Annotated in this window: 221 protein-coding genes, 4 tRNA genes, 1 other RNA gene and 1 riboswitch (2 of these 227 only partly in view); of the genes, 82 read left to right on the top strand and 144 right to left on the bottom strand. The window is 71.5% G+C overall.

All coding sequences use genetic code 11. The features are described 5' to 3' along the window. Positions 1-633 carry the 5' portion of a class I SAM-dependent methyltransferase gene (locus ASF37_RS13905; RefSeq protein ID WP_235493025.1) on the bottom strand. 99 nt of this gene lie to the left of the window's left edge, so only the first 633 of its 732 coding nucleotides appear in the window; its start codon is at positions 631-633; its stop codon lies beyond the left edge, outside the window. Between the two features lie 141 nt (positions 634-774). On the opposite strand from ASF37_RS13905, the gene ASF37_RS13900 reads away from it, so the two are divergent. After that, positions 775-1,860, top strand: a complete 1,086-nt coding sequence (locus ASF37_RS13900) for a glycosyltransferase family 4 protein (protein ID WP_055965886.1) — start codon at positions 775-777, stop codon at positions 1,858-1,860. Positions 1,861-1,944: 84 nt separating this feature from the next. Here the strand turns inward: ASF37_RS13900 and ASF37_RS17240 are convergent, their stop codons facing one another. Then, positions 1,945-2,091: a hypothetical protein gene (locus ASF37_RS17240; protein WP_156364839.1), complete on the bottom strand. Its 147-nt coding sequence runs from the start codon at positions 2,089-2,091 to the stop codon at positions 1,945-1,947. A gap of 87 nt (positions 2,092-2,178) precedes the next feature. Between ASF37_RS17240 and ASF37_RS13895 the strand changes: the two genes are divergently transcribed. From ASF37_RS13895 to ASF37_RS13885, 3 genes are read left to right on the top strand one after another with little or no spacing between them, the layout of a single operon-like run. Next, positions 2,179-3,057: a decaprenyl-phosphate phosphoribosyltransferase gene (locus ASF37_RS13895; protein WP_055965885.1), complete on the top strand. Its 879-nt coding sequence runs from the start codon at positions 2,179-2,181 to the stop codon at positions 3,055-3,057. Further along, complete coding sequence (locus tag ASF37_RS13890) at positions 3,054-4,403, top strand: FAD-binding oxidoreductase (RefSeq protein ID WP_235493023.1); 1,350 nt, start codon at positions 3,054-3,056, stop codon at positions 4,401-4,403. Before ASF37_RS13895 ends, ASF37_RS13890 begins: the two co-directional genes overlap by 4 nt. Before the next feature lie 7 nt (positions 4,404-4,410). Continuing rightward, positions 4,411-5,163 (top strand): decaprenylphospho-beta-D-erythro-pentofuranosid-2-ulose 2-reductase, encoded by a 753-nt coding sequence (locus ASF37_RS13885; protein WP_055965883.1) that lies wholly within the window; start codon positions 4,411-4,413, stop codon positions 5,161-5,163. On the opposite strand, the gene ASF37_RS13880 is transcribed toward ASF37_RS13885, so the two are convergent. Continuing rightward, complete coding sequence (locus tag ASF37_RS13880; RefSeq protein WP_056581243.1) at positions 5,113-6,840, bottom strand: hypothetical protein; 1,728 nt, start codon at positions 6,838-6,840, stop codon at positions 5,113-5,115. The two genes, ASF37_RS13885 and ASF37_RS13880, sit on opposite strands and share 51 nt — an antisense overlap. Positions 6,841-6,935: 95 nt before the next feature. Here ASF37_RS13880 and ASF37_RS13875 point away from each other — a divergent pair, with 95 nt between their 5' ends. After that, positions 6,936-8,138 (top strand): hypothetical protein, encoded by a 1,203-nt coding sequence (locus ASF37_RS13875; protein WP_055965879.1) that lies wholly within the window; start codon positions 6,936-6,938, stop codon positions 8,136-8,138. 33 nt (positions 8,139-8,171) lie between these two features. On the opposite strand, the gene polA is transcribed toward ASF37_RS13875, so the two are convergent. Both polA and ASF37_RS13865 read right to left on the bottom strand, forming a co-directional pair. Further along, positions 8,172-10,835 (bottom strand): DNA polymerase I, encoded by a 2,664-nt coding sequence (gene polA / locus ASF37_RS13870; protein ID WP_056555692.1) that lies wholly within the window; start codon positions 10,833-10,835, stop codon positions 8,172-8,174. A 1,067-nt stretch (positions 10,836-11,902) separates the two neighbouring features. After that, positions 11,903-12,514 (bottom strand): GNAT family N-acetyltransferase, encoded by a 612-nt coding sequence (locus ASF37_RS13865; RefSeq protein ID WP_082480721.1) that lies wholly within the window; start codon positions 12,512-12,514, stop codon positions 11,903-11,905. Between the two features lie 102 nt (positions 12,515-12,616). Here ASF37_RS13865 and ASF37_RS13860 point away from each other — a divergent pair, with 102 nt between their 5' ends. The 5 genes from ASF37_RS13860 (at position 12,617) to ASF37_RS13840 (ending at position 17,621) form a co-directional block, all read left to right on the top strand. Then, the gene (locus ASF37_RS13860; RefSeq protein WP_056576413.1) at positions 12,617-13,432 is read left to right on the top strand and encodes a DUF554 domain-containing protein; all 816 of its coding nucleotides are present in this window, start codon (positions 12,617-12,619) and stop codon (positions 13,430-13,432) included. Positions 13,433-13,553: 121 nt separating this feature from the next. Then, positions 13,554-14,897, top strand: coding sequence for a branched-chain amino acid ABC transporter permease (locus tag ASF37_RS13855; protein ID WP_055965872.1), 1,344 nt, complete (start codon positions 13,554-13,556; stop codon positions 14,895-14,897). A 10-nt stretch (positions 14,898-14,907) separates the two neighbouring features. After that, a complete protein-coding gene (locus ASF37_RS13850) occupies positions 14,908-15,903 on the top strand; it encodes a branched-chain amino acid ABC transporter permease (protein WP_055965870.1) in 996 nt (331 codons plus the stop codon). Next, on the top strand, positions 15,893-16,795 hold the full coding sequence (locus ASF37_RS13845; RefSeq protein ID WP_055965869.1) for an ABC transporter ATP-binding protein: 903 nt from the start codon (positions 15,893-15,895) through the stop codon (positions 16,793-16,795). The genes ASF37_RS13850 and ASF37_RS13845 overlap by 11 nt, the downstream gene beginning before the upstream one ends. 1 nt (position 16,796) lies before the next feature. Continuing rightward, entirely contained in the window at positions 16,797-17,621 is an 825-nt protein-coding gene (locus ASF37_RS13840; RefSeq protein WP_055965867.1) for an ABC transporter ATP-binding protein, read from the top strand. Positions 17,622-18,076: 455 nt separating this feature from the next. Here ASF37_RS13840 and ASF37_RS13835 read toward each other — a convergent pair whose 3' ends face one another. Beyond that, positions 18,077-19,342: an ABC transporter substrate-binding protein gene (locus tag ASF37_RS13835; RefSeq protein ID WP_055965865.1), complete on the bottom strand. Its 1,266-nt coding sequence runs from the start codon at positions 19,340-19,342 to the stop codon at positions 18,077-18,079. Between the two features lie 130 nt (positions 19,343-19,472). Then, entirely contained in the window at positions 19,473-20,141 is a 669-nt protein-coding gene (locus tag ASF37_RS13830) for an ANTAR domain-containing response regulator (protein ID WP_055965862.1), read from the bottom strand. A gap of 29 nt (positions 20,142-20,170) precedes the next feature. Here ASF37_RS13830 and ASF37_RS13825 point away from each other — a divergent pair. Next, a tRNA-Leu gene (locus ASF37_RS13825) sits at positions 20,171-20,253 on the top strand. Between the two features lie 49 nt (positions 20,254-20,302). Here ASF37_RS13825 and ASF37_RS13820 read toward each other — a convergent pair. The 21 genes from ASF37_RS13820 to hisF all read right to left on the bottom strand — a co-directional run bounded on the left by ASF37_RS13820 (position 20,303) and on the right by hisF (position 43,263). Beyond that, the gene (locus ASF37_RS13820; RefSeq protein WP_235497681.1) at positions 20,303-20,569 is read right to left on the bottom strand and encodes a DUF3072 domain-containing protein; all 267 of its coding nucleotides are present in this window, start codon (positions 20,567-20,569) and stop codon (positions 20,303-20,305) included. Positions 20,570-20,627: 58 nt separating this feature from the next. Beyond that, positions 20,628-22,085: a pyruvate kinase gene (gene pyk / locus ASF37_RS13815; RefSeq protein ID WP_055965857.1), complete on the bottom strand. Its 1,458-nt coding sequence runs from the start codon at positions 22,083-22,085 to the stop codon at positions 20,628-20,630. Between the two features lie 151 nt (positions 22,086-22,236). Then, entirely contained in the window at positions 22,237-23,718 is a 1,482-nt protein-coding gene (locus tag ASF37_RS13810; RefSeq protein WP_055965855.1) for a glutamate synthase subunit beta, read from the bottom strand. Continuing rightward, positions 23,711-28,216, bottom strand: a complete 4,506-nt coding sequence (gltB, locus tag ASF37_RS13805; protein WP_056581240.1) for a glutamate synthase large subunit — start codon at positions 28,214-28,216, stop codon at positions 23,711-23,713. The genes ASF37_RS13810 and gltB overlap by 8 nt, the downstream gene beginning before the upstream one ends. Positions 28,217-28,453: 237 nt before the next feature. After that, a complete protein-coding gene (locus tag ASF37_RS13800; RefSeq protein WP_056581237.1) occupies positions 28,454-29,176 on the bottom strand; it encodes a VIT1/CCC1 transporter family protein in 723 nt (240 codons plus the stop codon). Positions 29,177-29,217: 41 nt separating this feature from the next. Continuing rightward, a complete protein-coding gene (gene lgt, locus ASF37_RS13795; RefSeq protein WP_056576406.1) occupies positions 29,218-30,054 on the bottom strand; it encodes a prolipoprotein diacylglyceryl transferase in 837 nt (278 codons plus the stop codon). Beyond that, entirely contained in the window at positions 30,051-30,845 is a 795-nt protein-coding gene (trpA, locus tag ASF37_RS13790) for a tryptophan synthase subunit alpha (protein WP_056576403.1), read from the bottom strand. Before trpA ends, lgt begins: the two co-directional genes overlap by 4 nt. Continuing rightward, positions 30,842-32,068 carry a tryptophan synthase subunit beta gene (gene trpB / locus ASF37_RS13785; RefSeq protein ID WP_055965846.1) on the bottom strand — a complete coding sequence of 409 codons (1,227 nt, stop codon included), beginning with the start codon at positions 32,066-32,068 and terminating at the stop codon, positions 30,842-30,844. The genes trpA and trpB overlap by 4 nt, the downstream gene beginning before the upstream one ends. An 86-nt stretch (positions 32,069-32,154) precedes the next feature. Next, complete coding sequence (gene trpC, locus ASF37_RS13780) at positions 32,155-32,961, bottom strand: indole-3-glycerol phosphate synthase TrpC (RefSeq protein WP_055965843.1); 807 nt, start codon at positions 32,959-32,961, stop codon at positions 32,155-32,157. A 67-nt stretch (positions 32,962-33,028) separates the two neighbouring features. Next, positions 33,029-33,463: a DUF2752 domain-containing protein gene (locus ASF37_RS13775; protein ID WP_056581234.1), complete on the bottom strand. Its 435-nt coding sequence runs from the start codon at positions 33,461-33,463 to the stop codon at positions 33,029-33,031. A gap of 25 nt (positions 33,464-33,488) precedes the next feature. Next, complete coding sequence (locus ASF37_RS13770) at positions 33,489-33,971, bottom strand: hypothetical protein (protein ID WP_056581231.1); 483 nt, start codon at positions 33,969-33,971, stop codon at positions 33,489-33,491. A gap of 101 nt (positions 33,972-34,072) precedes the next feature. Continuing rightward, entirely contained in the window at positions 34,073-34,708 is a 636-nt protein-coding gene (locus ASF37_RS13765; RefSeq protein WP_056576396.1) for an RDD family protein, read from the bottom strand. 7 nt (positions 34,709-34,715) lie between these two features. After that, positions 34,716-34,961 (bottom strand): HGxxPAAW family protein, encoded by a 246-nt coding sequence (locus tag ASF37_RS13760; protein ID WP_055965834.1) that lies wholly within the window; start codon positions 34,959-34,961, stop codon positions 34,716-34,718. 86 nt (positions 34,962-35,047) lie between these two features. Then, complete coding sequence (locus ASF37_RS13755; RefSeq protein WP_055965832.1) at positions 35,048-35,776, bottom strand: sugar transferase; 729 nt, start codon at positions 35,774-35,776, stop codon at positions 35,048-35,050. Then, a complete protein-coding gene (locus ASF37_RS17385) occupies positions 35,776-36,552 on the bottom strand; it encodes a hypothetical protein (RefSeq protein ID WP_056576393.1) in 777 nt (258 codons plus the stop codon). Before ASF37_RS17385 ends, ASF37_RS13755 begins: the two co-directional genes overlap by 1 nt. After that, positions 36,549-37,739 (bottom strand): glycosyltransferase family 4 protein, encoded by a 1,191-nt coding sequence (locus tag ASF37_RS13745; protein ID WP_056576390.1) that lies wholly within the window; start codon positions 37,737-37,739, stop codon positions 36,549-36,551. Before ASF37_RS13745 ends, ASF37_RS17385 begins: the two co-directional genes overlap by 4 nt. A gap of 109 nt (positions 37,740-37,848) precedes the next feature. Then, complete coding sequence (locus ASF37_RS13740) at positions 37,849-38,415, bottom strand: Trp biosynthesis-associated membrane protein (RefSeq protein ID WP_056555663.1); 567 nt, start codon at positions 38,413-38,415, stop codon at positions 37,849-37,851. Then, the gene (gene hisI / locus ASF37_RS13735; protein WP_056555661.1) at positions 38,412-38,750 is read right to left on the bottom strand and encodes a phosphoribosyl-AMP cyclohydrolase; all 339 of its coding nucleotides are present in this window, start codon (positions 38,748-38,750) and stop codon (positions 38,412-38,414) included. The genes ASF37_RS13740 and hisI overlap by 4 nt, the downstream gene beginning before the upstream one ends. A gap of 19 nt (positions 38,751-38,769) precedes the next feature. Continuing rightward, entirely contained in the window at positions 38,770-40,593 is a 1,824-nt protein-coding gene (locus ASF37_RS13730) for an ABC transporter ATP-binding protein (RefSeq protein ID WP_055965821.1), read from the bottom strand. Continuing rightward, on the bottom strand, positions 40,590-42,497 hold the full coding sequence (locus ASF37_RS13725) for an ABC transporter ATP-binding protein (protein WP_369815237.1): 1,908 nt from the start codon (positions 42,495-42,497) through the stop codon (positions 40,590-40,592). Before ASF37_RS13725 ends, ASF37_RS13730 begins: the two co-directional genes overlap by 4 nt. Continuing rightward, positions 42,487-43,263 (bottom strand): imidazole glycerol phosphate synthase subunit HisF, encoded by a 777-nt coding sequence (gene hisF, locus ASF37_RS13720; protein ID WP_055965817.1) that lies wholly within the window; start codon positions 43,261-43,263, stop codon positions 42,487-42,489. Before hisF ends, ASF37_RS13725 begins: the two co-directional genes overlap by 11 nt. Before the next feature lie 38 nt (positions 43,264-43,301). On the opposite strand from hisF, the gene ASF37_RS13715 reads away from it, so the two are divergent. Further along, positions 43,302-43,643 carry a hypothetical protein gene (locus ASF37_RS13715; RefSeq protein ID WP_055965814.1) on the top strand — a complete coding sequence of 114 codons (342 nt, stop codon included), beginning with the start codon at positions 43,302-43,304 and terminating at the stop codon, positions 43,641-43,643. 17 nt (positions 43,644-43,660) lie between these two features. Here ASF37_RS13715 and ASF37_RS13710 read toward each other — a convergent pair whose 3' ends face one another. After that, entirely contained in the window at positions 43,661-44,164 is a 504-nt protein-coding gene (locus ASF37_RS13710; protein WP_056555656.1) for a DUF1707 domain-containing protein, read from the bottom strand. Between the two features lie 52 nt (positions 44,165-44,216). Then, positions 44,217-44,948, bottom strand: a complete 732-nt coding sequence (priA, locus tag ASF37_RS13705) for a bifunctional 1-(5-phosphoribosyl)-5-((5-phosphoribosylamino)methylideneamino)imidazole-4-carboxamide isomerase/phosphoribosylanthranilate isomerase PriA (RefSeq protein ID WP_055965809.1) — start codon at positions 44,946-44,948, stop codon at positions 44,217-44,219. Between the two features lie 59 nt (positions 44,949-45,007). Here priA and ASF37_RS13700 point away from each other — a divergent pair, with 59 nt between their 5' ends. Then, a complete protein-coding gene (locus ASF37_RS13700) occupies positions 45,008-45,745 on the top strand; it encodes a DUF6498-containing protein (protein ID WP_056576384.1) in 738 nt (245 codons plus the stop codon). 82 nt (positions 45,746-45,827) lie between these two features. On the opposite strand, the gene hisH is transcribed toward ASF37_RS13700, so the two are convergent. The 4 genes from hisH to hisD are packed head-to-tail and all read right to left on the bottom strand — an operon-like array spanning position 45,828 to position 49,514. Continuing rightward, positions 45,828-46,490, bottom strand: a complete 663-nt coding sequence (gene hisH, locus ASF37_RS13695; RefSeq protein ID WP_056581226.1) for an imidazole glycerol phosphate synthase subunit HisH — start codon at positions 46,488-46,490, stop codon at positions 45,828-45,830. Further along, positions 46,490-47,092, bottom strand: coding sequence for an imidazoleglycerol-phosphate dehydratase HisB (hisB, locus tag ASF37_RS13690; RefSeq protein ID WP_056576381.1), 603 nt, complete (start codon positions 47,090-47,092; stop codon positions 46,490-46,492). Before hisB ends, hisH begins: the two co-directional genes overlap by 1 nt. Further along, positions 47,089-48,180 (bottom strand): histidinol-phosphate transaminase, encoded by a 1,092-nt coding sequence (locus ASF37_RS13685; protein ID WP_056581223.1) that lies wholly within the window; start codon positions 48,178-48,180, stop codon positions 47,089-47,091. The genes hisB and ASF37_RS13685 overlap by 4 nt, the downstream gene beginning before the upstream one ends. Beyond that, positions 48,177-49,514, bottom strand: coding sequence for a histidinol dehydrogenase (gene hisD, locus ASF37_RS13680; RefSeq protein WP_055965799.1), 1,338 nt, complete (start codon positions 49,512-49,514; stop codon positions 48,177-48,179). The genes ASF37_RS13685 and hisD overlap by 4 nt, the downstream gene beginning before the upstream one ends. A gap of 43 nt (positions 49,515-49,557) precedes the next feature. Here hisD and ASF37_RS13675 point away from each other — a divergent pair, with 43 nt between their 5' ends. Together ASF37_RS13675 and ybaK are read left to right on the top strand one after the other, a co-directional pair. Then, on the top strand, positions 49,558-50,757 hold the full coding sequence (locus ASF37_RS13675; protein WP_082480717.1) for a benzoate/H(+) symporter BenE family transporter: 1,200 nt from the start codon (positions 49,558-49,560) through the stop codon (positions 50,755-50,757). After that, complete coding sequence (gene ybaK, locus ASF37_RS13670; RefSeq protein ID WP_055965795.1) at positions 50,735-51,223, top strand: Cys-tRNA(Pro) deacylase; 489 nt, start codon at positions 50,735-50,737, stop codon at positions 51,221-51,223. The genes ASF37_RS13675 and ybaK overlap by 23 nt, the downstream gene beginning before the upstream one ends. On the opposite strand, the gene ASF37_RS13665 is transcribed toward ybaK, so the two are convergent. The 13 genes from ASF37_RS13665 to ASF37_RS13605 form a co-directional block, all read right to left on the bottom strand. Continuing rightward, positions 51,189-51,719 (bottom strand): hypothetical protein, encoded by a 531-nt coding sequence (locus ASF37_RS13665; RefSeq protein ID WP_055965794.1) that lies wholly within the window; start codon positions 51,717-51,719, stop codon positions 51,189-51,191. The two genes, ybaK and ASF37_RS13665, sit on opposite strands and share 35 nt — an antisense overlap. Further along, positions 51,716-55,270, bottom strand: coding sequence for a DNA polymerase III subunit alpha (gene dnaE, locus ASF37_RS13660; protein ID WP_055965792.1), 3,555 nt, complete (start codon positions 55,268-55,270; stop codon positions 51,716-51,718). Before dnaE ends, ASF37_RS13665 begins: the two co-directional genes overlap by 4 nt. A gap of 139 nt (positions 55,271-55,409) precedes the next feature. Next, positions 55,410-58,184, bottom strand: a complete 2,775-nt coding sequence (locus tag ASF37_RS13655; RefSeq protein ID WP_056581220.1) for a YncE family protein — start codon at positions 58,182-58,184, stop codon at positions 55,410-55,412. Beyond that, positions 58,181-59,482 carry a hypothetical protein gene (locus ASF37_RS13650; RefSeq protein ID WP_056581217.1) on the bottom strand — a complete coding sequence of 434 codons (1,302 nt, stop codon included), beginning with the start codon at positions 59,480-59,482 and terminating at the stop codon, positions 58,181-58,183. The genes ASF37_RS13655 and ASF37_RS13650 overlap by 4 nt, the downstream gene beginning before the upstream one ends. A gap of 138 nt (positions 59,483-59,620) precedes the next feature. Next, positions 59,621-60,424 (bottom strand): ABC transporter permease, encoded by an 804-nt coding sequence (locus ASF37_RS13645; RefSeq protein ID WP_055965787.1) that lies wholly within the window; start codon positions 60,422-60,424, stop codon positions 59,621-59,623. Next, on the bottom strand, positions 60,421-61,407 hold the full coding sequence (locus ASF37_RS13640) for an ATP-binding cassette domain-containing protein (RefSeq protein WP_055966499.1): 987 nt from the start codon (positions 61,405-61,407) through the stop codon (positions 60,421-60,423). Before ASF37_RS13640 ends, ASF37_RS13645 begins: the two co-directional genes overlap by 4 nt. A gap of 122 nt (positions 61,408-61,529) precedes the next feature. Continuing rightward, positions 61,530-61,991, bottom strand: a complete 462-nt coding sequence (locus ASF37_RS17235) for a hypothetical protein (RefSeq protein WP_056581214.1) — start codon at positions 61,989-61,991, stop codon at positions 61,530-61,532. Next, entirely contained in the window at positions 61,991-63,013 is a 1,023-nt protein-coding gene (locus ASF37_RS13630; RefSeq protein WP_056581211.1) for an OmpA family protein, read from the bottom strand. The genes ASF37_RS17235 and ASF37_RS13630 overlap by 1 nt, the downstream gene beginning before the upstream one ends. Before the next feature lie 4 nt (positions 63,014-63,017). Continuing rightward, positions 63,018-64,244, bottom strand: coding sequence for a pyridoxal phosphate-dependent aminotransferase (locus ASF37_RS13625; RefSeq protein WP_055965783.1), 1,227 nt, complete (start codon positions 64,242-64,244; stop codon positions 63,018-63,020). A 46-nt stretch (positions 64,245-64,290) separates the two neighbouring features. Continuing rightward, positions 64,291-64,839: a YbaK/EbsC family protein gene (locus tag ASF37_RS13620; RefSeq protein ID WP_055965781.1), complete on the bottom strand. Its 549-nt coding sequence runs from the start codon at positions 64,837-64,839 to the stop codon at positions 64,291-64,293. 12 nt (positions 64,840-64,851) lie between these two features. After that, positions 64,852-65,760, bottom strand: a complete 909-nt coding sequence (locus tag ASF37_RS13615; protein WP_235500011.1) for an RluA family pseudouridine synthase — start codon at positions 65,758-65,760, stop codon at positions 64,852-64,854. Between the two features lie 65 nt (positions 65,761-65,825). After that, a complete protein-coding gene (gene lspA / locus ASF37_RS13610; RefSeq protein WP_235497676.1) occupies positions 65,826-66,401 on the bottom strand; it encodes a signal peptidase II in 576 nt (191 codons plus the stop codon). Between the two features lie 46 nt (positions 66,402-66,447). Further along, positions 66,448-66,849 carry a TraR/DksA C4-type zinc finger protein gene (locus ASF37_RS13605; RefSeq protein ID WP_055965777.1) on the bottom strand — a complete coding sequence of 134 codons (402 nt, stop codon included), beginning with the start codon at positions 66,847-66,849 and terminating at the stop codon, positions 66,448-66,450. 284 nt (positions 66,850-67,133) lie between these two features. Here ASF37_RS13605 and ileS point away from each other — a divergent pair, with 284 nt between their 5' ends. Further along, a complete protein-coding gene (ileS, locus tag ASF37_RS13600) occupies positions 67,134-70,364 on the top strand; it encodes an isoleucine--tRNA ligase (RefSeq protein WP_056555630.1) in 3,231 nt (1,076 codons plus the stop codon). 1,071 nt (positions 70,365-71,435) lie between these two features. On the opposite strand, the gene ASF37_RS13595 is transcribed toward ileS, so the two are convergent. The 21 genes from ASF37_RS13595 to ASF37_RS13500 form a co-directional block, all read right to left on the bottom strand. Beyond that, the gene (locus tag ASF37_RS13595) at positions 71,436-72,245 is read right to left on the bottom strand and encodes a DivIVA domain-containing protein (RefSeq protein ID WP_055965773.1); all 810 of its coding nucleotides are present in this window, start codon (positions 72,243-72,245) and stop codon (positions 71,436-71,438) included. Positions 72,246-72,358: 113 nt separating this feature from the next. After that, positions 72,359-72,658 (bottom strand): YggT family protein, encoded by a 300-nt coding sequence (locus ASF37_RS13590; protein WP_056581206.1) that lies wholly within the window; start codon positions 72,656-72,658, stop codon positions 72,359-72,361. A 6-nt stretch (positions 72,659-72,664) separates the two neighbouring features. After that, positions 72,665-73,159 carry a cell division protein SepF gene (locus ASF37_RS13585; protein WP_055965768.1) on the bottom strand — a complete coding sequence of 165 codons (495 nt, stop codon included), beginning with the start codon at positions 73,157-73,159 and terminating at the stop codon, positions 72,665-72,667. A gap of 62 nt (positions 73,160-73,221) precedes the next feature. Further along, the gene (locus tag ASF37_RS13580; protein ID WP_056576363.1) at positions 73,222-73,935 is read right to left on the bottom strand and encodes a YggS family pyridoxal phosphate-dependent enzyme; all 714 of its coding nucleotides are present in this window, start codon (positions 73,933-73,935) and stop codon (positions 73,222-73,224) included. 19 nt (positions 73,936-73,954) lie between these two features. Then, on the bottom strand, positions 73,955-74,656 hold the full coding sequence (locus ASF37_RS13575) for a polyphenol oxidase family protein (RefSeq protein ID WP_056581203.1): 702 nt from the start codon (positions 74,654-74,656) through the stop codon (positions 73,955-73,957). A gap of 32 nt (positions 74,657-74,688) precedes the next feature. Further along, positions 74,689-75,858 (bottom strand): cell division protein FtsZ, encoded by a 1,170-nt coding sequence (gene ftsZ / locus ASF37_RS13570; protein ID WP_055965763.1) that lies wholly within the window; start codon positions 75,856-75,858, stop codon positions 74,689-74,691. Between the two features lie 201 nt (positions 75,859-76,059). Continuing rightward, positions 76,060-76,785 (bottom strand): cell division protein FtsQ/DivIB, encoded by a 726-nt coding sequence (locus ASF37_RS13565; protein ID WP_056555621.1) that lies wholly within the window; start codon positions 76,783-76,785, stop codon positions 76,060-76,062. Beyond that, positions 76,782-78,221, bottom strand: coding sequence for a UDP-N-acetylmuramate--L-alanine ligase (gene murC, locus ASF37_RS13560; protein WP_056555618.1), 1,440 nt, complete (start codon positions 78,219-78,221; stop codon positions 76,782-76,784). The genes ASF37_RS13565 and murC overlap by 4 nt, the downstream gene beginning before the upstream one ends. Next, positions 78,218-79,303: an undecaprenyldiphospho-muramoylpentapeptide beta-N-acetylglucosaminyltransferase gene (gene murG, locus ASF37_RS13555; RefSeq protein ID WP_055965757.1), complete on the bottom strand. Its 1,086-nt coding sequence runs from the start codon at positions 79,301-79,303 to the stop codon at positions 78,218-78,220. Before murG ends, murC begins: the two co-directional genes overlap by 4 nt. A gap of 3 nt (positions 79,304-79,306) precedes the next feature. After that, complete coding sequence (gene ftsW / locus ASF37_RS13550; protein WP_056581200.1) at positions 79,307-80,542, bottom strand: putative lipid II flippase FtsW; 1,236 nt, start codon at positions 80,540-80,542, stop codon at positions 79,307-79,309. A 30-nt stretch (positions 80,543-80,572) separates the two neighbouring features. Further along, the gene (gene murD, locus ASF37_RS13545) at positions 80,573-82,036 is read right to left on the bottom strand and encodes a UDP-N-acetylmuramoyl-L-alanine--D-glutamate ligase (protein WP_056581197.1); all 1,464 of its coding nucleotides are present in this window, start codon (positions 82,034-82,036) and stop codon (positions 80,573-80,575) included. Between the two features lie 28 nt (positions 82,037-82,064). Further along, positions 82,065-83,129, bottom strand: coding sequence for a phospho-N-acetylmuramoyl-pentapeptide-transferase (gene mraY, locus ASF37_RS13540; RefSeq protein WP_055965751.1), 1,065 nt, complete (start codon positions 83,127-83,129; stop codon positions 82,065-82,067). A 75-nt stretch (positions 83,130-83,204) separates the two neighbouring features. Next, positions 83,205-84,560, bottom strand: a complete 1,356-nt coding sequence (gene murF / locus ASF37_RS13535; RefSeq protein ID WP_056581194.1) for a UDP-N-acetylmuramoyl-tripeptide--D-alanyl-D-alanine ligase — start codon at positions 84,558-84,560, stop codon at positions 83,205-83,207. After that, positions 84,557-86,077: a UDP-N-acetylmuramoyl-L-alanyl-D-glutamate--2,6-diaminopimelate ligase gene (locus ASF37_RS13530; RefSeq protein ID WP_235500007.1), complete on the bottom strand. Its 1,521-nt coding sequence runs from the start codon at positions 86,075-86,077 to the stop codon at positions 84,557-84,559. Before ASF37_RS13530 ends, murF begins: the two co-directional genes overlap by 4 nt. 226 nt (positions 86,078-86,303) lie before the next feature. Beyond that, positions 86,304-88,067: a penicillin-binding protein 2 gene (locus tag ASF37_RS13525; protein ID WP_056581185.1), complete on the bottom strand. Its 1,764-nt coding sequence runs from the start codon at positions 88,065-88,067 to the stop codon at positions 86,304-86,306. Beyond that, complete coding sequence (locus tag ASF37_RS13520; protein WP_056555604.1) at positions 88,064-88,489, bottom strand: hypothetical protein; 426 nt, start codon at positions 88,487-88,489, stop codon at positions 88,064-88,066. Before ASF37_RS13520 ends, ASF37_RS13525 begins: the two co-directional genes overlap by 4 nt. 34 nt (positions 88,490-88,523) lie before the next feature. Continuing rightward, the gene (gene rsmH, locus ASF37_RS13515; protein WP_056581183.1) at positions 88,524-89,516 is read right to left on the bottom strand and encodes a 16S rRNA (cytosine(1402)-N(4))-methyltransferase RsmH; all 993 of its coding nucleotides are present in this window, start codon (positions 89,514-89,516) and stop codon (positions 88,524-88,526) included. After that, on the bottom strand, positions 89,513-89,644 hold the full coding sequence (locus ASF37_RS17670) for a hypothetical protein (protein WP_255353829.1): 132 nt from the start codon (positions 89,642-89,644) through the stop codon (positions 89,513-89,515). The genes rsmH and ASF37_RS17670 overlap by 4 nt, the downstream gene beginning before the upstream one ends. Before the next feature lie 164 nt (positions 89,645-89,808). After that, the gene (mraZ, locus tag ASF37_RS13510; protein WP_250246796.1) at positions 89,809-90,258 is read right to left on the bottom strand and encodes a division/cell wall cluster transcriptional repressor MraZ; all 450 of its coding nucleotides are present in this window, start codon (positions 90,256-90,258) and stop codon (positions 89,809-89,811) included. Between the two features lie 386 nt (positions 90,259-90,644). Next, on the bottom strand, positions 90,645-91,028 hold the full coding sequence (locus ASF37_RS13505) for a DUF3040 domain-containing protein (RefSeq protein WP_055965740.1): 384 nt from the start codon (positions 91,026-91,028) through the stop codon (positions 90,645-90,647). A 23-nt stretch (positions 91,029-91,051) separates the two neighbouring features. Beyond that, on the bottom strand, positions 91,052-91,783 hold the full coding sequence (locus tag ASF37_RS13500; protein ID WP_056555599.1) for a methyltransferase domain-containing protein: 732 nt from the start codon (positions 91,781-91,783) through the stop codon (positions 91,052-91,054). A 66-nt stretch (positions 91,784-91,849) separates the two neighbouring features. Here ASF37_RS13500 and ASF37_RS13495 point away from each other — a divergent pair, with 66 nt between their 5' ends. Further along, a complete protein-coding gene (locus ASF37_RS13495) occupies positions 91,850-93,118 on the top strand; it encodes an NAD(P)/FAD-dependent oxidoreductase (RefSeq protein WP_056581180.1) in 1,269 nt (422 codons plus the stop codon). 7 nt (positions 93,119-93,125) lie between these two features. On the opposite strand, the gene metF is transcribed toward ASF37_RS13495, so the two are convergent. Continuing rightward, a complete protein-coding gene (gene metF / locus ASF37_RS13490) occupies positions 93,126-94,034 on the bottom strand; it encodes a methylenetetrahydrofolate reductase [NAD(P)H] (RefSeq protein ID WP_055965733.1) in 909 nt (302 codons plus the stop codon). A 23-nt stretch (positions 94,035-94,057) separates the two neighbouring features. Between metF and ASF37_RS13485 the strand changes: the two genes are divergently transcribed. The 3 genes from ASF37_RS13485 to ASF37_RS13475 all read left to right on the top strand — a co-directional run bounded on the left by ASF37_RS13485 (position 94,058) and on the right by ASF37_RS13475 (position 97,972). After that, on the top strand, positions 94,058-95,104 hold the full coding sequence (locus tag ASF37_RS13485; protein WP_235500006.1) for a polyprenyl synthetase family protein: 1,047 nt from the start codon (positions 94,058-94,060) through the stop codon (positions 95,102-95,104). Positions 95,105-95,231: 127 nt separating this feature from the next. Beyond that, positions 95,232-97,292 carry a Stk1 family PASTA domain-containing Ser/Thr kinase gene (gene pknB, locus ASF37_RS13480; protein WP_055965729.1) on the top strand — a complete coding sequence of 687 codons (2,061 nt, stop codon included), beginning with the start codon at positions 95,232-95,234 and terminating at the stop codon, positions 97,290-97,292. 104 nt (positions 97,293-97,396) lie between these two features. Beyond that, on the top strand, positions 97,397-97,972 hold the full coding sequence (locus ASF37_RS13475; RefSeq protein ID WP_235500005.1) for a carboxymuconolactone decarboxylase family protein: 576 nt from the start codon (positions 97,397-97,399) through the stop codon (positions 97,970-97,972). Between the two features lie 15 nt (positions 97,973-97,987). Here the strand turns inward: ASF37_RS13475 and ASF37_RS13470 are convergent, their stop codons facing one another. The 4 genes from ASF37_RS13470 to ASF37_RS13455 all read right to left on the bottom strand — a co-directional run bounded on the left by ASF37_RS13470 (position 97,988) and on the right by ASF37_RS13455 (position 101,845). Further along, a complete protein-coding gene (locus tag ASF37_RS13470) occupies positions 97,988-99,322 on the bottom strand; it encodes a class II 3-deoxy-7-phosphoheptulonate synthase (RefSeq protein ID WP_369796998.1) in 1,335 nt (444 codons plus the stop codon). Between the two features lie 202 nt (positions 99,323-99,524). After that, on the bottom strand, positions 99,525-100,004 hold the full coding sequence (locus ASF37_RS13465; RefSeq protein WP_055965725.1) for a DUF427 domain-containing protein: 480 nt from the start codon (positions 100,002-100,004) through the stop codon (positions 99,525-99,527). Continuing rightward, positions 100,001-101,038, bottom strand: a complete 1,038-nt coding sequence (locus tag ASF37_RS13460) for a 6-phosphofructokinase (RefSeq protein ID WP_055965723.1) — start codon at positions 101,036-101,038, stop codon at positions 100,001-100,003. The genes ASF37_RS13465 and ASF37_RS13460 overlap by 4 nt, the downstream gene beginning before the upstream one ends. 54 nt (positions 101,039-101,092) lie before the next feature. Then, entirely contained in the window at positions 101,093-101,845 is a 753-nt protein-coding gene (locus tag ASF37_RS13455; RefSeq protein ID WP_055965721.1) for a 1-acyl-sn-glycerol-3-phosphate acyltransferase, read from the bottom strand. A gap of 80 nt (positions 101,846-101,925) precedes the next feature. On the opposite strand from ASF37_RS13455, the gene ASF37_RS13450 reads away from it, so the two are divergent. Further along, positions 101,926-102,720: a carboxylesterase gene (locus tag ASF37_RS13450; RefSeq protein ID WP_056581178.1), complete on the top strand. Its 795-nt coding sequence runs from the start codon at positions 101,926-101,928 to the stop codon at positions 102,718-102,720. Next, positions 102,713-103,147: a hypothetical protein gene (locus ASF37_RS13445; RefSeq protein ID WP_156368211.1), complete on the top strand. Its 435-nt coding sequence runs from the start codon at positions 102,713-102,715 to the stop codon at positions 103,145-103,147. Before ASF37_RS13450 ends, ASF37_RS13445 begins: the two co-directional genes overlap by 8 nt. Here the strand turns inward: ASF37_RS13445 and ASF37_RS13440 are convergent. From ASF37_RS13440 to ASF37_RS13425, 4 genes are read right to left on the bottom strand one after another with little or no spacing between them, the layout of a single operon-like run. After that, positions 103,053-104,087 (bottom strand): ROK family glucokinase, encoded by a 1,035-nt coding sequence (locus ASF37_RS13440; RefSeq protein WP_055965714.1) that lies wholly within the window; start codon positions 104,085-104,087, stop codon positions 103,053-103,055. The genes ASF37_RS13445 and ASF37_RS13440 overlap by 95 nt on opposite strands. Position 104,088: 1 nt before the next feature. Then, on the bottom strand, positions 104,089-105,108 hold the full coding sequence (locus ASF37_RS13435; RefSeq protein ID WP_056581173.1) for an ROK family glucokinase: 1,020 nt from the start codon (positions 105,106-105,108) through the stop codon (positions 104,089-104,091). Beyond that, positions 105,105-105,443, bottom strand: coding sequence for a hypothetical protein (locus tag ASF37_RS13430; RefSeq protein WP_156368210.1), 339 nt, complete (start codon positions 105,441-105,443; stop codon positions 105,105-105,107). Before ASF37_RS13430 ends, ASF37_RS13435 begins: the two co-directional genes overlap by 4 nt. After that, positions 105,436-105,888 carry an SRPBCC family protein gene (locus ASF37_RS13425; protein ID WP_056555586.1) on the bottom strand — a complete coding sequence of 151 codons (453 nt, stop codon included), beginning with the start codon at positions 105,886-105,888 and terminating at the stop codon, positions 105,436-105,438. Before ASF37_RS13425 ends, ASF37_RS13430 begins: the two co-directional genes overlap by 8 nt. Positions 105,889-105,989: 101 nt before the next feature. Here ASF37_RS13425 and ASF37_RS13420 point away from each other — a divergent pair, with 101 nt between their 5' ends. Further along, entirely contained in the window at positions 105,990-107,777 is a 1,788-nt protein-coding gene (locus tag ASF37_RS13420; RefSeq protein ID WP_056581169.1) for a long-chain fatty acid--CoA ligase, read from the top strand. On the opposite strand, the gene ASF37_RS13415 is transcribed toward ASF37_RS13420, so the two are convergent. From ASF37_RS13415 to ASF37_RS13405, 3 genes are all read right to left on the bottom strand, one after another. Beyond that, positions 107,744-108,985 carry a hypothetical protein gene (locus tag ASF37_RS13415; protein WP_056555581.1) on the bottom strand — a complete coding sequence of 414 codons (1,242 nt, stop codon included), beginning with the start codon at positions 108,983-108,985 and terminating at the stop codon, positions 107,744-107,746. The two genes, ASF37_RS13420 and ASF37_RS13415, sit on opposite strands and share 34 nt — an antisense overlap. Before the next feature lie 50 nt (positions 108,986-109,035). Next, positions 109,036-109,902: a C40 family peptidase gene (locus ASF37_RS13410; RefSeq protein WP_200914514.1), complete on the bottom strand. Its 867-nt coding sequence runs from the start codon at positions 109,900-109,902 to the stop codon at positions 109,036-109,038. A gap of 127 nt (positions 109,903-110,029) precedes the next feature. Next, positions 110,030-110,190, bottom strand: a riboswitch (cyclic di-AMP (ydaO/yuaA leader). A gap of 124 nt (positions 110,191-110,314) precedes the next feature. After that, positions 110,315-110,536, bottom strand: coding sequence for a hypothetical protein (locus tag ASF37_RS13405; RefSeq protein WP_056581166.1), 222 nt, complete (start codon positions 110,534-110,536; stop codon positions 110,315-110,317). 558 nt (positions 110,537-111,094) lie between these two features. Here ASF37_RS13405 and ASF37_RS13400 point away from each other — a divergent pair. Together ASF37_RS13400 and ASF37_RS13395 are read left to right on the top strand one after the other, a co-directional pair. Next, positions 111,095-112,822 (top strand): DEDD exonuclease domain-containing protein, encoded by a 1,728-nt coding sequence (locus tag ASF37_RS13400; RefSeq protein ID WP_235500004.1) that lies wholly within the window; start codon positions 111,095-111,097, stop codon positions 112,820-112,822. After that, entirely contained in the window at positions 112,819-113,094 is a 276-nt protein-coding gene (locus ASF37_RS13395) for an Lrp/AsnC family transcriptional regulator (protein ID WP_055965697.1), read from the top strand. Before ASF37_RS13400 ends, ASF37_RS13395 begins: the two co-directional genes overlap by 4 nt. Positions 113,095-113,118: 24 nt before the next feature. Here ASF37_RS13395 and trpD read toward each other — a convergent pair whose 3' ends face one another. Together trpD and ASF37_RS17630 are read right to left on the bottom strand one after the other, a co-directional pair. Further along, a complete protein-coding gene (trpD, locus tag ASF37_RS13390; RefSeq protein ID WP_056555577.1) occupies positions 113,119-114,165 on the bottom strand; it encodes an anthranilate phosphoribosyltransferase in 1,047 nt (348 codons plus the stop codon). Beyond that, positions 114,162-114,584 carry a response regulator transcription factor gene (locus tag ASF37_RS17630; protein WP_056555574.1) on the bottom strand — a complete coding sequence of 141 codons (423 nt, stop codon included), beginning with the start codon at positions 114,582-114,584 and terminating at the stop codon, positions 114,162-114,164. The genes trpD and ASF37_RS17630 overlap by 4 nt, the downstream gene beginning before the upstream one ends. A gap of 69 nt (positions 114,585-114,653) precedes the next feature. Here ASF37_RS17630 and ASF37_RS13380 point away from each other — a divergent pair, with 69 nt between their 5' ends. From ASF37_RS13380 to ASF37_RS13365, 4 genes are all read left to right on the top strand, one after another. Continuing rightward, positions 114,654-115,232: a heme-copper oxidase subunit III gene (locus ASF37_RS13380; protein ID WP_055966478.1), complete on the top strand. Its 579-nt coding sequence runs from the start codon at positions 114,654-114,656 to the stop codon at positions 115,230-115,232. Between the two features lie 97 nt (positions 115,233-115,329). Beyond that, the gene (locus ASF37_RS13375; RefSeq protein WP_055966474.1) at positions 115,330-116,166 is read left to right on the top strand and encodes a c-type cytochrome; all 837 of its coding nucleotides are present in this window, start codon (positions 115,330-115,332) and stop codon (positions 116,164-116,166) included. Then, positions 116,163-117,227: a ubiquinol-cytochrome c reductase iron-sulfur subunit gene (locus ASF37_RS13370; RefSeq protein WP_055965691.1), complete on the top strand. Its 1,065-nt coding sequence runs from the start codon at positions 116,163-116,165 to the stop codon at positions 117,225-117,227. Before ASF37_RS13375 ends, ASF37_RS13370 begins: the two co-directional genes overlap by 4 nt. Beyond that, a complete protein-coding gene (locus ASF37_RS13365) occupies positions 117,224-118,927 on the top strand; it encodes a cytochrome bc complex cytochrome b subunit (protein ID WP_055965689.1) in 1,704 nt (567 codons plus the stop codon). The genes ASF37_RS13370 and ASF37_RS13365 overlap by 4 nt, the downstream gene beginning before the upstream one ends. 655 nt (positions 118,928-119,582) lie before the next feature. Here ASF37_RS13365 and ASF37_RS13360 read toward each other — a convergent pair. From ASF37_RS13360 to ASF37_RS13310, 11 genes are all read right to left on the bottom strand, one after another. Continuing rightward, entirely contained in the window at positions 119,583-120,767 is a 1,185-nt protein-coding gene (locus tag ASF37_RS13360; protein ID WP_235500003.1) for an Ig-like domain-containing protein, read from the bottom strand. A 39-nt stretch (positions 120,768-120,806) separates the two neighbouring features. Then, positions 120,807-121,211, bottom strand: coding sequence for a cytochrome c oxidase subunit 4 (locus ASF37_RS13355; RefSeq protein WP_311209294.1), 405 nt, complete (start codon positions 121,209-121,211; stop codon positions 120,807-120,809). Between the two features lie 3 nt (positions 121,212-121,214). Beyond that, positions 121,215-122,969: a cytochrome c oxidase subunit I gene (gene ctaD, locus ASF37_RS13350; protein WP_056555568.1), complete on the bottom strand. Its 1,755-nt coding sequence runs from the start codon at positions 122,967-122,969 to the stop codon at positions 121,215-121,217. Continuing rightward, a complete protein-coding gene (gene coxB / locus ASF37_RS13345) occupies positions 122,969-123,814 on the bottom strand; it encodes a cytochrome c oxidase subunit II (protein WP_055965683.1) in 846 nt (281 codons plus the stop codon). The genes ctaD and coxB overlap by 1 nt, the downstream gene beginning before the upstream one ends. Before the next feature lie 122 nt (positions 123,815-123,936). After that, entirely contained in the window at positions 123,937-124,920 is a 984-nt protein-coding gene (locus ASF37_RS13340) for a carbohydrate kinase family protein (RefSeq protein ID WP_055965681.1), read from the bottom strand. Between the two features lie 104 nt (positions 124,921-125,024). Further along, on the bottom strand, positions 125,025-125,417 hold the full coding sequence (locus ASF37_RS13335; RefSeq protein WP_055965679.1) for an iron-sulfur cluster assembly accessory protein: 393 nt from the start codon (positions 125,415-125,417) through the stop codon (positions 125,025-125,027). A 112-nt stretch (positions 125,418-125,529) separates the two neighbouring features. Further along, a complete protein-coding gene (locus ASF37_RS13330; protein WP_056555565.1) occupies positions 125,530-126,630 on the bottom strand; it encodes a glycerate kinase in 1,101 nt (366 codons plus the stop codon). Positions 126,631-126,635: 5 nt separating this feature from the next. Further along, complete coding sequence (locus ASF37_RS13325) at positions 126,636-127,904, bottom strand: aminotransferase class I/II-fold pyridoxal phosphate-dependent enzyme (RefSeq protein ID WP_055965675.1); 1,269 nt, start codon at positions 127,902-127,904, stop codon at positions 126,636-126,638. Positions 127,905-127,967: 63 nt separating this feature from the next. Further along, positions 127,968-128,540, bottom strand: coding sequence for a hypothetical protein (locus ASF37_RS13320; RefSeq protein WP_055965673.1), 573 nt, complete (start codon positions 128,538-128,540; stop codon positions 127,968-127,970). Between the two features lie 27 nt (positions 128,541-128,567). Continuing rightward, complete coding sequence (gene htpX / locus ASF37_RS13315; protein WP_235500010.1) at positions 128,568-129,419, bottom strand: zinc metalloprotease HtpX; 852 nt, start codon at positions 129,417-129,419, stop codon at positions 128,568-128,570. A 19-nt stretch (positions 129,420-129,438) separates the two neighbouring features. Further along, a complete protein-coding gene (locus ASF37_RS13310) occupies positions 129,439-130,152 on the bottom strand; it encodes a PspA/IM30 family protein (RefSeq protein WP_055965671.1) in 714 nt (237 codons plus the stop codon). Positions 130,153-130,270: 118 nt separating this feature from the next. Here ASF37_RS13310 and ASF37_RS13305 point away from each other — a divergent pair, with 118 nt between their 5' ends. From ASF37_RS13305 to ASF37_RS13295, 3 genes are read left to right on the top strand one after another with little or no spacing between them, the layout of a single operon-like run. Next, complete coding sequence (locus ASF37_RS13305) at positions 130,271-131,488, top strand: SGNH/GDSL hydrolase family protein (protein WP_162237355.1); 1,218 nt, start codon at positions 130,271-130,273, stop codon at positions 131,486-131,488. After that, positions 131,478-132,086: a hypothetical protein gene (locus ASF37_RS13300; protein ID WP_056555559.1), complete on the top strand. Its 609-nt coding sequence runs from the start codon at positions 131,478-131,480 to the stop codon at positions 132,084-132,086. Before ASF37_RS13305 ends, ASF37_RS13300 begins: the two co-directional genes overlap by 11 nt. Positions 132,087-132,119: 33 nt before the next feature. Continuing rightward, the gene (locus tag ASF37_RS13295) at positions 132,120-132,686 is read left to right on the top strand and encodes a DUF3043 domain-containing protein (RefSeq protein WP_056581158.1); all 567 of its coding nucleotides are present in this window, start codon (positions 132,120-132,122) and stop codon (positions 132,684-132,686) included. A 31-nt stretch (positions 132,687-132,717) separates the two neighbouring features. Here the strand turns inward: ASF37_RS13295 and ASF37_RS13290 are convergent, their stop codons facing one another. Next, on the bottom strand, positions 132,718-133,173 hold the full coding sequence (locus tag ASF37_RS13290; RefSeq protein WP_055965663.1) for a VOC family protein: 456 nt from the start codon (positions 133,171-133,173) through the stop codon (positions 132,718-132,720). A gap of 100 nt (positions 133,174-133,273) precedes the next feature. Between ASF37_RS13290 and ASF37_RS13285 the strand changes: the two genes are divergently transcribed. Further along, positions 133,274-134,260, top strand: coding sequence for a YafY family protein (locus ASF37_RS13285; protein ID WP_056581155.1), 987 nt, complete (start codon positions 133,274-133,276; stop codon positions 134,258-134,260). 49 nt (positions 134,261-134,309) lie between these two features. Here ASF37_RS13285 and ASF37_RS13280 read toward each other — a convergent pair whose 3' ends face one another. Both ASF37_RS13280 and gcvT read right to left on the bottom strand, forming a co-directional pair. Beyond that, on the bottom strand, positions 134,310-134,504 hold the full coding sequence (locus tag ASF37_RS13280) for a hypothetical protein (protein ID WP_055965659.1): 195 nt from the start codon (positions 134,502-134,504) through the stop codon (positions 134,310-134,312). Between the two features lie 82 nt (positions 134,505-134,586). Further along, a complete protein-coding gene (gene gcvT / locus ASF37_RS13275; RefSeq protein ID WP_056581149.1) occupies positions 134,587-135,702 on the bottom strand; it encodes a glycine cleavage system aminomethyltransferase GcvT in 1,116 nt (371 codons plus the stop codon). Positions 135,703-135,765: 63 nt separating this feature from the next. Here gcvT and ASF37_RS13270 point away from each other — a divergent pair, with 63 nt between their 5' ends. The 3 genes from ASF37_RS13270 to ASF37_RS13260 are packed head-to-tail and all read left to right on the top strand — an operon-like array spanning position 135,766 to position 139,095. Then, positions 135,766-137,235 carry a leucyl aminopeptidase gene (locus tag ASF37_RS13270; RefSeq protein ID WP_235497669.1) on the top strand — a complete coding sequence of 490 codons (1,470 nt, stop codon included), beginning with the start codon at positions 135,766-135,768 and terminating at the stop codon, positions 137,233-137,235. Further along, positions 137,228-138,649 carry a serine hydrolase gene (locus ASF37_RS13265; RefSeq protein WP_235500002.1) on the top strand — a complete coding sequence of 474 codons (1,422 nt, stop codon included), beginning with the start codon at positions 137,228-137,230 and terminating at the stop codon, positions 138,647-138,649. Before ASF37_RS13270 ends, ASF37_RS13265 begins: the two co-directional genes overlap by 8 nt. Continuing rightward, positions 138,646-139,095, top strand: coding sequence for an ASCH domain-containing protein (locus tag ASF37_RS13260; protein ID WP_200931233.1), 450 nt, complete (start codon positions 138,646-138,648; stop codon positions 139,093-139,095). The genes ASF37_RS13265 and ASF37_RS13260 overlap by 4 nt, the downstream gene beginning before the upstream one ends. Positions 139,096-139,105: 10 nt before the next feature. Here ASF37_RS13260 and ASF37_RS17500 read toward each other — a convergent pair whose 3' ends face one another. Continuing rightward, positions 139,106-139,708: a hypothetical protein gene (locus ASF37_RS17500; protein ID WP_200914511.1), complete on the bottom strand. Its 603-nt coding sequence runs from the start codon at positions 139,706-139,708 to the stop codon at positions 139,106-139,108. Between the two features lie 149 nt (positions 139,709-139,857). On the opposite strand from ASF37_RS17500, the gene lpdA reads away from it, so the two are divergent. From lpdA to ASF37_RS13235, 4 genes are read left to right on the top strand one after another with little or no spacing between them, the layout of a single operon-like run. Further along, a complete protein-coding gene (gene lpdA / locus ASF37_RS13250) occupies positions 139,858-141,285 on the top strand; it encodes a dihydrolipoyl dehydrogenase (RefSeq protein WP_156366909.1) in 1,428 nt (475 codons plus the stop codon). A gap of 19 nt (positions 141,286-141,304) precedes the next feature. After that, on the top strand, positions 141,305-143,227 hold the full coding sequence (gene sucB, locus ASF37_RS13245; RefSeq protein WP_056581146.1) for a 2-oxoglutarate dehydrogenase, E2 component, dihydrolipoamide succinyltransferase: 1,923 nt from the start codon (positions 141,305-141,307) through the stop codon (positions 143,225-143,227). Positions 143,228-143,236: 9 nt separating this feature from the next. Continuing rightward, positions 143,237-144,142, top strand: a complete 906-nt coding sequence (locus tag ASF37_RS13240; RefSeq protein WP_082481982.1) for a TIGR01777 family oxidoreductase — start codon at positions 143,237-143,239, stop codon at positions 144,140-144,142. After that, complete coding sequence (locus ASF37_RS13235) at positions 144,132-144,629, top strand: DinB family protein (RefSeq protein WP_056581370.1); 498 nt, start codon at positions 144,132-144,134, stop codon at positions 144,627-144,629. The genes ASF37_RS13240 and ASF37_RS13235 overlap by 11 nt, the downstream gene beginning before the upstream one ends. Here the strand turns inward: ASF37_RS13235 and ASF37_RS13230 are convergent. After that, positions 144,621-145,046, bottom strand: coding sequence for a hypothetical protein (locus ASF37_RS13230; protein WP_056555543.1), 426 nt, complete (start codon positions 145,044-145,046; stop codon positions 144,621-144,623). The genes ASF37_RS13235 and ASF37_RS13230 overlap by 9 nt on opposite strands. 68 nt (positions 145,047-145,114) lie before the next feature. Between ASF37_RS13230 and lipB the strand changes: the two genes are divergently transcribed. Beyond that, entirely contained in the window at positions 145,115-145,834 is a 720-nt protein-coding gene (lipB, locus tag ASF37_RS13225) for a lipoyl(octanoyl) transferase LipB (RefSeq protein ID WP_056555541.1), read from the top strand. A gap of 11 nt (positions 145,835-145,845) precedes the next feature. Here lipB and ASF37_RS13220 read toward each other — a convergent pair whose 3' ends face one another. The 4 genes from ASF37_RS13220 to ASF37_RS13205 all read right to left on the bottom strand — a co-directional run bounded on the left by ASF37_RS13220 (position 145,846) and on the right by ASF37_RS13205 (position 149,970). Next, the gene (locus tag ASF37_RS13220; RefSeq protein ID WP_056581143.1) at positions 145,846-147,039 is read right to left on the bottom strand and encodes an ABC transporter permease; all 1,194 of its coding nucleotides are present in this window, start codon (positions 147,037-147,039) and stop codon (positions 145,846-145,848) included. Further along, positions 147,036-147,914, bottom strand: a complete 879-nt coding sequence (locus ASF37_RS13215; RefSeq protein WP_055965646.1) for an ABC transporter ATP-binding protein — start codon at positions 147,912-147,914, stop codon at positions 147,036-147,038. The genes ASF37_RS13220 and ASF37_RS13215 overlap by 4 nt, the downstream gene beginning before the upstream one ends. 134 nt (positions 147,915-148,048) lie before the next feature. After that, entirely contained in the window at positions 148,049-148,702 is a 654-nt protein-coding gene (locus ASF37_RS13210) for a response regulator transcription factor (protein ID WP_056555538.1), read from the bottom strand. Beyond that, positions 148,699-149,970, bottom strand: a complete 1,272-nt coding sequence (locus tag ASF37_RS13205; protein ID WP_156368209.1) for a sensor histidine kinase — start codon at positions 149,968-149,970, stop codon at positions 148,699-148,701. The genes ASF37_RS13210 and ASF37_RS13205 overlap by 4 nt, the downstream gene beginning before the upstream one ends. A gap of 106 nt (positions 149,971-150,076) precedes the next feature. Between ASF37_RS13205 and lipA the strand changes: the two genes are divergently transcribed. Genes lipA through ASF37_RS13190 form a run of 3 tightly spaced genes read left to right on the top strand, consistent with a single transcriptional unit; the run spans position 150,077 to position 152,093 of the window. Next, positions 150,077-151,015: a lipoyl synthase gene (gene lipA / locus ASF37_RS13200; protein WP_200914523.1), complete on the top strand. Its 939-nt coding sequence runs from the start codon at positions 150,077-150,079 to the stop codon at positions 151,013-151,015. A 20-nt stretch (positions 151,016-151,035) separates the two neighbouring features. Continuing rightward, positions 151,036-151,740, top strand: coding sequence for a DUF4191 domain-containing protein (locus ASF37_RS13195; RefSeq protein ID WP_055965639.1), 705 nt, complete (start codon positions 151,036-151,038; stop codon positions 151,738-151,740). Continuing rightward, entirely contained in the window at positions 151,740-152,093 is a 354-nt protein-coding gene (locus ASF37_RS13190; RefSeq protein ID WP_056576286.1) for a hypothetical protein, read from the top strand. The genes ASF37_RS13195 and ASF37_RS13190 overlap by 1 nt, the downstream gene beginning before the upstream one ends. Positions 152,094-152,108: 15 nt before the next feature. Here the strand turns inward: ASF37_RS13190 and ASF37_RS13185 are convergent, their stop codons facing one another. Next, positions 152,109-152,492 (bottom strand): RDD family protein, encoded by a 384-nt coding sequence (locus ASF37_RS13185; RefSeq protein WP_055965635.1) that lies wholly within the window; start codon positions 152,490-152,492, stop codon positions 152,109-152,111. 199 nt (positions 152,493-152,691) lie between these two features. Here ASF37_RS13185 and glnA point away from each other — a divergent pair, with 199 nt between their 5' ends. Further along, positions 152,692-154,113, top strand: a complete 1,422-nt coding sequence (gene glnA, locus ASF37_RS13180) for a type I glutamate--ammonia ligase (protein ID WP_055965632.1) — start codon at positions 152,692-152,694, stop codon at positions 154,111-154,113. A 214-nt stretch (positions 154,114-154,327) separates the two neighbouring features. Here glnA and ASF37_RS13175 read toward each other — a convergent pair whose 3' ends face one another. Continuing rightward, positions 154,328-154,894, bottom strand: a complete 567-nt coding sequence (locus tag ASF37_RS13175) for a hypothetical protein (RefSeq protein WP_156368208.1) — start codon at positions 154,892-154,894, stop codon at positions 154,328-154,330. 267 nt (positions 154,895-155,161) lie between these two features. On the opposite strand from ASF37_RS13175, the gene ASF37_RS13170 reads away from it, so the two are divergent. Together ASF37_RS13170 and ASF37_RS13165 are read left to right on the top strand one after the other, a co-directional pair. Further along, positions 155,162-155,932, top strand: coding sequence for a thermonuclease family protein (locus ASF37_RS13170; protein ID WP_082506531.1), 771 nt, complete (start codon positions 155,162-155,164; stop codon positions 155,930-155,932). Between the two features lie 162 nt (positions 155,933-156,094). Further along, the gene (locus tag ASF37_RS13165; protein ID WP_056581130.1) at positions 156,095-156,349 is read left to right on the top strand and encodes a WhiB family transcriptional regulator; all 255 of its coding nucleotides are present in this window, start codon (positions 156,095-156,097) and stop codon (positions 156,347-156,349) included. Positions 156,350-156,409: 60 nt separating this feature from the next. Here the strand turns inward: ASF37_RS13165 and ASF37_RS16955 are convergent, their stop codons facing one another. Beyond that, complete coding sequence (locus ASF37_RS16955) at positions 156,410-157,711, bottom strand: DUF2786 domain-containing protein (protein WP_156368207.1); 1,302 nt, start codon at positions 157,709-157,711, stop codon at positions 156,410-156,412. 119 nt (positions 157,712-157,830) lie between these two features. Here ASF37_RS16955 and ASF37_RS13155 point away from each other — a divergent pair, with 119 nt between their 5' ends. From ASF37_RS13155 to ASF37_RS13145, 3 genes are all read left to right on the top strand, one after another. Then, positions 157,831-158,388 (top strand): dihydrofolate reductase family protein, encoded by a 558-nt coding sequence (locus ASF37_RS13155; protein WP_056581127.1) that lies wholly within the window; start codon positions 157,831-157,833, stop codon positions 158,386-158,388. A 174-nt stretch (positions 158,389-158,562) separates the two neighbouring features. Further along, positions 158,563-160,062 carry a S8 family serine peptidase gene (locus tag ASF37_RS13150; RefSeq protein ID WP_056581124.1) on the top strand — a complete coding sequence of 500 codons (1,500 nt, stop codon included), beginning with the start codon at positions 158,563-158,565 and terminating at the stop codon, positions 160,060-160,062. A 110-nt stretch (positions 160,063-160,172) separates the two neighbouring features. Further along, positions 160,173-160,676: a thermonuclease family protein gene (locus ASF37_RS13145; RefSeq protein ID WP_056581122.1), complete on the top strand. Its 504-nt coding sequence runs from the start codon at positions 160,173-160,175 to the stop codon at positions 160,674-160,676. 4 nt (positions 160,677-160,680) lie between these two features. On the opposite strand, the gene ASF37_RS13140 is transcribed toward ASF37_RS13145, so the two are convergent. Next, positions 160,681-161,118 (bottom strand): VOC family protein, encoded by a 438-nt coding sequence (locus ASF37_RS13140; RefSeq protein ID WP_056581118.1) that lies wholly within the window; start codon positions 161,116-161,118, stop codon positions 160,681-160,683. Between the two features lie 63 nt (positions 161,119-161,181). Between ASF37_RS13140 and ASF37_RS13135 the strand changes: the two genes are divergently transcribed. Continuing rightward, positions 161,182-161,781, top strand: a complete 600-nt coding sequence (locus tag ASF37_RS13135) for a maleylpyruvate isomerase N-terminal domain-containing protein (protein ID WP_056581116.1) — start codon at positions 161,182-161,184, stop codon at positions 161,779-161,781. A gap of 1 nt (position 161,782) precedes the next feature. On the opposite strand, the gene ASF37_RS13130 is transcribed toward ASF37_RS13135, so the two are convergent. Then, positions 161,783-162,151 (bottom strand): nuclear transport factor 2 family protein, encoded by a 369-nt coding sequence (locus ASF37_RS13130; RefSeq protein WP_055965617.1) that lies wholly within the window; start codon positions 162,149-162,151, stop codon positions 161,783-161,785. 78 nt (positions 162,152-162,229) lie between these two features. Between ASF37_RS13130 and ASF37_RS13125 the strand changes: the two genes are divergently transcribed. Beyond that, complete coding sequence (locus ASF37_RS13125; RefSeq protein ID WP_055965615.1) at positions 162,230-163,057, top strand: MerR family transcriptional regulator; 828 nt, start codon at positions 162,230-162,232, stop codon at positions 163,055-163,057. 18 nt (positions 163,058-163,075) lie between these two features. Here the strand turns inward: ASF37_RS13125 and ASF37_RS13120 are convergent, their stop codons facing one another. After that, positions 163,076-164,752, bottom strand: coding sequence for a protein kinase (locus ASF37_RS13120; RefSeq protein ID WP_055965612.1), 1,677 nt, complete (start codon positions 164,750-164,752; stop codon positions 163,076-163,078). A gap of 104 nt (positions 164,753-164,856) precedes the next feature. Between ASF37_RS13120 and ASF37_RS13115 the strand changes: the two genes are divergently transcribed. Together ASF37_RS13115 and ASF37_RS13110 are read left to right on the top strand one after the other, a co-directional pair. After that, entirely contained in the window at positions 164,857-166,083 is a 1,227-nt protein-coding gene (locus ASF37_RS13115) for an FAD-binding domain-containing protein (RefSeq protein ID WP_056581112.1), read from the top strand. After that, entirely contained in the window at positions 166,080-167,036 is a 957-nt protein-coding gene (locus ASF37_RS13110; protein ID WP_056581108.1) for an SDR family NAD(P)-dependent oxidoreductase, read from the top strand. The genes ASF37_RS13115 and ASF37_RS13110 overlap by 4 nt, the downstream gene beginning before the upstream one ends. A gap of 602 nt (positions 167,037-167,638) precedes the next feature. On the opposite strand, the gene ASF37_RS13105 is transcribed toward ASF37_RS13110, so the two are convergent. Continuing rightward, on the bottom strand, positions 167,639-168,796 hold the full coding sequence (locus ASF37_RS13105; protein ID WP_056581105.1) for a PQQ-dependent sugar dehydrogenase: 1,158 nt from the start codon (positions 168,794-168,796) through the stop codon (positions 167,639-167,641). Positions 168,797-168,887: 91 nt separating this feature from the next. On the opposite strand from ASF37_RS13105, the gene ASF37_RS13100 reads away from it, so the two are divergent. Beyond that, a complete protein-coding gene (locus tag ASF37_RS13100) occupies positions 168,888-169,331 on the top strand; it encodes a hypothetical protein (RefSeq protein ID WP_056581103.1) in 444 nt (147 codons plus the stop codon). Between the two features lie 26 nt (positions 169,332-169,357). Here the strand turns inward: ASF37_RS13100 and ASF37_RS13095 are convergent, their stop codons facing one another. Further along, a complete protein-coding gene (locus ASF37_RS13095) occupies positions 169,358-170,059 on the bottom strand; it encodes a spermidine synthase (protein ID WP_056576255.1) in 702 nt (233 codons plus the stop codon). Between the two features lie 195 nt (positions 170,060-170,254). Beyond that, positions 170,255-171,703 carry a SulP family inorganic anion transporter gene (locus tag ASF37_RS13090; RefSeq protein WP_369815238.1) on the bottom strand — a complete coding sequence of 483 codons (1,449 nt, stop codon included), beginning with the start codon at positions 171,701-171,703 and terminating at the stop codon, positions 170,255-170,257. Positions 171,704-172,031: 328 nt separating this feature from the next. On the opposite strand from ASF37_RS13090, the gene ASF37_RS13085 reads away from it, so the two are divergent. The 3 genes from ASF37_RS13085 to ASF37_RS13075 all read left to right on the top strand — a co-directional run bounded on the left by ASF37_RS13085 (position 172,032) and on the right by ASF37_RS13075 (position 175,820). Next, positions 172,032-173,636, top strand: coding sequence for a peptide chain release factor 3 (locus tag ASF37_RS13085; RefSeq protein WP_055965599.1), 1,605 nt, complete (start codon positions 172,032-172,034; stop codon positions 173,634-173,636). Positions 173,637-173,779: 143 nt separating this feature from the next. Next, the gene (locus ASF37_RS13080) at positions 173,780-175,393 is read left to right on the top strand and encodes a ribonuclease J (RefSeq protein ID WP_235493034.1); all 1,614 of its coding nucleotides are present in this window, start codon (positions 173,780-173,782) and stop codon (positions 175,391-175,393) included. A 37-nt stretch (positions 175,394-175,430) separates the two neighbouring features. Next, positions 175,431-175,820 carry a MerR family transcriptional regulator gene (locus tag ASF37_RS13075; RefSeq protein ID WP_235493033.1) on the top strand — a complete coding sequence of 130 codons (390 nt, stop codon included), beginning with the start codon at positions 175,431-175,433 and terminating at the stop codon, positions 175,818-175,820. A gap of 57 nt (positions 175,821-175,877) precedes the next feature. Here the strand turns inward: ASF37_RS13075 and ASF37_RS13070 are convergent, their stop codons facing one another. Both ASF37_RS13070 and ASF37_RS17495 read right to left on the bottom strand, forming a co-directional pair. Further along, on the bottom strand, positions 175,878-176,336 hold the full coding sequence (locus ASF37_RS13070) for an SRPBCC family protein (RefSeq protein WP_055965594.1): 459 nt from the start codon (positions 176,334-176,336) through the stop codon (positions 175,878-175,880). Positions 176,337-176,429: 93 nt separating this feature from the next. Next, the gene (locus ASF37_RS17495; RefSeq protein WP_164468781.1) at positions 176,430-176,576 is read right to left on the bottom strand and encodes a GPGG-motif small membrane protein; all 147 of its coding nucleotides are present in this window, start codon (positions 176,574-176,576) and stop codon (positions 176,430-176,432) included. Between the two features lie 121 nt (positions 176,577-176,697). Between ASF37_RS17495 and ASF37_RS13065 the strand changes: the two genes are divergently transcribed. Next, positions 176,698-177,729, top strand: a complete 1,032-nt coding sequence (locus ASF37_RS13065; protein WP_235500001.1) for a zinc-binding dehydrogenase — start codon at positions 176,698-176,700, stop codon at positions 177,727-177,729. 25 nt (positions 177,730-177,754) lie between these two features. Here ASF37_RS13065 and ASF37_RS17665 read toward each other — a convergent pair whose 3' ends face one another. From ASF37_RS17665 to ASF37_RS13050, 3 genes are all read right to left on the bottom strand, one after another. Further along, on the bottom strand, positions 177,755-177,886 hold the full coding sequence (locus ASF37_RS17665; protein WP_255353828.1) for a hypothetical protein: 132 nt from the start codon (positions 177,884-177,886) through the stop codon (positions 177,755-177,757). A 379-nt stretch (positions 177,887-178,265) separates the two neighbouring features. Then, positions 178,266-178,484 carry a hypothetical protein gene (locus ASF37_RS13055; protein WP_056555488.1) on the bottom strand — a complete coding sequence of 73 codons (219 nt, stop codon included), beginning with the start codon at positions 178,482-178,484 and terminating at the stop codon, positions 178,266-178,268. Between the two features lie 73 nt (positions 178,485-178,557). After that, entirely contained in the window at positions 178,558-179,796 is a 1,239-nt protein-coding gene (locus ASF37_RS13050) for an oxygenase MpaB family protein (RefSeq protein WP_055965585.1), read from the bottom strand. A 44-nt stretch (positions 179,797-179,840) separates the two neighbouring features. On the opposite strand from ASF37_RS13050, the gene ASF37_RS13045 reads away from it, so the two are divergent. Together ASF37_RS13045 and ASF37_RS13040 are read left to right on the top strand one after the other, a co-directional pair. Continuing rightward, complete coding sequence (locus ASF37_RS13045) at positions 179,841-180,527, top strand: TetR/AcrR family transcriptional regulator (protein WP_056581091.1); 687 nt, start codon at positions 179,841-179,843, stop codon at positions 180,525-180,527. A gap of 102 nt (positions 180,528-180,629) precedes the next feature. After that, on the top strand, positions 180,630-181,034 hold the full coding sequence (locus tag ASF37_RS13040) for an SRPBCC family protein (RefSeq protein ID WP_055965581.1): 405 nt from the start codon (positions 180,630-180,632) through the stop codon (positions 181,032-181,034). A 20-nt stretch (positions 181,035-181,054) separates the two neighbouring features. On the opposite strand, the gene ASF37_RS13035 is transcribed toward ASF37_RS13040, so the two are convergent. Both ASF37_RS13035 and ASF37_RS13030 read right to left on the bottom strand, forming a co-directional pair. Further along, positions 181,055-181,627: a hypothetical protein gene (locus tag ASF37_RS13035; protein ID WP_056581088.1), complete on the bottom strand. Its 573-nt coding sequence runs from the start codon at positions 181,625-181,627 to the stop codon at positions 181,055-181,057. Positions 181,628-181,712: 85 nt separating this feature from the next. After that, positions 181,713-182,363 carry a TetR family transcriptional regulator gene (locus ASF37_RS13030; protein WP_055965577.1) on the bottom strand — a complete coding sequence of 217 codons (651 nt, stop codon included), beginning with the start codon at positions 182,361-182,363 and terminating at the stop codon, positions 181,713-181,715. Between the two features lie 158 nt (positions 182,364-182,521). On the opposite strand from ASF37_RS13030, the gene ASF37_RS13025 reads away from it, so the two are divergent. The 7 genes from ASF37_RS13025 (at position 182,522) to ASF37_RS12995 (ending at position 188,989) form a co-directional block, all read left to right on the top strand. Beyond that, complete coding sequence (locus ASF37_RS13025; protein WP_055965575.1) at positions 182,522-183,613, top strand: ferredoxin reductase; 1,092 nt, start codon at positions 182,522-182,524, stop codon at positions 183,611-183,613. Between the two features lie 15 nt (positions 183,614-183,628). Beyond that, positions 183,629-184,903, top strand: coding sequence for an acyl-CoA desaturase (locus tag ASF37_RS13020; protein WP_082481978.1), 1,275 nt, complete (start codon positions 183,629-183,631; stop codon positions 184,901-184,903). A 119-nt stretch (positions 184,904-185,022) separates the two neighbouring features. Further along, complete coding sequence (locus ASF37_RS13015; RefSeq protein WP_156368206.1) at positions 185,023-185,256, top strand: hypothetical protein; 234 nt, start codon at positions 185,023-185,025, stop codon at positions 185,254-185,256. A gap of 15 nt (positions 185,257-185,271) precedes the next feature. Next, positions 185,272-186,573, top strand: a complete 1,302-nt coding sequence (locus ASF37_RS13010) for an NAD(P)/FAD-dependent oxidoreductase (RefSeq protein ID WP_056581082.1) — start codon at positions 185,272-185,274, stop codon at positions 186,571-186,573. After that, the gene (locus tag ASF37_RS13005) at positions 186,570-187,388 is read left to right on the top strand and encodes a DUF1365 domain-containing protein (RefSeq protein ID WP_235497663.1); all 819 of its coding nucleotides are present in this window, start codon (positions 186,570-186,572) and stop codon (positions 187,386-187,388) included. Before ASF37_RS13010 ends, ASF37_RS13005 begins: the two co-directional genes overlap by 4 nt. Next, a complete protein-coding gene (locus tag ASF37_RS13000; RefSeq protein WP_055965569.1) occupies positions 187,385-188,617 on the top strand; it encodes a cyclopropane-fatty-acyl-phospholipid synthase family protein in 1,233 nt (410 codons plus the stop codon). Before ASF37_RS13005 ends, ASF37_RS13000 begins: the two co-directional genes overlap by 4 nt. Positions 188,618-188,710: 93 nt before the next feature. Beyond that, entirely contained in the window at positions 188,711-188,989 is a 279-nt protein-coding gene (locus ASF37_RS12995) for a WhiB family transcriptional regulator (RefSeq protein WP_055965567.1), read from the top strand. 6 nt (positions 188,990-188,995) lie between these two features. Here ASF37_RS12995 and ASF37_RS12990 read toward each other — a convergent pair whose 3' ends face one another. The 4 genes from ASF37_RS12990 to ASF37_RS12975 form a co-directional block, all read right to left on the bottom strand. Continuing rightward, the gene (locus ASF37_RS12990) at positions 188,996-190,204 is read right to left on the bottom strand and encodes a DUF3152 domain-containing protein (protein WP_056581079.1); all 1,209 of its coding nucleotides are present in this window, start codon (positions 190,202-190,204) and stop codon (positions 188,996-188,998) included. Continuing rightward, a complete protein-coding gene (locus ASF37_RS12985; RefSeq protein WP_056581076.1) occupies positions 190,201-193,131 on the bottom strand; it encodes a bifunctional [glutamine synthetase] adenylyltransferase/[glutamine synthetase]-adenylyl-L-tyrosine phosphorylase in 2,931 nt (976 codons plus the stop codon). Before ASF37_RS12985 ends, ASF37_RS12990 begins: the two co-directional genes overlap by 4 nt. Positions 193,132-193,771: 640 nt before the next feature. Further along, positions 193,772-195,109, bottom strand: a complete 1,338-nt coding sequence (locus ASF37_RS12980) for a glutamine synthetase family protein (protein WP_055965561.1) — start codon at positions 195,107-195,109, stop codon at positions 193,772-193,774. A gap of 54 nt (positions 195,110-195,163) precedes the next feature. Further along, positions 195,164-195,574 carry a YchJ family protein gene (locus ASF37_RS12975; protein ID WP_056581074.1) on the bottom strand — a complete coding sequence of 137 codons (411 nt, stop codon included), beginning with the start codon at positions 195,572-195,574 and terminating at the stop codon, positions 195,164-195,166. Between the two features lie 37 nt (positions 195,575-195,611). Here ASF37_RS12975 and ASF37_RS12970 point away from each other — a divergent pair, with 37 nt between their 5' ends. After that, positions 195,612-197,390, top strand: a complete 1,779-nt coding sequence (locus tag ASF37_RS12970) for an NAD+ synthase (protein WP_056555465.1) — start codon at positions 195,612-195,614, stop codon at positions 197,388-197,390. Between the two features lie 97 nt (positions 197,391-197,487). After that, positions 197,488-198,423: a 3-methyl-2-oxobutanoate hydroxymethyltransferase gene (gene panB / locus ASF37_RS12965; protein ID WP_082481976.1), complete on the top strand. Its 936-nt coding sequence runs from the start codon at positions 197,488-197,490 to the stop codon at positions 198,421-198,423. 27 nt (positions 198,424-198,450) lie between these two features. Here panB and ASF37_RS12960 read toward each other — a convergent pair whose 3' ends face one another. Together ASF37_RS12960 and ASF37_RS12955 are read right to left on the bottom strand one after the other, a co-directional pair. Further along, positions 198,451-198,723, bottom strand: a complete 273-nt coding sequence (locus ASF37_RS12960; RefSeq protein ID WP_055965554.1) for a hypothetical protein — start codon at positions 198,721-198,723, stop codon at positions 198,451-198,453. Continuing rightward, entirely contained in the window at positions 198,720-198,923 is a 204-nt protein-coding gene (locus ASF37_RS12955; protein WP_055965552.1) for a hypothetical protein, read from the bottom strand. The genes ASF37_RS12960 and ASF37_RS12955 overlap by 4 nt, the downstream gene beginning before the upstream one ends. Before the next feature lie 77 nt (positions 198,924-199,000). On the opposite strand from ASF37_RS12955, the gene map reads away from it, so the two are divergent. Beyond that, positions 199,001-199,849, top strand: a complete 849-nt coding sequence (map, locus tag ASF37_RS12950) for a type I methionyl aminopeptidase (RefSeq protein WP_055965550.1) — start codon at positions 199,001-199,003, stop codon at positions 199,847-199,849. 197 nt (positions 199,850-200,046) lie between these two features. Here the strand turns inward: map and rnpB are convergent. Continuing rightward, positions 200,047-200,444, bottom strand: an RNA gene (rnpB, locus tag ASF37_RS14780) — RNase P RNA component class A. Positions 200,445-200,508: 64 nt separating this feature from the next. On the opposite strand from rnpB, the gene ASF37_RS12945 reads away from it, so the two are divergent. The 3 genes from ASF37_RS12945 (at position 200,509) to ASF37_RS12935 (ending at position 202,477) form a co-directional block, all read left to right on the top strand. Beyond that, the gene (locus ASF37_RS12945) at positions 200,509-200,913 is read left to right on the top strand and encodes an ACT domain-containing protein (RefSeq protein ID WP_235497661.1); all 405 of its coding nucleotides are present in this window, start codon (positions 200,509-200,511) and stop codon (positions 200,911-200,913) included. A 195-nt stretch (positions 200,914-201,108) separates the two neighbouring features. Then, entirely contained in the window at positions 201,109-201,684 is a 576-nt protein-coding gene (locus ASF37_RS12940; protein WP_055965548.1) for a TMEM165/GDT1 family protein, read from the top strand. 31 nt (positions 201,685-201,715) lie between these two features. Then, positions 201,716-202,477 carry a YaaA family protein gene (locus ASF37_RS12935; protein WP_056581071.1) on the top strand — a complete coding sequence of 254 codons (762 nt, stop codon included), beginning with the start codon at positions 201,716-201,718 and terminating at the stop codon, positions 202,475-202,477. A 40-nt stretch (positions 202,478-202,517) separates the two neighbouring features. Here ASF37_RS12935 and ASF37_RS12930 read toward each other — a convergent pair whose 3' ends face one another. The 9 genes from ASF37_RS12930 to ASF37_RS12890 form a co-directional block, all read right to left on the bottom strand. Beyond that, positions 202,518-203,699 carry a bifunctional RNase H/acid phosphatase gene (locus ASF37_RS12930; RefSeq protein ID WP_056581068.1) on the bottom strand — a complete coding sequence of 394 codons (1,182 nt, stop codon included), beginning with the start codon at positions 203,697-203,699 and terminating at the stop codon, positions 202,518-202,520. Continuing rightward, positions 203,696-204,406, bottom strand: coding sequence for a zinc ribbon domain-containing protein (locus ASF37_RS12925; protein WP_235493011.1), 711 nt, complete (start codon positions 204,404-204,406; stop codon positions 203,696-203,698). Before ASF37_RS12925 ends, ASF37_RS12930 begins: the two co-directional genes overlap by 4 nt. A 29-nt stretch (positions 204,407-204,435) precedes the next feature. Then, entirely contained in the window at positions 204,436-205,581 is a 1,146-nt protein-coding gene (locus ASF37_RS12920) for a Nif3-like dinuclear metal center hexameric protein (protein ID WP_056581065.1), read from the bottom strand. A 30-nt stretch (positions 205,582-205,611) separates the two neighbouring features. Continuing rightward, positions 205,612-207,753: an ATP-dependent DNA helicase RecQ gene (locus tag ASF37_RS12915; RefSeq protein ID WP_056581062.1), complete on the bottom strand. Its 2,142-nt coding sequence runs from the start codon at positions 207,751-207,753 to the stop codon at positions 205,612-205,614. Between the two features lie 53 nt (positions 207,754-207,806). Then, entirely contained in the window at positions 207,807-208,802 is a 996-nt protein-coding gene (locus ASF37_RS12910; protein WP_156368204.1) for a hypothetical protein, read from the bottom strand. Positions 208,803-209,024: 222 nt separating this feature from the next. Further along, positions 209,025-209,098: transfer RNA gene (locus ASF37_RS12905), tRNA-Val, on the bottom strand. Between the two features lie 202 nt (positions 209,099-209,300). After that, positions 209,301-209,600: a thiamine-binding protein gene (locus ASF37_RS12900; RefSeq protein WP_055965534.1), complete on the bottom strand. Its 300-nt coding sequence runs from the start codon at positions 209,598-209,600 to the stop codon at positions 209,301-209,303. A 1-nt stretch (position 209,601) separates the two neighbouring features. After that, positions 209,602-210,057, bottom strand: a complete 456-nt coding sequence (locus ASF37_RS12895) for a peroxiredoxin (RefSeq protein WP_055965532.1) — start codon at positions 210,055-210,057, stop codon at positions 209,602-209,604. Between the two features lie 95 nt (positions 210,058-210,152). After that, positions 210,153-210,539, bottom strand: coding sequence for a DUF3052 domain-containing protein (locus ASF37_RS12890; RefSeq protein WP_082506528.1), 387 nt, complete (start codon positions 210,537-210,539; stop codon positions 210,153-210,155). Positions 210,540-210,766: 227 nt separating this feature from the next. Here ASF37_RS12890 and aceE point away from each other — a divergent pair, with 227 nt between their 5' ends. Further along, on the top strand, positions 210,767-213,529 hold the full coding sequence (gene aceE / locus ASF37_RS12885) for a pyruvate dehydrogenase (acetyl-transferring), homodimeric type (RefSeq protein ID WP_056581053.1): 2,763 nt from the start codon (positions 210,767-210,769) through the stop codon (positions 213,527-213,529). A gap of 77 nt (positions 213,530-213,606) precedes the next feature. Further along, positions 213,607-214,680: a phosphatase PAP2 family protein gene (locus ASF37_RS12880; protein ID WP_055966427.1), complete on the top strand. Its 1,074-nt coding sequence runs from the start codon at positions 213,607-213,609 to the stop codon at positions 214,678-214,680. Here the strand turns inward: ASF37_RS12880 and ASF37_RS12875 are convergent. Continuing rightward, positions 214,620-215,573, bottom strand: a complete 954-nt coding sequence (locus ASF37_RS12875; RefSeq protein ID WP_056581050.1) for an alpha/beta fold hydrolase — start codon at positions 215,571-215,573, stop codon at positions 214,620-214,622. The two genes, ASF37_RS12880 and ASF37_RS12875, sit on opposite strands and share 61 nt — an antisense overlap. A 75-nt stretch (positions 215,574-215,648) precedes the next feature. On the opposite strand from ASF37_RS12875, the gene ASF37_RS12870 reads away from it, so the two are divergent. Then, positions 215,649-216,488: an acyl carrier protein gene (locus tag ASF37_RS12870; protein WP_056581046.1), complete on the top strand. Its 840-nt coding sequence runs from the start codon at positions 215,649-215,651 to the stop codon at positions 216,486-216,488. Positions 216,489-216,506: 18 nt separating this feature from the next. Here ASF37_RS12870 and ASF37_RS12865 read toward each other — a convergent pair whose 3' ends face one another. Beyond that, positions 216,507-217,001 (bottom strand): DUF3145 domain-containing protein, encoded by a 495-nt coding sequence (locus ASF37_RS12865; RefSeq protein ID WP_082481999.1) that lies wholly within the window; start codon positions 216,999-217,001, stop codon positions 216,507-216,509. Positions 217,002-217,179: 178 nt separating this feature from the next. On the opposite strand from ASF37_RS12865, the gene ASF37_RS12860 reads away from it, so the two are divergent. After that, positions 217,180-217,485, top strand: a complete 306-nt coding sequence (locus ASF37_RS12860) for a GNAT family N-acetyltransferase (protein ID WP_056581043.1) — start codon at positions 217,180-217,182, stop codon at positions 217,483-217,485. A 6-nt stretch (positions 217,486-217,491) separates the two neighbouring features. Here ASF37_RS12860 and ASF37_RS12855 read toward each other — a convergent pair whose 3' ends face one another. Further along, on the bottom strand, positions 217,492-217,920 hold the full coding sequence (locus tag ASF37_RS12855; protein ID WP_055965518.1) for a hypothetical protein: 429 nt from the start codon (positions 217,918-217,920) through the stop codon (positions 217,492-217,494). Between the two features lie 36 nt (positions 217,921-217,956). Here ASF37_RS12855 and ASF37_RS12850 point away from each other — a divergent pair. After that, a tRNA-Ile gene (locus tag ASF37_RS12850) sits at positions 217,957-218,033 on the top strand. Positions 218,034-218,064: 31 nt separating this feature from the next. Here ASF37_RS12850 and ASF37_RS12845 read toward each other — a convergent pair. Next, positions 218,065-218,766 (bottom strand): cation transporter, encoded by a 702-nt coding sequence (locus tag ASF37_RS12845; RefSeq protein WP_056581040.1) that lies wholly within the window; start codon positions 218,764-218,766, stop codon positions 218,065-218,067. Then, a complete protein-coding gene (locus ASF37_RS12840; protein WP_056581038.1) occupies positions 218,763-219,095 on the bottom strand; it encodes a helix-turn-helix transcriptional regulator in 333 nt (110 codons plus the stop codon). The genes ASF37_RS12845 and ASF37_RS12840 overlap by 4 nt, the downstream gene beginning before the upstream one ends. Before the next feature lie 133 nt (positions 219,096-219,228). On the opposite strand from ASF37_RS12840, the gene ASF37_RS12835 reads away from it, so the two are divergent. Continuing rightward, complete coding sequence (locus ASF37_RS12835) at positions 219,229-220,458, top strand: heparan-alpha-glucosaminide N-acetyltransferase domain-containing protein (protein WP_056581035.1); 1,230 nt, start codon at positions 219,229-219,231, stop codon at positions 220,456-220,458. A 101-nt stretch (positions 220,459-220,559) separates the two neighbouring features. On the opposite strand, the gene ASF37_RS12830 is transcribed toward ASF37_RS12835, so the two are convergent. Then, entirely contained in the window at positions 220,560-220,778 is a 219-nt protein-coding gene (locus ASF37_RS12830; protein ID WP_056581033.1) for a DUF4287 domain-containing protein, read from the bottom strand. 35 nt (positions 220,779-220,813) lie between these two features. On the opposite strand from ASF37_RS12830, the gene ASF37_RS12825 reads away from it, so the two are divergent. Together ASF37_RS12825 and ASF37_RS12820 are read left to right on the top strand one after the other, a co-directional pair. Further along, a complete protein-coding gene (locus ASF37_RS12825; protein WP_055965481.1) occupies positions 220,814-221,563 on the top strand; it encodes a PIG-L deacetylase family protein in 750 nt (249 codons plus the stop codon). Positions 221,564-221,600: 37 nt separating this feature from the next. Beyond that, positions 221,601-222,158, top strand: a complete 558-nt coding sequence (locus tag ASF37_RS12820) for a hypothetical protein (protein WP_082506527.1) — start codon at positions 221,601-221,603, stop codon at positions 222,156-222,158. A gap of 65 nt (positions 222,159-222,223) precedes the next feature. On the opposite strand, the gene ASF37_RS12815 is transcribed toward ASF37_RS12820, so the two are convergent. From ASF37_RS12815 to ASF37_RS12805, 4 genes are all read right to left on the bottom strand, one after another. Beyond that, a tRNA-Asn gene (locus ASF37_RS12815) sits at positions 222,224-222,296 on the bottom strand. Further along, the gene (locus ASF37_RS16950) at positions 222,287-222,892 is read right to left on the bottom strand and encodes a sigma-70 family RNA polymerase sigma factor (RefSeq protein ID WP_082480703.1); all 606 of its coding nucleotides are present in this window, start codon (positions 222,890-222,892) and stop codon (positions 222,287-222,289) included. The genes ASF37_RS12815 and ASF37_RS16950 overlap by 10 nt, the downstream gene beginning before the upstream one ends. 112 nt (positions 222,893-223,004) lie before the next feature. Continuing rightward, on the bottom strand, positions 223,005-224,885 hold the full coding sequence (gene dnaG, locus ASF37_RS12810; protein ID WP_056581031.1) for a DNA primase: 1,881 nt from the start codon (positions 224,883-224,885) through the stop codon (positions 223,005-223,007). 23 nt (positions 224,886-224,908) lie between these two features. Then, positions 224,909-225,548, bottom strand: the 3' portion of a protein-coding gene (locus ASF37_RS12805) for a deoxyguanosinetriphosphate triphosphohydrolase (RefSeq protein WP_055965474.1). The gene runs 590 nt beyond the window's last position; 640 of the gene's 1,230 nt are visible here — the last part of the coding sequence; the start codon falls outside the window, past its right edge; it ends in the stop codon at positions 224,909-224,911.

Genomic DNA, 225,548 nt, shown 5'->3' with positions numbered 1-225,548 from the left:
CTGGAGGGCCACGACTTCGACGTCGTCACGCCCCCGGGCCCAGCGCAGCCCGGCGGCGGCGGTCACGGCGAACAGGGAGGTGCCGAAGACGTTCTTCGGCGGCCGTCCGTGCCGCCTCGTGTAGCGCCGGGCGGCACGACGACCGCCGAGGTAGTGCCACGGCGCCGTCTCGTGACCGCCCCACGGCCCCCACCAGAGCGTGTAGGAGCAGAACACGAGGCCGCCCGGCCGGGTCACACGGACCATCTCGTCGGCCATGAGCCATGGCTGCGGCACGTGCTCGAGCACGTTGGAGGAGTAGGTGACGTCGAAGCTGCCGTCGGCGAACGGCAGCTGCATGCCGCTGCCCAGCACGGTCCCCGGCTCGGGCGCCCCGAGTCCGCTGAGCTCTCCGAGGTCTGCGTCGAGGGGGGTGTAGCGGGCGCCGGCCGCCCGGAACTCCCGGGCGAAGTAGCCCGGTCCTCCTCCCACGTCGAGCACCCACGCACCGTCGAGGTCGGTGTGGTGCGCCACGTGGGCGACGGAGTCGGCGGCGAGTGCCCCGTAGAACCGGTCGGGATCGGTCTGCTCGACGCGGAACGCCTGGAACAGCCTCCAGGATCGTCTCGTCGACGGTCGGAACGGCGCAGGCACCCGGGCACGATAGCCCAGCCCCTGGACCAGCGGCCGAGTACACTCGGGAGACCGCGTGAGGGACGCGGGGCGCCGTTCGGCGTCGTCGAAGCGCCGACCTCGGTCGGCGTCGAGGGAGGACCGGCCCCGGCCGGGCATGACGTGCACATCCTGATCTGCAACTGGCGAGACACCCGCAACCCCGAGGGCGGCGGGTCGGAGCTCTATGTCGAGCAGATGGCCCGTGGCCTCGTCGCGCGCGGGCACCACGTCACCATCGCCTGCGCCAAGCACCCCGCGGCGGCGGACGACGAGGTCGTCGACGGTGTGCGCTACGTCCGTCGGGGCACCAAGCTCGACATCTACCTCGTCACGGTGCTGCGCCTGCTCCTGCGTCGCTACGGTCGGGTCGACCTCGTGGTCGACGTGCAGAACGGCCTGCCGTTCTTCACCCGCCTGGCCACCCGCCGACCGGTCGTGGTGCTCGTGCACCACGTGCACCGCGAGCAGTGGCCCGTCGTGTACCCGGGGGTCGTCGGCCGCCTGGGCTGGTGGATCGAGAGCCGGCTCTCGCCGCGGCTCTACCGGCGCAGCCGGTACGTCACGGTGTCCGAGGCCAGCCGACGTGAGCTCGTCGAGCTGGGTGTCGACGACGACCGGATCACGGTCGTCCACAACGGCACCGCCGCGCCGCCACAGGTTCGTGCCGGCCGTAGCGAGCTCGCCCGGCTCTGCGTCCTCGGACGGCTGGTCCCGCACAAGCAGGTCGAGCACGCCGTCGACGCCCTCGAGGCCGTGCGGACGAGTCATCCCGGCGCCACGCTCGACGTCGTCGGCGACGGATGGTGGTCCGAGGAGCTGCACGACTACGTCGCACGACGTGGGCTCACCGACGCCGTCACGTTCCACGGCCACGTCGACGACGTCCGCAAGCACGAGCTCCTCGCCGAGGCCTGGGTGATGCTGCTCCCCTCGCTCAAGGAGGGCTGGGGCCTGGTCGTCGGAGAGGCCGGGGCCCACGGCACCCCCACCATCGCCTACAGGTCGGCCGGCGGGACGACCGAGTCGATCGACCACAAGGACTCCGGACTTCTCGTCGACGACCACGACGAGCTGGTCGCGGCGACGTGCGAGGTCGTGGGCGACGTCCAGTGGCGGACCTTCCTCGGCGAGGGTGCGCGGGCGAAGTCGGCGACCTTCACCTGGCCGGGGGCGCAACAGCGCTTCGCCGACGTGCTGGACGGCTGAGCACCCACCACGACGAAGAGGGCCCGATCCTCACGGACCGGACCCTGTCGGACGAGCGGCGAACGCCGTCCCGTCGGAAGTTCGTCAGTTGTTGCCGTAGTTGACGTTCGACGTCTCCACCGGCTCGGTGCCGGCACTCTGCTGAGACTGGACGACGCCGACAGCGGTGGCCGCTGCCAGACCGCACCCGACGAAGAAGGCGACGATGCCGCCGATGGCTGAAGTTCCCACAGTGATGTCCTCCCTCAAGACGTCACCATGTTACCAGCCGGTCGGGGTCAGGGCGCGAACCTCGCTGCGCCTACCCTGGGCGGTGCCATGACGACCTCCACGCGCCGGCGAGCGCCCCTCCTGCGCGCGACCCGTCCGCGCCAGTGGACCAAGAACCTCCTCGTGCTCGCGGCACCCCTCGCTGCCGGGGTGCTGACCGACGGAACCGTGCTCCGATCGGTCTCGACGGCCCTGGTGGCCTTCACGGCGTGCGCCGCGGCCGTGTACCTGCTCAACGACGTGGTGGACGTCGAGGACGACCGTCGTCACCCCCGCAAGCGTCACCGTCCTGTGGCGTCCGGGGAGCTGTCGAGGTCGACGGCCGTCGTCTTCGCGGCCGTGCTCGCCGTGGCAGGAGTGGGACTCGCCGTCGCCGTGCGACCCATGCTGGCCGCGGTCCTTCTCGTCTACCTCGTCGTCCAGGTGGCGTACGCCTACTGGCTCAAGGACCAGCCGGTCCTCGACCTCGCCGTCGTCTCCTCGGGGTTCCTGCTGCGGGCGATCGCAGGGGGCGTCGCCGCCGACGTGCCCCTGTCGCAGTGGTTCCTCCTCGTCGCCTCGTTCGGATCGCTCTTCATGGTCGCGGGCAAGCGGTACTCCGAGCTGCTCGGTGTCGGCGCCGAGGGGGGCACCCGGCCCTCGCTCGCGCTCTACTCGGAGTCCTACCTGCGCTTCGTGTGGAGCACGGCCGCGGCCGTCGCCGTCACGGCGTACTCGTTGTGGGCCTTCGAGATCCCCTCCGACGCCACGGTGAACTGGCAGGCCCTCTCCATCGCGCCCTTCGTGCTGGGCATGCTGCGCTACGCGGTGGACATCGACCGTGGCCTCGCCGGGGAGCCCGAGGACGCGGTGATGCGCGATCCCGTGCTGCTCGTCCTGGCCGCGGCCTGGATCGTGCTCTTCGCCGTCGGGGTCTACGTCTCGTGACGCCGCGCAGCCTGACCGGCTGGGGCCGGACCATGCCGACGGTCTCGACCGTCGAGACGTGCCGGTCGGTCGCCGACGTCCGGTCCGCCCTCGGGGCCGGCGGTCCACGCGGCGCGATCGCCCGTGGGCTCGGACGCAGCTACGGCGACCCGGCGCAGAACGCCGGCGGCACGGTCCTGGACCTCACCGGCATGGACCGCGTCCTGGACGTCGACGTCGCCGCGGCGACCGTGACGGTGGAGGCCGGGTGCAGTCTCGACCGCCTCATGAGACTGCTCCTGCCGCTCGGTCTGTGGCTCCCGGTCGTCCCCGGGACCCGACAGGTCACCGTGGGTGGCGCCATCGCCGCGGACGTCCACGGGAAGAACCACCACCGCGACGGCAGCTTCGGCAGGCACGTCACCGAGCTCGAGCTGGTGCTGCCCTCCGGCGACGTGCTGACCGTGCGTCCCGACGACGCCGATCCCCGGCTGTTCTGGGCGACGGTCGGCGGCATGGGTCTCACCGGCATCGTCACGCAGGCCACGATCGCCCTGCACCGCGCCGAGACGTCATGGTTCGTGGTCGACACCGAGCGCACCGACGACCTCCGGACCCTGCTGGCCTCACTGGCCGAGCGCGACGCCGCGTACCCGTACTCCGTCGCGTGGTTCGACGCCGCTGCCCGGGGGTCGGCGACGGGCCGTTCCGTCATCACCCGTGGCCGCGCCGCACGGCGAGAGGACCTCGACGCCGCCCGATCCGCGGGCCGTCTCGAGCTGGCCGCTCCCCAGCTGGGCCGTTTCCCGCTCGTGCCCCCCACGAGCCTGGTGAACCCGGTGACGGTCCGCGTCTTCAACGAGCTCTGGTTCCGCAAGGCGCCGCGGCACCGGGTCGACGAGCTGCAGGACGTGACCCAGTTCTTCCACCCGCTCGACGTGGTCGCCGACTGGAACCGGGTCTACGGGCCCCGAGGCTTCGCCCAGTACCAGTTCGTCGTGCCGTTCGGCGCCGAGTCGGCGCTGCGGGACATGGTCACGACGCTCGCGGCGTCCGGTCACGCCTCCTTCCTCAACGTCCTGAAGCGGTTCGGCGCTGCCGACCCGGCCCCGCTGTCGTTCCCGACCCCGGGATGGACGGTCGCGGTGGACCTGCCCGTCCGACGAGGTCTCCAGCCCCTCCTGGACCGGCTCGACGGGATCGTCGTCGACGCCGGAGGACGCCTGTACCTGGCGAAGGACTCGCGCACCTCGGCGGCCACGCTGTCTCGGATGTACCCCCGGCTCGACGAGTTCCGCGCCGTGCGTGACACCGTCGACCCCCGACGCGTCCTGCGCTCGGACCTGTCCCGCCGACTCGACCTGTGAGGCCCTCGTGATCAACGCCCTCGGCATCCCCACCTCCGTCCTGCTGCTCGGAGGCACGTCCGACATCGCGATGGCCACGGCCGAGGCGTGGGCGCGTACCTCGCCCGGTCTCGAGGTGACGCTCGCCGCCCGACCAGGTGAGCGGCGCGACGACGCGGTCGAGCGGCTCCGCGCCCGCGGGTGTGTGGTGACCCCGGTCGACTTCGAGGCGGCCGACACCTCGAGCCACGCTGCCGTGGTCGACGCGGTCCCCGGCGACGTCGACGTCGCCCTGGTGGCCTTCGGGGTGCTCGGTGACCAGGAGCGCGCCTGGACGGACGTCGGTCTCGCGCACGAGATCGCGACCGTGAACTACGTCGCCGCCGTGACGGTCGGGGTGGCGCTCGGGGCACGGATCCGGCGTCAGGGACACGGTGTGGTGGTGGCGCTGTCCAGCGTCGCCGGTGAACGGGCACGCCGCTCGAACTTCGTCTACGGCTCGAGCAAGGCCGGGATGGACACGTTCTACACGGGCCTCGGGGAGGCCGTGCGCGAGCACGGCGGGCGGGTCGTCGTGGTGCGTCCGGGATTCGTGCACTCGACGATGACGCACGGACTCGAGCCGGCTCCCCTGGCCACGACGCCGGAGGCCGTCGCTGCGGCGATCGTCGACGCGGTCCGGGACGGTCGGGAGCAGGTGTGGGTGCCCAAGCCGCTCCGAGGCGTCATGTCAGGGCTCCGGCACGTGCCGCGGCCGCTGTTCCGCCGGCTGCCCCTCTGAGCCGCGGCTCGACGTCAGGAGGCCCCCCAGGCGACGGGCCGCGCCGGTGGCGCTGCCCGCGAGGGCTGCGCCCACCACCACGGCCCACACCACCCAGACCGCGGTCATCACGGCCCGGTCCGTGTCGTCGACCCCGACCTCCTTCGCACCCTCGACCGCGTACACCCGCAGGTCGGTGCCACCCAGGAGCTCCAGGCCCCGCACCGACCGGGCGGCACGATCGGCGTCGGGAGCCGTGGTGTCGAGCACGACGAGCCCGATGCCGAGCCGCGCCAGCGCGCGGGGCACGTCGTCGGACGCCAGGGCGCGTCGCACGGCGGCGGCCCGCGGGTCCTCCCCCGCGACCGTGCGGCCGGACACGACGAGCCGGTCGTCGGTCACCGTCGGCCGGTCGAAGAAGCGACCCGCCGGGTCGAGCACCGGGCGGCCCGCGTTCCACGAGGGCGCACGGTAGGCGGTGAAGGGCAGCACCGCGAGGTCGCCCTGCACCGTCGACCGCTCGACGACCAGCCGTGCGGTCTCCCACGACCTGGGGTACTGCACGGGCTCCAGGCGGCCCCCGAACCCGTCGGCCAGCGCGGGGACGACGGCCAGCGGCAGCAGCAGGCCTGCGACGGCCGGTGCCGCCGCGAGCCCGCGCGACCGGGACAGGGCCACGAGCCGGTCGGCGCCGAGGCCGAAGCCGACCACCAGCGCGGGGGCCACGAGTGCGAGGTAGCGGGCCCCGTCGCGGAGCACCGCCGCCGGCCCGAACGCAGCCACCAGGTCCGCCAGGGCCGTCGGCGCGAGCCACCCGGTGAACGCGACGGCGAGACCGGCCACCGCCACCAGGAGCACGGCGACGAGGTCGGGACGAGCGGTCCGGGCCAGCACACCCAGCCCGAGCAGGGCCAGGGCCCACACCGTCACCGTCAGGACCACCACGAGGGTCGATCCCCGGCCCTCGGGCACGACGTCGGCGTTCCAGATGCCCCCGAGGGAGAACGCCGTGCCGACGTGGCCGAGCAGTCCTTCCGAGCGCAGCGCGAAGGCCTCGACGCCGTCGGGGTCCGCCCGCACCGATCCGCGCAGGAACGACGAGACCAGCCACGGTGCGTTGAGCAGCGCCGCCAGCACGGTGATCCGCACCAGACCGAACCGCGCACCGGCGAGGACGGCGACCGCGAGACCCATGAGCCCGCCTGCGGGCGTGAGCGCGGTCCCGGCCAGCGCCAGGACGACCGTGCGCAGCCGTGGGTCGTCGCGGCGCAGCTCGGCCACGAGCCACAGGATCGCCGCGTAGCCGAGCAGCATGGGCCACTGGCCGATGGCCAGCCGCTCCAGCACGTACGGGTTCCAGATCGCGATCGTCGCCGCGGCCGTGCGCCCGGCGAGGCCCGCCGTGGCGACCAGTCGGGCGCCGCCCACCCCGGCGAGGAACAGGGCACCGAGCAGGACCAGTCTCTGGACGAGCTGAGGGTCAACCACCGCCCCGAGCACGGCCACCACGGCGTCGGAGGGCACGGCGCGCGGCAGGGCCGAACCGAGCCCCCACAGGTCCGGACGCCCCAGGTCCAGACGCGGGACCCAGACCATGTCGTAGGACAGCACGAAGCCCGGCCGGAACCAGGGCAGCCCCACGAGCACCGCCAGCAGCAGGCTCCACTGCAGGACGATCGTGCGGCGCCACGCGGCCATGTGCCTCCCTTGTCGAGGACAGACTAGGTGAGCAACCTCCCCCCGCCGGACGATTCGGCGAGGCGCGGGAACCAGGCCGTCGCTAGGGTTGCCCGGTGACGAGCACCAGCCACCGCCTCTCGAGCGGATCGACGGTGGCGCTCGGCATGATGGGGATGAACGTCGCGATCTACGGGTTCACCGTCGCGGCCGCCCGCAACCTGGTGCCTGCCGAGCTCGGCGCCCTGGTGGCCCTCCTCGGCATCCTGCTCATGGGCAACGTGGTGTCGCTCGGCATCCAGGCCGTCACGGCGCGCCGCATCGCCGTGGCCCCCGACGATCGCGCCGACGTCGTCGGCGTCGTGGTGCGGGTGACGGCCGCCGCAGCGCTCGCGGTGGGCGCCGTCGTGGCGCTGCTTTCGGTGGTGCTGGTGCCGTTGCTGCGCCTCGACTCGCCGTGGCCGATCGTCCTCGCCGGGCTGACCCTCGTGCCCCTCACCGTGATGGGCGCGCAGGCCGGGGTCGCGCAGGGCTCGGAGCGGTGGGGGTCGCTCACGGCGATCTACCTCGCGAACGGGCTCGGCCGCCTCGTCCTCGGGACGGCGGCCCTCCTCGTGGAGCCCTCGGCGACGTCGGCGATGGTGGGCATCGCCCTCGGTGCGTGGGTGCCCGTCCTGGTGGGCGCCCCCCTCCTGCGCGGCCACGTGCTGCACCCGCGCGGGATCAGCCGCCGCCCGCTCGTGCGCGAGGCCGTCCTCGGCTCGCACGCGCTGCTCGCCTACTTCGTGCTGAGCAGCCTGGACGCCCTGGTGGCCCGCAACCGGTTCGAGGCCGGCGAGGCCGGGCTCTACGCGGCCGGGCTCATCCTCTCGAAGGCCGCCCTGTTCGCCCCGCAGTTCGTCAGCGTGGTCCTGTTCCCCGACCTCGCGCGCGACGAGACCCGCCGGGCCCGGACCCAGGCGGTGCTGGCCGTGGCGGGCCTCGGAGCCGTGGCCGTCGCCGCGACGGCACTGCTGCCACGACTCGCGCTCGTGCTCGTCGGCGGCGAGCAGTACGAGGAGATCGCCGGCCGCCTGTGGCTCTTCGCCCTCGCCGGGTCCTGCCTGGCCGTCGTGCACCTGCTGGTCTTCGACGCTCTCGCCCGCCACGCACACGGAGTGGTCGTGCTCGTGTGGGCCGGCGCCGCCGTGGTGGTGGGCGTCGCCTACGGGCTCGACGTGCACCTGACCGGGCTGGTGACCACCGTGGCCTCGGTCTCGGCCGTCCTGGCGGTCATCGTCTGGTTCGTCCCGGGGCGGACGACCACCCAGGACCACTGACGGTCCTCCACCCCGCGAGGGGCCACGCAGGGTTCAGTGCGCGGCCTCGTGCCACGTGCGTCCGGTGCCGACCGACACGTCGAGCGGGACGGACAGGTCGGCCGCCGCGGCCATCTGCTCACGGACCAGCGCCTCGAGCGTGTCGCGCTCCCCGGCGGCGACCTCGAGCACGAGCTCGTCGTGGACCTGCAGCAGCAGCCGCGACCGCAGGCCCTGCTCGCGCAGGGCGGCGTCGACGCCGAGCATGGCGACCTTGATGATGTCGGCCGCGGACCCCTGGATGGGAGCATTGAGGGCCATGCGCTCGGCCATCTCCCGTCGTTGGCGGTTGTCGCTCACCAGGTCGGGCAGGTAGCGGCGTCGGCCGAGGATCGTCGCGGTGAAGCCGGTCTGGCGGGCCTCCTCGACGACGCCGTGCAGGTAGTCGCGCACCCCGCCGAAGGTCTCGAAGTAGTCGTCCATGAGGCCCTGCGCCTCACCAGTGGAGATCTGCAGCTGCTGGCTCAGCCCGTAGGCCGAGAGCCCGTAGGCCAGGCCGTAGTTCATGGCCTTGATGCGGGCCCGCAGCCCACCGTCGATGTCGGTGGGCTCGCGCTCGAAGACCTTGGCCGCCATGACGGTGTGGAAGTCGTGGCCCGACCGGAACGCCTCGATGAGGTCGGCGTCCTCGGACAGGTCGGCCATGATCCGCATCTCGATCTGGCTGTAGTCGGCGGTCAGGAGCGTCTCGTAGCCCTCGCCGACGGTGAAGGCCTCGCGGATGCGTCGGCCCGACTCGGTGCGGATCGGGATGTTCTGCAGGTTCGGGTCGGCCGAGCTGAGCCGGCCCGTGGCCGCGATGGTCTGGAAGTAGGTCGTGTGGATGCGCCCGTCCGGCTGCACGGTCTTCTGCAGACCCTCGACGGTCTGCCGCAGCCGGGTGACGTCGCGGTGCGCGAGCAGGTGCTCGAGGAACGGGTGCTCGGTCTTGACGAACAGCTGCTGCAGCGCCTCGGCGTCGGTGGTGTAGCCGGTCTTGGTGCGCTTGGTCTTGGGCATGTCGAGCTGGTCGAAGAGCACCTCCTGCAGCTGCTTCGGCGAGCCGAGGTTCACCTCACGGCCGATCGCTGCGTAGGCCTCGTCGGCCGCGGCCACCATGCGCTCGGTGAACTCGGCGTGCAGCGCGTCGAGGTGGTCGGTGTCGACCGCGATGCCGGCGGTCTCGGCCCGCGCGAGCACGTCGACGAGCGGCAGCTCCAGGTCGTCGAGCAGGCCGAGGGACTCCTGCTGCTCCAGCTCCTCGCGCAGCACGGTCCAGAGGTCGAGGGTGGCGCGTGCCCGCTGCGCGGCACCCTCGGCGCCGGCCGTGTCGTCGTCGAACGCGAGCTGCCCGGAGTCGTCGCTCACCGCGATGTCGCGCTTGAGCGAGCGCAGGGCGAGGTCGGCGAGGTCGTAGGAGCGCTGGTCCGGACGCACCAGGTAGGCCGCGAGCGCCGTGTCGGCGACGAGGCCCTGCATCGTCCAGCCCTGCGCGGCGAGCGCGTGCAGCTGCCCCTTCGCGTCGTGCATGACCTTGGGCCGGGCCGGGTCGGCCAGCCAGCCCTGGAGGGCGGCGTCGTCGTCGGGTCCGAGGGACTCCGGGGACAACGAGACGGCGCGGCCGCCGGGCGTGGCGATCGTGACGGTGTCGACGCGGGGGCCGACGGGTCGCAGGACTCCCGCCACCTCGACGCCGACGGCCTCCTCGCCCAGGTGCTCGTCGATCCAGGCCGCGAGCCCGCCCTCGCCCGGCAGGTCGACCTCGACCTCGACCGAGGCCGCGTCGGTGGTGGCCTCGTCGCCGCCACCGAGGTACTCGAAGAGTCGCGTGCGCAGCGCGGCGAACTCGAGCGCGTCGAAGACCTGGTGGATGGCGTCGCGGTTCCACTCGGTGCTGAACGCCAGGTCGGCCGGCTTGGCCGGGAGGTCGAGGTCGCGGACGAGCGCGTTGATGCGCCGGTTGCGCAGGACGGAGTCGAGGTGCTCGCGCAGCGACTCCCCCGCCTTGCCGGGCACCGCGTCCACGTCGGCGACGAGCGCCTCGAGGGAGCCGTGCTGGTTGATCCACTTGGCGGCGGTCTTGGGACCCACGCCGGGGACGCCGGGGAGGTTGTCGCTCGTCTCGCCCACCAGGGCGGCGATCTCGGGGTAGTGCTCGGGCGTGACGCCGTACTTCTCCTCGACGGCCGCCGGGGTCATGCGGGCCAGGTCGGAGACACCCTTGCGCGGGTACAGCACCGTGGTGGTGTCGGTGACCAGCTGGAGGGCGTCGCGGTCGCCGGTGCAGATCAGCACCTCCATGCCGGCGGCCTGCGCCTGGGTGGCGAGGGTGCCGATGATGTCGTCGGCCTCGAAGCCGTCCTTCTCGAAGCTCGTGATCCCGAGGGCGGCGACCACGTCCTTGATGAGGGTGACCTGGCCCTTGAACTCGTCGGGGCTCTTGGCGCGGTTGCCCTTGTACTCGGCGTACTCCTCGGTGCGGAACGTCCGGCGCGAGACGTCGAACGCCACGCCGACGTGCGTGGGCTGCTCGTCGCGCAGCACGTTGATGAGCATCGAGGTGAACCCGAACACCGCGTTGGTGTGCTGGCCCGTGGTGGTGGAGAAGTTCTCCACGGGGAGGGCGAAGAAGGCACGGTAGGCGACGGAGTGACCGTCGATCAGCAGCAGTCGATCCACGCGCTCGACTCTAGACGCTCGGACCGACACGGCTCGGGGTGCGGGGGCGGGCGATGGCGGCCACCGGTGGTGCGCGCGTCTCGGGCCTGCTGCGGCGCCGGTCGCGGTCATCGCGGCAGCTGCTCGGTGCAGCACCTGCGGGGCTTCGGTGAGCTGCTGCGGTGCCTGCGAGGGCCTCGGCTCGCTGCCGCGTCGCCCGCCGGAGCTTCGGCTCGCTGCTGCGCTGCCGCGGCTCGCGCCCCGATCGGTCTCCGAGAGGGCCTCGACCGGGCGGCCAGCGCGGGACGCGGTCCGGGTTCTCGGGCTGTGGCGGGTGCTGGTCGGACGCAGGAATCTGCGTTCACGCGTGGGGGACGCACGATTCTGCGTTCGCGTGTGGGGGACGCAGGATGCTGCGTTCGCGCGCTGGAAGTCGAACGCTTCTGCGTTCGTGTCGGGATCCGGTCGTGAACGCAGCATCGTTNTGCGTTCGCGTGTGGGGGACGCAGGATGCTGCGTTCGCGCGCTGGAAGTCGAACGCTTCTGCGTTCGTGTCGGGATCCGGTCGTGAACGCAGCATCGTTCGGGCCTGCGCACGTGAACGCAGCATCGTTCGGGCCTGCGCACGTGAACGCAGCATCGTGGCCGCCTGGCCGCGCGGGCTGGCAGGGATTCTCCCTTCCCGTGGACCGGTCCACGAGAAGGGAGAATCCCTGACCCTTCCGCCCTCGACATCGGTGGATCCTCAACCTCTGCGGGCCGTCTGCGGTGGAGGATCCACCGATGGCGCGCACCAACGAAGAACCCTGCACCGATCACGCGCAAAGGAAGAATCGTGCGTCACCCGCAGCACCAGACCGGACGCCGCGATCCCGGAGCGGCGCCCACCCAGGCCCCCGGTCGAGGCCTTTCGGAGATCACCCCCAGCGAAGGCCGAGGCGTCGCAGCAGCAAGCCCACGACCACCGGAGGCAGCGCAGCAGCACGTCGAGACGAACCTCAGGCAGCGCAGCAGCGGCGACGACGCCCACCGGCAGCGCTCCAGAGAGACCGAGACGAACCCCGGCCCGGCCCGGCTCGGCTCGACCCTCAGACCTTGTCGGCGCGCCGCTCGTCCTGGCGCCGACGCAGCGTCCGGCGGACGGCGATGAGCTTGCCGGTGTCCTTGGAGTGCGTGGCCTTGGAGCTGAGGCGCGAGCGGAGCCGGCTGGCCTGGATCGCCCGCACCGCCGCGACCTGGGTGAAGCCGATCTTGGTGAGGTAGCGGTGCGGCTCGCGCGCCATGAGCGGGATGGCCGCCACGACGATCTCGCAGGCGTGCTCCTCGCCGTAGGTGGCGGCGGCCGACAGCAGCGTGGCGGCGACGTTGCGTCGGCGGTGGCGCGGCGACACCTGGATGTCGGTCACGAGCAGGATCGGCGTGAGCGTGATCGGCGTCAGCGTGCTGAGGTCGCACACCGTCGCGCCGACGATCTCGCCGTCGACGAGGGCCACGATGATCCGCTTGCCCGGCTTCGCCAGGTTCTGCTCGATGGCCGACGCGGCCTCGGCGACGCTCGGCTCACGGAACAGCGACTGGTAGGAGAACGCCTCGGCACCCTCGTCGTCGCTCGCCTTGGCCGACTCCGCCCACAGCTCGACGAGCGCGGCTGCGTCCTCGGGCACCGCGTCGCGCATCACGATCGGTGAACGAGTGGCCATGGTGTCCTCGGCGGGAGTGGTGTCTGGACCGGGTCGGCGCCAGTGCCACGATGGGCGACGTCGGGGTGGGTCGCGCCGGCAACGGCGAGAAGGAGAGCGTACATGTTCATCGGGGCAGGCACGCTCACCAACGTGCTCACCGTGCTCGTCGGCGGTGGGCTCGGGCTCCTCGTCGGGCACCGCCTGCCCGAACGCGTCCGCACGACCGTCACGTCGGCACTCGGCCTGGTCACGCTGCTCATCGCCGCCGACGCCGCCGCAGCCGTGAACAGCGACGCCCTGACCTCCTCGACCGGTCGCGGCGCGCCGACGCTGATCGTGCTCGGCTCGCTCGCCGTGGGCGGGATCATCGGCTCCTTCGCCCGGCTCGAGGACCGGCTCGAGGACCTGGGCGGGTTCCTGCAGCGCCGCCTCGGCGGCTCGGCCGCCCGTCAGGTCCCCCTGGGCGATTCCGCCGGCCCCACCACCGACGGCGGTCCCACCGACCGTGGCCCCGACGACGGTGACCGCGAACGCTTCGTGCAGGGCTTCGTCATCGCCTCCCTCGTGTTCTGCGTCGGGCCGCTCACCATCCTGGGCTCGCTGAACGAGGGACTCGGCCGCGGCGCCGAGCAGCTGCTGCTCAAGTCCACCCTCGACGGCTTCGCCGCCCTGGCCTTCGCGGCGGCGTTCGGCGTCGGTGTGCTCGCGTCCGCGATCTCGGTGCTGGTGGTGCAGGGATCGCTCACCGGGCTCGGCGTCCTCGTCGGCGGACTCCTGCCCGCCGCGCACCTCGACGCCGTGGGCGCGACCGGCGGCCTCATCCTCGTCGGGGTCGCGCTGCGGCTGCTCGACCTGAAGCAGCTCCCGGTGGCCGACCTGCTGCCCGCCCTGCTGGTGGCCCCCGCTCTCACGCAGCTCGCCGTCGCCCTCGCCTGAGTCGACTTCACAGAACTGTTACCTGGCGAGTCTGCGGATGGGACCTCCTGCCACCCTCCCGGGGATATAGTCCCCGGGACGAAGGCGCCACCTGCGCTGCCCGAACCTCCAGGAGACCTGCGTGCGACTGACATCCAAGGTCCTCGTGTCGGCGATCCTGGCGTGCCTGGTCGTCCTGGTGCCGCTCGGCGGCGCCTCGGCGACCGACGCGCCATCGCCCAGCACGAGCCCCTCGGCGCCCACCGCGGCCGCCACCCCGCCGGACGGCCCGTACGTGGGCGTGACGCTGCAGAACAGCGGCGCCGACGCCGGGCCCATCGCCGGAGCCACGCTGACGGCCTCCACGTCGGACGGCACGGAGGTCGGCGAGGCGGTCACGGGGCCTGAGGGCCGCGCCTTCATCCCGATCCCCGAGCGCGGCACCTACGTCGTCACCCTCGACGTCGACTCGCTCCCGGCCGGCATCGAGTTCGCCGGGAGCCCCGAGCGCACCGTGAACGCCCTCCTCGACGGCGGCAACTTCGTGCAGTTCCAGATCGGCGTGGTCGAGCAGACCGGCCCGCCGCTCGGCGAGCGGTTCGCCGCCGCCATGGTCAACGGCGTCAAGTTCGGCCTCATCATCGCGCTCGCGGCGCTCGGCCTGTCGCTGATCTTCGGCACCACGAAGCTGACGAACTTCTCCCACGGCGAGCTGATCACCTTCGGCGCCATCGCGACCTACGTCGCCAACCGCGCCTTCGGCCTCCCCGTGATCCTCGCGATCATCGCGGCGGTGGTCGCGTCCGCGGCCTTCGGCTGGCTCCAGGACAAGTTCCTCTGGAAGCCGCTGCGCAGCAAGGGCGTCGGGATCATCGCGATGATGATCGTCTCCATCGGCTTCGGACTCTTCCTGCGCAACATCTTCCAGTACACGTTCGGCGGCTCGCGACGCTCGCTGTCGCAGTACGTCAACCAGAGCCGTGAGACCTACGGACCGTTCTCGCTGGCGGACAAGGAGCTCGCGATCATCGGCGTCGCGGTCGTCGTCCTGACCGTCACCTGCGTCGTCCTCATGAAGACCCGCCTCGGCAAGTCCATGCGAGCGGTCGCCGACAACCCGGCCCTCTCGGCCTCGTCGGGCCTGCGGGTCGACGGCGTCATCCGGTCGGTCTGGGTGCTCGGCACCGCACTGACCGGGCTGGCCGGCGGCCTGCTCGCCGTCAACAGCCAGGTCAACTTCCTCATGGGCTTCAAGCTGCTGCTGCTCGTCTTCGCCGCGGTCACCCTCGGCGGCCTGGGCACCATCTGGGGCGCGCTCGTCGGCTCCATGATCATCGGGATCATGGTCGAGGTCGGCACGCTCGAGATCGGGTGGTGGCCCGGTGTCCCCTCGTCCATCAAGGAGGTCGGCGCGCTCGTCGTGCTGATCCTCATCCTGCTGATCCGGCCGCAGGGCATCCTCGGCCGCGCCGAGCGGATCGGCTGAAAGGGCTCTCATGGACTTCGGAAGCATCCTCAACTCGGCACTCTCCTCCGCCCTCGGGCCGCAGGCGATCGTGTTCGCGCTCGCTGCGATCGGCCTCAACATCCACTTCGGCTACACCGGCCTGCTGAACTTCGGCCAGGCCGGGTTCATGGCCGTGGGCGCCTACGGCCTGGCCGTCACGGTCGTCACGTTCGACCAGTCCTTCTGGCTCGGCATCGTGGTGGCCATCGTCGCCTCGATGCTGCTCGCCCTCGTGCTGGGCGTCCCGACGCTGCGGCTCCGGGCCGACTACCTCGCGATCGCCACCATCGCCACGGCGGAGATCCTCCGCCTGGTCTTCGGCGCGGTCGAGACGAAGGACGTCTTCGGCGGGTCGAACGGTCTGACGGGCTTCGCGTCGACCTTCCAGGACCTCAACCCGTACGGCGGGGGCATCGACCTCGGGATCGTCTCCTTCCGACGCGGTGACCTCTGGTCGCTCACCGTCGGCTGGGCGCTCGTGGCGCTGGCCTGCCTGCTCGTGTGGCTACTGATGCGCAGCCCGTGGGGTCGTGTCCTGCGCTCCATCCGCGAGGACGAGGACGCCGTGCGCTCGCTCGGCAAGAACGTCTTCGCCTACAAGATGCAGGCCCTCATGCTCGGTGGCGTCTTCGGTGGCCTCGCCGGTCTCTTCCTGGCCCTCAAGCAGGCGTCGGTCGTGCCCAGCGACTACTCCACGAACGTGACGTTCTTCGCCTACACGGCCCTGCTGATCGGCGGTGCGGCCCGCGTGCTCGGACCGGTCATCGGCGCGATGATCTTCTGGTTCCTCATGGCCGGCATCGGCTCCTTCTTCAGCCAGGCCACGGCCGGCGACAACCCGCTCATCCCCGACTGGGCGATGAGCGACATCCAGGCCAGCCTGGTGCGACTCATCCTCGTGGGCCTGGGACTGATGCTCCTGATGATCTACCGACCCCAGGGAATCTTCGGCGACCGGAAGGAGCTGGCGATCGATGCCCGCTGACACCACCAACCAGGTCGACTCCCTCGCGGGGGTCGCGAACACGCCGGGCGTCGCCAAGCCCGACCCGATCCTCAAGGGCACCTCGATCACCCGGCAGTTCGGTGGCCTCAAGGCCGTCGACGTCGACCACGTCGAGATCCAGCGGGGCGTCATCACGGCCCTCATCGGCCCGAACGGTGCGGGCAAGACGACGCTGTTCAACCTGCTGACCGGCTTCGACGCCCCCGACACCGGCGAGTGGTCCTTCAACGGCTCGTCGCTGCAGAAGGTGCCGGCCTACAAGGTCGCGCGCCGCGGCATGGTGCGCACGTTCCAGCTGACGAAGGTGCTCTCGCGCCTCACCGTCATCGAGAACATGCGCCTCGGTGCCACGGGCCAGCGGGGTGAGAGCTTCTGGTCCGCGCCCTTCCGCGCGCTGTGGTCCTCCCAGGAGGCCGAGATCACCGCCCGCGCGGACGAGCTGCTCGCCCGGTTCAAGCTCGACGCCAAGCGCGAGGACTTCGCCGGGTCGCTGTCCGGTGGTCAGCGCAAGCTCCTCGAGATGGCGCGCTCCCTCATGGTCGACCCCGAGCTGATCATGCTCGACGAGCCCATGGCCGGCGTGAACCCGGCGCTGAAGCAGTCGCTGCTCGGTCACGTGAAGTCGCTGCGCGACGAGGGCCGCACGGTCCTGTTCGTGGAGCACGACATGGACATGGTCCGTGACATCTCCGACTGGGTCATCGTCATGGCGCAGGGCAAGATCGTCGCCGAGGGCACGCCCGAGCAGGTCATGTCCGACCAGGCCGTGATCGACGCCTACCTGGGTGCGCACCACGACACCGACATCACCGAGCTGGACGAGAGCGAGCTCGAGGCGGCCACCGAGGCCGAGCTCGACGAGGAGGCCTGACATGTCAGAGATCCACGAGCCCGGCCACGGCACCAGCCGCGAGGCGGCCCGCGACGCGAACTTCGCGGAGGAGCAGGCCAAGCACTCGGCCGGGGCCGAAGGTGCGATCCTGCGCGCCGACGGTCTGATCGCGGGCTACCTGCCGGGCGTGAACATCCTCAACAGCGCCGACCTCTACTGCCAGCCGGGTGAGCTCGTCGGCATCATCGGTCCGAACGGCGCCGGCAAGTCGACGCTGCTCAAGGCCCTGTTCGGCCTCGTGACCATCCACGAGGGCACCGTGACCCTCGACGGCGCCGAGATCACCAACCAGCGAGCCGACCAGCTGGTCACCAAGGGCATCGGCTTCGTGCCGCAGTCCAACAACGTGTTCCCGAGCCTGACGATCGAGGAGAACCTCGAGATGGGGTGCTACCAGGCACCCAAGCGGTTCGCCGAGAGGTTCGGGTTCGTGACGGACCTGTTCCCGCGGCTGGGCGAGCGACGCAAGCAGCGAGCCGGCTCGCTGTCCGGCGGCGAGCGCCAGATGGTCGCCATGGGCCGGGCGCTCATGATGGACCCGAAGGTGCTGCTGCTCGACGAGCCCTCGGCCGGCCTCTCCCCCGTCCTGCAGGACGAGGTCTTCGTACAGACGCGCAACATCAACAAGGCCGGCGTCTCGGTCATCATGGTCGAGCAGAACGCCAAGCGCTGCCTGCAGATCTGCGACCGCGGCTACGTGCTCGACCAGGGCCGCTCGGCCTACTCCGGCACGGGTCGCTCGCTCGGCAACGACCCCAAGGTCATCGAGCTCTACCTCGGCACCCTGGGCAAGAAGGCCAGCTGACGCCGCCCCGCACCACCCACGACGAAGCCCCCTGGCCGACGGTCAGGGGGCTTCGTCGTGTCCCCGCCGCTCCCCCGACGCCTCGGGGCTGTGCCGGAGATTCCCAGGTCGACCTGGGAATCCTGCAGAAGCACGGGAAGCAAACCGTGCAGACGTGGGAAAGCCGTGCACTCCGGCCCCATCGGTGGATCTGGCACGTCAGGAGCGCAGGTGTGGTTGCTGAGCCACCGATGAAGGGCGCGCGGTGCGTTCTCCGCCGAGTCCCCGCCCGCACGGTGACGTCTCCACCGTCCCAGCGCTGGGACGGTGCAATCCGCACCGCACACCCCGGCTGGTCAATCCCTTCGGTGGAAAAGTCACCGCTCGGACGGGGCGGAAGGTCCGACGCGCGGACATGACGAGGCCCCCGGGTGGAACCCGGGGGCCTCGTGCAGGACGTGCGCTACGTCAGCGGATCAGATGTTGCCGCTGATGTAGTCGACCGCCTTGTAGGTGTTGTCGGCGCCGTACTCGTAGATGCCGATCGAGGCGGCCGTGGGGCTGCCCGTCTCGCCGAGCTCGATCGGACCGGAGACACCGTCGTAGTCGATGTCCGTGCCGTCGGCGAGCAGGTCGGCGCACGCCTTGAACTCGGTGCACTTCTCGCCGCCGGTCGTGATGCCCGGGATCTCCTTGGCGATCTTGTCGCCGGCGTCGCTGTCGGCCGCGATGGCCGCGAGCGCCGAGACGATGACCGCGTCGTAGGACTCCGCCGAGTAGGAGTAGTCCTTGAGGTCGGGGTCGACCTCGAGCAGACGGTCCTTGAAGTCACCCGAGGTCTCGGCACCGGGGATGGTGCCCTTGGTGCCCTCGAGCGTGCCGTCGGGCAGCTTGCCCGCGTAGTCGGCCGTGTTGCCGTCGACGAAGTACGTGTCGACGTCCTGCGGGCCGGCGCCGGCCTGGACCAGCTGCGGCACGATCGTCGTGGTCTCCTCGAAGGCGACCAGCACGACCGCGTCGGGCTTGGCGTCGGCGATCTCCTGGACCTGCGAGTCGTAGGACTGCGCGTTCTCGCCGTAGAAGACCGTGGCAGCGACCTTGCTGCCCGCGTTCTCCAGGCCCTTGCCGATCTCCTCGGCGAGGGTCTCGCCGTAGGCGTCCTGACGGGCGAGGATGGCGACGTTCTGCTTGCCGTCCTCGATCAGCAGGTTCGACATGACCGCACCCTGGAGGATGTCCGAGGGCGCCGTGCGGAAGTACAGGTCAGGCTTGGAGTAGTCGCCGTTGTCGAAGTCGGTCGACGTGTTGGCGGGCGAGAACATGACCGAGCCGGCCGACATGATCTTGTCGATGACCGTCATGGAGACGCCCGAGGAGGCCGCGCCGACGATGACGTCGGACTTGGCGTCGAGCAGCTTGTCGGTCTCGGCGGGGGCGATGCCCGAGTCGGTGTCGCCCGAGTCGGCCTTGACGCCCTTGACGTCCTTGCCGAGGACTCCCCCGGCCGCGTTGACGTCCTGGATGGCGAGGTCGACGCCGGCGAACTCCGGCGGGCCGAGGAACGCCAGGCTGCCGGTCTGCGGCAGCAGCGAGCCGACGGTGAGGACGCCGTCGGACTTCGACGCGGCCGCCTTGTCGTCGCCGCCGTCTCCGCCGTCGTCGCCACCACCGCAGGCGGCGAGCACGAGGGCGCCCGCTGCTGCGACCGTGGCCAGTCGCATGGTCCTGGTACTGCGCTTCATTGATCCTCCGGGGAACTGTGGTTCGGCCCCCGACGGGCCGAGCCGTAGGTCGAAACTAGTCGCCAGCAGGGTCACCGGGGTCAGCCTGGCAGGAATGTCGTGCTTCGTAGCCAAGTTGTAACCCGCGCGCTCACTCCGGCAGTTCTCCGGCGTCCCCACGAGTGGATCCGTCGACGCCGTGCTCGACCACGCGCTCGGCGACGGTCCGCATCGACATCCGCAGGTCCATGGCCGTGCGCTGGATCCAGCCGAAGGCCTCGGGCTCGCTCAGTCCCAGCGCAGCCTGCAGCTGGGCCTTGGCCCGCTCGACCACCTTGCGCGTCGCGAGCTGGTCGCTCAGGTCCTCGACCTCGGCCTCCAGGGCGGCCAGCTCCGCGAACCGGCTGCGGGCCATCTCGATGGCCGGCACCAGGTCGGAGGCGGTGAACGGCTTCACGAGGTAGGCCATGGCGCCGGACTGGCGCGCACGCTCGACCAGCTCGCGCTGGCTGAACGCCGTCAGCATCACCACCGGCGCGATCCGCTGGCCGGCGATCCGCGTCGCCGCGGCGATGCCGTCGAGCCGCGGCATCTTCACGTCCATCATCACGAGGTCAGGCTCGAGCGACGTGGCGAGCTCCACGGCCTCGAGCCCGTCGGCCGCCTGCCCGACGACGTCGTACCCCTCCTCCTCGAGCATCTCGGCGAGGTCGAGGCGGATCAACGCCTCGTCCTCGGCGATGACGACGCGAGGCCTCGCGGCGGAGGCGTCGCGGGCCGCGTCGTCGGGGAGGGCCGTCTCTGGTGGGGTGGGGCTCACGTGAGAAGGTTATCGGGCGCTCTGGGCGCGCCGACTTGGCGGAATGGTAGACGCGACGGTCTCAAAAACCGTTGTCCGAGAGGGCGTGCGGGTTCGAGTCCCGCAGTCGGCACATCACCCGGCGCCACCCCCGCGCCGCCGCGCCGGCGGACCGCCGGGGCTCACGTCGACGTGCCGCGGCCTGTCTCCTGCTGCAGCCGCTCGATGTGCTCGGAGGCCTCGGCCTTGGTGAGGTCGGCCGACAGCGTCTCCCCCGCGTCGCGGGCGAGCGTGTCCAGGTAGCTGCGCTGCGCCCCGGTCATGGGCTCGTCGCCGGTCACCCAGTCCTCCGGGTCCTTCTCGGTGGTCCCGCCCGCGTCGGCGCCGAGGACCTCGCCCGTGGGCCGAGTGATGTCGTGACCGTCAGAATGCATGTTCGATTCAGTCATGGTCCCACCGTAGGCCGGGACCCGGACAGGCGCTCGTCGAGCGACGGCGCGCGGCGACTCAGTCCTCGTCGGAGGGGTGCGCGTAGGCCGGCACGACCCGGTTGATCGCGTCGCCCATGCGGTGGATCCGCAGGGCGTTCGTGGATCCCGGGATGCCCGGAGGGGCACCGGCGACGATCACGACCTCCTCGCCCTGGGTGCAGCGCGCGACCTCGAGCAGGCGCTTGTCGACCTGCATCACCATCTCGTCGGTGTGCTTGACCTCGGGCACCAGGAAGGTCTCCACGCCCCAGGTGAGGGCGAGCTGGTTGCGGGTGAGCGGGTCGGGCGTGAACGCGATGACCGGGATGGCCGAGCGGTACCGCGACATGCGCCGGGCCGAGCCGCCGATCGTCGTGAACGCGACGACGTAGCGCGCGTCGATGGACTCGGCCACCGTGGCGGCGCCGCGGCAGATGATGCCGGCGCGGGTCTTGGCCTGCCAGGTGTAGGCGGCCATGCGCGGCAGGCCGTGGTCCTCGGTGGACTCGATGATGCGGGCCATGGTGCGCACGGTCTGGATCGGGTACTCCCCCACGCTCGTCTCGCCCGAGAGCATCACCGCGTCGGCCCCGTCGAGCACCGCGTTGGCGACGTCGGAGGCCTCGGCGCGCGTGGGGCGCGGTGCCGAGATCATCGACTCGAGCATCTGCGTGGCCACGATCACGGGCTTGGCGTTGCGCCGCGCCTTCTCGACGATGAGCTTCTGCACGATCGGCACGTCCTCGAGCGGCAGCTCGACACCGAGGTCGCCGCGCGCGACCATCACGCCGTCGAAGGCGTCCATGATCTCGTCGAGGTTCTCGACCGCCTGGGGCTTCTCGATCTTCGCGATGACCGGACGGTGGATGTCGAGGTCGCGCATGACGCTGCGCACGTCGTCGGCGTCCCGGGCGTTGCGCACGAAGGAGAGCGCCACGAAGTCGACGCCCAGCTGCAGCGCAAAGCGCAGGTCGGCGATGTCCTTGTCGCTCATGGCCGGGACGCTCACGGCGACGCCGGGCAGGTTGATGCCCTTGTTGTTGCTGAGGCGCCCGGCGGTCTCGCAGATGGTGACGACGTCGGTGCTCGTGACCTCCACGGCGCGCAGCCGCACCCGGCCGTCGTCGACGAGGATCTCGTCGCCGGGCGAGACGTCGCCCGGCAGGCCCTTGTAGGTCGTGGAGGCGCGCTCGGCGTCGCCGGGCACGTCGTCGACGGTGATGGTGAACCTGTCGCCCAGCGCGAGGTCCACCGGACCGTCGGCGAACCGACCGAGCCGGATCTTGGGGCCCTGGAGATCGGCGAGGATGGCGATCGCCTTGCCGGTGCGCTCGGCGGCCGCGCGCACGTGGCCGTAGTTCTCCTCGTGGTCGGCATGGTCGCCGTGACTCATGTTGAGTCGCGCGACGTCCATGCCCGCCTCGGCGAGCTGGAGGATGCGCTCGGCGGTCCCGACGGCCGGTCCGAGCGTGCAGACGATCTTGGCTCTACGCACACCCCGACCCTACCGACGTGGGACCAGTACCCGCGAGTCACTTTGTGGTGCGGCGCAACAAATCTCCCGACCGTCCAGTCCCACGCACGGACGAGGGCCGGGAGCAGCGCTCCCAGCCCTCGTCGAACGCAGTCCTCGTGACGTGCTGACCTCAGACCATCATCGGCCGGTCGTTCGGCTTGATCGGACGCGGCAGCGGGCTGTGCCCACCGGTCAGGTACGCATCGACACCCGCGGCGGCCGAGCGGCCCTCCGCGATGGCCCACACGATGAGCGACTGGCCACGGCCCGCGTCGCCGGCGACGAACACGCCCGGCACCGACGACATGAAGTCCTTGTCGCGCACGACGTTGCCGCGCTCGTCGAGGTCGACACCGAGCTGCTCGACGAGACCCTCGCGCTGCGGGCCGGTGAAGCCCATCGCGAAGAGCACCAGCTGGGCAGGCAGCACCTTCTCCGAGCCCGGCACCTCCTCGAAGCGACCGTCCTGCATCTCGACCTCGACGATGCGCAGGCCCGAGACGTTGCCGTCGTCGTCGCCGACGAACTCCTTGGTGGAGACGGCGTACACGCGGTCGCCGCCCTCCTCGTGCGCCGACGCCACCCGGTAGGTCATCGGGTAGGTGGGCCACGGCTGGTTCTCCGGGCGGTCCTCCCCCGGCTGCGGCATGATCTCCAGGCTGGTGACGGATCGCGCACCCTGACGGATCGAGGTCCCGAGGCAGTCGGCGCCGGTGTCGCCGCCACCGATGATGACGACGTCCTTGTCGGTGGCGAGGATCTGCTCCGACCCGTCCGTCGTCGGCTCGGCACCCAGCGCGGCCCGGTTGGCCTGCGGCAGGAAGTCCATGGCCTGGTGGATGCCACCGAGCTCACGGCCCGGGGCGGGCAGGTCGCGACGGACCGTGGAGCCGATGGCGAGGACGACGGCGTCGTAGCGGTCGCGCAGCTGGCTGCCCGTGAGCGTGTCGCCCACCTGGACACCGCTGCGGAACACGGTGCCCTCGCGCTGCATCTGCTCGATGCGTCGGTCGACGTGGACCTTCTCCATCTTGAACTCGGGGATGCCGTACCGCAGCAGTCCGCCGGGCTTGTCGTCGCGCTCGTACACGGCCACCGTGTGACCGGCCCGCGTGAGCTGCTGGGCCACGGCGAGACCAGCCGGGCCCGACCCGACGACCGCGACGGTCTTGCCGGTCAGGTACTCCGGGGGCTCGGGACGCACGTTGCGCCACTCCCACGCCCGGTCGATGATCGAGACCTCGACGTTCTTGATGGTGACGGGCTCGCGGTTGATGCCGACGACGCAGGCCGTCTCGCACGGCGCGGGGCACAGCCGACCGGTGAACTCGGGGAAGTTGTTGGTCGCGTGCAGCCGGTCGATCGCCTCGATCCAGTCGTCGCGCCACACCAGGTCGTTCCACTCCGGGATCAGGTTGCCCAGCGGGCAGCCCTGGTGGCAGAACGGGATGCCACAGTCCATGCAGCGCCCGGCCTGCTCGGAGATGATCGGGAGCAACGCCTTGCCGGGCCCACCGGGGTAGACCTCGTTCCAGTCGTTGACCCGCTCGTCCACGGGACGACGGGGTGCCACCTCTCGGGCGGTCGTGATGAAACCTCGGGGATCAGCCACGTGCGGCCACCTCCATCATGCGTGCGGTCGTGTCGTCCTCGGACAGGCCCTCGGCCTCGGCCTCGGCCTTGGCGTCGAGCACCTTGCGGTAGTTGACGGGCATGACCTCGGTGAAGCGTGCGAGCGACTGCTCCCACGCGCCCAGCAGCTGCTCGGCCACGGCCGAGCCGGTCTCCTCGTGGTGCTTGGCGACCAGGGTCCTGAGCGACTCGGCCGCCTCGGACCCCGCCTCGACCGGGTTGAGCTCGACCATGTCGGGGTTGACCAGCGAGTGGTCGAGGTCCAGGACGTAGGCCTGTCCCCCGCTCATGCCGGCAGCGACGTTGCGACCCGTGGGGCCGAGGATCACCACCGTGCCCCCGGTCATGTACTCGAGCGCGTGGTCCCCCACGCCCTCGACGACGGCCCGCGCACCGGAGTTGCGCACGCAGAACCGCTCGCCGACCTTGCCCCGCAGGTAGATCTCGCCACTGGTGGCACCGAAGCCGATCACGTTGCCGGCCACGATCTGGGCCTCGGCCGCGAACCGTGCGTCCCGCGGCGGGCGCACGATGATGCGTCCGCCGGAGAGACCCTTGCCCACGTAGTCGTTGCCGTCGCCCTCGAGGCGCAGCGTGATGCCGTGCGGCACGAAGGCGCCGAACGACTGGCCGGCCGACCCGAGGAAGGTCAGGTCGATGGTGTTCTCCGGCAGGCCCTCGCCGCGGTAGCGCTTGGTCAGCTCGTGGCCGAGCATGGTGCCGACCGTGCGGTTGACGTTGCGGATCGCGAGCTGCGCCCGCACCGGCTCCCCACGCTCCAGCGCGTCGGCCGAGAGCCTGATCAGCTCGGCGTCGAGCGCGACGTCGAGACCGTGGTCCTGGACCGTGGTGTTTCGCAGCGAGGCACCCTCGGGCAGCGCAGGCACGTAGAGGATCGGCGACAGGTCGAGGCTGGCGGCCTTCCAGTGGTCGACGGCCTTCTTGACGTCGAGCACCTCGGCGTGGCCGACGGCCTCGTCGATCGAGCGGAAGCCGAGCTCGGCGAGGTACTCGCGGACCTCCTGCGCCAGGAACTCGAAGAAGTTCACCACGTACTCGGCCTTGCCCGAGTACTTCTCGCGCAGCTGACGGTTCTGCGTGGCCACGCCCACCGGGCAGGTGTCCAGGTGGCAGACCCGCATCATGATGCAGCCGCTCACCACGAGCGGAGCCGTGGCGAAGCCGAACTCCTCGGCACCGAGGAGCGCCGCGACGACGACGTCGCGCCCGGTCTTGAGCTGGCCGTCGCACTGCACGACGATGCGGTCGCGCAGCCCGTTGACCAGCAGCGTCTGCTGCGTCTCGGCCAGGCCGAGCTCCCACGGACCGCCGGCGTGCTTGAGCGACGTCAGCGGGGACGCGCCCGTGCCGCCGTCGTGGCCGGAGATCAGCACGACGTCGGCCTTCGCCTTCGAGACGCCCGCCGCCACCGTGCCGACACCGACCTCGGAGACCAGCTTGACGTGCACGCGGGCCGACGGGTTGGCGTTCTTGAGGTCGTGGATGAGCTGCTTGAGGTCCTCGATCGAGTAGATGTCGTGGTGCGGCGGCGGCGAGATGAGACCGACGCCGGGCGTGGAGTGCCGCGTCTTGGCCACCCACGGGTACACCTTCGGGCCGGGCAGCTGGCCACCCTCGCCGGGCTTGGCACCCTGAGCCATCTTGATCTGGATGTCGTCGGCGTTGGAGAGGTACTCGCTCGTGACGCCGAAGCGGCCGGACGCGACCTGCTTGATCGAGGACCGACGCTCGGGGTCGTAGAGACGCTCGGGGTCCTCGCCGCCCTCACCGGTGTTGGACTTGCCGCCCAGTCGGTTCATGGCGACGGCGAGCGTCTCGTGCGCCTCCTGGCTGATGGAGCCGTAGCTCATGGCCCCGGTCGAGAACCGCTTGACGATCTCGCTGACCGGCTCGACCTCGTCGATCGGCACCGGCGGACGCTCGCCCTCCTTGAAGGTGAACAGGCCACGCAGCGTCATGAGCCGCTCGGACTGGTCGTCGACGCGCTGCGTGTACTTCTTGAAGATGTCGTAGCGGCCCGACCGGGTGGAGTGCTGGAGACGGAAGACCGTCTCGGGGTCGAACAGGTGCTCCGGGCCCTCGCGGCGCCACTGGTACTCGCCGCCGACCTCGAGGAAGCGCCGGCGGCCGACGATGCCCTGGGACGGGTAGGCACGGGCGTGCCGCGACGCGACCTCGGCGGCGATGACGTCGAGCCCGACGCCGCCGAGCTTGCTCGACGTGCCGGTGAAGTAGGCGTCGACGACCTCGTGGGACAGGCCGACGCACTCGAAGATCTGCGCGCCGGTGTAGGAGGCGACGGTGGAGACGCCGATCTTGCTCATGACCTTCAGCACGCCCTTGCCGAGGCCGTAGGCCACGTTGCGCAGCGCCTGCTGGGGCTCGACGTCGCGCACGAAGTTGCCCTCGCGTGCCAGGTCCTCGGCAGACTCCAGCGCGAGGTACGGGTTGACCGCCGTGGCGCCGTAGCCGATGAGCAGGGCGACGTGGTGGACCTCGCGGACGTCGCCGGCCTCGACCAGCAGGCCGGCCTGCGACCGCAGCTTCTCGCGGACCATGTGGTGGTGCACGGCCGCGGTGAGCAGCAACGACGGGATGGGGGCGCGCTCGGAGTCGGAGTGCCGGTCCGAGAGCACGATGATGCGCGCACCGTCGGCGACGGCCCGCGACACGTCGGCGCAGATCTCGTCGATCTTGGCCGCCAGCGCCTCGCCGCCGCCGTTGACGTCGTACAGCCCGCGCACCACGTGCACGCTGAACCCCGGCATGTCGCCGTCCTTGTTCATGTGCCGGATCTTGGCGAGCTCGTCGTTGTCGATGACCGGGAACGGCAGCTGCAGCATGCGGCAGGAGGCCGGGCTCGGCTCGAGCAGGTTCGCCTCCGGTCCCATGGTGCCGGCGAGCGACGTGACGACCTCCTCGCGGATGGCGTCGAGCGGCGGGTTGGTCACCTGCGCGAACAGCTGGCTGAAGTAGTCGAACAACATCCGCGGGCGGTCCGAGATCGCGGCGATGGGCGTGTCGGTGCCCATCGAGCCGATCGCCTCGGCGCCGGTCCGGGCCAGCGGCGCGAGCAGGATCCGCAGGTCCTCCTCGCTGTAGCCGAAGACCTGCTGGCGACGGGTGACCGACGCGTGCGTGTGGATGATGTGCTCGAGGTCGGGCAGGTCCTCGAACCGGACCAGCCCGGAGTAGAGCCACTCGTCGTAGGGGTGCTCGCCGGCGAGCCGGTTCTTGATCTCCTCGTCCTCGACGACGCGGTGCTCGTCGAGGTCGAGCAGGAACATCTTGCCGGGCTCGAGCCGGCCCTTGCGGGTGATGGTCGCGGGGTCGAGGTCGAGCACGCCCGCCTCGGACGCGAGCACGACGAGACCGTCGTCGGTGATCCAGAACCGACCGGGGCGCAGGCCGTTGCGGTCCAGCACGGCACCGATCTGCGTGCCGTCGGTGAAGCAGACGCACGCCGGACCGTCCCAGGGCTCCATGATCGAGGAGTGGAACTCGTAGAAGGCCCGCCGGGCCGGGTCCATGACGTCGTTGTTCTCCCAGGCCTCGGGGATCATCATCATCACGGCGTGCGGGAGCTCGCGGCCACCGAGGTGCAGCAGCTCGAGCACCTCGTCGAGCGAGGCCGTGTCGCTGCCCTCGGGGTCGCAGATCGGGTACAGCCGGCTGAGGTCGCCGGGGATCAGCTCGCTCTCGAGCGTCGCCTCACGGGCCCGCATCCAGTTGCGGTTGCCACGTGCGGTGTTGATCTCGCCGTTGTGCGCGACGAACCGGAACGGGTGGGCGAGCGGCCAGCTGGGGAACGTGTTGGTGGAGAACCGGCTGTGCACGATCGCGAGCGCCGACTCCATGCGCTCGTCGAGCAGGTCGGGGAAGAACTCGTCGAGCTGCTCGGTGGTGAGCATGCCCTTGTAGACGAGGGTGCGCGACGACAGCGTCGGGAAGTAGACGCCGGTCTCGTGCTCGGCACGCTTGCGCAGGCAGTACGCGAACCGGTCCAGCTCGATGCCCTCGCGCGACCGATCGGTGGACTCCACGTAGAGCAGCTCGAACGACGGCATCGCGCCGAACGCCATGGACCCGAGGATCTCGGGCTTGACGGGCACGGGACGCCAGCCGAGGACGGTCAGCGCCTCCTCGGCAGCGATCGCCTCGACCCGCTGCTTCGCCTCGGCGGCGGCCTCGGGCTCGGTCGGCAGGAACGCCAGGCCCACCGCGTAGTGGCCGGCCTCCGGCAGCGTGAACCCCTGCTCCTGCGCGACCGCCCGGACGAACCGGTCGGGCACCTGCATGAGGATGCCGGCACCGTCGCCGGTGTTCTCCTCGGCGCCCACCGCGCCGCGGTGGTCGAGGTTGCGCAGCGCGGTCAGGCCGTGCTTGACGATCTCGTTGCTCGGGATCCCCGAGAGCGTGGCGACGAAGGCGACGCCGCAGGCGTCACGCTCGTGCATCGGGTCGTACAGGCCCTGTGCGGCAGGCAGTGCTGAGAACTTCGGGCCGGCCGTGCGGGGCTGCTGGAGCTCAGGAGGAATGGATGCGCTCACCGAGAGGTCCCTTCTCGCGTCATCATGGATGGGTGCTGGACCACCGATGCGGTGGCCCGACCGTGGGACGACGTTGGCCCAGGACAGCATCGTCACTGTACAGGCACGACGACCCGGGAGCGAGCAGGGCCGACCGGTCCCGCGTCACCCGAGCTGGGTCCCCACCGCCTCGCCGATGAGGTAGGTGATGCCGGCCGCGGCTCCGCCGAGCACGAGCTGCCGCAGCCCGCCGTACCACCAGGCGCGGCTCGTCACCCTCGTGACGATCGCGCCGCAGCCGAACAGCGCCAGCAGCGACACGACGATGGTCGGGACCGACGAGCTCGCCCCCAGCACGAGCGGCAGGAGCGGGATCAGGGCCCCGACGGTGAAGGCCCCGAACGACGACATGGCCGCGACCATCGGCGAGGGCAGCACGTCGGCGTCGATGCCCATCTCCTCCGCGGCGTGCACGGCGACCGCGTGGTCCAGGTCGAGGTGCACCTGCCGGGCCACCTCTCGCGCGGTGGTCTCGTCGACACCCTTGGCCATGAAGGTGGCCGCCAGCTCGGCCTCCTCGGCCGGGCCGTTGCGCACGATCTCCTCGCGCTCCACCGCGAGCTGGGCCTGGGCCAGCTCTCGCTGGCTCGCGACCGACGTGTACTCACCGGCCGCCATCGAGAACGCGCCGGCGGCCAGGCCCGCCAGTCCGGCGATGATCACGGGGGCGCGCTCGGTGCTGCCTCCGGTGACGCCCATGATGAGCGCGAAGTTCGACACGAGGCCGTCCATGGCCCCGAAGACGGCGGGCCGCAGCCACCCGCCGTTGACGTCGGGGTGCTCGTGTGAGACCGCGCCCGGGTCCGGCAGCGGTTCAGGGGTGCTCATGGGACGAAACCTACGCCTGCACCCGGTGCCGACCGGAGCGGCTAGGCGGCGTCAGCCGCGGTGCGGCCGCGGCGACGCGCCAGGAGGAAGTACGCCAGTGCACCCACGAACACGATGACCGAGGTGAACACGTTCAGCCGGACGCCGAGGAACTCGTTCGCGGTGTCGATCCGCAGCTGCTCGATCCAGAACCGGCCGGCGGTGTAGAGCATCACGTAGAGCGCGAACGCCCGACCGCCCGTGAGGCGGACCCGACGGTCGATCGCGACGATGAGCGCTGCGGCGGCGAGGTTCCAGATCATCTCGTACAGGAAGGTGGGGTGGAACGTCGCGAACTGCTCGTACCCGTCGGGGCGGTTCTGCGGCGCGATCTCGAGCGCCCACGGCACGGCGGTGGGACGGCCGAAGAGCTCGGAGTTGAAGTAGTTGCCGATGCGGCCGACGGCCTGGGCCACGAGGAGCCCCGGCGCGAGCGCGTCGGCCACGGCCAGGAACGACAGGTCGTAGCGGCGACAGGCGATCCACACGCCGAGCGCACCACCGGCGATGGCACCCCAGATGCCGAGGCCGCCGTTCCAGATGTAGAGCGCCTCGATCGCTCGGCGCCCCTCGCCGAAGTACAGCTCGGGGTCGGTGACGACGTGGTAGATCCGCGCGCCGACGATGCCGAACGGGATGGCCCAGATCGCGATGTCGCTGATGGCGCCCTCGCGCCCGCCGCGGGCCTGGAGGCGGCGTTCGCCGATCCAGATCGCGAGCAGGGCGCCGACGATGATGCCCAGGGCGTAGGCGCGCAGCGGGAAGGGTCCGATCTCCCACACGCCGGTCGACGGGCTGGGGATGGAGGTCGCGAGGCCGGCGACGGACGACACGGTCATCGGACGACTCCTGCCCGCAGCTCACGGGCCAGCTCGCCGACGGCGGCGACCCCGCTCTCGGCGTCGGGCGCGTCGAGGAGCAGCCGCACGAACGCCGAGCCGACGATGACCGCGTCGGCGTACTGGGCGATCTCGTGGGCCTGGGCGCCGTTGCTGACGCCCAGACCGACGCCCACCGGCTTGTCGGTGACCTTGCGCAGACGCGCGACGAGCTCGGGGGCCAGCGAGCTGGTCTCCTGACGCTGACCCGTGACCCCCATGACGGCGGTCGCGTAGATGAAGCCGCTCGCCGCGTCGGCGGTCATCGCGAGCCGCGCGTCGGTCGAGGACGGCGCCACGAGGTACGTGCGGTCCAGCCCGTGCTCGCGCGACGCCGCCTCCCACTCGGCGGCCTCGTCGGGGATGAGGTCGGGCGTGATCAGCCCGGCACCCCCGGCTGCGGCGAGGTCGGCGGCGAAGCGGTCGACGCCGTACCGCTCGACCGGGTTCCAGTAGGTCATGACGACCGTGGGGGCGCCGGTCCCGGCGACACGTCGCACGACGTCGAAGGCCTGGCTCGTGCGGAACCCGTTCGCGAGCGCGGTCTCGGCCGCGGCCTGGATGGTGGGGCCGTCCATGACGGGGTCGCTGTACGGCAGGCCGATCTCGACGAGGTCGCACCCGCCCTCGACCATCGCCGTCAGCGCGGCGACCGACGTGTCCACGTCGGGGAAGCCGGCGGGCAGGTAGCCCACGAGCGCGGCGCGGTCGTCGGCGCGCGTGCGCTCGAACAGGTCGTCGATCCCGCTCACTCCTCCACGCCTTCCTCGAGCACGACCGGGCCGTCCAGGAGGCCGAAGTACTCCGCCGCGGTGTGCACGTCCTTGTCGCCGCGGCCCGAGAGGTTGACGAGGATGGTGGCGTCCGGTCCGAGCTCCTTCGCGAGCGTCACCGCACCGGCGAGGGCGTGGGCGGTCTCGATCGCCGGGATGATGCCCTCGGTCTTGCAGAGCAGGTCGAAGGCCGACATGGCCTCGGCGTCGGTGGCGGGCACGTACCGGGCGCGGCCGATGGACGCGAGGTAGGAGTGCTCCGGCCCCACGCCCGGGTAGTCGAGCCCGGCCGAGATGGAGTGCGACTCCATGGTCTGGCCGTCCTCGTCCTGCAGCAGGTAGGAGCGGGCGCCGTGCAGCACGCCGACGTCGCCGGCGGTGATGGGCGACGCGTGCCGGCCCGTCTCGTAGCCGTCGCCACCGGCCTCGACGCCCAGCAGCTGGACGTCGGGGTCGTCGATGAACGCCGTGAAGAGGCCGATGGCGTTGGACCCGCCACCCACGCAGGCCACGGCCGCGTCGGGCAGCCGGCCGGTCAGCTCGAGGACCTGGCGACGGGCCTCGTCACCGATGCCGCGGGTCAGGTCGCGCACCATCGACGGGAACGGGTGCGGGCCCGCGGCGGTGCCGAACAGGTAGGACGTGTGGTCGACGCTGGCCACCCAGTCGCGCAGGGCCTCGTTGATCGCGTCCTTCAGGGTGCGACTGCCGGTGGTGACCGGCACGACCTCGGCGCCGAGCATCTTCATCCGTGCCACGTTGAGCGCCTGGCGCTCGGTGTCGACCTCGCCCATGTAGACGGTGCAGTCGAGGTCGAGGTAGGCGCACGCAGTGGCCGACGCCACGCCGTGCTGACCGGCGCCGGTCTCGGCGATGGCTCGCGGCTTCCCGATCCGCTTGGCCAGGAGAGCCTGCCCGAGGACGTTGCGGATCTTGTGCGCACCGGTGTGGTTGAGGTCCTCGCGCTTGAGCAGCACCCGTGCGCCGACGGCCTCGGAGAACCGGCTCGCCTCGTAGAGGGGGCTGGGCACGTTCGCGTACTCGCGGAACATCCGGTCGAGCTCGCCGATGAACGCGGGGTCGGCCTGCGCGTCGGCCCAGGCCTCGGCCAGCTCGTCGAGGGGCGCGACGAGCGCCTCGGGCATGAAGCGACCGCCGAAGCGGCCGAAGTGGCCGGTGGCGTCCGGCTGTACGTAGGTCATGAGGTCCTTCTCTGGCGTGGCTGCGCGGTGGGTGACGGTGGGGTCGCGGCGACCGTCACCATCGCCGCAGTGGCGTCGTGACCACGTCAGGACCTCTGCTGCAGGGCGGGGTGGGCGCCGGCGGCCACGAGGTCGGCGACCGTGGCCCGCGGGTCGTCGCCCCGTACGAGGGTCTCGCCGACCAGCACCACGTGGGCACCGGCGCGGGCGTACTCGAGCACGTCGTGCGGACCGCGCACGCCGGACTCGGCGACCCGGACCACACCGTCGGGGATCCGTGGGGCCAGACGTTCGAAGGTGTCGCGCTTGACCTCGAGCGTCTTGAGGTCGCGCGCGTTGACGCCGACGAGCTGCGCTCCGGCGTCGAGGGCCCGCTCGACCTCCTCCTCGTCGTGGACCTCCACGAGAGGCGTGAGGCCGATGGACCGGGCGCGCTCGACGAGGCTCACGAGGGCCTCCTGGTCGAGCGCCGCGACGATGAGCAGGGCCATGTCGGCACCGGCGGCGCGGGCCTCCCACAGCTCGTAGGAGGTCGTCATGAAGTCCTTGCGCAGCAGCGGCACGTCGACCTGGGCACGCACCGCGCGCAGGTCGTCGAGGCTGCCGTCGAAGCGGCGCTGCTCGGTGAGCACGCTGATGGCGGCCGCTCCGCCGGCGGCGTAGTCGCAGGCGAGCGCGGCGGGGTCCTTGATCGCGGCGAGCGCGCCCTTGCTCGGGCTGGAGCGCTTGACCTCGGCGATGACGCTCACGCCGTCGGCCCGGAACGCCGGCATCGGGTCGAGCGCCGGGGGCTGGCGCAGCGCCTGCTCCTTGAGCTGGTCGAGCGAGCACGTGGCCTGACGTGCGGCGCGGTCGGCCGCGACGCCCTCGAGGATGTCGTCGAGCACGGTCATGGCCACCTCCTCGTCGTCGGCACTTCTCCTGCCCTCCAGGGTAGACCGCACCGACCCCGCGGGTCGGTCAGGGTCCGAGCACTCCCCCTGCAAGGGTCCACCGCACGAGGGTGAAGACCACGACGACCACGCCCACGACGAGGAGCAACGTCGACGAGACACCCGTCGACGTGGTGGTGGCGCCGGGGCCCGAGACGCGGGCCGGCCCCCTCCCGGCGGCTCGGACGGCCCACCGCGTCCAGGCGACCGCCGCGAGGAGCACCAGCCCGACCGCGAGCGCGTTCTGGGCCAGCGCCGCACCCACGTCGCCGTGGAGCAGGTCGTGCGTGGCACGCAGCCCACCGCACCCCGCGCAGGGCAGACCCGTCGCTGCGAGGAACGGACAGGCGCCGAAGGCGCCCGGGACGTGCGGGTCCCGCACCGCCACCACCCCCAGCACGACTGCTCCGGCCAGGCCACCCCACAGGGGGCCCGACCGGAGCAGGTCGCGTGCCGGCGTCACGAGGAACCGGGTCTCGCCGCGGAGATCAGGCCTTCTTGAAGTAGGCGTTGGACTCCGGTCGGAACAGCAGGAAGACGGTGGCGATCGTCAGCAGGGTGCTGATGATCGACAGGACCAGCAGCAGCGCAGGCTGGTTGCCCAGGCCCATCAGGCCGAAGAGCACGCCGATGACGCCCAGCACGGTGTAGACGATGCGCGCCCAGTTGGCGCCCTTGCTGATGAAGTAGGCGAACATCGCGGCGAGGGCGACGCCGATCACGACGCCGATGACGAGACTGATCATCACGCCGGCGCGAGCGGCGTCGCGGTCCAGGGTCGTTCCGGAACCGGCGCTCTCGATGGCCTGGTCCACCAGGTCGTCGATCATCGTGAAGGTCAGGACGGTCGAGATCAGGCTGAGGCCGACGCTGACCCAGATCAGCTTGACGGCGTTCTGCACCGACGCCGGGGCCGGACCCTTGGCGTCGGGACGGTACTCGGGCTCGGGGCTTGCGGGGAACGGCTCCATGGGTCCTCTTCCGGTCGGGCCGGGTGTCGCCCCGGCTCGTGTCCATCCAAGCGTGGACTGGGCAGAACGTCCAACGTCCGGCCGCGCGGCGTGTCCCGACGTCAGCGACGCACGGGGTAGGTGTTGATCGCCTTGTCGTGCACGGTCTGCTTGCGCTCGTCCCACAGGGGCCAGAGCAGGTCGACGAGCAGGCCGATGAAGGTCCACTGCAGCAGACCGGCGACGAGCCACCGGAAGAATCCCTCGAGGGCGCCGACCGTTGCGCCGTCACGTCCGACGACGTGCACGCCCACCAGCTGCTTGCCGAGGCTCTGTCCGCGGTACCCGACCCTCAGACCTCGGTTCCACAGGTCGAACCCGAGGTACAGGACGAACCCGAGCCCGACGACCACGAGTCCCCACGGGTTGGTGTTCGTGAACTCGTCGGTGACCTCGTCGTAGTCGGCGTCGACGAAGAGCAGCACGAACCCGCCGACGATCGGCACGATCGACAGCGCCAGCACGATGAGTCCGTCGACGAACGACGCGAGCACGCGGATCCACCACCCCGCGGGCTCCTCCGGGACCGAGCGGTCCGCCTGGCCAGGGAAGGCCGGCGCGCCAGGCTGGACGCCCGCACGGACGTCCGGCTGCGCGGGCGGCGACCAGGGCGTGCCGTGCGTCGGGCCGGCACCGCCGGGCTGCTGCTCCCCCGGGTAGCTCGGGTAACGGGGCCCCTGGGGCACGTCGGGGCTCATGGGAGCGTCAGTCGGTCGTCGCGCGGTGCTCGTCGACGCCGTGCGGTCGGTCACCGTGGCCGGGTGCGCGCTCGGCGCCCAGACCCATGCGCGACATGATCAGGCCGATCGGACCCGCGGCGACCGCGAGCACGACACCGATCGTGAAGGGCACCCAGTGCGGCTCGGGGATCAGAGCGATCCCGCCGATGGTGAAGCCTGCGAGGCAGACCAGGACGGCGGTCCAGGACGCGGGCGACGATCCGTGCGACATGCAGCTCTCTCTCCTGCGAGGGGGACGACGGGCGACAGCCTACCGGGGCGCATCGGCGTCGGCCGGTGCGCCCCGGAGGGCGTCGCTCAGGACGGCTGCGACCGTGCGAGCACCGAGGACGCGGGAGCGGGCGCCAGGACGGCGGCGCTGCGGGGGCGGCCGGAGTGACGCGCGATCAGGTCCATCACGTCGCGGCGGCCGAGCTGCTTGCCGATGCCGAGGACCCCGAAGATCGTCGCGGCCAGGATCACGACGTCGAGCTTCGCCTGGTAGCCGTTGAGGCAGGCGCGGCAGTAGGCCGCCTCCAGCTCGAGGCGCTCGCCGTCGGTGAGCGCCTCGCGGCCGACGAGCTGGGCCGGGCCGGTCAGGCCGGCACGCGTCAGGAACCGGTCGGAGACCTGCGGGTACTCCTCGCGGAGGCAGTCGATGACGTTCTGCGGCAGCGGACGGTTGCCCACCACGCTCATGTCGCCGCGCAGGACGTGCCAGAGCTGCGGCAGCTCGGTGAGCGCGAAGCGCTCCACGAAGCGACCGATCCGGGTGTAGAGCGGTGAGTCGGCCGGGATGTTGAGGAAGCGGGTGTCGGACGCGACCGGCACGGTCTCACGGTTCACGAGCTTGTCGGCGTTGCGCACCATCGTGCGGAACTTGGTCAGCAGCACGACCTCGTCGACGCTCACCCGGCGGCGTGACCGGTAGAACACCGGGCGCCCCTCCGACACGAGGACGGCCAGGGCCACCGTGAGGACGACCGGGACCCAGACGACGGCTCCGGCCACGGTCAGCAGCAGGTCGAGCGAACGCTTCTTCCACATCAGGAGGTCTCCTTGGTGCCGACAAGCTCGAGGGGTGGGTCGATCCGCCCGGGCAGAGCGCCCGAGACGACGAGTGAGAGGGACCGCACGAGCAGCCACAGACGGGCGTCCAGGCCCACGACGCGGCGACGCCCGGCTCGCGCTGCCCGGTCCTGCAGGCATCGCTCGACGCGGACCGCGAGGCCGGAGAAACCGGCGTGGAGGCGGTGCCAAGGACGGGTGCGCTCGCCGGCGGCGACGAGACGTCCCGGGTAGAGGACGTCGAGGCGCGCGGCGGGGTGCTCGGCGACGAGCGCCACGAGTGCCTGCTCCACCAGGGACTTGAAGCCCCCGTAGTAGCGCCGGTCGGGCGTGGGTGCCAGCGCCACGACGGAGGACACGAGGACGAGCCGGACCGGACGACCGGCCGCCGCGTCCAGCACCCGGCGCAGGAATGCGAGGTCGCGCTCCGTCGCCGCGGTGTCACCCACGAGGTCCACCGGCCCCGGGTGCACCGGTCCGAGCGCGCAGACCGCGACGTCCACGGACTCGACGTCACGGAGCAGCGTGGCGAGCTCGTCGCCGGCCACGTCGACCACGTCGGCTCCGGCGGCCCGCAGGGCCGCCGCGTCGGTCGCGCCACGCGAGACGGAGAGCACCGGCCCGCCGTGCCGGTCGGCCAGCTCACGGCCCGTGCGGGTCAACGGTCCGACGACGACCAGCGGCACGCCGGTGGGCCGCGACACGTCACGCACCCCGACGTCGAGACCGGTGACGGCCCGCGTCGCGGCACTCATCGCGCGCTCCGCAGCAGCACGGACTCGAAGCGGTCGGCGCACGAGGCCAGGGAGAACTCCTGCTCGGCGAGGTCGCGAGCCTCGGCACCGACCTCGTCGCGGCGTCCGGGCTCGGCCAGGAGCTGGTCGACCCACGCGGCCGCCGCCGGGAGCGAGGCGGTGTCGGGCCGGCCGACGTGCCCGCCGGCCCGGCGCACCAGCCCGGAGGCGGCGTTCTCCTCGGGCATCAGTCCCACGACGGGACGACCGGCGCACAGGTAGGACAGCGTCTTGGACGGGACGGAGAACGCACCCGCCTGCTGGTCGAGGAGGACCACGAGCACGTCACCGCTGGCCAACACCTCCGGGAGCCGGTCGTAGGGCTGGAACGGCAGCAGCGTGAGCGGGACGTCGAGCCGGGCGGCCTCGGCCTGCAGGACCGGGACGGCGGGCCCCTCGTTCACGACGACCAGCCGGACCTCGCGGCCGCGCTCGCGCACCGCGGCGGTGAGCTGGACCAGCAGCGCGGGGTCGTGCTTGAGCCCGAGGGTCCCGGAGTACAGGATCGTGTCGACGTCGTCGAGCTCGTTCTCGACCGCCCAGTCGTTCTTGCGCGGACAGGGCACGATCTCGTCGAGCGGGGCCCAGTTCGCGATGACCGTGACCTTGTCGGCCGTGCCCCATCCCGCGTGCACGGGCACGAAGGACTCGGCGATGACGACGATCTCGCGGGCGCGGCGCGACGTCCACCGCTCGGCGACCTCGAAGCCCACCGCCACCGCACGGAAGGAGCGTGAGAGCTTCGCGCCGGCGAAGGACCGCACCGCCACGGAGTACACGTCCTGGTGCCAGAGCACCCACGGCTGGCGCAGCACGAGCATCGCGGCCGCGAAGACCACCAGGGTCGGGATCTGGACGTTGGACATGAGGGCGACGTCGGGACGGACGCGTCGGACGTGGCGGACCAGCTCGAACCCCAGCCTCAGCTCGAGGAGCAGACGATGGACGAAGCGGCTCTTGTCGAACACGATGCCGTCGCCCACGGTCTCGAAGGTGATCGACTCACCCTCCGCGGACTCGAGTCGACCCTTGCCCGAGACGTAGGCGTTGCAGGTGGAGTGGGTGACGTCGTGGCCACGCCGCGCGAGCTCCCGGCTCAGCTGGGCCTGGAAGGGATGCCCGCTGAAGTCGTGCACGAGTACGCGCATCGGACCTCCAACCGTCGTCACCGCTCGTCGGTGTCGAAGATCTCAACGACGGGTGCACCCGGGAGTTACGAGTCCTCCAGGTGAATTCAGGACTTTCGTCCCGCATGGCTCAGAGCGTGGGGTCGCGTCCCTCGTCGAGCGCCTTCCACGGGTCGTCGTCGACGCGTGAGCGCGACGGCGCGTCGTACCGGCCGCTCATGGCGGGCCACGACCTGCCGTGCCGGACGGTCACGGCACCGAGGCCGGTCGCGAGCAGGAACCCCGCGGCCGCGACGTAGGACCACGACGACCTCGAGACGGCTCCGAGGTCCTGGCCCGTGAAGGCCGGGGACTGCTCGGCGGCCGAGGACAACGACGCGTCGACGTCGGCCGCCGAGACCAGGCACACGGCAGCACCGCCGAGTCCGAGCACGACGACGAAGAGACCGACGACGAGCCGCCCGCGCCCGCGGGTCGCGAGCACGGCGAGCGCGGCGGTGACCACGACGACGGCCAGGGCGGCGGCCAGCGGGGCGACGTCGCGGCCCGTGACCACGATCGTGTCGGGCGGCAGGCCCGTCGGGGCCAGCCGGGTGCTGGCCCAGGTGCGGCCGAGTGCCAACCAGGTGAGCCCACCCACCGCCAGCAGGCCGAGCACCACCGGCGCGTACAGACGCCGCCCGGACGCAGCCGTCACAGCAACCGGTCCGCGTCGAAGCAGGTGGTCGCGCCGGTGTGGCAGGCCGGACCCTCCTGGTCGACCACGACGAGCAGCGTGTCGCCGTCGCAGTCGAGGCGCACCTCGCGCACGGCCTGGGTGTGGCCGGAGGTCTCGCCCTTGACCCAGTACTCCTGGCGGCTGCGGCTCCAGTAGGTGCCCCGGCCGGTCGTGAGGGTGCGGTGCAGCGCCTCGTCGTCCATCCACCCGACCATGAGGACGTCGCGCGTGCCGGCGTCCTGCACCACGGCGGGGACCAGCCCCGCGGGATCGCGCTTGAGCCGGGCGGCCACGGCTGGGTCGAGTGAGGTCACGGTGCCATCCTCCCAGAGGTCACTCGGCCGCCGGCACGATCCCGAGCGAGGCCTGCGCCACCCAGCTGGCGTGCAGGCGGGCGTACACGCCCCCGGCGTCGACCAGCTCGTCGTGCGACCCGTCCTCGACGAGGCGGCCTGCGTCGAACACCAGCACGCGGTCGGCGTTCTCCGCCGTGCTGAGCCGGTGCGCGATCGTGACGCTCGTGCGTCCCTCGAGCAGGGTCTCCAGCGCACGCGTGGCACGCAGCTCGGTCTGCGGGTCGACCGCGCTCGTGGCCTCGTCGAGCACGAGGAAGTCGGGGTCGGCCAGGGCCGAGCGCACCAGCGCGACGAGCTGGCGCTCCCCCGCCGACAGCGACTCGCCCCTCTGCCCCACGCGTGTGTCCAACCCGTGCGGCAGCCCCGCGAACCAGTCGGTGAGGCCGAGGTCGTCGACCGCGGCGACGAGCTCGACGTCCGTCGCGTCGTCGCGCCCGTACAGCAGGTTCTCGCGCAACGTCGCGTCGAACAGGAAGCCCTCCTGGGGGACCATGAGCACGTGGCGCCGCAGCTCGTCGAAGGAGACCCGCGCGATGTCGGTGTCGCCGAGCCGCACCGTCCCGCGCACCGGGTCCATGAGGCGGGTGAGCAGCTTGGCGAAGGTCGTCTTGCCCGAGCCCGTCTCGCCCACCACCGCCACGCGCTGGCGCGGCTGGATCGTGACGTCGACGTCGCTGAGCACCTCCGGGCCGTCGGGGTAGGCGAACGCGACGTGCTCGAACCGGGCGCCGAGCACCTCGTCGGGCAGACCGACCCCGTCGGGACCGGGGTCGACCACGTCGGCCGGGGTGTCGAGCAGCTCGATGACCCGCCGCCACGAGGCGATGGCGTTCTGCGCCTCGGTCAGGACCTGCGTGGCCATCTGCGCGGGCCCCACGAGCAGACCGACGAGGAACGCGAACGCGATGACGGTCCCCATCGACAGGCCACCGGCCACGCCGAGGACCACTCCGACGGCCACGGCACCGGCGTTCGCGAGCCCGCCCACGAGGCCGGCGGAGGCGAACGTGACCGCCACGAGCTTCTGGGCGCGGACGTTGGCGTCGAGGTTGCGCTGGATGCCCGCGTCGACCCTGGCCTGCGTGCGGTCCTCGATGGCATGCGCCTTGACCACGGAGGCACCGACGACCGGCTCGGCCACGACGGCGAGCATCTCGCCGACGGTCCGGCGCACGGTGTCGTAGGCGCGGCTCAGCCGTGCGGCGAAGTACTTCAGGCTGGCCGCGAGCGGGAGGAAGCACAGCCAGACGACGAGGGTCAGCTGCCAGGAGTAGAACGCCATGATGACCGTCGCGACGAGCATCTGGCCGAGGCTGATGACGATCATGATGCCGGTGAACTGCAGGAACAGGGACACCTGGTCGATGTCGGACGTCACCCGCGAGACGAGGACGCCCCGGCGCTCGGCGTTCTGCGTGAGCATCGAGAGGTCGTGCACGTGGCGGAACGCCGTGACACGCAGCTCGGCGAGGCCGCGCTCGCTCGCCACGAACAGGCGCACGCGCATCCAGTAGGCGACGACCGCCGTCAGCAGGACGAGCACGAGCGCGCCGAGCAGGTAGGGACCGATGGCGGACAGGGTCGTCTCTCCCCCGTCACCCAGCCCCGAGTCCACCGTGCGCTGGATGACCACGGGCACCACCGAGCCGCCCACCGTGCTCAGCACGGCGAGCAGCAGCGTGAGTCCCAGGCCGTCCTTGATGGCCGGCGACAGCGCGAGGCCGCGGCGCACGATCTCGCGACCGGACGCCCGGACGGTGGTGACGCCCGGCAGGCTCACCTCGGTGCTCGTGGCGGTCATGCCTGTGCCTCCCTCGCCTGGTCGTACGCGTCGACGAGGTCGCGGTAGACCGCCGACCCCGCCATGAGCTCGGCGTGGGTGCCACGCTCGGCCACCCGTCCGCCGTCGAGCAGCACGACCTCGTCGGCCAGGGCGATGGTGGCCTTGCGGTACGCCACGACGAGGACCGTCGGCCCGCCCCCGTCGGCCGTGCGATCGGCCAGGGCGCGCAGGATGCGCTGCTCGACCTCGGGGTCCACGGCGCTCGTGGCGTCGTCCATGACCAGCAGCCGGGGCCGCCGCACGAGGGCGCGCGCCAGGGCGAGGCGTTGGCGCTGCCCGCCGGACAGGGTGGTCCCGCGCTCACCGAGCTGAGTGTCGAGCCCCGCGGGCAGGCGGGCGACGAAGCCGTCGGCCTGGACGGTCCGCAGCGCCTCCCAGACGTCGGCGTCGTCGACGTCGGCCCCGAGCGTGACGTTCTCACGGACGGAGTCGTCGAACAGGAAGGTGGTCTGCGGGACCACGGCGACCGCGTCGGCCAGGGCCCGGTGGGTGAGGCCCGCGACGTCGTGACCGTCGAGCTCGACCGTGCCGGAGCGCGGGTCGACGAGGCGCGAGAGCAGGGTCGTGAGGGTGCTCTTGCCGCTGCCGGTGGCACCGACGAGGGCCGTGACGGACCCCCGCGGCACGTGCAGCTCGACGCCGTCGAGGACGTCGTCGCCCTCGCCCGACTGCACGGCGTCGTCGAACTGGTAGGAGACTCCCCGCAGGTCGAGGTCGACCGCACCTGCGCCCGGCAGGGTGGCGGTGCCGTAGGTCATGGACCCCGACGCCTGCAGCACGCTCTCGACACGGTCCCAGCCGACGACGCTGCGGGGCAGCTCGCCGAGCACCCAGCCGATGGCACGCACCGGGAAGGCGACCACGGTGAACAGGTAGGCCACCTGCACGACGTCGCCGGGCTCGGCGGCACCGCTGGCCACGCGGCCGACGCCCAGGACGATCACGGCGAGGATGCCGAGGTTCGGCAGGGCCTCCAGCAACGGGTCGAAGATGCTGCGGATCTTCCCGACCTCGATGTTGGCGTCGCGCAGCTCCTCGGTGGACCGGGCGAAGCGGGCGGTCTCGTCGGCCTCGCGACCGAGCGACTTCACCACCAGCGCGCCGTCGAAGGACTCGTGGGCCACGGCGCTCAGGTCGCCGCGCAGGGCCTGGGCGTGCGCGACCTTGGGCGAGAGCCAGCGCTGGTAGAACACGTTGATGCCGAACAGGGCCGGGAACACCACGAGGCCCACGAGCGTGAGCACCCAGTCGGCCTCGAGCATCGCCACGAGAGCGGCTGCGAGCATGGCGATGACGCCGACCGCCATCGGCAGCGGCATGAAGACCGCCCACGTGGCCTCGACGTCGGCGTTGGCGTTGGAGAGCAGCTGGCCGGTGGGGTGGCGGTGGTGCCACGACATCGGGAGGGCGAGGTACTGACGGGTGACCTTGCGGCGGTAGGTGGCGACCAGGCGGTAGTAGACGATGCCGCCGATGAGCCGCCGCGCGATGACGCCGAGCGCCCGCAGCACGGCCACGCCGAGGAACAGGGCGATCGAGGTCCAGAGGGCGCCCTGCAGCACCTCGCCCTGCTCGAAGGACGGCCGGATGACGTTGTCGGTCGCCCACCCGAGCACCCAGGCGTCGGCGACGGTCATCGCGCCGAAGAGCACGCTGCCCACGACCGAGATCGCGAACAGCGCCTTCTGCTCGCCGATGCCGCGTCCGAGCAGGCCGAATCCGCGGCGCATGATCCGGTCGGGCTGGGCCGATCCGAGCTGGCCCGATCCTGTCGGTACCGCCTCGGTCTGGGCTGCCCCGGTCTGGGCTGCGTCGCCCTCGACCGCCTCGGCCTGGGCCGGCCTGGGGGCGCTACCTGACACGGTGTCCCGCTGCTCGCAAGGTCTCTTTCACCTGTCCGATGGTCAGCTCGCCGAAGTGGAACACACTCGCGGCGAGCACGGCGTCGGCACCGGCCTCGACCGCAGGAGCGAAGTGCTCGAGCCGTCCGGCGCCACCACTGGCGATCAGTGGCACCTGTGTAACGCCGCGGACCGCCCGAATCATTTCCAGGTCGAAGCCCTGCTTCGTCCCGTCGGCGTCCATCGAGTTGAGCAGCACCTCGCCGACGCCCAGCTCGTCGGCTCGGCGGACCCACTCCACGGCGTCGATCCCGGCGCTTCGCCGGCCGCCGTGCGTGGTGACCTCGAACCCGCTGGGCTGGGCGCCCTCGCCCGACGTCGGGGCACGTCGCGCGTCGACGCTGAGGACGAGCACCTGGTTGCCGAACCGCTGGGCGATCTCGGCGATCACCTCGGGTCGCGCGATGGCCGCGGTGTTGATGCCGACCTTGTCGGCGCCCGCGCGCAGCAGCCGGTCGACGTCGTCGACGGTGCGCACTCCCCCGCCGACGGTGAGCGGGATGAAGACCTGCTCGGCCGTGCTGCTCACGATGTCGAACGTGGTCGCGCGGTCCCCGCTGGAGGCCGTGATGTCGAGGAAGGTGAGCTCGTCGGCGCCCTCGGCGTCGTAGACCCGTGCCATCTCGACCGGGTCGCCCGCATCGACCAGGTCGACGAAGTTGACGCCCTTCACGACGCGCCCCGCGTCGACGTCGAGGCAGGGGATGACACGCACGGCGAGACTCACCCGCCGAGCCTATCGGCGCCCCCGTCTAGGCTCCCGCCGTGGCCACCACCTACCAGTGCTTCTTCTGCCGGGCGACGATCGACATCACCTCCGACGAGGCCATGGTCGTGAACGTGCACCGTCGGATCGACGAGGACGAGTGGGGTGACGACTGGTTCGTCGACAGCGCGAAGGACACCTTCCGCTTCTGCTCGCAGGCTCACCTGGCCCAGTACATGCAGCAGTACCCGCTGCCCCCGCCGAACATGGGCGTCGACGCCGACGACGACGAGTGGACCCTCGGCGACACCGTGGGGTGCGCCGTGGTCGTCCTGGTGCTGGTGGCTCTCCTCGCCGGGTCCGTCTACGGGCTGGTCACCCTGGTCTCCGACCTGCTCTGAGACCGCCGGACGAGTCGTCAGCGCTCGAGCCCGCGGCGCTTCCTGGCGATCTTCTCCTCGAGCTCCTCGACCCGCTGCTCTCGGTTGAGGTGGTGCATGAACCAGCCGAACCCGATGCCGAGGCTCGGGAAGACCGGCCAGAAGAAGAGCAGCTCGCCCGATCCCGCGCTCGTGGCCGCCCAGATCCCGGTGGTCAGCGCGGTGACACCGATCCAGCCGTTGCGGGAGTCGCGCGACTCACGCCGGAACTTCTCCTCCGCCTCGGTGCGGGCGGAGCGCGCCGTACCGGCGGGGCGTCGCTCAGCGACCAGGTCCGAGAGCAGGGGCACGACGTCCGCCACCACGAGCACCCCGAGGGCGCCCTCGACGCGACGTTCGTACTCCGCACGGTCGAGCCGGCCCTCGGCGTACGCGTCGCGCAGCACGCCGAGCACGACGTCGCGGTCGGCGTCGCTGGCGCGCAAGGTCGCGGCCGCCGGCGTGCTCGGGTCGGCGCTCAGCCGGTCCCACTCCCCTGTCATGGGCCCAGCGTGCCACGGCCCAGGAGCTGGGCGCCGGACGTCGTGGACCTGCTCAGCGACCGCGCGTGAGGGCGAGCGCGTCCTCGAGCGTGAACTGGCCGGTGTACAGGGCGGTGCCGGCGATCGCGCCCTCGACCCCGATGTCGACCAGACCCATGAGCGCCTCGACGTCGGCCAGCGTGGTCACGCCGCCGGACGCCACCACCGGGCGGTCGGTGCGCGAGCACACGTCGCGCAGGAGGTCGAGGTTCGGACCCTGCAGCATGCCGTCCTTGTTGACGTCGGTGACGACGTAGCGAGCGCAGCCCTCGCCGTCGAGCCGCTCGAGCGTCTCGTACAGGTCGCCACCGTCGCGGGTCCACCCGCGCGCGGCGAGGGTCGTGCCGCGGACGTCGAGCCCGATGGCCACCCGGTCGCCCCACTCGGCGATCGCTCGCGCGCACCACTCGGGGTGCTCGAGCGCGGCCGTGCCGATGTTCACGCGCCGGCACCCGGCGGCCATGGCGGCGGCGAGCGACTCGTCGTCGCGCATGCCGCCGGACATCTCGACGTCGATGTCGAGCGTGCCGACGATCCGGGCCAGCAGGTCACGGTTGTGGCCGTGCCCGAAGGCGGCGTCGAGGTCGACCAGGTGGATCCACTCCGCGCCGGCGGACTGCCAGCGCAGCGCCGCCTCGACGGGGTCGCCGAACCGCTTCTCCGAGCCGTCGACCCCCTGGACGAGCTGCACGGCCTGGCCGCCCTTGACGTCGACGGCGGGCAGCAGCTGCAGGTAGTCACTCACGGGGCCGATCGTATCGGCGGTCCTCGGCCTCGGGGATCGCGGCGTCGTAGGGTGTCGCCGTGCCGCTGCTGCTCCGCCTGCTGGGTCTGGGATCGGTCGCGCGCGCCGGGTCGCAGCTGCCCCCGGGCCTGCCGCGTGTCGTCTCGTCCGTGCTGCTCGTGGTGGCCAACCTCGTGCCCGTCTGGGGCGTGCTGCGCGGCGACCTCGGCGTCGGCGACGTGTTCGTCCTGTACTGGATCGAGAACGTGGCCGTCTGGCTCGTCACGATCGTCAAGATCGCCACGGCCCGGGCGAAGGACGACGCAGCGAGGCTGACCATGACCCTGAACGGCCGACGCGTGGAGCCGGACCCGCGCGTCATGGCGGGCTTCTTCGCCTTCCACTACGGCCTCTTCACCCTCGTGCACGGCGTGTTCGCCTTCGTGCTGGCCTTCGCGACCGGCGGGTTCACCGGCAGCGCGGGCTTCTGGGTCCTCTCGGTGCTGGTGCTGGTCTGGAGCCACGTGCTGTCGCTCGCGCTGCACTGGTTCGGCCGCGACGAGCGTGTGCGCGCCACCCCGTCGCGCACGATGCTGCTCCCCTACCCGCGGATGGTCGTGCTGCACCTGTCGGTGATCGGGGCGTTCTTCCTGCTGGGTGGTCCCGACGGCCGTCCCGCGGAGGCGATCGGACCCGTCGTCCTGCTCTGCGGCCTCAAGACGCTCGTCGACCTGGGCTTCCACCTGCGCGAGCACCGATCCTCGCCGCCGGCCGACCCCGTGGCGCTCGAGCCACGGTCGGGCCCGGGCCAGCGGTAGGCCTAGCACCCCACCAGCACCCGATTCGGTGCGACACCTACCTCCGACGGCCGGATTCGGTGCGACACCTACCTCTGACGGGTCAGAGGGTGGCGAGCCAGTTCTCGAGCAGGCGGCGGCCGGCGTCGCCGGACTTCTCGGGGTGGAACTGCGTGGCCCAGAGCGGACCGTTCTCGACGGCGGAGACGAAGCGGTCTCCCCCGTACTCGGTCCAGGTGACCTGCGGCGCGCGAAACGACGTGCCCTCGACGTCGAGCTCCCAGCGCCGCACGCCGTAGGAGTGCACGAAGTAGAACCGCTCCCCCTCGAGACCGGCGAACATCCGGGAGCCCTCGGGCGGCTCGACGGTGTCCCAGCCCATGTGCGGGACGATCGGCGCCTGGAGACGCTCCACGACGCCGGGCCACTCCCTGCACCCGGTCGTCCGGACACCGTGCTCGATGCCCTCGCCGAACAGGATCTGCATGCCCACGCAGATGCCCAGCACCGGCCGACCGGCGATGAGCCGGCGCTCGATGATCCGTTCGCCGTCGACCTCCAGCAGGCCGGCCATGCACGCCGCGAACGCGCCGACGCCCGGCACGAGCAGTCCGTCGGCGGTCTCGGCCACCGCAGGGTCCGACGTCAGCGTGACGTCCGCCCCCGCGCGCTCGACGGCGCGCACCGCCGACCGGAGGTTGCCCGATCCGTAGTCGAGGACCGCGACCGTGGGTCGCCCCGCGACCGGCGCCGTGCCGTCCGCCACTACAGCGCGCCCTTGGTCGACGGGATGCCCGTCTCCCGAGGGTCGGGCTCGATCGCCTCACGGAGCGCGCGGGCCAGCGCCTTGAACTGGCACTCGGCGATGTGGTGCGGGTCGCGGCCGGCGAGCAGCGTCATGTGAAGCGTCAGACCCGCGTGGTGCGCGATCGACTCGAGCACGTGCGACGTGAGGGACCCGGAGTACTGGCCACCGATCACGACCGTGATCTGGCGCTCCGGCTCGCCCGCGTGCACGAAGTACGGCCGCCCGGACACGTCGACCGTGCAGGTGGCGATCGCCTCGTCGAGGGGGATCGTGGCCGTGCCGTACCGACGGATGCCGGCCTTGTCGCCGAGCGCCTCGCGCAGCGCGTCGCCGATGGCGATCGCGGTGTCCTCGACGGTGTGGTGGGCGTCGATGTGCAGGTCGCCCTCGGTCTTGACGGTGAGGTCGACCAGCGAGTGCCGGGCGAGGGCGGTGAGCATGTGGTCGTAGAAGCCGACACCCGTCGAGATGTCGTGCTTGCCGGTGCCGTCGAGGTCGAGCTCGACGACGACGTGCGACTCCGAGGTCTTCCGCTCGATGCGTGCTGTTCTGCTGCTCACGAGGTGACCTCCTTCAAGGCCGTGAAGAACGCGTCCATCTCGGACGGCGTCCCGATGGAGACGCGCAGCCATCCTAGGGGGCCCGTTTCGCGGATCAGGACCCCGCGGTCCACCAGCGCCTGCCACGTGGCGTGCCGGTCGTCGAACGGACCGAACAGGATGAAGTTGGCGTCCGAGTCGGCCACCGTGAAGCCGTGCTCCCGGAGCCGGGCAGCCGTCGCGTCGCGCGTGGCGCGCAGGGCGTCGACCTGGGCCAGCAGCTCGTCGGTGTGGCGCAGCGCCGCCTCCGCCGTGGCCTGGGTGACCGACGACAGGTGGTACGGCAGCCGCACGATGCGCAGCGCGTCGACGACGTCGGCGTGCGCGGCCAGGTAGCCCAGACGCCCGCCGGCGAGCGCGAAGGCCTTGCTCATGGTGCGCGTGACGACGAGCCGCGGGAACTCCTCGAGCAGCTCGAGCGCCGACGGCGTGCCCTCGCGGCGGAACTCGGCGTAGGCCTCGTCGACCACGACGACACCGGGCGCGGCCTCGAGCACGGCCCGCGTGTGCGCAGGGTCCAGCGCGGTGCCGGTGGGGTTGTTGGGCGAGGTCAGGAACACGACGTCGGGCCGCTCGGCCTCGATGAGCGCGACCGCGGCCGTCGCGTCGATCCCGAAGTCCTCGCGGCGCTGCCCGGCCACCCACCTCGTGTGGGTGTTGCGCGCGTACTCGGGGTACATCGAGTACGTGGGGGCGAAGGAGAGCGCCGTGCGGCCGGGTCCGCCGAAGGCCTGCAGGATCTGCTGCATGACCTCGTTGGAGCCGTTGGCCGCCCACACCCGCGAGGCGCCGAGGTCCGCCGCCGGCACCTCCGCCATGAGGTAGGCGGCGAGGGCCGTCCGCAGCGACCACGCCTCACGATCGGGGTACCGGTTGAGCCCGAGCGCGGCGGCACGCACCGACGCGGCGATGTCGTCGGCGGCGGCCTCGCTGGGCCCGTAGGGGTTCTCGTTGGTGTTGAGGCGCACGGGCACGTCGATCTGCGGCGCGCCGTACGGCTCCTCGTCCCGGAGCTCCTCGCGCACCGGGACCCAGTCGGGGACGCTCACTCGGCGCGCCCCGGCAGGGGTGCCGGGCCCTGGGCGGCAGACGATCCCGTACGGATCCCGACGGCGGCACCGTGCGACGGCAGGTCCTCGGCAGCCGCGAGCACCTCGACGTGGTGGCCGACCTCGCGCAGGGCCTGCTCGGTGTAGGTGACGACGTGCACGTTCTTGCAGAAGGCGCGCACCGACAGTCCCGACGAGTGGCAGGCGCAGCCCGCCGTGGGCAGCACGTGGTTCGACCCGGCGGCGTAGTCGCCGAGGGACACCGGCGTCCAGGCGCCGACGAAGATCGCACCGGCGTTGACGATGCGGGCGGCGACGGCCGCCGAGTCGGCGGTCTGGATCTCCAGGTGCTCGGCCGCGTACGCGTTCGCGACGTCGACCGCCTGGTCCAGGTCGTCGACGAGCACGATGGCGGACTGCCGGCCGGCCAGCGACGTGGTGATGCGCTCCGCGTGCGTGGCGGTGGGCACCTGGCGCTCCAGCTCGGCGGTGACCGCATCGGCGAGGGCGTCGCTGGGCGTCACGAGGACGCTCGCGGCCATCGGGTCGTGCTCGGACTGGCTGATCATGTCGGCCGCCACGAACGCGGGATCGGCCGTGTCGTCGGCGATCACGGCGATCTCGGTGGGCCCGGCCTCGGAGTCGATCGCCACGGTGCCCTGGAGGTAGCGCTTGGCCGCGGCCACGTAGATGTTGCCCGGACCGGTCACGAGGTCAACGGGCCGCACGGAGCCACCGGTGGCGACGCTGCCGTAGGCGAGCAGCGCGAGCGCCTGCGCTCCCCCGGCGGCGTACACCTCGTCGATGCCGAGCAGGGCGCACGCCGCGAGGATCGTGGGGTGCGGGAGGCCGCCGAACTCCGACTGCGGGGGCGACGTGAGCGCGATGGATCCGACGCCCGCGACCTGCGCCGGCACCGTGTTCATGACGACGGTGCTGACCAGCGGCGCGAGTCCGCCGGGCACGTAGAGGCCGACGCGCTGCATGGGCACGATCCGCCGCTCGACGGTCGCGCCCTCGGCCACGGTCGTGACGACGGTCTGCTCCAGCTCGGCCTCGCACGTCACGCGCAGCCGGGCGACGGACTCCTCCAGACCCGCCCGGATCGCCGGGTCGAGCTCCTCGAGAGCGGCGGCCAGGTGCTCCGGGGCCACCCGCAGCGACGCCGGGCGCACACCGTCGAAGCGTTCGCCGTACTCGAGGACGGCCTCCTCGCCGCGGGCTCGGACGTCCTCGCACAGGGGCGCCACCACCTCCAGCGCGTGCTCGACGTCCTGCTGCGCACGGGGCAGCTCGGCGGTCGGGTCGAGGCGGAGGTCGAGGCGTCTGATCACGCACCGATTCTAGGGACCACCCCTGCGCCTAGGATCGGGCCCCGTGACGTCACGCGACCTGCAGCAGCCCGTCGTGGCCGGCGTCGTGACCGCGATCGTCGGCTTCACGTCCTCGTTCGCCGTCGTGCTGGCGGGTCTGCGCGCCGTCGGCGCCTCGCCCGACGAGGCCGCGAGCGGGCTGTTCGCCCTCACCGTGGCGTTCGGACTGCTCATGTCGGGCCTCGCCCTGTGGACACGGCTGCCGGTCACGCTGGCCTGGTCGACCCCGGGTGCCGCCCTGCTGGTGAGCACCGGCCCCGTGGCCGGCGGATGGCCCGCCGCCGTGGGTGCGTTCGTGCTCACCGGCGTGCTCCTGGCCCTGACCGGCCTCGTGCCGTGGCTCGGCCGGCTGGCGGCTGCCATCCCCGTCCCGCTGGCCCAGGCGATGCTCGCCGGCGTGCTGCTCCAGCTCTGCCTCGCCCCCTTCACGGCGTTCGCGGCGTCGCCCTGGGCGGTCGGCCCGGTGATCGTCGTGTGGCTGCTGGGCACCCGGTGGGCGACCCGGTGGGCCGTCCCGCTGGCCCTGCTCACGGCCCTCGTCGTCATCGCCGTCTCGCTCGTCGACAGGGGGACCACGCTGGAGGCCGCGTCGCTGCTCCCCCGGCTCGAGCCCACGGCACCCGTGCTCACGGTCGCGTCCGTCGTCGGCATCGCGCTCCCGCTGACCGTCGTGACCCTGGCGTCGCAGAACATCCCGGGCGTCGCGGTGATGCGCAGCTTCGGCTACACCGTCCCGTGGCGCGCCTCGATGGTGACGACCGGCGCGGGAACCGGGGTCGCTGCGGTCTTCGGCGGTCACGCGATCAACCTCGCCGCCATCTCGGCCGCGCTCGCCGCCGGTGAGCAGGCCGGTGACCGGTCCCGCCGGTGGGTGGCCGCGTTCGTCGCGGGGCTCACCGCGCTGGTCCTGGCGTTCACCTCGGGCGCCCTCGTGGCCGTCACCGAGAAGGCGCCGGCCGGCATCGTCGAGACGGTGGCCGGGCTCGCACTGCTGTCCACCTTCGCCGCGTCGATCGTCGCGGCCCTGCAGGACGCGCACGGGCGGACGAGCGCCGCGGTCACGTTCCTGGTCGCCGCCTCGGGGCTGCAGCTGCTCGGCGTCGGGGCCGCGTTCTGGGCGCTGGTCGTCGGCCTGCTGGTCCGGTCCACCATCGAGCGGCCACCGCACGAGGAGGAGCCCCGTGGCGAGACCGACGAAGCCTGAGGCCACGCCGGCCCTGGCCGCCGTGCGACGTGCCGGCGTGGAGCACCGCGTGCACCGCTACGAGCACGATCCGCGTGCCACCTCGTACGGGCTCGAGGCCGCCGAGGCCCTCGGCGTGGAGCCGGCGCGGATCTTCAAGACCCTCCTGGCGGACGTCGACGGCGAGCTGGCCGTGGGCGTCGTGCCCGTGACCGCCCAGCTCGACCTCAAGGCCCTTGCGGCGGCCCTCGGGCACAAGCGCGCCCAGATGGCCGACCCGCAGCGCGCCGAGAAGGCCACCGGCTACGTGCTGGGCGGCATCTCCCCGCTCGGCCAACGACGTCGGCTCCGCACGGCGATCGACGCGTCGGTGCTGGACTGGGACACCGTGCACGTGTCCGCGGGCCGACGGGGGCTCGAGGTCGAGCTGGCACCGACGGACCTGGTGCGGCTCACCGCAGCGACGCTGGGTCCGCTGGCACGCTGACGCGGGAACGACGCCCGGTGGCCCACGTGATGAGCAGCAGGCCAAGCAGACCGGCGATCGGCCACACGAGGAACGAGGCGAGGGCGTCGACCGCCGGCTGAGCCGGGATGAGGTCGCCGATCTGCGGGTCCGTCGTCGCCGCCGGGTCGCCCGGTCCCAGCCAGAGACCCACGCGCCACGTGACGACCGACGCCAGGAGGGTGCCGGCGACGACGATCGGTGCCAGGACCCAGCCGAGGCGACGCAGCACGAAGCCCACCACGACCGCCCACACCAGGCTCAGTGCGGCCCCGATCGCCACGAACAGCAGCTCGACGCCGACCTGCAGGCCGGAGGCCTCCTCGGTGAGGACGATCCCCTGCTCGGTGACGAGCCACTCCGGCGGACGGGAGAGCCCGATCCACAGCGCACCCGCGCCGACCGAGACCAGGAGCAGGACGAGGACCGCCAGCACGGCTCGCCCGATCGCGCCGCGGGCACCGTGGCCCCCGCTCACCCCAGACAATGTGGCCCCAGGAGCTCCTTGAGGTCGGCGATGAGCGACGAGGACGGCTTGACCCGCAGCCCGTCGTCGAGCCGCATGACCTTGGTGGTGCCGGTGCCGACGAGGCGCAGGTGCACCTCGGTCATGCCCGGGTGGTTGCCGAGCACCTGCTTGAACCTGCCGATCGTGTCGCTCGTGCACCGCGCCACCGGCAGGGTGACGACCACGGGGGCGTCGGACTGTCCGCCCGAGCCCATGGCCGGCAACGTCACCTCGAGCGCGTTCAGCTCGATGCTGTCGTCCTTGCGGCGCAGGCGACCCTTGACGACCACGACGGTGTCGGGCACCAGCACCGGCGCAGCGAGGTTGTAGGCGCCGGGGAAGACCATCACGTCGACGCTGCCGTCGAGGTCCTCGACGGTCACGAGGGCCCACGTGTCGCCCTTCTTGCTGAGCCGGCGCTGCACGGCCGTGATGAGACCGCACACGCGCACGGTGGTGCCGTCGGGTCGTTCGGCGTCGGCGATGAGGTCGCCGATCGAGCAGTCGCTGCTGGCCTTGAGCACGTGCTCCAGACCGGCGAGCGGGTGGTCGGAGACGTACAGACCCAGCATGTCGCGCTCGAACGCGAGCAGCTGGGTCTTCTCCCACTCAGGCATCTGCGGGACCGCGACCGTGACGCCGGTGAACGCGTCGTCCATGCCCCCGAACAGGGAGTCCTGGCCGATGGCGGCGTTGCGCTTGAGGTCGATGTACTGGTCGACGGCGTCCTCGGCGATGGTCGTCAACGCCCGCCGCCGGTGGCCGAGGGAGTCGAAGGCGCCGGCCTTGATGAGCGAGTCGAGCACGCGCTTGTTGCACACGTGGGTGGGGACCTTGTCGAGGAAGTCGGTGAAGTCGGTGTAGGGGCCGTTCTCCTCGCGACCGGCCACGATCCCGGCCACCACGTTCTCGCCGACGTTGCGGATCGCGCCGAGCCCGAATCGGATGTCCTCCCCGACGGAGGCGAAGTTGGAGACCGAGTCGTTGACGTCGGGCGGCAGGACCTGGATGCCGAGCCGTCGGCACTCGGCGAGGTAGATGGCCGACTTGTCCTTGTCGCCGCGGGTGCTGGTGAGCAGCGCCGCCATGTACTCGGCCGGGTAGTTGGCCTTGAGGTAGGCCGTCCAGTAGGAGATGACGCCGTAGGCGGCCGAGTGCGCCTTGTTGAAGGCGTAGTCGGAGAAGGGCAGCAGGATCTCCCACAGCGCCGTGATGGCCGGCTGGGAGTAGCCCCGCTCGAGCATGCCGGCCTGGAACCCGGCGTACTGCTTGTCGAGCTCCTCCTTCTTCTTCTTGCCCATGGCACGCCGCAGGTTGTCGGCCTGGCCGAGGCTGAAGCCCGCCAGCACCTGGGCGATCTCCATCACCTGCTCCTGGTAGACGATGAGGCCGTAGGTCTCCCCCAGGACGTCCTTGAGCGGCTCCTCCAGCTCGGGGTGGATGGGCTCGATGCTCTCGCGACCGTTCTTGCGCCGGGCGTACTTGTTGTGCGAGTCCGCACCCATCGGGCCGGGACGGTAGAGCGCGCCCACGGCCGAGATGTCCTCGAACTTGTCCGGACGCATGCTGCGCAGCAGGGCACGCATGGGACCACCGTCGAGCTGGAACACGCCGAGCGTGTCGCCCCGCGACAGCAGGTCGTAGGTGGCCGGGTCGTCGAAGGTCAGGTCCTCGAGCACGACCTCCTCGCCGCGGTTGGCCCTGATGTTGATGAGCGCGTCGTCGAGGACGGTGAGGTTGCGCAGCCCCAGGAAGTCCATCTTGACCAGCCCGAGCGCCTCGCACATCGGGTAGTCGAACTGCGTGATGATCGCGCCGTCCTGCTCGCGCCGCATGATCGGCACGATGTCGATGAGCGGCTCGCTGCTCATGATCACGCCGGCGGCGTGCACGCCCCAGTTGCGGATCTGGCCCTCGAGCCCGAGCGCCGTGTCGTAGATCTTGCGGACCTCGGCGTCGCTCTCGTGGAGGTCGCGGAACTCCTTGCCGTCGTTGTAGCGCTTGTGCTGGGGGTCGAACAGCTGCTTGAGGGGCACGCCCTTGCCCATGATGTCGGCCGGCAGCGCCTTGGTGATCCGCTCGCCCATGTTGAACGGGTAGTCGAGCACGCGGTTGGCGTCCTTGATGGCGGCCTTGGCCTTGAGCCGGCCGAAGGTGGCGATGTAGGCCACGCGGTCGTTGCCGTACTTGTCGCTGACGTAGCGGATGACCTCGCTGCGACGACGCTCGTCGAAGTCGATGTCGAAGTCGGGCATCGACGGACGCTCGGGGTTGAGGAACCGCTCGAAGATGAGGCCGTGCGTGAGGGGGCAGAGGTCGGTGATGCGCAGCGCGTACGCGGCGATCGAGCCGGCGCCCGAGCCACGGCCGGGACCGACGCGGATGCCGTTGTCCTTCGACCAGTTGATGAAGTCGGCGACCACGAGGTAGTAGCCGCAGTACCCCTTGGTCTTGATGACCTCGAGCTCCATCTCGACCCGGTCGCGCACGGCCTGGGTGAGGGCGTCGCCCGGGTAGCGGGACTCGATGCCGCGCCAGACCTCCTGGACGAACCAGCTCTCCTCGGTCTCGCCCGCCGGCACGTCGGCCCGGGCCATGTAGCCGCCGTTGGACTCGGTGAACTCCACGTCGCAGCGCTCGGCGATGAGGAGCGTGTTGTCGCACGCCTCCTTCATGTCGAAGCGGTCCTCCCACAGCTCGCGCATCTCGGCCGCGGACTTCACGTAGTAGCCGCCGCCGTCGAACTTGAGCCGCTTGGGATCGGCGACGGACTTGCCCGACGCGACGCAGATGAGCGCGTCGTGCGCGGCGGCGTCCTCGGGGTGCGTGTAGTGGCAGTCGTTGGTCGCGACGGGCGGCAGGCCCAGCTGCTTGCCCAGCCGCAGGAGGTCGTCGCGGACCTCCTTCTCGATGGGGATGCCGTGGTCCATCAGTTCGAGGAAGAAGTTGCCCTTGCCGAAGATGTCCTGGAAGTCGGCGGCGGCCTGGACCGCCTCGTCGTACTGACCGAGGCGGAGCCGCGTCTGCACCTCGCCCGACGGACACCCCGTGGTGGCGATGAGCCCCGTGCCGTAGCGCTGCAGGAGGTCGCGATCGGCGCGCGGCTTGTAGTAGTAGCCCTCCAGGCTGGACAGCGACGACAGCCGGAACAGGTTGTGCATGCCCTCCGTGGTGGAGGCGAGCATGGTCATGTGCGTGTAGGCGCCACCACCGGCGACGTCCTTGCCGCCCTCCTCCTCGTCACCGCTGACACCACGGCCCCACTTGACCTTGCGCCGCTCGCTGCGGTGGGTGCCCGGCGTCAGGTAGGCCTCGAGCCCGATGATCGGCTTGACGCCGTGCGACCGGGCCTTGGACCAGAAGTCGTAGGCGCCGTGCACGTTGCCGTGGTCCGTCATCGCGATGGCCGGCATCCCGAGCGACGCGGTGCGCTCGAACATGCCGTCGAGCAACGCGTGACCGTCGAGCATCGAGTACTCCGTGTGGTTGTGCAGGTGCACGAAGGACGAGTCGCTCGGCATCGGGTGATGCGCCTCCAGACATGGCGGACGGACGGCCCCGAGGGGCGGAGGAGGGGAAGGACCTCAGCCTACGTGACCCTCCCGACGCATCGGCCGAGGCACGCGGGCCGCCCGGGCCGCCGAGGCGGCCCGGGCACGATCAGTCCTTGGGGGCGGCGGGCTTGTCGAGGGCGAACAGGCCCACGTCGAGCACCGGTCCCTTCGGCGGGTCGTTCGGGGCGTCCGGTCCGTACGTCGACGACCACGAGTAGTCGTTGCGGGTGAGGGCCACGCCGCCCTTCCACGGGGTCACGTCGGGCGAGACCTGCAGCCCGTTGCGGGCGTCGGCCCCGAGCTTCCACCGACCGGTGATCTTCCCGCTCCTCGCGTCGATCGTCATGAGCTCGGTGCTCACCTCGTTCGACAACGTGACGAGCACCGAGCGTCCGCCGTCGGTGAGCTGCAGGTCCTCGGACAGGTAGGTGCCGCGGCGTGCCTTCTCCATCGAGGTCTCGATCGAGGAGGTGTCGACGGTCCAGAGCATCTCCTCGTCCTCGAGGGAGTACCGGACGATGCCGCCGTTCTGCGTCATCACCACCGACCCGTCCTCGAAGCCGACCGAGGCGTAGCCACCCACGACGGCGCTCGTCAGGTCGAGCTTCGTGAGGTCGGGCTCGCCGTACGCCCGCTCCTTCGTGCCGGTCTTGGCGACGACCTTGCCCGTGGCCGGGTCGAGCTTCACGAGGGAGTCCGACAGCTTCGACTCCGGGCCCGTGTAGGTGCCGAACGTCACGCCGACCCAGAGTCCGTTCCCGCTGAACGGGGAGACGGTGTTGTCGGCGTCGGGCTTCTTGCCGAACAGGGCGGACGCCTTGGCGGACCAGACCTTCTCGAACGTCGGGGCCCGGAAGGCCTGCACGGTCCAGTCACCACCCTTGGCGTCCTTCGCGGAGACGACGACGAGCGACGGGTCCTCCGGGGTGCGCTGCCAGTAGTACGGCGTGAGCCCGAGGTCGGCGACCTCCACGAGCCGGTCGCCGTCGACGCGGTTGATCGTGTCGTCCTCGGCGATCACGAAGTCGGTGCCGTCGTGGGTGACGATCCGCCCGACGGACTTCTTGGCCGCCGGCACGTCGACCTCGACCTGCTTGCCCTTGCCCGAGCCGACCCTCATCAGTCCCGTGCAGCGGTCGCCCTCGCGGTACGAGAGCAGGATCGAGGTGGCCTTGCGGTCGGGATCGGACGCCGCGCAGACCCGGGCCTCGGGGTCGTCGCCGAGGGTGCCCTTCCAGGTCTTCTTGCCGTTCGTGTCGTAGGCCTGCAGGCGGTTGCCCACGTAGGTGACGACCGCGGAGCCGGTGTAGACGGCGCCGACGGACGACGTGGCGTCGGGGTCGTCGGCCTCGATGGAGGCCAGCGGCTCGGCGTCGACGTCGATCGGGCCGGCGGTGGGCACGGGACGGTCCTGCGGTGCGACCTCCTCGCCGGGCTCGGGGAACGTGAAGACCCCGATGTCGAAGAGGTCGCCCTCCGGCGCCTCCAGCTCGCCGACGCCGTCGAAGGTCCGCTGCCAGGACTCGAAGTTGCGGGTGAGCACGAGCCCGTCCTCGTAGAGGGTCGCTCCGGGCTCCACCTGGAAGCCGTTCGCGTACTCCTCCGGCAGGGGCCACCGGCCGACGAGGGTCCCCTTGGCGGCGTCGACGGCGATGACCTCGGTGGTCGTGTCGTTGCTGACGGTCGCCACGAGGTACCCGTCGGCGGTGAGGCCCTGGGGCAGCACGGTCCGCAGCGGGAACCGCTCGTCGGACGCCTGCTCCAGCTGCGTCAGGTCGAGCTCCCACGTCTGCTTCTTCGTCTCCAGGGAGTAGCGCGACAGCCCACGGGCCTGGGCGAAGATCATCTCGCCCTTCTTCCCGACCGCGAGGGAGCGGTCGAACTGGTTGGCGGCGCTCGCGAGGTCGAACGTGCCCTCCTCCAGCGGCTTCTCCGGCGGTGAGGTGGGCGCCTCGGCGCTGCCGAGGGGCTCGCCGCTCGCAGGGTCGAGCTTGGTCATGTGGTACGTCGAGCCGATCTGCTGCATGGCCCAGGTCGGGTCCCCCGGCGAGAGGGAGACCACGCAGTCGGCCCCCTGGTCCGGGAAGGCGGTGGCGCCCGGGGTGGTCCAGACCGGCTCGAACGAGGGCAGCTCGTAGGCGTCGACGTTGCACTCGGGGTCGCTCAGGCGCGACCCGACGAGCAGCGTCCCGTCGGCGGACGGGAAGAGGTCGAAGTAGGAGTCGTCCTTCAGCCGGGCGATGGGCTCGGGCTCCTTCGCGGTCGCGCGCCACACGACCCCGCGCATGTCGATGAGGTAGTCCTTGCCGTCGACGGTGAGGAGGTTCTCGAACGCTCCACCCGCCGGTTCGCCCTCGAAGGTCGCCCCCAGGTCCTGCTCGGCCATGTTCGAGAGGACCTTGCCGTCGGCCACGCGGACGGTCGCGACGGACGCGCAGTACGTGCCGTCGCCGTAGACCACCGTGAACCGCTTCACGGCCCGGTCCGGCTGGGACACGAAGCAGACCGAGCCGCCCTTGAGGTCGAGCTTCGCGGTCCAGAGCTGGTCGCCGGACTCCAGGTCGTAGCCGGAGATGTCGTCGACGGAGTAGCCGACCGCGGTGGACCCGCTGATGAACGCACCGGAGCGACGCTCGACGAGCGCGGTGTCGAGCGAGCCGACCTGCTCCTCGAGGTCGTCGGCCGCGGCGAACAGCGCCTTCGCCTCGAGGGCGGGACCCGTGGCCGGCCCGGCCGCGGCAGGCGGCTTGTCGGGCAGCGGGAGCGAGGCCTTCTTCTCCTCGTCCTCACCGCCGGTGCACCCGGCCAGCAGCAGCGCGCTGCACGCCAGGCCCACCCACGTCCGTCGGACGGTCCAGCGGGATCCCCCGAGCCTCGTCATGCGTTCAGCCACTTCCTCGTGTCGTCGAACAGGTCGCGGGTGCGCCCGTCGAGCTTGCCCTCGTAGCCCTCCTGGCCGGGGTTGCCGTAGTAGTACTCGGCCTGGTCGAATACCGACGAGCGGCCACGCTCGGACTCGAGGTAGGCGAAGACGGCCGCGGCAGAGACGTAGTTGTTGTACCGGACCTCCTGGTTCTTGTCGTAGAACCCCTCGGCGCCCTTGGCGGCGATGTCGACGAACCGGCCGAAGTGTCCGCGGATCCGGCCTCCGTCCCGGCCCAGCAGCCCCGATGTCCCGTTGTCGGCCCACGTGGCCAGCCCCTCGGCGGCCCAGGTGGCCTTGGCGCCGGGCGTGATCCACTGGTTCGCCAGCACGTGCACCGCCTCGTGGCAGGCCACGCCCTCGAAGTCGGAGCGGGTCAGCGACGACTGGTGCATGCCGACCCGGCCGGTGCCCTTGGGCAGTCCCTTCGCCGAGGTCGTCTTCTTCTGGCCCTTGGCGAGCTCCTCGGGGTCCAGGAACGGGTGGTAGTAGGCGTGGGCGTCCGCGTCGCCCACGGCCACGCCGCCCCACAGCTTCCCGTCGATCTTCGGCCAGGTGAGCGCGTAGAAGATCTTGTCGACGCCCTTCGGCCGTGGCATCAGGTCGAAGGCGCGCTTGGCGCCGGCCTCGATCGTGCCGGAGATGCGCTTGGCGGTGGCCGCGTCCTTCGAGCGGAAGGCGAGGTAGGTGTGCTTGGTCTCGATCGCGTCGATGTCGGCGACGTCCCAGAAGGACGGGTCGTAGCTCTCCTCCGGCTCGCCGATCCTCAGCAGCTCCAGCGGGGACTTCTCGTCCGCCTTGCGGAAGCTGGCCCGGTAGGTCTCGACCACCTGCTGGCCGTCGGCGCCGCGGACCTGGTGGGCGAAGACGAGGTCGCCGTCGTACTCGACGATGCCGCCGGCACCGTTGCGGGTGCGCCCGCCCGGCACGCCCACGTACCACTCGCCGTCGATGAAGCCGAGCCGGCCGAAGTTCTCGAAGCGCCGGCTCCAGCGCGCACGCACGTCGTCGAGGGAGTAGTCGTCCCCCTTGATCACCTGCAGGAGCTTCTCGACGTCGCCCGTGCCGAAGGCGGTGTTCAGCTGGTCGCGCAGCGCGGCGACGTCGTCCTGGGTGACCGCGTTCCCGGCGTTCGGGCGGTGGATCTTCGGGCCCTTCGTCGCCTCCGTGCCGGGCGAGGAGCCCCCGGAGGAGCACGACGCGACCAGGAGCCCCGCCGATCCGAGCAGGAGGGTCCGACGATCCAACGCGTTCATGCTTCTCCCCGACGTGGTGGTGACGTGCCGACCGATGGTAACCGCCGACGAACCCGGCCCGGGCCACATCGGCAGGATCCGCGCGACGTCGGCAGGACGCCCACCTCGGGGCGGGCTGCTCCGTGCGAGCAGTGGCCGTCAGCGGGAGCCGGCGATGTTGTACTGGCGGATCGAGAGGGGGACGAAGACGGCGAGGATCAGCACCACCCAGATGAGCGTGTACAGCACCGGGTGCTGCATCGACCAGGCGTCGGGCACGGGCACCGAGGCGCTGGTGTTGCCGAACAGCTCGCGGCACGCCTGGGTGACGGCCGAGACCGGGTTCCACTCCACGAACGGCCGCAGGAAGGAGTTGAAGCTCTCCGTGGGCACGAACGCGTTGGAGACGAACGTCAGCGGCATGATGACGATGAACGAGGCGTTGTTGATGACCTCGACGCTGGGCACCAGCAGGCCGATGTAGCCCATGATCCAGCTGACGGCGTAGGCGAACAGCAGCAGCAGGAGGAAGCCCGCGAGCATGTCGAGGACACCCTCGCGCGCCCGCCAGCCCACCAGCAGCCCGGTGAGCGCCATGATGATCAGCGAGAGGACGTTGTAGATGATGTCCGACGTCGTCCGCCCCACCAGCACCGCGGAGCTGGACATGGGCAGCGAGCGGAAGCGGTCGATGATGCCCTTCTGCATGTCCTCGGCCAGGCCGGCCCCGGTGAAGGTGGCACCGAACACCACGGTCTGGGCGAAGATGCCGCCGATGAGGAACTCGCGGTAGTTGAGGCCCTCCCCCGCGTCGATGGCGTTGCCGAAGACGAAGGCGAACAGCAGCACGAACATGATGGGCGAGATCAGGACGAAGACCAGGATCTCGGGGACTCGCTTGATCTTGATGACGTTGCGCTTGGCGACGACCCAGCCGTCGCTCGCGACCCGGGCGGCGCTCATGCGGATGCCTCTTCCTGCTCGTCGGTCTCGGTGGCGGACTCGCGCTCGGCGGCGTGCCCGGTCAGGCTGAGGAACACGTCGTCGAGCGTCGGCCGCCGCAGCCCGATGTCGACCACGGCGACGTGCTCGTCCTGCAGGCCCTGCAGGACCACCGCCAGCTGCCGGGCGCCGTCGGTGACGGGTGCGGCCACCCCGCGGCCGTTGGCGTCGACCTGGACGTCGCCGATGGCGACGCCGGCCAGGATCCTGGCGGCGGTGTCACGGTGGGCGGGGTCGGCGACCACGATCTCGACACGCTCGCCGCCGGTACGGGACTTGAGCTCGTCGGCGGTGCCCCTCGCGATGGCGCGACCGGAGTCGATCACCACGATGTCGTCGGCCAGCAGGTCGGCCTCCTCCAGGTACTGCGTGGTCAGCAGCAGGGTGGCGCCGGAGTCGACCAGCTCCTGGATGACGCCCCACATCTGCTGGCGGGCCCGCACGTCGAGCCCGGTGGTGGGCTCGTCGAGGATGAGCACCGGCGGCGCGGCGACGAGGGCGCCCGCGAGGTCAAGCCGACGTCGCATGCCGCCGGAGTAGGTCTTGGAGGGCCGGTCCCCCGCCTCCGCGAGGTCGAAGCGCTCGAGCAGCTCACGTGCCCGGGTCCGCGACGCGGAGCGCCCGAGTCCGTAGAGCCGGCCGATCATGTCGAGGTTCTCGAAGCCGGTGAGGTACTCGTCGACCGCGGCGTACTGCCCCGAGAGCCCGATGCGGGCCTTGACCCCGTCGGGGTCCTTCGCGACGTCGATGCCCGCGACCTCGGCCGTGCCGCCGTCGGCCTTCAGCAGGGTGGCGAGGATGCGGACCGCCGTGGTCTTGCCGGCACCGTTCGGCCCGAGGAGGCCGAGGACGGTGCCTTCCGGCACCGCGAGGTCGAGCCCCGACAGCGCCTCGACCCCCTTGTAGCGCTTGACGAGACCGGTCGCCCGGATCATGTCGGCCATGAGCACACCTTCCTGGTGGTCCTCCGAACTGGAAGACCGCTGGGACGATCATGCCGTGAGCCACGGACAGAACGCATCAGCCGAAGGTCGCGGATCGCGGAGCACCTGGCCCCACGGACCGGTCAGCCCTGCGAGGGCGGTGGGCGGAAGCCCGCCGTGCGCGCCGCCTCGGCGTCCTTGAACCAGACGTCCGCGGTCACGCGGGCGTGCGCCGGCGACCCGGGGAGGTAGTAGGTCAGGGAGTCGACGTTCGCCTTCACCTCGTAGCCGGGGCCGGGCGACCCACCCCCGGGTCCGGGCAGGGCCGAGCCGCGGAAGGGGCCCACCGAGCCCGGGGCGGGACGTTCCGGCTCTCGATCCGGCTCTCGATCCGGCTGGGCGGCCGGCCGCGGCCGGACCGGGTCCGACGAGCCGTACCGCGTCTCGGGTCCGGGGACGGTCCAGCGGTCCGTGGACGTGGTCGACCCCGTCCCGGTGCCGCGAGCGGCGCCCCGGCGCGAGCCGAGCAGCCAGCCCAGCGCGACGCCGAGAGCGGCGGCGAGCACCAGCCACACGACGATCTCGCCTGCGGTGTACACGGACATCAGCGTTCCTCCACTCGGAAGTCGACCCGACGGTACAGCGCCGACCAGGGGTCGATGCCTCGATCGTCGCCCGAGCCGATCGCGGTGGAGACGAGGCGACCGGCCGGGACGCCACGCGCCACGAGGTAGGCACACACCACGGCCGCCCGGTCGGCGGCGAGCGAGTCACCCCGCTCGGGGTCGGCGGGCCCGGCGTGACCGAGCACGTCGAGCGAGACGTCCGTGCGTGCCATCACCGCGGCGACGCGGTCCAGGTCGGCGCGACCTCGTGGGCCGAGCACGTCGCTCCCGATCCCGAAGGTGATCCGTGTGCCCTCGAGGACCTGGGCCTGCCGCCGACCGAGACGCGTGGCCCCGGCCGTGAGCGAGACCCGCACGTCGTCGACCGCCTGCTGCTCTTCCAGGGCGGCCGCGACCCGGGCCCGCGTCGTCGGGGCAGCCGTCGTCCCCTCGACCTCGAGCACGCCGTCGCGGATCGTCAGTCGCAGGTCGTCGACCTGGGCGGTGTCGTCGAGCACCGCACCGAGCGCCGGCCACCAGCGCGGCCTCGCGAGCGTGGTGTCCACGGCCAGGTCGACCGCCACCGGCACGCCGCGCACCCTGGCCACCCGCCGACCGATCTCGTCGGCCAGGGCCTTGCTGGGGACCGCGCTGGAGAACGCCACCCCGGTGGGCGACACCTCGAGGGCGAGGTCGATGTCCTCCGCGGTCGACGTCGGCCGCGGCGACGTGCCCACGTCGATCGGACGCACCTCCACCGAGCGCACCCCTGGCACGTCCTCGACGGCGTCGACGGTCCGCTGCACCACCGCGTCCGACGCCGACCACGGGTCGATGCGGACCTCGCGACCCGTGACCTCGACGCCGACCTGGTCGGGAGCCGTCGACCGCACGGCCTGCTCGACCTGGGGCGTGAGCGCCCGGCCGACGTCGCGGGTGCCGACGACCGCACCGCTCACCACCACGACGACCAGCGCGCCGGCCACCGCCCACGTCGCCGTCGTGCGTGTCCCGGGGTCCACCCCGTCAGTCCTGTCGATAGCTGCTGAGGAAGTTCCCGAGTCGCTGGATCGCGTCGCTGAGGTCCGCGGCCCAGGGCAGCGTGACGATGCGCAGGTGGTCGGGCTCGGGCCAGTTGAACCCGGTGCCCTGCGTGAGCAGGATCTTCTCGGCCAGCAGCAGGTCGAGGACGAGCTGCTGGTCGTCCTTGATGGGGTGCACCTCGGGGTCGAGCCTCGGGAACACGTAGAGCGCACCCTTGGGCCGCACGACGGAGACGCCGGGGATCTTCTCCAGCTCCGCGACGGCCGTGTCGCGCTGCTCGACCAGGCGCCCACCGGGGAGCACCAGGTCCTTGATGCTCTGGTAGCCGCCGAGCGCCACCTGGATCGCGTTCTGCGCAGGCACGTTCGGGCACAGCCGCATCGACGCCAGGAGGGTGATGCCCTCGAGGTAGTCGCGAGCGCCCTCCAGCGGCCCGGTGACCACGAGCCACGCCGCCCGGTAGCCGCACACCCGGTACGCCTTCGACAGGCCGTTGAAGGTGAGGGTGAGCACGTCGGGGGCGATCCCGGCCAGGGAGTGGTGCTGGGCGTCGTCGTAGAGGATCTTGTCGTAGATCTCGTCGGCCATGAGGACCAGGCCGTGCCGGCGGGCGAGGTCGGCGATGCCCGCGAGCGTCTCCCGCGAGTACACCGCACCCGTCGGGTTGTTGGGGTTGATGACGACGATCACCTTCGTGCGGTCGGTGATCTTGGACTCGAGGTCCTCGAGGTCGGGGTTCCACTCGTTCTGCTCGTCGCAGCGGTAGTGGACCGGCGTCCCTCCGGCCAGGTTCGTGACCGCGGTCCACAACGGGTAGTCGGGGATCGGGATGAGGACCTCGTCGCCGTTGTCCAGCAGCGCCTGCAGCGCCATCTGGATGAGCTCGGAGACCCCGTTGCCGATCCACACGTCGTCGATGTCGATCGCCGGGAAGTCGTCGACGAGCTGGTAGTGGTGCACGACCGCCCGACGAGCGGACTGGATGCCGCGGGAGTCGGAGTAGCCGGCCGAGCCGGGCAGGGCGGCGATGACGTCCTGGAGGATCTCGGCGGGTGCGTCGAAGCCGAAGGGCTGGGGGTTGCCGATGTTCAGCTTGAGGATGCGGTGGCCCTCGGCCTCGAGGGCGGCGGCACGGGCACTGACGGGTCCGCGGATGTCGTAGAGGACATCCCTCAGCTTCTCGGACTGGCGCACGCGCTGGCTGGACATGCGCTCATCTTCCCAGACCGGTCGGGCTCCCCGGCCACGACGTGGCTCAGGCGCGGCGACCGAGGCCGTCGACGACCTCGACCCCCGGCACACGGGCCAGGACCGAGCCGTCCAGGAGCAGCTTGGACGCCCGGACACCCGAACCCATGACGAGCACCGGCTGCGCGACGACGGCGGCGTCGACGAGCACCCGCCAGCCGTCCGGCAGGCCGAAGGGGGTGATGCCTCCGTGCTCCATCCCGGTGCGCTCGACCGCGTCCTCGTGGGGCAGGAACGACGCCTTGCGCACGTCGAGCACGCGCTTGACCACGCCGTTCACGTCGGCGCGGGTGGACGCCAGGACGACGCACGCGGCGACCCGCTCCTGCCCGTCACGACGTCCGCCCACCACCACGCAGTTCGCGAGCGCCTCCGGCGGCACGCCGTACGCCTCCTGGTTGGCGGCGGTGTCCGACAGCGCGGGATCGATCGCCACCACGCCGACCTCGCGGTCGAGACCGGCCGCGGCCAGGGCGGCCACCACCGACGGGCCGGCCAGGTCGGGTTCGTCGGCCAGCGGCCTCGCCTCGAGGGCTCCCGCGAGCCAGTACCTCATCGGCGGCGCTCGTCAGTCAGCACTGCGGACGACGTCGAGGGCCTGCGCGAGGTCCGCGGGGTAGGGGCTCTCGAAGTCGACGCGCTCCCCCGTCGTGGGGTGGACGAATCCGAGGTGCTTGGCGTGCAGCCACTGGCGGTCCAGCCCGACCCGGGCGGCGAGCGTCGGATCGGCGCCGTACTGCAGGTCACCGACGCACGGGTGGTGCAGCGCGCTCATGTGCACGCGGATCTGGTGGGTGCGACCGGTCTCGAGCTTGATCGTCAGGAGCGAGGCGAAGCGGTGCGCCTCGAGCGTGTCGTAGTGGGTGATGCTCGGACGGCCGTCCGCGCGCACCGTGAACTTGAAGTCGTGCCGGGGGTGACGCGCGATGGGGGCGTCGATGGTGCCGGTGTGCGGGTCGGGGTGGCCTTGGACGAGCGCGTGGTAGGTCTTCTCGACGGTCCGGTCGCGGAACGCCTGCTTGAGCACCGTGTAGGCCCGCTCGGACTTGGCGATCGTCATGAGCCCGCTCGTGCCGACGTCGAGCCGCTGCACGATGCCCTGCCGCTCCGGTGCGCCCGACGTCGAGATCCGCACGCCCGCACCCGCGAGGTGCCCGACCACGGTCGGGCCCTCCCAGCCGACGCTGGGGTGTGCAGCCACGCCGACCGGCTTGTCGACGACGACGATGTCGTCGTCCTGGAAGACGATGCTCATGCCCTCCACGACCTCGGCCACGACGGTGGCGGTCCGCGGAGCCGGGATGGTGGCCTCGAGCATGGCGCCGGGCTCGACGCGCTCGGACTTCTGGGGCACCTGGCCGTCGAGGAGCACGAGCCCGTCGGCCACGAGCTCGCTCGCCCGGGTGCGCGAGAGACCCAGCAGACGCGCGAGCGCCGTGTCGACGCGCTCACCTGCGAGGCCCTCGGGCACGGAGATGACGCGGTGCTGGCTCGGGTGCTGGCTCGGGTGCTGGCTGGGGTCCTGGCCGTGCTCGGTGTCGCTCACGCGCGCTCCTTCGGGTCGGTGCGTGCGCCGTCGAGGCCGACGCCCTGCCAGGTGCGCACGACGACGAGGACCGCGGCGACGGTGAGGTAGATGTCGGCCACGTTGCCCACGAAGAACCCGCCGTAGTCGATGAAGTCGACCACGTGGCCCCGGAAGGGGCCGGGCTCGCGGAGGATGCGGTCGGTGAGGTTGCCGAGCGCACCGGCCAGCAGCAGCACGAGGCCCACGGTCCAGACCCGGTCGCGCAGGCGGGCGGCCATGCGCACCACCACGACGCACACCACGACCGACACGATGCTGAGGACGACCGTCATGGACGCGCCCATGCCGAAGGCGGCACCGGGGTTGCGCAGGAAGGTCAGCTCGAGGACGTCGGGCAGGAGCCGGATCGGCTCGTCTCGGTCGGCCAGCCGCTCGACGGCCAGGACCTTGGTGACCTGATCGACGACCCAGGCGACCGCCACGGCGGCGAGGAACAGCGGGAGGACCCGGCGGCGGGGCGCGGGCACGGCGCTGGAGGGCTCGGGCGTCGCGTCGGAGGACTCGGGGACCGCGTCGGAGGATTCAGGCATGTCGTGGGTCATCGTCCCACGTGCCACCACACGAGCCGGGCTCGGCTCAGCGACGCTCCTCGCGCTGCTTGCACTCCTTGCACAGCGTGGCGCGGGGGAAGGCCTGCAGACGCATCTTGCCGATCGCCTCGCCGCACACCTCGCACACGCCGTAGGTGCCCTTGCCGAGCCGGTCGAGGGCCTTCTCGGTCTGCAGCAGCAGCTCGCGCTGGTTGGCGGCCAGGGACATCTCGGCGTCACGCTCGAGGCTGTTGGAGCCGACGTCGGCCTGGTCGTTGCCGGCACCGTCGACGCCGTCCCGCAACAGGTCCTGCAGCTCCTTGGCGGAGAGGTCGAGCTCCTTGCGCAGGCGGAGGAGGTCGTCCTCCAGCTCGACGCGGATGGCCGCGGTCTCGTCGGCGGTCCACGGATCTTCGTCCGCCCGCACGGCCAGGGTGGTCTTGGGCATGGCCAGACAGTAGACCCGGCAGGTCCACCGCACAACTTCGCCCTGTGCCCCGGCTCCCCCGCCTGCGGGGTACCCTGTCAGGCACAGCGTTCGAGCCGTCATCAGCGGCGAGCTTCCGGAAGAACGGGGTCCCTCGCGGGCCCTCAGTAGAACCGGACGGGTGGCCCGTCACAGCCGTTCGACGAGTGGTCGCAGCCGGCAGGTCCGGGGGTGGCAACCGAGGTGGTACCGCGGTCCTTCCAGGGTCGTCCTCGAGCAGAGCAGACCACCGAGGAGCAGCCGCCATGACCTACCCGAAGGCTCAGACGGGCACCGACCAGCCCGCGACCGCCGTCCCCTCCACCCCTCGCTTCCCCGAGATCGAGGAGCGCGTCCTCGCGTACTGGAAGAGCGACGGCACCTTCCGGGCGAGCGTCGAGGCCCGCGACGGCGGCGCCGACGGCTCGAACGAGTTCGTCTTCTACGACGGTCCCCCGTTCGCCAACGGGCTCCCGCACTACGGCCACCTGCTGACCGGCTACGTCAAGGACGTGGTCCCGCGCTACCAGACCATGCGGGGCCGCAAGGTCGAGCGCCGGTTCGGCTGGGACACGCACGGCCTGCCCGCCGAGCTCGAGGCCATGCGCCTCAACGGCATCAAGACGACCGACGAGATCGTCGAGATGGGCATCGACCGGTTCAACGAGGCCTGCCGCGCCTCGGTGCTGAAGTACACCGGCGAGTGGGAGGAGTACGTGACCCGCCAGGCCCGGTGGGTGGACTTCGAGAACGACTACCGCACGCTCAACCCGGAGTACATGGAGTCGGTCATCTGGGCGTTCAAGCAGCTGCACGACAAGGGCCTCGTGTACGAGGACTTCCGCGTGCTGCCCTACTGCTGGAACGACGAGACGCCCCTGTCCAACCACGAGCTGCGCATGGACGACGACGTCTACCAGAACCGCCAGGACCCGGCGGTCACCGTCGGCTTCGAGATCACCGGCGACGGCCCCCTGGCCGGCGCGCGGCTGATGATCTGGACCACGACGCCCTGGACCCTGCCGAGCAACCTGGCCGTCATGGTCGGCACCGGCATCGACTACGTCGCGGTCGAGCACGAGGGCACTCGACTGGTGCTCGCCGAGGCACGCCTGGGCGCCTACGCCCGCGAGCTCGGTGACGAGCCCACCGTGGTCTGGCGCGGCACCGGCGCCGACCTCCTCGGGCTGTCGTACACCCCGCCGTTCAGCTACTTCGTCGGTCACGAGAACGCGTTCCGCGTCGTGGCCGCCGACGACGCCGTGACCACCACCGACGGCACCGGCCTCGTGCACAGCGCCGGCGCGTTCGGCGAGGTCGACAAGGAGGTCACCGACCGCGAGGGCATCGTGGCCGTCATGCCCGTGGGCAAGGACGGCCGGTTCACCGTGCCGGTCACCGACTACGAGGGCATGCAGGTCTTCGACGCGAACCCGCACGTCATCGACGACCTGAAGAACGGCACCGGCTCGGTCTCCCCGGGCACGATCCTGCTGCGTCGCGAGACGTACGACCACTCCTACCCGCACTGCTGGCGCTGCCGCGAGCCCCTCATCTACAAGGGCGTGGAGTCGTGGTTCGTGCAGGTCACGGCGTTCAAGGACCGCATGGTCGAGCTGAACCAGCAGATCCGTTGGGTCCCCGACCACATCCGCGACGGCCAGTTCGGCAAGTGGCTCGAGAACGCGCGCGACTGGTCGATCACGCGCAACCGCTTCTGGGGCTCCCCCGTGCCCGTGTGGAAGAGCGACGACCCCGCCTACCCGCGGCTCGACGTCTACGGCTCGTTCGAGGAGCTGGAGCGGGACTTCGGCACGCTCCCGATGAAGGACGGCGTCCCCGACCTCCACCGGCCGTACGTGGACGACCTGGTGCGCCCGAACCCCGACGACCCGACCGGCCGGTCGATGATGCGTCGCGTGCCCGACGTGCTCGACGTCTGGTTCGACTCGGGCTCCATGTCGTTCGCCCAGGTGCACTACCCGTTCGAGAACGGGGACTGGTTCGAGGACCACTTCCCCGCCGACTTCATCGTCGAGTACATCGGCCAGACGCGCGGCTGGTTCTACACGCTGCACGTTCTGGCCACGGCACTGTTCGACCGTCCCGCGTTCGAGGCGTGCGTCAGCCACGGCATCGTGCTCGGGTCCGACGGCAACAAGATGAGCAAGTCCCTGCGCAACTACCCCGACGTCTCGGAGGTCTTCGACCGCGACGGCGCCGACGCGATGCGCTGGTTCCTCATGGCGTCGCCGATCCTGCGGGGTGGCAACCTCGTGGTCACCGAGCAGGGCATCCGCGACTGCGTCCGCCAGGTGATGATCCCGCTCTGGAACAGCTGGGCGTTCCTCGGCCTCTACGCCAACGCCGCCGGCTACGAGGGGCAGCCGCTCACGTCGGCGCCGAGCGACCCGCTCGACCGCTACGTGCTGGCCAAGCTGGGCCGGTGGGTGCGCGACATGACGACCCAGCTCGACGACTACGCGATCGCGGAGGCCTGCGAGTCGACGCGCGAGTTCCTCGACGTGCTCACGAACTGGTACATCCGACGCTCGCGGGAGCGCTTCTGGCTGTCCGACGCCGGTGCGGAGCTCACGGCCGAGCAGCGGGCACCGTTCGACACGCTGCACACGGTCCTGGAGACCGTCTGCCGGGTGGTCGCCCCCCTGCTCCCCCTGACGACGGAAGAGATCTGGCGCGGTCTCACCGGTGGACGGTCGGTGCACCTCACCGACTGGCCCGACGCCGACGCCTACGTGCGCGACGACGCCCTCGTCGACGCGATGGACCAGGTCCGCGCCGTCTGCTCGACCGGTTCGGCGCTGCGCAAGGCCTCGGCCCTGCGTGTGCGGCTCCCGCTCGCGTCGCTCGAGGTGGCTGTGCCCGATCCCGGCGCCCTCGAGGGCTTCGAGGACGTGGTGGCCCGCGAGCTCAACGTGAAGCACGTGCGGCTGATCGCGGCCGACTCCGACGAGGCGGCCGCACACGGGCTCACGTCGCGGCTGACCGTGCACGCCCGCGCGGCCGGACCCCGGTTGGGCAAGGACGTCCAGCACGCGATCCGCGGGTCGAAGACCGACGACTGGTCGGTCGCCGACGACGGCACCGTCACGTCCGGCGGCATCGAGCTGCAGGAGGGCGAGTACACGCTCGAGCAGGTGGCCGGGTCGTCCGGTGGCACGGAGATCGCGGTGCTTCCGGGCGGCGGCTTCGTGGCGCTGGACACCACGGTGACGCCGGAGCTGGAGGCCGAGGGCCTGGCGCGCGACGTCGTGCGCGGCGTGCAGCAGGCCCGGCGCGACGCCGGCCTGTCGGTCTCCGACCGCATCACGCTCCACCTGGACGGCGACGACGCCGTGCTGGCCGCGGTCCGCACCCACGAGGCGCTCGTCGCGGGCGAGACCCTGGCGACCTCGGTCTCGCTGGGCGACCTGCCCGACGGCACGCCGATCGACGTCACCGGCGCGACCGCCCGCGTCGCGGTCACGAAGGCCTGACCCTCCCCGCGAGGGTGCGGGAGATTCCCAGGTCGACCTGGGAATCTCCCGCACCGCACGGCTTTCCCGCGTCTGCACGGCTTGCTATCCGTGCTGGAGCGAGGTTCCCGTGCTGCTGCGCTGCTCCGGGCCGGTCGTTCCTTGCTGCTGCGTCGCTGGGGGTGGGGGGCGTTCCTTGTTGCTGCGTCGCTGTGGACCGGTCGTGCGTTGCTGCTGCGCTGCTCCGGGTGGGTCGTGCCTTGCGGCTGCGTCGCTGTGGCTGCGAGTGGACCTGCTCTCCGAAAGGGCCTCGACCGGCGGCTCGGCCGGGCTCTCGGGGCGCGCCTCCCGGTGACGCAAGGTTCTGCGTTCGTGCGTGAGGGGTCGAAGGATGCTGCGTTCGTGTCCGGATCCCGTCACCAACGCAGCATCGTTCGGGGTTCTGCACGCGAACGCAGAATCCTGCGTCCGGCGGGGGNCTCCCGGTGACGCAAGGTTCTGCGTTCGTGCGTGAGGGGTCGAAGGATGCTGCGTTCGTGTCCGGATCCCGTCACCAACGCAGCATCGTTCGGGGTTCTGCACGCGAACGCAGAATCCTGCGTCCGGCGGGGGCTACGGCGAGGCGGGTGGGCAGGGATTCTCCCTCTGCGTGGGACGGTCCACGAGAAGGGAGAATCACTGCCCCTACGGGCTCCTTTTCGTCGCCACGATTCTTCCTTCGCGAGGCACGGTCCACGCGAAGGAAGAACCGTGCGCGGATCCCGCACAGATGGAGAATCGTGGCCGCGCCCCGCGAGCTCGCCCGACCCCGGCGTCCTGCTCCGGTCGAGGCCCTTTCGGAGAACGACCCGCCTCGGGGTCACAGCAACGCAGCGGCACGGGAAGACCCACCCACAGCGGTGCAGCGGGTGAAGGCCCACCGACAGCGACGCAGCAGTGAACGAAGACCCACCCCGGGGCGACGTAGCCGCAGGGCCGCACCCCGAGCAGCAAGCGACGCGCAGGCCGACGACACCTAGCCTCGCCACCGACCCGGCGACGCACGAGGGCCCGCCACCGTGACGGTGGCGGGCCCTGCGTGGTGGCTGGTACTCAGAGCGAGGCGTTGCTGTCCTCGTCGCCGAGCAGCGAGCGCAGACGACGGGGCGAGCCGTCGTTCTGGTTCTGCGCCGGGGCCGGGGTGTTCTCGTTGGCCGCGAGCTGGTCGAGCTGGCTCTGGAAGTAGTTCTTGAGCCGGGCCCGGTACTCACGCTCGTAAGCCCGCAGGTGCTCGACCTCGCGCTGGAGCTCGTAGCGCTCCCGCTCGATGGCCGCGACGGCCTGCTGGCGACGCTCGTTGGTCTCGTCGTCGAGCTTCTGGGCGCGGATGCGGGCGTCGGTCTCGAGCCGGTCGGCCTTGCCGCGCGACTCGTTCGTCAGGCGCTCGGCCTTGGTGCGGGCCTCACCGACGATGCGGTCGGCCTCCTCCTTGGCCTGGTCCATCAGCTGGTCCGCGTTGTTGGACGCGATCTCCAGCAGTCGGGCCGCAGCCGAGGATGCATCACCCATGCTGTTGCGCGCGGGCGCAGCGGCCACGACGGGCGCGGGAGTGGGCTCCGGCTCGGGCTCGGGCTTCTTCTCGACGACCGGCTCCGGCTCGGGCTCGGGAGTCGGCTCGGGCTCGGGCTCGGCGGCCACGGGCTGCGGCGTCGGCTCGGGCTTGATCGCCGGGATCAGGCCGGTGGGCTCGCCGGTCGAGGCAGCGGCGACCTTGGCGCGCAGCTCCTCGTTCTCGACGGTGAGTCGCTCCAGCTCGGCTTCGACCTCGTCGAGGAACTGGTCCACCTCGCCCATGTCGTAACCCTCGCGGAGACGTACCGGAGTGAAGCGCTTGTTGCGCACGTCCTCTGGCGTCAGGGGCATGAGTTCACCTCGTGTCGTGGTTTCGTCGCAAGATCTGTGGTTCTGACCCACCGTACTCGGTCACCGTTCACTGCTGCCACACCCGTCCCAGTCGAACGGGATCCACCGGCGCGTCACTGCACCATGGTGCGGTTGACGACCGCCTGCAGGATGTAGATCACGACCAGCAGGATCATCGGCGAGAGGTCCAGCGCCGCGCCACCCAGACGGATGGGCGGGATCACGCCACGCACCACGCGCAGCGGCGGGTCGGTGACGGTGTAGATGCCCTCGCAGAGGACGGCCACGACGCCGCTGGGGCGCCAGGACCGGGCCAACAGCTGGACCCAGTCCAAGATGAACCGCGCGAGCAGCACGAGGATGCAGACGAGCAGGACGAACGAGATGACCTGCCCGATGGAGTTCAGTGCCATGTCTCCCTAGCCGTGGTTGTAGAACCCGCCCGCAGCGATGCGCTGCTTGTCCTCGTCGGTCACCTCGATGTTCTCGGGCGACAGCAGGAAGACCTTGGCGGTGACACGGTTGATCGTGCCATGCACGGCAAAGACGAGGCCGGCGGCGAAGTCGACCAGGCGCTTGGCGTCGTCGTCGTCGATCTCGGAGAGGTTCATGATGACCGGCACGCCGGACCGGTAATGGTCGCCCACGGTGCGGGCGTCGTTGTACGTGCGCGGCGTGACCGTCTCGATGCGCGCGAGCATCGACGGCGCCGGCTCGACGGCGCGGGGCGCGCGGCGGTGCTCGTCGATCGACGCGACCTGGGCCCGACGCTCGGGGGTGCGCACGACGGCGGCGCTGCGCTCGTCGTCGCGACGGACGGCGATCGGTCCGGTGGGCTCGTCGTCGAACTCGTCGTACTCGGCCTGCTCGACCAGGCCGAGGTACTCGCCGACTTTTCGCATTGCGCCAGCCATGATGTCTCCGTGGTTTGCAGGTGAGCGGGGTGGTCGAAGTGTCGTGAACGACACTGGTGAGATTACCGGAGAGTTGCCCTCTCCCCCAGGACCGCGCGCCCGATTCGCAGGTGTGTCGCGCCCGCGGCGACGGCGTCCTCGAAGTCACCGCTCATGCCGGCCGACACGACGTCCGCGCCCGGGTGGGTCGCGCGCACCGTGTCACCGAGCTCACGCAGCTGCTCGAACACCGGCCGCGGCGGCACGCCGAGGGGCGCGACGGTCATCAGCCCACGCAGGCTCAACCGGGGCAGCTCCGCCACCAGGTCGGCCAGGGCCGCCACGTCGGCGGGCGCCGTGCCGGAGCGGCCGGGGTCGGCGAGGTCGAAGTCGACCTGGAGCAGCACCTCGAGGTCACGCTCGGCCGCCTCGGCCCCACGGGACAGGGATCGGGCCAGCTTGGCCCGGTCGACGCTCTGCACCACGTCCGCGTAGCGCGCGACCGCCCCGGCCTTGTTGGTCTGCAGGCCCCCGACGAAGTGCAGGCGTGGCGCGGTGACGCCGTCGGCGAGGAGGTCGTCGAGCTCGGCCCGCTTGTCGCCGGCCTCGGGATGACGGTTCTCCCCCACGTCGGTGACACCGAGCTCGGCCAGCAGCGCGACGTCGGAGGCCGGGTAGGTCTTGGTGACCACGATCGTGGTCACCTCCTCCGGCGCACGGCCGGCAGCGGCGCACGCGGCGTGGACCCGCTCGCGCACCTCGGCCAGGTTGGCGGCCAGCTCGTCGTGACGGCTCATGGCACTCCCTCTTCCTCGATCAGTGGCGCAGGACGACGACGGCGCCCATGCGGCCTGCCCGGTCACCCTGACGGCGGTGGGACCAGAAGCGGTCGTCCTCGATCGTGCACGCGTCGCGGCCGATGTCGTGCACGGTCACGCCGAGCGCCCGCAGCTGGGAGACCACGCCGGCTCCGACGTCGACCGCGGGTGTCCCCCACGACGTGGTGGACCGGGTGCCGGGCACGGCGGACTCGACGGCGTCGGCCATGTCCTCCGGCAGCTCGTAGCAGCGTCCACAGGCGCGTGGGCCCACCCAGGCGTGGAGGAGGTGCGCGTGCCCCGGGTCCATAGCAGCCACCGCCGCTGGGACGACTCCCCGGACGAGGCCCTCACGCCCGGCGTGCACGACGCCGACCAGGGGCTCCGCCCGGTGCGCCAGCACGACCGGGGTGCAGTCGGCGACCCGGACCACCAGCGCCACGTCGAAGTCATGCGTCACGAGCGCGTCGGCGGTCTGCGAGCCCGACCCTCGGTGCGTCACCCGGCCGACGTCCGCCCCATGCACCTGCCGCATCGAGGCGACGGCAAGCGTCTCGTCAGACCCCGCGTCGTTCCACAGCGCCTCGGCCACCCGACGACGCGTGGCGACGTGCTCGGGGTCGTCCGTGCGCCCCAGGTCGGTCGAGGCATCGGTGAAGCCGATCTCGGCCCACCCCAGGTCGTCGCGGTGGAAGAACACGTCGTCGACGCTACCGCCCGCGTCCGACCTGCTCAGCGCAGGAAGTCCGGGATGTCGAGGTCGTCACCGTAGGGCACCTCGCGCGGCTCGCGGGCCGGCACGGAGCGGGGGTCGCCCGACGGCACCGGGTCGGCCTGCGTGGACGCGGAGTACTTGCCGCCGGTGTAGGTCTCGGCCGTGGGAGGAGGCGTGGCGGCCTGCTCCTGGGCACCCTGCTCCTTGAGCAGCGCCGGCTGGGAGGAGTCGCGCGACTTCGGCTCGCCGCCGTCGAACCCGGCCGCGATCACGGTCACCCGGACCTCGTCGCCCAGGGCGTCGTCGATGACGGCACCGAAGATGATGTTGGCCTCGGGGTCCACGGCGTCGGCGACCAGGCCGGCCGCCTCGTTGATCTCGAACAGGCCGAGGTCGGAGCCGCCGGCGATCGAGAGCAGGACCCCACGGGCCCCCTCGATCGACGCCTCGAGCAGCGGGCTGGAGACGGCCATCTCGGCGGCGACCGCCGCGCGCTGCTCACCGCGCGCCGAGCCGATGCCCATGAGGGCCGAGCCCGCGTCGGACATGACGGACTTGACGTCGGCGAAGTCGAGGTTGATCAGGCCCGGCGTGGTGATCAGGTCGGTGATGCCCGAGACGCCCTGGTGCAGCACCTGGTCGGCCTGGCGGAACGAGTCCAGCAGGCTCACGTTGGGGTCGCTGATCGACAGCAGCCGGTCGTTCGGGATGACGATGAGGGTGTCGACCTCCTCGCGCAGCGCCTGGATGCCGGCGTCGGCCTGCCCGGAGCGGTTGCGGCCCTCGAAGGTGAACGGGCGCGTGACGACGCCGATCGTCAGGGCACCGAGGGAGCGCGCGATGCGGGCGACGACCGGCGCACCACCGGTGCCGGTTCCGCCGCCCTCGCCCGCGGTGACGAAGACCATGTCGGCGCCCTTGATGGCCGCCTCGATCTCCTCCGCGTGGTCCTCGGCGGCGCGCTTGCCAATGTCAGGGTTGGCGCCGGCGCCGAGTCCGCGGGTCGAGTCACGGCCGACGTCGAGCTTGACGTCGGCGTCGCTCATGAGCAGCGCCTGCGCGTCGGTGTTGATCGCGATGAACTCGACGCCCTTGAGGCCGACCTCGATCATCCTGTTCACGGCGTTCACGCCGCCGCCGCCGATGCCGACGACCTTGATCACGGCGAGGTAGTTCTGGACCGCCATGTGCGATGCCTTTCAGGAGAGGTGAGCCGAGCTGTGGAGCCGGTGAGGTTGTAAGTCTTAACGTGAACGACAGGGTTATAGTTATGTCAACCTGCTGTCTGACGCTCACGCTACGCGCGACCGCGACGGCCACCTCGCAGACACGCCGCGTGTCGCCGGTTCGTTGCCGTCCGTGTCCCCTCCCGAGGCCGACGGCCGGACTTACTGGCGCGTGGTCGGCTGCTCGGGCGCGCTCACGTCGTACCCGGTCGCGTCGATCCGCAGCAGGGCCTCGAGGACCCGGACCTTCTGCTCCGGCTTGGCCGCGCTCCCCCACGTGACCGTGCGGCCCTTCGTCAGGTCCAGGGTGACGGCGTCACGGCTCGGCGCGTCGACCGACTGCACGAGCTCCATGAGGGAGGGCGCGTCGGCCCTGAGTCGGGAGACCACCGACGCCGCGGCCACGAGCGCCAGCTGGCGCTGCCGTGGTTCCGTGGCGGTCGTGGCGACCTCCACCAGTCCCTTCGGCTCCTTCGACAGGGTCCGGAAGTCCACGCCGAACCGGTCGAGGGCCCGGATCCGGCCGTCGACCCTCGTCCAGGCCACCGCTGTCCGCTCGGTGACGACCACCGTGACGGTGCGCGGCCAGCTGCGCTCGACCTCGACGTGCTCGACGCGTTCGAGCCTGGCCACGCGGGCCGCAGCGGCGGACGTGTCGACCCGCGCGAGCGGGGTACCGGGGGTCAGGTCGGCCGCGGTGCGCACCTGTTCCGGCTTCAACGTGCTGAGCCCCTCGACCTGCACGGTGCGGACACCGAGCAGGTCCGAGAACCAGATCACCCACACGAGCCCGACGACGGCGGCGACGCCCAGCACTCCCCCCAGCCAGCGCAGCAGGCGCCGACGGCGGTCCTGTCGGCGCCGGAGGGCGAACCGTTCCTCGCTCATGCTCCCGACGCCTCGCGGGTCCGCAGACCCTCGAGGATGCGCGGTCCGACCGTGGTGACGTCGCCGGCCCCGAGGGTGAGCACGAGGTCGCCGTCGCCCAGCTCGGGCAGGAGCGCCGCGTGCACCGACTCCACCGGTCCACCGGCCGACGCCGGCGGTCCGTGGACGGCGTCGACCACGAGCGCGGCCGTGACGGCGGGATCGGGATCCTCCCGCGCGAGGTACAGGTCGGCCACCACCACGCGATCGGCGGACGACAGGGCCTGCCCCATCTCGGCGCCGTAGCGACGGGTGCGGCTCACCAGGTGCGGCTGGTAGACGACGACGAGGCGACCGTCCCCGGCGAGCGACCGTGCGGCCGCCAGGTCGGCGCGGATCTCGGTGGGATGGTGCGCGTACGAGTCGTAGACCGTGACGCCGTCGACGGCGCCGAGGCGCTCCATGCGGCGTCGGGCTCCCCCGTACGTGGCCAGGCCGGCCACGAGGGCGTCGGCCGGGTGTCCGAGGCGCAGGCCGACAGCCAGGGCCAGCAGGGCGTCCTGGGCGTAGTGCGCACCGGGCACGGCCAGCTGCACCGGCAGGCCGGACAGGCCCATGCCGTCGACGAGGAAGGTGGTGGCGCCCTCGACGACACGGACGTCGCGGGCCCTCAGCTCGTCGTCGGGGTGGTCGGGGACCTGCGTCGACGGGTCGATTCCGGTGGTCACCACGTCGAGGCCGCGAGCCCGCCCGACCGCGACGAGGGCGGCGGCGCCGGGGTCGTCGGCGCCCACGACGAGCAGTTCCGCGACGGTGCCGACGAACTCGTCGAAGGCGGCGGCGTAGGCCTCCTCGGTGCCCCACGTGTCGAGGTGGTCGGCGTCGACGTTGGTCACGACGGCCACGGCGGGCTCGTAGTGCAGGAAGGCGCCGTCGCTCTCGTCGGCCTCGGCGACGAGGAGGTGTCCCGCGCCGAGCCGGGCGTTCGTGCCGAGGCTCGCGACCTCGGCGCCGATCGCGAAGGACGGCTCGGCGCCCGCGCCCACCATGGCGCACGTCAGCATCGCGGTGGTGGTGGTCTTGCCGTGGGTGCCCGCCACGGCGACGGTCCGACGGCCGGACATCACCGAGCGCAGCCCGGCCGACCGGGGCCAGAGGCGCGCGCCGGCCGCGCGGGCGGCGACGACCTCGGGGTTGTCCTCGCGGACCGCGGTCGAGACGATCACGGTGTCGACGCCCGCCACGTGCTCGGCCGCGTGACCGACGTGCACGGTGATGCCCTCCGACCGCAGGGCCCGGACGACGTCGGTGTCGGCGGCGTCGCTGCCGCTGACCGACACCCCCTGCTGCGCCATGAGACGGGCGATCGCCGAGAGCCCGGCGCCGCCGATGCCGACCAGGTGCACGCGGCCCAGCCCGTCGGGTCCGGGCACGGAGTCGGGAAAGGGGACCTTCATCGGCCCAGCTGCCGTCCGGCCGCGGCGACCACCATGCGGGCGAGGCGGACGTCGGCGTCGCGCGGCACGAGGTCGCGCGCGGCCGCCGACATCGCGGCCAGGCGCTCCGTGTCCTGCACGAGCGGGACGACCACGTGGTCGACCCACGACGGCGTCATGGCCTCGTCGTCGATCAGCAGCCCGCCCCCGGCCTGGACCACGGGGTGGGCGTTGAGCGCCTGCTCCCCGTTGCCGATCGGCAGCGGGACGAACGCCGCGGGAAGGCCCACGGCCGCGACCTCGGTGACCGTGTTGGCGCCCGCGCGGCACACCACGAGGTCGGCCGCGGCGTAGGCGAGGTCGATCCGGTCGATGTACTGCTCCACCACGTAGGGCGGTGCGCCTGCCGGACGGTCGAGCACCACCTCGTCGGGACGACCCGCGGCGTGCAGCACCTGGATGCCGGCCTCGGCGAGGTCACGCGCAGCTCCGCTGACCGCGTGGTTGATGCGTCGGGCACCCTGCGAGCCGCCCGTGACGAGGAGGGTCGGACGGTCCGGGTCGAGCCCGAAGTGCGCGCGGCCCTCCGCACGCGAGGCCGCGCGGTCGAGCCCGGAGATCTGGCGCCGGATCGGCAGGCCGACGTAGCGCCCGTGCCGCAGCGGCGTGTCGGGGAAGCTGGTGGCCACGTGCGTCGTGAAGCGCGCTCCGAGCCGGTTGGCGATGCCGGGCTTGGCGTTGCCCTCGTGCACCACCAGGGGGATGCGCATCCGCCGGGCCACGAGGTAGGCCGGCACCGACACGTAGCCGCCGAACCCCACGACCACGTGCGGCTTGACGCGCTCGAAGACGTCCTGCGTCTGGGCGACGGCGGCGCGGAGACGGCCGGGCACCCGGAGCATGGCGATCCCGGGACGTCGGGGCAGCGGCACCGGAGGCACCAGCTCGAGCGGGAACCCGGCCTCCGGGATGAGCGTGGTCTCCAGACCACGAGGGGTGCCGAGGCAGGTGACGTCCACGCCCTCGTCGCGCAGGACGGCCGCCGTGGCGAGCAGGGGCGAGGTGTGGCCGGCGGTGCCACCGCCGGCGAGCAGGGCGCGCACCGCTCATCGCCTCCTGGCTGCGTTGCGTCGGGCGCGACGGGCCTTGCTGGCGGCGAGGGCGCGCTTGGCCCCCGGCTCCGTCGTGGCGCAGCTCAGCAGGACGCCGCAGCCCACGAGGGTGACCAGCACGCTCGAGCCGCCGTAGGAGAGCAGCGGCAGCGGGATGCCGATGACCGGGAGCAGACCCAGCACCATGGCGATGTTGATCATGGCCTGCGCGGTGATCCAGACGGTGATGCCGGCCGCGGCGTAGCGAGCGAAGGGATCGCGGCTGCGCGTGGCGATCCGCACGCCCGCGACGGCGAGCAGCACGAACAGGACGAGGACGACGAGGCTGCCCAGCAGGCCGAGCTCCTCGCCGACGACGGCCAGGATGAAGTCGGTGTGCGCCTCGGGAAGGGAGCCCCACTTCTGCCGGCTGCCGCCGAGACCGACGCCGCCGAAGCCGCCCCGTGCGAACCCCATCATCGCGTGGACGGCCTGGTAGCCGTCCTTGTCCGGGTCGGCGAGCGGGTTGAGGAAGCTCAGCATGCGCGCCACGCGGTGCGGCGCGGTGGCGACGAAGAACACGCACAGGACGCCGACGAACGCCACGATCGCGCCGAGGTAGCGTCCTGGCAGTCCGGCGACCCAGAGCATGCCGACGATGACGGCGAAGAGGACGAGCGCCGTGCCGAGGTCGTTCTGCGCCACGACGAGCGCGGCACACGCTCCGGCGACGATGAGCATGGGCAGCAGGATCAGGCGCGGCGTGTCCAGGTGCTTCTGCCGACGCGCGTAGTGGTCGGCGATCCAGAGCACGAGCGCGAGCTTGAGGAACTCCGACGGCTGCAGCCGGAAGCCCGCCGCGACCGGGATCCAGTTGGTGTTGCCGTTCACCTCCACGCCCACGCCCGGGATGAACGTGGCGAGCGTCAGGCCGATGGACACGACGAGCCCGGGCAGGATGAGCTTGCGCAGGGTCGCGAGCGGCAGCCGGGTCACGAGGTAGGCGCCGACCAGGCCCACGACGGCCAGCACGAGCTGGCGCTGCACGATCGCGAAGGAGTTCCCGTACACCTGCAGCGACAGCACGGAGCTCGCGCTGAGCACCATGATCAGGCCGAGCCCGAGCAGCAGGGCCGTGGTCCCGAGCACCAGCTGGTACGACGCGAGGGGTCGGTCGAGCAGGCGCTGGGCACCGCTCATCGGACCTCCGGCGCCTGCGCCGGAGGCCGGGCGGCGATCGGTCGTGCTCATCGGCCGCTCACGTCGCTGGTCATGAGACGCTCACGCTTCGGGGAGCCGTCGCACCGACGCGGCGAACGCGTCGCCTCGGGCGGCGTAGTCACGGAACTGGTCCATGGACGCGCATCCGGGGGCCAGCAGCACCGAGTCACCGGGGCGGGCCATGGCTGCAGCAGCCGCGACGACGTCGTCCATGAGCTCATCCTCCCCGGCCAGGACCTCCGTCACGGGCACATCCGGCGCGTGTCGGGCCAGCGCCTCGGCGACGACCGCACGGTCGGCACCGATGAGCACCACGCCGCGCAGCCGATCGGCGACGGCCTCGACGAGGTCGTCGAAGCGCGCACCCTTCGCCAGTCCCCCGGCGATCCAGACGGCCGACGGGACCCCCCGCAGCGACGCGAGCGCGGCGTGCGGGTTGGTCGCCTTGGAGTCGTCGACGTAGCGGACGCCGCCGATCTCGGCCACCAGCTCGGAGCGGTGCGGCCCGGGCCGGAAGTCACGCAGCCCGTCGCGCACGGCGCGGGCCTCGACGCCGTGGGCGCGGGCCAGGGCGGCTGCCGCGAGGGCGTTGGCCACGGTGTGGGGTGCGTCGTCGGGCAGGTCGCTCACCGAGCCCAGCTCGGCGGCGCTGGTCTGACGGTCGGGCGCGAAGGCACGGTCCGCGAGCAGGCCGTCGACCACGCCGAGCATGCCGGGAGCAGGGACCCCGAGCGTGAACCCGATGGCGCGGGCGCCGTCCTGCACGTCGGCGTCGCGGACCAGCTGCTCGGTGGTGGGGTCCTCGACCGCGTACACGCACGCCTTCTCGACGTTCTCGTAGACGCGGCCCTTGGCGCGGGCGTACTCGTCCAGCGAGCCGTGCCAGTCGAGGTGGTCGTCGGCGACGTTGAGCACCGCGGCGGCCTCGGCCGCGATCGAGTCGCTCCAGTGCAGCTGGAAGCTCGACAGCTCGACCGCCAACACGTCGAGCGGCTCAGGGTCCATGACCGCCTCGAGCACGGGGCGGCCGACGTTGCCGACCGCGGCGCTGCGCAGGCCCGCCGCACGCAGGATGGAGTCGAGCATCTGCACGGTAGTGGTCTTGCCGTTGGTCCCGGTGACGCACAGCCAGGGCGGCGCGTCGGCGGCCCGCAGTCGCCAGGCCAGCTCGACCTCGCCCCACACCGGGAGCCCACGGTCGGCGGCCGCCCGCAGGACCGGCGCCTCCGGGCGCCAGCCCGGCGAGGTGACGACCAGGTCGACGTCGTCCGGCAGCTCGGCCGTGCTGCCGGCACGCAGTCGCAGGTCGACCCCGAGCGTCTCCAGCAGCGTGGCTCGCTCCTCGTGGGCCGAGCCCGGGACGGGCGCGTTCTCGTCGAGCACGACCACGTGGGCACCGAGGTGCTGCAGGGTGTCGGCGGCGGCGAACCCGCTCACGCCGAAGCCGGTGACCACGGCGCGCACGGCGGACCAGTCGTCGTCGCGGCCGAGGGACCCGACGTCGGGACGCTCCGCGGCACTCATGCGACCACGTCCGTGGTGGGTGCCGCGCTCACAGGCGGGCGAGCCATTCCCAGTAGAAGACGCCGAGCCCGGCCGCGACGCAGAGGCCGCTGATGATCCAGAAGCGGACCACGATGGTGATCTCGGCCCAGCCGAGCAGCTCGAAGTGGTGCTGCAGCGGTGCCATGCGGAAGATCCGCTTGCCGCCGGTGGCCTTGAAGTAGGCCACCTGCAGGATGACCGACGCGGTGATGGCGACGAACAGGCCGCCGATGATCACGAGCAGCAGCTCGGTGCGGGTCATGAGGGCGAAGCCGGCCATCGCGCCGCCGAGCGACAGCGAGCCGGTGTCGCCCATGAAGATCTTGGCCGGGGAGGCGTTCCACCACAGGAAGCCGAAGCAGGCGCCCGTGATGGCGGCCGCCACGACGGCGAGGTCGAGGGGGTCCCGCACCTCGTAGCAGCCGAGGACGTCCTCCGTCGCACAGCTCTGGTTGTACTGCCAGACGTTGATGATGATGAAGGCGCCGAAGACCATGACGGAGGCACCGGTCGCGAGGCCGTCGAGGCCGTCGGTCAGGTTCACGCCGTTGCTCGCCCCCGCGATCATGAGCAGCACCCACACGACGAGCAGCACGGTGGGCAGCTGGGTCCCAGGGATGTCCCTCGTGAACGAGATGGCGTGCGAGATGGGGGTGCGGCCGTTCTCGTCCTCCCAGCCGATGGCGAGGATCGCGAAGACCAGGCCCACGAGCACCTGGCCGATCATCTTGGCCTTGCTGCGCAGCCCGAGGCTGCGCTGCTTGGAGATCTTGATGTAGTCGTCGAGGAAGCCGATGAGGCCGAGTCCGGCGAAGAGGAACAGCAGCAGGATCGCCGACGCGCTCGGCGCGTAGCCGGTCACGAGCTTCGCGACGGCGTAGGCGACGAGCGACGCGAGGATGATCACCGTGCCGCCCATCGTGGGCGTGCCGCGCTTGACGTGGTGCGACGTCGGTCCGTCGTCGCGGATCAGCTGGCCGTAGCCCTTCTTGACGAGCACCCGGATGGCCACACGGGTGCCCAGGAGGGTGCCGACGAGGGCGAGGGCTGCGGCGATCAGGACGGCGAGCATGGGGGCGGGATCCTCTCGGCGGTTCGGGGGGTGGGGGGACGTGGGCGGGCTCAGGGTCGTGCACGAGTATGCCGGTCAGGCGTCGAGGAGTCCTGCCGTGACGCGCTCGAGGCGCGCTCCCCTCGATGCTTTCACGAGCACGACGTCTCCCGGCTCGAGCCACGCGCGGAGTGTGGTGAGCGCCACGTCGACGTCGGGCACCTCGCGGGCCTGCGCACCGGCACCCTCGGCGACCCCGCGGGCACCCTGGCCGACGGCCAGCACGAGGTCGAGGCCGGCGTCGGCCGCCGCACGGCCGACCTCGACGTGCCGGAGGTGGGCCTCGGCGCCGAGCTCGAGCATCTCCCCCAGGACCGCGACCCTGCGCGTGGCGTCGATCGTCCGCAGCGTCTCGATCGCGGCGACCACCGACTCGGGGTTGGCGTTGTAGGAGTCGTCGAGCACGACGACGCCGTCGGACCGCTCGAGCCGCTGGAGCCGCTGGGCGCTGGCGGAGCGGTAGTCCGAGAGCACCTGCCCCTCGACCCGCTGGTCGAGGGCAGCGGCGACCGCAACGGCGGCCGCGAGGTTGAGGCCCTGGTGGGCACCGGGCAGCGGCACGTGGGTCGTCCAGCGTCGGCCTGCCCGTGAGAGCGTCACGTCCGGCTCGCCGCGCCCGTCGACGTGGACGTCGTCCAGGCGCACGTCGTCGGGGCCGTCGGCGGTCCGGCCGAACCGCACCACGGCGGCACCGGCCGGCACGCGCGCCGCCATGGCGGCGACCCGCGCGTCGTCGGCGTTGAGCACCGCGACGCCATCGGGCTGCAGACCTTCCACGATCTCGCCCTTGGCCACGGCGATGTTGTCGACCGACCCGAACTCGCCCACGTGCGCACTGCCCACGTTCAGCACGACCGCCACGTCCGGCGGCGCGATGCTGCACAGCCGGGCGACGTGCTCGACCCCACGGGCGCCCATCTCGACCACCAGGTAGCGGGTGTCGTGGTCGGCCCGCAGGACCGTGATCGGGACGCCGAGCTCGTTGTTGTAGTTGCCGGCCGTCGCCACGGTCGGGCCCGCGCGACCCAGCAGGTGGGCGACGAGGTCCTTCACGCTGGTCTTGCCCTGCGACCCGGTGATCGCGACGACCTCGGCGTCGATCTCGTCGGCCACGTGGCGCGCCAGACGTCCGAGCGCGGCCGTGACGTCGTCGACCACGACGGTCGGTGCCTCGACCGGCCGGGACCCGAGGACCGCGACCGCTCCGCCGTCGAGCGCGGACTGGACGAAGTCGTGGCCGTCGACGTGCTCGCCGGCCAGGGCGACGAAGAGGCCGCCGCCCTCGACCGCACGCGAGTCGAGGGTGGCCGGACCGGTGACCACGACGTCGCCGTCGCCGTGCACCACGCCGTCGACCACCCGGGCCACCGCGGAGAGGCTCATCGGGATCATGCGTGCTCCTCGATGAGGGCACGCAGCACGTCCCGGTCGTCGAACGGGTGGACCACGTCGCCGACCTCCTGGCCCTGCTCGTGTCCCTTGCCCGCCACCACGACGGTGTCGCCGAGCTCGGCGACGGACACGGCGTGGGCGATCGCGTCGCGACGTCCCGGAACCTCGACGACCTCGGCAGCGCCACCGGAGGCTCCGGAGAGCACGGCACGGCGGATCGCGGCAGGGTCCTCGGTGCGGGGGTTGTCGTCGGTGACCACCACGAGGTCGGCGTAGCGGGCCGCGACCTCGCCCATGAGCGGCCGCTTGCCGTGGTCGCGGTCGCCGCCGGCGCCGATCACGACGACGAGCCGGCCTGCGGTGACCGGCCGAAGGGCCGTCAGGACCGCCTCGACGGCGTCGGGCTTGTGCGCGTAGTCGACGACGGCCGTGAAGCTCTGGCCGGCCTCGACCCGCTCCATGCGGCCGGGGACGCCCCGGCTGGTCTCGATGCCGGCGGCGAGCGCGGCCGGGTCGTGGCCCACCGTCGCGAGCGACGAGATGACCGCGAGGGCGTTCGCGACGTTGAACACGCCGGGCAGGGGGACGTGCAGCTCCAGCTCCAGGCCGTCGGGGCCGAGGACCTCCAGGTCCGTCCCGAGGCGGTGCGGGCGCACGTTGGCCGCGCGCCAGTCGGCGACCCGTCCCTCCGTCGAGAAGGTCGTGACCGGCAGGGAGGTCAGCTCGACGAGGCGTCGGCCGTGCTCGTCGTCGACGTTCACGACGGCGCGCCGGGCGTGCTCGGAGGTGAACAGGCTCGCCTTGGCCGCGAAGTACTCGTCAAGGTCGCGGTGGAAGTCGAGGTGGTCGCGTCCGAGGTTGAGGAACGTGGCGACGTCGAAGGCGAAGCCGTCGACGCGACCCTGCACGAGGGCGTGGCTGGAGACCTCCATCGCGCAGAGCTCGACCTGCTCCTCGCGCATGACCGCGAAGAGGGCCTGGAGGTCCGGCGCCTCGGGGGTCGTCAGCGCCGAGTCGGCCGCGATCCCCCGCACCCGGGTCCCGATGGTGCCGACGACCGCGCTGCGGGCGGCGCCGACGGCCGACTCGGCCAGGTAGGTGCTGGTGGTCTTGCCCTGCGTGCCGGTGATGCCGAGGGTCGTGAACGCCGTGGTCGGGTGGTCGTGGAACCAGGCGCTGAGCTCGGCGAGTCGCGACCGGGGTCCGTCCACGACGATCGTGGGCAGCGTGGAGAGGCGGGACGCGCCCTCGGCGTCGGTCAGGACGGCGACCGCACCTGCCGTCTCGGCGGAGTCGACGAAGTCGGCCCCGTGCGCGCGGCCACCGGGCAGGCCCGCGTAGAGGTCGCCGGGCCGCACCGTGCGCGTGCTGAGCGTGATGCCCGTGACCGCCGTGGCGTCCGCGGGCGTCCCAGGCCCCGGCACGCCGAGGTGGTCGGCCACGTCCGCGAGGGTGAGCGCCCGAACCTCCCTGGGCCGGGTCCGCATGATCGCCGTGGAGCCGTCGGAGTCCGTCACGATTCCAACGTAGCGAGTCCCCGCCATCTCCTCACCCCACCCCGGAACCCGTTCCACCCCCACCGTGCGGTACCCGCCGCCAACAGCAAGCGAGCACCCGCGAGCCAGGAACCCACCACCAACGGCAAGCGAGCGCCAGCGAGCGAAGCCGAGGCGGGCAGCGGTGACCGAGCGCCAGCGAGGGAGCCGCGACCGAGCACGAGGAGGAACGACGAGTGCGCCCCGCCTACCATTCCTGCTCGACCTTCGGGGACTTCGACCCGGTCGGCGTGACGCCGAAGCGCTCGAGCGCCATCGACATGATGTCGTGGAAGACCGGGGCGGCGGTGGAGCCACCGCCGGCGTTGCTGAAGGGCTTGTCGAGGACGACGTAGGTGACGAACCGGGGCTCGTCGGCCGGGGCGAAGCCGATGAAGGAGACGGTGTTCTGCCCGCGCACGTAGCGTCCCGTGACGGGGTCGACGCGCCAGGCGGTGCCCGTCTTGCCTGCGACGCGGTAGCCGGGGATCTGCGCGGCGGGGGCGGTGCCGTCGTCGGCCGTGACCGCCTCCATCATGCGGGTGACCTGGGCGGCGGCCTTCTTGGAGACCACACGTCGGGTGGGCGTCTCCCGCGACTTGGTGGTGGCGCCCTCCTGGTCCACGTACCCGCTGACGACCGACGGGTCGACCATGACGCCTCCGTTGGCGATGGCGCCGACGGCTCGCACCACCTGCAGCGCGGTGACCGAGATGCCCTGGCCGAACGAGATCGTGGCGTGGTTGGCCTTGGTCCACTCGGCGGCCGGCTTGAGGATGCCCTTGGACTCGCCCGGCAGCTCCACGCCGGAGCCGACGCCGAAGCCGAACTTCCGGAAGTAGTCGTGCATGGTCTGGTTGTTCATCTGCTGGGCCGCGACGATCGTGCCGAGGTTGGACGACTTCGCGATGACGCCGGCCGCGGTCAGGTTGATCGTGCCGTGCTTCCAGTAGTCGCCGATCGGGTACTTGTCGATCGTCATGCTGCCGGGGACCTTGATCTGGGTCTCGGGCGTGATCTTGCCCTGGTCGGCCAGCGCCGCCATGGTGACGGTCTTCAGCACCGAGCCCGGCTCGTACACGGTCTGGACGAAGCGCGAGACGGTGTTCCCGTCGTTGCGGGTCGAGGGCGTCTCGGGGTCGAAGGTCGGCGCCTGGGAGAGCTGGACGACCTGTCCGGTCCGCACGTCCATGGTGATGGCGAGCCCCCAGTCCGAGCTCGACGAGCGCACGGCGTCGGCCAGCCGCTGGTCGGCGTACCACTGCAGGTCCCGGTCGATCGTGGTCTTGACGTCCTGGCCGGGCTCCATCTCGACGACGGTGCTGTCGGCCATGGGGATGCGCTGACCGCTCGGTGACACCTCGTAGGTGGCCGAGCCGTCCTTGCCGGTGAGCAGGTCGTCGTACTGCCGCTCGATGCCCTGGACGCCGACCGGCTTGTCGGACTCCTTGGTCTGGCTCATGTAGCCGACGAGGTTGGCGGCCAGCTTCCCTCCGGGGTAGCTGCGCAGCGTCACGCTCTCGCCGAACACGCCGGTCAGTCCGGCCTTGCGGACGGCCTTCAACGCCTTGTCGGCCTTGGCCGCGGGCAGGTTCTTCTCGAGGACCACGTACTGGGTCTTCGGGGTGCGCAGCTTCTCGATCGTCTCGAAGTAGTCGATCCGGTCCTCGCCGAGCGAGGTCACGAGGATGCGGGCGATCTTGGGCGCCTTGTCCGCCGTCATCGTCGGGTCGGCGGTGAGGGTCAGACCGTCCACGCTCGTGGCGATCACCTCGCCGTTGCGGTCGAGGATGTCGCCGCGCGGGGCCGGGATGGTCGTCGTGTGCGTGCCGGCCTGGCGCGCCATGGCCGCGTAGGCCTGGGCGTCGAGCCCCTGGATCCAGAACAGCCGGACGCCGAAGAGGCAGAACAGCGTCACCACCAGCACGAGGCTGATGCGCAGCCGGGAGCGGGTCAGTCGTTGGCGCTTCATCGGTCCACCCTCGTCACGTTGCTGCGCGGTTCCGCCGGCTCCGGGTCACCGATGACCTCGCCGTCGCTGGGCCGCAGGAAGGCCGGGTTGGCGTTGGGCACCATCCCGAGGCGGATGGCTCGCTCGGCGAGCGCGGCCGGCGCCTGGAGGCGGTCGACCTCGCGGCGCAGCTCCTGCTGTTGGACGCCCAGGGCGTCGGCGCGGGTCGACAGTCGGGCGATCTCGAAGGCCTGGGCCTGCAGGACCGTGCTCAGCAGGATCAGACCCACGAGTCCCGCTCCGAGCACCGTCAGCACGACGACCACGAAGGGGGCCCGGCTCGCGCGGCTGCGCACGGGCGCGACGAGACGCAGCGGCAGGCTCGTGGGTCGAGCCTGCCGGGTGGTCCTCTGGCGCGGACGTGCCGCGTGCATCGTGCTCATGCCGTTCCCTCCCCCTTCGCCACGTCGTGTCCTCTCATGCCGCGGTCCGTTCCACGGCCCGCAGCCGCACCGAGCGGGCGCGCGGGTTCTCCGCGGACTCCGCGTCGCTCGCCTGCTCGGCACCCCGTGTGAGCTGACGGAACCGCGGCTCCAGCTCGGCGGGGACGACGGGCAGGCCGTGCGGGACCTTGAGGGTGGTGACCTCGGCCAGGGCCCGCTTGGTGATGCGGTCCTCGAGCGAGTGGTAGGCCAGCACGACGACCCGGCCACCGACGGTGAGCGCGTCGAGGGCGGCCGGCAGGGCCCGGGCGTAGACCTCGAGCTCGTCGTTGACCTCGATGCGCAGCGCCTGGAAGGTGCGCTTGGCGGGGTGGCCGCCGGTGCGTCGCGCCGCGGCGGGGATGCTGTCGCGGACGAGGTCGACCAGGCGAGCGCTGCGCGTGAACGGCTCGGTGTCCCGGGCGGCGACGACGGCCTCGGCGATGCGCTTGGCGAACTTCTCCTCGCCGTGGACCCTCAGCACCCGGGCGAGCCGGTCCGCGGGATAGGTGTTCAGGATGTCGGCGGCCGTCATGCCCACGCCCGGCGTCATCCGCATGTCGAGAGGCGCGTCCTGCGCGTAGGCGAAGCCGCGATCGGCGAGGTCGAGCTGCATCGACGAGACGCCGAGGTCGAAGAGCACGCCGTCGACGTGGCGCAGGCCGGCGTCGGCGAGCACCTCGGGCAGCTCGTCGTACACCGCGTGCGCGTAGGTGACCCGGTCCTCGAACTCCGCGAGACGGGCGCGAGCGCGGCTGAGCGCCTCGGTGTCGCGGTCGACCCCGACGATCCGCAGGTGCTCGAAGCGGCGCAGCATCGCCTCGGTGTGCCCGCCGAGGCCCAGCGTCGCGTCGACGACGACCGGGGTCCGTCCGCCCGAGCCCGTCGTGGCGTCCGACTCGATGGCCGGGGCCAGCAGGTCGAGCACGCGGTCGAGCAGGACGGGGACGTGGCGGGCGTCGGGCCCGCCGGGCTCCTCGGTCGTCACGAGGCGCCTGCCGTCAGCGCGACCACGACGCCCAGCACCACGGCGATCGCCACGGACACGCCGGCGGAGAAGGCCATGAGCACGGCAGCGTCGGCGACCTCGTGGCGGACGCGGCGTCGTTGGTTCATGGCACCTCCTCGGGCGCTCGAGGGTCGGGGTGTGGCGGGGTGGTCGTGCTGGACGTGGAGCGGGGTGGTGGAGACCGTGTGGCCTGATCCCCGTCCGTACGGCTCTGGCACCGGGGAAGTGATGCCAGGACCGGACAGCCGGAGGTCGGACCCTGCGGGCGTGGTCAGAAGATGCCGGGCATCACCTCGTCCGACATGTCGGAGAACTGCTCCTCCTGCGACGAGGAGTACTCGTCCCACCGACGGGCGTCCCAGATCTCGAGGCGGTCCATGGCCCCGACCACCGCGACGTCGCGCTCGAGACCGGCCCAGCTGCGGAGCACCGGCGGGATGGAGATGCGTCCCTGCTTGTCCGGCACCTCCGAGGAGGCCCCGGAGTAGAGCATGCGCACGAAGTTGCGGGCCTCGCGGTTCGTGAACGGCGTCTCGCGGATGCGGTCGGTGAACGCGCTGAACGAGTCGGTCGTCCAGCCGTAGATGCAGTTCTCCTGGCCGCGGGTCAGCACGATGCCGCCCTCGAGCCGGGGGCGGAACTTGGCGGGCAGGAACAGGCGGGACTTGTCGTCCAGACGCGGCGTGTAGGTGCCGAAGAAGTTGTTCGCATCGATGCCCACCTCCTTCCACCTCGCCCTCTGCGACGTGCCCCGTGGTGCGACCACCGCGCCACGAATGCTCCATTTCGCACCACAGTACCCCACACTCCACCACCGTCAAGCCGATTCGCCTGGTTTCGCGGCACCTTTCCGCCCGCCCTCTCCCCCGACGCCAGGACGGTCCGGCGCTGGGATTGCAGCCCTGCACCGGGAAGCGCGCCGACCCGGGGCGCGTGGTGGAGCGTGGTGGAGCGACATCGCCCCCACGGAGGGCGCATGGGCCCCGACGCCCGCTCGAGGACGCACGAGACCCCGCACGCACGACGACGCCGGGCCCCGCGCGTGCGGGACCCGGCGTCGGGTGGTGGTGCGAGGGCCGGCGACTCAGCGTCGCGGGCTCGGGTGGGTCAGAGGTCGTCGCCCTCCTGGCGACGCTGCCAGCGCTCCTCCATGCGGTCGACGAACGACCCGGAGGGCTTGGGCGAGGACGGGCGCGAGGGCGCGGCGTCGGGCGACGCGGCCAGACCGTGGCGCCAGGCCGTGACGAAGAAGTAGGCGCCGACCAGCATCACGAGGAACCCGGCGACACCGAGCCAGGTGGTGGCGGTGACCGCACCGGCGAACATGACGCCCAGGCCCACCAGGAAGCCGAGGCCCGCAAGGACGGCGATCTTGCGGTTGCGCGCCGCCTGCTTGGACCCGCGCAGCGTCGAGGCGAAGTCGGGATCCTCGGCCGCAAGGGACTGCTCGAGCTGCTGGAGCAGGCGGGCTTCTTCGTCGGAGAGTGGCACGGGGGCCTCCTGGTCAGGTGGAACTACGTCAAGTCTAGGCGGGCGATGGTGTGCAGACCACCCGAGATCCCTGAGAACTCGCTGGACGACCGGACGAGTCGCTCGAGAGCGTACAGCCGCTCCCGCGCGCCGGGCTCGGTGTCGACCACCGCACTGGGCACGAGGTCGGCGAAGGTCCGCAGTCCCGACACGGAGGAGAGGGCGAACCCGGCTCCCTCCAGCTCGGCCGCGAGCTCGCTCTCGACGTACCGCCGAGGCCCTTGGGCGCGCAGGTCCCAGGTCGGCGCCGTCGAGCCGTGGATCGTGGCGGCACCGTCGAAGTCACCGGTGATCGCGCGGGCGAGCACCGCTGCCGGCCGTCCGGCCACGACCACGCTCACCACGCCCGACGGGCGCAGGACGCCGGCCACCGCGGCCAGGGCCTCCGCGGGATCGTCGACGTACTCGAGCACGCCGTGCAGGACCGCGAGGTCGGTGGAGGCGGCGGCGACGTGCTCGCCCAGGTCGGAGGTGTCGGCCAGGACGCCGACCACGTGGTCCTCGACGCCGGCCTCGGCGGCCCGACGACCGAGGGACGCCAGGGCGTCGGGGCTGGGGTCCACGACGGTCACCCGGTGGCCCAGCGCCGCCAGGCGGACGGCGTCACCGCCGGTTCCTCCTCCGACGTCGAGCACGTCGAAGGGGCCCTCCCCCGGCACGGCCGCGATCGCGTCGAGGACCGCCTGCCACATGATCTCCTGACGCACCGGACGCATGGCGCCACTGTGTCACAGCGCCTCGGTCCGCACCGAGGCTCCTCGCGCATGACCTAGGGTGCGGGCATGGCGAGGATCGTGGTGGTCGGCGGGGGCTTCGCCGGCACCTCGCTCGCGGCGCGTCTCGCGAAGCTGCGGCACGAGGTGGTGCTGCTCGAGGCCTCCGACCGGCTCGGCGGTCGTCTGCGCGGTCACCGGGTCGGTGACGGCGTGTGGCAGCTCGACCCCGACACGTTCACCCTCCCGGGGGTGCTGCGGGACCTGTTCCGCAAGTCCGGCCGCCCCCTGGACGCCGCACTGACCATCGAGACCGTCCCCGGGCGACGCCACGTGTTCGCCGACCGAACGGTGATGGACCTGCCCATGGGCCGACGGTCGGGCCAGGTCGACGCCTTCGTCGAGGCCTTCGGGGTCGACCCGTGGAGCCCCTGGCTCGACACGATGTCGGACCGTTGGGACACGGTGCGCCGACGTCTGCTCAACCAGGTCCCGGACGAGGACGCGCTCGACCGCTCCACCCGCCGGATCCTCGAGGCGCGGCGCACGCTGCGTCGCGAGACCCAGCGGGTCCTCGACGACCGGCAGCTGCGGCGCATCGTGCTGGACCCCGTGGTCCTGGCCGGCGACGACCCCCGCCTGGTGCCCGCCGCCGCAGCCGTCGTCCACCACGTGGAGAGGGGCTTCGGGCGGTGGGCCGTCGACGGTGGGATGACCGCGCTGGCCGACGCCCTGACGACCCGCCTGCAGGAGCGTCGGGTCGAGGTCCGCCTGCACACCGCGGCCTCGGGGATCACCCGCGACCGGGGGTCCGTGACCGGCGTGACCACCGAGGGCGGTCCGGTCGAGGCCGACGTCGTCGCCTGGTGCGCGCCGTGGTGGCCCGACGGCCTGCCGGAGCCGACGCTCCACCCGCGGATCCCGGCGCACCGCACGCTGGTGCGCCTGGCGGCGGACGCCCCCGACCTCCCCCGGGACGTGGCGATCCACTCGGACCCGCCCATGCAGCTGTGGGAGTCCTCGCCCGGCTGCTGGACGATCACGCACCACAACGCCGAGGACCCCCTCGTCGCACTCGTCCGCGTGGGCGTCGACCTGCGTGAGCACGTCGTCGAGCGCCACGACCTGCGACCGGCCGACCTGGTGCGTCTCGGCCACTGGGGCTGGCAGTGGAGGGGCTGGCGCACGATGCTCGAGCGACCGGGGCCGCGCCTGCCACCGGGTCTGCTCATGGCCGGGGCCCACGCCTACCCGGGCGGCTCCCTCGAGGAGATCGGCCTGGCCACCGAGGCCCTGGCCGAACGTCTCGGTCCCGTGCCCCGTCGTCCCGCCACCTGAGCAGACCTCAGACCAGGCCCTCGCCCCGCAGGGTCTCGAAGATCTCGCGCGTCGCCTTGGACCGGTTGAGCGTGATGAAGTGCAGCCCGGGGGCACCGGCGGCCAGCAGGTCGCGGCACAGCTGCGTCGCGAGCTCGATGCCGCGCGTGCGCACGGCGTCCTTGTCATCGGCGACCGGCTCGATGACGTCGAGCACCTCGCGCGGGATCTCCGCCCCCGAGAGCTCGGCCATGCGCGCGACCTGGCCGAAGTTCAGGATCGGCATGATGCCCGGCACGATCGGCAGGTCGCTGCCTCGCGCCCGCGTGCGCTCGACGAGGTCGACGTAGTCCTGCACGCGGAAGAAGAACTGCGTGATCGCGAACTCCGCGCCCGCCCGGTGCTTGGCGACCAGGACGTCGGCGTCCGGGTCGCGGCCCCCGGCATCGGGGTGGCCCTCGGGGAAGGCCGCGACGCCGATCGAGAAGTCACCCAGGTCGCGTGCCAGCTCCACCAGCTCGATGGCGTGGTCCATGCCCCCGGGGTGCGGCTCCCAGGGCTCCCGCGGGCCACCCTTCGGATCGCCGCGCAGCGCGAGGACGTGGTGGATGCCGGCGCTCGCGTACTGCTTGAGCACCTGCTCGATCTCCGCGCGGCTCTGCCCCACGAGGGTGAGGTGCCCGATCGCGCGGATGCGGGACTGCTCGGCGATGCGCGACGTCACCCGCACCGTGCGCTCCTGGCTCGTGCCACCGGCCCCGTAGGTCACCGAGACGAACGTGGGCTGGAGCGGCTCGAGGTCGGCGATGGTGCGCCACAGCACCTCCTCGCCCGCATCGTCCTTCGGCGGGAAGAACTCGAACGACACGCACGGGCGTGGGTGGCGGAGGTCCTCGAGAAGCGATCGCGAGGACGTGGGCGCAGGACCGTCAGTCACGGGCCAACGGTATCGTCCGAACGGTGGGAGCAGCCGACCTTGACCGATTTCGGGACGACGTCGCACGTGAGCTCTCTCGCTTCGGCGACGATCGGCGCGCGGCCCTCGTCTCGGTGGGCCCCGACCTGGCCCCCTTCCTCGACGCGGCGACCTCGTTCGTGGCCGGGGGCAAGCGGTTGCGGGCGGCGTTCTGCCGGGCGGGCTGGCTGGTGGCAGGTGGTGACCCCGACGACCCCGCGGTGGTCACGGCCTCCGCCTCGCTGGAGTGGCTGCAGGGCAGCGCGCTGGTGCACGACGACCTCATGGACGGCTCGGACACCCGCCGAGGGAACCCCAGCGTCCACCGTGCCTTCGAGGCGCAGCACCGGGCCGGGGGCCAGGACGCCGTGGGGGACGCCGAGCGCTTCGGCCTGTCGACGGCGGTGCTCCTGGGCGATTTGATGCTGTCGTGGGCCGACGAGCAGCTGCGCTCGTCCGGCCTGTCGCGCGTCCCGGAGGCGTTGCACTTCCTCGACCTGTGCCGGTCCGAGGTCGTGGCGGGCCAGTACCTCGACGTCCTCGCCCAGACCCGTCCGACCGTGACGGTCGAGGAGGCCATGACCATCGTGCGGTTCAAGGCGGCCTCCTACACGGTGGAGCGGCCCCTGCACATCGGGGCGGCCCTCGCCGGCGCCGACGCCGACCTCATCGACGGGCTGAGCGCCGTCGCCCTGCCTCTCGGCCAGGCCTTCCAGCTGCGCGACGACGTGCTCGGGGTCTTCGGCGACCCCGCGGTCACCGGCAAGCCCGCCGGGGACGACCTCCGAGAGGGCAAGCGCACCGTTCTCGTCGCCCGGGCCACCGAGCTCGGCAGCGACGACGACCGCGCCCTCCTCTCCCGCCTCCTCGGCACCCGCGAAGGGGTGGAGCCGCTCACGGACCTGATGGTGCGCACGGGCGCCCTCGCGGCCGTCGAGCGTGACATCGCGCGCCTCGAGGACGAGGCCGACGCCGCGATCACCGCGCTCGGCGACCACGCCCGGTCCGTCCTCGGCCCTCTGGCCCTGAGCGCGACCCGCCGCACCTCCTGACCCGCAAGGGGGTCCGGGCCGAACAGCGGGGTAGGACACGGGCGGCGGAGCACGCCCGGCGCGCGGGCGTTCTCTACACTCGTCGCAGGGTCAGCCGGCCCTGGGAGCGGACGTGAGGAGGTCCGGCGTGACGGTCATCCGCGACGACGCCCTCGTCGGACGCGTCCTCGACGGTCGCTACCGCGTGGGCGAACGGATCGCCCGTGGCGGCATGGCCAGCGTGTTCCACGGCCACGACGAGCGGCTCGACCGCCCCGTCGCGATCAAGGTCATGCACGCCGGCCTCGGCGACGACGACGAGTTCTCCCAGCGCTTCGAGCGCGAGGCCCGCGCCGCGGCCAAGCTGAACCACCGTGGCGTGGTGGCGGTCTTCGACCAGGGGCGCGACGGCGACGTCACCTACCTCGTCATGGAGTACGTCCCCGGCAGCACCCTGCGCGACGTCATGCGCGCGGAGACGCCGATGCCTCCCCTGCGAGCCCTGCACCTGCTGGCCGACGTGCTCACCGCGCTCTCGGCGGCCCACCGGGCCCACCTGGTGCACCGCGACGTCAAGCCCGAGAACGTCCTCATCACGCCTGACGGCGAGGTCAAGGTCGCCGACTTCGGCCTGGCGCGGGCCGTGAGCGCCGCGACCACCGCCACCGGCGGGACGCTCATCGGCACCGTCTCCTACCTGGCGCCCGAGATCGTGGTCAACGAGGGCGCCGACGCACGGTCCGACGTGTACGCGTGCGGCGCGCTGCTCTACGAGATGCTCACGGGCACCAAGCCGCACACGGGCGACTCCCCCATCCAGGTGGCCTACAAGCACGTGCACGAGGACATCGCCGCCCCGTCGGCGGTGCGTCCCGACCTCCCGCCCTACGTCGACGCCCTGGTCGCCCGCGCGACCGTCCGCGACCGCTCCCAGCGGTCGCAGGACGCCGGCGTGCTGCTGCGGCAGGTGCGTCTCGTCGAACGCGCCCTGGCCGAGGGGCTCGACGACGACCCCGACCTGACCGCCGACCTGCGGCCCCGTCCGATGGCCGCCGACGAGGAGCCGACCCGTCCCGTCGACCTCGAGCACGAGGCACCGGACGGCGAGCTCACGGGCCCGATGACGCCGGCCGAGGCGAGTGACCTCGACGACGGCGGCGAGACCGTGCTCGTCGACCGCGAGACCGGCGAGGTCGTCGCGCGCGCCGAGCCCACCATGCGGTGGAGCAGCGAGACGTGGACCGACAGCCGGACGGCGACGGCCGCCGCGGCACCGGGCCTCCACCCCGCCATGACCGCCGAGGACTACCAGCAGTCCCGCGACCAGGACCGTTCGAGCAGGCGCGGACGCGTGCTCCTGGTCGCAGCGGTCGTCTCCGCACTGCTGCTCGCCGCGTTCGGCTACTGGCTGGGCGTGGGCCGCTACGCCGACACGCCCCAGCTGGTGGGCCAGGCGGAGGCCCAGGCCGCCGAGGAGGCCGAGGCCGCAGGCTTCACGCTCGACGTCACCCGTCGAGCCTTCTCCGAGACCGCCCCGCTCGGCACGGTGCTCTCCACCGACCCCGCGGCCGGCGACCGCCTGCTGCCGGGCGACACGATCCACGCCGTGGTCTCCAAGGGCAAGGAGCGCTACGCGATCCCCAACGTCCAGGGACAGACCGTGGACCAGGCGCGCGTCGCGTTCGAGGAGCTGACGCTGCAGGTCGGCGACGTGACCGAGGCCTACAGCGAGAAGATCCCCGAGGGTCGCATCGTCCGCGCCGTGGACCAGAAGGTCGGTCAGCAGGTCAAGCGCGGCACCGTGATCGACCTCGTCGTGAGTCGCGGTCGCCAGCCGATCGACGTGGTCGACCAGACCGGGAAGTCGCAGGCCGACGCGGTGAAGGCGCTGGAGGACGCCTCCTTCGACGTGAACGTGACCCAGCGCTTCTCCGACGACGTCGACAAGGGCGTGGTCATCAGCCAGTCCCCGTCCGACGGCACCCGCTTCAAGGGCGACACGATCACGATCGTCGTCTCCCGCGGGCCCGAGAACGTCGACGTCCCCGACGTCATGGGCCGCCCCCGCACCGAGGCCGTGGCCGCTCTCGAGAAGGCCGGCTTCAAGGTCGACGTGAAGAACCGCATCCCCGGGGCCGACCGCGTCGTGTTCCAGGAGCCCGGCTCGGGCGAGGCCAAGGTCGGCTCGACCGTCACGATCTACGTCTGACCTCGCGGTCGGGCGCCTGCATCCACACCTGCGGGCTCGAGGGCGACGCACCCCACAGCACGTTTCTGGTGCACTCGTCCCAGTTGCACCTCTAGGCTGGCCTCGTGACCGCCTCCACGACGCCGCCTGCCTCCCCCGAGCCCATCGACACCGCGCCGCGCATCGGTCCGGGTGACCGACGCGACCTCGGCCTCGTCAACCACGGCATCAGCAGCATCGCGGGCCGCGTCATCGGTGGCCACCGCCCGAACGTGTTCACCACGCTCGGGCGCCAGCGGCGACTGTTCCGCGCCTGGCTGATGTTCAGCGCGGCCCTCATGCCGTTCGGACGACTCCCGCGCACCGAGACCGAGCTGGTCATCCTGCACGTCGCGACCCTGCGCGGGTGCGACTACGAGCTCGACCACCACCGACGGATCGGCCGCAAGGTGGGACTGACGCCCGAGCAGGTCGAGCACGTCGGTGACGCCACGTGGGACGGCTGGACCGATCGTCAGCGCGTGCTGCTGGACGCGACGGCGTCACTGGTGCACGACCGCGACCTCGACGACGCCACGTGGGCCCGCGTGCGCGAGCACCTCGACGAGGCGACCGCGATCGAGCTGCTCATGCTGTGCGGGCAGTACGACGCGCTCGCCACCACGCTCATGACGCTGCGGGTGCCGCTCGACGGTCGCTGACCGCCGAGGGGTCGGTCAGCGCTCGCGCAGCATGTCGGCGACGAGGAACGCGAGCTCGAGCGACTGCTCCCGGTTGAGCCGCGGGTCGCACAGCGTCTCGTAGCGCGTCGCGAGGTCCTCGGCCGACAGCCGACGCCCGCCACCGACGCACTCGGTGACGTCGTCGCCGGTGAGCTCGACGTGCAGGCCACCCGGCCACGTGCCGAGCGAGCGGTGCACCTCGAAGAAGCCGCGGGTCTCGTCGATGACGTCGTCGAACTCCCGCGTCTTGTAGCCGGTGGACGCCTCGAACGTGTTGCCGTGCATCGGGTCGCACACCCACGCGACGTCGAGCCCGGCAGCGGTGACCTTCTCGACGAGGGCGGGCAGGAGGTCGCGGATCTTGCCGGCGCCGAACCGCGTGATGAACGTGACCTTGCCGGGCGTGCGCTCGGGGTTGAGCTTCTCGTAGAGGGCGATCGCGTCGTCGGCCGAGGTGGTGGGGCCGAGCTTGACGCCGATGGGGTTGGCGATGTGGCTCAGCAGCTCCACGTGGGCGCCGTCGAGCTGACGGGTGCGCTCGCCGATCCACACGAAGTGGCCGGAGACGTCGTACGGCTGCTCGGTGCGTGAGTCGATGCGGGTGAGGGCGTGCTCGTACTCGAGGATCAGGGCCTCGTGCGAGGAGTAGAAGTCGACCGAGCGGAAGGCGTCGGGCTCCACGCCGATGGCGTCCATGAAGGCGAGGGCGCGGTCGATCTCGCCGCCGACCTTCTCGTAGCTGACGCCGACCGGGCTGTTCTTGACGAAGTCCTTGTTCCACTCGTGCATCTGGCGAAGGTCCGCGTAGCCACCGGTGGTGAAGGCACGGGCGAGGTTCAGGGTGGCACTGGAGGCGTTGTAGACGTCGACGAGTCGCTGCGGGTCGTGCACGCGCGACTCGGGGGTGAAGTCGAAGCCGTTGACGGCGTCACCGCGGTACGCCGGCAGCGTGATGCCGTCACGGGTCTCGGTGTCGCGGGACCGCGGCTTGGCGTACTGGCCACCGAGGCGACCGAGCTTGACGACCGGCACGCTCGCCGCGTAGGTCAGCACGACGGCCATCGACAGCAGCACCCGCAGCTTGTTGCGGACGTTCTCGGCGGTGACGCCCTCGAACGTCTCGGCGCAGTCGCCGCCCTGCAGCAGGAAGGCCTCGCCGCGCGCCACGGCGGCCATCCGGTCGCGGAGGTCGTCGCACTCGCCGGCAAACACGAGCGGTGGCATCCGGCGCAGCTGCCCGAGCGCACGCTCGCGCGCAGCAGGGTCGGCATACGTGGGCTGCTGGGCAGCACCCATCGCATGGAGGTCGTCAAGGCTCGGAATGCTCACCGGTCAAGGATACGGGGACCCCGTCCGCGCCCACGACCACCCACGCACACGTGGACGCCGCCGGGGCGACACGCTGCCGGCCGAAGCCCAGGTCGGCGACCCCAGCCACCACAGGTCGAGCGAAGCGAGACAGGCGGCTGGGCGGAGCCCAGGGCGGCGACGAAGGAGCCGCCGAAGCGGCGAGGAACGAGCCGCGAGCCGCCTACCATCCCAGCGTTCCCGGAGCCCCCTTGAACGGTCCGCTCACGCGCGAGGTGATCCAGCCGCCGTAGAAGTCGCCGTCCTGGGCCTGGACGACCTCGCCGTCGACGGTGCAGCGGTCCATGCGGCCGGGGTAGAGGGCCAGGTGGTCGAGGAGCATCTCGTAGCCGGGCCGGGGCCGGGGGTAGGTCCAGGCTCCGGCGGGGACGACGCGGTCGCCGACGACGAGGTCCCAGTAGCTCGCCTCACCCTTGAACTCGCAGACCGTGGTGCCGGCGATCGGCCGGAGCACGCCCTCGGCCACGGCGTCGACGGGCAGGTAGTAGGTCGGCGGGTGACTGGTCTCGAGCACGCGGTAGCTGTGCGTGGTCCGCAGGATCTCGACACCACCGAGCTCGACGACGACCAGCTCGTCGCTGGGCTCGACTGCAGGCGGTCGCGGGTAGCTCCAGACGTCCTCGACGTCGCGTCCTTCACTCATCCGAACAGCACCTCGGCCTCCTCGTAGAGCTCGGGCCGGACGAGCTTGAGCTCACCGGTCCCCTCGCTGAGCGGGACCCGGACGATGTCGGTGCCACGCAACGCCATCATCATGCCGAAGTCGCCGTCGTGCACGGCCTGGATGGCGTGCAGCCCCAGGCGGGTGGCGAGCCACCGGTCGAACGCGGTCGGGGTGCCGCCGCGCTGCACGTGGCCCAGCACCACGGCCCGCGCCTCCTTGCCGGTGCGCTCCTCGATCTCCTGCGCCAGCCGCTCCCCCACGCCACCGAGCCGCACGTGGCCGAAGGCATCCTTCTCGCCGGACTGCAGCGTCATGCCCGTGCCGTCGGGCGAGGCGATCGGCACTGCTCCCTCGGACACGACCACGATGGGCGAGAACCTTGTGGCGAACCGGCTCTCCACCTGCGCGCAGACCTTGTCGATGTCGAACGGCCGTTCCGGGATCAGGATGATGTTCGCGCCCCCGGCGAGCCCGGAGTGCAGGGCGATCCAGCCGGCGTGGCGCCCCATGACCTCCACCACCAGCACCCGGTGGTGCGACTCGGCCGTCGTGTGCAGCCGGTCGATCGCCTCGGTGGCGATGTTGACGGCGGTGTCGAAGCCGAACGTGAAGTCGGTCCCCGACAGGTCGTTGTCGATGGTCTTCGGCACGCCGACGACGGCCACGCCGAGCTCGGCGAGGCGGGTGGCGACCCCGAGGGTGTCCTCGCCACCGATGGCGATCAGTGCGTCGCAGCCGCGGGACTCGAGCGTCGCGCGGATCCGCTCCACGCCGCCCTCGACGGCGAACGGGTTGGTCCGCGACGAGCCCAGGATGGTGCCGCCACGCGGCAGGATGCCCCGGACGTCGGCGACGCCCAGCTCGCGGGCGTCGTCCTCGAGCGGGCCGCGCCAGCCGTCACGGAAGCCGATGAACTCGTCATCGAACGTCTGGACCCCCTTGCGGACCACCGCCCGGATCACCGCGTTGAGTCCGGGGCAGTCACCGCCCCCGGTCAGTACTCCGATCCGCATGGCTCGCTCCTTCGTCGGTACCGACGTCGTGCCCGCCTCGTGCCGGGGTGGGCCTCACTCGGGCTTGATCTGGTCCCACACCTCGTCGGACTCGGCGCGCTCGACCGCCTTGGCGGCCGCGCGCTCCGACTCCTTGTCGCGCTTCTTGGCGTCCTGGGCGTAGAGGTCGACGTACTCCTGGCCGGAGAGGCGCATGATCTCGTACATGATCTCGTCGGTGACGGCGCGCAGGATGAAGCGATCGCCCTCGAGGCCCTCGTAGCGGCTGAAGTCGAGCGGCTCGCCGAAGCGGACGCCCGGGCGAGCCATCTTGCCGAAGACCTTGCCGGGGGGCGCGACGACGTCGGTGTTGATGACGGCGAGCGGGATGACCGGTACGCCCGCCTCCAGTGCGATCCGCGCGACGCCCGTGCGACCGCGGTACAGCTTGCCGTCGTGGGAGCGGGTGCCCTCGGGGTAGATCCCGCACACCTCGCCCTCGGAGAGCAGCCGCAGCTGGGTCGCGATGGCGCCGGCGGCGGCGGAGCCGCTCGACCGGTCGATCGGGACCTGGCCTGCACCGGAGAAGAACTTCTTCTGGAACCAGCCCTTGATGCCGGGCGACTCGAAGTACTCGGCCTTGGCCACGAAGGTCACGCGACGCGGGATGACCAGCGGCATGAAGAGCCAGTCGCTGTAGGACAGGTGGTTGCTGGCCAGGATGACCGCCCCGTCCTTGGGCACGTTCTCGGTGCCCTCGGCCCAGGGCCGGAAGATCAGCTTCAACAGCGGACCCAGCGCCAGGAACTTCAGGAACCAGTAGAACAACGTCGCCTCCTCAGCGTCACCCGGACACTACCGCGCTCAGGGGGGTGCACGGTGGCGACACCGTGAGGGAGGATGCATCCATGAGCCCCACCTCCTCCGGATCCAGCGCGTCGCAGCCCTCCGTCGTGCCGGGAGCCGAGCCCTTCACGAGCGACGGCGGACCCGTCGGGGTCCTGCTGAGCCACGGCTTCACCGGCTCGCCGTACTCGATGGTCCCCTGGGGTCGCGACCTCGCCGACCGGGGCTACACGGTGCGGGTGCCCCGTCTGCCCGGCCACGGCACGACGTGGCAGCAGATGAACCGCACCACCTGGTCGGACTGGTACGGCGCGCTCGAGACCGAGCTGGACATCCTGCGCGACACCTGCGAGCGGGTCGTCGTAGGTGGGCTCTCCATGGGCGGCTGCCTCGCCCTGCGGCTGGCCGAGCAGCGTCCGCACGACGTCGACGCGGTGGTCGTGGTCAATCCCGCCATCGCCTCGCGCGACCCGCGACTGAAGGCCGTCCCCCTCCTCAAGTGGGTCGTCCCCTCGCTCGATGCGATCGGTGGCGACATCAAGAAGCCGGGGATCGAGGAGAACGCGTACGACCGCACGCCGCTGAGGGCCCTGCACTCGATGATGCAGCTCTGGGGCGACGTGCGGGCCGACCTCGGACGGATCAAGGCCCCGGTGCTCTTCTTCCGCTCCACCGACGACCACGTCGTCGACGACAGCACCCTGTCGCTGGTGCGCGAAGGGCTGCGCCCCGGGCTCGGGGAGTTCGTCACGCTCGAGAACAGCTACCACGTGGCCACGCTCGACCACGACGCTCCGCAGATCTTCGAGCGCTCCGCCGCGTTCATCGCCTCGCACACCGGTGGCGCCGATGGCTGAGCCCGACGCGCGGGGGCCCGGCCGCGACGGACGCGACGAGTTCGACGACATCGTCAGCCGCCTCGACCTCGACCTGCCCTTCCCCGCGGAGGCCGACGAGCCCGACCCGGCACCGGTCGAGGAGCCTGCCGAGCCCGAGCCGTTCGAGCTCGACGACGAGCCCGACCCGGTGGACGAGCAGTTCTACCGTCGGGTCGACCCGGGTCCGGGTCGGCCCATGCACCGTGGGCGAGCCGTCGCCTGGGGCGGCCTGGTGGGATCGCCGCTGCTGCTCATGTTCGCCTCGCTGGCGGGTCAGTGGTTGTCCAGCCCCGTCCTGCTCGGCGCGGCCCTCACCTTCGTCGCCTCGGCGATCTACTTGATCGCGCAGCTGCCCGAACACGGACCCTCGCAGCGGGATTGGCCGGACGACGGCGCCGCGCTGTGAGTCGGGCCATGTCGGCCGCGCCGATCAGCCCGGCCTCGGGGCCGAGGTGCGCGCGGACGATCCGGGCCTCGGACCGGTAGCCGCGACCCGTCAGCGTGCGCGAGTAGGCCTCGCGTGCCGGGCCCAGCAGCATCTCGCCGGCGTCGCTCACCCCTCCGCCGACGACGAACAGACCAGGGTCGAGCGCCGCGGCGAGGTTGGCCATGCCGACGCCGAGCCAGTCGCCGACGTCGGCGATCCAGGAGATCGCCTCCTCGTCGCCGTCCTGCGCGAGCGGAGTGACGTGCGCCCCCTCGACGCGATCGGCCCCACCGGCGGCCTCGGCCAGCCGGCGGCCGATGGGCGAGCCCTCGGCCACCGCCGCCGCCGCCCGACGTCCGAGCACGCGCCCGCTGGCGTACTGCTCCCAGCAACCGAGGTTCCCGCACTCGCACCGGTTGCCGCCGGGCACGACCTGCATGTGCCCGAACTCCCCCGCGATGCCGAAGTGGCCGCGGTACGGCAGTCCGTCGATGACGAGCGCGCCGCCGATGCCGGTGCCGAGCGTGATGAGGACCAGGTCGGGCTCGTTCTGCGCGGCCCCGAACCGCCACTCGGCCCAACCGCTGGTGTTGGCGTCGTTGTCGACCATCACGGGCAGCATCGTCCGGCGGGCGACCCGGTCGCGCAGCGGCTCGTGCCGCCACGCCAGGTGCGGCGCGAAGAGGACGGTCGACTGCGACGCGTCGACGAAGCCTGCGGCGCCGATGCCCACGGCCTTGACCGGGAGCTCGGCGCGGAACTCCGCCGTGATCTCGGTGATCGCGTCGAGCACGGCCTCCGGCTCGGTCGTGGGCGTCTCGCGGCGGGTGCGGGCGACGACCCGTCCGTCCTCGTCGACCACGCCGGCCGCGATCTTGGTGCCGCCGATGTCGATGCCGACGGCCAACCTGTCCGCCATGTCAGTCCTCTGTTCCTGAGCCGGGTGCGGAGCCGACCCTCTGCGCCGTCGCCCTTCGGGCGGAGCGGCCGAGGTCGGCGGCGCCGACGATGCCGGCGTCGTTGCCGAGGGTCGCGAGGCGCACCTCGGCCACACGACGGTGGAAGCGCGCGGGCAGGTGCTCCTCGAAGGCCTCCCGCACGGGGTCGAGCAGGAGGTCGGCGGCTGCCCCGACCCCGCCCCCGATCACGATGACGCTCGGGTCGAGCACGGCGGCGAGCGAGGCGCAGCCCTCGCCGATCCAGGCCCCGAGGTCGCGCAGCAGGTCCACCGCGAACGGGTCGCCCTCCTGGGCGAGGTCGGTGACCAGCGGACCCTTGATCTTCGCGACGCCGCCGGCGCGGGCCACGAGGGCCGCCGCTGCCGGGTCGTCGCTCGCAGCCCGTTCACGTGCCTCGGCCACGAGGGCGCTGCCGCTCGCGTACTTCTCGAAGCACCCGTGCTGACCGCACCCGCACAGGCGCCCGTCGCGGACGAGCCGCAGGTGCCCGATCTCGGCCGCCGCGCCGAACCCGCCGCGCATGAGGTCGCCGTCCTGGATCACGCCACCACCGACCCCGGTGCCGATGGTCACGAGCAGCAGGTCGTCGGAGTCGGCACCGGCCCCGAACCGGTACTCGCCCCAGGCCGCGGCGTTGGCGTCGTTCTCGACGACGACGGGCAGCTCGACCAGCCGGGCGATCCGCGCACCCAGCGGCTCGTCGCGCCAGTCGATGTTGGGGGCGAAGGTGACCGTGGACCGGTCGGCCGCGACGAACCCCGCCGCACCCACACCGATCCCGGCGACCGGGTGCTGGGCCTGCGCACGGAGCCGGCCCACCAGGTCGGCCACGAGCCCGGCGATGGCGTCGGCGTCGGGCGTGGGCTCCGAGACGCTGGCCAGGATGGTGCCGTCGGGCCCCACGAGGCCGGCGGCGATCTTGGTGCCGCCGATGTCGACCCCCACGCCGAGGCGCGTGTCGTGGTCGTGCGTCGAGCTCATCGGCTCGCCTCTCCCTCGTCGGTACGTCGGTCGCTCGTGTCGTGGGTGCCGTCGCCCTGGCGCAACGCGGTCTCGAACGCGTCGCGCACGGTGCGCGCGAGGTGCAGCGCCGCCACGGCGACCTCCTCGACCACGTCGGGGTTGGTCTTCACGAAGCCCACCACCTGGCACACCGGGCACCACGACGTGGTGCACACGTGCGCGTCGGCGTCGGCGTCGGGCGACCCGGCGTCGGCGTCGTTCCGCCGGGGCGCCGTGGTGTCGGCGTCGACGGCGAGCGCTCGCAACAGCTTGAGGGTCTCCTGTCCCAGCGACCCCACCTCGTCGTCAGCCAAGAGTCTCGACCCGTTGCTTCAAGCCGCTCAGGGCCGCGTCGATGATGACCTTCTCGGCCTTGCGCTTGAGCGTGCCGAGCAGCGGCACGGCGACGTCGACGGCGAGCTGGTAGGTCACCCGCGTCCCGCCGGCCACCTCGGCCAGCGCGTACGTGCCGTCGAGCGCGGTCAGCACCGTGGCCTTCTCCGCCAGGCTCCACGACACCGACCGGTCGCCGTCCCAGGTGTAGAGCAGCTCGTAGGTGTCGCGGATGGGTGCGGCGTCGAGGGTGAAACGGACCCGGTCGGCCCGATCGCCGACGGAGTCGCCGGCAGCTCCCGGCTCGACCACCTCGGCGCTGCGGACGCCGGTGGCCCACGATGGATAGGCGTCGAAGTCGGCGATCACGGCCATGACGTCCGACGGTGCGGCATCGATGACGATGTCGCTCGTGGTGCGCGCCATGGGCCCTCCTCGCTTCCTCGGGATCCTCATCGTAGTGGGACGCCGCTCCACGTCCGCCCCGCGGCTCCCGTGCCCGTTCGACGCCGAGTAGCCTGCCGTACGTGAACGCTGCGGACGGTGACCGACCTGACCCTGCCGCGTCGGACGGACGCCCCGACCGGGGCAACCTGACCGACGACGTGCTCGACCGCCTCGCGGCCGATCCGGAGGCCGTGGCCCTCGCCCGACGTGGGCCGGACGGCTGGTCCGACGTGACGATCGGCGCGTTCCACGCCGACGTCGTCACCGTCGCCAAGGGACTCCTCGCGGCAGGCGTCCGGCCGGGCGACCGGGTCGCCCTCCTGTCGCGCACGCGGTACGAGTGGACGCTCGTGGACTACGCCGTCTGGTGGGCCGGAGCGGTCACCGTGCCCATCTACGAGACGTCCTCGACCGACCAGGTGGCGTGGATCCTCTCCGACTCCGGCGCCGTCGCAGCCGTCGTGGAGAGCGCACAGCACCTCGGACGGGTCGACGAGGCCCGTCGCGACGCCCCGGACCTGAAGCACGTGTGGACCATCGACGAGGGCGGCCTCGACGAGGTCCGCTCCGCCGCCGCGGGCGTCAGCGACGCACAGCTCAAGCAGGCCAGGGCGACCCTCACGTCGGACTCGCTCGCCACCCTCATCTACACGTCGGGCACCACGGGCCGTCCCAAGGGCTGCCGGCTCACGCACGGCAACTTCCGGGCCGAGCTCTCCGGGGCGCTCGAGCAGCTGCCCGATCTGTTCGGCCGCGAGAACGCCTCGACACTGCTCTTCCTGCCGCTGGCGCACGTGTTCGCGCGGATCATCCAGGTCGGCGCCATCCGCTCCGGCACCCGGCTGGGCCACACGGCCGACGTGAAGGACCTGGTGGCCGACCTCGGCGAGTACCAGCCCACGTTCGTCCTGGCGGTCCCCCGCGTCTTCGAGAAGGTCTTCAACTCCGCAAGCACCAAGGCCTACGCCGACGGCAAGGGTCCGATCTTCGACCGGGCCGTGGCGACGGCGATCGCCTACAGCAAGGCCCAGGACGCGACGACGAGGCGCGGGAAGCCCAAGCGGGTGGGGGCGGCCCTGCGCGCCAAGCACGCCCTCTTCGACCGGCTGGTGTTCGCCAAGCTGCGTCAGGCGCTGGGTGGCCACGCCGAGTGGGCGATCTCCGGCGGCGCGCCGCTCGGCGACCGGCTGGCGCACTTCTACCGGGGCATCGGCGTCACGGTGCTCGAGGGCTACGGCCTCACCGAGACCACGGCAGCACTGTGCGTGAACACGCCGTCCGACCAGCGCATCGGGACGGTCGGGCGTCCGTTCCCCGAGACCGAGGTACGGGTCGGCGACGACGGCGAGCTGCTGTTCCGCGGCCCCCAGGTGTTCACCGGGTACTGGAACAACGACGAGGCCACGGCCGGGGCGCTCGACCCCGACGGCTGGTTCGCCACCGGCGACCTCGGCGACGTAGACGACGACGGCTTCGTCCGCATCACCGGTCGCAAGAAGGAGATCATCGTGACCGCCGGCGGCAAGAACGTCGCCCCCGCGGTGCTCGAGGACCGGGTCCGCGCCCACCCGCTGGTGAGCCAGTGCCTCGTGGTCGGCGACGGCAAGCCGTTCATCGCCGCGCTCGTGACGATCGACCGGGAGGCCTGGACCGGACCCCTGGACTCCCCCGAGCTGGAGACGCAGGTCCAGCAGGCCGTCGACGACGCCAACGCCCTGGTCTCGCAGGCCGAGTCGATCCGCAAGTTCGTCATCCTCGACGACGACTGGACCGAGGAGAACGGCTACCTGACGCCGTCGTTCAAGGTCAAGCGGACCGCGGTGCTGCGCGACCTTCACGACACGGTCGAGGCGCTCTTCTCCAGGTAGGCGCGCCACCGGGCGGTGATCTGCTCGACGCTCAGCCCGAGGCGCTCCCGGGCGGCGTCCGCGACGTCGCCACCGTCACGCACGTCCTCGTAGAAGGCCACGATCCGGTCGTTCGACGTCTCGTCGGCGAGCATCTCGAAGACGAGCCATGCGGACTCGTAGACCGCGCCGAGCCCGTGCCCGCCGGCGGAGGCGAAGGCCTGGGCGTCGGGAAGGGCGTCAGGCGGGCCGTCGGCACGGACCTGGGCGAGGATCTGCCCGGCGCTCACCGCGAGCGGCGCGTCGTCGTCGCGCAGCGCCACGTAGTCGGCGAAGCCCTCGGCCACCCACGTCACCATCGAGGTCCCGACCGCTCCGGTGAGCAGGTGCGCGGCCTCGTGCGTGATGACGACCTGCCGGGCGCGGGCGTCCATGCCGGCGAAGAGGTCGGGGTTGAGCACCACGACCCGCGCGGTCCCGGTGGAGCCGTCGACGGTGGTCGTGACACCGGCGATCGCGGCCACGTCCTCCTGGGACTGGCCCACCAGCGCCGCGGTCGTGGCCCTGCTGCTGGGGGCGATCACCGTGAGCCGACCGTCGGCCTCCGGCACCGTCGCCCGCACGCTGCGGTCCGCAGCCCTGGCCGCGGCCAGGGCGTCGAGGTCGGGCACGCCACCGTCGATGCTCACCACGCGGACCGCGTCGCCTGCCGACTGGACACGCACGTCGCCCGCCAGCCAGAGCGGGAGGCGGTCCCCTACGGCCGCGGCCCCGCGCACGGCGAAGGTGCCGTCGTCCCGGGGGTCGAGGCGCAGCCCCACCTGCGTGGACCGGACGCTCGTGCCGGCCACGGGCGACGCGTCACCGGCTCGCCACGAGACCTCGACCGTCGCGAGGGTGGAGCCGTCGGCGCGGTCCGCCACGTCACCGCCCGAGACGTAGCGCAGCGACACGTCGGTCACCGAGAGCGCCTCGCGCGCCTGCCAGGCCTGCTCGGCGAACGTGCGCGCCCGGGACCCCTCGCCGGCTGCGGCGACGAACTCCTGCTCCGTCGTGGCCCGTGAGAGCGCGGTCAGCTGGTCCGCCAGCACGACACGTGCGTCGTCGGGGATCGCGACGACGTCCGCGTCCTCCGACCCGCCTGACCAGGGCCGCTGCCAGAGCAGCACCGCGAGCGCGACCCCGAGAAGGACGAGCGCGGCCGTGATGTTGGCCGAAGGCCTCCTCACGGGGCGCCCGTCATGATCTCGCCGTCATCCGACACCCGGCACGGGTCGGCTCAGACGACGCGTCCGGCCTTGGTGAACCCGTAGGACACGCTCGTGACCTCGATGCTCTTGCCCGGCCGGGGCGCGTGGATGACCTTGCCGTTGCCGATGTAGATGCCGTCGTGCGACATGTCGCCGTAGAAGACGATGTCGCCGGGCTGGAGCTCGTTCATGGAGATCTTGCGCGACGCGGCGTACTGCGGACCCACGACGCGGGGCAGCGAGACGCCGGCCGCGGCGAAGGCCTTCATGACCAGGCCGGAGCAGTCGTAGCCCTTCGGCCCGGTGCCGCCGTAGATGTAGGGCTTGCCCAGCTGGGCGGTCGCGAAGTCGATCGCGGCCTTGGCGCGGCCGCTCGCGTCGACCTCGAAGCCGATCTCGACGTCGCTGGTGTTGAAGGCGGCCTGCTCGGCGGCCGTCAGACGGGCCAGCTCGGCCTTGGCGTCCTCGTACTTGGCCTTGATCTGGGCGCGCTTCGCGTCAGCCTTCTTGCGATCGCGCTCGAGCTCGGTCTTGCGGTCCTTCAGGCTGGCGCGTCGGTTCTTGAGTTCCTTGGCCGTGGCGGCGAAGGACTCGACGGCGTCGGCGCGCGTGCTGTTGAGTGCCTGGACCGCACCGAGGCCCTCGAGGAACTCCTCGGGGTCCTGGCTGCCGAACAGGCTCACCGTGGGGCCGAGCGGCGAGTCGAGCTGCTGCTGCACGACCGAGGCGCCCAGCGCGTCGCGCTGCTTGCGGTAGACGGCCAGCTGGTCGGCGATGTCGTCGTCGAGGTCGGCGATCTCGGCGCGCGTGTCCTTGACGTCCTCGTCGAGCTGGTTGACCTGCTCGGCCACCACCTCGACGTCGTGGAACGCGGCCTCGACGTCCTCGGTGGTCACCGGGTCCGCCTGCGCGGGGCCGACCACTCCGACGGTGACGCCGATGGTCAGGGCCGCCACCGCTGCGGTGGCCAGGGTCGATCGTGTGCTGCGTGTACGGGCCAGGCCTCGTCGGTGCACGTGCACCCTCCAGTGTCCTCGACGCCTACCGGGTGAGCTGACGGGTTCGGGCCAAGGTCTGCCCTACCCACGGGCGCGAGCGCCCGTGCGATTCACCCCAGGAACGTGGTTCCCCGGTCCGCCCTGGACGTCTTCCCCACGTCCGCGGCGGTTCGGCGGTGCCTCCGATGTCGCTCTGGGTGAGCAGCATGCTCCGGACGCACGGTTGCCGAGTCTAACCGAGGGCGCGAGGAAGCGGGCGACGACCCGACCCCTCGACGGACCGCGCGGGCCCTGTGCGGGGTGAGGTGCGTCACCCGGCCTGGACGTCAGGTCCGGAGACGGGGGTGACGAGCCTCAGCGGCGGCACGAGACCCTCGTCGGCGAGGGCGGTGAGTGCGGCCATCTCCTCGGCGTCGACCTCGACACCCTGGGGCGGACCGCCGAGCAGCACGCTGACCACGCAGTCGCCGCACGCGCTGGGACTGCGGACGAGGCAGCTGTCGCAGTCGATCATGACGGATTCGGGGTTCATGTCGCCGACGCTAGGCAGGCGTCCCGACAGAAACCGTTCAGTCGTCATGCGTCGGGGTTGCCGTGAGTGGTCCCCCGACGGCTGCGGGGCTTCGGGGTGGGTCTTCGCCTGCGGCTGCGTCGCTCCGGCTGGGTCTCGACCTGCGGCTGCGTCGCTCTGGCTCGGTCTCGACCTGCGGCTGCATTTCCGGATAGGTCGTTCCTTGCTCATGCGTCGCTGTGGCTCGTCGTCGACCTGCTCTCCGAAAAGGGCCTCGACCGGCGGACGAGTCCGGGCTCGGTCGGCCTCTCGGAGCGTGGCTCGGGGGGACGCAGGATTCTGCGTTCGTGCGTGAGGGGGCGAAGGATGCTGCGTTCGCTACCGGATCCCGTCACCAACGCAGCATCGTTCGGGCTTCAGCACGCGAAAGCAGAATCGTGCGTGGATCCCGCACAGATGAAGAATCGTGGCCGCGCCCCGCAGACCCACCCTGCGGCTGCGTCGAGGAGAAGACCCACCCCACCGACGACACCAACGGAATCGCCCACTCTGTCGGACGCCGCGCCTAGCGTCGGCGCCGTGACGAGCCCCTTCCCCCACCAGGCCAGCTTCGACGACCTCGGTCGAGCACTGAGCGACGTCACGTTCTGCGTCGTCGACCTCGAGACCACGGGCGGCTCGCCGAAGACAGGATCGCGCATCACCGAGATCGGTGCGGTCAAGGTGCGCGGTGGCGAGGTGCTGGGCGAGCTCCAGACGCTGGTGAACCCCGAGGAGAGCATCCCGGCGTTCATCACGGTGCTCACCGGGATCACCGACGCGATGGTCGTCGAGGCGCCCCGCATCGCCGAGGTTCTCCCCAGCTTCCTCGAGCTGGCCGCCGGCAGCGTGCTCGTGGCGCACAACGCCCCCTTCGACGTCGGCTTCCTCAAGCACGCCGCGCAGGAGCTCGGGATCCCCTGGCCGCGCTTCGAGGTGCTCGACACGGCCGTGCTGGCCCGGCGGGCGCTGCTGCGCGACGAGGTGCGCAACGTCAAGCTCTCCACCCTCGCCGCCCACTTCGGCGCCACCACCACGCCCGACCACCGGGCCCTGCACGACGCGCGCGCCACCGTCGACGTGCTGCACGGCCTGTTCGAGCGGCTCGGCTCCCTCGGCGTGAACAGCCTCGAGGACGCCGTCACGTTCACGTCGCGGGTCTCCCCCGAGCAACGTCGCAAGCGCCACCTGGCGCAGCACCTGCCGCACGAGCCCGGCGTCTACCTGTTCCGCGACGTCCGCGACCACGTGCTCTACGTCGGCACGTCACGCGACCTGCGCAAGCGGGTCGCGAGCTACTTCACGGCGTCGGAGACCCGCACCCGCATGGGCGAGATGGTCCGCCTGGCCGAGCGGGTCGACTCCGTCGTCTGCGCCACGGCGCTCGAGGCGCAGGTGCGCGAGCTCCGCCTCATCGCGGCGCACCGTCCCCCGTACAACCGCCGCTCGCGGTTCCCCGAGCGCCTCACGTGGATCAAGCTCACCCGCGAGCCGTGGCCCCGCCTGTCGGTCGTGCGTCGCGTCCTCGACGACGACGCCGACTACGTCGGGCCGTTCGGCAACCGGCGCCAGAGCGAGCTCGCCCTCGCCGCGCTGCACGAGACCTTCCTCGTGCGTCAGTGCACCACCCGCATGGGCCGACGCCCGCGCGGCAGCACGTGCGCCCTGGCCGACCTCGGCCGCTGTCTCGCGCCGTGCACCGGCGACCTCGACCCCGCCATCTACGACGCCGAGGTCGCACGCCTGCGCGAGGCGCTCACCGGCGACCCGCTCGAGGTCGTCGACCGGCTGCGCCTGCGGATGACCGAGCTGGGCGACCAGCAGCGCTACGAGGACGCCGCTGCCGTTCGCGACCGGCTCACCGCGTCCCTGCGGGCGGTCGACCGCACCCAGCGGCTGCGCCAGCTCACCGAGGTCGACGAGCTCGTGGCGGCGGCGCCCGGCGAGCGGGGCTGGGAGGTCCACGTGGTTCGGCACGGTCGCCTCGCCGCCGCCGGGCTCCTGCCCCGCACGGTCCACCCGTCCGCGTGGGTCGAGGCACTCCTGGCCACCGCCGAGGAGGTAGCCGCTCCTGCGCACGCCGCCCACCCCGCCCCGGTCGCCTCGGTCGAGGAGACCGAGACCCTCCTGCGGTGGCTCGAGACGCCCGGCGTGCGCATGGTGCGGGGCAGCTGGCACGTGCCTGTCGCCGGCGCCGCGCGGCACGTCGCCGACCTGCCGGTCGAGTCCGACGTCCACCGGGCGAACCGGTCTAGGCTGACGGCGTGATCACCGCCATCGTCTTCATCCAGGCCGAGGTCTCGCGGCTTCCCGAGACCGCCGCCCAGATCGCCGACCTCGACGGCGTCAGCGAGGTCTACTCCGTCACCGGCGACCACGACCTCGTGGCCATGGTGCGGGTGCAGCGCATCGACGACGTCGCCGCCGTCGTGGCCGACCGGCTCAACAAGGTCGAGGGCGTGCTGTCGACGCAGACCCAGATCGCGTTCCAGACGTTCAGCCGCCATGACCTCGAGGACGCGTTCAGCATCGGCCTCTGACGTCCGAACGCGCACGACGCACCGTCAGCGAGGGGGCGCGAGCTCCTGCGTCACGGTCGACCAGCGCGCCAGCACCTCGCGCGCTGCGCCGCTGTCGATCGACGTGCGCGCCTGCTCCATCCCGGCCCCCAGCCGCTCGAGCAGCGGCCCGCTCCCCCCGGCGTGGGCCGCCAGGGCCGCTCCGGCGTTGAGCAGCACGGCGTCGCGCACGGGTGAGGTCTCACCGTCGAGCACGCGCCGGAACACGTCGGCGTTGTAGGTCGGGTCTCCTCCACGCAATGCCTCTGGCGAGGAGAGGGCGACGCCGAGATCCCGCGGGTCCAGCAGCCCCTCGACGACCTGTCCGTCCGCGACGGTCCAGACCCGCGTCGTGGAGGTGGTGGTGATCTCGTCCAGACCGTCGTCGCCCCGGAAGACGAATGCGTCGTCACCGCGGTCGGCGAACACCTGCGCCATGAGCGGAGCGGTCCGCAGGTCTGAGCACCCCACGGCCGACGCCGCCGGGCGGGCCGGGTTCACGAGCGGGCCGAGCACGTTGAACGGGGTCGCGATGCCGATCTCGCGTCGCGGCGGCCCCGTGAAGCGCAGCCCGGGGTGGAACAGGGGGGCGAAGCAGAAGGTGATGCCGGCGCGCTCCAGCACCGTCGGCACCGCCTCGGCCGGAACGTCGAGACGGATCTGCAGCACCTCGAAGACGTCGGCCGTGCCGCTGTCGCTGGAGGCCGCCCGGTTGCCGTGCTTGACCACGGGCACGCCCGCACCGGCTGCCGTGACCGCCGACATCGACGAGATGTTCACCGTCTTGGCCCGGTCTCCCCCGGTGCCGACGATGTCGACGACCCGGCCGGGCACGTCGACGAGGACGGCCTTCGACAGGAGGGCGTCGACCAGGCCCTGCAGCTCGGGCTGGGAGATCCCCTTGGCGCGCAGCGCGACCGCGAAGGCCGCGATCTGCGCGGGCGTGCTCTCCCCGTCCAGGATCGAGGCCATGGCCCACGCCGTCGACCGGGCGTCGAGGTCGTGCCCGAGCACGAGCGCGTCGAGCACGTCGGGCCAGGTGTGGGCGCTCACGCCGTGAGCACGGACCGCGCGAGCCCGATGACCGCCTCGGCCAGCCGCAGCGGGTCGATCGGGTGCGAGACGGCGGCCTCGGCCCGCGACCACGTCGCGAGCCAGGCGTCCTGCGGCCGACCCGTGAGCACGAGCACCGGCGGCGCCTGGAAGATCTCGTCCTTCATCTGGCGCGCCACGCCCAGCCCACCGGCCGGGTTGGCCTCGCCGTCGAGGATCACGAGGTCGGGTCGGCGGCGGGTGTCGTCGAGGTGCTGCCACACGACCGGCTCGGTGGCGCACTCCACGTACTCGAAGGGCGGAAGGTCCGGGTGCGGACGCGTGCCGAGCGCTGTGATGACGGCATTCCTGACGTCTCGGTCGTCGCTGTAGACGAGGACGTGGAACCTGCTGCTCTCGGTCACGTTCGAATCGTACATAATGAGCGCGTGGCCACTACTTCCGTGATCCCCGCGTCCCGACTCCACGGCACCGAGGGACGTCCCTCGATGGTGACCGTCGGCACGATCGTCTGGCTCTCCAGCGAGCTGATGTTCTTCGCCGGACTGTTCGCCGCCTACTTCACGGTCAAGAACGTGACCCCGGAGCTGTGGGCCCAGGAGACGCAGCTGCTGAACGTGCCGTTCGCGACGATCAACACCGCGATCCTGGTGCTGTCGTCCCTGACCTGCCAGTTCGGCGTCTTCGCCGCCGAGCGCGGTCGCGCCGGACGCACCGGCACGTTGCTGCAGATGGGCAAGTGGGGCATGCGTGAGTGGTTCGTCCTCACGTACGTCATGGGCGCGATCTTCATCGGCGGCCAGGCCACCGAGTACGCCGAGCTCGTGCACGAGGGCGTGACGATCCCGTCCTCGGCCTACGGCTCGCTCTTCTACCTCGCCACCGGCTTCCACGGCATCCACGTCGTGGGCGGTCTGCTGGCCTTCCTGCTCGTGATCGGCCGCACCTTCGTCGCGCGCCGCTTCACCCACGAGCAGGCCATCTCGGCGATCGTCGTGTCCTACTACTGGCACTTCGTCGACATCGTCTGGGTCGCTCTCTTCGCGACGATCTACCTGATTCGCTGACGCCTCGCTCACCGGCACGGCGTTAGCCCAACCTAACCCTGCGGACCTGCGACATCGCTAGGTACGCTGGACACCCCTGACAGGAATGAGGTTCTCGGTGCGCACTCTGTCGACCCGCCGCCGTCATCCCCTCGCCGGACTCGCTGTCCTGCTGCTGGGACTCGTGACGGTAGGAGCCCTCTGGGCCGCCGCCGCACCCAAGGCCGCACAGGCCGAGGAGTACACCGCGCGCGACGTCGAGGTCGGGCGCGAGCTCTTCCTCATCGGCTGCGCGAGCTGCCACGGCCAGAACGCCGAGGGCATCACGACGAAGGACGGCGGGAACTACGGTCCGTCGCTGATCGGCGTGGGCGCCGCCGCGGTCGACTTCCAGGTCGGCACCGGTCGCATGCCGATGGCGCAGTCGGGCCCCCAGGCGCCGCGCAAGGCACCGGAGTACGACGCCGAGGAGACCAAGCAGCTGGCGGCCTACATCGCCTCGCTGGCCCCCGGCCCGGCCATCCCCGCCGAGGACGTCCTCGACTACGAGAACGTCGACGAGGAGGGCCTCAAGGAGGGCGGCGAGTTCTTCCGCACCAACTGCACCGCCTGCCACAACTCCGTCGGCGCCGGCGGTGCCCTGCCGAACGGCCGATACGCGCCTACCCTGAAGGGTGTGAGCGCCAAGCACCTCTACGAGGCCATGCAGACCGGCCCGCAGCAGATGCCTGTCTTCAACGACGACATCGTCACGCCTGAGGACAAGCGCAACATCATCGCCTACATCAAGAACGTCCAGGAGCAGCCGAACTACGGCGGCGTCGGTGGCGGCGGCCTCGGTCCCGTGGTCGACGGCGTCTTCGTCTGGGTCGTCGGCATCGGCGGCCTCGTCGGGTTCGCCATCTGGATCGGCGCCCACGGCGCGCGCGTGAAGACCAAGAAGAAGGCAGCATGAGCGACGACCTCGAGCAGCACGGCAGCAGCACCCCCGCCACCACGGAGCCCATCCAGGACCCGGGCCTGCAGCCGCACCAGTGGCGTCCGACCGACGTCGACCCGGCGCAGGAGCGCCGCGCCGAGCGTCAGGTCTCGGGCATGTTCTTCGCCGCGGCCCTGCTCTTCGTGGTGTTCTGCTTCTCCTACTTCCTGATCGACGAGGACCAGACGTTCCTCAACTGGTCCGCCTCGAACTTCGCGCTGGGCGCCACCCTCGGCGGCGGCATGCTGCTCATCGGCGTCGGCATCATCCAGTGGGCCAAGAAGCTCATGGGCGACCACGAGATGGTCGAGATGCGCCACCCCGCCAAGTCCTCCGACGAGGACCGCGCGGCGGTCATGGCCGACATCAATGCCGGCATCGAGGAGTCGACCTTCGGCCGACGCCCGCTCATCCGCAACAGCCTGTTCCTCTCCGTCGGCGCGCTGGCGCTGCCGTCCGTGGTGCTCCTGCGTGACCTCGGTCCGCTCCCCCACGGCCAGGACGAGACGGTGTGGAAGAAGGGCATGCGGGTCGTCAACGACGTGTCCGGCCTGCCGATGCGTCCGGAGGAGATCGAGGTCGGTCAGCTCATCAACGCCGAGCCGGCCGTGTTCTTCCCCGCCGAGGGCGAGGAGGAGGCCGAGTACCACGGCCACGAGCTCCTGGCCGCGAAGTCCAAGGCCGCGATCATCGTCGTGCGCATGCGCCCGGAGGACATCACGCCCGAGCAGGGCAAGGAGAACTGGGGCATCGACGGGATCCTCTGCTACTCCAAGATCTGCACGCACGTCGGATGCCCGATCTCCCTGTGGGAGCAGCAGACGCACCACCTGCTCTGCCCGTGCCACCAGTCGACGTTCGACCTGGCCGACAACGGCAAGGTCATCTTCGGCCCGGCGCACCGCCCTCTCCCCCAGCTGCCGCTGGGTGTCGACTCCGAGGGCTACATCATCGCCATGAGCGACTTCCCCGACATCGTGGCGCCGAGCTACCCCGAGCTTGCGCGCGACCAGAAGAGACTGGATGGTGAGTCATGAGCAACGACACCTACACCCCGGTCGAGGACACGGCCTTCGGCAAGAAGGCCGCCGGTCCGGTGGGCTGGCTCGACGACCGTCTGGGGCTCGCCGGTGTGGCGAAGAAGAACCTGCGCAAGGTCTTCCCCGAGCACTGGTCCTTCATGCTCGGAGAGATCGCGCTCTGGAGCTTCGTCGTCCTGCTGCTGACCGGCGTCTTCCTGACGTTCTGGTTCCAGCCGAGCATGGCCGAGGTCGTCTACGACGGCTCCTACGCCCCCTTCCGGGGCCTGGAGATGTCGCAGGCCTACGCCTCGACGCTGCACATCTCCTTCGACATCCGTGGCGGTCTGCTCATGCGGCAGATCCACCACTGGGCGGCGGCGCTGTTCGTCGGCGCGATGATCGCCCACATGCTCCGCGTATTCTTCACGGGCGCGTACCGCAAGCCGCGTGAGATCAACTGGGTCATCGGCGTCGGCCTGCTGACGCTCGGCATGGTCGAGGGCTTCGCCGGCTACTCCCTGCCCGACGACCTGCTGTCGGGCACGGGCCTGCGGTTCGTCGACGGCATGATCCGCTCGGTCCCGATCGTGGGCTCCTACGTGGAGTTCTTCATCTTCGGCGGCGAGTTCCCGGGCGAGGAGATCATCCCCCGTCTGTACATGGCGCACATCCTGCTGATCCCGGCGCTGCTGCTCGGCCTCATCGCCGCGCACATGCTGCTGCTGATCTACCACAAGCACACGCAGTGGCCCGGCGCCGGACGCACCAACGACAACGTCGTGGGCTACCCGATGCTCCCCGTGTACGCGGCCAAGGCCGGCGGCTTCTTCTTCGTCGTCTTCGGCTTCACCGCCCTCATGGGTGCCATCATCCAGATCAACCCGGTGTGGGCGTACGGCCCGTACAACCCGTCGGAAGTCACGGCGGGCTCCCAGCCGGACTGGTACATGGGCTTCTCCGAGGGCCTCGTGCGCCTCATGCCGGCGCTCGAGACCACGTTCCTCGGCTACACCTGGAGCTGGAACGTCTTCATCCCCGGCGTGGGTGGCCTGGGCGTCCTGTTCACGACGCTCTTCCTGTGGCCGTTCATCGAGCGCTGGATCACCGGCGACGAGCGTGAGCACCACCTGCTCGAGCGTCCGCGCAACGCCCCGACGCGCACCGCGTTCGGCGTGGCCGGCATGACGTTCTACGGCGTCGGCTGGGCGGCGGGCGGCAACGACATCATCGCCACCCAGTTCGGTCTCGACATCATGGCCCTGACCTGGATCTTCCGGTTCGGCCTGTTCCTCTTCCCGGTCGCGGCGTTCTTCATCACCCGTCGCATCTGCATCGGGCTGCAGCGAGCCGACCAGAACAAGATCCTGCACGGCTACGAGACGGGTGTCATCGAGCGCTCGCCCGACGGCAGCTACGCCGAGCGTCACGCTCCGCTCCCGGTCCTCGAGCAGTACCGCCTCACGGCCCACGACCGGGTCCCGGCCCTCGAGGCCCCGGCCGAGACGGACGAGAACGGTGTGGCTGCTCCGGCCGGACGCAAGGCCAAGCTGCGCCACAAGGCTCGCTCGTTCTACTACCACGGCGCGATCGACAAGCCGACCGTGGCCGAGGTCGAGCACGCTGAGGAGCACCTCGGTGAGATCGAGGGGCACCCCGTGCACCTCGGTGAGGACTTCCAGGGCGTGTCGGAGACCGGCATCCCGAAGTCGCACTGAGCACCATCACCGCACGAAGGCCCCCGCTCCGGCGGGGGCCTTCGTCGTTCCCGGGGGACGCAGGATTCTGCGTTCCCGGGCGACGCAGAATTCTGCGTTCGTGCGTGGGAGGTCGAAGGATTCTGCGTTCGTGGCGGTATCCCGTCGTGAACGCAGCATCGTTCGGGCTTCTGCACGCGAAGGCAGAATCCTGCGTCCGCCGGGGGCCTCTCGTGCGTCGGGTGGGCAGGGATTCTTCCTTTGCGAGGGACGGTCCACGAGGAGGGAGAATCACTGCCCGTACGGGGCCCTTTTCGTCGCCACGATGCTTCCTTCGCGTGGCACGGTCCACGCGAAGGAAGAATCGTGCGTGGATCACGCACCGATGGAGAATCGTGGCAGCGCCCCGCAGACCCACCCGGACCGAGACCCTCCGCTCCGGTCGAGGCCTTTCGGAGCGCAGGTCCACTCGCAGCCGCAGCGACGCAGCAGCGAGCGCGAACCCCGCCGCGCCCGGCAGACCCAACCGACTCGAGACCCACCGCCCCGGTCGAGGCCCTCTCGGAGACCACCCCGACTCGCAGCCACAGCGGCGCAGCAGCACCCGCGATGCCCACCTGAGCGGGGCGCAGCCACCCGGACGCCTCAGAGCGCCCTCAGCGGCTCAGAACGCCCCTCAGGACGCCGCAGGGCTCAGCGCCGACCCCTTCGTCCACTCGCTCCAGTCGACGTTCCAGTCGGTCCAGCCGTTGTTGTCCTCGAGGGACCGGGGGCTGTTCACGAAGCGCACGACGTCGCCTCGGCGGGAGCGGTCGTAGACCCACTTGGCATCGGCCGTGCTCATGCCCACGCAGCCGTGGCTCACGTTCTCCCGACCCTGCGAGCCGACCGACCAGGGGGCGGCGTGCAGGAACTCCCCGGAGTTCGTGACCCGCATGGCCCAGCGGACGTCGCTGATGTCGTAGTAGTCGGGATCGGAGGAGTCCACGCCGGTGGTGGCGGCGTCCATGTCGACCGAGGAGAACTTCTCCATGATCACCTTGGTGCCGCGCCGGGTCTCGTTCCCGGGCTTGCCGGTGGACACCGGGATCGTGCGCAGCTTCTCGTCGTCGACGCTCATCGTCAGCGTGTGCTTGGCGACGTCGACCGTGGTCACGACCTTCTTGCCGATCGTGAAGGGGATGTTCTGGTCTTGCTGTCCGTACACCCCTCCCCCGGCGGGAAGGCTGTTGAGGTCGAGGTCCACCGTCACCTTCGTCCCGGCGGGCCAGTAGCGCTCGGGGCGGTAGTGCACGACGGAGTCGCTGATCCAGTGCCACGACCCCTCGACCTCGGGGGTGGACCGGACGTGCATGTTCTCCTCGAACAGCTCCCGGTTCTTCACGGGGATGTCGAAGGTGACGATGACCGGCATGCCCACGCCGACCGTCTCGCCCTTGAGCGGAGCCACCGACGGATAGGTCTGGTCGTCCAGGGTCAATGTCTGGGTCGTGAACGTGCGCACGAGGTCGACGTCCTTGCCGTCGTCGCCACGGACCTGCGCGGTGAGCGTGTAGGCCGTGCCGGGCTCGAGCCGCGAGGCCGCCGTCCAGCCGGACTCGCCACCCTCGCCCTCGATGGCGTCGGCGCCGTCCTCGGTGGACAGGGAGGCCTCGACGATCGTCCCGTGCTCGACGTCGACCTCCACGAGGGTGTCGACGGGCACGTCAGCCGCCTTGTCCTTGACGTTGGCCGTGACGACGGCCGGCTCCTTGGGGGCCACGGCCTCACGGAGCGATCCGCCCGAGGTGCAGGCTGCCAGGAGCGACGCGATCGCCACGACGACGAGCACGACGCGGTGCCCCAAGAACGTTGACCTCACCGCGTCATCCTACGCGGCGGGGACCAACATCCAGGCTGATCAGTGGGCGTGGACGCCGCGGTAGTACTCGAAGATCCAGCCGCAGAGGGTCACAGCACCGATCGTCGCGCCGATGATGAACAGCCACCAGCCGATGACCACGCCGAGCACGATCGTGCCGAGCGCCAGGGCGCAGTAGAGCGGCCACCAGCTGTAGGGCGGGAAGAAGCCCAGCTCGCCGGCGCCGTCGGCGATCTCGGCGTCGTCCAGGTCCTCCGGACGGCTCGGGATCTGCTTGGCCACCACGTACAGGTAGAAGCCCAGCAGGGCGCACAGCAGGAACGTCATGACGAGCGCCGTGGTGCCTGTGGGGTCCTCGGTGAGCACCCAGTACACCGGCGCGATGAAGACGAAGAAGATCCCGCAGGAGATGATCGTCCAGTACTCGGCCTTCATGCCCTTCATGGCTCAGTGACCGTCCTTCTGCTGCTTGGCATCTCTTATGGCCGACTCTTTGCCGTTGGTGTTGGGAGCGTCCGCGAACACACCGCCCTCGTCGGGGTTGTGCAGCAGCTCCAGCTCCGCGATCTCCGGGTGGTGCAGGTCGAACGCGGGGCTCTCGCTGCGCACGCGCGGCAGCGAGTGGAAGTTGTGGCGCGGCGGGGGCGAGCTCGTGGCCCACTCCAGCGACCGTCCCCAGCCCCACGGGTCGTCGAGCTTGACGAGCGGGTTCTTGCGCGACTTCCAGACGTTCCAGAAGAACGGCAGCGTGGAGGCGCCGAGCAGGAACGCGCCGATCGAGGAGATCTCGTTGAGCGTCGTGAAGCCGTCGTTCGGGCCGTAGTCGGCGTAGCGACGCGGCATGCCCTCCACGCCCAGCCAGTGCTGGACGAGGAACGTCAGGTGGAAGCCGATGAACAGCAGCCAGAAGTGGATCTTGCCCAGCTTCTCGTCGAGCATCCGACCCGTGAGCTTGGGCCACCAGAAGTAGAAGCCCGCGAACATCGCGAACACCACGGTGCCGAAGACCACGTAGTGGAAGTGCGCCACCACGAAGTAGGAGTCCGACAGCGGGAAGTCGAGCGTGGGCGAGGCCAGGATGACGCCGGTCAGACCACCGAAGAGGAAGGTCGTGAGGAAGCCGATCGAGAAGATCATCGGGGTGTCGAAGGACAGACTTCCGCCCCACAACGTGCCGATCCAGTTGAAGAACTTCACGCCTGTCGGCACTGCGATCAAGAACGTCATGAAGCTGAAGAAGGCGAGATCGACCGCCCCGGTGACGAACATGTGGTGCGCCCAGACGGCGACCGAGAGCGCCGCGATGAGCAGCGTGGCGGCCACCAGGCCGACGTAGCCGAAGATCGGCTTGCGGCTGAAGACCGGCAGGATCTCGGAGATGATGCCGAAGAACGGCAGGGCGATGATGTAGACCTCTGGGTGCCCGAAGAACCAGAACAGGTGCTGCCAGAGGATCGGCCCCCCGTTGGCCGCGTCGAACACGTGGGCCCCGAGCATGCGGTCGGCCGCGAGGGTGAGCAGCGCGGCGGCGAAGATCGGGAACGCGATGAGCACCAGCAGGCTGGTGACGAGCGTGTTCCAGACGAAGATCGGCATCCGGAACATCGTCATGCCGGGCACGCGCATGCAGAAGATCGTGGTGATGAAGTTGACCGCACCCAGGATCGTGCCCAGGCCCGACATCCACAGGCCCATGACCCAGAGGTCGCCGCCCATGCCGGGCGAGTTCACGCCGTCGGACAGCGGGGCGTACGCGAACCAGCCGAAGCTGGCGGCGCCGCCGGGGACGAACAGTCCGCCGACCACGATGGTGGAGCCGAACAGGTACAGCCAGTAGCTGAACATGTTCAGGCGCGGGAAGGCGACGTCGGGCGCACCGATCTGCAGCGGCATGATCGCGTTGCCGAAGCCGAAGAACAGCGGCGTCGCGAACATCAGCAGCATGATCGTGCCGTGCATGGTGAAGGCCTGGTTGTAGGCCTCGTCGCTCAGCAGGTTCGATCCCGGCTGCGCGAGGTTCGCGCGGATCGCCAGCGCCAGGACGCCGCCGATGAGGAAGAAGATGAACGACGTGACGAGGTACATGTTGCCGATCACCTTGTGATCGGTCGTCGTCAGCACGCCCACGACCTTCTGGCCGAGCGTCGTCTCACGGATGACGGTGGTCTCCCGACCGTCGTCGAATGCCGCAGTCGTAGCCATCAGTTACCCGCACCTTCCTGGACGCTCTCGTCGCCGCTCTCCTCGCCGCGCAGGCCGGCGACCGTGTCGGCCTCCTTCTGTCCGGCGGGTGCACCCACCTGGCCGATCTCGACCAGGTCCTGCAGGTGCGCCTCGTACTCCTCGGGCGACACGACGTTCACCTTGAAGATCATGCGCGAGTGGTACAGGCCGCAGAGCTCTGCGCAGCGGCCCGTGAACGTGCCCTCGCGGGTCGGCGTCATGTCGAAGCTGTTCTCACGGCCCGGCACGACGTCCATCTTGAAGTAGAACTCCGGGATCCAGAACGAGTGGATCACGTCGGGGCTCGTCAGGTTGAACCGCACCGACTCACCCAGCGGGAGCCACAGCTCGGCCGGCTGGGCGGGCGTGCCGAAGTCGTACACGTCCTCGCCCTGCGTGGCCTGCTCGTCGAGGTAGTTGAAGGCCCACTGCCACTTGGAGCCGACGACCTGGATCGTGTGATCGGGGTTCTCGACCTCCTCGAGCACCTCGTTCTGGCTCGTGACGGTGTGGAAGAAGAAGACCGCGACGACCACGACCGGTGCGATCGTGTACAGCGCCTCCAGCGGGAGGTTGTAGCGCACCTGCGTCGGGATCTCGTCGTCGCTGCGACGCCGGTACCGGACCGACGCGTAGACGATCAGGCCGAAGACGAGCACGAACACGACGAGGACGGCGATCCAGGCGCCGAGCCACAGGTCCCACACGGGCTGCGACCGATCACTCGCGGCGACCGGCAGCGCGAGCCGCTCGATGTCGTTGTCCGCGACGGGCGAGCAAGCACTGAGGAGAACCGCGAGGACGACAGCAGCCGCCAACTTCATCCGACCCACGAGGCGCCTTTCTAGTCCACACCAGTCATGCGATGACACAAGAACAGTACCCCGACGTCGTCCGTGACGAGGAGGTAAGGGCACCCTTCCTAGGGTGCCCTCACGGGGTGAGCTCACACCAGGCTCAGGGCGGCGCCGACCTCGACCCGGGCGGCCTCGCCGTAGGCTCCCTCGAGTCGTCCGAGGAACGCCTCGCGGGTCAGGCGGTACTCCTGCGTGCCGGTCGTCTCGACGACGCTCGCAGCGATGGTGCAGCCGATCTGGGCGCACCGCTCGAGGGTCAGACCCGCGGCCACACCGGCGAGGAACCCGGCGCGGAAGCTGTCGCCCACACCGGTCGGGTCGACCGACGTCACGCCCGGGATGGCCGCGACCTCGACGGCCGGGCCCTCGGACGGGTACACCGTGACGCCGTCCTTGCCGCGCGTGACGACGCGGGTGCCGACGCGCGCCTGCACGTCGTCGGCCGACCAGCCGGTCTTGCTCTGGATGAGGGCGTCCTCGTAGTCGTTGCTGAACAGGTAGGCGGCACCGTCGACGAGGTCACGGATCAGGTCGCCGCCGGCCCAGGCGAGCTGCTGCGAGGGGTCCGCGGCGAACGGGATGCCGAGCGACCGGGCCGTCTCGGTGTGGCGCTGCATGCCGGCCGGGTCGTCCGGTCCGATGAGCAGCAGGTCGATCGGCCGCTCGCGGTGGATCTCCCCCACGTCGATGCGCCGCGCCTCGGCCATGGCACCGGGGTAGAACGTGACGATCTGCGCGTGGGCGTCGTCCGTCGTGATGGTGCACAGGGCCGTGTGGGCCGTGGGCGAGACGTGGACGAGGGAGCAGTCGACGCCCGCGTCCTCGAGCCAGGTGCGGTAGCCCTGCTCCACGAAGTCGGTGCCGACCGAGGCCACGAGCGTCGGTCGGTGGCCGAGTGCGGCCAGGGCGAAGGAGATGTTCGCCGCACACCCTCCTCGGCGGATGTCGAGGTCCTCGACGAGGAAGGAGACGGACAGCTTGTCCAGCTGGTCGGGGACCAGGGAGTCCGAGAACCTTCCCGTGAAGACCTGCAGGTGGTCGGTGGCCACGGAACCGGCGATCGCGAGATGCACCCGACGAGACTAGACGACGGCCCCCTGCGTGCGCAGGAGGCCGTCGTGTGAGGAGGTCGTGCGTGACCTCGGGCGTCGCCGCTCGTGGGCGACCCCTCGAAAGGTCAGTGGAACGAGTCGCCGCAGGCGCAGGAACCGGTGGCCATCGGGTTGTCGATGGTGAAGCCCTGCTTCTCGATCGTGTCGACGAAGTCGATGGTGGCTCCGCCCAGGTAGGGCAGGCTCATGCGGTCGACGACGACGTTGACGCCGTCGAAGTCGCGGACCTCGTCGCCGTCGAGCGTGCGCTCGTCGAAGAAGAGCTGGTAGCGCAGGCCGGAGCAGCCACCGGGCTGCACGGCGATCCGCAGGGCGAGGTCGTCGCGACCCTCCTGCGCGAGCAGGCTCCGGACCTTGTCGGCGGCGTTGGCGGACAACGTCACGCCCTCGGCGGGCGCGGTGACGCCGTCGGTGGCGGTGGTGGCCGTGTCGGGGGTCGTGCTGCTGTCGACGCTCATGTCATCTCCGTCGGTCTCGGGTGGTCTCCCTGGTGCAAACCAGGAGGAGGCCGGTTCTGTTCCATCGTACGTGCTCGACCTGGGCGCGATCACCACGTGCTCCGCCGCGGGCTCACCTGGACCAGGTGCGGGCGACCCGCTCGGCCACCTCGCTCAGCGAGCCGGCCGGATCGGCGAAGGCACGCTCCTCCCCCACGACGTCGAGCACCGCGTACGCCGACTCCACGCCCATGGCGCGCATCTCGCGCGCGCCCACCGTGACCTGGCCGGCGATCGCCACGCACGGACGGGCATGGCGTGCTGCCACCTGCGCCACGCCGTGCACGACCTTGCCGCTGCGCGACGTGTGGTCGTAGGCACCCTCCCCCGAGACCACCAGGTCGGCCGCGGCGCACGCGGCGTCCAGACCCACGGCGTCGGCCACGACCGCGACACCGGGCCGGCGCTCCGCGCCCAGGAGGAGGAGCGCGAGCCCGAGGCCGCCCGCAGCGCCGGCACCCGGCGAGTCCGCGACCCGCCGTTCCGCCGGGGTCGAGCCGCAGGCCGCCTCGACGAACCGGTCGAGCAGTCCGTCGACCTCGACCACGTCGGCGTCGGAGAGGCCCTTCTGCGGCCCGAAGGTCTTGGTCGCACCGAACATCCCGAGCAGGGGCACGTCGACGTCGCTCGCCGCCACGAGGCGCACCTGGCCGACTGCCGCGCGAGCCGGCTCGAGGTCGACCCGTGTGATGCCGCTGAGCCCGTCGGGCCCGGCGTCGAGCGGGCGGTCGGCCACCGCTCCGAGCGCGCCCAGCAGTCCGGCGCCCCCGTCGTTGGTGGCGCTGCCGCCCAGACCCACGACCACCGACTCGACGCCGAGCTCCACGGCGGCCGCGATCGCCTGACCCACGCCCCACGTGCTCGCCGACCTCGCCGACGGCGGTCCGAGCTGGAGCCCGCAGGCCTGTGCCGACTCCAGGTACGCGACGTCGTCGACGACGAGGACCGTCATCGGGACGTCGACCCCGGTCGACCCGGTCACCGTCACGACGTGGAGGTGACCGCCGAGGGCGTCGTGGAGCGCGTCGACGAAGCCGGGGCCACCGTCGGCCATGGGCAGCCGCACGATCTCGTCGTGGGGCGCCGCACGGGCCCAGCCGCGCGCGATCGCCCTGGCCGCCTCGGGGGCGCCCAGCGTCCCGGCGAACTTGTCCGGCGCCACGAGCACCCGCACGGTCGTCAGGCCAGTCGTTGCTCGGTGGCCGCGAGGAGCACGCACGTGGCGAGTCCCTCCATGGCCGTCCGCAGCTCCTCGATGGGCGGGAACGACGGCGCGATGCGGATGTTGCGGTCGCGCGGGTCCTTGCCGTACGGGAACGAGGCACCGGCCGGGGTGAGGGCGATGCCGGCCTCCTTGGCCAGCTGCACGACCCTCGTCGCGCAGCCGTCCGGGACGTCGAGGCTCACGAAGTAGCCGCCCTTGGGCTCGGTCCACGTGGCCACGTCGTGTCCGCCGAGTCGCTCGGACAGGACCTCGAGCACCACCGCGAACTTCGGGGCGAGGATCTCGCGGTGCCGGTCCATGAGCGCGTGCACGCCGTCGACGTCGACGAGGTGCCGCAGGTGGCGCAGCTGGTTGACCTTGTCGGGACCGATCGTCCGCTTGCCGATGAGTCCCGTGTACCAGGCGACGTTCTCCGGCGACGAGGCGAAGAAGCTGACCCCGGACCCGGCGAAGGTGATCTTGGAGGTCGACGCGAGCACGAAGGGACGGTCCGGGTGCCCGGAGGCGGCGCACAGGCCGACGATGTCGGCGGTCTTGGTGCGCTCCTCGGTCAGGTGGTGCACGGCGTACGCGTTGTCCCAGAAGATGCGGAAGTCGGGTGCGGCGGTCTCGAGGGCGGCCAGCTCGGCGGCCTTCGCCTCGCTGACGACCGCACCCGTGGGGTTGGCGTACGTGGGGACGATCCAGATCCCCTTGACGGCCGGGTCGGTGACGGCCTCGCGCACGGCGGCCATGTCGGGGCCGTCGTCGTGCATCTCGATGGTGCGCATGGTGATGCCGTACTGCTCGCAGATCGCGAAGTGCCGGTCGTAGCCGGGCGCGGGGCAGAGGAAGACGACCTCGTCCTCCTGCGACCACGGACGCGTCGAGCCGACCGTGCCCTTGAGCATGGCGAGCACCACCAGGTCGTGCATGATCGCCAGGCTCGCGTTGTCGCCCGCGACCACCTGGTCGACCGGCACGTGCAGCAGTTCGGCGAAGATCCCGCGCAGGTCGGCGTTGCCCACGATGCCGCCGTAGTTGCGGGTGTCGGTGCCCGCGCCGTCCTTGTAGTCCTGGCCCGGGAGGTCGAGCAGGGCGTTCGACAGGTCGAGCTGGGCCGCGGACGGCTTGCCGCGCGTGATGTCGAGGGCGAGACCGGCTGCCTTGAGGCGTTCGTAGGCGGCCGTCTGCTCGTCGTGGAGGGCGCTGATCTCTGCGGTCGAGAGGGTGTCGAGGCTCACGGTCCCAACCTACCCAAGACCGGCCGACCCGGACGCCCCAGCCGCAGTGCGCGCCCGAGTGCCCTAGACGGACAGGCCCGGCGCACCCCACAGCGCGAGCCACCGCTCGAGCTTCGGCTCGACCGGGACGTCACCCTCGACGAGCGCGCGGACCTGGATCTCGACCGGGTTGTCCCGACGCTGGCCGGCGACCGGCGCGAACGGGTAGAAGGTGCCCTGCTTGAACAGGTAGACCAGCGCCAGCGCTCCGCCGGAAGGTGCCGTGAACAGGACCGTGGAGCACAGGAGCTGGGGTCCGTACCCGGCGTCGGCGAGCGAGGAGTTCGCCGCGTGAAGGTCGGTGACCAGGCCGGTGAGGTCGCCCGGCGACCGGGTCACCTGCATCCAGCGGAAGCCTCGCCCGTCGTCGCTCAGCTCGACCGCCGCCGAGGCGTCGGTCCCGATGACCTGCTGCACCTCGGCCACGACCTGGTCGTCGCTCACGCCATCGACGTCGCGGAAGCACACGGCTCCGGCGCCCGTGGCCGTGAAGCCGGCAGCCTGCAGCGACAACCCCGCCTGGGGCACGCCGAACAGCACGTCGAGGTCGGCCTCCGGCGGCTTGGAGCGCCCGAGGATCCCGTCGAGCCAGCCCATCAGATCGGGCCCATCAGATCGGGCCCATCAGATCGGATCCGAGAGCTCGGCGCCGACCTTGGCCAGCTGCGCCAGGCGCTGCTCCAGCGGCGGGTGGGTGGCCATGAGGGCACCGGCCGACGCGCGGCTGATGGCCGGCGCGAAGAAGAACGCGCTCAGGGCCTGGGAGTCGCGCAGGTCCTTGTTGGGGATGCGGCTCATGTCGCCCGAGATCTTGGTGAGGGCCGACGCCAGCTTCGAGGGACGCCCCGTGAGGTACGCCCCGCTGCGGTCCGCGCTGAGCTCGCGGTACCGCGACAGCGCCCGGGTCAGCAGGAAGCTGATGAAGTACACCACCATGCTCACGAGGAACACGACGATGAAGGGCACGTTGTTGCCGTTGCGGTTGCTGCCGCCCCGGCCGAAGTACAGGCCCCAGCGGGTGATGAAGCCGGCCAGCAGGCCCAGCGACGAGGCGACCGTCATGACCGAGACGTCGCGGTTGGCCACGTGGGCCAGCTCGTGCGCGAGCACGCCCTCGAGCTCGTCGGCGTCGAGACGCTGCATGATGCCGGTCGTGACGCACACCGCGGAGTGGCTGGGCGTGCGGCCGGTCGCGAAGGCGTTCGGCATGTCGGTGACCGCGACGGCCACCGTCGGCTTGGGCATGTCGGCCATGACGCACAGCCGGTCGATCATGGCGTGCAGCTCGGGGGCCTGCTCCGGGGTCACGACCTTCGCGCCCATGGACCGCAGGGCGAGCTTGTCGGAGAAGTACCACTGGCCCCAGGCCATGGCGATCACGATGACGAGCCCGACGACCGCACTGCCGGAGAAGTTGATCAGGATCGCGCCGAAGGCGACGTAGAGGGCGCCGAGCCCGAGGCTCACCCCGAACATCCGTCGGGAGAGCCCCGCGTCAGGCCTGAATCTGGTGCGGGCCACGGCCGTCCTCCCCTGACTCGGTGTCCGTGGAGGACGGGTCGATCCCGAGCTCGCGGTCGAAGCGGCGCGCCTCGAGGTCGGCGGTGTCCTCGCCCGGCCGCGCGACGACCCCGTCGGCGACGAGCTCGTCCACGGCGTCGGCCTTGGCCTCGAGCTCTCGGGTGTGCCGCTCGGCCGCCTCCATCTGCTGGTTGACGGTGCTGAGCGAGGAGGTGATGCCGGAGTCGGCGCTGGTCAGCTGCGAACGGGCCTCGGCCGCGGACTGGCGGGCCGTGAGCGTGTCCTTGCGGAGCCGGAAGTCCTCGATGTTCTGCTCCAGGCGGGTCGCCGCGTCGGTGATCGTGGCCTCCTCCTTCTGGAGGGCGGCGTGCCGCTCGCGCAGGTCCGCCAGGGCCTCCTCGAGCCCGACCTTGCGCCCGAGTGCCGCGCGGGCCGCGTCGTCGTCACCCCGGGCGACGGCCTCGCGCGCCTGGCCCTCGAAGGTGCTGGACTGCTGCTCGAGCTGGCGGAGCCGCACCTCGACGCGCTTGCGGCTCGTGGTGACGTCCGCGACGCCGCGACGCACGCGCTGCAGGTGGGCCAGCTGACCCCGGTAGGTGTCGTCGAGCGAGCTGCGCAACGCGTCGCCGTCGAGCTCCTGGTGCGACCGCGACCGCCAGATGTCGCGAATCCTGCGTCCGATCCCCATGGCGCCAGAGTACGGGCACCGTGCACGACCGGGGCTGCACGACCGACGGACGCCGCAGCGGAGCATCTGGGTCCCAGGGCCCTGGGCGCCCGGGTACCCGTCTCGCTTCCATGGAGCCATGCAGACAGTGCGACCACGACGCTTCGAGCGGGGCCAAGGCTCGCTCGAGCTCGTGGGCGTCATCGTCCTCGCCGCGATCCTGGTCGGCGGGATCGTCTGGACCATCACGGCGAACAGCGAGCCCATCAGGGCCACCGTCAGCACCAAGATCTGCGAGATCACCGGCGGCAGCGACTGCGGCGAGGTGCCGGAGCCCACCGCGCCCCTGCCCGGCGACTCGACGGTGCCGACCTATCTCGACCCCTCGCTCACACCGCAGGAGCAGGCCGAGGCCGGCGAGTACGTCGCCCTCGGCGACTCCTTCTCCTCCGGGGAGGGCGGCTCGGAGTACGACCCCGACACCGACGAGAACTACGCCTCCGAGGCCGAGGACTACTACGAGAACCTCGACGAGGACGGCAATCCCCAGCCGCAGCTCTACTGCCACCAGTACGGCTGCGTCGAGGTCCCGGTCACCCAGACCGAGGCGCCGTACAACAACATGTGCCACCGGTCCGAGGGCGCGTACTCCCAGCAGATCAACGACACGTTCGACTTCGCCGGCGGCTACACCTTCGCGGCCTGCTCCGGTGCCGTCACCGAGGACTTCACCGAGCCCAACAGCGACAACGACGACGAACCGGCGCAGCTGGACAACCTCGACGAGGACACCAGCCTGGTCACCTTCACCATCGGTGGCAACGACGCGAAGTTCGCGAACACGCTCGAGCAGTGCATCAAGGACGGGATGAACCCGTTCCACAGCTGCTTCGACAACCAGTCCGAGCGCGACGAGGCCGACGAGAACATCGCCCAGGCCATCGAGAACATGCGCGAGCTGCTGCCGCAGATCCGCGAGCAGGCCCCGAACGCGAGGATCCTGGTGCTCGGCTACCCGCGCTTCTTCCCCGAGGACCCGGGCAGCGCGTGGAGCGACGGCACGCAGATCGACACCGATGACATCCTGGCCATCAACGACCTGGTCGAGGACATGGACGGCCAGATCGAGGACCTCGTGAACGAGCTCAACGAGGAGAACCCCGGTGCCTTCCAGTACGTCGACATGTACGACGCCTTCAACGGGTGCGAGATCGGCACCTCCAACGCCTGCATGAACAACATCGAGGTCCGCATCGCCGACGGCAAGCCCGACAAGAACGGCAGCTACCACCCCAACGACCGAGGACACGAGGAGATGGCCGCCATCCTCGAGGAGGCGATCCGCAATGGTCCGTGACCCGTTCACCCGCGTCGCGTCGCTGCTCGCCGTCACCCTCCTGGTGACGGTGAGCGGCTGCACGGGCGGCGACGAGCCCGCCGCGCCCGAGCGCACGTCCGCCGACCAGCGCGCCGACCTCACGATCCTGCCGGAGGACGGGCTGCCGAAGGGCTGGGTCCGCGTGCCGGCCAGCGAGCGCATCTCGGGCAACCCCGGCAAGCCCCGCTACTGCGGCGTCCCCGCCGAGCCCGCAGACGTCAAGGAGGGTCGCGTCTCCTACTACGAGCAGGAGGGGCTGCCGCGCTCCGTGCTCGAGTACGGGATGGTCGCGGACGAGCAGGCCGCCACCGACACCCTCGACGCTCTCGTGGCGGTCCGGACCACGTGCGAGGAGGAGGGGTTCACGACCGAGCCCGTCCCCGAGGACGAGCTCGACGGGCTCGGCGACCAGCAGGTGGGCTGGGACTACGACGACGGCGCCGGCAACCGGTTCCGCGTGGTCGTGTTCCGGCGCGCCGAGGTCGTCGTGGTCCTCGTCGCGACGGGTGACACGTCGGTCCCGACGCAGGAGCAGGCGACCATCGCGCGCGACGTGGACGACCGCCTGCAGGGGTGAGGATGGCGAGGTCCTCCTGTGTAGGGTGACGCCGTGACGCAGGACAACGCCGCCCCGGACGACCGCCAGAGCAACAACGCCAAGGGCCGCGCGACTCCCAGTCGCAAGGAGGCCGAGGCCGCCCGCAAGAAGGCCATGAAGACGCCCCTGACGCGCAAGGAACAGATGCGTCGAGAGCGCGACGCCCGCGCGCAGCTGCGCCAGCGGCAGCAGGAGGCGCTCCGCGCCGGCAAGGGCTCCGACCTGCCGCCCCGTGACCGCGGACCGGTCCGCGCCTTCGCCCGGGACTTCGTCGACCGCCGTCGCAACGTCGCCGAGTACCTGCTCCCGATCCTGCTGCTCGTGCTGGTGCTGAGCTTCATCAACCAGCCCTGGGCCCAGCTCGTCGTCTTCTACGCGTGGGCGGTCATCCTGCTGCTCACGATCCTCGACGAGGTGGTCATGGTCCGCGGCCTCAAGCGCGGTCTGCGTGAGCGGTTCCCGGACACCCCCACGAAGGGTGCCGTCGGCTACTCGGTGCTGCGCAGCACCCAGCTGCGTCGCTTCCGGCTGCCGGCCGTCTCCATCGATCGCGGCGCCCCGTTGCGGGACCGCTACTAGACCACCAGGTCGCAGCGCCGCCGCGACGCGGTCAGGACGGCACGACGCTGAAGCTCCACGTGACGCCGAACCGGTCGGTGAGCATGCCGAACCCTGCGCTCCAGGCCGAGGCCGCGAGCGCCTCGACGACGACGCCCTGCACCGCGAGGTCGTCCCAGTAGCCCTGGAGCTCCTCGAGGGTGTCCGACGCGACCGAGACGAACACCGCCTGCTCGGTGAGCGTCGTGTGGTTCTCCCGGCGGGTGGTGCCTCCGCCGACGAGCATGCCCTCGGTCCGGCCGGGGACGTCGTAGCCCATCACGCGGAACCCGTTGTCGGCGGACACCAGGCCGAAGAGGACCGCACCCGCCCCGGGCGCGTCGGCCGGCATGCCGGCGTCGGCGTAGGTGGTGATGGCGAGGTGGCCGCCGAACACGGACTGGTAGAGCTCGAGCGCCGCGCGGGCGTCGCCGCGGAAGTTCAGGTGGGTGACGGTCTGGATGGTCATGTCTTCTCCTTCGGTGGTGGCCGGCCGCGTCGGCCGGTGGACCCACCGTGACACCCGTTCAGGCCGGCTTCTGTCCTGAACTCCACGTAATCTCGACCCTGTGACCACCACCGCCAGGCTCCTGCGTCTGCTGTCGTTGCTCCAGGCACGGCGGGACTGGCCGGGTCCCCTCCTCGCCTCGCGGCTGGAGGTCAGCGACCGCACGGTGCGCCGCGACGTCGAGAGACTCCGTGAGATGGGCTACACCATCCAGGCCGCCACGGGCCCGGACGGCGGCTACCGGCTCGCTGCCGGTTCCGAGCTGCCCCCGTTGCTCTTCGACGACGACCAGACCGTCGCGGTGGCCGTCGCGCTGCAGACCGCACCGGCCTCCGGCGTCGGCATCGAGGAGGCCGCGGTCCGCGCCCTCGTCACGATCCGTCAGGTGATGCCCGCGCGGCTGCGGCACCGCCTGGACGCGCTGCAGGTGACCACGATCCGATCCCGGGGCACGGCACGCCCGAGCGTGGCGGTCGACGTCCTCGTCACCCTCGCCAACGCGATACGGGATCGCGAGGTCCTCCGCTTCGACTACGTCGCGAGAGGAGCACCGGACGCGGGTGACGACGTCCCTGCGGCGCGACGTGTCGAGCCGCACCACCTGGTCAGCTCCTCCGGACGGTGGTACCTCGTCGGGTGGGACCTCGACCGCGAGGACTGGCGGATCTTCAGCGCCGACCGCGTCGGCCCGCGCACGCCGACCGGGCCGCGGTTCCAGCCACGGTCCGTGCCGGGCGGCGACGTGCAGGCGTTCGTGTCGGCACGGTTCAAGGGGTCGGACCTGGACGCGTGGCCCTGCCGCGGCACGGTCGTGCTGCACCGGCCGGCGCACGAGGTACGCCCCTTCGTGGACGACGGGGTGCTCGTCGCACTCGACGACCACCGCTGCAGCATCGAGACCGGCTCCTGGTCCTGGGGCGCGCTGGCCGCCTGGTTCGGGAGGTTCGAGTCGGCGATGGACGTCGTCGGTCCGCCGGAGCTGGTCTCGGCCTTCGCCCTCCTCGCGGAGCGCTACGACCGGGCCGGCGGCGCGTCCGCCCAACCGTGAAGCGGCCGGGTCCCGCTTCGCACGCCCCGGGCGGCGAGCGGCTCGACGGCTACGCGCTGTGCAGCGACATCGGTCCGTAGACCTCGGTGTCGCCGTCGAGCAGCCGGACCTGGTCGACGCCCTGGTCGATCAGCTCGGAGAACGTCTCCCCCACCCACGACTCCGCGTCACCGCGGCTGTCGAACTCCTCCGACCGGCCCTTGTCCTGCCCGTCGGCGGTCTCCAGCACCCAGCTCCAGCTCATCGCCGTCCTCCTCGTTCGGTCCAGCAGTCGTTCGGTCCGGTCATCGTCGCGCAGGCCACGGCCCGTGTCGCGTCGGAAGTCGTCAGGTCGAGGTCGTGACGAACGGCGGCTTGGTGACCGTGAAGCGCTCCGCACGCCTGCGGACCTCCACGACCACGTCGTCACCGTCGCCGACGGACCGGTCCAGGAGGGCCAGGCCGACACCCTGGCGCAGCGTCGGCGAGAAGGTCCCCGACGTGACCTCGCCGACCACGTCGCCGGGCTCGCCGTCGGGGCCGACGGACCGCACGACCATCCCAGGACGCGGGATGCCGCGTCCTGCAGCCAGGAGGCCACGCACCAGCGGCACGGTCTTCTCCTCGCGCTGGCGGGTCAGGGCGTCCTTGCCGGCGAACGTGGGCTTGTCCCAGCCGACCGCCCAGCCCGCGCGCGCCATGACCGGCGAGATCTCGAGGGACAGCTCGTGGCCGTGCAGCGGATACCCCATCTCGGTTCGGAGCGTGTCGCGGGCACCGAGGCCGCAGGGCCGCAGACCGTGCGGCGCGCCGGCCGCCAGGAGCGCCTCCCACACCGCGGGGGCGTCGTCGGCCCGGACCACGAGCTCGTAGCCCTTCTCACCGGTGTAGCCGGTGCGGCACACGATGGCCTCGGCGCCACCCACGGGCGCCTCGACGAACGACATGTACGCGTGGTCGACGGGCACGCCGACCGCCTCGAGGACGGCCTCGCTCGACGGACCCTGCACCGCCAGCACGGCGAGCTCGCGGTGCCGGTCGACGACCTCGACCCCCTCCGGGGCCGACGCCTGCAGCTGCGCGACCACGGCGGCGGTGTTCGCGGCGTTCGGCACGAGGAAGACGTCGAACTCGCTGCGGACGTAGGCGATGAGGTCGTCGACCGTGCCACCGGTCTCGTCGCAGCAGAGCGTGTACTGCGCCTGTCCGGGGCCGATGCGCCGCAGGTCGTTGGTGAGGACGGCGTTCACGTGGTCGAGGGCGCCCGCCCCCCGCACGCTCGCCTTGCCCAGGTGGCTCACGTCGAACAGGCCCGCAGCCTCCCGCACGGCCGCGTGCTCGGCGAGCACCCCGCCGCCGGACTCCGAGGGATACTCCAGCGGCATCGTCCACCCGCCGAACTCGGCCATCTTGGCCCCCAGGGCCACGTGGTGGTCGTGCAGCGGCGAGCGGAGCAGGTCCATGCGACTCAACCTAGCGGCCTGCGTGATTACATGGGATCCATGGCCCCTTCGACGCCGTCGCGCGTGAACGAGTCCCTTCTGCCTGACGTCTCGGTCAGCACAGCCAAGCCGTCGTCGGTCAAGGCCGACGTCCTCGTGCTGGGCGTGCGCAACGACGACGACGCCGGCGACCACGCCTCGACGCTGGCCCTGCTGGGCTTCACCGGCGAGAAGGGCCAGGTCGTCACCGTCCCTGCCGGCGAGGCCGCCAAGGTCTCGACGGTGGTGGCCGTGGGCCTGAGCGCCGAGCCCGATGCGGAGGAGCTGCGCCGTGCGGCCGCGAGCGGCGTGCGTGCGGCGGCCCGCACCAAGGCCACGTCCGTGGCGCTGGCCCTGCACCCGGCCGAGGGCGACGAGGTCACGGCCGTGGCGGAGGGCGCCCTGCTCGGCTCCTACCGCTACGAGGCCTACAAGACCAAGCCGACGTCCGACGACGATCGCGTGCGGACCCTCACCGTGCTGTCCGCCTTCGCCCGCCAGTCGACGGTCGTCGACGCCGTCGAGCGCGCCGCAGTGGTGGCCCGCGCCACGGCCCTGGCGCGTGACTGGGTGAACACCCCGCCCGGCGACCTGCGGCCGCCGGCCTTCGCCGACCAGATCGTCGAGCGCGCCGGTGGCACCCCCGTCAAGGTCTCGGTGTGGGACGAGAAGCGCCTCGAGAAGGAGCACTGCGGCGGCATCCTCGGCGTGGGCGCCGGGTCCGACGCGCCGCCCCGGCTGGTGCGCCTCAGCTACGAGCCCCGCAAGCCCGTCACCCACCTCGCCCTCGTGGGCAAGGGCATCACCTTCGACTCGGGCGGCCTCTCGATCAAGAGCGGCGCCGGCATGCAGACCATGAAGATCGACATGGCGGGCGCGGCTGCGGTCGTGGCCGCGACCCTGGCCATCGCCGAGCTCGGGCTGCCGATCAAGGTCACGGCGTTCGCCTGCCTCGCCGAGAACATGCCCAGCGGCTCGGCCACCCGCCCCGGCGACGTGCTCACGATGCGCTCCGGCTCCACCGTCGAGGTGCACAACACCGACGCCGAGGGTCGCCTCGTGCTCGCCGACGGTCTCTCCCTGGCGGTGGAGGCCGGCGCCGACCGCATCATCGACGTCGCGACGCTGACCGGTGCGTGCGTCGTGGCGCTCGGTGAGCGCACCAGCGGCGTGCTCGGCAACGACGACGCGCTGAGCGAGTCGGTCCTCGACGCCGCGAAGGCCACCGGGGAGTCGATGTGGCCGCTGCCGATCGTCGAGGAGATGAAGTCCGCCGTCACGTCCTCCAAGATCGCCGACATCCGCCAGCACAACCCGAAGCCGTACGGCGGGACCCTGTTCGCGGCCGCCTTCCTGCGCGAGTTCGTCGGCGAGACCCCGTGGGCGCACCTGGACATCGCCGGTCCGTCGTTCAACGACGGCGCCGAGCACGGCTACACGCCGTCGGGCGGGACCGGGGTGTCGGTCCGCACGCTCGTGCGTCTGGCGAGCGACCTGGCCGCCGCCGGTGCCTGAGGACCGACCCGCCACCGAGGTCGGACCACTGCTGGAGGGCACCCGTCGTGCCCTCGACGCCCGCCTCGCCGAGGAGCAGGTCCGCCGCCGCGTCCCCTCGGTCACGGCGGCCGTCGTGCGCGGAGGTGCGGTGGTGTGGAGCGGTGCGGCCGGCCACCTCGACGGCAAGGCGGACTCCCCGCTCGCCACGCCGCAGACCCAGTACCGGATCGGGTCCATCACCAAGACGTTCGTCGGCACCCAGGTGCTGCAGCTGCGCGACGCTGGTCTGCTCGACCTGAACGACCGGATCGGCGACCACCTGCCGGAGCTCGGCGGGGGTGCCGGGCCCCGGGCGGCGAGCGGCACCGACCTACCGGTCACGGTCGCCCAGCTCCTGAGCCACACGTCGGGCCTGCAGGCCGAGACCAACGGACCGTGGTGGGAGCGGACGCCCGGCCAGGCCTGGGACGAGCTGCTGGCGTCGGGACCGCGCCTGCTGTTCACGCCCGGCACCCGCTTCCACTACTCCAACACCGGCTTCGGCGTGCTCGGCGAGCTCGTCTCCCGGCTGCGGGGTCGGCCCTGGCACGACACCGTGCACGAGGACCTGCTCGATCCCCTCGGCATGGTGGCCACCAGCCACCGGCCGACCGACGACGCCGCCCCCGGACTCGCGGTCCACCCGTTCGCCGACCTGGCGCACGTCGAGCCCGAGCACGACGCCGCTGCCCTGGCCCCGGCCGGCCAGCTCTGGTCCAGCGCCGAGGACCTGGCCCGGTGGGCCGCCTTCGCCGCCGGCCACACCGCCGGGCTGCTCGATGACGCCACGCTGCGCGAGATGCTCCGGCCCGTCGCGGTGAGCGACGTCACCGGACAGCCGTGGACAGGCGCCCACGCGCTCGGGTGGCAGGTCTGGAACGTCGCGGGCCGCCGGTACGTCGGCCACGGCGGATCCATGCCGGGCTTCCTGGCCTCGCTGCGCGTCGACGTCGAGTCAGGCGACGGCGTCGTGGTGCTGGCCAACACCACCTCGGGGCTGGGCCCGGTCGGGACCGACCTGCTGGACCTCGTGCGCGATCGCGAGCCGGTCGCCTCGGCGCCGTGGCGCCGTGCGACTGCCCAGCGGGAGAGGCTCGACCTCGTGGGTGACTGGTTCTGGGGGACGTCCCGCTACACCGTCCGGCTCGACGGGGACCAGCTCGTCCTCGGCGAGCCCGGGCAGGGCCGCGGTGCGCGCTTCGCCTCCACCGCCGACGGTGCGTGGGTCGGTCTCGAGGGCTACTACGAGAACGAGCGGCTCACGGTGCGCCGCGACGCCGACGGCCGACCCGTCCAGCTGGACCTCGCCACGTTCGCGTTCACCCGGACCCCGTACGACGCGTCGCCCGACGTCGAGGTCCCGGGCGGGCTCGACGAGGCGGGCTGGTCGTGAGCGACGATCCGCTCTGGGCCGCCTACGTCGCGGCGCACCCACAGCACCGCGACGAGGTGCCCGCTGTCGGACCGTTCGGCAGCTCGGCCGCGATGGCGGACCGGCTCCTCGACTACGTGCTCCACGGCCCGAAGCGGGCCACCTGCGGACTGCCCGACCCCGACGAGCCCGTCGTGCTGGGCGGCCACTGGGTGGTGGAGGACGGCTCCGGGCGGTCACGCGTCGTGCTGCGCACCACCGACGTGCGCTCGGGACGGCTCGACTCCGTCGACGACGTCTTCGCATGGGACGAGGGCGAGGACGACCGCACCCGTGACTCCTGGCTGCGGGAGCACCGCCGCTACGTGGCGCGCGGACTCGGGCTGGCCGACGAGGCCGATGTCGACCACGTCGAGGTCGTCTTCGAGCGGTTCACGGTCGTCTGGCCCCCCGAGCACGCCGACTGAGGCGTGCGGGTCAGTCGCCGGCGAGGCCGAGGGTGCGGGCGGCCTGCTCGACCTCGTCCCACTCGCTGCGGTCGCCACCGCGGCGGTCGGGGTGGGAGCGGGCACGCGCCTGCTTCCACCAGCGACGGAGCACCTCGTCGTCGGGGCGGACGGTGGCGTCGCCCGTGACGTCGGCCGACACCTGGAGGGTGGCGATCGCGTCGCGCTCGCGCGGCGAGAGCGGACGCGGGCCCGACGGCGCCGGCGCCGTGGAGCCACCGGGCGTGGAGCGACGCGGGCCCGGCGCGGACGAGCGCGCCCGACCGGTGTCGCGGGCCTGCTTGCGCACGGCGTAGTCGCGCATGCGCTGCGGGTACCCCACCCGGTTGGCGTCGTAGACGGGGATCGCCAGCTTGCGGGCGAGGTCGGCGGCCGCCTTGGGCGACTCGACCCGACGGCGGATGGACTCACCGTCCGACGCCACGAGGACGACCGTCGGCTCATTGAACGACGTGCGCGGCTCGACGTACGCCTCGACGCCGTCACGCTCCCCCGCCCAGGCGCGCAGCGTGGCCATGTCGTCACGCGTCGCGCGACGATCGGAGCTGCCGCGTCGGCGGCCGAACAGAGCCATGGCGACATTCTGCCCGACGACTGGTGGACGACCGGGAGAATCGCGCAGGGACCCGCGCGGCAGGTCGCCGGGCGGCGCCCCACGGGTCACACCGCAACCTACTCGCCGGTCGCTCCCCCCGTGGTGCGGTCGCACGCGAGGGTGACAAGATGACGGAGAACGACTCATCCACGCGGGAGGACACTGTGGCGGACAGCCCGGGCGACCAGAACACCTTCGACATCGTCATCCTGGGCGGCGGCAGCGGCGGCTACGCCTGCGCCCTCCGCGCGGTGCAGCTCGGCCTCAGCGTCGCGCTGGTCGAGAAGGGCAAGGTCGGGGGAACCTGCCTGCACAACGGCTGCATCCCCACCAAGGCGCTCCTGCACTCGGCCGAGGTCGCCGACGAGACCCGCCACAGCGAGAACTACGGCGTCAAGGCCACGTTCGAGGGCATCGACATGGCCGCCGTCAACGCCTACAAGGACGGCGTCATCGACCGTCTCTACAAGGGTCTGCAGGGCCTCATCAAGTCCGGCGGCATCACGGTCGTCGAGGGTGAGGGCGTGCTCGTCGCCAAGGACACCGTCGAGGTCGACGGCCAGCGGTACACCGGCAAGAACGTCGTGCTGGCGACCGGCTCCTACGCCCGCAGCCTGCCCGGTCTCGAGATCGGCGGTCGCGTCGTCACGAGCGAGGAGGCCCTCACGATGAGCGAGGTCCCCGAGCGTGTCGTGATCATCGGCGGCAGCGTCATCGGCGTCGAGTTCGCCTCCGTCTGGAAGTCCTTCGGGGCCGACGTCACGATCATCGAGGCCCTCCCCACGCTCGTGCCCCTCGAGGACCCGACGCTCTCGAAGAACCTCGAGCGCGCGTTCCGCAAGCGCAAGATCGCCTTCAAGACCGGCACCAAGTTCTCCGGTGTCGAGCAGACCGACTCCGGCGTGATCGTGACCCTCGAGGACGGCAAGACCATCGAGACCGACCTCGTCCTCGTGGCGGTCGGCCGAGGCCCGAACGGCAACGGCAACGGCTTCGAGGAGGTCGGCGTCACCGTCGACCGCGGCTGGGTGCCCACCGACGAGCGCCTGCACACCAACGTCGACGGCGTCTACGCCGTGGGTGACCTCGTGCCCGGTCTCCAGCTGGCCCACCGCGGCTTCGCCCACGGCATCTTCGTGGCCGAGGAGATCGCCGGCCTCAACCCCCAGCCCGTGCTCGACCCGGGCATCCCGCGCGTCACCTACTGCGACCCCGAGCTCGCCTCGGTGGGCATCACCGAGCCGCAGGCCAAGGAGAAGTACGGCGACGACAACGTCGAGACCGTCGAGTACAACCTCGGCGGCAACGGCAAGAGCCAGATCCTCGGCACCGCCGGCGTCATCAAGCTGGTGCGCGAGAAGGACGGCCCGATCGTCGGCGTCCACATGATCGGCGCCCGCTACGGCGAGCAGGTCGGTGAGGCCTCGCTGATCGTCAACTGGGAGGCCTACCCCGAGGACGTCGCGCAGCTGATCCACGCGCACCCCACGCAGAACGAGGCTCTCGGCGAGGCTGCACTCGCCCTGGCCGGCAAGCCCCTCCACTCGCACGCCTGACCCGAACGAGGACGACACCATGGCAACGACCGTCACCCTTCCCGAGCTCGGCGAGAGCGTCACCGAGGGCACCGTCACCACGTGGCTCAAGGCCGTCGGCGACACCGTCGAGGTCGACGAGCCCCTGCTGGAGATCTCCACCGACAAGGTCGACACGGAGATCCCCTCCCCCGTCGCCGGCACCATCCTCGAGATCAAGGTCGAGGAGGACGAGACCGTCGAGGTCGGCGCCGACCTCGCCGTGATCGGTGACGCCGACGAGAGCCCGTCGGACGACGGTGGTTCCGACGAGGCGCCCGCCGAGCCGGAGGACACCGAGGACGCCGACGTCGAGGAGGGCTCCTCCGACGACGAGGGCTCGTCCGACGACCAGGCACAGGCCGAGCAGCCCGGCGAGGAGCCGGCCCGCGAGTCCGACGGCACGCCCACCAACCAGGACGGCGAGGAGCCCCACCTGGAGACGAACCAGACCGGCGAGGGCACCGAGGTCAAGCTGCCCGAGCTCGGCGAGAGCGTCACCGAGGGCACCGTCACCACGTGGCTGAAGGCCGTCGGCGACACCGTCGAGGTCGACGAGCCCCTGCTCGAGATCTCCACCGACAAGGTCGACACCGAGATCCCCTCCCCGGTCGCCGGCACGATCCTCGAGATCAAGGTCGACGAGGACGAGACCGTCGAGGTGGGTGCCGTGCTCGCCATCGTCGGCGACGCCTCCGCGGCCGGTTCGTCCGGTGGCGACTCCGGCTCGTCGAAGGACGAGGCTCCGGCCGACTCCGGCGAGACCGACCCCGCAGAGGACCCGCAGAAGGCCGAGGAGCTCGAGGAGGCCGCCGAGGCCGAGAAGAGCCAGCCGGAGAAGGCCGACGAGGTCGCGAAGTCCGACTCGGGCTCCAGCGCACCCGCCCCGACCGCAGAGCCGGAGAAGCAGGCCCACCCCGAGAACGAGGCCCGCCCCGAGCCGACGAAGGACGCCCCGCAGCAGAGCTCCGGTGCCTCGACCCAGAGCGGCGGCGACACCTACGTGACGCCGATCGTGCGCAAGCTGGCCAAGGAGCACGGCGTCGACCTCGCCGCCGTCACCGGCAGTGGCGTGGGCGGTCGCATCCGCAAGCAGGACGTGCTCGACGCGGCCAAGAAGGCCGAGGAGCAGAGCAAGCCCGCGGAGCAGGCGCCTGCGGCCGCTTCGGCACCCGCGGCGGCCGCCGCCTCGACCGAGCCGTCGCCCCTGCGCGGCAAGACCGAGAAGGTCAGCCGTCTGCGCAAGGTCATCGCCTCGCGGCTCACCGAGTCGCTGCAGATCTCGGCCCAGCTCACGCAGGTGCACGAGGTCGACGTCACCGAGATCGCGCGGCTGCGCGCCAAGCACAAGAACGCGTTCCTCGAGCGCGAGGGCGTCAAGCTGACGTTCCTGCCGTTCTTCGCGAAGGCCGTCGTCGAGGCGCTCAAGGCCCACCCGACGCTCAACGCCGCCCTCGACCTCGAGGAGGGCACCGTGACCTACCCGTCCGGTGAGCACCTGGGCATCGCGGTCGACACCGAGCGCGGTCTGCTCGTGCCGACGATCAAGGACGCCGGCGACCTCTCGATCGCAGGCCTCGCCCGCAAGATCGCCGACGTCGCGGAGCGCACGCGCACCAACAAGATCTCGCCCGACGAGCTCTCCGGTGGCACGTTCTCGATCACGAACCTGGGCAGCAACGGCGCCCTGTTCGACACGCCGATCATCAACCAGCCGCAGGTCGCGATCCTGGGTGTCGGTGCCGTGGTCAAGCGTCCGGTCGTCATCACCGACGCGCAGGGCAGCGACAGCATCGCGGTGCGCAGCATGGCCTACCTCGCACTCACCTACGACCACCGCCTCATCGACGGTGCCGACGCCGGCCGGTTCCTGACCGCGGTCAAGGAGCGGCTGCAGAGCGGCTCGTTCGAGGGCGAGCTGTGATCGGCTGACATGCACGTCGTCATCGGCGGTGCCTCGGGCTTCCTGGGCTCGGCCCTCGTCTCGCACCTGCGGGACGAGGGTCACCAGGTGACCCGCCTCGTCCGGTCGGGAAGCCCCGGCCCGGACGCCTCCCTGTGGGACCCGAGCCAGGGTCGGGTCGACCAGGTGCTGATCGACCGGGCCGACGCGGTCGTCAACCTGTCCGGGGCGTCCATCGCCCGGTGGCCGCGCACCAGCTCCTACAAGAAGGAGCTGTGGTCGTCGCGCGTCGACGCCACCACCACGCTGGCCAAGGCCGTGGCCGCCTCCGACTCCCCCACCGTGCTGCTGTCGGGCTCGGCCATGGGGATCTACGGCGCCGACCGTGGTCAGGAGCCGCTCACCGAGGGCGCTGCCCACGGCGACGGCTTCCTCGCCGACCTGTGCGTCGCGTGGGAGGCCGCCGCCGAGCCTGCCGTCCAGGCCGGGCAGCGGGTCTGCCTGCTGCGCACCGGCCTGCCCCTCGACGACGAGGGCGGCCTGCTCGGCCCCATGCTGCTGCCGTTCAAGGCGGGGCTGGGTCCGCGGCTGGGCAAGGGCACGCAGCGCATGTCGGTCATGTCGCGGCGCGACTGGGTCCGGGCCGTGGCGTTCCTGCTCGAGCGCGACGACCTCTCCGGCCCCGTCAACCTCTCCCTGCCCGACGCCCCCACCAACGCGGAGTTCACCGACGCCCTCGGCGACGCCCTGGGACGGCCGACGTTCCTCGTCGCCCCGGCGCCCGCACTGAAGGTGGCGCTCGGAGCGCTGTCCGACGACCTGCTGGGCTCGCTGCGCATGGCGCCCGCCGCCCTGCAGGCGGCCGGGTTCGTCTTCGAGGACCCCGACCTGCGCAGTGCACTCGCGTCGGCACTCGCCGACGACCGTGCTTCCTGAGCCCACCGGGACGCACCCCGACACCGCTGGGTCGCTGGTCCGGTACCTCGCCTTCTTCCGAGCCGAGGTCCGGCGCAAGCTCGACGGTCTCGAGCCGGACGCGCTCCGCACGACCGTGCTGCCGTCGGGCTGGACGCCGCTCGAGCTCCTGTCGCACCTCGTGCACATGGAGCGACGGTGGTTCGTGTGGGGCTTCCTCGGCGAGCCGCTGCCCGACCCCTGGGGCGACCAGGGACCGGACGGACGCTGGTCGACCACGGACTCGCTGCTCGCACGGCTCGAGGCGGGCGCGGTGCGCACCGAGTCCGTGCTGCGCGAGCACCCGCTCGACGCACGAGCAGCCCTCGGTGGTCGCTTCGACGCGGACCCGCCCACGTTGCACACCATCGGCTTCCACGTGCTGCAGGAGTACGCCCGGCACGCGGGTCATCTCGACGTGGTGCGCGAGCTGGTCGACGGCGCGGTGGGCGAGGACGCGTCAGCGTGAGGCCACGACCCGCCAGCCGCTCGCGGTCTCCTCGAGGGTGACCCGACGTCGGGTGGGCTCGTCCGTCGGCAGCGGCACGGCCCCGCCCGCGTTCACGGCCCTCGTGGGCCCGAGCCGGTCGACCACGTCGAGGGCGACGCGGTCGGCGTCGCGCTCGACCACCCGGCACGACGACCGCAGCTGGGCCATGCCCTCGAGCCTCAGCGAGCGCTCGGCGTAGTCCTCCAGCACCTCGACGTCGCGCTCGCGCAGGCCGTCGGACGCGTAGACCGCAGCGAGCCGGTCGACGTCGGCGTGCACGAACGCGTGCGCCCGCTCCGCGTCGAGACGACCGAGCAGCAGGCACTCCTCGGCGGTGTCGCCCGGCCCGAGCAGGGTGCCCCACCAGGTGACGAGGGCAGCGAACCACGCAGTCATCCCCGCAGCGTGCCCAGCGCGGCCACGAGGGTCGAACGCGTGTCCACAGGCGGGCTACCGTAGGAGGCGTGACCCTGGAGATCATCGACGACTGGTACGGCGAGCGCGCTCTGGACTACGAGGCGGCCTGGGAGCTGCAGCGCGAGCTGCACGCCCAGCGCGTGGCCGGCGAGATCGACGACACCGCCCTCTTCCTCGAGCACCCGCCCGTCTACACGGCAGGCAAGCGCACCGAGCCGCACGAGCGTCCGTTCGACGGCACCCCCGTCGTCGACGTCGACCGCGGCGGCAAGATCACCTTCCACGGCCCGGGCCAGCTGGTCGGGTACCCGATCACGAAGCTCCCGTCGCACGTGCTCGTCGTCGACTACGTCCGGCGCGTGGAGGAGGCCCTCATCCGCGCGGTCGCCGACCTCGGCGTCGCGGCCGGTCGGGTCCAGGGCCGCTCGGGCGTGTGGCTCGCGGCCGACGCCCGTGGCCCGGAGCGCAAGGTCGCGGCGATCGGCATCCGCGTGACCCGCGGCGTCACGATGCACGGCTTCTCGCTCAACGCCGACGTCGACCTCGACTGGTACGACCGGTTCGTCCCCTGCGGCATCGCCGACGCCGGGGTCACCACGCTGTCGAAGGAGCTCGGGCGCGACGTGACCGTCCCCGAGGCCGCGGCGGCCGTCCGCCCGCACCTGGTGGACCTGCTCGCGTGGGAGCCCTACACGCCGTCGCCGGACCTGCAGACGGCCGAGCACGGGCACCCCCCGGAGGTGCCCGTGCTCGGTCTTCCCGGCTAGCCGCTGACGACTCAGGCGTCGGAGCTGGCCAGCGCCTCGCGGTAGGAGATCTTGTCCCCGGTGCGCAGCAGGGTCCGCTCGTAGACGGCGGCCCCGACCCGGACCATGACCGCGGCGACCACGATCGTGCCGCCGAGCGCGAGCGCGATCTGCCAGGCCGGGACCGCTCCTTCGGCCATCCGCGCCGGCATGAGCATCGTGGAGATGATCGGGACCATCGACAGGACCTCCTTGACCGCGTCCCCGGCGAAGAAGTACACGAAGTACGGCACCATCAGCAGCATCTGCGCGGGCATGGTGGTCGACTGCAGGTCCTGCTGGCGCGACGCCAGGGAGCCGGCGACGGCCCAGAGGCTCGCCAGCGCGGCGAAGCCGATCACGAAGAAGCCGATGTAGCTGATCATCGCCGGGGCCACGACCTCGAGCCCGGACAGCTGGCCCGTGACCGCGAGCCCGATCGCCGCGGCGGCGACGAACAGGACGATCTGCCCGATCGCCAGCACGGTGCTGCCGGCGATCTTGCCCCACAGCAGCTGCCGGATCGGGACGGCGGCGGCGAGGATCTCCACGACGCGGCTCTCCTTCTCCTGCGTCACGCTGCCCGCGATGGCCATGCCGAAGCCGATCGCCGTCAGGAAGAACAGCAGGATGAAGCCGAAGGCGGCCGCCTGCCGCAGGCCCGCGTCCTTCGACGCGGGGTCGAGCAGACGCTCCTGCGTGGTCGTCCCGGACTGCAGGGCGCTCAGGTCGACCTCCTGCGCGGCGGCGTTGCTCTCCAGCGCCTGCGAGGACACGGCGATCTCGAGGGCCTGGGAGACGGTGGAGTCGACGTCGCGGTCGCCCACGACCTCGTAGCCGTCGTTGGTGGCCAGGAGCGCCGCGTCGGCGTCCCCGTCCTCGACCAGACGCTCGGCCGCCTTGGCGTCGTCGACCCGGTCGGCCTTGATCGTCACGCGGTCGTCGAGGTTGGTCGCGACCGCCGACGCGGCGTCGACCACCTCGGCGGCGGCCGGGTCCACGACGGCGACGGTGCGGTCCTGGTCGCGTCCCTGGAAGAAGTCGGCACCGATGATGCCGCCCAGGATGATGACGAAGGACAGGACCGTGGTGATCAGGAACGACTTCTCCCACACGCGGGTGGTGATCTCTCGCTGGGCGACGACGCGCCAGAGGTTGCGCGTGCCGCGGGGGCTGGAGGTGCTCATCGGACGGACTCCTTGAAGATCTCGGAGAGGGGCTGGTGGTCGCGGGCGATCTCGATCACGGCGCTGCGCTCCCCCACGTGGCGGACGAGCTCGGGCGCGGTGAGGCCGTCGAGGTCGAGCAGGGCGGTCGGGCCGTCGACGTCGCGGACGACGACGCCACGCAGGTCGCGGAGCCAGGCGGCGTCCTCGCCGTCGAGGACCACGCGATAGCGGTCGGCGCCGCGTCCACGGAGCTCCTCGACGGGGCCGGCGGCGACGAGGCGACCGCCGGACAGGATGACGAGGTCGTCACAGAGGCGCTCGACGAGGTCGAGCTGGTGGCTGGAGAACAGCAGGGGCAGGTCGCCCGCCTCACGCTGGAGCAGGTCGACCATGGAGTCGACGGCCAGCGGGTCGAGACCGCTGAACGGCTCGTCGAGCACGAGGGCTGCGGGCCGGTGGACGAGGGAGGCAGCGATCTGGATGCGCTGCTGGTTGCCGAGCGACAGCTCGTCGAGGAGGTCGTCGGCGCGGCTCTCGAGGCCGAAGTGGCCGAGCAGCTCGTCGGTGCGGCTGCGTCCCTCGTCGGGGGTCATGCCGTGCAGCCGGGCGAAGTACACGAGCTGGTCGCGCAGCTTCATGCGCGGGTAGAGGCCGCGCTCCTCGGGCATGTAGCCGAAGGAGCGGCGGACCTCGGCCGTCACGGGCTCGCCGTTCCAGAGCACCTCCCCCGCGCTGGGTGCGAGCACGCCCATGATCATGCGCATGGTCGTGGTCTTGCCCGCGCCGTTGGCCCCCACGAATCCCGTGGTGCGCCCCGGTCGGACCTGGAAGGACACGTCGTCGACGACGGTGGTGTCCCCATAGCGTCTGGTGAGCTTCTCGACGGTGATCATGCGTCCACGCTAGGGATCCGAAGGGCGGTGGCGCATCGGCCGCGCGGCCACACCTGCCTCCCCCACGCGGCTACGTGGAGGCGTCGTCAGGCGGTCGCCTCACCGGACGGCTCTTCCCGGGAAGCAGGCCCGACTCAGTCGTCCATCAACCCCGACTCGAACGCGACGATGACCGCCTGCACCCGGTCGCGGGCGCCGAGCTTGGTGAGGATGCGCGAGACGTGCGACTTCACGGTGGCGCCGCTGACGAACATCTCGGCCGCGATCTCGGCGTTGCTGAGTCCGCGGCCGAGCGCCTTCAGGACGTCGCGCTCGCGCTCGGTGAGGTCGTCGAGCACGCTCGCGTCGCCCCGCGACCGGCCGGTGGAGCGGGCGATGACCCGCTGGGTCACCTCGGGGGCGAGGAGCGCGTGACCCTGGGCGGCGAGCCCGATGGCGCTCACCAGGTCCTCGGGCGGGCAGTTCTTCAGCAGGAACCCGCTGGCACCGGCCTGCAGGGCGGCGAACAGGTACTCGTCGTCGTCGAAGGTGGTGAGGATGAGCACGCGCGTGTCGGGGTGGTCCTGCGCGATGCGGGCGGTGGCGGTGATGCCGTCGGTGCCGGGCATCTGCACGTCCATGAGCACCACGTCGGGCCTCAACGCAGCGACCTGGCGCAGCGCCTCGTCGCCGTCGCGCGCCTCGCCGACGACCTCGATCTCGGTCTCGACCTCGAGGATCATCGAGAACCCGGCGCGGATCAGCTCCTGGTCGTCCACCAGCAGCACCCGGGTGGTCTGGTCGCTCATGCGTCCTCCTGGTCGACGGGGATGCGGACCCGGACGCGGTACCCGCCCGTGGGTCGTGGGCCGATGTCGGCGATGCCGCCGTGCATGGCGGCGCGCTCGCGGATGCCGTCGAGACCGAAGCCACCCGAGGCCTCGTCGGGGGCGGTGCGGGTGGGACCGTCGTCGAGCACCTCGACCTCGACGGCCGGACGCTCGCCCGAGTCTGTGAGGTAGCGCAGCGTGATCCTTGCCGACGGTGCCCCCGAGTGGCGCCGCACGTTGCTGAGCGCCTCCTGGGCCACGCGGTAGAGAGACAGCCCCACGGTGTCGGGGACGGGGAACGGCGCGCCCACGACGTCGACCACGACGGCGGGGCGTTCGGTCGTGACGGCGAGCGCCTCGATGTCGGCGATCCCCGGCTGCGGGCCGCGGTCGGCGGGACCGGCCTCCTCGGCGGACCGCAGCAGCCCGACGATCTGGTGCATCTGGGACACCGCCTGCCGCGACGACGTCTCGATGGCGGTGAGCGCCTCGCGGGCCCGCTCCGGGCGGGCCTCGAGGAGCCGCCCGGCTCCGGCCGCCTGGACCCCGATGCCACTGACGTGGTGCGCCACGACGTCGTGCAGGTCGCGGGCGATGCGGACGCGTTCGGCCTGGACCGCCTGCTGCTGCTCGAGACCCTGCACAGCCCGCTCGCGCTCGCGCTGGTCCTCGACGAGGGCGCTGCGGCGTGCGCTGAGGTAGGCCGACTGCCCCCACGCGATCGCACCGAAGAAGTACGCGACGTTGATGGCCAGGCTGTAGACGACGAGCGCCACCTTCGGGGGGAGCAACCCGGTCTGCTCGCCGAGAGGCCCCATGGTCCCGTTGTTCAGCGACCACACCAACCAGCCGAACATGCCGACCAGGACCAGCCCGGTCACCGCCCACAGGGCTCTCGGCCGCCGCGACCACGCCCACGCGGCGTAGAGGGCGGCGAAGAGCGTCATCTGGACGGTGAACACGACCCCGAGCTCCAGCAGCCGCTCGCCGATGACGATGAAGACGGCCGACACGACGAGCAGCACCGTGATGGGGAAGCGTCGGCGACCGCACAGGGCGAGGCCGCAGATCCCGAACCACACGTAGGCCTCGACGCCCTTCCAGCCCGTGGAGGCACCGGACGCGCTGGCGAAGACCTCGACCGACGCGACGCTGACGACGGCGGCGACGAGACCGACCAGGACGTCGGTGCGCACCTGGGCACGGGTCGGTCGCGGACGCGTCCACGAGCGGTCGAGTCTCCCCACGCCGCGACCCTACCCAGTGCTACGCGTGCGTAGCCCCGCGGACGAGATGGGGCTGGGTCGGCGGCGTACTGTGGAGGGCGTGACGATCGCACCCGAAGGCCGCAAGATGCTCAGGCTCGAGGTCCGCAACGCGCAGACCCCCATCGAGAAGAAGCCCGAGTGGATCAAGACCCGCGCCAAGATGGGGCCGGAGTACAACGAGCTGATGAAGCTCGTGAAGGGCGAGGGGCTGCACACGGTCTGCCAAGAGGCCGGCTGCCCCAACATCTTCGAGTGCTGGGAGGACCGCGAGGCCACCTTCCTCATCGGCGGCGAGCAGTGCACCCGGCGGTGCGACTTCTGCCAGATCGACACCGGCAAGCCGTCCGCGCTGGACCTCGACGAGCCGCGTCGCGTGGCCGAGAGCGTGCAGAAGATGCAGCTCCGCTACTCCACCATCACCGGTGTGGCGCGCGACGACCTGCCCGACGGCGGCGCGTGGCTGTACGCCGAGACGGTGCGCAAGATCCACGAGCTGAACCCGGGAACCGGCGTCGAGAACCTCATCCCCGACTTCAACGGCAAGCCCGACCTGCTCGAGCAGGTCTTCGACTCCCGCCCCGAGGTGCTCGCGCACAACGTCGAGACCGTGCCGCGCATCTTCAAGCGGATCCGTCCGGCGTTCACGTACGAGCGGTCGCTCGGCGTCATCACGCAGGCCCGCGACTACGGGCTGGTCACCAAGAGCAACCTGATCCTCGGCATGGGCGAGACCCGCGAGGAGGTCTCGCAGGCGCTGCGCGACCTGCACGAGGCCGGCTGCGACCTGATCACCATCACGCAGTACCTGCGGCCCAGCCCGCGCCACCACCCCGTGGAGCGCTGGGTCAAGCCCGAGGAGTTCGTGGAGCTCAAGGACGAGGCCGACGAGATCGGCTTCGCCGGCGTCATGTCCGGCCCGCTCGTGCGCTCGTCCTACCGCGCCGGCCGCCTGTACCAGCAGGCCGTCGAGAAGCGTCAGACCACGGGCGAGGTCGTGCTCCGCCACACGGACGGCGTCGCGTAGCCGCATCGTAGGATGGGGTCATGTCCAACCCCGCCGCGCCACCGAAGGGACGCCTGGCCCAGCTGCGCCAGGCGTACACGATCACCAAGCAGAACGACCGCAACATCGGGTTGATCCTGCTGCTGACGTTCCTGATCGGCGCCGGTGTGACAGCGATCCTCGGTGTGCTCGTGCTGGGCACGGGCCTGTTCGGGACGATCATCACGGTCGTCTTCTCGATCCTCATCGGCATCCTCGCGCTGCTGGCGGTCTTCGGCCGCCGCGCCGAGAAGGCCGCCTACGCCCAGGTGGAGGGCCAGCCCGGTGCCGCCGCCGGCGCGCTGCAGATGATGAAGCGCGGCTGGAACGTCAAGCCTGCTGCCGGGTTCACCAAGAACCAGGACGTCATGCACCGCGTGATCGGTCGCCCGGGCATCGTCCTCGTGGGTGAGGGCAACGGCTCGCGCGTGCGAAGCCTGCTCGCGGCCGAGCGCAAGAAGCACGTGCGCATCGTCGGCGACGACGTCCCGGTGATCGAGGTCGTCGTGGGCCGTGGCGACGGCGAGGTGCCGCTGCCCAAGCTGGTCAAGCACCTGCGCAAGATGCCGAAGTCGGTCAAGCCGGCCGAGCAGACGGCGATCATCAACAAGCTCAAGGCGCTCGACGCGATGCGTCCGACCGCACCCATGCCGCGTGGGCCCGTGCCCACGAGCATGAAGGGTGCGCGCCGGGCGATGCGCGGTTGATGCACCGCTCGACGCGCTGGCGGGGCCTGGCCACCGGACTCGCAGCTGCGGCCGTGCTGGCCGGGTGCGGAGGTAGTGCGACCCCCGGTGAGATGTCGGCGCAGACGTACCGCTCCCTCGAGGCGCGCGGCGACCAGCTGACGCCCGAGACGGCGAAGGACCGGGGCGCGACCGATGACGACGAGCTGGCGCAGACCTTCCTCGACGAGGGTGGCGCGCCCGAGCCGTCCGGCGCCCAGTGCCTGTACGCCAAGACGTCGTACCGCGAGTCCTACCGAGGCGTGGCGCGCTTCTGCTTCGAGGGCGACCGGGCGGTCTCCGTGGAGCGCAACCGCGCCGACCTCGACCAGTAGGTCACGCGCGTACGCTCAGGTGCGCGACGCGGACGGCGGGGTGCGACGTGCGACCCGCGAGCCCGACACGATCTCGTGCAGCCCGCGCTGGTCCTCGTTCTGGATGAGCGCAGGGACCACGAGGCACAGCAGCGCGGTGCGCAGCGCTGCCCTCGGCACCCCGATGGGGCGGCCGTCGGGGCCGACGACGCCGATGCTCATGATCCGCTTGCCGATCGAGAAGCCGAGCGTGCCGGTGAGCAGCGTGACCTCGAGGAAGAACACGCCGAGCGTGTAGAACGAGCTGACCGCTCCCTCCCCCGCGAGCGGCGTGCGGGTGACGGCCACGACGCTCAGCGTCGCGACGGCCCAGTCGATGAGGAGCGAGACCAGGCGGCGGCCGAACGAGACGTCGTACACGTCGCTGAGCCTATCGGCCCGGCCCGAGCCACTGAGGCCGTCACCGCTGGTTCACGTGTCACAGGGACTTGTAACATGCCGGAAACAATGGAGTGACGACCGGGAAACTGCCGCTGCCTAGCGTCGGTGACGCGGACGCCGAGGCGCCGCTCCCGCCACATCGACGATCTGGCCACCCACGCGTGGCCGAGGAGGCCCCATGTTCGGCAATGCCGACGAGTTCTTCAAGTACGTCAAGGACGAAGGCGTCGAGTACCTCGACGTCCGCTTCACCGACCTGCCCGGCATCCAGCAGCAGGTGACGCTGCCGGCGTGGACGTTCGACGCCGACGCCGCCGAGAACGGTGTGGCCTTCGACGGCTCGTCGATCCGCGGCTTCCAGAGCATCGACCAGTCCGACATGGTGCTGTTCCCCGACTTCGGCACGGCCTACCTCGACCCGTTCAAGGCACGCAAGACGCTCGCGATGGAGTTCTTCGTCCACGACCCGATCACGGGCGAGGCGTACTCGCGCGACCCCCGCAACATCGCCCGCAAGGCCGAGGCGTACCTGGCCACCACGGGCATCGGCGACACCGCCTTCTTCGCCCCCGAGGCCGAGTTCTACATCTTCGACCGCGTCAACTTCGGCACGAGCGCCAACAAGTCGTTCTACGAGATCACGTCGCTGGAGTCGGCCTGGTCGACCGGTGGGGACCTGACGGACAACCGTGGCTACAAGGTCCGCTACAAGGGCGGATACTTCCCCGTCGCGCCGACCGACCAGACGGCCGACCTGCGCAACGACATGATGTCCAACCTCGCCGACGCGGGCCTCGTCCTCGAGCGTGGCCACCACGAGGTCGGGACCGCCGGCCAGGGCGAGATCAACTACAAGTTCGACACGCTGCTCAAGGCAGCCGATGACGTCATGAAGTTCAAATACATCGTCCGCAACACGGCCTGGGCCGCGGACAAGACGGTGACCTTCATGCCGAAGCCGATCTTCGGCGACAACGGCTCGGGCATGCACGTGCACCAGTCGATCTGGAAGGACGGCTCGCCGCTGTTCTACGACGAGGCCGGCTACGGCGGACTGTCGGACCTGGCGCGCCACTACATCGGCGGCATCCTGAAGCACGCCCCGTCGTTGCTGGCGTTCACCAACCCCTCGGTGAACAGCTACCACCGTCTGGTCCCGGGCTTCGAGGCCCCGATCGCGCTGGTCTACTCGGCCCGCAACCGTTCGGCCTGCGTCCGCATCCCGATCACCGGCTCGAACCCGAAGGCCAAGCGCATCGAGTTCCGCTGCCCCGACCCGTCGAGCAACCCGTACCTGGCGTTCTCGGCCCTGATGATGGCCGGCATCGACGGCATCAAGAACAAGATCGAGCCGCCGGCCCCGATCGACAAGAACATCTACGAGCTGCCGCCGGAGGAGTACAACGAGATCGACATGGTCCCGACGTCGCTCAACGCGGTGCTCGACAACCTGGAGCAGGACCACGAGTTCCTGACCCAGGGCGACGTGTTCACGCCCGACCTCATCGAGACGTGGATCGACTACAAGCGCACCGAGGAGATCCTCCCGGTCCAGCTGCGTCCGCACCCGCACGAGTTCGAGCTGTACTACGACATCTGATCGAGGGGGTGGCTGAGCACGACTGAGCCCCTCTTCGGCGGACGACAACGACCCCTGCCCGTGGCGCGAGCACGCATCGGGCAGGGGTTGTTGTTTTTCGTCAGGCGCATCACGTTTCAGAGCGATGGGGCGTTTCGCCGCGATAGGGGCGCTTCGGTACTCAGGGGCAAGCCCGTTCCGAGCGATCAGCCTTCAACGCGGGAGTTTGACGGGTCTATGTCGAGGTGGCGTCATCGGGGCAAGGATCTCCGAATACCGCGAGCGCATCGATGTAGCGACCACCGATGTGGATGCTTGCGACCTGGTCGTACTTCCACCTGTCGATCTCGTCGTCCCAGGTGCCGTCGGGATGAACGAAGCGGTGATGGGCGCGCCGCTTACCGGCCTTCAGCAGCCGGCCGATCATGAGTTGCTCCTCCCCCTCGTCGCCGAGAGCCAATGCGCTCAACGGGTGGAGGGCCGCAGCGATGAGTACGAGCTCGCGTGTCGTCACGTCGCTCGGGCAGTCGAAGACCGCTCGCGGTGCGCCAAGACTGGCGAGCGCACGGTCGAGGTAGTCGCTGTGGGCGTCGCGTACCGAAGAGATGTCTCGGAGCCGCATCAGGACGACACCGTCGAGATGGACCCCGTCGGCGAGGACGTGCATCGCCACCCACTCATCAGTCAGAGCCAGGGCGTAGCCCTCGGTGCGTTCACCGTCGTAGACGTCGCGCTCCACACGGACGATGCGAGAGATCCCAACCGAGCGCTTGAGGCGCTTGAGGACTTTCTGTGGCTTCACCTTGGCAAGTATCCCCGCGGGCCACGCACGAGCACGCCGCGCAGGCCGCCGCGAAGGAGCGAACTTCGACCGACGGTCGCAGGAGCGCGTTCGAGAAGCACGATCGAGACGCCTGAGAGGGTGCACCGTGGGGCACACACCTCTATGTCTGCGATCCCGCCCTTTGCGAACACCTGCGGACCTACGTCCCGCCGCCCCACCCGCATGACGTCCGACGGGTTCTAGAGTTTCGCCCCAGACCTTCGATTCGCGTGTCACGCTGCGTCGGTGTCTTCCTCCTCGAGCAAGCCGTGGCGACGCAGCTGGAAGTTCTGGGTTGTCGTCGTCGTGGTGCTGGTCGGAATCGGGAACTTGCCCGGCCCGGACGGGAGCGACGAGCCGGCGACGGCTGCGAGCGACACTTCCGTGACTCCGACGCCCGTTGCCGACGAAGCGACGGCAAGCGCCGAGCCGGAACCGGAGCCCGAGCTTCTGTTCGTGACCGACCTGAAGGACGGCGACTCCTGGGACGCGTCCGACGGCAACGAGTACCGAGTGGGCCTGATCGACACGCCGGAACGTGGTGAGACCTGTTCCAAGGAGGCTGCACAGTTCAGCCGCGATTTCATGGCCTCCGGCTTCACCGTCGACGCGTACTCCACCGACACGTACGACCGCGTCGTGGCCGAGGTGTTCGACGCCGACGGGGACTCCCTCAACGTCGCACTCGCCAAGAGCGGACTGGCCGGGGACCGCTACCTCGAGGAGTTCCGGCACGAGAACCGCGAGCTCGCCGGCCGCATCGACACCGCCCTTGCGTCGGCGGCCTCGCCCAACTGCCGGTCCACGGCACCTCGCGGCTTCGCCAACACGGAACCGAAGAAGGCGAAGCCCAAGCCGAAGCCAAAGGCACCGAAGAAGAACTGCGCAGCGGGCTACTCCCCCTGCCTGCCTGTCGTGACAGATCTCAACTGTCCTGAGATCCCGGGACCGGTCACGGTCACTGGGGGCGACCAGTACGGTCTCGACCGCGACGGTGACGGCATCGGCTGCGACTGAGCGCTTCCGCATCGCCGACGCCACGCGGACCCCGGGCCGCTGCTCCACAGGACGGCCCGGTTGAACGGCTCGTCATGACAGAACCATTCGTTCTGCCATCGCGTCACGTCTCGCCATGCCGCCCGTCTCATACCCGTCAGAACGTCAATGGGGGGAACGAAGATGTGGGACGAGAACTGGGCGACGCGTGCCGCCTGCACGGCGACGGACGATCTGTTCGTCAAGGGCGCCGAGCAGAACGTCGCCAAGCGGATCTGCAACGGGTGCGACGTGAAGGCGGCGTGCCTGGCTGAGGCGCTCGACAACCGCATCGAGTGGGGCGTCTGGGGAGGCGCCACGGAGCGCGAGCGGCGGCAGATGCTGCGCCGGCGGCCTGACGTGACGGCGTGGCGCGACCTCCTGCGGCTCGCTGCCTAGTTCGTCGGCACAGGCTGCACGTCGTCGATTCGTTCGAGCCGAGCCGAGACCGGCGCACTGTCAGGCGGAGATCTCCCCCGACCGCCCCAGGCGGGCACGGTCGGCCGCTCTCATGCCGCGAACCACGGAGCCGACGTCGCGGACCTGCGATCCGCCGCGCCAGGTGCCGCGGACGCCGTGCTGGCGGAGCATGTAGCCGTAGTAGTCCTCGACCTCGACATCCTTCGAGATGAGCGCCGGAACCTTGGCGAGCGAGACCTCGCCGGTGGCGTCGTCGACGCGCTCCGTGGCGGCACCCGCCTCGAGCTGAGCACGGGACTGCGCTTCGTGCAGGCGCTCGCCGATGCGTTCCGTCCAGCCAGCGTAGAAGGCCGCGCGGGCGGTGCTGCCGTGCACCGGCTTGTGGGCGCCGGAGCGGAGGTAGGCGTCGCCGTCGGTGACCATTTGGATGACGAGCGAGGCGTAGAGCGTCTTGGCCACCTCGATGTCGGTCGCGAAGCCGAACAGGGTGACGCCGGTGTTGTCGCCGCGGATCGTGCAGCGCAGGTCGTTGGCGCGGGACACCGCGATCATCAGGCTCACGTACCGGACGTTCGAGCGCTGACCGCTGTGCCCGAGGCGCACCGTCTCGAAGGTCGGCTGCGCCGCCGCCTCACCCTCGCGGGCCCCGGCGCGCGCGAGCGTCAGCTCGATCGAGTGCGTGGTGGCCAGCTCCTGGGCCTTCGCCAGGAAGGCGTCGCGCTCGGCCTCGGTGGAGGCGCCCTCGGCATGACGCAGCAGCTTGCCGACCCTGGCGACCATGCCGTCGTCGACGGCCTCGGGTCGGTCGACGCCGACCTCGGTGTACGCGGCACGCAGCATGGCCGCGACCTCGCTCCACCCGAGGTCCTCGAGCAGCTGCACGAACGTGGCGCGGAACCCGGCTCCGTGCTCGTCGATGATCGCGCCGTCGAGGCCGGTGTTGAGGTGGTGCGCCAACTCGTGCGCCACGACCAGGCCGCGCAGCGCCCAAGCTCCCCCGCGCTCGCGCTGCGGCAGCCAGATGGTGCCGTCGCGGTACGACGCGCGTCCCTTGCCCGAGTGCGCGACGACGCGCACCTCCTTGGACTCGCGTCCGCGGTAGGCAGTACCGAACTGCTTCGTCTGGCTCCGCAGCCGTTCGAGCGCAGCGTCGACGAACCGCTGCACCTCCGACGGGCGCGTGAACCGCGGTTCGGGCTCGGGCGTGAACGTGACCCACCGGGCCCCGCCACCACGGTTCAGCCGGACCTGCACGGTGCCGTCGTCGGGCGAGACGGCGTCGAGCCACTCGGCCACGAGGTCTTCGGCGGCGTAGGTGCCGGCCTGGTCTGGATCGCTCACGTCCTGCACGGTGCCAGACGGTACCGACAGGCGAGAAACGTCCGTGCACAGCCGGACGGCACCCCGCGGCCGCGCTCCGCGGGACCCTTCCCCGACCCGAGCGCGACGTACGCTGCCCCATGGGCACCCTGACGTTCACCGCCACCATGTCCGTCGACGGATACGTGGCCGACGCCGACGGCGACTTCCAGTGGGCCGGACCGGGCGACGCCGTGTTCGCCGCGCACATCGAACGGTTGTCCCAGGTGTCCACCGAGGTGCACGGACGCAAGACCCACCTGCTCATGGCGTACTGGGACGCCGAGCCGGAGCCCGGCGCGTGGGGCCCTGCCGAGCACGAGTGGGCCAGGCTGTGGGCGGCGACCGAGAAGATCGTCGCGTCGTCCACGTTGTCGCAGGACGACCTCTCGAAGGGTGCGCGCCTCGTGCCGCACCTCGAGCTCGACGAGCTGGAGCAGATCGTGCGCGACGCACCCGGCGACGTCGAGATCTTCGGCCCCACCACCGCAGCACCGGCCATCCGCGCCGGCCTCGTGGACGAGTTCCGCCTCTACATCGTGCCGAAGGTCGTGGGGAGCGGCCTCCGGGCCTTCCCCGACGACGCGAACCTCGACCTCGAGCTCGTCGACGAGGGACGGCTCGACGCAGTCACGTACCTGCGCCTGCGCCGCCGCTGAGCCCGACCCACGTCGACGCTCGGCACCGCGAGACCGGTGCGTGCCGAAACCACATCGCAACCGCCGGGACCTGGACGCTGTCCGTGCCGTGTGGTGAGGTGAACAGGCCGGTCTCTGCGTCGCGTTCTCGCGGCCGCCGGCAGTTCCTAGGGGGGACAACACGTGAACACAGGTATGTCTCGAGCCCGACGCGGGCTCACCATCGGGGCCGTCACTCTGGCCCTCGGGGTCGTCGCCACCACGCTCACCAGCGCCGGCGCCGCCACCACCGCCCCATCCAATCGCGCACCGTCCACGCCCGTGCCGATCGCCACGCCCGAGGGCCAGGTCAGCAGCTACGTGGTCAACGCCAAGAAGGCGAACGCCACCGGCACCGCCGACGCGCGCGCCATCGTGAAGAAGGCCGGCGGCACGGTCATCCAGCAGTGGCCGCAGATCGGCGTGATCGTCGCGCACTCGACCCACGCCGACTTCCGCGCCGACGTCTACCGTCTCGGCCGCAAGAGCGTCGCGTCGGTCGGCGCCACCCGCACCGTCCCGGTCAGCGAGCGCACCGGGGCCACCACGCTGCGCAAGAGCCAGGGCGTGGTCAAGGAGGAGTTCGCCAACACCGCCGACGAGTACGTGAAGCCCGACCCGCGCGAGGGCGAGCAGTGGGACATGGCGCACATCAAGGCCGACCACGCCCACGAGATCACCGACGGGTCGAAGAAGGTGCTGGTCGGCGTGCTCGACAGCGGCATCGACGCCGACCACCCCGACCTGGCCGCGAACATCGACGTCAAGAACTCGGTCAACTGCACCGACGCCGGCACGGTCGACCGCTCGGCCACCGGCTGGCAGCCGACCACCAGCGACCACGGCACCCACGTGGCCGGCACCATCGGCGCCGACCGCAACGGCGTCGGCATCACCGGCGTCGCGCCGAACGTGCGCATGGCCTCGGTCAAGGTCGTCAACGACGACGGGTTCATCTACCCCGAGTACGCCATCTGCGGCTTCATGTGGGCCGGCCTCAAGGGCATGGACGTCACCAACAACAGCTACTACATCGACCCGTTCGAGTACTGGTGCAAGGACCAGGCCGACCAGGGCGCCGTGCTCGACGCCGTCGGCCGTGCCGTGAAGTGGTCGACCAAGCAGGGCGCGCTGCACGTCGCGGCCGCCGGAAACTCCGGCACCGACCTGACGAACAACACGACCAACGACACCAGCCCGAACGACAGCACGCCGATCGAGCGCACCATCAACAACGGGTGCCTCGACATCCCGACCGAGCTGCCCGACGTCGTCACCGTCTCGTCGTACGCGCGGATCGGTGCGACCAACGAGACCCAGCTGTCGTACTTCTCCAACCGCGGTCTGAACATCATCGACGTCGCGGCTCCCGGCTCGTCGATCCTGTCGACGATCGTGAAGGACAACGGCTACGGCCTCAAGAGCGGCACGTCGATGGCGTCGCCGCACGTGGCGGGCGTGGCGGCGCTGATGAAGTCGCAGCACCCGACCTGGGGTCCGAAGAAGATGCTGAAGCAGCTGGCCAAGCAGGCCGACCAGCGGCCCTGCGCGCCGGAGCAGGCGGTCGGTGCCGGCGGAGCCCCGTGCAAGGGGTCGGCGGCGAACAACAGCTATGCCGGCAACGGCATGGTCGACGCGCTCGACGCCGTCCGGTAGCACCCGCCTGACGGACTGCACCACCTGACGGAGCGGTCCCGAGCCACGCGCTAGGGGCCGCTCCGTGTCGTTCCACCCGCGGAGCACCCGTCCGCTGCCATGCTGGGCCGGTGAGCTCCGCCCCCTCCCGCGCCGGCCGGCTGGTCTGGGGCGTCGGCATCCTCGCCCTCGTGTGGCTGGCCGTCTCGGAGCTGGGCATCACGTCCGACGACGGCGGCGCCGCGAAGCCCCCGACCACCAGCACGAGCACGACCGGGCGCCTCACGGTGACCGATCTCAAGGACGGCGACTCCTTCGACGCCTCCGACGGCCGCGAGTACCGGCTCGGCATGGTGAACACCCCCGAGCCCGACGAGCGGTGCTTCGACGAGGCCGAGGCCTTCACCCGGGACTTCCTGGCCGGCGGCTTCACGGCCGACGCCTACGACGAGGACGACTACGGGCGGGTCGTGGCCGAGGTCCTTGACGGCGAGGGGCGCTCCCTCAACGTCGCCCTCGCCCGGAGCGGCCTCGCGGACGACCGCTACCTGGACCCGTTCCGGGGCGACCACCCCGACCTCGCCGATCGCCTCGACGACGCGTTCGCCTCGGCGAAGAAGCCGGCCTGCCGCTGACGTGTCAGCCGATGCGCTCGGTCAGGGACACGATGATCCCCTCGGGCCCGCGGACGTAGGCCATGAGCCACGTGCCCTCGTGCTCGCCGACCTCGCCCACGAGCTCGTGACCGTCGGCCAGCAGCCGCTCCACCGTGGCGCGGAGGTCGGTGATCTCCAGGCACACCGCCCGCAGGCCCACGACGTTCGGCGCTGCGGCGTCGGCGGCCACCGTGCCGGGTCGGTCGTAGCGCGAGACCTCCAGCGCTCCCCCGCCGCCCGGCGGTCGCAGCCAGACGGTCTCGGTGCTCGCGTCCTCCATCCCGACGACGGTGTCGAGGAACTCCCCCTCGATCGTCATCCGGGCGTCCAGCTCCAGCCCGAGACCGGTGAAGAAGGCGATCGTCGCGTCGAGGTCGGCGACGGTCACGTTGACGTGGTCGAGGCGAGGCAGCTGCGTCATGGGTCCATCCACCTCCGCGTGCGCCCGGATGTCAACCGTCCTCGGCCGGTGCACGATGGACGCATGGCACCCGCGCTCGCGTCCGTGTACGCCGCCTGGACCGACCACCTCGACGGCCTGGAGCCGGAGCAGCTCGGTCGGCCGTCGCGGGCAAGCGCATGGACCGTGAAGGAGCTGCTGCTCCACCAGCTCCTCGACGCCCGCCGCGCGCTGGTCGCGCTCGCCACGCCCGCGCACGTCGACCCGGACGTCGACGCGGTCACCTACTGGCGGTCGTTCCACCCGGACGAGGGAGACGGTGGGGCCTCCCACGCCCGCTTCGTGGTCGCGTGCGCCGCGGCCTACGACCAGGAACAGCTGGTCGAGGAGTGGCGCGGCACGTCGGCGGCCGTCGTGCAAGCGGCGTCGAGCCCGACGTCGGCACTGGTCAGCACGCAAGGACATTCCCTGACGGTCGAGAACCTGTGCTCGACGCTCGTCGTCGAGGCCACCGTGCACCTGCTCGACGCGCACGGCACTCCCCCGGCCGACGCACTGGAGCACACCGTGCGGGTGCTCGCGAAGCTCCGTGGACGCCCTCTGCCGGCCGACGGCGCGGACGAGGTGCTCCGCGCCACCGGACGTCTGCCCAGCGACGAGCCCGACTACCCCCTCCTGGGGTAGCTCAAGGCTCGATCACGAGCGAGGCGATCCGACCGGCGGCGTCGAGGACGAAGCGGAAGTGCAGGTCCACGACGCCTCCTGGGAAGTCGCCCTCGAGGTGGTGCACGACGTCGTAGCGATCGGTGCCCGCGCTCGCGGCGCCCGTGACCTCGGTCGTGTAGGTGTACTCGCTCTCCGCCTTGCCGAGCCACGCGCGCAGCTGGGCGAGCCCGGTGTGGGTGTGGCCCTCGTCGGTCACGGTCGCGTCCTCGGCGAAGCACGACAGCTCGGTCTCGCGGTCGTGGGCCTGGTGGGCCGTGACGAAGGTGCGCACAGCACTCGGCAGTGCGTCGAGGGACAGGGTGACGGTCTGGTTCTCGTAGGTGCTCATGGCACGACCGTGGACCCTCTCCCTGCTGGAGGGTCAAGCACTGGACCCTCCAGCAGGGAGAGGGTGCAGAGTGTGAGCATGAGCAGCGCCATGACGATCGGCGACTTCGCCGCCCTGACTCACCTGTCGATCCGTACGCTGCGCCACTACCACCAGGCCGGCGTGCTCGAGCCGGCCGAGGTGGACGCCTCCAGCGGGTACCGCCGCTACACCCACGAGCAGATCGCCACGGCGCGCGTCATCCACCGTCTGCGCGAGCTCGACCTTCCGCTCCCCCAGGTGAAGACGGTCATGGCCACCGACGACCCGGCGCAGCGGTCGTCGATCATCGCCGAGCACCTCCAGCGGCTCGAAGCCGAGCTCGCGCGGACCCGGTCGGCCGTCACCGCCCTGCACCGGCTGCTGCAGCCCGACCCCGATCCCGTGGTCGAGCTGCGCACCCTGCCGTCGCGGTCGGTCGCCGCGGTACGCGCGACCGTTGACCACGACGACGTCCTCGACTGGTACGACGCTGCCGTCGCGGTCCTCGACGCCGCCGTGGAGCCTGCGTCACGTCGAGGCCCGCTGTCGGGCCGGTACGCCAACGCACTCTTCGCCGACGGCACGGGTTCGGTCAGTCTCGAGTACACGGTCGACCACGACGCCCGGGTCAACCCCGTGGCGGGCGTGGAGGTTCTCGACCTCCCGGCCGTCGAGCTGGCCGTGGTCGTGCACGAGGGTGACCACGGGACCATCGACGAGTCCTACGCCCGGCTGGGCTCCTGGGTCGGCGAGCACGTCCTCACCATCGGCGACGTCGTGCACGAGACGTACCTGGTCGGCCCGCGCGACACGTCCGAACCGACTGCCTGGCGCACCGAGATCGGCTGGCCCGTGCTGCGCCTGTCGTCCCTGAGCACCGACTGACCGCGGCGTCCCGAACGGTCAGGGCCTGCCCTGGCCCTTGCCCTTCCCACCGGCCGTCGTGTCCGCCTGCTCGGCGGTCTCCTCGATCGGCTCGACGGTCTCGGACGGCTCCTCGTCCTTCGGCTTCGCCGGCTTCTCCTCCTTGGGCTCCTTCTTCTCCTCGCCCTTCGGCTCCTCGGGCTTCTTGTCCCTGGGCTCGGCCGGGTCCTCCCCGCCGGACGTGCCCGACCCGGAGCCCGACGAGACCGACAACGTGACGGTCGCGCCCACCTCCTGGCGACCCGTGCGGTCGAGCGCCAACACCGTGCCCGCCGGCTCAGCCGACGCGACCGGGGAGGTCTTCACGTCGAAGCCGAGCTTCTCGAGCGCGTCGGTGGCGTCGTCGACCGACGTGCCCACCAGGTCGTCGGGCACCGAGACGAAGCCGGAGGCCACCTCGAGGGTGACCACGTCACCGTCGGCGAGCGGCCCACCGGCGCGAGGACTCTGCGCGGCCACGACGCCCTTCTCGACGTCCGGGGCGTCGACCTCCGTGATGCGCACTCGCCCGCCAGCGTCCTCGACCTCGTCGGTGGCGTCGTCGACCGACCGGCCGACGACGTCGGGCACGGTGGGGTCGTCCCCACCGAACACGCCGCCGAACAGCCCGCCGCTCATGCCGATCAGCAGCGCGACGACGGCCAGGGCGGCCACACCGGCGAACATCCGTGTCCGGGTGGCACCGCGCCGTCGCTCGTCGTCCTGCGCCGGCACCTGCGTGGTCGCCGACGCCGCCCCGGCAGCCGCCAGCGGTGCGGGCGAGACGACGGTCGCCGGACCGGTGTGCGCGACCGTCATCGGGCCGGTCGGCGCGTCGGTCAGCGCGGGGATCACCGACGTCGCTCCGCCGGTGCTGCGCTCCACGGTGTCGCGAACCTGTGCAGCGGTCGGGCGCAGCGCAGGATCCTTGGCCGTCATCGCCACGACCAGGCGCGCCAGCTCGTCCGGCACCGACGCGGGCAGCGCCGGGAGCTCCTCGCTCACCTGGGCCAGCGCTGCGGCCACGGACGTCTCGCGGCGGAACGGCGACGTGCCGGTGAGGCACTGGTAGGCGACCAGACCGAGCGAGTAGACGTCGGACGCGCCCGTGGCGGTCTGTCCGCGTGCCTGCTCCGGGCTGATGTACTCGACCGTCCCGAGCACGGCACCGGTCTCGGTGAGCGGCTCCGGCGCCACCCCCAGGGCGATGCCGAAGTCCACGAGCACCGGCCGCGAGTCGGTGGACAGCACGATGTTGGCGGGCTTGACGTCGCGGTGCACCACTCCGGCCTCGTGCGCCGCGGCGAGCGCGTCGCCGACACCACCGAGGAGCCGCTCGACGGGCTCGACGCCCAGCGCACCGCGCCGTCGCAGCACGTCCGACAGCGGGACGCCCTCGACGAGCTGCATGACGATGAAGGGGTCGCCGTCGGGGCTCGCGTCGTCCTCGCCGACGTCGTGGACCGTCGCGATGCCGGGGTGGTTCAGCAGGCCCGACGTCCGGGCCTCCGCCATGAATCTCGCCCGAGCGGCGTCGTCGCCGACGCGGTCGCCACGCAGGACCTTGACGGCCACGTCGCGACCGAGGCGCAGGTCGCGGGCGCGGTAGACCTGACCCATGCCGCCGGAGCCCAGCACCTCGCCCAGCTCGTAGCGGTCGTTCAAGCGTTCGGCCATCAGGCCAGGTTAGGACAGCCCGCCGGGGTGCGCCTCTGGGAAGAGCGTCCCGGTTCGCCTCGTTTCGAGTCGTCGGGCGGCTCGGCCGGTGGCACGCTGGTCGCGTGCCCTCGCTCCCCCCGTTGCCGCCGGTCGACAACACCGACGCGGTCGTGGCGTGGGTGGCCGAGCACCTCGGCAGCCTGACGCTCGAGGGACCCGACGCCGTCCGCCCCGGCGGGCACCGCGGCGGGCAGACCGCGGCCGACACCGCCCTCGCCGGCCTCGACGTCGCGGGCTACGCGCGTTCGCGCTCGACCGTGCTGCCGAAGTCTCGGCGGGGCGCCAGCCGGCTCTCGCCGTACATCACCCACGGCCTGCTGGACCTGCCGACGATGTGGGACGCCGTGGCTGACGCTCCCGCGGCGGACCGCCGCCGCTACCGCGACGAGCTGCTCTGGCAGGAGTACGCCCGCCATGTCTACGCCCGGCTCGGACCCGCCATGCGCGAGCCCTTGCGCCGGGAGCCGCCGCACTCCGACGTCGACCCCGACTGGGACGAGCAGATGGCCTGCATCGACTGGGTGCAGACGTCGCTGGAGACCGACGGCTGGCTCGTGAACCAGACGCGCATGTGGTTCGCCTCCCACTGGACCGTCCGGCACGGACGCGACTGGCGTGCGGGCGAGGACCACTTCTACCGGCACCTGCTCGACGGTTCGCGCGCCGCCAACCGGCTCGGCTGGCAGTGGACCGTCGGCGCGGGCACCGGAAAGCCCTACGGCTTCAGCCGCTGGCAGGTCGAGAAGAGAGCCCCCGAGCTGTGCCGGGGGTGCGCCCTCCGCGACGCGTGTCCGATCCAGGGGTGGCCGGACGCCACGCCCGGGCCCGATGTCGAGCACGCCCCGGTCCGCGTCGGGCACGCCGCCGGCGCACCTGGCCCGGGTCCGGACTCACCAGTGGTCGAGGGAACGCCCGAGGCCGTCTGGCTCACGCCCGAGTCGCTCGGCGACGCCGACCCCGCCCTCGTGGCCCAACCCGACCTCCCGGTGGTCTACGTCTTCGACGAGCCGAAGCTGCGCGAGCTGCGCCTGTCCGGCAAGCGGCTCGTGTTCCTCGCCGAGTGCCTGGCCGACCTCGCGTCCCGTCGTGACGTCGAGGTGCGGCTCGGCGACGTCGGCGAGGAGCTGGCCGGCCGACCGCTTGCCGCCACCTTCGCGCCGGTGCCGTGGTTCACGAACCGGGCGGCGCACCTCGACCTCGCCGTGGTCCACCCGTGGCAGTGGCTGGAGCGACCGACCTCGCAACGTCTCACCTCGTACAGCGCCTGGCGCAAGGGAGTCCACCGATGACCACACCACTGGCCGACCTCGGCGCCCACAGCACGGCCCTCGAGGTCGTCGACGGGATCGACCTCACCGGGCGCACCGTCGTCGTGACCGGAGGAGCGTCGGGCATCGGCATCGAGACGGCGCGTGCGCTCGCGTCGGCCGGTGCGTCCGTGACGATCGCGACCCGCGACCTGGCGGCCGCCGAGCGCGCCGCCGCGGACGTCGTCGGCACCACGGGCAACACCCAGGTCCGGGGCGCACACCTCGACCTCACCGACCTCGACTCCGTCGACGCGTTCGTCGCGGCCTGGGAGGGCCCGCTCGACGTGCTCGTGAACAACGCCGGCGTCATGGACACGCCGCACCGCACGACGAAGCACGGCTGGGAGCTCCAGCTCGCGACCAACCACCTCGGCCACTTCGCCCTGACGCTCGGTCTGCACGACGCGCTCGCCGACGCCGACGCGGCCCGGGTGGTCGTCGTCTCCTCCAGCGGCCACGGGTCCTCCCCCGTCGTGCTCGACGACCTGATGTTCGAGCGGCGCGCCTACGACCCAGGACTCGCCTACGGGCAGTCGAAGACGGCCAACGTGCTCTTCGCCGTCGAGCTGACCCGTCGGTGGGCCGACGAGGGGATCACCGCGGACGCCCTCATGCCCGGCGGCATCTGGACGGGCCTGCAGAAGCACTGGGACCCCTCGCACCTGGAGGACCTCAAGCGGCAGACGGCCGGTTCGGGCGTCGTGAAGACCCCCGAGCAGGGCGCGGCGACGTCGGTGCTGCTCGCCGTCCACCCCGAGGTGGTCGGCTCGGGTGGTCGCTACTTCGAGGACTGCCACGAGGCCGAGGTCGTCGACCAGATCGTCGACGGCGTGCACGGCGTCCGGGCCTACGCCCTCGACCCCGACGCGGCCCGCGCTCTCTGGGACCGGTCGGTCGAGCTGCTGGCCGAGGCCGGTCACCCCGTGCGCTGAGCGTCGAAGGGCTCTCGCCGGCTGGGGCGTCGTCGTGGCCGGGGTCTCGACTGCTGCTGCGTCGCTCGGCTGGACCACCGCTTGCTGCGGAGCTCCCTCGGCTGGGTCTTGGCCTACGGCTGCGTCACCGTGGCTACGAGTGGGAGCGGTCTCCGAAAGGGCCTCGACCGGCGGACGGGTCCGGGCTCGGGCGAGCACTCGGAGCGCGGCTCGGGGGTCGCAAGGTTCTGCGTTCGTGGGTGATGGGTCGAAGGATGCTGCGTTCGCTACGGGATCCCGTCGTGAACGCAGCATCGTTCGGGTCTCTGCACGCGAAGGCAGAATCCTGCGTCGGCCGGGCCGCGTCGTGCGGTGGGTGGGTGGGCAGAGATTCTCCCTTCTCGTGGACCGTTCCACGCAGAAAGAGAATCCTTGCTCCGGTCGAGGCCTTTCGGAGACCACACCCACTCGGACTCACAGCGACGCAGCAGCACGTGAAAGGACGGCCGGAGCGTCACAGCAGCACCTCAGAGCCGGACCGAGCAGCGCAGCGGCGAGCGAAGGGCCAGCCGCCTCAGAACGCTGGGTGATTCCCAGGTCGACCTGGGAATCACCCACCGCCGTCAGGCGGGGGCGAGGCGGAGCAGGCGGCCGGAGCCCTCGTCCTCCAGGATCCAGATGGAGCCGTCGGGGGCCTGCTCGACGGCGCGGACGCGCTCGCCGTCCCAGAGCGTCTCGTCGTCGCCCGCGGTGGTGCCGTCGACGTCGACCCGCACGAGCGCCTCGCCGGACAGCGCGCCGAGGAACGCGTCGCCCGTCCACTCCGGGAACAGGTCGCCGGTGTAGATCATCAGGCTGCCCGGGGAGATCGACGGCGTCCAGCCGGTCTTCGGCGCCTCGAAGCCGTCGCCGTCGGCGTGGTCGGGGATCTCGCCACCGCCGTAGTCGCTGCCGTTCGACGCCTCGGGCCAGCCGTAGTTGGCGCCCTTCTCGATCACGTTCAGCTCGTCGCCGCCCTCGGGACCCATCTCGCTGGACCAGAGGGTGCCGTCCGGAGCGAACTCAAGGCCCAGCGGGTTGCGGTGCCCGTAGCTCCAGATCTCGGCCGAGGCGCCGCCCTCGTCGGCCAGCGGGTTGCCCTCGGCCGGCTCGCCGTCGAGCGTGAGCCGCACGATCGTGCCCAGTGTGTTCGACGTGTCTTGCGCCGGCGTCTTCTTCTGCCGGTCACCCGACGACACGAACAGGTGCTCGCCGTCGGGGTCCACGGCGATGCGGTGCGAGAAGTGCCCGTTGCCCGAGACCTTGGGCGTCTGGCGCCAGATGACCTCGAGGTCGGCCAGCGACGCCTCGTCGCCGGACGTCTCGAGCGTCGCGCGGCCGACGACGGCGCCACTGCCTCCGGAGCCGGGCTCCACCCAGCTGAGGAACACCTGCTGGTCGTCCTCGAAGGTCGGCCCGGCGACCACGTCGCCCAGACCGCCTTGGCCCGCCACCGCGACGTCGGGCACGCCGTCGACCTCGACGCGGTCGCCGGTCTCGGCGTCGCGCAGGTGCAGGGTGCCGGTGCGCTCGGTCACGAGCAGGTCACCACTGCCGGGCAGGAACGTCATGGCCCACGGGGCGTCGAAGGCGTCGATCTCCTCCACCTTGAACGGCGGGTTGCCGCTCGCGCTCGACGCCGACGTCGAGCCGGGCGTGGCCTCCGCGTCGTCGCTGCGGTCGGTGTCGCTGGAGCAGCCCGCCACGAGCACGGCCGCCAGTCCCAGTCCGAGAAGCCTCATGCCTCGAGTCTCGCCGACCCCGCCAAGGTCCGCAGGTCTGCGCGACCTCGCAGCGGATGCCGCGATCGTCCGATGGTGCGACGGTGGAGACATGACCGCTGAGCAGCAGGACCGTCCCGCCGACCGCCACCGTCGACCCGACGGCGTCACCGACGCCACGGTCGAGGCGCTAGGGAAGCTGAGCGAGGCGCTCGAGGCCGTCGAGGAGGCCCGTGGCTCGCTGTACGCGTTCCACCGCCTGTCCGGACATGCGGACCTTCAGGCCGGCGAGGCGGCCGACATGCTGCGCGAGGCCGGTCACGCCGAGCTGGCCGACCGGGTCGAGACCGAGCTCATCGGCCGCAACGTCATCGAGGGCCGGTGGACCTTCCAGCTCGTGGAGGAGTACGACGAGGGCTACTACGCCACCTTCCGCGACCTCGAGCGTGCCGCCCGCGACGACCTCGCGGAGGGCAAGCCGCACCTCTTCGAGGCCGAGATGAAGGAGGACCGGCGCACGCGCGGCCGGCGTCACCACGAGGCGAGCCCCGACTGACCAGCCCCACTGACCAGCCGCGACGCTCAGGCGGCGTCGCGCCGGGCCACGTAGATCGTCGCGGTGGACGTCCCCCCGGTCAGCGGGTTGTCGAACGTGACGACGTGCGCCTCGGCCTCGGCGAACGCCGCGCGCATCACGGCGACGAACTCGGTGTCCGGCGGCTCGTCGGACCACAGCCCGAAGATCCCGCCCGGCGTGAGCATGCGCGCGGCCGCCTGCTGGCCCTCGACGGTGTAGAAGTCACCGTGGTCGGTGCGCAGCACGCGGTCGGGTGCGTGGTCGATGTCGACGAGCAGCACGTCGACCGGCCGCTCGAGCCGTTCGGCACGCACGAGGTCGAAGAAGTCGTCCTGCACCAGGCTGGTGCGGGGGTCCGTGGCGAGACCGCGGGTGTCGTCGAACAGCTCGTCGCGGTGCCAGGAGATGACGGGAGCCAGTGCGTCCACGACGATCAGCTCGGTGACGCGGTCGTCGCGCAGCGCCTCGAAGGCGGTGTAGCCGAGTCCCAGCCCACCGACCAGGACGCGCAGCTCGTCACCGTCGGCGGCGTCGAGGCCCAGGGTCGCGAGCGCCCGCTCGCTGACGGTGAACTGGCTCGACATGAGGTAGTCGTCGCCCAGCTTGACCTCGTGCACGTCGCGCTGGGTGGCGAGGTCGAACCGCCGCCGCAGCACGATGAGGCCCCACGGGGTCTCGGCCCAGTCGAGCTCCTCGAACCTCACCATCGAACCCCTCCTTCGGACGCGTCCCGGCCTGCACCGTAGCGGACGCCAGGCGAGGCGATCGTGCGTCGGCCGCACCCGCACTCACCTCGGTTCTCCCCCACTCGCCCTGGCGCGCACGCCAGGGTGAGTGGCAGGAAACCCAGGTGAGCTCGCGATTCCCATCAGGTGATGGGAATCGCTAGGCCGGAGCCTCGGTCAGTGCTCGCCGCCGAGGTGGCCGGCGAGGCGGCCGTGCCGCTGCCGGCTCGCCTCGTTGAGGCCCTGGATCTCGACGGTCTTGCCCTTGCTGCGGTACTTGTTCTCGATCGCGTCGAGCGCCGCCACCGTGGAGGCGTCCCAGACGTGGGAGTCGGACAGGTCGATGACGATGTTCTTCGGGTCGCCCACGTAGTCGAACTGGTGGACCAGGTCGTTGCTGGAGGCGAAGAAGAGCTGACCCACCACCTTGTACACGCGGGTGTCCTCGTCGGGGTGGGCCACGTCGATCACCTGCGTGAAGTGCGCGACGCGACGGGCGAACATCACCATCGCCACGACCACGCCGACGACGACGCCGATCGCGAGGTTGTGCGTCGCGACCACCACGGCCACGGTCGCGACCATCACGGTGGTCTCGCTCTTCGGCATCCGGCGCAGCGTCCCCGGCTGGATGCTGTGCCAGTCGAACGTGGACACGGCGACGATGATCATGACGGCCACGAGCGCGGCCATCGGGATGATGGCGACCAGGTCGCCCGCGCCGACGACGAGGGCCAGCAGGAAGACGCCCGCCAGGAAGGTCGAGAGGCGCGTCCGCGCCCCCGAGGCCTTCACGTTGATCATCGTCTGGCCGATCATGGCGCAGCCGCCCATGCCGCCGAAGAAGCCGGTGATGACGTTGGCCGCGCCCTGGCCCCAGGCCTCGCGCGACTTGTTCGAGTGCGTGTCGGTGATGTCGTCGACCAGCTTGGCCGTCATGAGCGACTCCATCAGTCCGACGAGTGCCACGGCGAGCGCGTAGGGCGCGATGATCCGCAGCGTCTCCAGGTTCAACGGCACGTCCGGGAAGAACAGCGACGGCAGGCTCTCGGGCAGGTCGCCCTCGTCGCCGACGTCGGGCAGGGTCAGGCTCGCCGCCACCGTGATGCCGGTCAGGACGACGATCGCGACCAGCGGCGCCGGTACCACGCTGGTGATCCGAGGCAGCAGCACCATGATCGCCAGGCCCGTCACGATCATCGGGTAGACGATCCAGGGCACGTCGACCATGTAGGGCACCTGCGCCAAGAAGATGAGGATCGCGAGCGCGTTGACGAACCCGACCATGACCGAGCGAGGGATGAAGCGCATCAGCCTGGCCACGCCGGCGACCGCGAGCAGCACCTGGATGATGCCGGCCAGGATGACCGTGGCGATCAGGTAGTCGAGCCCGTGGTCGCGCATCACCGGTGCGATGACGAGCGCCACCGCACCCGTGGCGGCGGAGATCATGGCGGGTCGCCCGCCGAGGAACGCGATGGAGACGGCCATCGTGAACGAGGCGAACAGCCCCACCCGCGGGTCGACGCCGGCGATGATCGAGAACGAGATCGCCTCGGGGATGAGGGCCAGCGCGACGACGAGGCCGGCCAGGACCTCGGTGCGCAGCAGCTTCGGCGACGACAGCGCCCCACGGACGGTGTGTCGTGCGTCGACCTCAGGGGGACGGACAGCGTCGAGCGCCACGGTGGGCTCCGTTCACGAGCAGGCTCGGACGAGCCGAGCGGAGGAGAGGACTGGGGAGCGCACGAGGCGCGACGGGGGCCGCTGAGCGGGTGCTGCGGGCGTTCTGCCGCACCGCTTCGCCGGGTGCGTGACCCGGCGCTCAGGGCGTTCCCGACCAACTCTACCGCAACGGAAGAGTTGGTCCGGACCCCCGTCGGTGCGACGTGGCGCGACCCGCAGGACGGCGCTGCCGGTCCGTGCACACTGCCGCGCCGTTAGAGTCGGGTCGATGTCCTCCCCCACCTCCCTGCTCGCCGAGGCGGCTCGCCGCCGGACCTTCGCGGTGATCTCGCACCCCGACGCCGGCAAGTCGACGCTCACCGAGGCCCTGGCCCTGCATGCCCGGGTGATCTCGGAGGCCGGCGCCACGCACGGCAAGGCCGGGCGCAGGGCCACCGTCTCGGACTGGATGGAGATGGAGAAGGCCCGCGGCATCTCGATCTCCTCAACGGCGCTGCAGTTCGAGCACGAGGGCCACGTCATCAACCTGGTCGACACCCCGGGTCACGCCGACTTCTCCGAGGACACCTACCGCGTGCTCTCCGCCGTCGACTTCGCGGTGATGCTGCTGGACGGCGCCAAGGGTCTGGAGCCCCAGACGCTCAAGCTGTTCGACGTCTGCCATCGCAGCGGCATCCCCGTCATCACCGTCATCAACAAGTGGGACCGACCGGGACTCGACCCCCTCGAGCTGCTCGACCAGATCCAGCAGCGGATCGACATCCGACCCACGCCGATCACCTGGCCGATCGGCATCGCCGGCGACTTCCGCGGCGTGCTCGACCGTCGGCACGGTCACGCCGTCGAGTACGAGCGCACCTCCGGCGGGGCCACCCGCGCGGGCGAGACGGTCCACGCACCCGAGCGCGCCGACGAGGTCTTCGGCGACCCGTGGCAGGAGGCCGTCGGCGGCGTCGAGCTCCTGAGCGCGGACGGCGCCGACCACGACCCCGAGTCCTTCCTGGCCGGTCGCACCACGCCCGTGCTGTTCGCGGCGGCGGCCCTCAACTTCGGCATCACCCAGCTGCTCGAGGTCATGCTCGAGCTGGCGCCCGCGCCTCGTGCGCGCCTGGACGCGAAGGGCGACCCGCGACCGGTCGACTCCCCCTTCAGCGCCTTCGTGTTCAAGATCCAGGCGGGCATGAACACCGCCCACCGCGACCACGTGGCCTTCGCACGGATCTGCTCGGGCGTGTTCGAGCGCGGCGAGGTCGTCACCCACGCCCAGAGCGGGCGGCCATTCGCCACCAAGTACGCGCAGAACCTGTTCGGACGCGACCGCGAGACGACCGACCTCGCCTACCCCGGCGACGTGATCGGGCTGGTCAACGCGTCCCAGCTCGCCATCGGCGACACCCTGCACCTCGGCCCGACCGTCGTGTACCCGCCGATCCCCAAGTTCGCCCCCGAGCACTTCGCGACCATCACGGCGCGCGACACCTCGCGCTTCAAGCAGTTCCGCCGCGGCATCGAGCAGCTCGACCGTGAGGGCGTCGTGCAGGTCCTCCGCTCCGACTTCCGCGGCGACCAGGCCCCGGTCCTGGCGGCCGTCGGCCCCATGCAGTTCGAGGTCGTGACCGACCGCCTGGCCCGCGAGTTCAACGCCGAGACCAGGCTCGAGCCCCTCCCCTACACCGTCGCCCGGCGCATCGAGCCGGCCGACCGCGAGACCCTCGCCGGCACCAACGGTGTGGAGACGTTCGAACGCAGCGACGGCGCTGCCCTGGCGGTCTTCTCCGACCGCTGGCGGCTGCAGTTCGTCGCCCGCAACCACCCAGACATCACCTTCGAGTCGCTCTCAGCCGACGTCGATGACCGCACTCCCACCTCCTGAGGAACCCCATGGCCAACAACAACGGCAACCGCAGCAACAACCGCAACCGCAACCGCAACGGGAACACCAACAAGAACAACCGCTCCGCCACGAAGCCGAGGCGCCAGGCACCCTCCCGCCTGCCGAAGGGCGGCCTGCGGGTCATGCCGCTCGGCGGCCTCGGCGAGGTCGGCCGCAACATGACCGCCTTCGAGCACGACGGCAAGATCCTGCTCGTCGACTGCGGCCTGCTGTTCCCCGAGGAGCACCAGCCGGGCATCGACGTGATCCTCCCCGACTTCTCGGCCATCCGTGACCGGCTCGACGACGTGGTGGGCCTCGTGCTCACCCACGGCCACGAGGACCACATCGGTGCCACGCCCTACCTGCTGCGCGAGCGGGGCGACATCCCGGTGATCGGCAGCAAGCTCACCCTCGCGTTCGTGAGCGCCAAGTTCCGCGAGCACACGGTCGACCCGCCCCTGAAGACCGTGGCCGCCGGCGACGTGATGAAGCTCGGTCCGTTCGAGCTGGAGTTCATCGCCGTCAACCACTCCATCCCCGACGGCCTCGCCGTGGCCATCCGCACGTCCGCCGGCCTCGTGCTGCACACCGGCGACTTCAAGATGGACCAGTTCCCGCTCGACGACCGCATCACCGACCTGCGCGCGTTCGCGCGGCTCGGCGAGGAGGGCGTCGACCTGTTCCTCACCGACTCGACCAACGCCGAGGTGCCGGGCTTCACCACCTCCGAGCGCGAGCTGCAGCCGGCCATCGAGACCGTGTTCCGCACGGCCCCGCGCCGCATCATCGTCTCCAGCTTCGCCAGCCACGTGCACCGCATCCAGCAGGTGCTCGACGCCGCGCACGCCAGCCGGCGCAAGGTCGTGTTCGTCGGCCGGTCGATGGTGCGCAACATGGCCCTCGCCCAGGAGCTCGGCTACCTCAAGGTGCCCAAGGGACTGCTGGTGGACCTCAAGGCCGCGAACAACCTCGCCCCGAACCAGGTCGTGCTCGTGTGCACCGGCTCCCAGGGCGAGCCCATGGCCGCACTGGCCCGCATGGCCGACGGCACCCACCAGATCGACGTCGGCGAGGGCGACACCGTGCTCCTGGCCAGCTCGCTCATCCCCGGCAACGAGAACGCCGTCTTCCGGCTCATCAACGGCCTCGCGTTCCGCGGCGCCAACGTGGTGCACTCCGGCAACGCGAAGGTCCACGTGTCGGGCCACGCCAGCGCCGGCGAGCTCGCGTACTGCTACAACATCGTGCGACCCAAGCACGTGCTGCCGGTCCACGGCGAGTGGCGCCACCTGCACGCCAACGGCGCCATCGCCGAGCGCACCGGCATCCCCCACTCCTCGGTGCTGCTGTGCACCGACGGCGACGTCGTCGACCTCGTCGACGGCCACGCCCGGGTCAGCGGACACCTGCCGAACGAGCACGTCTACGTCGAGAACATGGTGGTCGGCCGCACGACCGAGCACACGCTCGAGGAGCGGCGCACCCTCGCCAACGAGGGCATGCTCACGATCATCGCGATCGTCGACGTCGAGCGCGGCACGTTCGCCGAGCCGCCGGAGTACGTGATGCACGGCCTCATGGAGGACCTGCGCGACTTCGAGCCGCTCACCCAGCAGCTGGCCTCGGCCCTGAAGAAGGCGGACGGGAAGACGCCGGCCGACGCCGAGGAGTCCATCGAGCGCACCGCCGCCTCGTGGATGCGTCGCACCTACCGACGCGAGCCGATCATCCACGCCATCGTCGTCGAGGAATGACCGACGGCGGGGCCACGGGGGGATGAGCGCCGTGCAGATGCAGATCGGCGAGATCGCCGAGCGCGTCGGCCTGAGCCTGCGCACCATCCGCTTCTACGAGGAGGCCGGGCTCGTCATCCCCGACGCGCGCAGCACCGGAGGCTTCCGGCTGTACTCCGAGGCCGCCGTGGCGCGGCTCGAGCTCATCAAGAAGATGAAGCCGCTGGGCTTCTCGGTCGAGGAGATCGGCGAGGTGCTCGGCATCCTCGACCTGCTCCAGGACCCGGCCGCCACGACCGAGCAGACGCAACATGCCCTCGACCGGCTCGACGAGGTCCGGGCGACGGTGGTCGAACGCCTCGAGGAGCTCGAGGCCAAGACCGAGGCGGCCCGTGGCTTCGCGCGGGACCTGGCCGCTGTCGCACAGAGGAACCGCCCGTCCGAGTGATCGGACGGGCGGCTCGCCTGCTGGTCGCGACCGGAGGTCAGGACCCGACGTGCTCGCTCAGGGGTGCTCGACGTCGCCCCGCCAGGCGCCGGTCTCCTGACCGCCCCGGGACTCGATGAACTTCTTGAAGTTCCGCAGGTCGCCCTGCGTGCGGCGCTCGAGGATGCCGGTCTTGTCGGCCACCTTCTCCACGAAGCCCTCGGGATCGACGTCCATCTGCACCGTCACACGGGTGCTGGTGTCGCCGAGGCGGTGGAACGTCACGACGCCCGCGTGCTCAGGTCCGTCGTCGGAGCGCCAGGCGACCCGCTCGTCGGGGTGCTGCTCGGTGACGGTCGCGTCGAACTCACGCGTGACCGGTCCGACCTTGATCACCCAGTGCAGGTGCGTGTCGTCCCGCTGGTCGATGCGCTCGACGCCCTCCATGAACTGCGGGAAGTCCTCGAACTGCGTCCACTGGTCGTAGGCGGTGGTGACGTCCACGTCGACGTCGATGGTCTCGGTGATGGTGCTCATGGGTGTCCTTTCGCAGACTGCCCATGACCTACCCGGTGCCCGGCCCCCCGAAACGCTCCCGTGGAAGCGCCCCGGTCCACGGCACGGACCGCGTCAGGTCAGCAGGCTCACGCCGCCGGGTCCGACGAGCAGCGCCACGACGATCAGCACCGCGCCCCAGAGGATGTCGCCGCGCACGATGCGCAGCACGCCGATGATGCCGATGACCACGGCGGCGATCCACAAGATGGTGTCCCACATGATGGTGCTCCTTCCCGCCCGGTCCGCGCTGGACCGGCCGTTCCCGTCAACGTAGGACCGGGCGGCCGGGCGCGCATCCGGAGCGATCTTCCGGAGATGGGAGGATGGGACGGTGCGCGCCATGGTCCTCGACACTGTCCGTGCGTCTCCGGACGTGCGGGACGTCGCACGTCCGGTGGCGCCCGACGGCGGGGTCGTCGTCGAGGTTCGTGCCACCGGGCTGTGCCGCAGCGACTGGCACGGCTGGGCCGGGCACGAGGACCTCGTGTTCCCCCACGTCCCGGGGCACGAGCTCGCCGGTGTCGTGAGCGAGGTCGGGTCCGGCGTGGCCGGCTGGGCGGTCGGCGACCGGGTCACCACGCCCTTCGTGTGCGGGTGCGGACGCTGCGACTGGTGCCGAGCCGGCGATGCCCAGGTGTGCCCCGGCCAGCAGCAGCCCGGCTTCACGCACTGGGGGTCGTTCGCCCAGCACGTCGCCCTGCACGCGGCCGACACGAACCTCGTCGCCGTGCCCGACGACGTCGAGTTCGCGACCGCCGCCGCCCTGGGCTGCCGGTTCGCGACCGCCTACCGGGCTCTCGTCGCCCGGGCGCGCCTGCGCGCGGGCGAGTGGGTCACGGTGGTCGGTGCCGGCGGCGTCGGCCTGAGCGCCGTCATGGTCGCGCACGCCCTGGGTGCGCGCGTCGTGGCCGTCGACCGCAACCCCGAGGCCCTGGCCGTCGCCGCCCGTCTGGGCGCCGAGCACACCGTGACGGCCGACGACGACGTGCCCGCCACGGTCGCCGACCTGACCGGCGGCGGGTCCCACGTCGCCATGGACGCGGTGGGGAGCGAGCAGACGAGTGCGACGTCGCTGCTGAGCCTGCGGCGTCGGGGCCGCATGGTGCAGGTCGGCCTGCTGCCCGGTGTCGAGGGGCATCCGCGCGTCCCGCTCGAGCGGGCCATCGCCTGGGAGCTCGACGTCCTCGGCAGCCACGGCATGGCCGCCGTCGACTATCCGCCGATGATGGAGCTGGTGGCGAGCGGACGACTGCGCCCCGACCTCCTGGTGGAGCGCACCATCGGCCTTCAGGCCGCAGCCGCCCTGCTGCCCACCTTCGACCAGGCGGCCGTGGCCGGGATGACGATGATCGACCCGTGGTTGCCCGAGTGACCTGATCGGCTCGCGTCGCCCGACGTCACGGTGAGCCGTGCTCGGCCCACCACCGGGACGTCGCTGCCTCGGCCTCGGCGTCGTGGATGCGCTGGAAGTTGCGGCCGCCGCGAGCGAAGGTGGCGGGCACCGCGGCGGGGACGTCCGACCACGGCACGGGCGCGTCCGACCACCGGCAGGAGCGGACGTGCTGGAGGTCCGCCGCTGCCGCTGCAGGCGCTTCGTCGAAGCGCCACTCCCCCTCGATCCGGCCGAGCCACAGATCCGCGTCGGCGTCGCGTGTCCAGACGAAGTCGCCGACGGGCAGGGCGGCGAAGCGCTCCAGACGGGCGGCGACACGCTCACCGTGCTGCTGCTCGACCCGCCCGATCGCCTCGTCGAGGTCCGCGGGAGCGACGTCGAGTCGGCCGCCCAGGCCGACGACACCACGCCGCAGCGCGTGCTCGACGGCCGCGGCGTGGTCGACGGTGTCGTCGCGCGAGCGCAGCGGCGCCCGGTGGACGGCGGGGTGGACGGGACTCAGGTGCCGACCTCGGTCAGCCGAGCACGGAGGCGGCGTCGACGTCGCCGTCGGCGGCCTCGATGGCCTCGGCGAGTGCGGTCACGTGCTGGTCCTCCAGCGTCACGTCGGCCTCGCCCAGGCCCTTGCGCAGCTCCGTCTCGACGGTGCCCTCGGGGGCACCGTCCTGGTAGGCGCCCACGCGGTCGACGACGTTCTGGACAGCTTCGAGCTTCTCGGGGGTCAGATCAGTCATGCCCTCGACGCTACGCACCGGCCGACGATCCGCAATCCGACCTCGGAGCGCCCCAACCTCGGAGCGCACCGCCTCAGAGCGCACCGACGTCGGGCGCGGTGTCACCGAAGTACCGGTGGAGCTGCTCGTCGCGGTAGCGCGCGGACCACGTGTCGATGTGGCGGCGACCCCGTTCAGTCCTGCCCAGCACGCGGTACCGCACGGCGTTGCCGACCAGGGCGTTGACCGTGGCCCACGGCAGGCGCAGCGGCAGCCCGAGCTCGCGCATGCTCGCGGTGCCGAGGAACGGGCGGAGCATGCTGAGCAGCCGTCGGGGTGCGTACCAGCGGTGGAACCGGGCGAACCGGCGGTAGTGCAGGTGCGGCTGCGCATCGACGATGCTCTGCGTCAGCCTGCGCCCGGCGTCGGTGATGTCGTCCTGGCTCAGCAGCACGTGGTAGTTGAAGTGGTGCTGCTCGCGCTCGGTGTCGAACAGCCACGCCTCGTCCACGCCCAGCAGCCAGCCGATGTAGCGCCACAGGTGCATCACCGCTCGAGACTCGTCCTTGGAGACCGGCACGCCGAGCGCGCGCACGCCCAGCAGCAGCGCTCCCGAGAACAGCCCGAGCGTCGCGGCCTGGTCGGTCTGGTTGATCGGGGCGCCCCAGTGCCCGGTGTCCCAGCGGTCCCCCTCGGAGAAGCGCTGGTTCACGATCGCGTGCATGAGCCGGACGTGCACGGTGAGTCGCCAGCCGAGCGCTCCGGGGCGCATGGCGCCGGGCTGGGAGACGGCGATCGTCCAGTGCTGGGTCTCGGCCAGCCGCCGCACCGTCGTCTCGCCCGTCAGGCCACCGGTCGCGACGAGCAGGTCGGTGGGTCCGCCGAAGCGGTAGCCACCGATCAGCGACAGCTGCAGCAGCACGTCGCCCGCGTTGCGGCCGAACGTCCGGTAGACCCGCGCACCCTCCTCCAACAAGTCCCAGTCGACCCAGTCCGGCGTCGTGGAGACGAGGTCGAGGAGGTTGCGCAGCGCGGGGGGCGCCCCCTCCAGGTCCCCCTCGAGCGCGCGACGCAGCTGGTCGTGGGTCACGCGGTCCGCGCCCTTCGCACGGAACGCCGCGGCCAGCCGCGCTCCGGGGTCGTCGATGCGCAGGTAGCCCTCCCCGATGGACCGCAGGAGCGACTCGTCGACCTGACGCACCCGCCCGAACACCCGCAGGGGGCGACCCATGCGAGCACCTCGCGCCTGGGCGGCCCGGTGCCGGGTGGGCACGGGTGCGCTGTCGGCGGGCGCGGGACGGGCAGGAACGGTGCCGGTCGGAGCTGAGGTCATGCACTGGAGCGTGACACGAGCAATTGCTCGCATACAATTCGCGTATGAGCCGACCACCCGAGACGCTGCGCAAGGCGCCCCGCCAGGACCGGTCGCGCCGGATGGTCGAGCGGATCCTCGAGGCTGCCAGGCTGGTCCTCGTCGAGGAGGGGTACGAGCGCGCGACCACCAATCGCATCGCCTCGCGTGCCGAGGTCAGCCCAGGCTCTCTCTACCAGTACTTCCCCGACAAGCAGGCGATCCTGGTGGCGGTCATCGACCGGTACTCCGCCGAGATCGGCGAGGAGCTCACCGCCGTGCTCGCCGACCGGCTCGACCTGCCGCCCGACCAGCTCGTCCGAGCGGCGTACGAGGGACTGCTCGACGTGCTGGAAGAACACCGCGAGTACCTGCGCCTGGTCACCCAGGAGCTGCCCCTCTCCCGCGTCGCCGGCCACGTCGGGCATGTCGAGCGTCGCGTCGCCGACCTCGTCGGGGCGTACCTGACGGTCTCCCGCACGCCCACGCCGCTGCCCACGTCAGCCTCGGCGTGGCTGCTGGTGCGCATGGTCGAGCACCTCAGCGTCGACTACGTGCTCCAGCGACCCGACATCGCTCGCGACGTGTTCGTCGAGGAGCTGGTGCACCTCACCGCGGCCCACCTCGCCGCCCGGCCGGCCACCGCGGTGCCCGAGGTGGCGGAGCCCGCCGGCGCGCGGCCCGACGGCACGGGACCCGCCGCCCGGAGCTGACGACCTGCCGACGTGAGCAATGCCTCACCCCCCGGGCGAGACAGGTGCGGACCCGGCCTGTTGGATGGGGCGAGCACACGTCGCCCAGCCCGGAAAGTTCGCATGAGCCGCATCTCCCGCAGGACCTTCGTCGCCGCCCCCACCGACCTCGTGTGGGAGCTCGCCCAGGACTTCGCCCGTTGGCACCCCCGCCTCAGCATCTACTCCGGAGGCCCGGAGGCGGACGCCGACCTGGTCGTCACGGTGCTGAGCCAGGACGACGAGACCCGCACGCTGTCGTACTCGATGCCGGAGCCGCCGTTCCCGATCTCCGAGCACCGCGCGACGATCGAGGTCCAGGAGGGCGCCGGCACCACGTGCTACGTCGAGTGGTCCGCGGAGTTCGAGTCCGACCCGGGCATCATCCACCTGCTGGAGGACCAGCTCGGCGACGACGTGTTCCGCCTTGCGCTCGACAAGCTGGCCACCGCCGCGCAGGACCAGCACGCCGCCAACGTCCTGGCCTGAGGGCCGCCCGAGGGCCTGCCTCAGGCCCGGACCAGACCCAGCACCTCGCGGGCCTGGTCGGTCAGTGCGCCGCCGGCGGCGCCGCGCGGGACGTCGGTGAGGAACCCCCGGCGCCGCGCCTCGGCGACGCGGTTCGTCCAGGTGCCGGCGCTGCCGCCCAGCGCCTCGGCCATCCGCTTCGAGGGCGCACGCTCCCCGCGCTCGACGATCCGCGCGTACTCCAACGCGACGGCTGCGAGCGCGAGGTCGTCGCGCCCGAGCCGTCCCGATCGCTCCTGCAGCAACGCCTGCACGGTGGTGAGCGGCTCGGCGTCCTGGCCGGCGCTGCGGGTGGCCAGGCGTCGCGCCTCGGCCACGAGGGCGCCGAGCGGAAGCTCTCGCACGTCGTTGCCGGCGAACGACCGGTCGCCGGCCCCCCGCCGCACCACGAGCTCGCGCACCGACCACTGCCGATGACTGCCCTCGCGGTGCAGGCGCAGCCCGACCGACCACTCATCGGCGACCCGCAGCGCGACGAGGCGCTCACCGTCGGCCGTCACGCCCACGGCGTGCTCGCGCGTCACGTCGTCCAGGAGCGCGCCGAGATCATCCATGCGCAGCACCGCCTGACTGATGGTGGTAGTCCCTTCACGGTACCACCGGACCCTGAGCCCACGCTCCCTTCGAGAGGGCGGTCGGTCAGCTCCGCCAGTCGCGGAAGCCCAGCACGATGAGGCGCATCTCGCGGCGGGCCTTGCGCTTGATCTCCTCCTCCAGGTCAGTGCGACCGTCGGGGGTCTGCACCACCTGCTCGGCGCGGTAGACCATGTTGCGGACGAAGAGCCCCGAGGCGAGCTTGACGTCCTCGGCCGACCACGTCTCGATGTGCGGGAGCCGCGCCAGCACCACGGCGAGCTCGGAGATGAACAGCTCGAGCTCACGCTGGATGGCCTGCCGCACGGCGTCGGAGCCGCTCGCACGCTCCCGGGCGACGAAGCCGAAGTGGGCCTTGTTCTGCTTGACCACCCGCACCAGGATCTCGGCCGACGCGTCGATGATGTCGGCGAAGGTCTCGGGGTCGCGCTGCGCGTCGCGGATCATCGCCCGCAGGGTCCCGAACGACTGCTCCACGAGCGCGAGCCCGAGCTCGTCCATCGACGCGAAGTGCCGGTAGAAGGCCGTCGGGACCACGCCGGCCTGGCGGGCGACCTGGCGCAGGCTGATCTGGGCGAAGCCCTGGTCGCGGCTCAGCTCGAGGGCGGCGGCAAGGATCGCGTCGCGCGTGCGCTCCTTCTGCGCCTGGCGCGTCGTCTCCGCACGGGGCGACGCGGCTCGTCCTGCTTCCGCCACGCCTGGAGTCTAGGCCGTGCCGCCGTCGTCCCCTCGGTGAACGCGTGTGTCGCCGTGTGCCAGGTCACCGACACGCCCTCTTGCCCTGCAGTGGTTCACACCCCCACACTTTGAGTGTACGCTTGTACACCGAACGACTTCGACTGGAGAGGAACCGCATGGGACTCGTCCGTTCCGCCCTCGCCTCCCGCGCCGTGGCCTCCTTGACGTCGCCCAAGTCCCTCGACCACTACCTCGACCAGGTCCATCCGCTGTGGACCGTCGAGGCCGTGCGCGCCCGGGTGGTCGAGGTGCGACGCGAGACCGGCGACGCCAGCACCGTGGTGCTGCGTCCCAACGGCGCCTGGAAGGGCTTCGTCCCCGGCCAGCACGTGCAGTTCGGCATCGAGGTCGACGGCACCCGCAGGGTCCGCGTGTTCTCCGTCTCCAGCTCCCAGACCGCGTCCGACGGCACCTTCAGCGTCTCCGTGAAGGCCCACCCCGACGGCTACGTCTCCCAGTTCCTGCACCGCGAGCTCCAGCCCCGCACCGTCGTCTACCTGTCGCAGGCCGAGGGCGAGTTCGTGCTCCCCGCCGAGGTGCCCGAGGACCTCCTGCTGCTGAGCGGCGGGTCCGGCATCACCCCGGTCATGTCGATGGCGCGCACGCTGCGCGACCGCGGGCACCGCGGCCGGGTCACCTTCCTGCACTACGCACGCTCGCGGGGCGACGAGATGTTCACCCCCGAGCTCGACCGCCTGGCCGCCGAGCTCCCCGGAGCCACCGTGGTCCGCGTCTACACGCGCGAGCCCGAGGTCGGGGCCGAGCTCGAGGGCCGCTTCGCACTCGACCACCTGCGCCGGCTCGACGTCGACCCGACGGTCGCCACCACCTTCTGCTGCGGGCCGGCCGGCCTGATCGCCACCGTCCGCGACACCTACGACGAGCTCGGCGCACGCGACCTGCTGCGCACCGAGTACTTCAAGGTCCCGTCCGTCGACCTCGACGCAGCCGACGCCACGGGCACCCTCAGCTTCGACGACGCCGGCACCAGCACCGACAACAGCGGCAGCACCATCCTCGAGCAGGCCGAGGCCGCCGGTCTCACGCCCGCCTTCGGCTGCCGCATGGGCGTCTGCAACACCTGCGCGGTCAAGAAGCTCAGCGGCGCCGTCCGCCACGTCGTCAGCGGCGAGGTCAGCGCCAACACCGACGAGACCATCAAGGTCTGCGTCAACGTCCCTGTCGGCGACGTCAGCGTCGCACTCTAAGGAAAGGGAGTCCCCATGTCTCGCAAGCGCACCCCGATCGCACCGTTCAGCGCCTCGGAGCACAACGCCGCACCGGAGCCGCTCGTCGGCGCCGACGCCTCCAAGCGGTCCACCATCGGCCTGGAGTACATGAGCTACGAGGAGCTGGAGGGGTTCGGCGAGGAGCTGGACGCCATCCGCCAGCGCACCCTCGACTCGCTCGGCCAGGCCGACGCCGACTACATCCGCCGGGTCATCCGCATCCAGCAGACGTTCGAGGTCCTCGGCCGCATCGGCATCTTCACGCCGTTCTTCTGGCCCACCTTCGTGGCCGGCATCGTGTTCCTCGGCCTCTCCAAGATCCTCGAGAACATGGAGATCGGCCACAACGTGATGCACGGCCAGTACGACTGGATGAACGACCCGCTGGTCGACGGCAAGCGCTACGAGTGGGACAACGTGGCACCGGCCGAGGACTGGAAGCACGGCCACAACTACATCCACCACACGTACACGAACATCCACGGCATGGACCGCGACATCGGCTACGGCCTGCTGCGGATCGACGACGACCAGCCCTGGTACCCGAACCACCGCTTCAACCTGCCGCTCGCCTTCGCGCTGATGCTCTTCTTCGAGTGGGGCGTGATGTACCACGGCCTCGAGCTCGACGAGTACCTCGGCGGCAAGATGACGAAGAAGGAGTTCCGCGACCGCAAGAGCCGCGCCGCGCGCAAGGCTCGCCGCCAGGTGCTCAAGGACTACGTGACCTACCCGGTCCTGGCCATCGCGCTCGTGCCGTTCGTCGGCTGGTGGGCCCCGCTCGCCGTCCTGGGCGCGAACTTCGCGGCCAACCTGATCCGCAACATCTGGACCTTCCTCATCATCTTCTGCGGCCACTTCCCCGCCGAGGTGCAGACCTTCGCCGAGGAGGACGCGCAGAACGAGACCCGCGGCCAGTGGTACCTGCGCCAGCTGCTGGGCTCGGCCAACATCAGCGGCAGCCGCGCCTTCCACGTGATGAGCGGCAACCTGAGCCACCAGATCGAGCACCACCTGTTCCCCGACATCCCGGCGCGCCGCTACCCCGAGGTCGCCCGCGAGATCCGCGCGATCTGCGAGAAGCACGGCCTGCAGTACAACAGCGGCCGGTTCAGCAAGCAGCTCGCGAGTGTCGCTCGCCAGCTCGCCGGCTTCTCGCGCAAGCCCGACGACCCCTACAAGCAGGGCAAGAGCCCGGAGTCCAAGGCCCTGCGTCGCGCCAAGCGCGAGGCCGCGCAGCAGCGCGAGTCCGAGCACGCGGCGGCCTGAGCGAGCCCCAGGTCCGCCACGAGACGACGCCCCGGCACCGCCCGGGGCGTCGTCGTGCGGCATCCCGGCGGTACGCCACAATGGACTCGACCGGACGACCCACCCTCGAGGAGACGGCCATGGCGATGAGCCGGCGCGAGATCGCGAAGGACGCCGTGCAGCAGGGCGTGGAGGCGGCGATCACCACGGGCGGGCGCATCAGCGCCATCCTGTTCGACACCGCGCGTCGCGTCACGACCGAGGTCGGGGCGTTCGGCACCGAGCTGTTCGAGATCACCGAGGCCAGCCGCCGCGCCGGGGAGGACCCCGACGACGCCGGACGCGTCACACCCACCCATCCGCAGGACCACTGAGGGCGAATCCCTTTCATGACCAGCTCCCCGACGTCCGGCTCCCCCACCTCCGAGCGTCTCCCCCGCGTCGCCGTCGTCGGTTCCGGCGTCTCCGGCCTCACCGCCGCCTACGTGCTGCGCAGCACCCACGACGTGACGCTCTTCGAGGCCGACGACCGCTTCGGTGGCCACGCCCACACCCACGCGCTCGAGGCCGACGGCACCACGCACCACGTCGACAGCGGCTTCATCGTGCACAACGACCGCACCTACCCGTTGCTGCGTCGCCTGTTCGCCGAGCTCGACGTCGACGTGCACCCCACCGAAATGTCCATGAGCATCCGGTGCGAGGGCTGTGGCCTGGAGTACGCGGGTGGCCGCAAGCTGCCCGGGCTGTTCGCCCAGCGTCGGCGCGCGTTCGACCCCACCTACCTCGCGATGCTGGCCGGCGTGAAGCGGTTCCAGCGCGCGGCACTGGCCCTGCTGGACTCCGAGCCCGACGCATCAGAGCCCCAGACGTACGGCGACTTCCTGACCGCGCACGGGTTCTCGCAGCACTTCGTGGCCCACTACGCCATCCCGGTCGTGTCGTGCGTCTGGTCGTCCGGCCAGGAGACGGCGCTGCAGTACCCGGCGCGCTACCTCTTCGCCTTCCTGCGCCACCACGGCTTCCTGTCCATCTCCGGCTCGCCGCAGTGGTTCACGGTCCAGGGCGGGTCGGGCTCCTACGTGCAGCGCGTGACGGCCGCCATCGGCGACGTCCGCGCCTCCACCCCCGTGCGTGCGATCTCGCGCAAGCCCGACGGCGTCGTCGTGCTCGACGCGTCCGGCACCGAGCACCAGGTCGACTCCGTCGTCATCGCCACGCACGCCGACGACGCGCTGGCCCTGCTGACCGACCCCACCGACGAGGAGCGTCGCGTTCTCGGGGCGTTCACGTACTCCAACAACGAGACCGTCCTGCACCAGGACCCGAGCGTCCTCCCGCGCGCCGCCGACGCCCGCGCCGCGTGGAACTACCGGATGGACACGTGCAGCGGACGCGGCGACAGCACGGCGGTCACGTACTGGATGAACCGGCTGCAGGGCATCGAGAGCAGCAAGCCGTACCTCGTGAGCCTCAACTCCACGAGCCGCATCGACCCCACGTCGGTGCTGGCCACCATGCAGTACACCCACCCCGTGTACACGCCGACGTCGGTCGCGGCGCAGCAGGACCTCCCGTCGCTGTCCGGCGGGCGCACGGCCTTCGCCGGCGCGTACCACGGCTGGGGCTTCCACGAGGACGGCTGCCGCTCCGGCGTCGAGGCGGCGCGATCGCTCGGGGCGAGCTGGTGACCACCCCCCTCGAAGACACCTCCTCGAGCACCGGTGCCGGCTCGGCGGGCCTGCCCGCCGTCCCCGCACTCGTCGTGGGCGCGGTCTCGCACACCCGGCGCGTGCCCGTCCGGCACCGGTTCAGGTACCGCATGTACCAGTGGCTGGTCGACGTCGACGACCTGCCGCGTCTGCCTCGCTGGCTGCGACCCTTCTCCACCTTCCGGGCGGCCGACCACATCGGCGACCCCGATCGCACGCTGCGCGAGAACGTCGAGACGTTCTGCCGCGAGCAGGGCCTCGACGCGACCGGCCGACGCATCCTCATGCTGGCCAACGCACGCACGCTCGGGCACGTCTTCGACCCGCTGACGGTCTTCTGGGTGCTCGACGGCGACCGCACGGAGGCCATCGTGGCCGAGGTGCACAACACCTACGGCGAGCGGCACGCCTACTTCCTGAGGCCCGACCCGCAAGGCCGCACGAGCACCGACAAGGCGTTCTACGTCTCCCCCTTCTTCACGGTCGCCGGCCGCTACGACCTGCAGTTCCGCCTGCAGGCCGAGGCCGTGGCCAGCACCGTCATCCTGCGCCAGTCGCCCTCCGACGACGGCTCACCCGCCACGACGCCCGGCGAGGCCGTCTTCAGCGCCACGTTCCGCGGCGAGCCCCGACCCGTCACCGCGGGCCGGCTCGCGCGCCTGCTCGTCTCCATGCCGTTCATGACCCATCGGGTGAGCCTGCTGATCCGAATCCATGGTGTGTGGCTCTGGCTGCGCCGACTCCCGGTCGTCCCGCGACCGGCTCACGAACCCCAGAAAGGCACGACCCGATGACCGACACCCTTGCCACCCGCTGGCCCGGCGTCGCGCAGACACCGCGCACCCCCTTCAAGGCACGTGTGGCCAAGGCTGTGGTGCGGCCCGCCATCAACACGCTCCCCGTCCGTCTGACGTTCCCCGACGGCACCGCCTGGGGCGCCGGCGGCGCAGCCGCACCCGAGATGCAGATCCGCCGACCCGCGGCCTTCTTCAGCCGGCTCGGCCACGACACCAAGATCGGCTTCGGCGAGGCCTACATGGCCGGCGACTGGACCGAGGGCCCCGACACCGACCTGGCCGACCTGCTCACGCCGTTCGCCGAGCGCCTCACCACGATCGTGCCGCCGGCACTGCAGAAGCTGCGCGCGCTCGTCGATCGCCAGCTGCCCCAGCACGAGCGGAACACCAAGGAAGGCTCTCGCTCCAACATCGAGCGCCACTACGACCTCTCCAACGACCTGTTCCAGCGCTTCCTCGACCCGTCGATGACGTACTCGGCCGCGTGGTTCGAGAGCCCCGACGAGTCGCTCGAGCGCGCTCAGCAGCGCAAGCTCGACGGCATCCTCGACCAGGCCGGCGTCGGCGAGGGCACGCGGGTGCTCGAGATCGGCAGCGGCTGGGGCTCGCTGGCCATCCGCGCTGCGCAGCGCGGCGCACAGGTCACGACGATCACGATCTCCAGCGAGCAGGCTGCCCTGGCCCGCGAGCACTTCGAGGCGGCAGGGGTGTCCGACCGCATCGACCTGCGCCTGCAGGACTACCGCGACGTCACGGGCGAGTTCGACGCCGTGGTCAGCTGCGAGATGATCGAGGCCGTGGGCGAGGAGTACTGGCCCACGTACTTCGCCAAGATCGACGAGGTGCTCGCCCCCGGCGGCAAGGTCTCGATCCAGGCCATCACGATGGCGCACCACCGGTACCTGACGACGCGCAACTCCTACGGGTGGATCCAGAAGTACATCTTCCCCGGCGGTCTCATCCCCTCCCCCGAGGCGATCGACCTCTCGCTCGCGAACCACACCCGCGGGCTCGAGGTCACCGAGCGCCGATCCCTCGGCCAGGACTACGCCCGCACGCTGCGCCGCTGGCGCGACGACTTCGACCGCAACTGGGCCGACATCGCGACGTTCGGCTTCGACGAGACCTTCCGGCGTCTGTGGGACTTCTACCTCGCGTACTGCGAGGCGGGCTTCGCCGCCGGGTACCTCGACGTCTTCCAACTGCGCATGGAGCGCACCGCCTGACCTTCTTCGTCACACTCGACCCACCCATCCTCCGGGTCGGCGGCGGCGAACTCCTGATGAGGGAAACATCCCGCGTAGCGTCAGGAGGGCATCGTGGCGAGCACCAGCCGACTTCCGGATCCGATCCAGGAATCGTACGAGTGGCAGCACGCGGGAGCGTGCCGTGGCGTGGACACGGAGACGTTCTTCCCGCCGGAGACGGAGCGCGGGCCGCGCCGACGTCGGCGCGAGGCCGCGGCGAAGGCGCTGTGCGCGACGTGTCCCGTGGTCCAGCAGTGCCTCGACCACGCGCTCTCGGTGCGCGAGCCGTTCGGCGTGTGGGGCGGGCTCAACCAGACCGAGCGCGAGCACCTGCTGCGCGCGGCAGGCTGAGCCGGGTCAGAGCTCGCCCGTCTTCGGCCAGGGGTTGGCCTTGCATCCCTGCAGGCCCTTCGACTGCTGCTGCATGACCGGGGCCGCCTTGCCCTTGCCCGGGCAGCGCGCGTGACCCTTGCCGAGGAAGTGTCCGACCTCGTGGTTCACCACCATGTGCCGGTAGTCGCGGATCGAGCGCCGGGCCTTCGACCACACCGACGTGCCCTTGTTCCAGCGCGTCTCGTTGATGATGACGTTGCGCCCGACCCGGCAGCTGTACGTGGAGCTGCAGCCCGAGGAGTACGACGGCACGCGGGAGGCCTTCGCGAGGACGAGGGTGAACGACCCGCCCTTCGAGACCTCCTTGAACCGGATGCCTCCACCGCGCCAGCCGCGTGCGTCGGCCAACGTCTGAGCGGCCTGGGTGCGGAACGTGGACAGGCTCGCCTTCGAGCCGTTGCGCCGCACCGAGTAGGTGATCGTGCGTCGCACGTCGCGCCGGTGCTTGACCAGGCCCGTCGAGAGCGAGGCCGCCCAGCGCGTCTGGTGGTAGCGCTTGGAGGCGGTCACCCGCACCGCCAGCCGGTGGCCGACGTCGCCGGGCTTGATCGTGTACGTGCGCCGGGTGGCACCGGCGACCGGCTTGCGGTCGCGGTACCAGCGGTAGCGCAGCGTGACTCCCCCGGTGCTCCACCGTCCCGCCGAGGCGGTCAGGGTCTTGCCGTAGCGGCGGGTGCCCGAGACGACGGGCCGGGCGCGCGAGACCAGCAGGGCCGGACCGACCGTGGTCGGTGCCGTGGCCGTGACGGCGTCGTCGAGCTCCGGGCTCGAGGCGGTGACCCGCACCGAGACCGCGCGGGCGTGGTCGGCAGCACCCAGGCGGTAGGTGGCGGCGGTCGCCCCGCCGATCGGGGCACCGTCGCGCAGCCACTGGTACGCGACGGAGGCGTCGGTGGGGCTCCACGTGCCCGGTGAGGCGGTGAGGGTCGAGCCGTAGCGCGACGTGCCCGTCACCACGGGCGGCTCGACCGGCACCACCGCGGTCGCCGCCGGCTGCTCCGGGACCTCGTCGGCCAGCGCAGGCCCCGACGTGGCGCCGAGGACCGTGGCCACGAGGGCGAGCAGCAGCGTGGCCACCACGGAGCGGACCGCACCTCGGCGCGACGTCGCCCGATCATGGGTCGTGACCGCGTCGGTTCCCGGCCCCCCGTCCGTCCCCAGCACCGTGGTCACTCCCAGAAGATCCGTTCGACGACCTGCCGTGCGTGCCGGGTGGCACGCAGGTAGTCGTCGATCATGCGTTCGCTGTGCTGCTGACCGTATCCCAGCAGGTGCGCCACGCCTGCCCTTTCGTCGGACTGCTCCACCATGGACTCGGCGGGCTTGGCACGCATGAGGACGACGGCGTTGCGCAGCCGGCTCACCAGCTGCCAGGCGCGGCTCAGCACCTCGGCGTCCTCGGCCGTCACCAGGTCCGCCTCGGCGGCCGCCGACAGGGCGCCGAGCGTCGACGTCGTGCGCAGGCCCGGGACGGCGTGGGCGTGCTGCAGCTGCAGCAGCTGCACCGTCCACTCGACGTCGGCGATGCCGCCGCGTCCGAGCTTCAGGTGGGTCTTGGGGTTCGCGCCCCGGGGCAGCCGCTCCGACTCGACCCGCGCCTTGATCCGGCGGATCTCGCGGACCTCGGCCTCGGACATGCCCTGCTCCGGCCACCGCAGCGGGTTGACGAGCTCGGTGAACCGCTCGCAGAGCTCCGGGTCGCCGATGCTCGCCCGCGCACGCAGCAACGCCTGCGCCTCCCACACGGCCGAGTACTTCTCGTAGTAGGAGACGTAGGCGGCGAAAGAGCGCACCAGCGGTCCGTTGCGACCGTCGGGCCTGAGGTCGGCGTCGACCTCCAGCGGCGGGTCGTCCCCCGGGGTCGAGAGGACCTTGCGCAGCGTGGTCGCGACCGCGGTCGCCGCAGCCGCCGCCTCGCCGTCGTCGGCACCGGGTCGGGGCTCGTGCACGAACATGACGTCGGCGTCCGAGCCGTAGCCGGACTCCCGCCCTCCGAGCCGGCCCATCAGCACGATGGCCATGCGCGTGGGGAACGGGTCCTTGCCGGCCTCCTCGCGCTGCCGGGTCACGGCGTCGATGCAGGCCGCGAGCGCGGCCGCGAGGGTGGCCTCGGCGATGTCGGAGAGCGCCACGCCGACCTCGTCGACGTCGAGCCGGCCGAGCACGTCGGCGATCCCGACGCGGGAGAGCTCGCGACGACGGACCCGCCGCACGGCCTTGATGGCCTGCTCCGGCGTCGTGTGCCGACGGGCGGCCAGCTGCATCTCGCCGCGCAGACGCTCGCCGTCGCGCGGCACGAGCTCGTCGTCGTCGCCGAGCAGGGCGACCGAGTCCGGAGCTCGCTGGATGAGGTCGGACACGTAGCGGCTGGAGCCGACGACCGCGGCGAGCTGCTCGGCGCCCTCACCCTCGTCGCGCAGCTTGCGCAGGTACCAGTGGGACTCGCCGAGCGACTCGCTGATCCGCCGGAACGTGAGCAGGCCGGCGTCGGGGGACGGCGACTCGGCGAACCACTGCAACATCGCCGGGAGCAGCGACCGCTGGATGGCGGCCCGCCGCGAGACCCCCGACGTGAGCGCCTGGATGTGGCCGAGCGCACCCTTGGGGTCCACGAAGCCCAGAGCCATGAGCCGTGCCTGGGCGGCCTCCGGCGTGAGCCGCAGCCCTTCGTCCGGCAACGACGTGACCGCCTCCAGCAGCGGTTGGTAGAAGAGCTTCTCGTGCAGGCGCCGCACGAGGCGCTTGTGGGCGTTCCAGTCCTTCTCCAGGCCCTCGGCCGGGTTCTGGCGGTAGCCCATGGACCGGCCGAGGCGGCGCAGGTCCTCGAGGTCGTCGGGCACGACGTGGTTGCGGCGCAGCCGGTAGAGCTGGATGCGGTGCTCCAGGGTGCGCAGGAACTCGTAGGCGTCCTCCATGGCGGCACCGTCGCGCCGGCCCACGTAGCCGCCCTCGGTCAGCTCGCGCAGCGCCTCCAGCGTGGTGGGGCTGCGCAGCGACTCGTCGCCCCGCCCGTGCACGAGCTGGAGCAGCTGGACCGCGAACTCGACGTCGCGCAGGCCGCCCGCGCCCAGCTTGAGCTGGCGCTCGCGCTGCTGGGACGGGATGTTCTCGATCACGCGGGTGCGCATGGCACGGACCTCGCGCACGAAGTTCTCGCGCGTGCTCGCCTCCCACACCTTCGGCGACAGCGCGTCCAGGTAGGCCTGTCCGACCTCGACGTCGCCGGCCGCGAACCGCGCCTTGAGCAGGGCCTGGAACTCCCACGTGGAGGCCCAGCGGTCGTAGTAGGCCACGTGGCTGCGCAAGGTCCTGCTCAGCGGGCCCTGGTTGCCCTCGGGCCGGAGGTTGGCGTCGACCTCCCAGATGGTGCCCTCGCGCGTGTGGTCCGAGCAGAGGCGCATCATCGTCGACGCGAGCCGTGCGGCCACGCGGGAGGCGGTCTGCTCGTCCGCACCCTCCGCGGGCTCGTGCACGAAGATCACGTCGACGTCGCTCACGTAGTTGAGCTCGCGACCGCCGGTCTTGCCCATGGCGATCACGGCGAGCCGCACGCTGTCGGATTCGGGCTCCTGCCGGCGCGCCAGGTCCAGCGCTGCGCCCAGCGTGGCCACCGCGAGGTCCGCCAGCTCCCCGGCGGACTCCTCGAAGCCGGTGAGCGCGGTCAGGTCGCGGGCGGCGACGTGCAGCAGCTTGCGTCGGTACGCGACCCGCAGCTCGTCGGCGTCGGCCACCTCGCCCAGCTGCTCACGCATCGTCGCGAGGTCGAGGGGCACGGGCGACAGGCGGTCGGCGCCCAGGTCCTCGACGTGCTCGGGGTGGCGGGCCAGGAAGTCGCCGAGCGCCTCGCTCGTGCCCAGCACGATGAGCAGGCGCTGGCGCAGCTCGTCGTCGGCCCGCAGGGTCGTCAGCAGCCGGTCGGTGCCCCACGCCTCGGCGATCGCGACGAGGGAGGAGAGCGCCGTGTCGGGACTGGCCACGGCCGCCACCTGCTCGACCAGGGCGTCGTCGATGCCCTCGAGGCGGGCCAGGTGCGCAGCCGCCGCAGCGCCGTCGAGGAAGCCGCGTCGGGCGAGGGCCAGCTCCGGGGACTCGGTGGACACGGCTGCAGGCTACGGCACGTGACGCGACCCGCGGCTGCGCTGCCTAGCGGTGGTCGTGGACCTGCTGCCGCTTGCGGTCGACGTGGCCCTGCCCCTGCGCTACCTGCGGTCGTCACGACTCACTGGCGCACTGCCCGCGGTCACGACTCACCGGTGCGCTGTCTCGGCCTTCGCGGGAGGCGGTCTCCGAAAGGCCTCGACCGGGGACCTGGGGCGGGCGCCGGTCCGGGGGCGCGGGACTCATCTGGTGCCGGGGGTGGACCCACGATTCTTCCTTTGCGCGTGATCGGCGCAGGATTCTCCCTTCGCGCGTGCCCGCGGTGGATCCTCCACCGCACGAGCGCCCAGACGGTGGAATCCACACCGCTCGGCGCCTGCGGTCGTCAGTGATTGTCCCTTCGCGTGGAACGGTCCACGAGAAGGGAGAAGCCCTGACCACCCCCGACGCGCAGAAGGAGAATCGTGCGTCCAACCCCCAACCCCCAGCACCCGCCACAGCCCGAGAACCCGGACCGCGTCCTGCGCCAGCCGCCCGGTCGAGGCCTCTTGGAAGCCGACCCCGGCGCGAGCCGAGGCAGCGCAGCAGCGAGCCGAAGCCCCCGCAAGCGGTCGCGTCTCCAGCCAGCCCGACGCGCCGACCTCAGAGCACGGGCAGCAGCCGGTCGATCTCGAACTGGGTCACCTGGGACCGGTAGGCCTCCCACTCCTGGCGCTTGTTGCGCAGGAAGAAGTCGAAGACGTGCTCGCCCAGGGTCTCGGCCGCGAGCTCGCTGTTCTCCATCTCGCGGATCGCCTCGTCCAGGTTGCGCGGCATGGGCGTGAGGCCCATCGCCTTGCGCTCACGGTCGGTCAGCGACCACACGTTGTCCTCGGTCTCGGGCGGCAGGCTCGAGCCGTTCTCGATGCCCTTGAGCCCGGCGGCGAGCACCAGGGCGTAGGTCAGGTAGGGGTTGCAGCCGGCGTCGATGCCGCGGTGCTCGACACGGGCGGACCCGCTCTTGTGCGGCTTGTACATCGGCACCCGCACGAGGGCGGAGCGGTTGTTGTGGCCCCAGCTCAGGTAGTTGGGCGCCTCGTAGCCGCTGGCCAGACGCTTGTAGGAGTTGACCCACTGGTTCGTGACGGCGGTGATCTCGGGGGTGTGCTCCAGGACCCCGGCGATGAAGGAGCGGCCCGTGGCACTGAGCTGGTACTCGGCGCCGGCCTCGTAGAAGGCGTTCTCGTCACCCTCGAACAGCGAGAGGTGCGTGTGCATCGCCGAGCCCGGGTGGTCCGTGAAGGGCTTGGGCATGAAGGAGGCCCACTTGCCCTGGCTGAGGGCCACCTCGCGCACGACGGTGCGGAAGGTCATGACGTTGTCGGCCGTGGAGAGGGCGTCGGCGTAGCGCAGGTCGATCTCCTGCTGGCCTGGTCCGCCCTCGTGGTGGCTGAACTCGACGCTGATGCCCATGTTCTCGAGCATCGTGATGACCTCGCGACGGAAGTCCTGTCCCCCGCCCTGGGCGGTGTGGTCGAAGTACCCGGAGTCGTCGACCGGCACGGGCCTGCCGCCGACGTCGGGCTTGCCTCGGAAGACGTAGAACTCGATCTCGGGGTGCGTGTAGAAGGTGAAGCCCGCCTCGGACGCCTTGTGCAAGGTGCGCTTGAGCACGTGCCGGGGGTCGGCGAACGACGCACTGCCGTCGGGCATCGCGATGTCGCAGAACATGCGCGCGGTCGCGGGGGCCTCGCCCCGCCACGGCAGGATCTGGAACGTCGACGGATCGGGCTTGAGGAGCATGTCGGCCTCGTGCACCCGGGCGAAGCCCTGGATGGCCGACCCGTCGAAGCCGATGCCCTCGGCGAACGCACCCTCGAGCTCGGCGGGAGCGATCGCGACGGACTTGAGCGACCCGAGGACGTCGGTGAACCAGAGCCGCACGAAGCGGACGTCGCGCTCCTCGAGCGCCCGGAGGACGAAGTCTTCCTGCTTACCCATGGGGCTGAGTCTCGCACGGGTCGTGTTACGGCGATGTTACGTGGCTGACGCGCCTCACGGGGCGGGTGACGACGTGCCCTCGACCATCCGTCCGCGGACGTACTGCCACCCCTCGTCGCCGCGCACGAAGCGGCTGACCTCGTGGAGCACGCCGAGCCCGGCCTCACGATCGGTCCCGCCCCACGCCGCGCGGAACTCGACGACACCGAAGGAGTCGTCGGGCCCACCAGCCTCGGTGCGAAGCACCTCCAGCCCGGTCCACACGAGAGCCGGGTCGTGGTCGATGCGCGCCGGCCGGGTCGTGGGGTGCCACGTGCGCAGCAGGTAGCCGCCGTCGCCGAGCACGCAGGCGGTGTAGCGCGACCGCATCAGCCGCTCGGCCGTCGGTGCCGCACCACCGGCGAGGAACGGCCCGCAGCACGTCGCGTAGGCGTCGCCGGTGCCGCACGGACAGGTCCTGGCCATGGCGCCATCATGGTCGGTCGAGCCCTAGGCTGGTCGTGTGCCCCAGCTGCGTCTCGCCCTCGCCCAGGTCAACCCCCGCGTCGGGGACCTCGACGGCAACGTCGAGCTCGTCGTCGCGGCCGCGCACGACGCGTCCAGGGCCGGGGCCCACCTGCTCGTGATGCCCGAGATGGTCCTCAACGGCTACCCGGTCGAGGACATGGCCTACCGGCTGTCGTTCATCGAGGGCACGCGCGACCGCGTGCCCGCCCTCGCCGCGCGCCTCGTCGAGGAGGGCCTCGGCGACCTCGTCGTCGTCGTCGGGCACCTCGACACCGCGAAGGACCACGTCGACACCGACCGGCTGGGGGTGCCCAAGAACGCGCCCACGAACTCCGCGTCGGTGCTGACCGGTGGTCGGGTCGTGACGCGCTACGACAAGCACCACCTCCCCAACTACGGCGTCTTCGACGAGTTCCGTCACTTCGTGCCCGGTGACGAGACCCAGGTCGTGCAGGTGCACGGGGTCGACGTCGCGATCGCGATCTGCGAGGACATCTGGCAGGACGGACCCTCCGCGGCCGCCGACGCCGCCGAGGCGGGACTCCTCGTGGTGCTCAACGGCTCTCCGTACGAGGCGGCGAAGGACGACGTGCGGCTCGACCTGTGCGCCCGTCGGGCCCGCGAGGGCAGCTGCGCGCTCGCGTACGTGAACCTCGTCGGCGGGCAGGACGAGCTGGTCTTCGACGGCGACTCGCTCGTCGTCGACGCCGCGGGCGAGCTGGTGGCACGCGCCGCCCAGTTCGAGCCGGAGCTGCTCGTCGTCGACCTCGACCTGCCCGCCGCCACCGCGCCCATGCCGGACCCCGGCACGCGCTTCCACGGCCTGCGGGTCGAGCGCACCGTGATCTCCTCCGATCCCCTGCCGGCCTACGAGCCGGCGGTGCCGGTGGTCGCCGAGAGGTGGGACGACCTCGGCGAGCGGTACTGGGCGATCGTGCTGGGCCTGCGCGACTACGTGCGCAAGAACGGCGCCTCGTCGGTGCTGCTCGGCCTGTCCGGCGGCATCGACTCCACCCTCGTCGGTGCGATCGCGGTCGACGCACTGGGCGCCGAGAACGTCTTCGGCGTCTCGAACCCGAGTGACTGGTCCTCCGAGCACAGCCGCACCGACGCCGCCGAGCTCGCGCGCCGCACCGGCCTGCAGCTCGACACCGTGCCGATCGGGCCCATCTTCGACGCGTTCCAGTCGACGTTGGGCCGGACGACGACCCGGCTCGACGGCATCGCCGAGGAGAACCTGCAGGCGAGGATCCGCGCCGTCGTCTGGATGGGCCTGTCGAACCAGCACGGGCACCTCGTCCTCGCGTGCGGCAACAAGTCCGAGCTGGCCACCGGCTACTCCACGATCTACGGCGACGCGGTGGGCGCGTACGCCCCCATCAAGGACCTCCCCAAGACCTTGGTGTGGGAGGTCGCCCGGTGGCGCAACGCGTGGGCCGAGGAGCGTGGTGAGCAGCCTCCGATCCCCGAGAGCACCATCAGCAAGCCGCCGTCGGCCGAGCTGCGTCCCGGTCAGCTGGACTCGGACTCGCTGCCGCCCTACGAGCTGCTCGACGCCGTGCTCGACGCCTACGTGGAGCGCGACCTCGGCTCGGCGGCCGTGATCGCCGAGGGCTTCGACGCCGCGCTCGTGGAGCGGGTGGTCACCCTCGTGGACAAGGCCGAGTACAAGCGTCGCCAGTACCCGCCCGGACCCAAGGTCAGCCGCCGCAACTTCGGCCGCGACCGCCGCGTGCCCATGACCAACGCGTGGCGCGAGTCGCTCGACTCGTGACCTCCCGCACATCGACGCGACATCCGGCGTCGATGCGGCAGGATGGGACCTGTCCGTGGACCCCCACCGAGGGGCTGCGAGAAGAGAGGGACCCACCATGACCGAGCACACCCCTGCCCCGACGTCGGCCGAGGAGACTGCCCCCTACGGCAGCGCGAGCACCTCCGCGCCCGACTCCCCCGGCTCGAGCCCCGCCACACCCGTGGCAGCCGGCCCGACGACCGACCCCGCGATCCGCCGCGTGCGGACGCACCACCTGCAGCAGTGGAAGGAGCAGGGCCACAAGTGGGTCATGCTCACGACCTACGACCAGTACACCGCCGCCACGTTCGACGAGGCCGGCATCCCGGTGCTGTTCATCGGCGACTCCGCGGCCAACAACGTGTTCGGGTACGAGTCCTCCCTGCCGGTCACGGTCGACGAGCTGCTCCCGCTCGTGAAGGCCGTCACCCGCACCGCCCGGCGTGCCCTCGTGGTCGCCGACCTGCCGTTCGGGTCCTACCAGCGCTCGCCTGAGCAGGCGTACGACACGGCGGTGCGGTTCATGAAGGAGGGCCAGGCCCACGTGGTGAAGCTCGAGGGCGGGGCCGAGATGGCTCCGCAGATCGAGCTGCTCACGAAGGGCGCGATCCCCGTCATGGCGCACATCGGCTTCACCCCTCAGTCCGAGCACGCGCTCGGTGGCTACCGGGTGCAGGGCCGTGGCGACGCCTCGGCGAAGCTGATGGAGGACGCCCTCGCCGTGCAGGAGGCCGGTGCCTCGTCCGTCGTCATGGAGATGGTGCCCGCCCCCATCGCGGCCGAGATCACCCGCACGCTGCACATCCCCACGATCGGCATCGGGGCCGGAGCCGACTGCGATGCCCAGGTGCTCGTCTGGCAGGACATGCTGGGCCTGCGCACGGGCAAGGCGCCGCGCTTCGTGAAGCGCTACGCCGACCTGCACTCGGTGATCCTGGGCGCCGCCCAGGAGTTCGCAGCCGACGTCGCGGGCGGCACGTTCCCCGGGCCGGAGCACACCTTCGACTCCTGACCGCGAGCCCGGCCGACGTGGCCCGGCTCAGGTGCGCCAGTCGAACAGCGAGACGCCGACGGCGTTGACGGCGAACCAGGCCGCCAGGGCGTAGAGCGGCACCCAGGTGGCGCGGGCCGGCTGGGTCGCGATCGTGCGACGCAGCACCGGCACGAAGCACGCCAGCACGACGAGGTGCAGCAGCACGCCCCACCACGGCGCGTAGAGCACGGTGGAGATCACCAGCCACAGCATCACCACCAGCCCGGTGACGCCGATCCACGGACCCGAGCGGTCGAGCTGCAGGTTCGTGCGGCTCACGCGTCGGCGGAGGGCTTGTCGTCGTTCCAGTCGGGGTCGTTGTCCCACGACTCGTTGCGCTCCTGGACCTTGTCGAGGGCACGCGCAGCGTCGGCCTCGGTCGGGTAGGGGCCCAGGCGGTCGGCGGCCTTGCAGCCGTCCTCACCCTCGACGGTGTGGTGCTTGAGACAGAAGAAGAATGCGGGGGCCTCGGCGCTCATGGACCCATCCTGCCCCACCCTCGGTGCCGATGCCCCTCGCGATCGTCGGAGGCGGAGCGGCCTCGTAGCATCGGGACGTGTCTCCCCTCGTCGCCGGCCGCGTCTCCCCCGTCCGCCACGTCCCGTCGCGCATCGACCGGCCCGAGTACGTCGGCCAGCCCGCTCCCCTGCCCTACCGCGGGTCTTCGGTGCGCGATGCCGACACGATCGCGCGCATGCGGGTCGCCGGCAGGATCGCAGCGCAGGCGCTCGACGCGGTGGAGGCGGCGATCGCACCGGGCGTGACCACCGACGAGCTCGACCGGGTGGGCCACGACTTCCTCGTCGCCCACGACGCCTACCCGTCGACGCTGGGCTACCGCGGCTACCCGAAGTCGCTGTGCAGCAGCGTGAACGAGGTGATCTGCCACGGCATCCCCGACGACCGTCCCCTCGAGGACGGCGACATCGTCAACATCGACATCACCGCCTACGTGGACGGCGTCCACGGCGACACGAACAAGACCTACCTCGTCGGCGACGTCGACGAGGAGTCGCGCCTGCTCGTGGAGCGCACCCGTGAGGCCACCCACCGCGCGATCCGCGCGGTCAAGCCGGGTCGTCAGATCAACGTGATCGGTCGGGTCATCGAGGCCTACGCCGCGCGCTTCGGCTACGGCGTCGTCCGTGACTTCACCGGCCACGGCGTGGGCCCGGCGTTCCACGACGGGCTGATCGTGCCGCACTACGACGAGCCGTCGGCCGACACGATCATCGAGGTCGGCATGACCTTCACGATCGAGCCGATGCTCACCCTCGGCTCGATCGAGTGGGACCTGTGGGACGACGGCTGGACCGCCACCACCCAGGACCACTCCCGCACCGCCCAGTTCGAGCACACCCTGCTGGTGACGCCCGAGGGTGCGGAGATCCTCACCCTCCCCTGACCTGTCCTCCGGACGCACACGTTCGAGAGCCGTGGAGCCTGCCCGCGTGGCACACGGTCGAGGCGTGCTGAAGTCGCCGGACACCTGAGCAAGCGTCCCCACCCACGCAGGACGGCACCCCCGGCGGGGGTGCCGGGCCGTGGGCGGCGAGGCACCCCCGCCGGGGGTGCCGGGCCGTGGGCGGCGAACAGGAAGAGTGAACGAGGCGGCCTGTAAGCCGGATTCTGTCCCCGGTCCGAGGACCGGGGGGCGACCATCCATCTGGGTCACGCATCGCTGCGCGCCTCGAGCGACCTACCCGCTGACATCGGACGAGCAGCCCGTCAGCGCAGGCGCCGGAGCGCCCTCTTGGTCTTGCTCCCGGTGGGGTTTACCTAGCCGACGCCGTCACCGACGTCGCTGGTGAGCTCTTACCTCACCGTTTCACCCTTGCCCGCACCCCGTCACCCAAGAGGGTTCCGGGGCCGTTGGCGGTCTGTTCTCTGTGGCACTGTCCCGCACGTCACCGTGGGTGGCTGTTGGCCACCACCGTGCTCGGTGGAGTCCGGACTTTCCTCGACGGGCCTGAGCCCGCCGCGGCCGCCCGGCCGCCTCGTTCGTGGGCCAGTCTAGGGCGCGCTCGTCACGTCCTTGCAACCTTCGGTCCCTACGCTGGCGTCGTGGAGGTCGAGGAGATGCCGTCCGATGCCGTGGCGAGGACCGGGGGTGGGGTCGGTGACCTGCGCCCTCGGCTCCATCCCGAGCCCGTCGTGTACGCGATCGTCTCGCAGGGCTTCGACACGTCCACCGCCCTCGCGGCGGTGCGCGAGGCCGAGGGGCTCACCGTCGTGGTCGAGCAGACGGAGGCCGACGAGGACGGTCTGGTGTACGAGTTCGTCGGCGCCTGGATCACCCTGACGGTGGTCTCCGCGCTCGACGGTGTCGGCCTGACGGCCACGATCTCCGCAGCGCTGGCCGGCGACGAGATCGCGTGCAACGTGGTCGCCGGGTTCCACCACGACCACCTCGTGGTTCCGTGGGACCGACGTCACGATGCGCTCCGTGTCCTCGATGCCCTAGGCTGAGGGCTGCGAAAGGGAGTAGTCCCCAATCGCTGCGTCGACATACTGAAGCCGGGCCCTCGGGTCTGTCCTCCGGTGCAGCGGGCCAGACCGGCGACGGTCTCGGCGGACGAGACTTTCGACCCATAGATCGTTGACGATCCTGGGTCGAGGCTCGTCGATCATGGCTCCTCGTCCTGGGGGACGAGGAGTTTCTTCATGTTCGAGGCCCTGTGGCTCAGCACCGCTGTCATCTTCGTCGCCGAGCTCGGCGACAAGAGCCAGCTGATGGCGATGACGTTCGCCACCCGGTACCGGGCGCGTGACGTCATCATCGGCATCACGGCGGCGACGGCGGTCGTCCACCTCGCGTCCGTGGGCATCGGCTACTGGATCGGCACGAGCTTCGAGAAGTACCAGTCCGGGATCGCGATCGCCGCCGGTGTGGCGTTCCTCGGCTTCGCGCTCTGGACGCTGCGGGGCGACGAGCTCACCGAGGGCGAGGCCGACAAGGCGCGCAAGGCCACGGGCTCGGCCCTGCTGGCGGTGGGTCTGGCCTTCTTCCTGGCCGAGCTGGGTGACAAGACGATGCTCGCCACGATCACCCTCGCCGTGCGCGAGGACTGGTTCGGCGTCTGGATCGGCAGCACCGTGGGCATGGTGGCGGCCGACGCGCTCGCGATCGGCGTCGGCGCGGTGCTCGGCAAGCACCTGCCGGAGCGGGCGATCCGCTACGGCGCCGCCGTGGCGTTCGCGATCTTCGGCGCGCTGCTCATCTTCGAGGGTGTGCGCTGATCGCCGTCCGCTGCCTCGCTAGGCTCGCCCGGTGCTGATCGTGCTCCCGCCCTCCGAGGGCAAGACCGCACCGTCCGACGGACCCGTGCTGGACCTGGCCGCGTTGTCGTTCCCGCGTCTCACGCAGGTGCGTGACCAGGTGTCGCGGGCCCTGGTCCGTCTCGCGGGCACCCGACGGGCCGCCGAGGTGCTGGGGCTCGGCCCCACGCAGGCCGATGCCGTGGAGACCGACGCCCGTCTCTTCGAGGTGCCGTGCGCACCGGCGGGCGAGGTGTACACCGGCGTGCTGTTCGGCGAGCTCGACCTCGCCACCCTCGACGACGCTGCCACCGCCCGGGCCGAGCGGACCGTGGCCGTCGCGAGCGCCCTGTTCGGCCTGGTGCGGGTCGGCGACCCGATCCCTGCCTACCGCCTCTCCGGCACGGTCACGCTGCCGCGCCTGGGCCCCGTCGCCGGTCGGTGGCGGCCGGTGCTGCCGCAGGTCCTCGACGACGAGGTGGCCGACCGGCTGCTCGTCGACCTGCGCTCGGGCGCCTACGTGAACCTGGGCAAGCCGTCCGCGGGTCTCGCCCCCCGCACCGCCACCGTCCGGGTGCTGCACGAGCAGGACGGCCGCCGCAGCGTCGTGAGCCACTTCAACAAGGCCACGAAGGGGCGGCTGGTGCGCGCACTGCTCACCGAGGGCGCCTCGCCGGCATCGGTGGACGAGCTGGCCACGGCGTGGCGCGACCTCGGCTGGACGGTCGAGCAGGACGGGACCCGTCTCGACGTCGTCACCACCGGCGCTCACTGACGATCGGCGCATCCACGCCGTACCGTCCGATCGCGGCCGTCTACTCGGGGACGATCGAGAACCCGCGCAGCGACGGCGTGCCGTCAGGCCACCACGCGATGGTCGTGATGCTGGCCGGGGCCAGCTCCATGCGGTGGATGATCGACATCGGCCCGTCCAGGGCGAGCCTCGTCATGAGCTTGATGGGCGTCACGTGGCTGACGACGACGACGGTCTCACCCGGGTGTGCCTCGACGATCCGGTCGCGCGCCTGCCGCACCCGCTCCTGCACCTCGTCGAAGGACTCCCCGCCCGGTGGGGCCACCGCGGTCGAGGACAACCAGGTCGACAGCTCGTCGGGCCAGTCCTCCATGATCTCGGCGAAGCTGTGGCCGTCCCAGTCACCGAAGGCGGCCTCCTCGACACCGTCGTCGACGCCGACCGTCACGCCGGTCTCTCGGGCCACGAAGCCGGCGGTCTCGCGGGTGCGGCGCAGCGGCGAGGAGATGATGGCGTCGACGTCGTGGTGGCGAGCGATCCAGGCCGCCGCCCGCGCGGCCTGCGCCTCGCCCTCGGCAACCAGGCCGGGGTCGGAACCACCCTTGCCGCAGAACAGCTTGCGCACGGTGTTGGCCGTGACGCCGTGCCTGAGCAGCACGAGCGTCGTGGGGCGGCCGTGCACGTCGCCCCTCCAGCCGAGCAGCGGGTTGGTGTCCTTGCCGGTACCACTCGGCGGCGCCTCGAGCGGTGCGGTGACGTCGTCGGCCGGCGGCACCGGGGTCGTCTCCTGCCGGGCGGCCGTGCCCACGACGGCGGGCTCGCCGGTGCGGGCCTGGGCGTCCAGCGCCTCGTTGGCGAGGGCGTCGGCGGCGGCGTTCTGGTCGCGCGGGATCCACGTCCACTCGACGACCCGGTCGGCGAGCCCCCGGGCCTGCTCGGCCAACGGCTTCATCGACGCGTGCTTGATCTTCCAGCGTCCTGCCATCTGCTCCACGACCAGCTTGGAGTCCATGCGGACGACGACGTCGGCATCGGGAGCGTGCTCGGCGGCGAGCTCGAGCCCGGCGATGAGTCCGCGGTACTCGGCCACGTTGTTGGTGGCCCTGCCGATGGTCTCACCGCGCGTGGCGAGGACGTCGCCGGTGGACTCGTCGCGCACCAGCGCACCGTAGGAGGCGGGCCCCGGATTGCCCCGCGACCCTCCGTCGGCCTCGACGACGACCCGCCCGACGGCGGCGGTCACAGCCCGGACTCGGCCGTCCGCACCAGGATGCGACTGCACTCGGGGCAGCGCACGACGTCGTCCTCGGGCTGGGCGGCGATCTCGCGCAGGTCGGCGCCGTTGAGCTCCAGGCGGCACCCCTCGCACCGGCGCGCACGCAGCGCAGCGGCACCGAGCCCGCCGTACTGGTGACGGACCTTGTCGTACAGGGCGAGCAGGTCGGCCGGAACGCCGGGAGCCACGCTCTCGCGCTCCTCGTTCACCGCGACGACCTCGGCGTCGATGGCCTCGACCGCGGCGTCGCGGGCCGCGGTGACGTGCGTGAGCTCGGCCACCAGCGCGTCGTGGTCGGCGGTGACCGCCCGGAGCTCGGCCTGGGCGATCTCGAGCTGCTCCATGATCTCGAGCTCCTCGTCCTCGAGCGTCGAGATGCGACGCTCGAGTGCGCCGAGCTCGTGCTGGAGGTTCTCGAGGTCCTTCGGGTTGGAGATCGCACCGGAGGAGAGCCGCTCCTCGTCGCGCGTGCGGCGCGTCTTGACCTGCTCGACCTCGGCGTCGGCCTTCTTCTGGGCGCGCGTGAGGTCGCTGACCGTCGTCTCGACCTCGACCTGGCGGCCGCGCAGCTGCGCGACCTCGGCGGTCAGCTCCTCGATGCGGGCGAGCTCGGGCAGGGAACCGCGGCGGTGCTGGAGCCGGGCGAGGGCGGAGTCGGTGTCCTGGAGGTCCAACAGGGCCTGCTGGGCGGACGGTTCGGCTTTCAGGGGGTCCTCCTGGGTGCGGGAGCCAACGCGTGGGACCAGGGGTCGGTCACCAACGTGGACACATGGACGTCCACCGTATCGCCCAGCCGCTCGCGCAGCACGGAGGCGACCACCGGCAGCCAGGTCCACTCGGCCGCCCAGTGCGGCACGTCGACCACGCCGCAGGCGCCGGGACGCTCGAGGTGCTCGCTGACCGGGTGGTGCCGCAGGTCCGAGGTGACGTACACGTCGGCTCCCGCAGCGTCAGCGGTGCCCAGCAGGAAGTCTCCCGAGCCACCGCAGAGGGCCACGGTGGTGACCTCGCTCGTGAGGTCCCCGGCCACGCGGGTGGCGCCGTGGTGCGCCGGCAGCGCAGCAGCCACGTGCTCGGCGAACGCGGCCAGGGTCATGGGCGTCTCGAGCCTGCCGATGCGACCGCTCCCCCGGCTGGACGGAGCGGCGGCCGCGGGCAGCACGAGGTAGGAGACCTCCTCGTACGGGTGCGCCTGCAGCAGTGCCGTCCGCACGGCTTCGCGCAGGGTCGCAGGTGCGACGAGCTCGAGGCGTGTCTCGTCGACGTGCTCGAGCGCGCCGACCTCGCCGATCGCGGGCTGCGCACCGTCGAGGGGCCGGAAGGACCCGGTGCCCTCGGACCGGAAGACCGCCGAGTCGTAGTCGCCCACGTGCCCCGCTCCGGCCGCGTGCATGGCAGCCGCCACGGCGTCGGCGTCGCCGCGCGGGACGTGCACCACCCAGGCGTCGAGCCCGTGATCGGTGTCGACGTCCAGCGGGCGCACGTCGTGCAGCCCCAGCGCCAGCGCCATGGACTCCGAGACACCGAGGGGTGGGGAGTCGGCGTTGGTGTGACAGGTGTGCAGCGCCACGCCGTGGGTGGCGAGCGTGTGCACGACGCGACCCTTGGGCGTGGTCGCCGCCACCGACGTGACGCCCTTGAGGTACAGCGGGTGGTGGGTCAGGAGCAGGTCCGCACCCCGGGCGACGGCCTCGTCGGCGACGGCCTGCACCGGGTCGACGGCGACCAGGATCGAGCCCACCTCGGCGTCGGGATCCCCGACGACCGTGCCGACCGCGTCCCAGTCGTCGGCCCAGCGGGGGTCGTAGAGCTCGTCGAGCACACGGACGACGTCACGCAGCGTGGGCATGTCGCCACCCTAGGACGTGGCGGGAGCGCACTACCCCACCGAGCCCAGGGCGAACGGCAGGACGGCGTCGGCTCCGGCCCGCCGCAGCTCGCGGGACGCGACAGCGACGGTCCATCGGCTGTCGACGAGGTCGTCGACCATGAGCACCGGACCGTCCGTCGCGGCCAGGGCCTCACGGAGGGCGTCGGGCACGACGAACCGGCCCCACACCCCGGCCAGCCGGAAGGCGCTGTTGCCGCCCTGGGTGGTGGCCGGCGCGCCGGGCGCGACCTCGAGCGCGGGCAGCAGCGGAAGGCGTCCGAGTCGGGCCAGGCCCTCGGCCACCGAGGCCACGAGGGTGGGCCGAGCCACCGACGGCAGCGCGACCACCGCCACGGGACGCTGGTCCCACGGCCAGTCGCGCAGCGCCCGCGCGCACGCCCCCAGCAGCGACTCGGGCACCGGCACGTCGGGCGCGCCCGTGGCGAAGAGCTCGCGCAGCGTGCCACCCCAGCCGAGGTCGGTCAGCCTCGCGACCACGCGGCCCGTCTCGGGCCGTTCGGTCGGCGGGATGCGACCGGACACGTCGACCCCCAGCCGCCCGACGCCCGACGGCCACTGGGCGCGCGGGTCGACCGCCACGCCCACCCGGTCGAGCGACTGCGTGGCCCGCTCCACCGCGGCACCGTCCGTGCCGGTGGGGTACCAGGGTCCGGCGCACACGTCGCACCGGCCGCAGGGGGCGGCCGTGGGGTCGTCGAGCTGACGCTGGAGCAGCTCCATGCGGCACGTGCGACCCGCCTGGTACTCCAGCATCGCCTCCTGCTCGGCCTCACGCGCCTGGGCGATGCGCTCGTACCGTTCAGCGTCGTAGACCCACGGCTCCCCCGTGCTGACCCAGCCGCCCTGCACACGCCGGACCGCTCCGTCGACGTCGAGCACCTTGAGGAGCAGCTCGAGCGGCGTGCGCCGGATGTCGACCTGAGCCTCGAGCGACGCGACCGACAGCGGCGTGGTGCCCAGGGCCCCGAGCACGGCGTCGACCTTGGCCTGCGTGGGCATGGAGGCCGTGGCGAAGTAGCGCCAGATGTCGGCGTCCTCCGTGCCGGGCAGGAGGAGCACGTCGGCGGACTCGGTGGCACGGCCCGCACGCCCCACCTGCTGGTAGTACGCCACGGGTGAGGACGGCGCACCCAGATGCACGACGAAGCCGAGGTTGGGCTTGTCGAACCCCATGCCGAGTGCGCTCGTGGCCACGAGTGCCTTGAGCTGGTCGTCCTTGAGCGCCTGCTCCAGGCGGATCCGCTCGTCGGGATCGGTGCGGCCGGTGTACGCGGCCACCGTGTGACCGGCCTCCGCGAGCAGTCGCGCGAGGTCCTCGGCCGCCGAGACCGTGAGGGTGTAGACGATGCCGCTGCCCGGCAGGTCGGCCAGGTGCGAGACCAGCCAGCCCAGCCGCTCGCGCGACGTCGGCAGCGTGAGGCAGCCCAGCCGCAGGCTCGTGCGGGCCAGGGACCCGCGCAGCGTCAGGACCTCCCCCTGGTGACCGGCGCCGTCCGCCGCCCCCGGCCCGGCACCCCCGCCGAGCTGCTCCTCGACGTCGGTGACGACCCGCTCGTTCGCGGTGGCGGTGGTCGCCAGCACCGGGACCCCGTCGGGCATCGACTCGATGAGGTCGGCGAGTCGGCGGTAGTCGGGTCGGAAGTCGTGGCCCCAGTCGGAGATGCAGTGCGCCTCGTCGACCACCAGCAGGCCGATGCGTCGGCGCAGCTCGGGCAGCTGCTCGTCGCGGAAGCGGGGGTTGGTGAGGCGCTCCGGAGAGACGAGCAGCACGTCCACGTCGTCGGCGTCGAGCCGCGCCCGGACGTCGTCCCACTCGTGCGCGTTGGCCGAGCTGATGGACACCGCTCGCACCCCGGCCCGCTCCGCCGCCGCGACCTGGTCCCGCATGAGGGCGATGAGCGGCGAGACGAGGAGCGTGGGGCCCGTGCCGCGCGCCCTCAGCAGCGACGTGGCCACGAAGTAGACCGCGGACTTGCCCCATCCGGTGCGCTGCACCACGAGAGCACGGCGGTGGTCGTCGACGAGGGCCGAGACCGCCTCGAGCTGCCCCTCGTGGAACTGCGCGTCGTCGCGGCCGGTGAGGCGTCGCAGGGCTTCGAGGGCGTGCTCGCTCGTGGTGGTGGCCGTCATGGACCCATCGTGTCAGCGGGTGCCGACACGGGCGTCGGCCCGTCCACAGCAGGTCAGGGACCGGGACAGGTCCGGTCGTCGCGCAGCTCCTCGTCCAGTGGAGCCGTGGGCGCCGAGCCGGGTTCGCAGAGCATCGGGTCGAGCTCGGCGGCCACCGTGCCGCCGACCTCGAGGCGAAGGTTCCACGTGGAGGTCCCGTCGACGAGCAGGTCCACCTGCGCGCGCACCGCCTCGAGCAGCGGCCCGCGCACGGCCGGGTCGTCGAGGTCGGGCGCCGTGCCGTCGCTCGACACCTGCACCACGAGGTACCGGTCCGGGTCGGCGTCCTTCTCGGCGAACTCACGCATCCCCACGCCCACGCGTCCCACCGCCTCGGCGGGCTCGGCGGCGGATCGCAGCGCCGCCCACGCGTCCATGGTCCCGTCGCCGGGGAAGCCGCGGTCGGCGCTCACCGAGGAGCCGTCGGCAGCCGCGACGCCCCAGCCGCGGCGCGCGTCGTCGGCACCGTGCTCCTGCTCGAGCCGGTCGAGCGCCACGGACACGTCGTCGGCTCCGGTGTCCTTGCCCAGCGTCAGCACGACGTCGGTCTCGACGTGGTCCGGGCCGGGCACGTCCTGGGTCATGATGTCGACGGCCGCAGCACCGTCCTGCGCGACGTCGTGCGCGAGCGCCCACTCCTGCACGACCGCGTCGGTCGTCGCCTCCGGCTCGAAGGAGCGCAGGTGCACCGTCGACGGGCCGAAGGTGACGTCGACGTCACCCTCCTCGCCCTCGTGGGTGGTGCTGAACGCCTCGTAGACGACGCGCCCCACCTCTTGGAGCTGCTTCGAGGTGACGTCGGGCTCCGCCTCGACCTTCAACGCGACCTTGCCGGAGTCGAGCGTGACCGGCTCGGAGTAGTCGGCGTCCGCCGACGTGACGCCGGGCAGGTCGCGCAGCTCGGCGACGAGCGCGTCCACGTCGTCGGACAGGTTCGGGTTCGCACACCCGGCGAGGAGCAGGGCCAGCAGCGTGCAGGGAGCCGCCACGGCGGCGAGTCGGGATCGCACCCGCCCACCGTCGCACACGCGCGTGGAGGTTCCGCCCCGGCGGACGCAGGATTCTGCCTCCGCGTGCAGAAGTCCGAACGATTCTGCGTTCACGACGGAATCCCGTCGGGAACGCAGAGTCCTTCGAGCCTCCGCCCACGAACGCAGAACCTTGCGTCGCCGGGCCGCGGAGGAGGGGCGGGCAAGCACGCCGCGCGCTCGGCGGCGTCGGTCGGTCCAGGGTGGGCGAAGAGGGACTCGAACCCCCGGCCGCTCGGGTGTAAACCGAGTGCTCTGACCAACTGAGCTATTCGCCCCGGACGGCACCGCGAAGGGCACCGGGCGCCTGGAACCCTACCGCACCGACAGCCCCGCGCGGCGTCCTCGCGGGACGGCTCCGACATGAAAGAGCCGCGGCCGCCGGGGTCTCGGGTCCCGGGCGGCCGCAGCACTCACATACAACCGCATCGGTGGTTGCCGCCGCAGGCTTTTGGCTCAACTCTCAGCAAACTTCGCCGGTCAGTCGCGCAGGTGCTCCTCGAGCCGCTCGACCTTGGCCGTGAGCTGCCCCGTGTACCCCGGCCGGATGTCGGCCTTGAGCACGAGCGAGACCCGCGACGAGGTCCGCGCGACGGCCTCGACGGCCGCCTTCACGACGGCCATCACCTCGTCCCACTCGCCCTCGACGGTCGTGAACATCGCGTTGGTCTCGCACGGCAGGCCCGACGCCCGCACGACGCGCACCGCCTCGGCCACGCCGGCGGCCACGGACCCCGACTCGTCGCCCGCGCCGGGGCTGATGCTGAACGCCGCGAGCACGTCAGAGCTCCGCGAGGGCCGCGCGGTAGGCCTCGAAGTCGCGGGCCTCGCCGATCGGGTGCTCGACCTTCCAGCGGACGACGCCCTCAGCGTCGACGAGATAGGTGCCGCGCTCGGGCGCACCGGCACCCTCGTTGAAGATCCCGTAGGCCCGGCTGACCTCGCCGTGGGGCCAGAAGTCGCTGAGCACCGAGAACGTGTAGCCCTCGGCGTCGGCGAAGGCGCGGTTGGAGAAGAAGTGGTCGCAGGAGATGGCGAGCACCTCGACGTCGCCGCCGGAGAAGGCCTCGATGTTGTCGCGGATCTCGCACAGCTCACCGGTGCAGATGCCGCTGAAGGCGAACGGGAAGAACACCAGCGCCACCTTCCGACCCTGGAGGCCGGAGAGCGAGATGTCCTCGCCGTGCTGGTTCTTGAGCGTGAAGTCAGGTGCTTGCTGGCCGATCTCGATCGTCATGGCCCGAGCCTAGACGCCGGACGGTGCTGCAGCCGACGAGCACCGAGGTGGTCACCCGGGCGCGGACGACCGTGGCCGGCGACGGTCGGATCGGCTCAGCGCTTGTGCGTCGACAGCTTGGTGGCGGACCACTCGGCCGACGCCGACGACGTGGTCGTCGTGGACAGCCCGGCCACCGGAGCGGCCTCGGCGATGTCGGCGCCCGTGACGTAGCCCGGGCGACCGACCTTGGGCGTGAGCACCCAGATGGACCCGCCCTCGGCGAGGTCGGCCAGGGCGTCGAAGAGCGCGTCGACGAGGTCTCCGTCGTCGTCGCGCCACCACAGGATGACGCCGTCGACGACCTCGTCGGACTCACCGTCGACGAGCGCGTGGCCGACGATGCCCTCGATGGCCGATCGGAGCTCGGTGTCGACGTCCTCGTCCCAGCCCAGCTCCTGGATGACGGTGTCGGGGCTGAAGCCCAGCCTCGCGGCGTCCAACGGGATCTCCTCGGGGTTGCGTCGTGCGTGGTGTGGACCAACTCTGGCACGGGGTGCGGGCCAGGGTGGGTCGGGGTGTCGATCGGTGTGTCGGACGGTGCGGGACCTACTGAAAAGTAGGCCAAAAACCTACTGATCGGTAGATGTTCACAACCTCCGCCAGTGTCACCCTAGCGAACTCGGCGTGGAAAGATGGAGAGGTCCACAAGACGTCCCAGGAGTTGCACATGCCCACCGGCCAGTCCCCCACCGAACGTCCCGCCGTCATCCACGAGGGGCTGCCGACCCAGCTTCCCGACATCGACCCCGACGAGACGGCCGAGTGGCTCGACTCGCTCGACCAGATGGTCGACGAGCGTGGCCGGTCCCGTGCGCGCTACGTGATGCTCAAGCTCCTCGAGCGCGCGCGTGAGCAGAACGTGGGCGTCCCCGCGCTGCGCAGCACCGACTTCATCAACAGCATCCCGCCCGAGCACGAGCCGTGGTTCCCCGGCAACGAGGCGATCGAGCGGCGCATCCGTTCCTACATCCGCTGGAACGCCGCCGTCATGGTCTCGCGTGCCAACCGGCCCGGTCTCGGCGTCGGCGGCCACATCGCCAGCTACCAGTCGGCGGCCAGCCTCTACGAGGTCGGCTTCAACCACTTCTTCCGCGGCAAGAACCACCCCGGCGGTGGTGACCACATCTACTTCCAGGGTCACGCCGCGCCGGGCATCTACGCCCGGTCCTACCTCGAGGGTCGCTTCACCGAGGAGCAGCTCGACCGCTTCCGCCAGGAGCACTCCCACGGAGCCGGCAAGGGTCTGTCGTCATACCCCCACCCTCGGCTCATGCCCGACTACTGGGAGTTCCCCACGGTCTCGATGGGCCTCGGTGGCATCAACTCGATCTATCAGGCGCGGTTCAACCGCTACCTGCACGACCGGGGCATCAAGGACACCAGCCAGCAGCACGTGTGGACGTTCCTCGGTGACGGCGAGATGGGTGAGCCCGAGTCGCTCGGGGCGATCGGCCTCGCGGCACGCGAGGAGCTCGACAACCTGACCTTCGTCATCAACTGCAACCTGCAGCAGCTCGACGGCCCGGTGCGCGGCAACGGCAAGATCATCCAGGAGCTGGAGTCGTACTTCCGCGGCGCCGGGTGGAACGTCATCAAGGTCGTCTGGGGCCGCGAGTGGGACGACCTGCTCGCCCGCGACGTCGACGGCGTGCTGGTCAACCAGATGAACCGCACCCCCGACGGTGAGTTCCAGACCCTCTCGGTGGAGTCCGGCGCCTACAACCGCGAGAACTTCTTCGGCCCCGACCCGCGCCTGCGGGCCATGGTCGAGCACCTCAGCGACGAGGACATCGAGCGCCTGCCACGCGGTGGCCACGACTACCGCAAGGTCTACGCCGCCTTCGACGCGGCGCAGAAGCACACGGGCCAGCCGACCGTCATCCTGGCCCACACCATCAAGGGCTGGCTGCTCGAGTCCTTCCAGGGACGCAACGCCACCCACCAGATGAAGAAGCTCACCAAGGACGACCTCAAGGGCTTCCGCGACCGGTTGAACATCCCCGTCTCCGACGAGCAGATCGACGGCGACGACCTCGCGCCGTTCTACCACCCCGGGCACGACAGCGAGGAGATGCAGTACATGCGCGCCCGCCGCGACGCGCTCGGCGGCGGTCTCCCCCAGCGCATCGTCGACCCCGTCTCGGTCAAGCTGCCCGAGCCGGACTCCTACTCGGCCCTGTCGAAGGGGTCGGGCAAGCAGCAGATCGCCACCACGATGGCGTTCGTGCGGCTCCTGCGCGACCTCATGAAGGATCCGGAGATCGGGCGCCGCGTCGTGCCGATCGCGCCTGACGAGTACCGCACGTTCGGCATGGACTCGATGTTCCCGTCGGCGAAGATCTACAACCCGGCCGGCCAGACGTACGAGGCCGTCGACCGCAAGCTGCTGCTCGCCTACAAGGAGTCGGCCCAGGGCCAGCTGCTGCACGAGGGCATCAGCGAGGCCGGCGCCATGGCCTCGGCGATCGCCGCCGGCAGCGCCTACTCCACGCACGGCGAGCCGATGATCCCGGTCTACATGTTCTACTCGATGTTCGGGTTCCAGCGGACCGCCGACTCCATCTGGGCCATGGCCGACCAGCTCGCGCGCGGCTTCCTCGTGGGCGCCACCGCCGGCCGCACGACGCTGACGGGCGAGGGCCTGCAGCACGCCGACGGCCACTCGCCGCTGATCGCCCAGACCAACCCCGCCGTGGTGCACTACGACCCGGCGTTCGGGTACGAGATCGCCCACATCGTGCGCGACGGCATGGAGCGCATGTACGGCTCCACGGACGACCACCCCCAGGGCGAGGACGTCATCTACTACCTGACCGTCTACAACGAGCCGATCGTGCAGCCGGTCGAGCCCGACGACCTCGAAGTCGACGCCCTGCTGAAGGGCGCCTACCGATACCGCCCCGCCACCAAGGGCTCGCACCGGGCCCGCATCATGGCCTCCGGCGTGGCCCTGCCCTGGGCGCTGCGCGCCCAGGAGATGCTGGCCGAGGACTACGACGTCGCCGCCGACGTGTGGTCGGTCACGTCGTGGAACGAGCTCGCCCGCGACGCCGTGCAGGCCGAGAAGTGGAACCTCAACAACCCGGGCGAGTACCAGAAGGTCCCGTGGATCACCACGCAGCTGATGGACCACGCCTCGGTCACGCTCGCGGTGAGCGACTACATGCGCGCCGTGCCCGACCAGATCGCGCGCTGGGTCCCCGGCCCGTGGCAGTCCCTGGGTGCCGACGGCTTCGGCTTCGCCGACACGCGTGCCGCGGCCCGTCGCGTGTTCCAGATCGACGCCGAGTCGATCGTGGTGTCGGTGCTGCAGAGCCTGGCCCAGCAGGAGCTCGTCGAGCAGTCCGTGGTGCGCGACGCGTTCACGCGGCTGAAGATCGACGACCCGACGGCCACGCAGGGTGTGGTCCAGGAAGGCGGCGACGCCTGAGGGGCGGCCCGGGGGCGTCGGTCGGAGCGACCGACGTCTCAGGTAAATCCAAGTTGGGGCACCCTAGGATGTTCGGCATGCTCAAGTGGCCCTACACGTTCGCGGTCGCTCTGTCCGTGGCCGTGACGGGCGCCGCGGTGTTCTCGTCGTGGTACCTCGGCCTTCCGATGAAGGACCCCGAGGGCTTCCTCGGCCCCGCCTACGTGCGCCTGCCCGCCCTGGCCCTGCTGTTCTTCGCGGCCGGCATCGTGCCGGCCGCCGTGCGACGTCGGGGCTGGAAGCAGATCCCGCAGGGGGCGCGCGAGGTCGTCCGTGAGGAGTGGACGCTCAAGCGGGTCGGCTACATCGCGACCGGCCTGATCTCCTTCTACGCGAGCTACGTCAGCTACCGCAACCTCAAGAGCTACCTGCCCACGTACCGCGAGGGCGTGCTGTTCGACCGCCAGCTGCTCGAGCTCGACCACTGGCTGATGTTCGGCCACAACCCCGCGACCGTCCTGCACGACCTCCTGGGCACCGACGTGATGGCCCACGTGCTGTCGTTCGCCTACATCGCCTACCTGCCGCTGATCCCGATCACCCTCGGTGCGTTCCTCGTGCTGAACCGCGACTTCTCGATCGGTGCCTGGTACGCGACGGCGCTGTGCCTCAACTGGATCCTCGGCGTGATCAGCTACTACGCGCTGCCGACGCTCGGCCCGGCGTTCGCGCAGCCGTCGATGTACTGGGACCTCGCCGCCACCGACGTGACCGAGCTGCAACGATCTCTGTTCCGCAACCGGGTCGACGTCCTCACCGACCCCTGGGCCAGCGAGAAGATCCACGGCGTCGCGGGGTTCGCGTCGCTGCACGTGTCGGTCACCTTCACGGCCGCGCTGTTCATGCAGCGGACGGGGCAGAAGCTCGCCATCCGCGTGATCACGTGGGCGTTCTTCGTGGTCACCGTGCTGGCGACCATCTACTTCGGTTGGCACTACCTCGCTGACGACGTCGCCGGCATCGCCATCGGCTGGGCGTCGGTGTCCCTCGGCGCCTGGGCGTCGGGCAACCGCGGACGACGGCGAAGGCGACGTCTGGCCGAGGTGGCCGATCAGCCGGCCACGGTGACCGCACCCGGACCGTCGGACGCCTCGGGCTCCACCGCCGGCTGACCCTGGCGCAGCATCGAGCGCCACGTGCCGCGCCGGTAGGCGGCCGGCTCGGTGTCGCGGACGAACTCGTGCAGCAGGCGGGCGAACTCCCCCGGGTGGTCGCGGTGCGGGAAGTGTCCGGAGTGCGGGAGCACGTGCACGTCCGACCACGCCTGCTGGCGGGCGATGTCGGCGTGCGCGGCCGGGATGACGTGGTCGTCGGCGCCCCAGACGACGAGCACCGGGACGATCCGCGCGAGGTAGGTGCGGTCGGTCATCGTGACGTACTGGCCGCGCCAGTCCAGCACGTGGCTGGTGACGCGCTGCACCGCCTGGCGGGCGCGAGGATCGGCGAACGACTCGTAGATCGCGGCGACGTCGCCGAGGTCGCGCAGAGGCGCCAGACCGGTGCGCGACAGCCCACGCATGCCGGCGGCGACGGCACGCCGCCACGGTCGGAAGGTGGCCACCGAGAGCGCGGTGCCGCTGCCCGGCAGGGTCAGGAATCGGATGAGCGGGGAGACCTCCCGACCCAGTCCGCCGGAGGAGACGAGCGCGATCCGCTCGGTGCGGTCCGGGTACTGGTAGGCGAACTGCATGGCCACGCCACCACCGAAGCTGTGGCCGACGACGGTGACCTTCTCGATGCCGAGGATGGTGAGCAGGTCGCGCATCCCGTTCGCGTACCCGCCGAGCGAGTAGTCGGCGTCGGGCTTGTCGGACTCGCCGTGCCCGAGCAGGTCGGGGGCGATGACCGTGTAGTGCTCGGCGAGGGCGTCGATCACCGGCTCCCACGTGGACGACTCGCACCCCAGGCCGTGGAGCAGCAGGAGGGCGGGTCCGGAGCCGCGACGCCGGTAGGCGCGCCGGTAGCCGTGCACGACCACGAACTGCAGCTCGTCTCCCCGGTCCATCCGGCCATCGTAGGAGGTGCGCGGGTTCGGCCGCGCCGCATCGGACCATGACGTGCGCCTCGTTAGACTCGGGGCGTGCCCACCCCCGCCGAGGTCCGCGCACAGCTGACCGACATCCTCGTCAGCGTCGTCGACTGCACTCCTGAGCAGGTCACCGACGACGCTCGGCTCGACGACCTCGGGGTCGACTCGCTCGCCGCCGTCGAGGTCGCCGACGAGCTCGGACGTCGCTTCGGGCTCCATCTCGCCGACGAGACGGTCGACGGGCTCGTGACCGTGGCCGACGCCGTCGCCGCCGTGGTCGACCACCGGCCCGGCACGGCACGGGGGCGCCGCACACCCACGGCGCCGGTCTCGCTCGCCTCCGAGGGACGCCCACCCGCGCGGGAGAAGCCGCGCACGGACGACGAGGGCGGCCGCGGACGCACCGACGCCTTCTGGCGCCTCGCACTCTGGTTCGTGGTCGCAGGTCTGGCCATCGGTGGCGCGCTCGGCTTCGCCGGAGCCACCGTGGTGCGGGCCACCGGCCTCGGTGGCGTGGACCTGCCCCCCATCACCTCGCCCACGCCCAGCGCGACCCCGTCGGCCACGCCCACGCCCACCCCCACTCCCACGGCCACCACCGACGACCAGGAGGAGAAGCCGACGTTCTCCGTCGAGAGCGATCGCGTGGCACCCGGTCAGCGCTTCGCCATCTCCGGCCGCTTCCCCTCGCTCGACGACGGCGAGGTGCTCCAGGTGCAGGTGCGCGACCCCGGCGGCAGCTGGGACGACTTCCCGGTCTCGGTGCAGACCCGCGACGGAGGCCGCTTCGAGACGAAGATCTACACGTCGCGCACCGGCGAGCGCGAGTTCCGCGTCGTGCACGAGGGCAGCGACACCGAGTCGCCGTCCGCCAAGGTGACGATCGGCTGACCTGGCGTCGCGAGCGGCTCAGACCACCTGGTGGAGCCAGCGCACGGGAGCACCCTCGCCCGCGTGGCGGAACGGCTCGAGCTCGGCGTCCCACTTGACGCCCAGCAGGCCGTCGAGGGCCTCGTCCATCGTGATCTCGCCCAGCGCGGCCTTGACCCGGAACGCCTTGATGCGGTCCTCGGGGATGAGCACGTCGCCGTGCAGGCCGGTCATCGCGTGGAAGATGCCGAGGCCCGGCGTGCACGAGAAGCGCGCGCCCTCGCTCGAGGCGGTCGGCTCCTCGGTGACCTCGAAGCGCAGGCGGTCCCAGCCGCGCATCGCCGAGGCGATGGAGGCAGCCGAGCCGGCCGGGGCCTGCCAGGACAGCTCGGCGCGGTAGGTCCCCGCCTCTGCGGGCTGCGGCTGCCAGTCGAGGTCGACGGAGCCGCCGAGCACGCCGGCAGCGGCCCACTCGACGTGTGGGCACAGGGCCGAGGGCGCGGAGTGGACATACAGAACTCCACGGGTGGGGATGCTCATCGTGCCTCCTAGCTCGAGATCCGCCTTCCCCAGCGACCTCACGGAGCCACGCGTCATCGTTCCGCGTCGTGACCATGCTAGCCCCATGAGCCCCTCGCGCACCACTGGTACGGGTTTCCGCCGGTCTGGAGCGTCGCGCGCCGAGAGAGGCGAGTCGTGTGACGATGGCTCCATGACCACCGAGGTGCTGGACAACCCGTCGTCGTCACGCTTCGAGATCACCGTCGACGGTGATCTCGCGGGCTGGGTCGACTACCGCGTCGACGGCGACGTCTACGCCCTTCCCCACACACGCGTGCTGCCGGCGTTCGAAGGTCGCGGCATCGGCTCCCAGCTGATCGTGGGGGCACTGGCGCAGATCTCCGAGCGGGGCGGCCAGGTGCTCCCCTACTGCCCGTTCGTGCCCAAGGTGATCCGCGACCACCCCGAGCACCTCGACCTCGTGCCCGTCGACGAGCGACCGACGTTCGGCCTGTAGGCCGGCTCAGTCCACGACGTGGACCGCGACGCCGCGCGAGCGCCACAGCTCGACGATGTCGTCGCTGTCCTCCCACGCCTCGAGCACCGCGAAGCCGTCGGCCTCGAGGGTGTCGAGCATCTCGGCCTTCACCACGTGGTCGGGCCGGTAGTCACCGACGATGCGCATGACGAGCTGGTCGTACGGGACGTCGTGCTGAGCCAGCCAGTCGAGGGTGAGGTCGCGCCAGATGAACTCGCGCGACGTGACCACCAGGACGGCACGACCCGCCGCGTGCGCGGCACGCACGGCGTCGACCACCTCGGGCCTCGGCGGGCAGTCCTTGGACGCCGCGTGGAAGGCATGGAAGTCGCGCTCCTCCCCCTCCACCAGGTGGCGGATCGAGGACACGTCGACCAGCGTTCCGTCGAGGTCGGCGATCACGGCGTCGGTCATGGCCCCAGTGTGCCGTCTCGCTAGGCTGTGCGTCCCGGGGCGGTAGCTCAGCCGGTCAGAGCAGAGGACTCATAATCCTTGGGTCGTGGGTTCGAGCCCCACCCGCCCCACCACGCATCGCGACCCACACGTGCGTCGCGGGTCTCATCCCGGCGGTGGTGCGCAGCACCCGTCCGAACAGCTCTCGCTCGACGTCGCGTCCAGCGACGCCGCCGGCCCGCAGCAGGTCTCGCCCCGCCACGCCTCGCGCCCCTCCTTCACGGCAACGGCCGCGATCACCAGGGCTGCGACGGAGTCTGCCCACCCGAGCCCCCAGACGCTGTTGAACACCAGTCCGACCAGGAGCACGCCGGAGAGGTAGGTGCACAGGAGCGTCTGTCGGGAGTCCGCCACCGCCGTGACCGAGCCGAGCTCACGGCCGGCGCGCCGCTGGGCCCAGGAGAGCGCGGGCATGATGGCGAGGCTGAGCGCGGCGATCATGATCCCCGCGGTGGAGTGCTGCGGCTCCGAGGCGCCGAGGAGAGCGCTCACGGCACCGACCGTGACCAAGGTCGCCAGGGCGAAGAACGAGATGGCGATGACCCGCAGCGCCCGACGCTCCCGTGCCTCGCGCGAGGCGTCCGTCCTCGCCGAGAACTGCCAGGCGACGGCGACCGCCGAGGCCACCTCCACGACGGAGTCGAGGCCGAAGCCGACGAGGGCGATCGAGGAGGCGGCGGCTCCGGACACCAGCGCGACGACGGCCTCGACCACGTTGTAGGCGATGGTGCACGCGACGAGAACCTGCACCCTCCGGACGAGGACGGCTCGCCGCCCCGGCGCGAGGAGATCGACGGAGACGCTCACGCGGCAGGTCCTGCGTCAGGCGTGCAGTCGTCGGCGCACTCGACGACGAGCTCGAGCTCGAAGACCAGCGCCAGCACGTCGCGCAGACGCACGTCGGCGAGCTCGTAGCGCATGTGGCGACCCTGCGGCGTGGCGACGACGAGGCCGCACCCACGAAGGCACGCGAGATGGTTGGAGACGTTGGAGCTCGTGAGGCCGAGGTCGCCGGCGAGGGCGGCCGGGTACCGAGGACTCTCAGCCAGCGCGAGGAGGATGCGGCCACGGGTCGGATCGGCCAGGGCGCGACCGAGCCGCGCCATCACGTCGACCTGGCTCTCGAGCGTCAGCATGCGCTGAACAGTACAGCGATTGCTGACGTATGAGAAGGTCCGGCCCGACGCTGCGGGCCCGGTCGTGCCTGCGCCTTCGTCGCACCTTGGTGGTGCATGCTCTGCCCAGGCGTGTCAGGGACGAGGCAGTGAGGTGACGACGACCGTGGTCGACGAGAGCACGACGTCACGCCGGCGTGTGGGTCCGGTGCAGCGACTGCGGGCGTTCGGGCGCCCGCCGCGGCTCCTCGGGATCGACGTGGCGCGGGGACTCGCCGTGCTCGGGATGGTCGGAGCCCACCTCGGGGACACCCCCGACGACGTCACCTGGTCGGACCCATCGACCTGGGACGGCCTCGTCGACGGTCGCTCGTCGCTGCTGTTCGCGATGCTCGCCGGCGTCTCCATCACGCTCATCAGCCGCGGCAGGGTGCGTCGGGACGACCACCGTCTGCAGGTGACCCTCGTGCGCCGCGGCCTCGCGGTGCTGGCGATCGGCTTGGTGATCGAGCTCCTGAACACCGGCGTGGCCGTCATCCTCCCGCTGTACGGGATCCTGTTCGTCCTCTCCACCCTCGTGCTGCACTGGACCACACGACGACTCTGGATCGTGTCGGCGTCACTGGCCGTCCTCGGCCCCTTCGTGGTGGCCCTGCTGCACGCCCTGAGCCTCGACGCCTACGGTCCAGGGCTCAACCTGACGCTCTTCGGGCTGTACCCCGTCACGGCCTGGCTTGCCATGCTCCTCGCCGGGATGGCGATCGGACGGCTGCAGCTCACCGACGTCCGCACCGGCGCCGCGCTGCTGCTCGGCGGGATCGTGCTCGCCGCGTTCGGGTACGGGGCCGGCCACCTCATCGGGTCGGACCGGGACGAGCCCGTCGCCTACCTCTTCGGACCGGACTACACCGACGAGGACGGCAACGCGACGAACGAGCCCGGCTACCTGACCCGTCTGCGGGAGTCCGACGAGATCGAGCGCGTGTGGAGCACGGCGATGCAGTACAAGCCTCACACGGGCGGGGCGCCCGAGATCGTCGGGTCCGGCGGCTTCGCCGTGGCCGTCACCGGGCTCAGCCTGCTCCTCGCGCGACCGCTGCGGCTGCTGCTGCTCCCGCTCGCAGCGCTGGGCTCGATGCCGCTGACCGCGTACACGGGGCACCTGCTCCTGGCGGTGGGCCTCGCCGGCGGCCCGTTCGGCGGCTACGACGACCCCACCAACACCTTGTGGGGCTGGACGTCGCTCGCGATGGTCGTGATCGCGACCGGCTGGGTGGCGCTCGTCGGCCGCGGACCCCTCGAACGCCTCGTCGCCGGGGTGAGCGCCCTCCCGCCCGGACCGGGCGCGACTCCCGCGCCGGAAGACGCCGACGCGTCGCGGTAAAGTCGTTGTGGGCCCGTTGCTCCTCCCTATCTAGAGGACTTCAGGTCAAGGCCTCGCCGTGGTGCACCAACACCCGGCGAGGCCGTCCTCGTCTCGGGCACCTAGGACGCGTGGTGCTCCTTGTGCCACGCCACGAGCGCGTTCGCGTGGCCGTGCCCGAGGCCGTGCTCGGACTTCAGCACCGCCACCTTCTCCATGTGCTTCGCGTCGCCCAGCGCGCTGATGACACCCATCCAGTGGTCGATCGACTTCCCGTAGGTCCTCTCGATCGACGGGAAGTACGACGCGGGGCCCTTCGTGGGCCACTCCTGCTCAGCCATGGCCCGAGCGTAGGCCTCGGACGTAGCCTGAGGCCATGGTCGACGACGCTCCCGCACCGCTCACGCCGCTCGACGAGGACTGGGAGCGCGCTCTCGTGGTGGTCGCCCACCCCGACGACGTCGAGTTCGGTGCCGCGGCCGCCGTCGCCCGGTGGACGGACCAGGGCAAGACCGTCGTCTACTGCATGGTCACCAGCGGCGAGGCCGGCATCGACGCGCTCCCGCCGGACGAGTGCCGCACGGTGCGGGAGGCCGAGCAGATCGAGTCCGCGCGCGTGGTCGGCGTCGACGTCGTGGAGTTCCTCGGCTTCCCCGACGGCGTCGTCGAGCCGACGATCGCCCTGCGCGCCGCCATCGCCGAGCAGGTGCGCCGACACCGTCCCGACGTGGTCGTCACCGGCAACCACCACGACACCTGGGGCGGCAGCTCGCCCAACCAGGCCGACCACATCGCCGTCGGGCGGGCCACCATCCACGCCGTGCAGGACGCGGGGAACCGGTGGATCCACCGCGAGCAGCTGACCGACGGGCTCGAGCCGTGGGGCGACGTCCGTCAGGTCTGGGTGGCGGGCTCCCCCGTCGCCGGGCACGGCGTCGACACGACCGCCACGTTCGACCGTGGCGTCGCCTCGCTCGAGGCGCACCGTGCCTACATCGACGGGTTGGGCTGGGAGCACTTCGACGCCGCCGAGTTCCTCGAGGGCATGTCGCGCCCCACCGGTTCACGCCTGGGCGTGACCCACGGCGCCGCCTTCGAGGTCGTCTCGATGACCTGGGGCGAATGACCCGCGTCGTCGCCACGGGCCGTCGTAGGCTCCGAGCGTGACCTCCGTGCAGCACGTGCCCTCGTTCACCGTCGCGCAGCGCTTCGCGATGACCACCAACCGCTACGAGGTGGTCGCCTCCGACGGCACGCCCGTCGGCTTCGCCGAGCAGAAGCGCATGGCCCTCAAGGAGAAGGTGACGTTCTTCGCCGACGAGTCCCGCACCCGGCCCGCCTTCTCCTTCACCGCGCGCAACGTGATGGACCTCGGTGGCGGCTACGACGTGGCCGATGCCGAGGGCGCCTCGCTCGGCTCGTTCCGCAAGCTCTTCGGCCAGAGCCTCCTGCGCACCACGTTCGTCCTCGAGGGCGACGGGTTCACGGGCACCGGGCAGGAGCGCAGCCAGCTCGTCGCCGTGCTGCGGCGCTTCACCGACGTGCCGTTCCTGCGCTTCCACTTCGACGTCGTCGACGACGCCACCGGATCACCGCTGATGTCGGTCGAGCGCGCGGCGTCGGTGCGTGACCGCTACGAGGTCTCGGTACCGGACCCGCGCGTGGACGTGCGGCTGGCCGCCGCCTTCGCGGTGGGTCTCGACGCCCTGCTGGGGCGCTAGACCGCGACCACGCTGCCCTGACAAGCAGAGAGCCCGCCGTCCTGTGGGACGCCGGGCTCATCGTGCTCCCCCGATTGGACTCGAACCAATAACCCTTCGATTAACAGTCGAATGCTCTGCCAATTGAGCTACGGGGGAATGGCTCCCACTTGGGGAGCACGATCGCATACTCTACCAACCTCCTGGCGCAGTCGTGACACAGCCCGGTCCCCCGTGCGTCGTGCCGTCGAGACGCTCATGCCGAGGTGCTGCGCCACGTCGGCCCAGGGCGTCGGACAGGTCCCGTCGGGAGCCCTCGCGTACCGCAGGAGGAGCACGTCGCGCTCCTGCGTCGTCAGGGCTGCGAGGTCGTCGAGGACCGCCGGGCTCTCCGGTCCACACGCGGCCGACGCGGGCTCCGGCACCACCTCGTGCGGCACCTCGAGGCGGGCCCGGCGGTGCTCCTGCAGCGCACGGGTGATCCATGGCCAGGCGTACGTCGCAAGGCGGGCCCCGCGGTCGGGGTCGAAGCGGGCCACGGCGGCCAGGAGGGCCATCGCGCCGACCTGGAAGGCGTCGTCGATCTCGCCCGGTCCGAATCCGAGGGCCCGCACCCGCATCGCCGCCAGGCGCAACGAGCCACGCGCCAGCGCTTCGCGCGCCTGGAGGTCGCCGGAGCGGGACGCCAGCGCGAGCCGTCGCTCCTCCCCCGGCGCCAGCGGCGCTTCCTGCAGGAGACGACGTACCAGGTCCATGGCTCCACCGTGCTGCGCGGAGACGAAGGGATCCAGGGTGCTCAGAGCGACTGTGGACGGCGGTGCGGGACCACTCCCGACCCGACCCGCGGCTGGGGACGAGCCGCTGGAGCTACTCGCCGCCGAAGGTCTTGTCGCGCAGCTCGCGGAACTCGCCCTGGCGAGCGAGCAGCTGGCTGAACACCTCGCGGTACTCGTCCGGCTGCTCCGCCGGGTCGGTGCGCTGCAGCTTGGACCGCAGGTCCTCCACCAGACGCCCCACCGTGAGCAGACGGAGCCGGGCCATGACCGCGGTCACCACGCGCGCCGTGGAACCCTCGGTGGAGCTCAACGGCTCCATGGCGGCCAGGCTCAGCACCCGGCGCAGGTCGTCGGAGACCAGCGCGTCGGAGACCCGCGGCACGAACGTGGGGTCGGTCTGCTCCGGCAGGCCGACCTTCTGCATGGTGCGCCAGATCTCCTGTGCCACCGGGTGCGTGAAGTCGTCGTCGTCGAGGCTCTCGGCCGGGACGCGAGCCAGGTGAGGGTGCTGCGCGAGGGCCTTCAGCGCCTCGCGCTCGTCGGCGAACTGGCGCGCCCCGAAGCTGACGAAGGGCTGCGGCGGCGGGGCCGGCGCGGGCGTCTCGGCCTGCTGCGTCGGCACCCGACGCTCCGGCTTGACCGCCGGCTTGTACCGACGGTGCTCCGTGCGCACCTGGTCGACGTCGACGCCGACGCGCGTGGCCACCTCGCGCAGGAACTCCTCGACCTTGCTCTTGTCGCGGATGGACGTGGCCAGGCCGACGGCCTCGCGCACGGCGTCGACGCGCTGGTCGGCGCGGTCGAGGTCGTACCGGGTGAGCACGTTGTCGAGCACGAACCGGTACAGCGGGATGCGCGCGTCGACGAGTGCCCGCACGCCGGCGTCGCCGTCGGCCAGACGCAGGTCGCACGGGTCCATCCCCCGCGGCTCCACCGCGACGTAGGTCTGCGCGGCGAACTGCTGGTCGCCCTCGAAGGCCTTCATCGCGGCACGCTGGCCGGCCTCGTCGCCGTCGAAGGTGAACACGACCTCCCCGTGCATCGCACCGTCGTCGAGCAGGATGCGTCGCAGCACCTTGGCGTGACCCTCGCCGAACGCCGTGCCACAGGTGGCCACGGCGGTGCGCACACCGGCCTCGTGGCAGGCCATCACGTCGGTGTAGCCCTCGACCACCACGGCCCGGCTCTCCGAGGAGATCTGGCGCCGTGCGAGGTCGACCCCGTAGAGCACCTGGCTCTTCTTGTAGATCGGCGACTCGGACGTGTTCACGTACTTGCCCTGCATGAAGTCGTCCTCGAACATCCGCCGGGCACCGAACCCGATGATCTCGCTCGTCATCTCGCGGATGGGCCACAGCAGCCGGCCCTGGAAGGCGTCGAACAGCCCGCGGCTGGAGCGCCGGGCCAGCCCACCGGTCACCAGCTCGTCGTCGGTGAAGCCCTTGCCCTTGAGGTGGGCGATGAGGGCGGTGCCCGACCTCGGGGCCCAGCCCATCGCGAACGTCTCGGCCGCGCGCTGGTCGAAGCCACGGTCGGTCACGAACTGGCGCCCCGGCGACGCCTCGGGGGCCGAGGCGAGGGTCTGCGCGTAGAACTCGCCGGCCAGGCGGTGGGCCTCGAGGAGCCGCTGACGCTGCTGGGGGTCGCGACGAGGCCCGCGCGACTCGCCCTCCTCGTAGCGCAGCTGGATGCCGTACTTGGCCGCCAACCGCTCCATCGACTCGACGAAGCTCAGGCCCTCGATCTTCTGGATGAAGGCGATCGCGTCGCCGCCCTCGCCGCAGCCGAAGCAGTGGAAGGTGCCGCGCGCGGGGTTGGCGTGGAACGACGGGGTCTTCTCGTCGTGGAACGGGCACAGGCCCTTCATGGCCCCGCCGGAGCGGCGCAGCGTGACGTACTGCTCGACGACCTCGTCGATGCGGGCGCGTTCACGGACGAGCTGGATGTCCTCGTCGTTGATCAGTCCCGCCACGAGACGATCCTAGGCCGTGGCCGTCAACCGAGGAGCCGGTCGGCCCACAGCCGGGCCGACACGTCGGTCAGGCCGGCCACCTGGTCGATCACGACCCTGGTGCGCGCCGCGTCGTCGTCGGCACGCAGGAGGTCGGCGCGGAACTCCGGCTCCAGGTGCTCGTCGCCCGTGGCCACCAGCAGCGCGACGAGCGAGCCGAGCGCCTCGCGCTGGGCGGTGAGCTGCCGAGCGCGGTCGTCCGACCGCATCACGTAGTGCGCCGCGATGGACTTGAGTACGACGATCTCGTCGCGGGTGTCGGCCGGCACCTCCAGGTCGGCGCCGTAGCGGGTGAGCGGGCCCGGCCCCCAACGCTCGACCGTCGCTCTCTCCGCGGACACCGCGAACCGGCCGATCAGACCGCTGGTCAGGCTCTTCAGCACCGCGTGCGCCTCACGACTCCCGTCGAAGTCCTCGCGCGGCCACTCCGGCATCGCGCGCAGCCTCTCGAGCGCCGCACCGAGACGGTCGTCGTCGGCGTCGGGGTCGTACCAGTCGCGCGCCACGTGGTAGACGTTCGCCAGGTCGAGACGCCCGGGCAGCAGGCTGAACCACCCGCCCACCACGGCGTCCTCCACGTCGTGCACGGAGTAGGCGATGTCGTCGGCCAGGTCCATCACCTGC

The sequence above is a fragment of the Aeromicrobium sp. Leaf289 genome, assembly GCF_001423335.1.
Classification (GTDB): Bacteria; Actinomycetota; Actinomycetes; order Propionibacteriales; family Nocardioidaceae; genus Aeromicrobium.
Note: the sequence above shows the minus strand (reverse complement) of the source record. Positions and strands in the feature narration are given on the sequence as shown.

Bases quoted from the DNA above. Each gene is read 5' to 3' on its own strand.
- ASF37_RS13895 (WP_055965885.1), top strand. From the start codon at position 2,179: ATGACGACCTCCACGCGCCGGCGAGCGCCCCTCCTGCGCGCGACCCGT.
- ASF37_RS13880 (WP_056581243.1), bottom strand. From the start codon at position 6,840: ATGGCCGCGTGGCGCCGCACGATCGTCCTGCAGTGGAGCCTGCTGCTG.
- ASF37_RS13865 (WP_082480721.1), bottom strand. From the start codon at position 12,514: ATGGCCACTCGTTCACCGATCGTGATGCGCGACGCGGTGCCCGAGGAC.
- ASF37_RS13860 (WP_056576413.1), top strand. From the start codon at position 12,617: ATGTTCATCGGGGCAGGCACGCTCACCAACGTGCTCACCGTGCTCGTC.
- ASF37_RS13850 (WP_055965870.1), top strand. From the start codon at position 14,908: ATGGACTTCGGAAGCATCCTCAACTCGGCACTCTCCTCCGCCCTCGGG.
- ASF37_RS13845 (WP_055965869.1), top strand. From the start codon at position 15,893: ATGCCCGCTGACACCACCAACCAGGTCGACTCCCTCGCGGGGGTCGCG.
- ASF37_RS13840 (WP_055965867.1), top strand. From the start codon at position 16,797: ATGTCAGAGATCCACGAGCCCGGCCACGGCACCAGCCGCGAGGCGGCC.
- ASF37_RS13835 (WP_055965865.1), bottom strand. From the start codon at position 19,342: ATGAAGCGCAGTACCAGGACCATGCGACTGGCCACGGTCGCAGCAGCG.
- ASF37_RS13820 (WP_235497681.1), bottom strand. From the start codon at position 20,569: ATGACTGAATCGAACATGCATTCTGACGGTCACGACATCACTCGGCCC.
- gltB (WP_056581240.1), bottom strand. From the start codon at position 28,216: ATGCACGAGCGTGACGCCTGCGGCGTCGCCTTCGTCGCCACGCTCTCG.
- ASF37_RS13800 (WP_056581237.1), bottom strand. From the start codon at position 29,176: ATGAGCACCCCTGAACCGCTGCCGGACCCGGGCGCGGTCTCACACGAG.
- lgt (WP_056576406.1), bottom strand. From the start codon at position 30,054: ATGACCGTGTCGTCCGTCGCCGGCCTCGCGACCTCCATCCCCAGCCCG.
- trpB (WP_055965846.1), bottom strand. From the start codon at position 32,068: ATGACCTACGTACAGCCGGACGCCACCGGCCACTTCGGCCGCTTCGGC.
- trpC (WP_055965843.1), bottom strand. From the start codon at position 32,961: ATGACCGTGCTCGACGACATCCTCGAGGGCGTCGCGGCCGACCGCGCC.
- ASF37_RS13770 (WP_056581231.1), bottom strand. From the start codon at position 33,971: ATGGAGCCGTTCCCCGCAAGCCCCGAGCCCGAGTACCGTCCCGACGCC.
- ASF37_RS13765 (WP_056576396.1), bottom strand. From the start codon at position 34,708: ATGAGCCCCGACGTGCCCCAGGGGCCCCGTTACCCGAGCTACCCGGGG.
- ASF37_RS13760 (WP_055965834.1), bottom strand. From the start codon at position 34,961: ATGTCGCACGGATCGTCGCCCGCGTCCTGGACCGCCGTCCTGGTCTGC.
- ASF37_RS13755 (WP_055965832.1), bottom strand. From the start codon at position 35,776: ATGTGGAAGAAGCGTTCGCTCGACCTGCTGCTGACCGTGGCCGGAGCC.
- ASF37_RS17385 (WP_056576393.1), bottom strand. From the start codon at position 36,552: ATGAGTGCCGCGACGCGGGCCGTCACCGGTCTCGACGTCGGGGTGCGT.
- ASF37_RS13745 (WP_056576390.1), bottom strand. From the start codon at position 37,739: ATGCGCGTACTCGTGCACGACTTCAGCGGGCATCCCTTCCAGGCCCAG.
- ASF37_RS13730 (WP_055965821.1), bottom strand. From the start codon at position 40,593: ATGACCGCCACGAGCACCGAGGTGAGCCTGCCGGGCGTCACCACCGTC.
- ASF37_RS13710 (WP_056555656.1), bottom strand. From the start codon at position 44,164: ATGACAGGGGAGTGGGACCGGCTGAGCGCCGACCCGAGCACGCCGGCG.
- dnaE (WP_055965792.1), bottom strand. From the start codon at position 55,270: ATGCCGAGCGACTCGTCCTTCGTGCACCTGCACAACCACACGGAGTAC.
- ASF37_RS13655 (WP_056581220.1), bottom strand. From the start codon at position 58,184: ATGACGAGGCTCGGGGGATCCCGCTGGACCGTCCGACGGACGTGGGTG.
- ASF37_RS13650 (WP_056581217.1), bottom strand. From the start codon at position 59,482: ATGAACGCGTTGGATCGTCGGACCCTCCTGCTCGGATCGGCGGGGCTC.
- ASF37_RS13645 (WP_055965787.1), bottom strand. From the start codon at position 60,424: ATGAGCGCCGCCCGGGTCGCGAGCGACGGCTGGGTCGTCGCCAAGCGC.
- ASF37_RS13640 (WP_055966499.1), bottom strand. From the start codon at position 61,407: ATGGCCGACATGATCCGGGCGACCGGTCTCGTCAAGCGCTACAAGGGG.
- ASF37_RS17235 (WP_056581214.1), bottom strand. From the start codon at position 61,991: ATGTCCGTGTACACCGCAGGCGAGATCGTCGTGTGGCTGGTGCTCGCC.
- ASF37_RS13625 (WP_055965783.1), bottom strand. From the start codon at position 64,244: ATGTCCAGCCAGCGCGTGCGCCAGTCCGAGAAGCTGAGGGATGTCCTC.
- ASF37_RS13620 (WP_055965781.1), bottom strand. From the start codon at position 64,839: ATGAGGTACTGGCTCGCGGGAGCCCTCGAGGCGAGGCCGCTGGCCGAC.
- lspA (WP_235497676.1), bottom strand. From the start codon at position 66,401: ATGCCTGAATCCTCCGACGCGGTCCCCGAGTCCTCCGACGCGACGCCC.
- ASF37_RS13605 (WP_055965777.1), bottom strand. From the start codon at position 66,849: ATGCCCAAGACCACCCTGGCCGTGCGGGCGGACGAAGATCCGTGGACC.
- ileS (WP_056555630.1), top strand. From the start codon at position 67,134: ATGACCTACCCGAAGGCTCAGACGGGCACCGACCAGCCCGCGACCGCC.
- ASF37_RS13595 (WP_055965773.1), bottom strand. From the start codon at position 72,245: ATGCCCCTGACGCCAGAGGACGTGCGCAACAAGCGCTTCACTCCGGTA.
- ASF37_RS13590 (WP_056581206.1), bottom strand. From the start codon at position 72,658: ATGGCACTGAACTCCATCGGGCAGGTCATCTCGTTCGTCCTGCTCGTC.
- ASF37_RS13585 (WP_055965768.1), bottom strand. From the start codon at position 73,159: ATGGCTGGCGCAATGCGAAAAGTCGGCGAGTACCTCGGCCTGGTCGAG.
- ASF37_RS13580 (WP_056576363.1), bottom strand. From the start codon at position 73,935: ATGAGCCGTCACGACGAGCTGGCCGCCAACCTGGCCGAGGTGCGCGAG.
- ftsZ (WP_055965763.1), bottom strand. From the start codon at position 75,858: ATGGCGGTCCAGAACTACCTCGCCGTGATCAAGGTCGTCGGCATCGGC.
- ASF37_RS13565 (WP_056555621.1), bottom strand. From the start codon at position 76,785: ATGAGCGAGGAACGGTTCGCCCTCCGGCGCCGACAGGACCGCCGTCGG.
- murC (WP_056555618.1), bottom strand. From the start codon at position 78,221: ATGAAGGTCCCCTTTCCCGACTCCGTGCCCGGACCCGACGGGCTGGGC.
- ftsW (WP_056581200.1), bottom strand. From the start codon at position 80,542: ATGAGCACGACCGATCGCCGCCCGGCCTCCGGCGCAGGCGCCGGAGGT.
- murD (WP_056581197.1), bottom strand. From the start codon at position 82,036: ATGAGTGCCGCGGAGCGTCCCGACGTCGGGTCCCTCGGCCGCGACGAC.
- mraY (WP_055965751.1), bottom strand. From the start codon at position 83,129: ATGCTCGCCGTCCTGATCGCCGCAGCCCTCGCCCTCGTCGGCACCCTC.
- murF (WP_056581194.1), bottom strand. From the start codon at position 84,560: ATGATCCCGATGAGCCTCTCCGCGGTGGCCCGGGTGGTCGACGGCGTG.
- ASF37_RS13525 (WP_056581185.1), bottom strand. From the start codon at position 88,067: ATGAAGCGCCAACGACTGACCCGCTCCCGGCTGCGCATCAGCCTCGTG.
- ASF37_RS13520 (WP_056555604.1), bottom strand. From the start codon at position 88,489: ATGAGCACGATGCACGCGGCACGTCCGCGCCAGAGGACCACCCGGCAG.
- ASF37_RS17670 (WP_255353829.1), bottom strand. From the start codon at position 89,644: ATGAACCAACGACGCCGCGTCCGCCACGAGGTCGCCGACGCTGCCGTG.
- ASF37_RS13500 (WP_056555599.1), bottom strand. From the start codon at position 91,783: ATGCGTCCGGTGCGTCAGGAGATCATGTGGCAGGCGGTCCTCGACGCG.
- ASF37_RS13495 (WP_056581180.1), top strand. From the start codon at position 91,850: ATGGCGAGGATCGTGGTGGTCGGCGGGGGCTTCGCCGGCACCTCGCTC.
- ASF37_RS13465 (WP_055965725.1), bottom strand. From the start codon at position 100,004: ATGAGTGAAGGACGCGACGTCGAGGACGTCTGGAGCTACCCGCGACCG.
- ASF37_RS13460 (WP_055965723.1), bottom strand. From the start codon at position 101,038: ATGCGGATCGGAGTACTGACCGGGGGCGGTGACTGCCCCGGACTCAAC.
- ASF37_RS13450 (WP_056581178.1), top strand. From the start codon at position 101,926: ATGAGCCCCACCTCCTCCGGATCCAGCGCGTCGCAGCCCTCCGTCGTG.
- ASF37_RS13445 (WP_156368211.1), top strand. From the start codon at position 102,713: ATGGCTGAGCCCGACGCGCGGGGGCCCGGCCGCGACGGACGCGACGAG.
- ASF37_RS13440 (WP_055965714.1), bottom strand. From the start codon at position 104,087: ATGGCGGACAGGTTGGCCGTCGGCATCGACATCGGCGGCACCAAGATC.
- ASF37_RS13435 (WP_056581173.1), bottom strand. From the start codon at position 105,108: ATGAGCTCGACGCACGACCACGACACGCGCCTCGGCGTGGGGGTCGAC.
- ASF37_RS13425 (WP_056555586.1), bottom strand. From the start codon at position 105,888: ATGGCGCGCACCACGAGCGACATCGTCATCGATGCCGCACCGTCGGAC.
- ASF37_RS13405 (WP_056581166.1), bottom strand. From the start codon at position 110,536: ATGAACCCCGAATCCGTCATGATCGACTGCGACAGCTGCCTCGTCCGC.
- ASF37_RS17630 (WP_056555574.1), bottom strand. From the start codon at position 114,584: ATGTACGATTCGAACGTGACCGAGAGCAGCAGGTTCCACGTCCTCGTC.
- ASF37_RS13380 (WP_055966478.1), top strand. From the start codon at position 114,654: ATGGTGACCGTCGGCACGATCGTCTGGCTCTCCAGCGAGCTGATGTTC.
- ASF37_RS13370 (WP_055965691.1), top strand. From the start codon at position 116,163: ATGAGCGACGACCTCGAGCAGCACGGCAGCAGCACCCCCGCCACCACG.
- ASF37_RS13365 (WP_055965689.1), top strand. From the start codon at position 117,224: ATGAGCAACGACACCTACACCCCGGTCGAGGACACGGCCTTCGGCAAG.
- ASF37_RS13355 (WP_311209294.1), bottom strand. From the start codon at position 121,211: ATGAAGGGCATGAAGGCCGAGTACTGGACGATCATCTCCTGCGGGATC.
- ctaD (WP_056555568.1), bottom strand. From the start codon at position 122,969: ATGGCTACGACTGCGGCATTCGACGACGGTCGGGAGACCACCGTCATC.
- coxB (WP_055965683.1), bottom strand. From the start codon at position 123,814: ATGAAGTTGGCGGCTGCTGTCGTCCTCGCGGTTCTCCTCAGTGCTTGC.
- ASF37_RS13335 (WP_055965679.1), bottom strand. From the start codon at position 125,417: ATGAGCGTCGACAGCAGCACGACCCCCGACACGGCCACCACCGCCACC.
- ASF37_RS13320 (WP_055965673.1), bottom strand. From the start codon at position 128,540: ATGGGCTGGCTCGACGGGATCCTCGGGCGCTCCAAGCCGCCGGAGGCC.
- htpX (WP_235500010.1), bottom strand. From the start codon at position 129,419: ATGTTCGGGGTGAGCCTCGGGCTCGGCGCCCTCTACGTCGCCTTCGGC.
- ASF37_RS13310 (WP_055965671.1), bottom strand. From the start codon at position 130,152: ATGGGGATCGGACGCAGGATTCGCGACATCTGGCGGTCGCGGTCGCAC.
- ASF37_RS13305 (WP_162237355.1), top strand. From the start codon at position 130,271: ATGCAGACAGTGCGACCACGACGCTTCGAGCGGGGCCAAGGCTCGCTC.
- ASF37_RS13300 (WP_056555559.1), top strand. From the start codon at position 131,478: ATGGTCCGTGACCCGTTCACCCGCGTCGCGTCGCTGCTCGCCGTCACC.
- ASF37_RS13290 (WP_055965663.1), bottom strand. From the start codon at position 133,173: ATGACCATCCAGACCGTCACCCACCTGAACTTCCGCGGCGACGCCCGC.
- ASF37_RS13280 (WP_055965659.1), bottom strand. From the start codon at position 134,504: ATGAGCTGGAGCTGGGTGCTGGAGACCGCCGACGGGCAGGACAAGGGC.
- gcvT (WP_056581149.1), bottom strand. From the start codon at position 135,702: ATGGACCTGCTCCGCTCGCCGCTGCACGACCACCACGTGGCCCTGGGG.
- ASF37_RS17500 (WP_200914511.1), bottom strand. From the start codon at position 139,708: ATGGCTCTGTTCGGCCGCCGACGCGGCAGCTCCGATCGTCGCGCGACG.
- lpdA (WP_156366909.1), top strand. From the start codon at position 139,858: ATGACGGAGAACGACTCATCCACGCGGGAGGACACTGTGGCGGACAGC.
- sucB (WP_056581146.1), top strand. From the start codon at position 141,305: ATGGCAACGACCGTCACCCTTCCCGAGCTCGGCGAGAGCGTCACCGAG.
- ASF37_RS13240 (WP_082481982.1), top strand. From the start codon at position 143,237: ATGCACGTCGTCATCGGCGGTGCCTCGGGCTTCCTGGGCTCGGCCCTC.
- ASF37_RS13230 (WP_056555543.1), bottom strand. From the start codon at position 145,046: ATGACTGCGTGGTTCGCTGCCCTCGTCACCTGGTGGGGCACCCTGCTC.
- ASF37_RS13220 (WP_056581143.1), bottom strand. From the start codon at position 147,039: ATGAGCACCTCCAGCCCCCGCGGCACGCGCAACCTCTGGCGCGTCGTC.
- ASF37_RS13215 (WP_055965646.1), bottom strand. From the start codon at position 147,914: ATGATCACCGTCGAGAAGCTCACCAGACGCTATGGGGACACCACCGTC.
- ASF37_RS13210 (WP_056555538.1), bottom strand. From the start codon at position 148,702: ATGAGCGACCAGACCACCCGGGTGCTGCTGGTGGACGACCAGGAGCTG.
- lipA (WP_200914523.1), top strand. From the start codon at position 150,077: ATGCTCAGGCTCGAGGTCCGCAACGCGCAGACCCCCATCGAGAAGAAG.
- ASF37_RS13195 (WP_055965639.1), top strand. From the start codon at position 151,036: ATGTCCAACCCCGCCGCGCCACCGAAGGGACGCCTGGCCCAGCTGCGC.
- ASF37_RS13190 (WP_056576286.1), top strand. From the start codon at position 151,740: ATGCACCGCTCGACGCGCTGGCGGGGCCTGGCCACCGGACTCGCAGCT.
- glnA (WP_055965632.1), top strand. From the start codon at position 152,692: ATGTTCGGCAATGCCGACGAGTTCTTCAAGTACGTCAAGGACGAAGGC.
- ASF37_RS13165 (WP_056581130.1), top strand. From the start codon at position 156,095: ATGTGGGACGAGAACTGGGCGACGCGTGCCGCCTGCACGGCGACGGAC.
- ASF37_RS13155 (WP_056581127.1), top strand. From the start codon at position 157,831: ATGGGCACCCTGACGTTCACCGCCACCATGTCCGTCGACGGATACGTG.
- ASF37_RS13150 (WP_056581124.1), top strand. From the start codon at position 158,563: ATGTCTCGAGCCCGACGCGGGCTCACCATCGGGGCCGTCACTCTGGCC.
- ASF37_RS13140 (WP_056581118.1), bottom strand. From the start codon at position 161,118: ATGACGCAGCTGCCTCGCCTCGACCACGTCAACGTGACCGTCGCCGAC.
- ASF37_RS13135 (WP_056581116.1), top strand. From the start codon at position 161,182: ATGGCACCCGCGCTCGCGTCCGTGTACGCCGCCTGGACCGACCACCTC.
- ASF37_RS13130 (WP_055965617.1), bottom strand. From the start codon at position 162,151: ATGAGCACCTACGAGAACCAGACCGTCACCCTGTCCCTCGACGCACTG.
- ASF37_RS13125 (WP_055965615.1), top strand. From the start codon at position 162,230: ATGAGCAGCGCCATGACGATCGGCGACTTCGCCGCCCTGACTCACCTG.
- ASF37_RS13120 (WP_055965612.1), bottom strand. From the start codon at position 164,752: ATGGCCGAACGCTTGAACGACCGCTACGAGCTGGGCGAGGTGCTGGGC.
- ASF37_RS13110 (WP_056581108.1), top strand. From the start codon at position 166,080: ATGACCACACCACTGGCCGACCTCGGCGCCCACAGCACGGCCCTCGAG.
- ASF37_RS13105 (WP_056581105.1), bottom strand. From the start codon at position 168,796: ATGAGGCTTCTCGGACTGGGACTGGCGGCCGTGCTCGTGGCGGGCTGC.
- ASF37_RS13100 (WP_056581103.1), top strand. From the start codon at position 168,888: ATGACCGCTGAGCAGCAGGACCGTCCCGCCGACCGCCACCGTCGACCC.
- ASF37_RS13095 (WP_056576255.1), bottom strand. From the start codon at position 170,059: ATGGTGAGGTTCGAGGAGCTCGACTGGGCCGAGACCCCGTGGGGCCTC.
- ASF37_RS13085 (WP_055965599.1), top strand. From the start codon at position 172,032: ATGTCCTCCCCCACCTCCCTGCTCGCCGAGGCGGCTCGCCGCCGGACC.
- ASF37_RS13080 (WP_235493034.1), top strand. From the start codon at position 173,780: ATGCCGCTCGGCGGCCTCGGCGAGGTCGGCCGCAACATGACCGCCTTC.
- ASF37_RS13075 (WP_235493033.1), top strand. From the start codon at position 175,431: ATGCAGATCGGCGAGATCGCCGAGCGCGTCGGCCTGAGCCTGCGCACC.
- ASF37_RS13070 (WP_055965594.1), bottom strand. From the start codon at position 176,336: ATGAGCACCATCACCGAGACCATCGACGTCGACGTGGACGTCACCACC.
- ASF37_RS17495 (WP_164468781.1), bottom strand. From the start codon at position 176,576: ATGTGGGACACCATCTTGTGGATCGCCGCCGTGGTCATCGGCATCATC.
- ASF37_RS13065 (WP_235500001.1), top strand. From the start codon at position 176,698: ATGGTCCTCGACACTGTCCGTGCGTCTCCGGACGTGCGGGACGTCGCA.
- ASF37_RS13055 (WP_056555488.1), bottom strand. From the start codon at position 178,484: ATGACTGATCTGACCCCCGAGAAGCTCGAAGCTGTCCAGAACGTCGTC.
- ASF37_RS13050 (WP_055965585.1), bottom strand. From the start codon at position 179,796: ATGACCTCAGCTCCGACCGGCACCGTTCCTGCCCGTCCCGCGCCCGCC.
- ASF37_RS13045 (WP_056581091.1), top strand. From the start codon at position 179,841: ATGAGCCGACCACCCGAGACGCTGCGCAAGGCGCCCCGCCAGGACCGG.
- ASF37_RS13040 (WP_055965581.1), top strand. From the start codon at position 180,630: ATGAGCCGCATCTCCCGCAGGACCTTCGTCGCCGCCCCCACCGACCTC.
- ASF37_RS13035 (WP_056581088.1), bottom strand. From the start codon at position 181,627: ATGGATGATCTCGGCGCGCTCCTGGACGACGTGACGCGCGAGCACGCC.
- ASF37_RS13025 (WP_055965575.1), top strand. From the start codon at position 182,522: ATGGGACTCGTCCGTTCCGCCCTCGCCTCCCGCGCCGTGGCCTCCTTG.
- ASF37_RS13020 (WP_082481978.1), top strand. From the start codon at position 183,629: ATGTCTCGCAAGCGCACCCCGATCGCACCGTTCAGCGCCTCGGAGCAC.
- ASF37_RS13015 (WP_156368206.1), top strand. From the start codon at position 185,023: ATGGCGATGAGCCGGCGCGAGATCGCGAAGGACGCCGTGCAGCAGGGC.
- ASF37_RS13010 (WP_056581082.1), top strand. From the start codon at position 185,272: ATGACCAGCTCCCCGACGTCCGGCTCCCCCACCTCCGAGCGTCTCCCC.
- ASF37_RS13000 (WP_055965569.1), top strand. From the start codon at position 187,385: ATGACCGACACCCTTGCCACCCGCTGGCCCGGCGTCGCGCAGACACCG.
- ASF37_RS12980 (WP_055965561.1), bottom strand. From the start codon at position 195,109: ATGGGTAAGCAGGAAGACTTCGTCCTCCGGGCGCTCGAGGAGCGCGAC.
- ASF37_RS12975 (WP_056581074.1), bottom strand. From the start codon at position 195,574: ATGGCCAGGACCTGTCCGTGCGGCACCGGCGACGCCTACGCGACGTGC.
- panB (WP_082481976.1), top strand. From the start codon at position 197,488: ATGACCGAGCACACCCCTGCCCCGACGTCGGCCGAGGAGACTGCCCCC.
- ASF37_RS12955 (WP_055965552.1), bottom strand. From the start codon at position 198,923: ATGAGCGCCGAGGCCCCCGCATTCTTCTTCTGTCTCAAGCACCACACC.
- ASF37_RS12940 (WP_055965548.1), top strand. From the start codon at position 201,109: ATGTTCGAGGCCCTGTGGCTCAGCACCGCTGTCATCTTCGTCGCCGAG.
- ASF37_RS12920 (WP_056581065.1), bottom strand. From the start codon at position 205,581: ATGCCCACGCTGCGTGACGTCGTCCGTGTGCTCGACGAGCTCTACGAC.
- ASF37_RS12915 (WP_056581062.1), bottom strand. From the start codon at position 207,753: ATGACGGCCACCACCACGAGCGAGCACGCCCTCGAAGCCCTGCGACGC.
- ASF37_RS12895 (WP_055965532.1), bottom strand. From the start codon at position 210,057: ATGACGATCGAGATCGGCCAGCAAGCACCTGACTTCACGCTCAAGAAC.
- aceE (WP_056581053.1), top strand. From the start codon at position 210,767: ATGCCCACCGGCCAGTCCCCCACCGAACGTCCCGCCGTCATCCACGAG.
- ASF37_RS12880 (WP_055966427.1), top strand. From the start codon at position 213,607: ATGCTCAAGTGGCCCTACACGTTCGCGGTCGCTCTGTCCGTGGCCGTG.
- ASF37_RS12875 (WP_056581050.1), bottom strand. From the start codon at position 215,573: ATGGACCGGGGAGACGAGCTGCAGTTCGTGGTCGTGCACGGCTACCGG.
- ASF37_RS12860 (WP_056581043.1), top strand. From the start codon at position 217,180: ATGACCACCGAGGTGCTGGACAACCCGTCGTCGTCACGCTTCGAGATC.
- ASF37_RS12855 (WP_055965518.1), bottom strand. From the start codon at position 217,920: ATGACCGACGCCGTGATCGCCGACCTCGACGGAACGCTGGTCGACGTG.
- ASF37_RS12840 (WP_056581038.1), bottom strand. From the start codon at position 219,095: ATGCTGACGCTCGAGAGCCAGGTCGACGTGATGGCGCGGCTCGGTCGC.
- ASF37_RS12830 (WP_056581033.1), bottom strand. From the start codon at position 220,778: ATGGCTGAGCAGGAGTGGCCCACGAAGGGCCCCGCGTCGTACTTCCCG.
- ASF37_RS12825 (WP_055965481.1), top strand. From the start codon at position 220,814: ATGGTCGACGACGCTCCCGCACCGCTCACGCCGCTCGACGAGGACTGG.
- ASF37_RS16950 (WP_082480703.1), bottom strand. From the start codon at position 222,892: ATGGACCTGGTACGTCGTCTCCTGCAGGAAGCGCCGCTGGCGCCGGGG.